Annotated in this window: 204 protein-coding genes, 12 tRNA genes and 2 pseudogenes (2 of these 218 cut by a window edge); 92 read left to right on the top strand and 126 right to left on the bottom strand. The window is 43.2% G+C overall.

Annotation, left to right across the window (positions count from 1 at the left end; genetic code table 11):
• From leuB to leuC, 4 genes are all read right to left on the bottom strand, one after another.
• Positions 1 to 611: the 5' portion of a 3-isopropylmalate dehydrogenase gene (gene leuB, locus IHE35_RS01880; RefSeq protein WP_242788873.1), read on the bottom strand. The gene continues 469 nt to the left of window position 1, outside the view; 611 of the gene's 1,080 nt are visible here — the first part of the coding sequence; the start codon lies at positions 609 to 611; its stop codon lies off the left edge, out of view.
• Between the two features lie 40 nt (positions 612 to 651).
• Complete coding sequence (locus tag IHE35_RS01875) at positions 652 to 1,215, bottom strand: hypothetical protein (RefSeq protein ID WP_242788870.1); 564 nt, start codon at positions 1,213 to 1,215, stop codon at positions 652 to 654.
• 86 nt (positions 1,216 to 1,301) lie between these two features.
• Positions 1,302 to 1,952 carry a 3-isopropylmalate dehydratase small subunit gene (gene leuD, locus IHE35_RS01870; RefSeq protein ID WP_242788868.1) on the bottom strand — a complete coding sequence of 217 codons (651 nt, stop codon included), beginning with the start codon at positions 1,950 to 1,952 and terminating at the stop codon, positions 1,302 to 1,304.
• 21 nt (positions 1,953 to 1,973) lie between these two features.
• Positions 1,974 to 3,407 carry a 3-isopropylmalate dehydratase large subunit gene (gene leuC / locus IHE35_RS01865; protein ID WP_242788866.1) on the bottom strand — a complete coding sequence of 478 codons (1,434 nt, stop codon included), beginning with the start codon at positions 3,405 to 3,407 and terminating at the stop codon, positions 1,974 to 1,976.
• A 266-nt stretch (positions 3,408 to 3,673) separates the two neighbouring features.
• Here leuC and IHE35_RS01860 point away from each other — a divergent pair, with 266 nt between their 5' ends.
• The 3 genes from IHE35_RS01860 (at position 3,674) to ovoA (ending at position 7,379) form a co-directional block, all read left to right on the top strand.
• Positions 3,674 to 3,913 (top strand): DUF2061 domain-containing protein, encoded by a 240-nt coding sequence (locus IHE35_RS01860; protein WP_242788864.1) that lies wholly within the window; start codon positions 3,674 to 3,676, stop codon positions 3,911 to 3,913.
• Between the two features lie 241 nt (positions 3,914 to 4,154).
• The gene (locus IHE35_RS01855; RefSeq protein WP_004813333.1) at positions 4,155 to 5,024 is read left to right on the top strand and encodes a LysR family transcriptional regulator; all 870 of its coding nucleotides are present in this window, start codon (positions 4,155 to 4,157) and stop codon (positions 5,022 to 5,024) included.
• A gap of 159 nt (positions 5,025 to 5,183) precedes the next feature.
• Positions 5,184 to 7,379 carry a 5-histidylcysteine sulfoxide synthase gene (gene ovoA / locus IHE35_RS01850; protein ID WP_242788862.1) on the top strand — a complete coding sequence of 732 codons (2,196 nt, stop codon included), beginning with the start codon at positions 5,184 to 5,186 and terminating at the stop codon, positions 7,377 to 7,379.
• Between the two features lie 62 nt (positions 7,380 to 7,441).
• Here ovoA and IHE35_RS01845 read toward each other — a convergent pair whose 3' ends face one another.
• Both IHE35_RS01845 and IHE35_RS01840 read right to left on the bottom strand, forming a co-directional pair.
• Positions 7,442 to 7,690, bottom strand: a complete 249-nt coding sequence (locus IHE35_RS01845) for a DUF2789 family protein (protein WP_242788860.1) — start codon at positions 7,688 to 7,690, stop codon at positions 7,442 to 7,444.
• A gap of 160 nt (positions 7,691 to 7,850) precedes the next feature.
• Positions 7,851 to 8,501, bottom strand: coding sequence for an HAD family hydrolase (locus IHE35_RS01840; RefSeq protein ID WP_242788858.1), 651 nt, complete (start codon positions 8,499 to 8,501; stop codon positions 7,851 to 7,853).
• 180 nt (positions 8,502 to 8,681) lie between these two features.
• On the opposite strand from IHE35_RS01840, the gene IHE35_RS01835 reads away from it, so the two are divergent.
• The 3 genes from IHE35_RS01835 to IHE35_RS01825 all read left to right on the top strand — a co-directional run bounded on the left by IHE35_RS01835 (position 8,682) and on the right by IHE35_RS01825 (position 12,256).
• Entirely contained in the window at positions 8,682 to 9,164 is a 483-nt protein-coding gene (locus tag IHE35_RS01835; protein ID WP_242788856.1) for an RNA pyrophosphohydrolase, read from the top strand.
• Between the two features lie 87 nt (positions 9,165 to 9,251).
• The gene (gene ptsP / locus IHE35_RS01830) at positions 9,252 to 11,549 is read left to right on the top strand and encodes a phosphoenolpyruvate--protein phosphotransferase (RefSeq protein ID WP_242788854.1); all 2,298 of its coding nucleotides are present in this window, start codon (positions 9,252 to 9,254) and stop codon (positions 11,547 to 11,549) included.
• Positions 11,550 to 11,590: 41 nt separating this feature from the next.
• Positions 11,591 to 12,256 carry a hypothetical protein gene (locus tag IHE35_RS01825; RefSeq protein WP_242788852.1) on the top strand — a complete coding sequence of 222 codons (666 nt, stop codon included), beginning with the start codon at positions 11,591 to 11,593 and terminating at the stop codon, positions 12,254 to 12,256.
• Here IHE35_RS01825 and IHE35_RS01820 read toward each other — a convergent pair whose 3' ends face one another.
• The 10 genes from IHE35_RS01820 to hcaE form a co-directional block, all read right to left on the bottom strand.
• Complete coding sequence (locus IHE35_RS01820) at positions 12,257 to 12,442, bottom strand: hypothetical protein (RefSeq protein ID WP_242788850.1); 186 nt, start codon at positions 12,440 to 12,442, stop codon at positions 12,257 to 12,259.
• A 155-nt stretch (positions 12,443 to 12,597) separates the two neighbouring features.
• The gene (locus IHE35_RS01815) at positions 12,598 to 14,259 is read right to left on the bottom strand and encodes an acyl-CoA dehydrogenase family protein (RefSeq protein ID WP_242789934.1); all 1,662 of its coding nucleotides are present in this window, start codon (positions 14,257 to 14,259) and stop codon (positions 12,598 to 12,600) included.
• A 193-nt stretch (positions 14,260 to 14,452) separates the two neighbouring features.
• Positions 14,453 to 16,645: a catalase/peroxidase HPI gene (gene katG, locus IHE35_RS01810; protein ID WP_242788848.1), complete on the bottom strand. Its 2,193-nt coding sequence runs from the start codon at positions 16,643 to 16,645 to the stop codon at positions 14,453 to 14,455.
• An 825-nt stretch (positions 16,646 to 17,470) separates the two neighbouring features.
• On the bottom strand, positions 17,471 to 18,379 hold the full coding sequence (locus IHE35_RS01805; protein ID WP_242788846.1) for an EamA family transporter: 909 nt from the start codon (positions 18,377 to 18,379) through the stop codon (positions 17,471 to 17,473).
• Between the two features lie 298 nt (positions 18,380 to 18,677).
• Positions 18,678 to 19,907 (bottom strand): 3-phenylpropionate/cinnamic acid dioxygenase ferredoxin--NAD(+) reductase subunit, encoded by a 1,230-nt coding sequence (hcaD, locus tag IHE35_RS01800; protein WP_242788844.1) that lies wholly within the window; start codon positions 19,905 to 19,907, stop codon positions 18,678 to 18,680.
• Between the two features lie 4 nt (positions 19,908 to 19,911).
• Positions 19,912 to 20,877: a 3-carboxyethylcatechol 2,3-dioxygenase gene (locus IHE35_RS01795; protein WP_242788842.1), complete on the bottom strand. Its 966-nt coding sequence runs from the start codon at positions 20,875 to 20,877 to the stop codon at positions 19,912 to 19,914.
• Positions 20,878 to 20,946: 69 nt separating this feature from the next.
• Positions 20,947 to 21,762, bottom strand: coding sequence for a 3-phenylpropionate-dihydrodiol/cinnamic acid-dihydrodiol dehydrogenase (gene hcaB / locus IHE35_RS01790; RefSeq protein WP_242788840.1), 816 nt, complete (start codon positions 21,760 to 21,762; stop codon positions 20,947 to 20,949).
• A gap of 2 nt (positions 21,763 to 21,764) precedes the next feature.
• Positions 21,765 to 22,091, bottom strand: coding sequence for a 3-phenylpropionate/cinnamic acid dioxygenase ferredoxin subunit (gene hcaC / locus IHE35_RS01785; protein WP_076752998.1), 327 nt, complete (start codon positions 22,089 to 22,091; stop codon positions 21,765 to 21,767).
• Positions 22,091 to 22,609 (bottom strand): 3-phenylpropionate/cinnamic acid dioxygenase subunit beta, encoded by a 519-nt coding sequence (gene hcaF / locus IHE35_RS01780; RefSeq protein ID WP_242788838.1) that lies wholly within the window; start codon positions 22,607 to 22,609, stop codon positions 22,091 to 22,093. Before hcaF ends, hcaC begins: the two co-directional genes overlap by 1 nt.
• Positions 22,606 to 23,973: a 3-phenylpropionate/cinnamic acid dioxygenase subunit alpha gene (gene hcaE, locus IHE35_RS01775; protein ID WP_242788836.1), complete on the bottom strand. Its 1,368-nt coding sequence runs from the start codon at positions 23,971 to 23,973 to the stop codon at positions 22,606 to 22,608. Before hcaE ends, hcaF begins: the two co-directional genes overlap by 4 nt.
• Positions 23,974 to 24,253: 280 nt before the next feature.
• Here hcaE and hcaR point away from each other — a divergent pair, with 280 nt between their 5' ends.
• Positions 24,254 to 25,156, top strand: coding sequence for a DNA-binding transcriptional regulator HcaR (hcaR, locus tag IHE35_RS01770; RefSeq protein WP_242788834.1), 903 nt, complete (start codon positions 24,254 to 24,256; stop codon positions 25,154 to 25,156).
• A gap of 395 nt (positions 25,157 to 25,551) precedes the next feature.
• Here hcaR and IHE35_RS01765 read toward each other — a convergent pair whose 3' ends face one another.
• From IHE35_RS01765 to IHE35_RS01735, 7 genes are all read right to left on the bottom strand, one after another.
• On the bottom strand, positions 25,552 to 26,412 hold the full coding sequence (locus IHE35_RS01765) for an alpha/beta hydrolase (RefSeq protein WP_242788832.1): 861 nt from the start codon (positions 26,410 to 26,412) through the stop codon (positions 25,552 to 25,554).
• Between the two features lie 280 nt (positions 26,413 to 26,692).
• Positions 26,693 to 27,985 carry an OprD family outer membrane porin gene (locus tag IHE35_RS01760; protein ID WP_242788830.1) on the bottom strand — a complete coding sequence of 431 codons (1,293 nt, stop codon included), beginning with the start codon at positions 27,983 to 27,985 and terminating at the stop codon, positions 26,693 to 26,695.
• A 493-nt stretch (positions 27,986 to 28,478) separates the two neighbouring features.
• Positions 28,479 to 29,498, bottom strand: coding sequence for a 4-hydroxy-2-oxovalerate aldolase (gene dmpG, locus IHE35_RS01755; protein WP_242788828.1), 1,020 nt, complete (start codon positions 29,496 to 29,498; stop codon positions 28,479 to 28,481).
• 11 nt (positions 29,499 to 29,509) lie between these two features.
• Complete coding sequence (locus IHE35_RS01750) at positions 29,510 to 30,406, bottom strand: acetaldehyde dehydrogenase (acetylating) (protein ID WP_242788826.1); 897 nt, start codon at positions 30,404 to 30,406, stop codon at positions 29,510 to 29,512.
• Between the two features lie 25 nt (positions 30,407 to 30,431).
• Positions 30,432 to 31,229: a fumarylacetoacetate hydrolase family protein gene (locus tag IHE35_RS01745; RefSeq protein ID WP_242788824.1), complete on the bottom strand. Its 798-nt coding sequence runs from the start codon at positions 31,227 to 31,229 to the stop codon at positions 30,432 to 30,434.
• Positions 31,230 to 31,631: 402 nt separating this feature from the next.
• Entirely contained in the window at positions 31,632 to 32,300 is a 669-nt protein-coding gene (locus IHE35_RS01740; RefSeq protein ID WP_242788814.1) for an HAD-IA family hydrolase, read from the bottom strand.
• Positions 32,301 to 32,625: 325 nt separating this feature from the next.
• Positions 32,626 to 33,594 (bottom strand): RluA family pseudouridine synthase, encoded by a 969-nt coding sequence (locus IHE35_RS01735; RefSeq protein WP_242788813.1) that lies wholly within the window; start codon positions 33,592 to 33,594, stop codon positions 32,626 to 32,628.
• Between the two features lie 770 nt (positions 33,595 to 34,364).
• Here IHE35_RS01735 and IHE35_RS01730 point away from each other — a divergent pair.
• The 5 genes from IHE35_RS01730 to IHE35_RS01710 all read left to right on the top strand — a co-directional run bounded on the left by IHE35_RS01730 (position 34,365) and on the right by IHE35_RS01710 (position 40,237).
• Positions 34,365 to 37,772: an Rne/Rng family ribonuclease gene (locus tag IHE35_RS01730; RefSeq protein ID WP_242788809.1), complete on the top strand. Its 3,408-nt coding sequence runs from the start codon at positions 34,365 to 34,367 to the stop codon at positions 37,770 to 37,772.
• 172 nt (positions 37,773 to 37,944) lie between these two features.
• Positions 37,945 to 39,786 (top strand): long-chain-acyl-CoA synthetase, encoded by a 1,842-nt coding sequence (locus IHE35_RS01725; protein WP_242788808.1) that lies wholly within the window; start codon positions 37,945 to 37,947, stop codon positions 39,784 to 39,786.
• A 131-nt stretch (positions 39,787 to 39,917) separates the two neighbouring features.
• A tRNA-Lys gene (locus IHE35_RS01720) sits at positions 39,918 to 39,993 on the top strand.
• A gap of 20 nt (positions 39,994 to 40,013) precedes the next feature.
• Positions 40,014 to 40,089: transfer RNA gene (locus IHE35_RS01715), tRNA-Lys, on the top strand.
• A gap of 72 nt (positions 40,090 to 40,161) precedes the next feature.
• Positions 40,162 to 40,237, top strand: a tRNA-Lys gene (locus tag IHE35_RS01710).
• Between the two features lie 249 nt (positions 40,238 to 40,486).
• On the opposite strand, the gene IHE35_RS01705 is transcribed toward IHE35_RS01710, so the two are convergent.
• Positions 40,487 to 41,242 carry a hypothetical protein gene (locus tag IHE35_RS01705; RefSeq protein ID WP_242788805.1) on the bottom strand — a complete coding sequence of 252 codons (756 nt, stop codon included), beginning with the start codon at positions 41,240 to 41,242 and terminating at the stop codon, positions 40,487 to 40,489.
• A 236-nt stretch (positions 41,243 to 41,478) separates the two neighbouring features.
• On the opposite strand from IHE35_RS01705, the gene IHE35_RS01700 reads away from it, so the two are divergent.
• From IHE35_RS01700 to IHE35_RS01690, 3 genes are all read left to right on the top strand, one after another.
• Positions 41,479 to 41,748 (top strand): PspC domain-containing protein, encoded by a 270-nt coding sequence (locus tag IHE35_RS01700; protein ID WP_242788803.1) that lies wholly within the window; start codon positions 41,479 to 41,481, stop codon positions 41,746 to 41,748.
• A 187-nt stretch (positions 41,749 to 41,935) separates the two neighbouring features.
• On the top strand, positions 41,936 to 42,703 hold the full coding sequence (locus IHE35_RS01695; protein WP_242788793.1) for a sulfite exporter TauE/SafE family protein: 768 nt from the start codon (positions 41,936 to 41,938) through the stop codon (positions 42,701 to 42,703).
• A 99-nt stretch (positions 42,704 to 42,802) separates the two neighbouring features.
• Positions 42,803 to 44,212 carry a DASS family sodium-coupled anion symporter gene (locus tag IHE35_RS01690; RefSeq protein WP_242788792.1) on the top strand — a complete coding sequence of 470 codons (1,410 nt, stop codon included), beginning with the start codon at positions 42,803 to 42,805 and terminating at the stop codon, positions 44,210 to 44,212.
• A 75-nt stretch (positions 44,213 to 44,287) separates the two neighbouring features.
• On the opposite strand, the gene IHE35_RS01685 is transcribed toward IHE35_RS01690, so the two are convergent.
• Entirely contained in the window at positions 44,288 to 45,397 is a 1,110-nt protein-coding gene (locus tag IHE35_RS01685; protein ID WP_242788791.1) for an HPP family protein, read from the bottom strand.
• A 185-nt stretch (positions 45,398 to 45,582) separates the two neighbouring features.
• Here IHE35_RS01685 and IHE35_RS01680 point away from each other — a divergent pair, with 185 nt between their 5' ends.
• The 3 genes from IHE35_RS01680 to glyS all read left to right on the top strand — a co-directional run bounded on the left by IHE35_RS01680 (position 45,583) and on the right by glyS (position 49,218).
• On the top strand, positions 45,583 to 46,041 hold the full coding sequence (locus IHE35_RS01680; protein WP_242788790.1) for a hypothetical protein: 459 nt from the start codon (positions 45,583 to 45,585) through the stop codon (positions 46,039 to 46,041).
• Positions 46,042 to 46,135: 94 nt separating this feature from the next.
• Positions 46,136 to 47,149 carry a glycine--tRNA ligase subunit alpha gene (gene glyQ, locus IHE35_RS01675; protein WP_242788788.1) on the top strand — a complete coding sequence of 338 codons (1,014 nt, stop codon included), beginning with the start codon at positions 46,136 to 46,138 and terminating at the stop codon, positions 47,147 to 47,149.
• Positions 47,149 to 49,218, top strand: a complete 2,070-nt coding sequence (gene glyS / locus IHE35_RS01670) for a glycine--tRNA ligase subunit beta (protein ID WP_242788786.1) — start codon at positions 47,149 to 47,151, stop codon at positions 49,216 to 49,218. The genes glyQ and glyS overlap by 1 nt, the downstream gene beginning before the upstream one ends.
• A 54-nt stretch (positions 49,219 to 49,272) precedes the next feature.
• On the opposite strand, the gene IHE35_RS01665 is transcribed toward glyS, so the two are convergent.
• Positions 49,273 to 50,235: an IS30 family transposase gene (locus IHE35_RS01665; protein ID WP_180182461.1), complete on the bottom strand. Its 963-nt coding sequence runs from the start codon at positions 50,233 to 50,235 to the stop codon at positions 49,273 to 49,275.
• Between the two features lie 63 nt (positions 50,236 to 50,298).
• The gene (locus IHE35_RS01660) at positions 50,299 to 51,270 is read right to left on the bottom strand and encodes a hypothetical protein (protein WP_242788784.1); all 972 of its coding nucleotides are present in this window, start codon (positions 51,268 to 51,270) and stop codon (positions 50,299 to 50,301) included.
• Between the two features lie 111 nt (positions 51,271 to 51,381).
• Between IHE35_RS01660 and IHE35_RS01655 the strand changes: the two genes are divergently transcribed.
• On the top strand, positions 51,382 to 51,771 hold the full coding sequence (locus tag IHE35_RS01655; RefSeq protein WP_242788782.1) for a hypothetical protein: 390 nt from the start codon (positions 51,382 to 51,384) through the stop codon (positions 51,769 to 51,771).
• A gap of 237 nt (positions 51,772 to 52,008) precedes the next feature.
• A complete protein-coding gene (locus IHE35_RS01650) occupies positions 52,009 to 52,503 on the top strand; it encodes a hypothetical protein (RefSeq protein ID WP_242789933.1) in 495 nt (164 codons plus the stop codon).
• Positions 52,504 to 52,580: 77 nt separating this feature from the next.
• Here the strand turns inward: IHE35_RS01650 and IHE35_RS01645 are convergent, their stop codons facing one another.
• The 3 genes from IHE35_RS01645 to IHE35_RS01635 all read right to left on the bottom strand — a co-directional run bounded on the left by IHE35_RS01645 (position 52,581) and on the right by IHE35_RS01635 (position 55,220).
• Positions 52,581 to 53,534 (bottom strand): 2-hydroxyacid dehydrogenase, encoded by a 954-nt coding sequence (locus tag IHE35_RS01645; RefSeq protein ID WP_242788780.1) that lies wholly within the window; start codon positions 53,532 to 53,534, stop codon positions 52,581 to 52,583.
• Between the two features lie 94 nt (positions 53,535 to 53,628).
• Positions 53,629 to 53,826 carry a hypothetical protein gene (locus IHE35_RS01640; protein ID WP_242788779.1) on the bottom strand — a complete coding sequence of 66 codons (198 nt, stop codon included), beginning with the start codon at positions 53,824 to 53,826 and terminating at the stop codon, positions 53,629 to 53,631.
• A 122-nt stretch (positions 53,827 to 53,948) separates the two neighbouring features.
• Positions 53,949 to 55,220, bottom strand: a complete 1,272-nt coding sequence (locus IHE35_RS01635; RefSeq protein WP_242788778.1) for a hypothetical protein — start codon at positions 55,218 to 55,220, stop codon at positions 53,949 to 53,951.
• Positions 55,221 to 55,333: 113 nt separating this feature from the next.
• Between IHE35_RS01635 and IHE35_RS01630 the strand changes: the two genes are divergently transcribed.
• Positions 55,334 to 56,116 carry a class I SAM-dependent methyltransferase gene (locus tag IHE35_RS01630; protein ID WP_242788777.1) on the top strand — a complete coding sequence of 261 codons (783 nt, stop codon included), beginning with the start codon at positions 55,334 to 55,336 and terminating at the stop codon, positions 56,114 to 56,116.
• A gap of 22 nt (positions 56,117 to 56,138) precedes the next feature.
• The gene (locus tag IHE35_RS01625; RefSeq protein ID WP_242788776.1) at positions 56,139 to 56,714 is read left to right on the top strand and encodes a hypothetical protein; all 576 of its coding nucleotides are present in this window, start codon (positions 56,139 to 56,141) and stop codon (positions 56,712 to 56,714) included.
• 277 nt (positions 56,715 to 56,991) lie between these two features.
• Here the strand turns inward: IHE35_RS01625 and IHE35_RS01620 are convergent, their stop codons facing one another.
• The gene (locus IHE35_RS01620; protein ID WP_242788775.1) at positions 56,992 to 58,191 is read right to left on the bottom strand and encodes a TIGR03862 family flavoprotein; all 1,200 of its coding nucleotides are present in this window, start codon (positions 58,189 to 58,191) and stop codon (positions 56,992 to 56,994) included.
• Positions 58,192 to 58,194: 3 nt separating this feature from the next.
• Positions 58,195 to 58,839, bottom strand: coding sequence for a tRNA (guanine-N(7)-)-methyltransferase (locus IHE35_RS01615; RefSeq protein WP_242789932.1), 645 nt, complete (start codon positions 58,837 to 58,839; stop codon positions 58,195 to 58,197).
• 83 nt (positions 58,840 to 58,922) lie between these two features.
• Here IHE35_RS01615 and IHE35_RS01610 point away from each other — a divergent pair, with 83 nt between their 5' ends.
• Both IHE35_RS01610 and IHE35_RS01605 read left to right on the top strand, forming a co-directional pair.
• On the top strand, positions 58,923 to 59,108 hold the full coding sequence (locus IHE35_RS01610) for a DNA gyrase inhibitor YacG (protein WP_004813427.1): 186 nt from the start codon (positions 58,923 to 58,925) through the stop codon (positions 59,106 to 59,108).
• Between the two features lie 147 nt (positions 59,109 to 59,255).
• Positions 59,256 to 59,435 carry a hypothetical protein gene (locus tag IHE35_RS01605; protein WP_242788773.1) on the top strand — a complete coding sequence of 60 codons (180 nt, stop codon included), beginning with the start codon at positions 59,256 to 59,258 and terminating at the stop codon, positions 59,433 to 59,435.
• An 83-nt stretch (positions 59,436 to 59,518) separates the two neighbouring features.
• Here the strand turns inward: IHE35_RS01605 and IHE35_RS01600 are convergent, their stop codons facing one another.
• The 5 genes from IHE35_RS01600 to IHE35_RS01580 all read right to left on the bottom strand — a co-directional run bounded on the left by IHE35_RS01600 (position 59,519) and on the right by IHE35_RS01580 (position 63,940).
• Positions 59,519 to 60,163 (bottom strand): MBL fold metallo-hydrolase, encoded by a 645-nt coding sequence (locus tag IHE35_RS01600; RefSeq protein WP_242788771.1) that lies wholly within the window; start codon positions 60,161 to 60,163, stop codon positions 59,519 to 59,521.
• A gap of 21 nt (positions 60,164 to 60,184) precedes the next feature.
• Entirely contained in the window at positions 60,185 to 61,192 is a 1,008-nt protein-coding gene (gene hemH / locus IHE35_RS01595; protein WP_242788766.1) for a ferrochelatase, read from the bottom strand.
• 67 nt (positions 61,193 to 61,259) lie between these two features.
• Positions 61,260 to 62,288, bottom strand: coding sequence for a DUF4062 domain-containing protein (locus IHE35_RS01590; RefSeq protein WP_242788757.1), 1,029 nt, complete (start codon positions 62,286 to 62,288; stop codon positions 61,260 to 61,262).
• Positions 62,289 to 62,416: 128 nt separating this feature from the next.
• A complete protein-coding gene (gene murI, locus IHE35_RS01585; protein WP_242788754.1) occupies positions 62,417 to 63,280 on the bottom strand; it encodes a glutamate racemase in 864 nt (287 codons plus the stop codon).
• 48 nt (positions 63,281 to 63,328) lie between these two features.
• Positions 63,329 to 63,940 carry a DUF1285 domain-containing protein gene (locus IHE35_RS01580; RefSeq protein ID WP_242788752.1) on the bottom strand — a complete coding sequence of 204 codons (612 nt, stop codon included), beginning with the start codon at positions 63,938 to 63,940 and terminating at the stop codon, positions 63,329 to 63,331.
• A 185-nt stretch (positions 63,941 to 64,125) separates the two neighbouring features.
• On the opposite strand from IHE35_RS01580, the gene IHE35_RS01575 reads away from it, so the two are divergent.
• Positions 64,126 to 65,838 carry an electron transfer flavoprotein-ubiquinone oxidoreductase gene (locus IHE35_RS01575; RefSeq protein ID WP_242788749.1) on the top strand — a complete coding sequence of 571 codons (1,713 nt, stop codon included), beginning with the start codon at positions 64,126 to 64,128 and terminating at the stop codon, positions 65,836 to 65,838.
• Positions 65,839 to 66,502: 664 nt separating this feature from the next.
• Here IHE35_RS01575 and IHE35_RS01570 read toward each other — a convergent pair.
• A complete protein-coding gene (locus tag IHE35_RS01570) occupies positions 66,503 to 67,039 on the bottom strand; it encodes a hypothetical protein (RefSeq protein ID WP_242788747.1) in 537 nt (178 codons plus the stop codon).
• An 80-nt stretch (positions 67,040 to 67,119) separates the two neighbouring features.
• Between IHE35_RS01570 and IHE35_RS01565 the strand changes: the two genes are divergently transcribed.
• Positions 67,120 to 68,210 (top strand): IS4-like element ISAba1 family transposase gene (locus IHE35_RS01565; protein WP_085940648.1). Its coding sequence is split into 2 segments (ribosomal slippage): positions 67,120 to 67,660 and positions 67,660 to 68,210, totalling 1,092 coding nucleotides; the frame shifts between segments, so codons are not numbered across the junction.
• Here IHE35_RS01565 and IHE35_RS01560 read toward each other — a convergent pair.
• The 6 genes from IHE35_RS01560 to tusA all read right to left on the bottom strand — a co-directional run bounded on the left by IHE35_RS01560 (position 68,172) and on the right by tusA (position 74,584).
• Positions 68,172 to 69,395, bottom strand: a complete 1,224-nt coding sequence (locus tag IHE35_RS01560) for a DUF2235 domain-containing protein (RefSeq protein ID WP_242788745.1) — start codon at positions 69,393 to 69,395, stop codon at positions 68,172 to 68,174. The genes IHE35_RS01565 and IHE35_RS01560 overlap by 39 nt on opposite strands.
• A gap of 4 nt (positions 69,396 to 69,399) precedes the next feature.
• A complete protein-coding gene (locus IHE35_RS01555; RefSeq protein ID WP_242788743.1) occupies positions 69,400 to 69,855 on the bottom strand; it encodes a hypothetical protein in 456 nt (151 codons plus the stop codon).
• A gap of 113 nt (positions 69,856 to 69,968) precedes the next feature.
• Positions 69,969 to 70,424 (bottom strand): hypothetical protein, encoded by a 456-nt coding sequence (locus tag IHE35_RS01550; RefSeq protein ID WP_242788741.1) that lies wholly within the window; start codon positions 70,422 to 70,424, stop codon positions 69,969 to 69,971.
• A 96-nt stretch (positions 70,425 to 70,520) separates the two neighbouring features.
• Positions 70,521 to 71,435: a DUF4123 domain-containing protein gene (locus tag IHE35_RS01545; RefSeq protein ID WP_242788740.1), complete on the bottom strand. Its 915-nt coding sequence runs from the start codon at positions 71,433 to 71,435 to the stop codon at positions 70,521 to 70,523.
• The gene (locus tag IHE35_RS01540; RefSeq protein WP_242788739.1) at positions 71,436 to 74,075 is read right to left on the bottom strand and encodes a type VI secretion system Vgr family protein; all 2,640 of its coding nucleotides are present in this window, start codon (positions 74,073 to 74,075) and stop codon (positions 71,436 to 71,438) included. It abuts the gene before it with no gap.
• Between the two features lie 251 nt (positions 74,076 to 74,326).
• Complete coding sequence (gene tusA, locus IHE35_RS01535; protein ID WP_004813458.1) at positions 74,327 to 74,584, bottom strand: sulfurtransferase TusA; 258 nt, start codon at positions 74,582 to 74,584, stop codon at positions 74,327 to 74,329.
• A gap of 202 nt (positions 74,585 to 74,786) precedes the next feature.
• Here tusA and IHE35_RS01530 point away from each other — a divergent pair, with 202 nt between their 5' ends.
• A complete protein-coding gene (locus IHE35_RS01530; RefSeq protein ID WP_242788738.1) occupies positions 74,787 to 75,626 on the top strand; it encodes a CBS domain-containing protein in 840 nt (279 codons plus the stop codon).
• Positions 75,623 to 77,185, top strand: a complete 1,563-nt coding sequence (gene lnt, locus IHE35_RS01525; RefSeq protein ID WP_242788734.1) for an apolipoprotein N-acyltransferase — start codon at positions 75,623 to 75,625, stop codon at positions 77,183 to 77,185. Before IHE35_RS01530 ends, lnt begins: the two co-directional genes overlap by 4 nt.
• Positions 77,186 to 77,341: 156 nt before the next feature.
• Here the strand turns inward: lnt and IHE35_RS01520 are convergent, their stop codons facing one another.
• The 3 genes from IHE35_RS01520 to gspF all read right to left on the bottom strand — a co-directional run bounded on the left by IHE35_RS01520 (position 77,342) and on the right by gspF (position 79,724).
• Entirely contained in the window at positions 77,342 to 77,677 is a 336-nt protein-coding gene (locus IHE35_RS01520) for a hypothetical protein (RefSeq protein ID WP_242788732.1), read from the bottom strand.
• 282 nt (positions 77,678 to 77,959) lie between these two features.
• Positions 77,960 to 78,427, bottom strand: a complete 468-nt coding sequence (gene gspG, locus IHE35_RS01515; protein WP_242789931.1) for a type II secretion system major pseudopilin GspG — start codon at positions 78,425 to 78,427, stop codon at positions 77,960 to 77,962.
• A gap of 91 nt (positions 78,428 to 78,518) precedes the next feature.
• Positions 78,519 to 79,724, bottom strand: coding sequence for a type II secretion system inner membrane protein GspF (gspF, locus tag IHE35_RS01510; protein ID WP_242788729.1), 1,206 nt, complete (start codon positions 79,722 to 79,724; stop codon positions 78,519 to 78,521).
• Positions 79,725 to 79,859: 135 nt separating this feature from the next.
• Between gspF and IHE35_RS01505 the strand changes: the two genes are divergently transcribed.
• From IHE35_RS01505 to IHE35_RS01475, 7 genes are all read left to right on the top strand, one after another.
• Positions 79,860 to 82,097, top strand: a complete 2,238-nt coding sequence (locus IHE35_RS01505) for a primosomal protein N' (protein WP_242788722.1) — start codon at positions 79,860 to 79,862, stop codon at positions 82,095 to 82,097.
• Positions 82,098 to 82,138: 41 nt separating this feature from the next.
• Positions 82,139 to 83,992: a cation:proton antiporter gene (locus IHE35_RS01500; RefSeq protein ID WP_242788720.1), complete on the top strand. Its 1,854-nt coding sequence runs from the start codon at positions 82,139 to 82,141 to the stop codon at positions 83,990 to 83,992.
• 50 nt (positions 83,993 to 84,042) lie between these two features.
• On the top strand, positions 84,043 to 84,918 hold the full coding sequence (hslO, locus tag IHE35_RS01495; RefSeq protein WP_242788718.1) for an Hsp33 family molecular chaperone HslO: 876 nt from the start codon (positions 84,043 to 84,045) through the stop codon (positions 84,916 to 84,918).
• A gap of 415 nt (positions 84,919 to 85,333) precedes the next feature.
• Positions 85,334 to 85,795 carry a DUF2147 domain-containing protein gene (locus tag IHE35_RS01490; RefSeq protein ID WP_242788717.1) on the top strand — a complete coding sequence of 154 codons (462 nt, stop codon included), beginning with the start codon at positions 85,334 to 85,336 and terminating at the stop codon, positions 85,793 to 85,795.
• Between the two features lie 194 nt (positions 85,796 to 85,989).
• Positions 85,990 to 86,451 carry a DUF2147 domain-containing protein gene (locus IHE35_RS01485; protein ID WP_004813478.1) on the top strand — a complete coding sequence of 154 codons (462 nt, stop codon included), beginning with the start codon at positions 85,990 to 85,992 and terminating at the stop codon, positions 86,449 to 86,451.
• A gap of 506 nt (positions 86,452 to 86,957) precedes the next feature.
• The gene (locus IHE35_RS01480; protein ID WP_004813480.1) at positions 86,958 to 87,287 is read left to right on the top strand and encodes a chaperone modulator CbpM; all 330 of its coding nucleotides are present in this window, start codon (positions 86,958 to 86,960) and stop codon (positions 87,285 to 87,287) included.
• A gap of 83 nt (positions 87,288 to 87,370) precedes the next feature.
• Entirely contained in the window at positions 87,371 to 87,634 is a 264-nt protein-coding gene (locus IHE35_RS01475) for a YdcH family protein (protein ID WP_242788716.1), read from the top strand.
• A gap of 711 nt (positions 87,635 to 88,345) precedes the next feature.
• Here the strand turns inward: IHE35_RS01475 and pnp are convergent.
• From pnp to IHE35_RS01450, 5 genes are all read right to left on the bottom strand, one after another.
• Positions 88,346 to 90,433 carry a polyribonucleotide nucleotidyltransferase gene (gene pnp, locus IHE35_RS01470; protein ID WP_242789930.1) on the bottom strand — a complete coding sequence of 696 codons (2,088 nt, stop codon included), beginning with the start codon at positions 90,431 to 90,433 and terminating at the stop codon, positions 88,346 to 88,348.
• A 261-nt stretch (positions 90,434 to 90,694) separates the two neighbouring features.
• On the bottom strand, positions 90,695 to 90,964 hold the full coding sequence (rpsO, locus tag IHE35_RS01465; RefSeq protein ID WP_004637724.1) for a 30S ribosomal protein S15: 270 nt from the start codon (positions 90,962 to 90,964) through the stop codon (positions 90,695 to 90,697).
• Positions 90,965 to 91,879: 915 nt separating this feature from the next.
• Positions 91,880 to 93,652 carry an exodeoxyribonuclease V subunit alpha gene (recD, locus tag IHE35_RS01460; protein WP_242788715.1) on the bottom strand — a complete coding sequence of 591 codons (1,773 nt, stop codon included), beginning with the start codon at positions 93,650 to 93,652 and terminating at the stop codon, positions 91,880 to 91,882.
• A gap of 71 nt (positions 93,653 to 93,723) precedes the next feature.
• Entirely contained in the window at positions 93,724 to 97,842 is a 4,119-nt protein-coding gene (locus IHE35_RS01455) for a UvrD-helicase domain-containing protein (RefSeq protein ID WP_242788714.1), read from the bottom strand.
• A complete protein-coding gene (locus IHE35_RS01450; protein ID WP_242788713.1) occupies positions 97,843 to 101,550 on the bottom strand; it encodes an exodeoxyribonuclease V subunit gamma in 3,708 nt (1,235 codons plus the stop codon).
• A gap of 176 nt (positions 101,551 to 101,726) precedes the next feature.
• Between IHE35_RS01450 and IHE35_RS01445 the strand changes: the two genes are divergently transcribed.
• Entirely contained in the window at positions 101,727 to 102,230 is a 504-nt protein-coding gene (locus tag IHE35_RS01445) for a hypothetical protein (protein ID WP_004890494.1), read from the top strand.
• 43 nt (positions 102,231 to 102,273) lie between these two features.
• Here IHE35_RS01445 and IHE35_RS01440 read toward each other — a convergent pair whose 3' ends face one another.
• Positions 102,274 to 103,692, bottom strand: a complete 1,419-nt coding sequence (locus IHE35_RS01440; RefSeq protein ID WP_242788712.1) for a phosphate--AMP phosphotransferase — start codon at positions 103,690 to 103,692, stop codon at positions 102,274 to 102,276.
• Positions 103,693 to 103,898: 206 nt separating this feature from the next.
• Between IHE35_RS01440 and IHE35_RS01435 the strand changes: the two genes are divergently transcribed.
• The 10 genes from IHE35_RS01435 (at position 103,899) to IHE35_RS01390 (ending at position 114,363) form a co-directional block, all read left to right on the top strand.
• On the top strand, positions 103,899 to 104,603 hold the full coding sequence (locus IHE35_RS01435) for a hypothetical protein (protein ID WP_242788711.1): 705 nt from the start codon (positions 103,899 to 103,901) through the stop codon (positions 104,601 to 104,603).
• Positions 104,604 to 104,965: 362 nt separating this feature from the next.
• Positions 104,966 to 105,289 (top strand): hypothetical protein, encoded by a 324-nt coding sequence (locus IHE35_RS01430; RefSeq protein WP_242788709.1) that lies wholly within the window; start codon positions 104,966 to 104,968, stop codon positions 105,287 to 105,289.
• 483 nt (positions 105,290 to 105,772) lie between these two features.
• Complete coding sequence (ubiE, locus tag IHE35_RS01425; RefSeq protein WP_242788708.1) at positions 105,773 to 106,717, top strand: bifunctional demethylmenaquinone methyltransferase/2-methoxy-6-polyprenyl-1,4-benzoquinol methylase UbiE; 945 nt, start codon at positions 105,773 to 105,775, stop codon at positions 106,715 to 106,717.
• Between the two features lie 11 nt (positions 106,718 to 106,728).
• Entirely contained in the window at positions 106,729 to 107,406 is a 678-nt protein-coding gene (locus IHE35_RS01420; protein WP_242788706.1) for a hypothetical protein, read from the top strand.
• A 12-nt stretch (positions 107,407 to 107,418) separates the two neighbouring features.
• Positions 107,419 to 109,038 (top strand): AarF/UbiB family protein, encoded by a 1,620-nt coding sequence (locus tag IHE35_RS01415; RefSeq protein ID WP_242788704.1) that lies wholly within the window; start codon positions 107,419 to 107,421, stop codon positions 109,036 to 109,038.
• A gap of 125 nt (positions 109,039 to 109,163) precedes the next feature.
• Positions 109,164 to 109,986, top strand: a protein-coding gene (locus IHE35_RS01410; protein ID WP_242788702.1) for an IS5 family transposase whose coding sequence is annotated in 2 segments (ribosomal slippage) — positions 109,164 to 109,544 and positions 109,546 to 109,986 — 822 coding nt in all. Because the reading frame shifts where the segments join, the coding sequence is not laid out codon by codon here.
• A 156-nt stretch (positions 109,987 to 110,142) separates the two neighbouring features.
• The gene (locus IHE35_RS01405) at positions 110,143 to 111,594 is read left to right on the top strand and encodes a hypothetical protein (RefSeq protein WP_242788700.1); all 1,452 of its coding nucleotides are present in this window, start codon (positions 110,143 to 110,145) and stop codon (positions 111,592 to 111,594) included.
• 66 nt (positions 111,595 to 111,660) lie between these two features.
• A complete protein-coding gene (locus tag IHE35_RS01400) occupies positions 111,661 to 112,761 on the top strand; it encodes a hypothetical protein (protein WP_242788698.1) in 1,101 nt (366 codons plus the stop codon).
• A gap of 146 nt (positions 112,762 to 112,907) precedes the next feature.
• Entirely contained in the window at positions 112,908 to 113,984 is a 1,077-nt protein-coding gene (locus IHE35_RS01395) for a patatin-like phospholipase family protein (protein WP_242788697.1), read from the top strand.
• A 61-nt stretch (positions 113,985 to 114,045) separates the two neighbouring features.
• The gene (locus IHE35_RS01390; RefSeq protein ID WP_242788695.1) at positions 114,046 to 114,363 is read left to right on the top strand and encodes a hypothetical protein; all 318 of its coding nucleotides are present in this window, start codon (positions 114,046 to 114,048) and stop codon (positions 114,361 to 114,363) included.
• 56 nt (positions 114,364 to 114,419) lie between these two features.
• On the opposite strand, the gene IHE35_RS01385 is transcribed toward IHE35_RS01390, so the two are convergent.
• On the bottom strand, positions 114,420 to 116,774 hold the full coding sequence (locus tag IHE35_RS01385) for a Tex family protein (protein ID WP_242788693.1): 2,355 nt from the start codon (positions 116,772 to 116,774) through the stop codon (positions 114,420 to 114,422).
• Positions 116,775 to 117,100: 326 nt separating this feature from the next.
• On the opposite strand from IHE35_RS01385, the gene ompR reads away from it, so the two are divergent.
• The 3 genes from ompR (at position 117,101) to IHE35_RS01370 (ending at position 121,289) form a co-directional block, all read left to right on the top strand.
• Complete coding sequence (ompR, locus tag IHE35_RS01380; RefSeq protein ID WP_242788691.1) at positions 117,101 to 117,865, top strand: two-component system response regulator OmpR; 765 nt, start codon at positions 117,101 to 117,103, stop codon at positions 117,863 to 117,865.
• Positions 117,866 to 118,105: 240 nt separating this feature from the next.
• Positions 118,106 to 119,566, top strand: a complete 1,461-nt coding sequence (locus tag IHE35_RS01375) for an ATP-binding protein (RefSeq protein ID WP_242788685.1) — start codon at positions 118,106 to 118,108, stop codon at positions 119,564 to 119,566.
• 205 nt (positions 119,567 to 119,771) lie between these two features.
• Entirely contained in the window at positions 119,772 to 121,289 is a 1,518-nt protein-coding gene (locus IHE35_RS01370) for an acetyl-CoA hydrolase/transferase family protein (RefSeq protein ID WP_242788684.1), read from the top strand.
• 51 nt (positions 121,290 to 121,340) lie between these two features.
• Here the strand turns inward: IHE35_RS01370 and IHE35_RS01365 are convergent, their stop codons facing one another.
• Complete coding sequence (locus tag IHE35_RS01365; RefSeq protein ID WP_242788683.1) at positions 121,341 to 121,721, bottom strand: hypothetical protein; 381 nt, start codon at positions 121,719 to 121,721, stop codon at positions 121,341 to 121,343.
• A 305-nt stretch (positions 121,722 to 122,026) separates the two neighbouring features.
• Between IHE35_RS01365 and IHE35_RS01360 the strand changes: the two genes are divergently transcribed.
• Positions 122,027 to 122,713 carry a DsbA family oxidoreductase gene (locus tag IHE35_RS01360; protein ID WP_242788682.1) on the top strand — a complete coding sequence of 229 codons (687 nt, stop codon included), beginning with the start codon at positions 122,027 to 122,029 and terminating at the stop codon, positions 122,711 to 122,713.
• Between the two features lie 53 nt (positions 122,714 to 122,766).
• Here IHE35_RS01360 and IHE35_RS01355 read toward each other — a convergent pair whose 3' ends face one another.
• Entirely contained in the window at positions 122,767 to 122,967 is a 201-nt protein-coding gene (locus tag IHE35_RS01355; protein WP_004813529.1) for a dodecin family protein, read from the bottom strand.
• Between the two features lie 401 nt (positions 122,968 to 123,368).
• Between IHE35_RS01355 and IHE35_RS01350 the strand changes: the two genes are divergently transcribed.
• The 4 genes from IHE35_RS01350 to IHE35_RS01335 all read left to right on the top strand — a co-directional run bounded on the left by IHE35_RS01350 (position 123,369) and on the right by IHE35_RS01335 (position 126,618).
• Positions 123,369 to 123,524: a hypothetical protein gene (locus IHE35_RS01350; RefSeq protein ID WP_242788680.1), complete on the top strand. Its 156-nt coding sequence runs from the start codon at positions 123,369 to 123,371 to the stop codon at positions 123,522 to 123,524.
• 272 nt (positions 123,525 to 123,796) lie between these two features.
• Positions 123,797 to 123,976, top strand: coding sequence for a hypothetical protein (locus IHE35_RS01345; RefSeq protein WP_242788678.1), 180 nt, complete (start codon positions 123,797 to 123,799; stop codon positions 123,974 to 123,976).
• Between the two features lie 12 nt (positions 123,977 to 123,988).
• Positions 123,989 to 125,404, top strand: a complete 1,416-nt coding sequence (locus IHE35_RS01340) for a hypothetical protein (RefSeq protein ID WP_242788676.1) — start codon at positions 123,989 to 123,991, stop codon at positions 125,402 to 125,404.
• Positions 125,405 to 125,487: 83 nt separating this feature from the next.
• Positions 125,488 to 126,618 carry a hypothetical protein gene (locus IHE35_RS01335; protein WP_242788675.1) on the top strand — a complete coding sequence of 377 codons (1,131 nt, stop codon included), beginning with the start codon at positions 125,488 to 125,490 and terminating at the stop codon, positions 126,616 to 126,618.
• A 515-nt stretch (positions 126,619 to 127,133) separates the two neighbouring features.
• On the opposite strand, the gene htpG is transcribed toward IHE35_RS01335, so the two are convergent.
• The 5 genes from htpG to IHE35_RS01310 form a co-directional block, all read right to left on the bottom strand.
• A complete protein-coding gene (gene htpG, locus IHE35_RS01330) occupies positions 127,134 to 129,053 on the bottom strand; it encodes a molecular chaperone HtpG (RefSeq protein WP_242788673.1) in 1,920 nt (639 codons plus the stop codon).
• A 112-nt stretch (positions 129,054 to 129,165) separates the two neighbouring features.
• Entirely contained in the window at positions 129,166 to 129,510 is a 345-nt protein-coding gene (locus IHE35_RS01325) for a lysozyme inhibitor LprI family protein (protein WP_242788668.1), read from the bottom strand.
• A 166-nt stretch (positions 129,511 to 129,676) separates the two neighbouring features.
• A complete protein-coding gene (locus IHE35_RS01320) occupies positions 129,677 to 130,279 on the bottom strand; it encodes an OmpW family outer membrane protein (RefSeq protein ID WP_242788663.1) in 603 nt (200 codons plus the stop codon).
• A gap of 273 nt (positions 130,280 to 130,552) precedes the next feature.
• The gene (locus tag IHE35_RS01315; RefSeq protein WP_242788657.1) at positions 130,553 to 131,920 is read right to left on the bottom strand and encodes a Na+/H+ antiporter NhaC family protein; all 1,368 of its coding nucleotides are present in this window, start codon (positions 131,918 to 131,920) and stop codon (positions 130,553 to 130,555) included.
• A gap of 99 nt (positions 131,921 to 132,019) precedes the next feature.
• Positions 132,020 to 132,886, bottom strand: coding sequence for an alpha/beta fold hydrolase (locus tag IHE35_RS01310; RefSeq protein WP_242788656.1), 867 nt, complete (start codon positions 132,884 to 132,886; stop codon positions 132,020 to 132,022).
• Positions 132,887 to 133,002: 116 nt separating this feature from the next.
• Here IHE35_RS01310 and IHE35_RS01305 point away from each other — a divergent pair, with 116 nt between their 5' ends.
• Positions 133,003 to 133,494, top strand: coding sequence for a DUF4442 domain-containing protein (locus tag IHE35_RS01305; RefSeq protein ID WP_242788655.1), 492 nt, complete (start codon positions 133,003 to 133,005; stop codon positions 133,492 to 133,494).
• Positions 133,495 to 133,563: 69 nt separating this feature from the next.
• On the opposite strand, the gene IHE35_RS01300 is transcribed toward IHE35_RS01305, so the two are convergent.
• The 31 genes from IHE35_RS01300 to IHE35_RS01150 all read right to left on the bottom strand — a co-directional run bounded on the left by IHE35_RS01300 (position 133,564) and on the right by IHE35_RS01150 (position 163,264).
• Complete coding sequence (locus IHE35_RS01300; RefSeq protein ID WP_242788654.1) at positions 133,564 to 133,920, bottom strand: DNA transfer protein p32; 357 nt, start codon at positions 133,918 to 133,920, stop codon at positions 133,564 to 133,566.
• A 141-nt stretch (positions 133,921 to 134,061) separates the two neighbouring features.
• On the bottom strand, positions 134,062 to 134,532 hold the full coding sequence (locus IHE35_RS01295) for a hypothetical protein (protein WP_242788653.1): 471 nt from the start codon (positions 134,530 to 134,532) through the stop codon (positions 134,062 to 134,064).
• Positions 134,533 to 134,725: 193 nt separating this feature from the next.
• On the bottom strand, positions 134,726 to 134,944 hold the full coding sequence (locus IHE35_RS01290) for a hypothetical protein (RefSeq protein ID WP_242788652.1): 219 nt from the start codon (positions 134,942 to 134,944) through the stop codon (positions 134,726 to 134,728).
• 154 nt (positions 134,945 to 135,098) lie between these two features.
• Complete coding sequence (rpoC, locus tag IHE35_RS01285; protein WP_242788650.1) at positions 135,099 to 139,298, bottom strand: DNA-directed RNA polymerase subunit beta'; 4,200 nt, start codon at positions 139,296 to 139,298, stop codon at positions 135,099 to 135,101.
• Between the two features lie 144 nt (positions 139,299 to 139,442).
• Entirely contained in the window at positions 139,443 to 143,531 is a 4,089-nt protein-coding gene (rpoB, locus tag IHE35_RS01280) for a DNA-directed RNA polymerase subunit beta (protein WP_242788649.1), read from the bottom strand.
• Positions 143,532 to 143,841: 310 nt separating this feature from the next.
• On the bottom strand, positions 143,842 to 144,210 hold the full coding sequence (gene rplL / locus IHE35_RS01275; RefSeq protein WP_004813560.1) for a 50S ribosomal protein L7/L12: 369 nt from the start codon (positions 144,208 to 144,210) through the stop codon (positions 143,842 to 143,844).
• Positions 144,211 to 144,258: 48 nt separating this feature from the next.
• Complete coding sequence (gene rplJ, locus IHE35_RS01270) at positions 144,259 to 144,765, bottom strand: 50S ribosomal protein L10 (RefSeq protein ID WP_004813562.1); 507 nt, start codon at positions 144,763 to 144,765, stop codon at positions 144,259 to 144,261.
• Between the two features lie 352 nt (positions 144,766 to 145,117).
• Positions 145,118 to 145,813: a 50S ribosomal protein L1 gene (gene rplA / locus IHE35_RS01265; RefSeq protein ID WP_004813564.1), complete on the bottom strand. Its 696-nt coding sequence runs from the start codon at positions 145,811 to 145,813 to the stop codon at positions 145,118 to 145,120.
• Positions 145,814 to 145,816: 3 nt separating this feature from the next.
• A complete protein-coding gene (gene rplK, locus IHE35_RS01260; RefSeq protein ID WP_004813566.1) occupies positions 145,817 to 146,245 on the bottom strand; it encodes a 50S ribosomal protein L11 in 429 nt (142 codons plus the stop codon).
• 121 nt (positions 146,246 to 146,366) lie between these two features.
• Complete coding sequence (nusG, locus tag IHE35_RS01255) at positions 146,367 to 146,900, bottom strand: transcription termination/antitermination protein NusG (RefSeq protein ID WP_004813568.1); 534 nt, start codon at positions 146,898 to 146,900, stop codon at positions 146,367 to 146,369.
• 7 nt (positions 146,901 to 146,907) lie between these two features.
• The gene (secE, locus tag IHE35_RS01250; protein WP_242788648.1) at positions 146,908 to 147,348 is read right to left on the bottom strand and encodes a preprotein translocase subunit SecE; all 441 of its coding nucleotides are present in this window, start codon (positions 147,346 to 147,348) and stop codon (positions 146,908 to 146,910) included.
• Positions 147,349 to 147,426: 78 nt separating this feature from the next.
• Positions 147,427 to 147,502 (bottom strand) — tRNA-Trp (locus IHE35_RS01245).
• Positions 147,503 to 147,551: 49 nt separating this feature from the next.
• Positions 147,552 to 148,742, bottom strand: coding sequence for an elongation factor Tu (gene tuf / locus IHE35_RS01240; protein ID WP_242788647.1), 1,191 nt, complete (start codon positions 148,740 to 148,742; stop codon positions 147,552 to 147,554).
• A 151-nt stretch (positions 148,743 to 148,893) separates the two neighbouring features.
• A tRNA-Thr gene (locus IHE35_RS01235) sits at positions 148,894 to 148,968 on the bottom strand.
• A 16-nt stretch (positions 148,969 to 148,984) separates the two neighbouring features.
• Positions 148,985 to 149,060 (bottom strand) — tRNA-Gly (locus IHE35_RS01230).
• Between the two features lie 38 nt (positions 149,061 to 149,098).
• A tRNA-Tyr gene (locus tag IHE35_RS01225) sits at positions 149,099 to 149,182 on the bottom strand.
• 56 nt (positions 149,183 to 149,238) lie between these two features.
• Positions 149,239 to 149,314 (bottom strand) — tRNA-Thr (locus IHE35_RS01220).
• Between the two features lie 98 nt (positions 149,315 to 149,412).
• Entirely contained in the window at positions 149,413 to 150,906 is a 1,494-nt protein-coding gene (gene trpE / locus IHE35_RS01215) for an anthranilate synthase component I (RefSeq protein ID WP_242788646.1), read from the bottom strand.
• A gap of 108 nt (positions 150,907 to 151,014) precedes the next feature.
• Positions 151,015 to 151,683, bottom strand: coding sequence for a phosphoglycolate phosphatase (locus tag IHE35_RS01210; protein ID WP_242788645.1), 669 nt, complete (start codon positions 151,681 to 151,683; stop codon positions 151,015 to 151,017).
• An 82-nt stretch (positions 151,684 to 151,765) separates the two neighbouring features.
• On the bottom strand, positions 151,766 to 152,419 hold the full coding sequence (locus tag IHE35_RS01205; RefSeq protein ID WP_242788644.1) for an FHA domain-containing protein: 654 nt from the start codon (positions 152,417 to 152,419) through the stop codon (positions 151,766 to 151,768).
• Positions 152,420 to 152,483: 64 nt separating this feature from the next.
• Positions 152,484 to 154,736, bottom strand: a complete 2,253-nt coding sequence (gene gspD / locus IHE35_RS01200; RefSeq protein ID WP_242788642.1) for a type II secretion system secretin GspD — start codon at positions 154,734 to 154,736, stop codon at positions 152,484 to 152,486.
• Positions 154,737 to 154,774: 38 nt separating this feature from the next.
• A complete protein-coding gene (locus IHE35_RS01195; RefSeq protein ID WP_242788636.1) occupies positions 154,775 to 155,641 on the bottom strand; it encodes a type II secretion system protein N in 867 nt (288 codons plus the stop codon).
• Positions 155,641 to 156,384, bottom strand: coding sequence for a type II secretion system protein N (gene gspN, locus IHE35_RS01190; RefSeq protein WP_242788632.1), 744 nt, complete (start codon positions 156,382 to 156,384; stop codon positions 155,641 to 155,643). Before gspN ends, IHE35_RS01195 begins: the two co-directional genes overlap by 1 nt.
• Positions 156,385 to 156,567: 183 nt before the next feature.
• Positions 156,568 to 156,894: an H-NS histone family protein gene (locus tag IHE35_RS01185; RefSeq protein WP_242788631.1), complete on the bottom strand. Its 327-nt coding sequence runs from the start codon at positions 156,892 to 156,894 to the stop codon at positions 156,568 to 156,570.
• Between the two features lie 142 nt (positions 156,895 to 157,036).
• Complete coding sequence (locus IHE35_RS01180; protein ID WP_242788630.1) at positions 157,037 to 157,465, bottom strand: thioesterase family protein; 429 nt, start codon at positions 157,463 to 157,465, stop codon at positions 157,037 to 157,039.
• Positions 157,466 to 157,476: 11 nt separating this feature from the next.
• Positions 157,477 to 158,670, bottom strand: coding sequence for a heme biosynthesis HemY N-terminal domain-containing protein (locus tag IHE35_RS01175; protein WP_242788629.1), 1,194 nt, complete (start codon positions 158,668 to 158,670; stop codon positions 157,477 to 157,479).
• A 6-nt stretch (positions 158,671 to 158,676) separates the two neighbouring features.
• The gene (locus IHE35_RS01170; RefSeq protein ID WP_242788620.1) at positions 158,677 to 159,504 is read right to left on the bottom strand and encodes a hypothetical protein; all 828 of its coding nucleotides are present in this window, start codon (positions 159,502 to 159,504) and stop codon (positions 158,677 to 158,679) included.
• Positions 159,501 to 160,280: a uroporphyrinogen-III synthase gene (locus IHE35_RS01165; RefSeq protein WP_242788619.1), complete on the bottom strand. Its 780-nt coding sequence runs from the start codon at positions 160,278 to 160,280 to the stop codon at positions 159,501 to 159,503. The genes IHE35_RS01170 and IHE35_RS01165 overlap by 4 nt, the downstream gene beginning before the upstream one ends.
• Positions 160,281 to 160,285: 5 nt before the next feature.
• The gene (gene hemC / locus IHE35_RS01160; RefSeq protein WP_242788617.1) at positions 160,286 to 161,206 is read right to left on the bottom strand and encodes a hydroxymethylbilane synthase; all 921 of its coding nucleotides are present in this window, start codon (positions 161,204 to 161,206) and stop codon (positions 160,286 to 160,288) included.
• Between the two features lie 106 nt (positions 161,207 to 161,312).
• The gene (locus tag IHE35_RS01155; RefSeq protein ID WP_242788615.1) at positions 161,313 to 162,053 is read right to left on the bottom strand and encodes a LytTR family DNA-binding domain-containing protein; all 741 of its coding nucleotides are present in this window, start codon (positions 162,051 to 162,053) and stop codon (positions 161,313 to 161,315) included.
• Positions 162,054 to 162,109: 56 nt separating this feature from the next.
• The gene (locus IHE35_RS01150) at positions 162,110 to 163,264 is read right to left on the bottom strand and encodes a histidine kinase (RefSeq protein ID WP_242788614.1); all 1,155 of its coding nucleotides are present in this window, start codon (positions 163,262 to 163,264) and stop codon (positions 162,110 to 162,112) included.
• Between IHE35_RS01150 and argH the strand changes: the two genes are divergently transcribed.
• Together argH and IHE35_RS01140 are read left to right on the top strand one after the other, a co-directional pair.
• A complete protein-coding gene (argH, locus tag IHE35_RS01145; protein WP_242788612.1) occupies positions 163,255 to 164,685 on the top strand; it encodes an argininosuccinate lyase in 1,431 nt (476 codons plus the stop codon). The genes IHE35_RS01150 and argH overlap by 10 nt on opposite strands.
• A 33-nt stretch (positions 164,686 to 164,718) precedes the next feature.
• Complete coding sequence (locus IHE35_RS01140) at positions 164,719 to 164,991, top strand: oxidative damage protection protein (RefSeq protein WP_242788610.1); 273 nt, start codon at positions 164,719 to 164,721, stop codon at positions 164,989 to 164,991.
• An 821-nt stretch (positions 164,992 to 165,812) separates the two neighbouring features.
• On the opposite strand, the gene pgsA is transcribed toward IHE35_RS01140, so the two are convergent.
• The 3 genes from pgsA to uvrC all read right to left on the bottom strand — a co-directional run bounded on the left by pgsA (position 165,813) and on the right by uvrC (position 169,218).
• Positions 165,813 to 166,400: a CDP-diacylglycerol--glycerol-3-phosphate 3-phosphatidyltransferase gene (pgsA, locus tag IHE35_RS01135; RefSeq protein ID WP_242788608.1), complete on the bottom strand. Its 588-nt coding sequence runs from the start codon at positions 166,398 to 166,400 to the stop codon at positions 165,813 to 165,815.
• Between the two features lie 107 nt (positions 166,401 to 166,507).
• Complete coding sequence (locus IHE35_RS01130; protein WP_242788606.1) at positions 166,508 to 167,302, bottom strand: thioesterase family protein; 795 nt, start codon at positions 167,300 to 167,302, stop codon at positions 166,508 to 166,510.
• 116 nt (positions 167,303 to 167,418) lie between these two features.
• A complete protein-coding gene (gene uvrC, locus IHE35_RS01125) occupies positions 167,419 to 169,218 on the bottom strand; it encodes an excinuclease ABC subunit UvrC (RefSeq protein ID WP_242788601.1) in 1,800 nt (599 codons plus the stop codon).
• 225 nt (positions 169,219 to 169,443) lie between these two features.
• Here uvrC and IHE35_RS01120 point away from each other — a divergent pair, with 225 nt between their 5' ends.
• Positions 169,444 to 170,493, top strand: coding sequence for an AAA family ATPase (locus tag IHE35_RS01120; protein ID WP_242788600.1), 1,050 nt, complete (start codon positions 169,444 to 169,446; stop codon positions 170,491 to 170,493).
• 21 nt (positions 170,494 to 170,514) lie between these two features.
• Here IHE35_RS01120 and IHE35_RS01115 read toward each other — a convergent pair whose 3' ends face one another.
• Positions 170,515 to 170,931, bottom strand: a complete 417-nt coding sequence (locus IHE35_RS01115) for a PH domain-containing protein (RefSeq protein ID WP_242788598.1) — start codon at positions 170,929 to 170,931, stop codon at positions 170,515 to 170,517.
• A gap of 129 nt (positions 170,932 to 171,060) precedes the next feature.
• Positions 171,061 to 172,122: a diguanylate cyclase gene (locus IHE35_RS01110; RefSeq protein WP_242788596.1), complete on the bottom strand. Its 1,062-nt coding sequence runs from the start codon at positions 172,120 to 172,122 to the stop codon at positions 171,061 to 171,063.
• Between the two features lie 514 nt (positions 172,123 to 172,636).
• Between IHE35_RS01110 and fadB the strand changes: the two genes are divergently transcribed.
• The 3 genes from fadB (at position 172,637) to IHE35_RS01095 (ending at position 176,619) form a co-directional block, all read left to right on the top strand.
• Positions 172,637 to 174,790, top strand: coding sequence for a fatty acid oxidation complex subunit alpha FadB (gene fadB, locus IHE35_RS01105; RefSeq protein WP_242788591.1), 2,154 nt, complete (start codon positions 172,637 to 172,639; stop codon positions 174,788 to 174,790).
• Between the two features lie 12 nt (positions 174,791 to 174,802).
• Positions 174,803 to 175,975: an acetyl-CoA C-acyltransferase FadA gene (gene fadA / locus IHE35_RS01100; protein WP_242788586.1), complete on the top strand. Its 1,173-nt coding sequence runs from the start codon at positions 174,803 to 174,805 to the stop codon at positions 175,973 to 175,975.
• Positions 175,976 to 176,115: 140 nt separating this feature from the next.
• Positions 176,116 to 176,619: a hypothetical protein gene (locus tag IHE35_RS01095; RefSeq protein WP_242788584.1), complete on the top strand. Its 504-nt coding sequence runs from the start codon at positions 176,116 to 176,118 to the stop codon at positions 176,617 to 176,619.
• Positions 176,620 to 176,638: 19 nt separating this feature from the next.
• On the opposite strand, the gene IHE35_RS01090 is transcribed toward IHE35_RS01095, so the two are convergent.
• Entirely contained in the window at positions 176,639 to 176,974 is a 336-nt protein-coding gene (locus IHE35_RS01090) for a hypothetical protein (RefSeq protein WP_242788582.1), read from the bottom strand.
• Complete coding sequence (locus IHE35_RS01085) at positions 176,965 to 177,429, bottom strand: hypothetical protein (protein ID WP_195725259.1); 465 nt, start codon at positions 177,427 to 177,429, stop codon at positions 176,965 to 176,967. The genes IHE35_RS01090 and IHE35_RS01085 overlap by 10 nt, the downstream gene beginning before the upstream one ends.
• A 178-nt stretch (positions 177,430 to 177,607) precedes the next feature.
• On the opposite strand from IHE35_RS01085, the gene IHE35_RS01080 reads away from it, so the two are divergent.
• Positions 177,608 to 178,102 (top strand): hypothetical protein, encoded by a 495-nt coding sequence (locus tag IHE35_RS01080; protein ID WP_242788579.1) that lies wholly within the window; start codon positions 177,608 to 177,610, stop codon positions 178,100 to 178,102.
• A 111-nt stretch (positions 178,103 to 178,213) separates the two neighbouring features.
• Here IHE35_RS01080 and tehB read toward each other — a convergent pair whose 3' ends face one another.
• The 7 genes from tehB to IHE35_RS01045 form a co-directional block, all read right to left on the bottom strand.
• A complete protein-coding gene (gene tehB, locus IHE35_RS01075; protein WP_242788578.1) occupies positions 178,214 to 179,086 on the bottom strand; it encodes an SAM-dependent methyltransferase TehB in 873 nt (290 codons plus the stop codon).
• 120 nt (positions 179,087 to 179,206) lie between these two features.
• Complete coding sequence (locus IHE35_RS01070) at positions 179,207 to 179,956, bottom strand: hypothetical protein (RefSeq protein WP_242788577.1); 750 nt, start codon at positions 179,954 to 179,956, stop codon at positions 179,207 to 179,209.
• A gap of 175 nt (positions 179,957 to 180,131) precedes the next feature.
• Positions 180,132 to 180,629 carry a hypothetical protein gene (locus IHE35_RS01065; protein ID WP_242788571.1) on the bottom strand — a complete coding sequence of 166 codons (498 nt, stop codon included), beginning with the start codon at positions 180,627 to 180,629 and terminating at the stop codon, positions 180,132 to 180,134.
• A 250-nt stretch (positions 180,630 to 180,879) separates the two neighbouring features.
• Entirely contained in the window at positions 180,880 to 181,398 is a 519-nt protein-coding gene (locus IHE35_RS01060) for a hypothetical protein (protein ID WP_242788570.1), read from the bottom strand.
• Positions 181,399 to 181,672: 274 nt separating this feature from the next.
• Positions 181,673 to 181,748: transfer RNA gene (locus IHE35_RS01055), tRNA-Phe, on the bottom strand.
• A gap of 135 nt (positions 181,749 to 181,883) precedes the next feature.
• Positions 181,884 to 181,959 (bottom strand) — tRNA-Phe (locus IHE35_RS01050).
• A 193-nt stretch (positions 181,960 to 182,152) separates the two neighbouring features.
• Positions 182,153 to 182,530, bottom strand: a complete 378-nt coding sequence (locus IHE35_RS01045; protein ID WP_242788569.1) for a GNAT family N-acetyltransferase — start codon at positions 182,528 to 182,530, stop codon at positions 182,153 to 182,155.
• Positions 182,531 to 182,626: 96 nt separating this feature from the next.
• Here IHE35_RS01045 and hisB point away from each other — a divergent pair, with 96 nt between their 5' ends.
• The 8 genes from hisB (at position 182,627) to IHE35_RS01005 (ending at position 188,365) form a co-directional block, all read left to right on the top strand.
• A complete protein-coding gene (hisB, locus tag IHE35_RS01040) occupies positions 182,627 to 183,220 on the top strand; it encodes an imidazoleglycerol-phosphate dehydratase HisB (RefSeq protein WP_099337660.1) in 594 nt (197 codons plus the stop codon).
• Positions 183,220 to 183,837 (top strand): imidazole glycerol phosphate synthase subunit HisH, encoded by a 618-nt coding sequence (hisH, locus tag IHE35_RS01035; RefSeq protein ID WP_242788568.1) that lies wholly within the window; start codon positions 183,220 to 183,222, stop codon positions 183,835 to 183,837. The genes hisB and hisH overlap by 1 nt, the downstream gene beginning before the upstream one ends.
• A 132-nt stretch (positions 183,838 to 183,969) precedes the next feature.
• On the top strand, positions 183,970 to 184,479 hold the full coding sequence (locus IHE35_RS01030) for a DUF805 domain-containing protein (RefSeq protein WP_242788567.1): 510 nt from the start codon (positions 183,970 to 183,972) through the stop codon (positions 184,477 to 184,479).
• Between the two features lie 151 nt (positions 184,480 to 184,630).
• Positions 184,631 to 185,257 (top strand): 3'-5' exonuclease, encoded by a 627-nt coding sequence (locus IHE35_RS01025; RefSeq protein WP_242788566.1) that lies wholly within the window; start codon positions 184,631 to 184,633, stop codon positions 185,255 to 185,257.
• A gap of 441 nt (positions 185,258 to 185,698) precedes the next feature.
• The gene (locus tag IHE35_RS01020) at positions 185,699 to 185,992 is read left to right on the top strand and encodes a hypothetical protein (RefSeq protein ID WP_242788564.1); all 294 of its coding nucleotides are present in this window, start codon (positions 185,699 to 185,701) and stop codon (positions 185,990 to 185,992) included.
• Between the two features lie 131 nt (positions 185,993 to 186,123).
• Positions 186,124 to 186,456 (top strand): hypothetical protein, encoded by a 333-nt coding sequence (locus tag IHE35_RS01015; RefSeq protein WP_242788562.1) that lies wholly within the window; start codon positions 186,124 to 186,126, stop codon positions 186,454 to 186,456.
• Between the two features lie 195 nt (positions 186,457 to 186,651).
• Complete coding sequence (gene hisA / locus IHE35_RS01010) at positions 186,652 to 187,374, top strand: 1-(5-phosphoribosyl)-5-[(5-phosphoribosylamino)methylideneamino]imidazole-4-carboxamide isomerase (RefSeq protein ID WP_242788560.1); 723 nt, start codon at positions 186,652 to 186,654, stop codon at positions 187,372 to 187,374.
• 76 nt (positions 187,375 to 187,450) lie between these two features.
• On the top strand, positions 187,451 to 188,365 hold the full coding sequence (locus tag IHE35_RS01005) for a DMT family transporter (RefSeq protein ID WP_242788558.1): 915 nt from the start codon (positions 187,451 to 187,453) through the stop codon (positions 188,363 to 188,365).
• Positions 188,366 to 188,463: 98 nt separating this feature from the next.
• Here IHE35_RS01005 and IHE35_RS01000 read toward each other — a convergent pair whose 3' ends face one another.
• Both IHE35_RS01000 and IHE35_RS00995 read right to left on the bottom strand, forming a co-directional pair.
• Positions 188,464 to 189,888, bottom strand: a complete 1,425-nt coding sequence (locus IHE35_RS01000; RefSeq protein ID WP_242788556.1) for an FAD-dependent oxidoreductase — start codon at positions 189,886 to 189,888, stop codon at positions 188,464 to 188,466.
• A 27-nt stretch (positions 189,889 to 189,915) separates the two neighbouring features.
• A complete protein-coding gene (locus IHE35_RS00995) occupies positions 189,916 to 191,247 on the bottom strand; it encodes an APC family permease (protein WP_242788555.1) in 1,332 nt (443 codons plus the stop codon).
• A gap of 97 nt (positions 191,248 to 191,344) precedes the next feature.
• Between IHE35_RS00995 and IHE35_RS00990 the strand changes: the two genes are divergently transcribed.
• Positions 191,345 to 191,704: a helix-turn-helix domain-containing protein gene (locus IHE35_RS00990; RefSeq protein WP_242788550.1), complete on the top strand. Its 360-nt coding sequence runs from the start codon at positions 191,345 to 191,347 to the stop codon at positions 191,702 to 191,704.
• A 343-nt stretch (positions 191,705 to 192,047) separates the two neighbouring features.
• Here the strand turns inward: IHE35_RS00990 and IHE35_RS00985 are convergent, their stop codons facing one another.
• The 3 genes from IHE35_RS00985 to IHE35_RS00975 are packed head-to-tail and all read right to left on the bottom strand — an operon-like array spanning position 192,048 to position 194,058.
• Positions 192,048 to 192,440: a hypothetical protein gene (locus tag IHE35_RS00985; RefSeq protein WP_242788548.1), complete on the bottom strand. Its 393-nt coding sequence runs from the start codon at positions 192,438 to 192,440 to the stop codon at positions 192,048 to 192,050.
• A 26-nt stretch (positions 192,441 to 192,466) separates the two neighbouring features.
• Entirely contained in the window at positions 192,467 to 193,093 is a 627-nt protein-coding gene (locus IHE35_RS00980) for a DUF1294 domain-containing protein (protein WP_242788547.1), read from the bottom strand.
• 17 nt (positions 193,094 to 193,110) lie between these two features.
• Positions 193,111 to 194,058, bottom strand: a complete 948-nt coding sequence (locus IHE35_RS00975; protein WP_242788546.1) for a homoserine kinase — start codon at positions 194,056 to 194,058, stop codon at positions 193,111 to 193,113.
• Positions 194,059 to 194,171: 113 nt separating this feature from the next.
• Between IHE35_RS00975 and hisF the strand changes: the two genes are divergently transcribed.
• Complete coding sequence (hisF, locus tag IHE35_RS00970) at positions 194,172 to 194,930, top strand: imidazole glycerol phosphate synthase subunit HisF (RefSeq protein ID WP_242788545.1); 759 nt, start codon at positions 194,172 to 194,174, stop codon at positions 194,928 to 194,930.
• Between the two features lie 343 nt (positions 194,931 to 195,273).
• Here the strand turns inward: hisF and IHE35_RS00965 are convergent.
• Positions 195,274 to 195,884 (bottom strand): annotated as a pseudogene (locus tag IHE35_RS00965) (hypothetical protein).
• Positions 195,885 to 195,986: 102 nt separating this feature from the next.
• On the opposite strand from IHE35_RS00965, the gene IHE35_RS00960 reads away from it, so the two are divergent.
• Both IHE35_RS00960 and IHE35_RS00955 read left to right on the top strand, forming a co-directional pair.
• Positions 195,987 to 197,054 (top strand): AraC family transcriptional regulator, encoded by a 1,068-nt coding sequence (locus IHE35_RS00960; RefSeq protein WP_242788540.1) that lies wholly within the window; start codon positions 195,987 to 195,989, stop codon positions 197,052 to 197,054.
• Positions 197,055 to 197,285: 231 nt separating this feature from the next.
• Positions 197,286 to 197,689: pseudogene (locus IHE35_RS00955) on the top strand (aquaporin); the annotation flags it as partial.
• 70 nt (positions 197,690 to 197,759) lie between these two features.
• Here IHE35_RS00955 and IHE35_RS00950 read toward each other — a convergent pair.
• Positions 197,760 to 198,005 carry a hypothetical protein gene (locus IHE35_RS00950; RefSeq protein ID WP_004813651.1) on the bottom strand — a complete coding sequence of 82 codons (246 nt, stop codon included), beginning with the start codon at positions 198,003 to 198,005 and terminating at the stop codon, positions 197,760 to 197,762.
• An 81-nt stretch (positions 198,006 to 198,086) separates the two neighbouring features.
• A complete protein-coding gene (locus tag IHE35_RS00945; RefSeq protein ID WP_242788537.1) occupies positions 198,087 to 199,205 on the bottom strand; it encodes a DNA/RNA non-specific endonuclease in 1,119 nt (372 codons plus the stop codon).
• A 268-nt stretch (positions 199,206 to 199,473) separates the two neighbouring features.
• Here IHE35_RS00945 and IHE35_RS00940 point away from each other — a divergent pair, with 268 nt between their 5' ends.
• Positions 199,474 to 199,956, top strand: a complete 483-nt coding sequence (locus IHE35_RS00940; protein ID WP_242788535.1) for a hypothetical protein — start codon at positions 199,474 to 199,476, stop codon at positions 199,954 to 199,956.
• A gap of 66 nt (positions 199,957 to 200,022) precedes the next feature.
• On the opposite strand, the gene IHE35_RS00935 is transcribed toward IHE35_RS00940, so the two are convergent.
• Positions 200,023 to 201,903, bottom strand: a complete 1,881-nt coding sequence (locus IHE35_RS00935) for a potassium transporter Kup (RefSeq protein WP_242788533.1) — start codon at positions 201,901 to 201,903, stop codon at positions 200,023 to 200,025.
• 120 nt (positions 201,904 to 202,023) lie between these two features.
• Between IHE35_RS00935 and IHE35_RS00930 the strand changes: the two genes are divergently transcribed.
• From IHE35_RS00930 to IHE35_RS00900, 7 genes are all read left to right on the top strand, one after another.
• Positions 202,024 to 202,114, top strand: a tRNA-Ser gene (locus IHE35_RS00930).
• 208 nt (positions 202,115 to 202,322) lie between these two features.
• Positions 202,323 to 203,603, top strand: a complete 1,281-nt coding sequence (locus tag IHE35_RS00925; protein ID WP_206245003.1) for an integrase arm-type DNA-binding domain-containing protein — start codon at positions 202,323 to 202,325, stop codon at positions 203,601 to 203,603.
• Positions 203,604 to 203,609: 6 nt separating this feature from the next.
• Positions 203,610 to 204,452, top strand: coding sequence for a hypothetical protein (locus IHE35_RS00920; protein WP_242788532.1), 843 nt, complete (start codon positions 203,610 to 203,612; stop codon positions 204,450 to 204,452).
• A 113-nt stretch (positions 204,453 to 204,565) separates the two neighbouring features.
• Positions 204,566 to 204,856: an AlpA family phage regulatory protein gene (locus IHE35_RS00915; RefSeq protein ID WP_242788530.1), complete on the top strand. Its 291-nt coding sequence runs from the start codon at positions 204,566 to 204,568 to the stop codon at positions 204,854 to 204,856.
• Positions 204,857 to 205,096: 240 nt separating this feature from the next.
• A complete protein-coding gene (locus tag IHE35_RS00910; RefSeq protein ID WP_151778668.1) occupies positions 205,097 to 205,339 on the top strand; it encodes a hypothetical protein in 243 nt (80 codons plus the stop codon).
• Between the two features lie 231 nt (positions 205,340 to 205,570).
• Entirely contained in the window at positions 205,571 to 206,650 is a 1,080-nt protein-coding gene (locus tag IHE35_RS00905; protein WP_242788528.1) for a hypothetical protein, read from the top strand.
• Between the two features lie 498 nt (positions 206,651 to 207,148).
• Complete coding sequence (locus IHE35_RS00900) at positions 207,149 to 208,069, top strand: hypothetical protein (RefSeq protein WP_242788526.1); 921 nt, start codon at positions 207,149 to 207,151, stop codon at positions 208,067 to 208,069.
• 37 nt (positions 208,070 to 208,106) lie between these two features.
• Here the strand turns inward: IHE35_RS00900 and IHE35_RS00895 are convergent, their stop codons facing one another.
• Positions 208,107 to 209,003, bottom strand: coding sequence for a hypothetical protein (locus IHE35_RS00895; protein WP_242788524.1), 897 nt, complete (start codon positions 209,001 to 209,003; stop codon positions 208,107 to 208,109).
• Positions 209,004 to 209,014: 11 nt separating this feature from the next.
• A complete protein-coding gene (locus IHE35_RS00890; RefSeq protein WP_242788522.1) occupies positions 209,015 to 209,944 on the bottom strand; it encodes a hypothetical protein in 930 nt (309 codons plus the stop codon).
• 692 nt (positions 209,945 to 210,636) lie between these two features.
• Here IHE35_RS00890 and IHE35_RS00885 point away from each other — a divergent pair.
• From IHE35_RS00885 to IHE35_RS00875, 3 genes are all read left to right on the top strand, one after another.
• Positions 210,637 to 210,987, top strand: coding sequence for a hypothetical protein (locus IHE35_RS00885; protein ID WP_242788520.1), 351 nt, complete (start codon positions 210,637 to 210,639; stop codon positions 210,985 to 210,987).
• A gap of 202 nt (positions 210,988 to 211,189) precedes the next feature.
• Positions 211,190 to 211,417, top strand: a complete 228-nt coding sequence (locus IHE35_RS00880) for a hypothetical protein (RefSeq protein WP_242788519.1) — start codon at positions 211,190 to 211,192, stop codon at positions 211,415 to 211,417.
• Positions 211,418 to 211,637: 220 nt separating this feature from the next.
• Positions 211,638 to 211,713: transfer RNA gene (locus tag IHE35_RS00875), tRNA-Thr, on the top strand.
• A gap of 81 nt (positions 211,714 to 211,794) precedes the next feature.
• Here the strand turns inward: IHE35_RS00875 and IHE35_RS00870 are convergent.
• The 3 genes from IHE35_RS00870 to IHE35_RS00860 form a co-directional block, all read right to left on the bottom strand.
• Complete coding sequence (locus IHE35_RS00870; RefSeq protein WP_242788518.1) at positions 211,795 to 212,643, bottom strand: class I SAM-dependent methyltransferase; 849 nt, start codon at positions 212,641 to 212,643, stop codon at positions 211,795 to 211,797.
• 2 nt (positions 212,644 to 212,645) lie between these two features.
• Positions 212,646 to 213,953, bottom strand: coding sequence for an FAD-dependent oxidoreductase (locus IHE35_RS00865; RefSeq protein ID WP_242788517.1), 1,308 nt, complete (start codon positions 213,951 to 213,953; stop codon positions 212,646 to 212,648).
• Positions 213,954 to 214,366: 413 nt separating this feature from the next.
• Positions 214,367 to 215,245 carry a pirin family protein gene (locus IHE35_RS00860; RefSeq protein ID WP_242788515.1) on the bottom strand — a complete coding sequence of 293 codons (879 nt, stop codon included), beginning with the start codon at positions 215,243 to 215,245 and terminating at the stop codon, positions 214,367 to 214,369.
• A 320-nt stretch (positions 215,246 to 215,565) separates the two neighbouring features.
• Here IHE35_RS00860 and ycaC point away from each other — a divergent pair, with 320 nt between their 5' ends.
• Entirely contained in the window at positions 215,566 to 216,192 is a 627-nt protein-coding gene (ycaC, locus tag IHE35_RS00855; protein WP_242788513.1) for an isochorismate family cysteine hydrolase YcaC, read from the top strand.
• Positions 216,193 to 216,321: 129 nt separating this feature from the next.
• Positions 216,322 to 217,245 (top strand): LysR substrate-binding domain-containing protein, encoded by a 924-nt coding sequence (locus tag IHE35_RS00850; RefSeq protein WP_242788510.1) that lies wholly within the window; start codon positions 216,322 to 216,324, stop codon positions 217,243 to 217,245.
• A gap of 84 nt (positions 217,246 to 217,329) precedes the next feature.
• On the opposite strand, the gene ahpC is transcribed toward IHE35_RS00850, so the two are convergent.
• Entirely contained in the window at positions 217,330 to 217,893 is a 564-nt protein-coding gene (ahpC, locus tag IHE35_RS00845) for an alkyl hydroperoxide reductase subunit C (protein WP_242788508.1), read from the bottom strand.
• A 151-nt stretch (positions 217,894 to 218,044) separates the two neighbouring features.
• Between ahpC and IHE35_RS00840 the strand changes: the two genes are divergently transcribed.
• A protein-coding gene (locus IHE35_RS00840; RefSeq protein ID WP_242788506.1) for an IS5 family transposase occupies positions 218,045 to 218,867 on the top strand; the annotation gives its coding sequence in 2 pieces (ribosomal slippage) (positions 218,045 to 218,425 and positions 218,427 to 218,867; 822 coding nt in all).
• A 79-nt stretch (positions 218,868 to 218,946) separates the two neighbouring features.
• Here IHE35_RS00840 and IHE35_RS00835 read toward each other — a convergent pair.
• Positions 218,947 to 219,561 carry a TetR/AcrR family transcriptional regulator gene (locus IHE35_RS00835; protein WP_242788505.1) on the bottom strand — a complete coding sequence of 205 codons (615 nt, stop codon included), beginning with the start codon at positions 219,559 to 219,561 and terminating at the stop codon, positions 218,947 to 218,949.
• A 144-nt stretch (positions 219,562 to 219,705) separates the two neighbouring features.
• Between IHE35_RS00835 and IHE35_RS00830 the strand changes: the two genes are divergently transcribed.
• The gene (locus IHE35_RS00830; protein ID WP_242788504.1) at positions 219,706 to 220,209 is read left to right on the top strand and encodes a hotdog fold domain-containing protein; all 504 of its coding nucleotides are present in this window, start codon (positions 219,706 to 219,708) and stop codon (positions 220,207 to 220,209) included.
• A 37-nt stretch (positions 220,210 to 220,246) separates the two neighbouring features.
• Here IHE35_RS00830 and ssb read toward each other — a convergent pair whose 3' ends face one another.
• The 3 genes from ssb to IHE35_RS00815 form a co-directional block, all read right to left on the bottom strand.
• Positions 220,247 to 220,831, bottom strand: coding sequence for a single-stranded DNA-binding protein (ssb, locus tag IHE35_RS00825; protein WP_242788503.1), 585 nt, complete (start codon positions 220,829 to 220,831; stop codon positions 220,247 to 220,249).
• Positions 220,832 to 220,882: 51 nt separating this feature from the next.
• Positions 220,883 to 222,247, bottom strand: a complete 1,365-nt coding sequence (locus IHE35_RS00820) for an MFS transporter (protein WP_242788502.1) — start codon at positions 222,245 to 222,247, stop codon at positions 220,883 to 220,885.
• Between the two features lie 155 nt (positions 222,248 to 222,402).
• On the bottom strand, positions 222,403 to 223,488 hold the full coding sequence (locus tag IHE35_RS00815; RefSeq protein ID WP_242788501.1) for a DUF475 domain-containing protein: 1,086 nt from the start codon (positions 223,486 to 223,488) through the stop codon (positions 222,403 to 222,405).
• A 222-nt stretch (positions 223,489 to 223,710) separates the two neighbouring features.
• Between IHE35_RS00815 and tenA the strand changes: the two genes are divergently transcribed.
• Complete coding sequence (tenA, locus tag IHE35_RS00810; RefSeq protein WP_242788500.1) at positions 223,711 to 224,379, top strand: thiaminase II; 669 nt, start codon at positions 223,711 to 223,713, stop codon at positions 224,377 to 224,379.
• A 342-nt stretch (positions 224,380 to 224,721) separates the two neighbouring features.
• Positions 224,722 to 227,553 (top strand): excinuclease ABC subunit UvrA, encoded by a 2,832-nt coding sequence (gene uvrA / locus IHE35_RS00805; protein ID WP_242788499.1) that lies wholly within the window; start codon positions 224,722 to 224,724, stop codon positions 227,551 to 227,553.
• A gap of 153 nt (positions 227,554 to 227,706) precedes the next feature.
• On the opposite strand, the gene IHE35_RS00800 is transcribed toward uvrA, so the two are convergent.
• Entirely contained in the window at positions 227,707 to 229,410 is a 1,704-nt protein-coding gene (locus IHE35_RS00800) for a GGDEF domain-containing protein (RefSeq protein WP_242788498.1), read from the bottom strand.
• A 1,116-nt stretch (positions 229,411 to 230,526) separates the two neighbouring features.
• Here IHE35_RS00800 and omp33-36 point away from each other — a divergent pair.
• On the top strand, positions 230,527 to 230,686 hold the start of the coding sequence (omp33-36, locus tag IHE35_RS00795) for a porin Omp33-36 (protein WP_242788496.1). 740 nt of this gene lie beyond the right edge of the window; 160 of the gene's 900 nt are visible here — the first part of the coding sequence; the start codon lies at positions 230,527 to 230,529; its stop codon lies off the right edge, out of view.

Raw genomic sequence — 230,686 nt, 5'->3', positions numbered from 1 at the left:
TGTTTCCACAGTTCAGTCACTTCAAGTACATTGGCTTTATCGACTGAACATACTTTACCGCCACGCAGACCAGCAAGTTCAAACGCAACTTTGGCAATACGCTTGATTTCAGACTCTGAGTACACGTCAGTGTTGAAACCTTGTTTTTCACCATTTTCCAGTTCACGGATACCACGCGGTTGACCGAAGTAGATACCACCTGTCAATTCACGCACGATCAGGATATCCAGACCAGCTACGATTTCAGGTTTTAAGCTAGACGCATCAGCAAGTTGTGGATACAGAATCGCTGGACGCAAGTTAGCGAACAGGTTCAGTTCACTACGCAATTTTAACAGACCGCGTTCAGGACGAATTGAGCGTTCAATCGTATCCCATTTAGGACCACCCACAGCGCCAAGCAGAATTGCATCAGCTTTTTTTGCCTGCTCAGAGGTCACATCTGGATAAGGTGCACCATGTACATCAATCGCTGCACCACCTAACAGGCCATGTTCCCAGCTTAGATCTAAATTAAATTTTTCATTTACGCGAGTCAGCACTTGCTCTGCTGCTTTGACAATTTCAGGACCGATGCCGTCACCAGCTAAAATCAAAATTTGTTTAGACATGAGATGTTCCATTTATAAGGTCAGTATTTCTCTGACTGGGTTAAATTTTCTGTTCTACAAACTCGGCAATGCCGGTTTCAACATTGTATGGCTTGCAGAAACGTCGAATTGTTTTGGGGCCCTGCAACAGATCTACACACAGTGGATCAGGTGCAGAGGCCTGCAATAAGCTGGTGTTTCGTGTCGAGCGCTGGCGATACATCTTGAAGGTGTATTTATGCTGGGCCTGGAAGTTCTGGAATACATGTAGAACTTCGGCCTTGTCCGGACTAATCGGATAAAAACGTACTACCAGTTCATGTTGCCCCGCTGGTACCGACAGGTAAACCGGATTAGGTTCCTTCAAGCTTTTTGCCTGTAAACGCACAAGCTTGAGCTTGAGCGCTTGGCTCTCCACATGTCGGTTTTCAGCATGGATGATCTTGATATCATCTATACGTTCAAAATTACAATCATGGGTACCCGAACAATAGATCAGGGCATCTGAACTATTTACAGCTGAATTTGTCAATCTCTTCAACTGTATCGTATCGATGGTTTGACATGCTGTCATTAACATCGAAACCGTACCCAATGCAGATAACTGTTTCCAATAGCTGGCCATGCTGAATGTCTAACCCAAACGAAATTTCCGTGATTTCACGATATTAGCAAGGGTTAGACTTTCCCGCTATGACAATTTAACTAGATTTAGCCACTAATTTCTGCAAATACCCAAGGGCGAGATTGTTTGGTTTTTTCTTCATATGCGCGAATCGCATCGGCATCTTGTAAAGTTAAACCGATGTCATCCAAACCATTTAAAAGGCAGTGCTTGCGGAATGGATCAACTTCAAACTTGAAGCTTTCACCTGACGGGGTACGCACTTCCTGAGCTGCAAGATCAATTGTTAATTGATAACCTTCAGTTGCTGCACATTCTTTAAATAACTGGTCAATAATCTCTTCAGACAGGATCACTGGCAACATGCCATTTTTAAAGCTGTTATTGAAGAAAATGTCGGCATAGCTTGGCGCAATGACAGTACGGAAACCATATTCATTCAATGCCCATGGCGCATGCTCACGGCTTGAACCACAACCGAAGTTGGCACGTGAAATCAAAATGCTTGCACCTTGATAACGAGGTTTGTTCAACTCGAAATCCGGGTTTAAAGGACGTTTTGAATTGTCTTGACCCAAATAACCTTCATCCAGGTAACGCAATTCATCAAATAAGTTTTCACCAAAACCGGTACGTTTGATCGATTTTAAAAACTGTTTTGGAATGATTAAGTCAGTATCTACATTGGCACGGTCTAATGGTGCAACGATACCTTGTTCAACGGTATAAGCTTTCATGTCTTTGCTCCTATTAGCCGATTAGAATGAACGTACGTCAACAAAGTGACCGGCAATTGCTGCTGCCGCTGCCATTGCTGGGCTCACCAAGTGGGTACGACCGCCATTGCCCTGACGACCTTCAAAGTTACGGTTTGAAGTCGACGCACAATGTTCACCCGGCTGCAATTTGTCAGCGTTCATCGCTAAGCACATTGAACAACCTGGCTCACGCCATTCAAAGCCTGCTTCAATTAAGATTTTATCTAAGCCTTCAGCTTCCGCTTGTGCTTTCACCAAACCAGAACCTGGCACAACCATCGCTTGCTTAATGCTTGCAGCAACTTTTTTGCCTTTCGCCACTTCAGCTGCCGCACGAATGTCTTCAATACGCGAGTTGGTGCAAGAGCCGATAAATACACGGTCTAACTGGATATCAGACAATGCCTGACCTGCGGTTAAACCCATGTATTGATAAGCACGTGTCCAGTCATTGCGTTGTACGTCATCTTTCGCCTGTTCCAAAGTTGGAACTGCCTGAGAAACTGGAATTACCATTTCAGGAGAAGTACCCCAAGATACTTGTGGCTCAATTTCTTCACCTTGTAACACAACAACTGTATCGAAGTGCGCACCTTCATCAGAGTGCAAGGTATTCCAGTAAGCAACGGCTTGATCCCACTGCTCACCTTTCGGTGCATATGGACGGTCTTTCACGTATTCAATGGTTTTGTCATCCACAGCAACCATACCTACACGGGCACCGCCTTCGATCGCCATGTTACATACAGTCATACGGCCTTCAATCGACATGTCGCGGAAGACCTGACCACCGAATTCAATCGCATGACCTGTACCACCGGCTGTACCGATTTTACCAATGATGGCTAAAACCACATCTTTTGGAGTTACGCCTTGACCCAATTTACCGTCAACGCGTACCAACATGTTTTTCATTTTCTTTTGAACCAGGCATTGGGTTGCCAATACATGTTCAACTTCTGATGTACCAATACCATGTGCCAAACAACCGAATGCACCATGTGTTGCCGTATGTGAATCACCACACACAACAGTCATACCCGGTAATGTCAAACCTTGCTCAGGTCCAACCACGTGTGCGATACCTTGGCGAACATCATTAATGTCAAACTGAACCACATTAAAGGTTTTACAGTTGTCATCTAAAGTTTGTACCTGGATACGTGAAGTTTCATCTTCAATCCCAGAAATACCCTCTGAACGTTCTTTGGTAGAAGTCGGTACGTTATGGTCTGGCGTCGCCACGTTCGCGCTTAAACGCCATGGTTTACGACCCGCTAGTTGTAAGCCTTCAAATGCCTGCGGAGATGTCACTTCATGCAATAAATGACGGTCGATATAAAGTAAAGCTGAACCATCATCACGTTGTTTTACTAAATGGTCATCCCATAACTTATCGTATAATGTTTTTGCTGTTTGGGTCTCGCCTGCCATGTCGATGTGCTCCACTGGACTGGGTAAATTCTATCTCTAATTTTGATTATATCGCTGCAATCACATAAATCTAATTTATCATTTTTATTAGTTAATAAACTTTTTGGAATCTTTAAAATTGGATTTTAAACAAGGAGATATTGATTTTTATTTAATCTAGTTTTCCGATCGTTTCTTGCAAAATATCCGTTTTTACAAATTAAATGAGAATTATTATTATTTCTTCATACAGAAAACATTGAATCTATTTTTTGAGGAATATCGACATGGCACACATTCAAAAATTTGTTGCAGATAACCAGCGTATGTTCAAGAAAACCTTGAGCTACTACATCATGCATATCACTGTAGCAATGTTCGTCGGTTATGTTGTGACGGGTAGTTTAGCCATGGCGATCACCTTAAGTTTATTAGAACCGACTGTTCAGGCCGTTGCTTTCTTCTTCCATGAAAAAGCGTGGGAAGTTAAAGCAGAACAGAACCATAATGAGGAAATCACCGCCTAAATTCTTTTCTGTCCCTATTCCTCGTTTTGCCACCGCCTACCCTCGGTGGCTTTTTTTATTGATGAATTTCCTGTTCTTATCAAATCTTTTTCTGGGTGTGAGCTGCTATTTTCACCCATTTGTTGTACTGAGATACATGAATGTCGGATTTTACAGCAATAGATACAACTTTCCCTTTGATTTATTCTTAAAATATTACAACAATAGATATACGCATAAAAAATCTTTATAGGTGATTAAGATGAATCTCGCAGCCTTTGAAGCCTTTGTAAAGGTCATGGAAACTGGATCAATTTCTCTGGCGGCAGATCAGCTTTTCATTACTCAACCCGCCGTGACCAAACGTATTCATAGTCTGGAAGAATACTTCGGGGTCAAACTGTTTGAATCAGCTGGACGTGGTGTACAAGCTACCCATGCAGCGCATTCACTGTTACCGAAAGTCAAAAACTGGCTGAATGAACTGGGCGATATTCATCATACTTTGAGTCATGAACAAGGTCAGATTCAGGGTAAACTGAAAATTGGTACCAGCCATCATATTGGTCTGCATCACCTCCCAGCACACTTGCGTCAGTATGTCCTGCAATATCCAGATGTCACTTTAGATGTTCACTTTGTTGATTCTGAACAGGCGCATGAACAGGTGATTGCCGGTGATTTGGAACTGGCTTTCCTGACTTTACCGCCACATGGCGATGAGCGCCTGAATTATGTCACCATCTGGAACGATCCATTGGTTTTTGTGGTAGCACCCTTCCATCCCCTAGCGCAGCAAAAAAATCTGTCACTAGAAGATCTGGTGCATTACCCGAGCCTGTTGCCATCTGCACAAACCTATACCACGCAAATCACTATGGCAGAGTTTGAAAAACGTGGCGTCAAACCTAAGATTACCATGAGTAATAACCCACTCGAATCAATCCGTATGCTGGTTTCGATTGGTCTGGGCTGGTCAGTACTACCCCAAACGCTTGTGAATCATGACCTGCAACAGCTGGATATCCCTCTGGAAATGAACCGCCAGCTCGGTATGGTCTGGCATCCGGGACGTACCCAGTCCAAAGCTGCGCAAGCCTTGGTCGAGTTAATGCAACAGCCTAAACTCTAAGTCAATTCATGTTAAAACAAGATGCTGTGATGGATTCAATTCGCAGCATTTTGTTACCTAAATGAGCAACAACTGCATCCTGCTTTGCATTAAGTTTAAGATATTCCCTGCGCGGACTTACCAGCGGAATATCTTCAAATTCTTAATGGAGTCTGATGGATGCAGCCCGATTCAACCTTCTTGAAACCTACACAGCCAAACAGTAAGTCATCTACACATTTAGCAGACGACAGTCCTTGGCAACAGGGGAAAATTCGCCTGCTTCCAACACCTAATTTAAACTTTGAAGATATTTCCACGGCGCGCCATGTGATCCGTGAATACTTTTTAAATACCTTTGATACCTACGAATCCCTGTTTGACTGTCTGCACAATGAAGAAGCGTTTTATGTCAAACTCATCAGCCTGCGTCATCCGCTAATTTTCTACTTCGGTCATACTGCCACTTTTTTTGTCAATAAACTGCTGCTCAGCAAACTGATTCCTGAACAGCTGAATCCACATATGGAAAGTATCTTTGCCATCGGTGTCGATGAGATGAGCTGGGACGATCTGGATGAACAGAATTATGCCTGGCCAGAGGTGGATAAAGTCAGAGAATACCGACATCGGGTACGAGCATTGGTACTGAAAATCATAGAAAATGCACCTTTAGAACTGCCACTCAACTGGCAGAATCCATGGTGGTCGATCCTGATGGGTATTGAGCATGAACGGATTCATTTAGAAACTTCGTCGGTATTGATTCGACAACATCAACTGCAGTATGTACAAAATCATCCACTATGGCATGCCCGAATCCTCACTGGCCCTGCACCAGAAAACCAGCTTCTTCCTGTTCCTGCGGGAACTGTTCGACTGAATAAACATTTCACTGATCCATATTATGGCTGGGACAATGAATACGGTCTGCATGAAGCTGAAATCAATGAATTTCAGGCATCACAATTTCTGGTATCCAATCAGGAATTTTTTAACTTTGTCGAAGCCAATGGTTATCAGCATTCTGAATACTGGAGCGAAGAAGGTAAAGCCTGGCGGGAATTTACTAAAGCCCAACATCCAAGTTTCTGGATCAAAAAAGAGGATGGCTGGCACTTGCGTATCATGCTGGAAGAAATTCCGATGCCGTGGGATTGGCCAGTCGAGGTGAATTATCATGAAGCCAAAGCCTTCTGTAACTGGAAATCAGCTCTGACTGGTGAATCGATCCGTCTGCCGACAGAAGATGAATGGTATCGCCTGTATGATCATGTCGGCCTGGATCCTAAACAACCATTGCCTTTAGCGGCCAATATCGCCTTGCAACATGCACCCAATCCCTGTCCAGTACACCAGTTCCAGCAAGGCGAGTTTTATGACGTACAAGGCAATGTCTGGCAATGGACTGAAACTGCAATTTATCCTTTTGAAGGTTTTCAGGCCCATCCGATTTATGATGACTTTAGCACCCCAACCTTTGATGAACGCCATAATCTGATGAAAGGCGGTTCCTGGATTTCAGGTGGTAATGAAGCTCTGCATAGTGCTCGTTATGCCTTTAGACGACACTTCTTTCAGCATGCCGGTTTTCGTTATGTGGCTGCGTCAGATGAGCCGGTTTCAGCTTATCATTCACATTATCAGACTGATGAGCTGATTTCACAGTATCTGGAATTTCAGTATGGTCAGGAATATTTTGGCGTTCCGAATTTTGCCAGGTCTCTGATTACCCTCGCCCAGCCTTATTTTATAAAAACTGCCAGAAAAAAAGCGCTCGATATCGGCTGTGCCACAGGACGTGCCAGCTTTGAACTGGCGCAGCATTTTGAACAGGTCACTGGATTAGATTTCTCGGCACGTTTTATTCAGCAAGGTGTGACCCTCGCCCAAGGTGAACCCTTAGCTTATGCCATTCCAGTCGAAGGTGAGCTGGTCGAATATAAATCCTGTTCTCTACAAGAGACTGGACTTGAGGAGGTTGCTCACAAGGTCGAGTTTTATCAAGCAGATGCCTGCAATTTAAAGCCGCAATTCAAGGAATACGATTTCATTCTGGCAGCCAATCTGATTGACCGGCTACATCACCCTAAGGCTTTTTTGAATCAGATCCATCATCGACTGAATATCGGTGGCATTCTGATGCTGGCTTCGCCTTATACCTGGCTGGACAAACATACGGCGCGTAGTGAATGGCTGGGCGGTTTTAAGAAGGCTGGAGAAAATTTCATGACCTTAGATGGCATCCAGCAATTGCTCAGCCCACATTTTGACATGCTGGCAGAACCGGTAGATGTCCCTTTTGTGATTCGTGAAACGGCGCGTAAATATCAGCATACCCTGTCGCAAGTCACCATCTGGCAGCGAGTGCGTTAAGACAAAAATGCTCCAATAAAAAAGCCAGTCTTCGAACTGGCTTTTTGACTTTTAAGATGTGTTCAGGTTTCGCTGGTCGCATCTTCATGCAAAGATTCATTCAGTTGGTCCACCACAATGGCCCATTCACCATCAGATGCTATCTTTTCACTAAGGAACTGGCGCTGTGCTTCAGACCAATATGGTGCATCCAGTAGGGTAAAATCCTTATGCAGCTGATGATCATTAATGAAGGTCGCAATTCCTTCCTCACTGGCATCCAGGCCCAACTGTTCAAATAGGTGCGTCATGCGTGGTCTTACTTTGTTCATTTCAACTACCTCTGAGTTTCCCTTATTCTCATTATTGAAATTAAGCTTAGCATGAGCTTGAACGCAGTAGTGTGACAATAGTTTATTTTTCATCTTGAATCTGTGCACATAAAAAAGCACAACCTGAGTTGTGCTTCACAGATTTACACGCTTTCGATGATTAAATTGACCAGTCCTGAATTTCCCAATCCTGTTCTTTGGCCAGTGCTTCCAGACGATCATCCGGATTTACAGCAATGGCATGATCCGCATATTCCAGCAAGAAACGATCATTGATCGAATCGGAATACGCCCAGGACTCGGTCACATCACGACCTTCTAACCACTGTTCCAGGCGAGTCAGTTTACCTTTCTGGTAACAGGCGGTATTGATCACTTTACCGGTATATTTGCCATTTACGACTTCGGCGTTAGTCGCAATAATTTCAGTAATGCCAAATTCTCGGAAAATTGGCGCTGTAATAAAATCTGAAGTCGCGGTAATACCCACTAATTCATGTCCTGCTTCACGATGACGCTCAATCGCCTTAAAACCTTCTGGACGCATTTGCGGACGAATGACTTTTTGCATGAATAATTGATGTAGTTCAGTCAGATAATCATTGTCATGTTTAGTTAAAAATTCAAAGACAAATTCATTATAAGCATAGGGGTCCAGCTGACCTTTTTTATAATCTTCATAGAACTTGTCATTCATGGCACGGTGGTGAACAGGATCAACCAGGCCCTCGTTGACCAAGAATTCTCCCCAAGAATGATCCGAATCTGTATTTAACAAGGTGTGATCGAGATCAAATAGCGCCAATTTCATGAAAATACTCGTAAAAACTGAAATTTAAGAAAAAAATTGTAAATCTATCTCCGCTAGTCGATAGAAATTCGTTAAGATCATAGCAATTTTAACATTTTTAAACTTTGCTTTTTTCGTGCTGGATACAGAAATAAAAATCCCCGAAGGCAAAGGCATAAATTACACAATATTAGGTGCCAAATGATCGACTCTGAAGGTTTCCGACCGAATGTCGGGATCATTTTGGCAAACGATGCTGGACAAGTTTTATGGGCGAAGCGCATTGGACACAATGCATGGCAATTTCCACAAGGAGGTATCCAACATGGAGAAAACCCTGAGCAGGCACTCTACCGTGAGCTGAGAGAAGAGGTCGGCTTACTGCCCGAACATGTCCAGATTATAGCGCAAACCAAAGGCTGGCTGCGTTATCGTTTGCCGCACCGGTACATTCGTACGGATTCAGATCCGGTGTGTATCGGCCAGAAACAAAAGTGGTTTTTACTCAAACTGACGGCGTCAGTACAGAACATTCAGCTTGATCTGTCTGATCCGCCCGAATTTGATCAATGGCAGTGGGTCAGTTACTGGTATCCGCTCGGTCAGGTCGTGAATTTTAAACGTGACGTATACCGCAAGGCCATGGTAGAACTGTGTCAGCAACTTCCCAAGGAAAAACCTTAAAAATTGCATAAATATGCAGATTTTTTAAGCAGTTATTGTTATAAATAAAGAAGATACCGGACCCTAAATCACGAAGGAGCAGCGCGAATGTCGAATATGCAACTGGAGACCCTAAGACGCATTGTTCAAGAGATCAATGCGTCAGCCAGTTTGCACGAATCGCTCGACATTATGGTCAATCAGGTGGCTCAGGCGATGCAGGTCGACGTTTGCTCCATTTATTTGCTGGATGAGCGTAACCAGCGCTATCTCTTGATGGCATCTAAGGGCCTAAAACCTGAAGCAGTGGGCCATGTATCCCTGCAAACTGGTGAAGGTCTGGTGGGGCTGGTCGGACAGCGCGAGGAAATCGTCAACCTCGACAATGCTCCGAAACATGAACGCTTCCTGTACCTGCCAGAAACCGGGGAAGAAATTTATAACTCTTTCCTTGGCGTTCCGGTCATGTACCGTCGTAAGGTCATGGGCGTTCTTGTGGTTCAGAATAAAGAACCTCAGGATTTCTCAGAAGCTGCTGAATCCTTCTTAGTGACGCTCTGTGCTCAGCTCTCTGGTGTAATTGCCCATGCCCATGCAGTCGGCAATATTGATGTGTTCCGCAAGCCCAGCAATCTCCCAGCTTACAAGACTTTTCAAGGTGTATCAGGTTCAGGTGGTATTGCCTTAGGTCGTGCTGTGATTCTTTACCCGCCTGCGGATCTGGGTGCTGTTCCGGATCGTGAAGCGGATGACATCAGCGAAGAACTTGCCCTGCTCGACAATGCGCTAAATTCCGTACGTGAGGAAATCCAGTCTCTTGATGACAAGATGCAGGATGCCCTCATGGCTGAGGAACGTGCCCTGTTCAGTGTGTTCCTGCGTATGCTGGATGAAAATGCCCTGCCGGCTGAAATCAAGGAACTGATTCGTGAGGGTCACTGGGCCCAAGGTGCGGTACGTATTGTCATTGAAAATCACGTGGCGCAGTTTGCCCAGATGGAAGATGACTATTTACGTGAACGCGTGGCTGACCTGAAAGATTTGGGCCGACGGATTCTGGCTAAATTACAGGAAGCTGACGAAAGTCACCGTGAACTGACCGATGAAAGCATTCTGATTGGCGAGGAAATCTCGACTGCAGCGCTAGTAGAATTACCCGTTGATAAAATTGCAGCGATTGTCACCACTGAAGGTGCCATGAACTCGCATATGGTGATTGTCGCGCGTGCACTTGCTATTCCAACCGTGGTCGGTGTGACTGAAATGCCGATCAATACCCTTGATGATGTGGAAATGATTGTCGATGCACATCAGGGTCGGGTATTTATCAATCCACCACGTCGTCTGCGTACCCGCTATAAAGAAATTCAGAAAGAAGAAGAACAGCTCGCCAAAGACCTGCGTCAGTATGAAACCAAGGATGCGATTACCCCAGATGGTGTGGCTGTACGCCTGTTTGTGAATACAGGCCTGATGATTGATGTGGTGCGTGGTGTCCAGCGCGGTGCCAAAGGTGTCGGTCTATACCGTTCTGAAATTCCGTTTATGCTGCGCGACCGCTTTCCGGGTGAAGAAGAACAGCGTGCCATTTACCGTCAGCAGCTTACTCATTTTGCCAACAAACCAGTGGTGATGCGTACCCTGGATATTGGTGCGGATAAAGACCTGCCCTACTTCTCGATTGAAGAAGAAAACTCGGCATTGGGCTGGCGCGGGATTCGTTTTACTCTCGATCATCCGGAAATTTTTTCTTCACAAATTCGTGCCATGCTCAAAGCCAGTATTGGTCTGAATAATCTGCATATCCTGCTGCCAATGGTGACCAGTGTCAGCGAAGTGGAAGAAGCACTTTACCTGCTTGAGCGTGACTGGGTAGCAGTACAGGAAGAAGAACAGGTCAAAATCACCAAGCCTAAAATCGGCATCATGGTAGAAGTGCCAAGCGTCCTGCATCAGATTGATGAATTTTCTGAATTTGTCGATTTCTTCTCGGTCGGTTCCAATGATTTGACCCAATATTTACTGGCAGTAGACCGAAATAATCCACGTGTCGCCAACGTCTATTCGCATTTGCACCCTGCCGTCTTGCGTGCCCTGACCCGTTTGGTACAGGACTGTCATCGTAATGAAAAACCGATCAGTATCTGTGGGGAAATGGCAGGTGATCCAATCTCGGCTGTGCTGCTGATGGCGATGGGCTTCAATACCCTGTCGATGAGTTCGAGTAATATTCTGCGGGTACGTAAGACGATTTGTCATGTGCCAATGCCGGATGCTCAGGACTTATTGGAACATGTGCTGAAACTGGATAATCCGCTGGTGGTAAAAAGCTGGATGGAACATTATTTCCGCACCCATAGCCTGGGAGATATGGTGAAGGGTGCGACCCGAATAGTGGGGACTTAAACTTCCCACTGATCCTCCTATAACAATAAAAAGAGGTAGTGATGGAATTTATTATTTTCGTATTAGTGGCTGCTGCTATCTGGCATTTTAGCCTTAAGGGCCGTGTAAACTCTCGCTCATTACGCCATCCAGCTAAGACCGCAATGACTAGATCACAGCGAGCAAAAGATACCATCCAATCTGCCGTGCCAACTCTTTATAAAAGTCAGCGCCCTAGTGTTCCCCCACTCATTGGGATCGAAATCACACCTTCTCAACGGCGACTGCTGGGACATACCGATCCTTCCGTTATAGCTTCCCCACTTCCTTCTAAAGCCATGGTCAGTTCCGCATTGGCTTTAGCAGCAGCACCTGCACTTATTGATTCTGTTTCAGACTCTAAAGGCAACCCGGCAATCTTCAATTCATTATTTGCAGAGCCTTCAGATAATTTTTTTGATGACTACGGACTCAATGCCTCATATTCAGATTCATTCCCGTCTTTTTCAAATTCATTGTCGTCTTTTGATAATGATGTCCATACTACAATTAATCCTGCAACAGGCTTACCGATGTTAGGCAATAGCAATCTTGATGTTGCTGGGAATCCGTATGGAAGTGATTTATCTTCTTTAGATAATTCCTGGTCTGACCCTTTCAGCTCTTCTTCCATGAATAGTTTTTCGGAGCATGACTCTTTTGGTTCCAGCTCTTCAAATGACTGGTAACTAAAAAATATAAGACATTAAAAAAGGGAGATAGTCATTTGAGTATCTCCCTTTTTTGTGCTTGCTATAGCCACGTTTTGCATCTTTTTTACGGTCTGTAAACACCTGGCTTTTGTTGACCTCATGCATGTGTTTGGCCACAAAGTTATGTATCACTGCTTCTGGCAGCTGCTTTTTCTTTGCCATTTTTTCACCTGTTTTTTAATTCAGCATCTGAATGATGCTGTGCATATATTGTACTCTATTGAACACATTTCAAGTGGTTTTCAATTTTTTTTGAGATTTTAAAGATTGGAGAATAGCTTTTAAAAAGAAGCTATTCTCCCCTTCTTTTTACTATGTTATGAAGATGGGTCTTGAGCTAAAGCCCGTTCCAATATTCCTTCTACATCAACCTGTTTGGCACTCATGATTCCCACCACTCGCCCATGAAACTCGCTGTACCGGGTCTGAATAAATGCATTAGAAATAAACTCAGGCGCATAACGCTTTAGCAATACAGCTTGGGCCAAAATGGTCAACCGGCTGACCAGACTGCGGCCCATAAATTGCAGTTCATCTGCAGGCTGCTGCAATAGTTTAAATAGCTCTTGCAGTTCCTGTTTCAGGATTTCATCCTGCATTGCAGTAGCAGCCAGATCCTGAAACAGTACTTCAATCGATTCTGGATCGCGACCCATGGCGCGCAGTACATCCAGGCACATAACATTGCCCGAACCTTCCCAAATGGTATTCACCGGCGCTTCTTTGAATATGCGCGCCATAATGCCATTATCCACATAGCCATTGCCGCCAAAGACTTCCATGGTTTCACCGGTCAGCTCTACGGCGCGTTTGCAGATCCAGAATTTGGAAGCTGGCGTCATAATCCGCTTCCAGGCCTGTGACAAGGCATCATCATTTTCATAACAGGAAGCCAGATAAAAACTCAACTGCATCGCCGCTTCTGTTTCCAGCGCCAGATCAACCAGCACCGCCTGCATTAACGGCTGTTCTGCCAAATGCTTGCCAAAAGCCTTACGCTGTCGGGTATAGGCCAGACATTGCACCAGCGCCTGACGTAACATCGCAGTACTGCCAACCGAACAGGTCAGACGGGTGTAATTCGCCATTTCAATAATGGTTGGGATACCCCGTCCTGCTTCACCGATCATGATGCCCCAAGCCTGCTGAAACTCGACTTCCGAACTGGAATTGCTACGATTCCCAACCTTGTCTTTGAGGCGCTGGACATGAATATTATTCTTGGTTCCATCTTCACGCCAGCGCGGCACAAAGAAACAAGCTAAACCATCCTGTTCAGTTTTCGCCACGACCAGATGGGCATCACACATCGGTGCCGAAAAAAACCATTTATGTCCAGTCAGCAAATAAGCCTGTCCTCGACCTGATTCGCCGATGGGTACGGCAAGGGTTTCATTGGCGCGTACATCGGAACCGCCTTGCTTTTCGGTCATGCCCATACCGAGCCAGATTGATTTTTTTTGGGCAATCGGCAGGTCACGTTCATCGTATTCGGTAGATAGCAATTTATCACCTATTTTGGCCCAAAGTTCCGGTTCACGCTGGATCAAGGGAATACTGCCGAGGGTCATCGAAGTTGGACACAGACTGCCACATTCAACCTGTCCGCTTAAGTAAAAACGCGCTGCCCAGTCGACCCATTTAGATTTTGATTCAGCCTGATTAAAAGGATGTGCATGACTATCAAACTGACGATTGATACGCATCCATTGATGCCATGCAGGATGAAATTCAATGTAATCACGACGGCGACCGCAGGCATCGAAGGCATGTAAAATGGGCGTGTGCCTGTTTGCCAGATCGGCATATTCATAATATTCCGATGAACCGACGACCTGTCCCATTTCAGTCAGAATAGCCTGATCCTGACAGTCATTTTTCTGCAAAATTTCCTGCAAAATGGTGTCAGTTGCAAACAGATTGTAGTCCTGCTTTTCATCAAACTGGTTGCTGATCTGATGGGTCATCCATGTGTTCATCATCTATTCCTTGATCTTCATTTTTGTTGTGTGGTTTTCAGTTCAGTATAGAGAAAAAGCTGCGAATACCTATGAAGTTTTCAGTAAAACGGCCTATTTTCCATGACTGGTTATTCTATGACTTGATCACTCCTAAACTTCAGACAATAAAAAACCGGCCCAATGACCGGTTTCCTATTTCAAGATTGATTAATTATCTCTTTACATCAAAACGGTCTGCATTCATGACTTTGACCCATGCCTTGACGAAGTCACGCACGAATTTTTCTTTATTGTCATCCTGCGCATACACTTCTGCATAAGAACGCAGAATCGAATTTGAACCGAATACCAAGTCCACACGTGTTGCCGTCCATTTCTCAGCACCTGTTGCGCGCTCAACAATGCTGTATGAGTTCTTGCCTGTTGGCTTCCAGTTGTAGGCCATGTCAGTCAAGTTCACGAAGAAGTCATTGCTGAGGACTCCAACGTTATCGGTGAATACACCCTCTTTCGCGCCGCCGTAGTTCGCACCAAGTACGCGTAAACCGCCAACCAGCACAACCATTTCAGGTGCAGTTAAACCCAGCAATTGTGCACGGTCTAACAACATCTCTTCAGGCTGAACTGCAAAGTCCTGCTTCACGAAGTTGCGAAAACCATCTGCTTTCGGCTCGAAATCTTCAAACGAATAGGCATCGGTTTGTTCTTGAGTGGCATCCCCTCGCCCTGCAAGGAATGGAACATTCACATCAACCCCGGCTGCATGTGCTGCCTGTTCAACTGCTGCTGTACCACCGAGTACAATAAGATCTGCAATGCTGACTTTCTTGGTAAAACCAGCTTGAATTTCTTCAAGTTTGGCCAAGACTTTTTGCAGGCGTGCAGGTTCATTTGCAACCCAGTCCTTTTGCGGTGCCAGACGGATACGCGCACCATTAGCGCCGCCACGGAAGTCAGAACCACGGAAGGTACGGGCGCTGTCCCATGCAGTTGCAATCAGTTCAGCAGACGTTAAACCACTGCTTAAAAGTTTTGCCTTCAAGTCTGCCACTTCAGCATCAGTCAAAGTGTAATCTACAGCTGGAATTGGGTCTTGCCAGATTAAATCCTCAGCAGGAACATCAGCACCTAAATAACGGGATTTTGGCCCCATATCACGATGCGTCAATTTGAACCAGCCGCGAGCAAAGGCATCTGCCAATTTGTCTGGATTTCTATAGAAATCTTCCGCAATTTTGCGGTATTCAGGGTCAAATTTCAGTGCCATATCGGCATCTGTCATCATCGGGTTACGGCGAACATTCGGATTATGTGCATCAACAGGCTTGTCTTCCTCTTTGATGTTAATCGGTTCCCATTGTTTTGCACCCGCAGGACTTAAGGTTTTTTCCCACTCATAGGTGAACAATAAGTAAAGGAATTCGTTATCCCATCGGGTTGGATGCGTGGTCCAGGCACCTTCCAGACCACTGACCATGGTATTTGCACCGTTACCCGTACCCTCAGAGTTGTGCCAGCCTAGACCCTGGAATTCAACATCTGCGCCTTCAACATCGGCACCCAGATTTTCCGCCTTACCATTACCGTGCGCTTTACCTACAGTATGACCACCGACAGTTAAAGCCACAGTTTCTTCGTCATTCATCCCCATACGGTCAAAAGTGACACGCATATCTTGTGCCGTGCGTAACGGGTCTTGAATACCATCTACACCTTCAGGGTTGACGTAGATCAAGCCCATTTGCACTGCAGCAAGCGGATTTTCCAGGGTTGAACGATCAGCATCGCTTTCGTAACGGTTTTTGGTTGGCGCAAGCCATTCTTTCTCTTCACCCCAGTAAATATCTTTTTCTGGTGCCCAGATATCGGTACGACCACCACCAAAACCGAAAGTTTTCAAGCCGGCAACGTCATAAGCGACTGTACCAGCCAAGACGATTAAATCACCCCAAGAAATTTTGTTGCCGTATTTGCGTTTAATCGGCCAAAGCAGACGACGGCCTTTATCAGTGTTGACGTTATCCGGCCAGCTATTCAACGGTGCAAAACGCTGGTTACCGGTATTTGCACCGCCACGACCATCTTGCTTACGGTAAGAACCGGCCAAGTGCCATGCAGTACGTACGAACATACCAATATAGCTGCCATAATCCGATGGCCACCAGTCCTGGCTGCTGTTGATGAGTTCGCGTAGATCTTGCTTCACCGCTTCCAGATCCAATGAGTTAAATGCTGCTGCATAGTCAAAGTCTGGATCCATCGGATTGGTTTTTTTATCGTGTTGGGAAAGAATATCGAGATTAAGCGCATTCGGCCACCAGTCTGAATTCTGCGTTCCTGTAGAACTTGTGTGACCGCCGGCTTGATGGAATGGGCAACCTGATGCTTGCAAATCTTGTGTCATTTTGTAGCTCCAAGACTTTATAAAGTCTGTTTGATCTGAACTGTCTAAATATTTTATTTACCTCAACATAACCTTTTTATATGACAAGCTAAAGCAGGTTTTACGAATACAAACAATCGTTTTCCTCTATTTAAAAGCTTGTAAATTCATTCATTATTTATTTTTTGCTATTTTCCAGGGAAATTGCAGAGAACTGGTGAGTTGGTGAAAATCAAGTCAGTTTTGAGATTACTTCTGCTATTCGACTAAAGTTCTAGAAGGTAGATGTAAAAAAGTACTTCAGCAACAAATGAATCTATTCATTGGGTACGTTCCAGCCAAACGGCCTGAGTTTTCGGTTTCTCAAACAGGGAAATCATTTCCGGCTGGATCTATTCGATTTTTCATTTTATCTATTTGCATCTGAATAAACTGCCAGCATAAATTGTTTATCGTTTTGTTTTTCTCATTTTTGCCCAGAATTTTCCTACCTCTAATTATCACTACCTCTACTGACCAGCCTATTTCTTTACTGAAACTGCGGGAACAATCAGTAGGTACCTCTCATCATTTCCTGAATAACATACAGCGCCTGAGGACCCGTCAGCAGATTATTGCTTACAATGATTTCAGCAGGTGAATTGTTCCATGTGGAACATCAGCAGCAAATTTTGAGTTTAAGGGCATTGCTGAACAAAGCTGGAAATACTGTTTATTGCACCTGATGCCTTCAGAAAAAGGGATTGGCTAGTCATCCCTACCTAGTTCAACATCTAAGACTAAAAAACAAAAAAGGAAGCACGAGCTTCCTTTTTAAATATTTGATTTTAATTTGAATAGTACAGCTTAGGATTTAGAAAAATACTGCTCGCGCCATTCTTTCCAGAAGTACATGATAATACCGAACATTACAATCACAATACCGACAAAGGCATTCGAACTGATGTGCTCACTGTTTAAAGTCGCGCCTAACACCAATGCAATCACAGGGGTCATGACATTACTCAAAGACACCGTGGACGCCGCCAAACGTCGAATGAGCCAGAAGTAACACAGCATCGCCACGATAGACGATAAAATCATGGTAAATACAAAACCAATGATCGCATTCGTGCTTGGTATTTGAGTCGGGAAATGTTGCCAAATAAATGGAATCAACACCAAAGAGCCAAGGGCTGAGACCAGCAGTGAACCTGTTGCTTGTGACATCGGTTTCAATGGTGCATTGATTTGCTTGACCCAGAAAATGGAACTGATGTACGAGATCATACTGATGATCATCAGCACCACACCCCAAGGATTGACATTGGTTTCAGCAGAGTCAGCAAATACAAAGGTTAAGCCGCCCACCGCCACTGCCATGCCGAGCCATTGTAACCACACCAATTTATGGGTTTTTAAAATCACATGCCCGATTAAACCTGCGATCAATGGGGACAATCCAAAAATGAGTGCCATCAAACCAGAAGTTAAGTAATTGGCCGCCAGATAGATAAATAGCTGTGCACCAATCAAGTTAAGGCTCCCCGCCAAATAACTTTTCATGGATGCTGTATCAAATGGCAATGGATTACGCATCAGCTTAAGTAAAGCCAATGCAATAATCGATGCACCAAAATAGCGGATGATCAGCACCCACATTGGGTGGACTTCAGCAACACTCCAAACAATGGCCAACGGTGTTGCCGCCCAAATGAGTACGAGCAAGGCATAAATGCTGGCTGTGACAATCATGGGAGATGAGTTTGAATTCATATACAACTCAATTAAATTTAAAAATAATAATTGAAGGCATCTTTGCTCAAACCCATCATGAAAATAAGTGTGGCGACATGGATGTCGCAGCGGAACTGGGATATAGGGACATATCCTCAGTTGCGCAAAAGATTTTTGTTACTTTTCATCTTTGAAAAGTAAAGTATCCCCTACGCAAAACCCATCCAAATCCATCATACAAAGTTCGGGGTGTTCATCAACGCCTAAAATAAGCATAAAAAAGCAGACCTAGGTTGCCCGAGGTCTGCCCTTTTGTAAACCGCTCAGAACGACAACGTCACTTCACAAGCTTACGAAGATCTTGGCTAAGATCTAAATATTTGTCTGCTTCAAATGCAGCTTGCTTGCTAATCAACTTTTTAAGATGACGCATTTCTTTCGCTGCATTAACCGTGATACCACCCACGATCACACCGTCAGTCACACCAAACAATACGAATGATGAATCTGCACGAAGTTCAGGATTGATTTCACCACGTGCCACCCACTCTGCTGCAGCCATGTCGCCCACGAACTGGTAGTTAATATCCAATTGGTCAGTCCAGAACCAAGCTGGGTTTGCAACTGGATGCTCAACACCCATTACATGACGAGCGAAGATACCTGCTTGAAGGTTGGCATTTTCCCAAGTCTCAACACGGCGGTGATTACCACAATCACGCAATTGAGTTGCAACATCACCTGCTGCATAAATGTCAGCATTTGAAGTTTGGCAGTTTTCGTTCACTTTAATCGCAAGATCAACATCTAGACCCGCTTCAACTGCAAGTTGAGCATTTGGCACAATACCAATACCGTAAACCACTGCATCTGCACGAAGTTCTTCGCCGTCACCTAAAGTCACAACAATTTCTTCGCCATCTAATTTGCAATCCGCAATTGATGTTGAAAGACGTACATCAACACCCGCAAGACGTTGTTGAGCCAACAAGAATTCGCTCAATACGCGCGGCGATGAACGACCCATCACCATTGGACCCATTTCGATCACAGTCACGTCGCACTCTTTAAAACGTGCAGATGATGCAAGTTCAAGACCGATCACACCACCACCAATTAAGATGATACGACGACCCGGCTGAAGTACAGGCACAAGTGCTTGCGAATCTTCAAGGTTACGTAGTGTATAAACGTGTTTACCCAACGCATCAAAGTTTGGTAAACGACGTGCAGCACCACCTGTTGCAAGAAGCAACTTGTCATAAGCAACAACGTCACCATTTTGAAGTTCAACCGTTTTCGCAGCCGCATTGATTTTCGCAACGCCATTTCCACGAATCGTTTCAACACCAAGTTCTGCCAGTTTTTCTTCTGACAAAATTTCAATCTTGGTTTCTTCAGGTTTTAAAATCACGTCTTTAGACAGCGGTGGACGCTCATAAGGTAGATGCGTTTCATCACCAATCAGAATGATTTTACCTTCGTATTTGTTACCACGAAGTTCTAAAATTGCACTCGCGCCAGCTTGGCCAGCACCTACAATTACGATGGTTTCGATGTTGCTCATGTCATTAACCTTTTAAATCTGCAGATACGATACCGAAGCCCGCAATCCACTCGCTGATGTCTTCATAGCAATGTGTTGTCATGTCGTATGCGCCCACTTCATCAAGTGCAGCAAATGCTGCCATCCATGAACGTACTTCTTGACCACCACGGCCACCGTCACGACGAATTTCAGCTTCTGTCATCGCTTCCATTGCAGCGAAATCAGCATTTTTGAATTTCTCAAGCAATGCGATATCCCACTCAGGACTTAAGGGTACAGCAACAGAGGTATCACCTGCGGCGAGCTTTTGACCAACTGCAATGACTTTCGCTTGACGCGCTTCACGTGCTTCAGGCGTTGGGTTACGACCTGCAATCAGGAATTCTTCAACTTCAGGAGGCACTGAACCCATTTGTGGTGTAGGTGGATCATGTGAAAGACCGCCTGTACCTAAAACAAGAACACGCTCATTTTCAAGGTTTAAAGATTTAATGTATTGACCTACTGCACGGCCCAAAGCAATCGTACGCTTTGTTGTTGGCATAGGTGCAGCAGCGCCATTAATAAATACTGGGATCGTTGGGTAGCGATCGAGTTGACCGTCACACAAGAAATGTAATGGCTGAGTCACACCATGATCCGCTTGCATACGGTATGAGTACGCAACGTCTACACCTTCATCTAAAACACGACGAACCATCGCCAATGCTTTGTCTTCAGGGACATCAATATGGTCATTGTCTTTGCCATAATTCCAATCCCCTGCTGCTTTGGCACGAATACCCACGCAGAAACTTGGCATTAAGTCATAGAAGAAACCATTGAAATGGTCTGGACCAAACGTGATGATCAAAGTTGGGTCGTAAGCTTTTACTTCCGCAGACAATGTTTCAAACGCAGCACGAACTTTCTGTTCTTGTGCCTGGTCTTGCGGTGTAGCAAATTCCATTAAAGGACTGTGCGATGCACAAATAAGTTTAACGGCCATGAGAGACTCCTTAAAAGGAAGGCAGCCAAGAACAGGCTGCCGGTAAGTCCATTTGAATTAGACTAGATTTTATTCGTCAAAGAAACCTGCACGTGGTTGACGTAAACCACGAATACCCAGACCACATTCAGCGTTAATTAAAACACCAGTCAAAGGACGGTTGTTTTGACGAGATGCCAAGAGCACGTATGAACCTGTCATGTCTTCCGGTTCAGGCAAGAAGTTCAGTGGCATACCACGTGCGATTTTCTCAGGGTCACGTGCATCGAGCAGACCAAGATTTTCCTGACCTAATGATGCCGCACCCTTGATATTCACATTCATACCTGACGGCGCAACAGCGTTCACTCGTACTTTAGGCGCAAGCTCGTAAGCCAGTTCTTTCATAATGCCTACACCAGCATGTTTTGATGCAGTGTAAACTGGACCGCCACCTGCAGAGTAAAGTGCAGAGTTAGACAGTGTGAAAATGATTGAACCTTCAGATTTCACGAGTTCATCAAGAGCAGCTTTAGCACCAAGAATTAAAGACTTGGTGTTAATGCCCATGATTTCATCGAACGCTTTTTCAAGCTGTTCACCTGAAGTATTGACGATATCGGCATAGTGATCCCAGATACCGGCATTACCTACGAAGCAATCGAGTTTGCCATAACGTTCTACAGTTGCCTGAACTGCACGAACGTTATCTTCATAGTTGGCCACATCACCTGCGATCGCAAGCACGCGGTCACCAAAATGTTCTTTCAATGCATCAACTTTAGACTGTGAACGTTGAAGAACGGCAACTTGTGCCCCTTCCTCAAGGAAACGTTCGACCAGCGCCCAGCCTAAGCCTGAACCACCACCCGTGATCAGTGCAACTTCGCCTTGTAGCCAACCCATGATTACTCTCCTGCCATCTCTACAAATAACTGACCATCTTCAACAATCACCGGGAAAGTCTGGATTGGATCAGTTGCTGGTAAACATAATGCTTGACCAGTTTTTAAACAAAAACGAGCTGAGTGAAGTGGACATTCAACTGTGCCGTCGTCTTCAAGGTAACCTTCTGACATAGAAGCGTTACCATGTGAACAACGGTCGTTCATTGCGAAGAACTCACCACCATTGTTGAAGACTGCAAGCGCTTCGATACCGTTTACGCCGCAATCTACTTTCAATGCTTCGCCTTCGTCTAATTCGTCAACTTGGCAAACAAAAATCTTATTCATTAGAAGAACACACTCAGGTTATGTGAGTTATAAGTCACCTGATCAAGGGTAATCTTACGGTTGAAGATCTGGAAACCTTGAGCAGTATCGACTTTGCGGATCTTGTCGTGACGCTTACCACAATAGATCGTTACATCTTTCTCTTTCTGTGTGCGGTACAACAAGTACGTAACGTAAACGTCGTATTCGCCTTCAACTTCAGTCGCTTCAACAATAATGTTTGAAACCATGTGAGTGGTGCGTGAAGGAGGTTCTTCAGCCCAAGCCATACCTGTCTCAAGACGGGCAACACGGCGTTCCAACAAATCTTTGGTATCGTTAAATACCCAAGTTGTTGGTGGCTCGATCGAACGGCGACGGTCACGCGTTTGAGCGTTCGGTGTAGTACGCAAGGTATAAGAAATATCTTCTGCCAATACGTCTAACCATTCGCGGAATTTCCAGTCGTCAAGCAATTTAGCTTCACGATAGAGGAACTGACTAATTTGATGTTGAAGTTCTAAACTGATCTGACTCATTTCATAAGCTCCTTCTCGTATTCGTCAGCTGCTTTTTCCACGTCTTCCCATTTTTCATGGATTAACAAATCTGCCCAGCGACGGTACATACCGCGTGCTGCAGTCTCAGAGAAAATGTAGTTGGTGATACCCGGGATACCATCTTCACGTTTTTTCTCGTTACCTTTACCCATTTCCATAATCAACTGGTTTTTACGCGCTTTGTAACCACGTAAAACTTTTTGGATTTCGATCCAGTTTTCAGAGTCATCTTGCTCCAGGAAACCGGCAGGACCGAAGGCACGTGTTGCAGAACGTTCGAATGCTTCTTTCACTTCTTGTGATGCTTCAGCGTCTGCGATACAGAATGCCCAAACTTCAGTTTTGTTTGGACCACGTGGGTGCCATACGCGAAGTGTTGCTGTACCGTTCAACCAAGACAATGTCGGGAACATGGTGTTGTGACCTGCAAGACGCAGTGCACGAACTTCACCCAGACGTTCTTTCACTTCTTCATAAGTTTCGCGGAAATAGTTTGCTACTTCACCGTCAACCCAAACGTTAGCATCTGGTTTTTCTGTAAAGAAGAAGCCTGAACCATGACCGCGTGAACCGTACTGGACCGCGTCTTTAGCCGTTTCCCAAACTGGACGGGCTGTTTGTGCAGCACCTAATTTTTTAGAGCCTTCATCATCTGGTTTCGCGCCCAATACTTGAATCGCAGATGCGTGAGAGAACAATGCGTGATATTGGTCAGATGCAAACTGTTCAGCTGCAAATTTCCAGTTACACTCGATTTCCCACTTGTGTACACCACCGATGATTTCAGTACCACCTGGACGACGGTCTAATACGCCATCTAGGTACCAAGCGATATCACCCATGTATTCTTCCAGATCTGGAGTAGTTTCATCCCAGCACCCGAAGATTAAGCCCTTGTATGATTTAACACGGTTAACTTCAACCAGACCCCATTGCTCTTTGCAAGCACCGTGCGGGAAAGCACGCTCTTCAAGCGGGATGTCTTTTAAAGAACCGTCAATACCGTAAGACCAGCCGTGGTATGGGCAAGTGAATGCACGGGTATTACCACAGTCTGCGAAGCTCACACGCATAGAGCGGTGACGGCATTGGTTTAAGAATGCTTTGATTGAACCGTCTTTTTGACGTGCCACAATAATCGGATCTTCACCCATATAGGTATTGAAGAAGTCACCAGCCTTAGGAATCTGGCTTTCATGGCAAAGGAATAACCAGGTACGACCAAACACGCGTTCAAGTTCTAATTCGTATAGATCTGGATCTGTATAGATAGATGGCGAGATACGTCCATTTTGTGCATCGACTAAAGCGTCGATTTCGCGCACATCAATTTTTCCACTCATGAAAAGCTCTCCTGTGACCAGTAACGGCACAAAGTAAATAGACTCAACTTTTCGACGATGATGGATTTTTGAGTGGATTTGCGGAAATATTTTTTTTGTTTTGATTAATAGATTTCACCAATTACTGACTTGGCGATACTCTCCATTAAAACATTTTTTTTATGACACATTCATTTACTTGGTGAATGGTAAAATAAGCTTCACCATATAGTTGCTTATGCACTATACTGCTTGAAAATTATAGTAATACATTTTTTGGATTACTCGGCGGGCTAGTTTTATGGAATTACGACATCTTCGTTACTTTATTACCGTTGCTGAAGAACTGAACTTTAGCAAGGCGGCACTCAAGCTTTATACCGCACAACCCTCTTTAAGTCAGCAAATCAAAGACCTAGAGGAAGATGTGGGCGTAAAGCTACTCAACCGTACTAAGCGTAAAGTCGAACTCACCGAGGAAGGCGCAGTATTCCTTGAACAGGCTCGCCTGACGCTGGCTCAAGCAGATAAGGCGGTTGCTATGGCACGCCAGGTATCACAGGCTAAACAGCAGATGCTCCGCATTAGCTTTGTTCCTGTGGCAGAAATGAAAATCTTCCCTTACGTCCTGCCAAACTTACGTGTTCAAAATCCTGATCTCAAAATTGAGTTGCTGAGCTTAAATAACACTGAGCAAATGAAGCTACTCAAAAAAGGTGAACTCGATATTACCTTTACTCGCCACAATTTTAACAGCGATGAAATTGAAAGCCAGTTTGTACTACGTGAGCCTTTACTGTTCTTGCTTCCTAAAGATCACCCACTTGCGAAACACGAACGAATCCCTGTTAAAGCACTGAATGGTATTGATTTTATTATTCCATCAGCTGAGCAATCTTTAACATTACATAATAGTATTATGGATTTCGCTCGTAGCAATAACATCGAATTTAATATTGTGCAAAAAGCCGATAATATTTTATTTAACATTAACTCGATCGGGATGGGTTTGGGTTGTACCATTCTACCCGGCTATATCGCGCCACTGACCATGAACAATACGGTGATTCGCCCATTAGACGTTGAGCTACCTTATCTGGATCTGTATGTCAGCTACCGAAAAGATGGCAACTCGGTTGCGGTGAAAAAATTCCTTGAATTACTGACACGTGTATTCTATCTCGATATTAATCGCGATCAGTAACAATAAGCCTTTCGCTTAATCCCGACGCGCTCACTGACAAGATCAGGGGCGCGTTTTTTTATTTCCCCAAATTCAAATGTATGTTTTCCAATCAAACAAAATCATCCGTATTTAACGTTTTAACCTATATTTCAGCCAGCTGTTGTATTAAAAAAACCTATCAAAAGTGTAAAATTGATCATTTAATATTCCATTCACCCCCTGCTTTTACAACTTAAGTCTAATGCGGTTTTAAGGGTTCGGAAAAAGAATTTAGACACCAAAGATATTGTGCAAATTATGTTTAAATCTAAATCAGCTATTAATGAGAATCACAATCATTGAATACAGTTGAGACAATCTTTTTAGGTATAAAAAAGGATGACCGAAGTCACCCCTTTTTTAGACGCTCAAAATTATTTTACGCCGTGTACAGCTAGATAGTTTTTGATCACAGTGTTGAACTCATCTGCTTTTTCAACTTGAGACCAGTGACCACATTGGCTGAAAATGTGTGCATCAGCATTTGGAACAATGTTCAAAATATCCCAAGTACGTGACACAGGAATTACCACGTCTTGCGTACCGTGAATCAACAATACTGGCACAGTAATTTCTTTCATTTTTTCGAAGTCTAACGGGAATTCGAAACGGTCACGGTCACGTGCGCCAACAACGTCCATTAAACGGTCAGATGCATAATCGTTTGCAGCTGAATCAAAACGCACTTTAACCAATTCGTCAGTGATCAAATCTTTATTCACAACGAACATAGAAAGTGTCTTACGAATACCTTCTTCAGTTAAAACAGGATTAGCATGTGCTTTAAGTGCAGCAGTTTGTTTCGCACCACCAGTACCCATAGATACGATACCCAAAACACGCTCTGGATAATCAAGTGCCAATTGGAATGCCAACCAACCACCAAGTGAGTTACCTACTAACCATGTTTTTTCGATGCCAAGCGCATCTAAAGTACGGATCGCGTGGTCTACCCATGCACGAATACCGTAAGCAGTACCTGGCGCAACAACAGTTTGGCCATAACCAATCGTGTCAATTGCGATACAACGTGCTTGCTCACCAATTGCAGGCAGGTTCAACCACCAGTTTGCAGCAGCAGATACGCCAGTACCAGAACCATGAAGGAATAGAATTGGTGTACCTTCACCAATTTCGTGGTAGTGAGTTAACTCACCTTCTGCAGTTTCAATCCATTTGTCTTCTAAGCCAAAGAATGGATCTGTTTTATATTCAGGGATTTGAACAGTGCTCATGTTGATTCCTCTATACAGTCTTTAGCTTGCGCGTCCATCTACAGTGAGAAGCTGACGTCAAGTTGACTCTTTAAAAATGACTTTTTACAGCTTTATATTAACCGCTTAGCACAGGTCAACTGATACAAAATTACGATTGCGTACTAGAAAAAAAATATAATTTAAGTATTTGTTATTTATAGTTTTATTATTTTTAACCTATAAACCATTTCAAGATTTATACAGTCCACTTACATAAAAAAGAGCGGTGTTGATACACCGCTCTTTTAGAGTCTCAATTTTAGAATTTATACGTATATGTGGTTGCCACACGGTGTTCTTGAAGATCGTTACCAAAGTTATAATTGGTATCAATGAACATGTAATTGAAGCCTAAACCTTTGAGCTTACCTTCAGGTACCACATAGTTCACGATCACATTGTTCTCATTCTCTTTACCTTCGGCAATTGCATTACCTGCCTTATCCTTCAATCCATGAATATTATCACCACGGAAATGGCGTACTGTTGCAGTTAAGCCAGGCACCCCTGCATCAGCAAAGTTATAGGTATAACCTAGGCTCCACGAACGCTCATCTTTACGAATGAAACTTGCCACCGACCAGTTGTCTAGATAAGGCTGTGGCACCCATCCACCCAACGTTGGGAACATACCTGCCCCGCCCATATCACCAAACATTTGCTGGTAACCTAGCTGTACCGTATGCATACCATTGTTGATTTTTGCGCCAGCAGATACTGCCTGGTTGTCGATGTTGCCATATAATTTGTCGCCAGATTCGCTGTTGTCAAAATAGCGGACATGCGTATCGAGCTTGGTTTTTTCAGCCAAAGTCGTTTTGTAGTTTACAGCTGCATAGTGTTGTTGGTAGATGTTGGTAACATCGGCATACCAGTAACTACCTCCAATTTTTGGTGTGAATTGATGGTCGATTCCAACAATATACATACCGTCATCAGTTGATAGGCCAGCAGCTTCAGCTTTGGCAAAATCATTTTGCGGGAAAAGAGTTAAATCCTGATACTGATTGTCATAACGGGCATTGATGCCATCGATATACGCTAAAGTCAGTTTAGTGTCTTTAATGTCCTTAGACTCTAACCATGCACCACTATAAGTAGTCAGTAGTTGACGAGATGGATCGAAGAACAATACAGGTGACATTGGTAAAAGATCACCAACCTTCAACTCAGTTTCAGATACTTTAACTTTTAAGGTTGCACCCAACTTGGCATTATCACGCTCAGTCTTCTTATCTTTGTTGCTATATGGCATGTGAATATCATTCACATTATCAGGAGATTTCAAACCTACAGCATATTGTGCTAATAGATCAGCCCCTACCTGAACCCCACCACCAATATCGTGATAACCAGACTTAGCATCTAAAGTTACAGCTTGAGTCCAGTTACCATAGTTTTTTTCAGATTCATTATCATAATTACGTTCTAAATAAAAATTCTTAAATTTTAATTGAACATTACTATCGTCAATAAAATCAGCTTGAGCAGCTGTTGTTCCTAAAGTCGCTGTTGCAGCAATGATTGCTATCCATAAATTATGACGACGCATTTTCTTTGTCCTTAACCAACATAAGAAGTGATGGCTGCATCATGCTCAACAACGTATTTATTTAAAATCCGACCACAGTATTAACTTTTTGACCTCAATTATTTTTCTGGATTTATTTGGATATATTTGCCATTTCTTTAATATTTTTAAAATCTTAGATATTTTTTATTATTTTACTAAACAATGAAAATAACTCCTTGTTCTATATTTTAAATTAAAGATTAAAAAAAATATAAACCCTTGAAATCCTATTTTTTAATCGTTTTTACGTTTAAGACTTTTTATAATACTCAAAAACTATAAGTTGCATTTATAAAAAATATTATTGTTATTTAATTCCAAAGCTTTCTTTTTCAGTTCAAAGATTTATGAATAAACAGCGTAAATCAGTTATGCGTAGATTCAGTGATTATTTTGTTACTTTAATATTTTTAAATTTTCAAAATAAAAAAGCGCCCTTTCGGACGCTTTTTTAAAACTTACGTTTTAACAATTAAGCTTGAAGCTCACGCGCTTTCGCCATTGTTAATGCCAAATCTTCGATCATGTCTTCTTGACCGCCAACCGTACCACGGCGACCCAGTTCCATCAGGATTTCACGCGCAGATACGCCATATTTCGCTTCAGCACGTTTCGCGAATAATAGGAATGAAGAGTAAACACCTGCATAACCTAAAGTTGCCGCATCACGGTCTGCACGGATCTGATGTGTCATCATTGGAATGATCAGATCTTCCGCAACGTCTTGGACTTTAAACAAGTCTACACCTGTTTCAAGTTGCATACGGTTAGCAACCGCCACAAACAATTCAAGTGGCGTGTTACCCGCACCAGCACCAAGACCAGCAGATGCCAAGTCAACACGGGTCGCACCTGCTTGTACTGCAGAAACAGAGTTCGCAACACCCATGCCTAGGTTGTGGTGACCGTGGAAACCGATTTCGATATCAGAACCAAGGTTTTCACGTAAAAGTGCAACGCGATCAGTCACGTCTTGTGGCAGCATGTAACCTGCAGAGTCAGTCACATACACACAGTTTGCACCGTATGACACCATTTTTTGTGCTTCTTCAAGCAATTTTTCTGGAGAAGCCATGTGCGCCATCATCAAGAAGCCCACAGTGTCCATACCCAATTTACGTGCAGCAGTAATATGCTGTTCAGATACATCTGCTTCAGTTGAGTGTGTTGCAACACGAATCGTTGATACACCAACCTCATGTGCCATTTTCAAATGATCAACCGTACCAATACCAGGAAGTAAAAGTGCAGATACTTTTGCTTGTTTAAGGTTTGGAATAACAGCTGTCAGGTATTCTTCATCAGTTGCTGCTGCAAAACCGTAGTTTACAGAGTTACCGCCAAGACCATCACCATGAGTCACTTCGATTAACGGTACACCCGCGTCATCAAGTGCAGTTGCAATCGCAACCATTTGCTCAGGTGTAGTTTGATGGCGCATTGGATGCATACCATCACGTAAAGTCATATCATTAATAATAATTTTAGACATGTGGTAACTCCTTAAGCTTCAGCTGCGTTTAAAACACGTTCTGCAAACATTTCTGCTGTACGTGCAGCTGCCGCAGTCATAATGTCTAGGTTACCTGCATATTTAGGCAAGAAGTCACCCAAACCTTCTACTTCTAGGAAGATAGAAACACGGTTACCATCAAATACTGGACCATTCACAAGTTTGTAACCTGGTACATATTTTTGAACTTCTTTGATCATCGCGTGAACAGATTCAGTAATCGCTGCTTGATCCGGCTCACCTTCAACTAGACAGTGAACAGTATCACGCATCATTAACGGTGGCTCAGCCGGGTTAATAATGATGATTGCTTTACCTTGTTTCGCGCCACCCACTTGTTCAATTGCGCCTGCAGTTGTACGTGTGAATTCGTCGATGTTTTTACGTGTACCTGGACCAACTGATTTAGTCGATACCGTTGCAATGATTTCGCCATATTCAACTGGTTGAACACGTGAAATTGCAGCCACCATAGGAATAGTCGCTTGACCACCACATGTCACCATGTTTACGTTTGGTACTTCACCTTGTTCAAGCAAAGCTTCAAGGTTTACAGGCGGTACGCAGAATGGACCAATTGCAGCAGGTGTTAAATCAATCATTAACACGCCAAGTTCATTTAACTTACGGCTGTTTTCTGCGTGAACGTATGCAGAAGTTGCATCGAATGCAATTTTGATGTCATCTTCGATTACGTGAGGAAGAAGACCATCTACACCTTCAGCAGTGGTTTTTAAACCCATTTTTGCTGCACGAGCAAGACCTTCAGACGTTGGGTCAATACCCACCATCCATACTGGCTCTAACCATTCGCTACGTTGCAATTTGTATAGCAAATCAGTACCGATGTTACCTGGACCGATCATTGCACATTTAATCTTTTTCATGAATGTACTCTCTTTGAATCTGGGATTATTCAGCAGCGAAAGCAGCTGTTACAGAACCGAAGCCTTCAATTTCAACTTTGAATTCATCGCCTGGGTTTGCCACAACCATTGGACCTAGCGCACCTGTTAAAATGATGTCGCCTGCAAGCAATGGACGACCACGGCGTACCATTTCATCTGCAAGCCAAACCGCAGCATTCATCGGGTTTGCTAGACATGCTTTACCCACACCTTGAGACACAACTTCTTCACCGCGTGTCATGACCATTTTGCAGTTCACAAGATCAAGGTTTTCAAGTTTTACAGGTTGAGAACCTAAAACGAATGCAGCTGAAGATGCGTTATCTGCAACTGTGTCGATCAAGCTGATTTTCCAGTTTTCGATACGGCTATCGACCACTTCTACTGCAGGAAGTGCATAGTCAGTTGCACTGATAATGTCTGCATAAGTGTGTTTTTCTTTGGTCAAATCTTGTTTGATCACAAATGCAATTTCAGCTTCAACTTTCGGTTGAATGAGTAAACCTGCTGGAATCGCTTCACCGTCGCCATACGCCATATCAGCAAACAACATACCGAAGTCAGGCTGATCTACGCCAAGCTGTGCTTGAACAACTTTAGATGTCAAACCAATTTTACGGCCAACCAAACGGCGACCTTCAGACAATGCACGCTCTGTGTTCACTTCTTGAACGGCATAAGCGATATCTACGTCAGCACTTTCACCACCAAGTTCTGGGCGAATCGGTGCGATCGCAGTTTTTGATAATTCAGCGCTACGGAGGGCTTGTGCAACTGATTCAACAACAGCAGAATTCGACATCAGTGTTTCCTTAAACTGCAAAAATGAGCGTTATGCAAGAATCCAAGAAGCTTGTGCCACATAGCAAAAAGCCTGCGACCCATTAAAATCGCACTCTTGGAAAGCGCATAAGAATAAACTGTCTAAGAATCGGAAAATTAACCGCTGAATGCCAATAGTTATTTTATTTTTCGCTATAGCTATTAACTATAAATATTTCTCATATTAATCTATATAAAACAACAATTTGATTAATTACATTGAAAAAATTCCAGGTGGAATTCTTGATAATTTTGGTAGTTTAAATTGATCAAGTTTGCAGCTTTAGACTAAAAGATTAGACTAAATGCATAAATTGAATGCAATGACAGACATTTAAACTACATAAATTGCCTGTCATTTGATAGAACCCAGAATACTGGATTAAATCGCTTCCTTCCATTGGACTTTAGCCAATAAAAACTCATGTAAACTGCTGACATCATTCACAATCGACAATGGATTAAACTGCGCTAAAGTCTCTAATGTATGCACCCCGTAGGTTACGCCTACACTTGGCATCGCAATATTCAGCGCCATTTCCAGATCATAAGACGTATCACCGACCATAATCGCTTCATGAGCATGTACACCAGTTTCTGCCAGGATTTCAGCCAACATTAAAGGATCTGGCTTAGATTTGGTTTCACTGGCAGCACGAGTCGCATGAAATAGTTCCAGACTCTTCGTTTGCTTTAATACACGGTCCAATCCTTTACGGCTTTTACCAGTTGCAACAGCCAGTTTGATCCCTTGATCTTTTAATGCGTAGAGCATCTCAGCCACCCCCTCAAACCAGGCATCCTCAACAGAATTTTCTACATAATGATCTGAATAGACTTGCAGAATATCCGCATGCAATTCTGGCACAGCTGGGAATAGTCTCTGCGCAACTTCCGGCAGACCTAAGCCAATAATGCTTTTGGCATCTGCATCGGTTAGTGGTTGCTGAAACTGTTGTGCTGCAAACTGCAGGCTTGCCACGATTTGACCCACTGAATCAAATAAAGTGCCATCCCAATCAAAAATGACCAGTTTTACAGGTGAATTCATATAAGGTTCCTAATATTTGATTCAGGGTTTGATTGTTGACCTCTCCCTAACCCTCTCCTAAAAGGAGAGGGAATTTTTCATTATTAGATAGATTATGGGGAAAAACTAAAGCCGAATTTTGAACAAACTTTAATTCATCACTACCATTCGTTAAATAATGTTCCCTCTCCTTTATTAAAGGAGAGGGTTAGGGAGAGGATTCATCAAGAAGTCGCAAAACTACATTTTGCATATCATTTTAATCTCACCCACTCTAATAAAAAGAGGGACTTTCCCCACTTAAATGAAGCAAGATCAGAGAAGGCTCATTAAAAAGCTAAAAAAATTACTCGTCGTCCACTTCTGACGCGACCACTTTATCCGCCTTCTGCGCTCTTAACTGCGCCACCAGACTCTGCATATCTTCAGGTAATGGTGCTTCAATCACAGGATAACCCGGAATTTCCAGACGCATGGCATGTAGGCACAAACGGCGTGGTTTTGGTCCACGATATTCAGTTTCATGCCCATACTTTTCATCGCCAACCAGTGGATGACCGATACTTAGACCATGCACACGAATCTGATGGGTACGTCCGGAAAGCGGAGAGGCATATACCAGTGTGGCATGCATAAAACGCTCTGCTACGTTCCACTGGGTTTTCGAATCCTTACCTTCTTTAGAGACACGGACACGACGTTCACCATTAGATAGTTCATAACGGTGTAAAGGTGCATCAATTAATTGCTTATCCAGACTTACTTGCCCTTTTACGACTGCTGCATAAGTTTTTTTAATTTTATGTTCACGTAATAAATCTTGCAGAGTTTTAAGCACACTACGTTTTTTCGAGATCATCACCAGACCCGAAGTGTCACGGTCAATCCGGTGGATCAGTTCCAAGTATTTTTTACCCGTTGCAGCACGCAGACCTTCGATCAGGCCATAGGCCACACCACTCCCTCCATGCACAGCAATACCCGATGGTTTATTCACCACCATCAAGCCTTCATCTTCATAAATTACACGTGCCAACAGACCTTGAGCGACCTTATCAGAAACCGGTGCAGCAGATTCATCTTTTTGTTCATAACGTATTGGTGCCACACGGATTTGATCACCAATCGCCAGTTTAGTTTCTGCCTTAATTCGTTTTTTATTCACGCGAACCTGGCCTTCACGGATCAAACGATAGATGCGGCTTTTTGGTACACCTTTCAGACGAGTGAACAGGAAATTATCGATTCGCTGTCCATCTTGGTGTTCATCCACCTCAAACCACGTGACGTTTTGCCATTGTTGCGTAGAATTCATACAGTTACTATGACCTAAAAATTGATTGAAATTGATTAACAAATGACCACTTAGGCTATGCTTTACACAAGAAACATAAGCTTAGCCCATAGGCAGATGATGCAAGGTTTGATATAGTCAGCGCACGGAAACCATCGTTTGTGAGTAAAAGTTGGTGTATGACAGATTTACTTCTGTACATGATCATTCAATTAAACCCTCACATAATACGGAAAGGTCCCAAAAGAATTATGCCGACGCCGAAGGCTTATTATATCGGCAAAAAAGCAAACTGTTGCGTTTAATTGTACCTCAGGTACATAAATCAGTTTGTCTGAAAAAATATGTCGCCAACCTAGTTGGCTTTTAAACGTAAACTGATACACATCAGATTAGTCGCACCCTGAAGACGACTTCAGGCTACAGCGTTTGATGCATTGGATCTGCACAGTTTGTAAAGGTACGACGATAATTCCGTATCAAGACACTCTATCTACAAAGAAGGGATGATCTTCGAGCAATGTGACAGTGAAAGTTACTCACATCCAATGCACCGCTCGTCCGCCAGTGAAGCGTTCAGGTGACTTTAATCGTTTAAAGATTGAAGCCGTATTGCCATCATCAATACGTGAATCAAAACCGAAGCCCATCTATATTAAATAGAGCTCGGTCATAAAAGACTCAGACCACAATGAAATTCATTGCAGATCTGAGCCATTGATCCGTGATGTGTGATGTTCGCTACGTGTATAGCGATTTTTTGCTGTGTATCACTATAAGGTGTTACACCCATGAAACGTATGTTGATTAATGCAACACATGCCGAAGAAATTCGCGTTGCACTTGTCACTGGTCAGCGTCTTTACGATTTCGATTTAGAGAATCGTACCCGTGAACAAAAGAAATCTAATATCTATAAAGGTCACGTGACTCGCGTAGAACCTTCTTTAGAAGCTGTATTCGTTGAATACGGTGCGGGTCGTCAAGGTTTCTTGTCGATGCGTGAAATTGCCAATACTTATTACAAAGCAGATCCTCGCCAGACTTCAAATATCCGCGAACTGATCACTGAAGGCACCGAGCTTTTGGTTCAGGTGGAAAAAGAAGAACGTGGCAATAAAGGTGCTGCCCTTTCTACTTTCATCTCTCTTGCTGGCCGTTATTTGGTATTGATGCCAAATAATCCGAAAGGTGGTGGTATTAGCCGTCAGATTTCTGGTTCAGTGCGTGAAGAACTGAAAGAAATGCTGGCATCTTTAAATGTACCACGTGGCATGAGCGTGATCGTTCGTACCGCAGGGATTGGCCGTTCTCAAGAAGAACTGCAACTTGACCTACAACATTTGATGGATCTTTGGGCGCAAATCCAAAGCACTGCAAGCTCTGGTCCATCACCAATGCTGGTTCATCAAGAAGCAGGCGTGGTGACTCGTGCGATCCGTGATTATTTACGTGATGATGTTGCTGAAATCCTGATTGACTCAGAGCAAGCGTATAACGAAGCGTATAACTTCGTAAAAGCGGTGATGCCACGTCAGTTAGACAAGCTGAAAACCTATACACTAAATGAGCCTTTATTTGCTCACTTCGGTATCGAAAGCCAGATCCAAACGGCTTATGAGCGCGAAGTCAAACTTCCTTCAGGGGGTTCAATCGTAATTGACCAGACTGAAGCATTGGTTTCAATCGACATTAACTCGGCAAAATCGACTCGTGGTCAGGACGTTGAAGATACAGCGTTAAATACCAACCTTGAAGCTGCTGAAGAAATTGCACGCCAGTTACGTTTACGTGATATTGGTGGCTTAGTCGTGATCGACTTTATCGACATGACCAAAGACCGCAACCAGCGTATGGTTGAAGCGAAACTGCGTGAAGCAACACAAAGTGACCGTGCACGTATCCAGTTTGGTCAACTTTCACGTTTTGGCCTGATGGAAATGAGCCGTCAACGTCTGCGTCCTTCTTTAGAAGAAGCGACTGGCTATGTATGCCCACGCTGTCATGGCACAGGTATGGTACGTGATCTTCGCTCGCTATCACTTTCAATTATGCGTAAAGTGGAAGAGATTGCCCTGCGTGAACGACATGGTGAAGTTCAGGTTGAAGTACCGGTTGAGATCGCAGCATTCTTGTTGAATGAAAAGCGTCACAGCCTGGTTTACCTGGAACAGACTTCAAATACACGTGTGACTGTATTGCCACACCCACACCTGGAAACACCGCATTACGAGATTTCTTATAATCCTGAAGGTTTTGCACCAACGAGCTATGAACGTACTGAAGCAACACGTTCAAGCGAAAAAGAACTGGGTTATGAAGCATCTGAATGGCATTTAGAAGAAGAGCAGCATGCACATGCTGCCGCACCAGTGCCTGCTCAGCAACAAAACAACAGCAGAAACAATAAACGCCGCAATAATCAAAATCAAAACCAGAATGCACAGCAAGCAACGGTTGCTCAACAAGCGCCTGCGCAAGTTGCTGCCCCTGTTCAAGCATCGACAAGCCCATGTGCATGGTTAGAAAACCTGTTTGTACAAAAACAGGCTGCGACTGTTGATCAATCACGTACTGCAAACAATGCAGCTGCTGCGATTGAACAAATGATCAATGGCGGTGCAGTGAGCCGTGGTCAATTCGGTCAGGTTGCTGCGCCTGTTGCACAGCAAGCACCGCAACATGTACCACAGCAAGCTGCTGCAAGCAGCAATGCTTATCTTGCACCATCAACTGTGGCGCACAAACCAGAGCGTGATCAGGCTGAAAAAGCTGAACGTGAAGAAAAATCACAACGCAGCAATAAAAAACAGCGCAATAACAAGCATAAAGAGCAACGCGAGCCACAACAACATGACAATGCACAGCAGCAAGTGCATGAAGAAGTGGTTCAATTGTCTCGTCAGGAACAGCGTCAAGAACAACGTGAGCAAAAGCGCAAGAACCCGCGCCATCAGCAGGAGCACAACCAGGATGCTCAAGCTGAACAGCAAAATGCTGTACCACGTCGTGACCGTCGCAACCAGCAACGTCCAGAACGCCCAAATCGCCACCGCGATCAAAGTGTACTGAATGAACAGGCTGCTGCACCTCAGGCACCTGCTGTTGTTGAAGCACCTGCTACAAATGAGCAGCAAGTCCGTGTAGAACTGATTGATGCACCGCGTCAGGAAGTGACCCCAACAGCCATGGTTGTGAATATCGATCAAGGCCAAAGTGACATTGTGGCACTGAACAGTACTGCACCTGTGGTTGCTGCTCCTGCTGAAACTGCACCTGAAAAGGCGCCAGCTGTAGCAACGATGGCAGCAGAACTGGAAGAGAAAACTGAAGCGACCGATCTGACTGAAGCACCTGCTCCAGCAGCAGCGCTTGAGCAAGTAGCTCCGAAGGCTGAAAAATCTCGTGCCAGCAATGACCCACGTCAACGTCGTCGTGAGCGTCGTGCTGCACAAGGTCAGCAGGCCCAAGCCACTCAGCTTCGTCCTTCACAAGTACCAACACTTGGTCAGTACACTGTAGGCAGCCTGATCCGTCATGTGTACGGTGAAGATTGTTCAGTACTGATTGAACAGTTTGGTCTGATGGCAACCTTTAACCGCGCGCTGGACAAGTTCACTCAGCAATACAACGAAACTGTTGTTTTGGCTGTGACTGCCGAGAAAAAGCCGGTGACACGTGATGTGGAAGTGAGCAAGGCTCAGCCAGAACCAGAACCCGCTCCGGTACTAGATCTGACGCCACCAAAACCTGTGTCAGACAAGCGTGTTGCTAACGATCCGCGTGAACGTCGTCGTTTAGCAAAACTTGCTGCGGAACAGGCACTGGTACAAGTAAAACAGGCAGCTCAGACTGAAGAAAACTCTGCTACGCTAGCAAGTGAAGCTCAAACGACTGCACCTGAAACACCTGTTGCTGAAGTAGAAGTGCCACAAGCAGAAACTCCTGTAGCCCATGCTGAACCAGTAGTTGCAGAACAGACTGAAACTGTTCCGGCGGCGACTGAAGCACCAGCGGCTCCAGAAACAGCTACAGCGACCGAAGAAGTAGCCCCAGTAGCTGAAAATACTGCTGAAGCAACCGAAGTTAAAGTTGAAACAGTGGAAGCGGAAGCTGAAAAGGCAGAGAAATCTCCTGCCCGTCCACGTCGCCCACGTGGCCGTCCACCGAAAAAAGCCAATACTGCAACTGAGTCATAATTCGCCCAATTGTAGTAATCTAAAAAAACCTAGTCATTTCGGTGACTAGGTTTTTTTTGCTAGATTTAGTCAAATTAGGTTGATTACTCTTTAAATCAACCATTAAAACTATAACAGAGAGTTATTACATATTCAGTGCACGTATCGGATACGTAAAAGAAATAGGATTACCATGAGCCAAACCACACAACATGATCTGATTGGTATTGCTGATGTCGCAGCCAAAATCCCCGCTTTCCTGAAAAAAGTGCCGAACTTGGTAAATGGACTTAGGCAGGCTTATTTACGTACCCCGAATACCGCTGCAGGTCTGGGTCTCGCCTTTGAAAAAGCGGTACAGTGCAACCCTGAAGGCATTGCCCTGCGTTTTGAAGATCAGAGCTTTAGCTATACAGAACTGAATGGCTGGGCCAACCAGATTGCACATTACTACCTGTCGCTAGGTGCAAAAAAAGGTGATGTCGTTGCCCTGATGGTCGAGAACCGTCCGGAAATGATCGCCAGCGTGATTGGTCTGGCCAAGCTTGGTGTGACCATTGCCCTGCTGAACACCTCACAAGTCGGTAAGGTGCTGGCGCACAGCATTAATCTGGTCAAGCCGATTGCAGTAATTGTGGGTGAAGAATGTCACGCCGCAGTTGCCGAAATCCGTCATGAATTAAATATCGCATCGGACCGTTTCCACTGGTTTGCCGATCAACCTACTCAGCAAAACCCTGGCCAGGCACCTGAAGGTTTTATCAATCTCGCTGAAGTTATTGATACTTTCCCGAAGTTTAATCCATCAACAACACATAGTGTGCAAGGTAAAGATGGTCTATTTTACATCTACACTTCCGGCACAACCGGTTTACCAAAAGCTGTCATTTTTACCAATAGCCGCTGGACCCTTGCCTATGGCACCTATGGTCATGTGCTAAATCTGGGTAAAGAGGATGTGATGTACTGCACCCTGCCCCTGTATCACGCAACGGGTATGGTGGTGTGCTGGTGTGGCGTGATTGCCGGTGCAGGGACATTTGCGATTCGCCGTAAATTCTCAACTTCTTCATTCTGGAAAGATGTACAAAAATTTGATGCTTCTGTGATTGGTTATGTCGGTGAACTGTGTCGTTACCTGATGGATGCACCGCCTTCCGAGCTGGAAAAAGGTCACCGCGTCAAGAAAATGATCGGTAACGGCATGCGTCCGAACATCTGGGATAAATTCAAAAACCGTTTCGGCATTGAAGAAGTACTGGAGCTATATGCATCCAGTGAAGGTAATGTCGGCTTCAGTAATGTGTTTAACTTTGACAATACTGTCGGTTTCTCTCCGACTCCGTATGCCATTGTTGAATTCGATAAAGACAAAAACGAGCCGGTACGTGATGCCAAAGGCCACTGTAAACGCGTCAAAAAAGGCGCAACAGGCCTGTTGATTGGTAAAATTACCCGTCGTTCCCCATTTGATGGCTATACCGATCCGGAAAAGAATAAGTCTGTCATTCTAAAAGATGTGTTCTGCAAAGGTGACGCCTATTTCAATACCGGCGACCTAGTCCGCGACATCGGTTTCCGTCATGCGCAGTTTGTTGACCGTCTCGGTGATACTTTCCGCTGGAAAGGTGAAAATGTATCGACTACTGAAGTGGAAAACATGCTGACCGAGTATGACAAGATTGTGGAAGCAGTGGTGTATGGGGTGGAAATTCCAAATACCAATGGTCGTGCCGGTATGGCAGCCATTACGCTGAAACCGGAAGCTGAGCTGAGCGATACTGACCTGAAAGACATGCTGAGCTGTTTCAAGAAATGCCTGCCTGCTTATGCTGTTCCGGTATTCCTGCGTATACAGCAACAGGTCGAAACCACGGGTACTTTTAAATATCAGAAAAATAAATTGAAAGAGCAATCATTTGACCCAAGCAAAACAGATGAGCGTCTACTGGTTTGCTTACCAGGATCGGATGCTTATTGCGATGTAACGCCAGAGGTTTTTGCCAACATCCAGGCCTATCAATATCGCTTCTAAGTACCGAAGTTGCCTATTTTTTGTGTATATAAATTCAATTTGTTGCATTTATAATCAAACATAGGCAACTTTGTTATTTTTTACTTGCGCTGATTTCATATCTTGCTACAATACGCTCCATCAAATGATATGGGTCGTTAGCTCAGTTGGTAGAGCAGCGGACTTTTAATCCGTTGGTCCCGCGTTCGAGTCGCGGACGACCCACCATTTATTTGACAGCCTAAGATGGGTCGTTAGCTCAGTTGGTAGAGCAGCGGACTTTTAATCCGTTGGTCCCGCGTTCGAGTCGCGGACGACCCACCATCTTATCCTTCGGGATAGCGCAATTACCAAATCTTGCGTCGTAAAAATGATCTTCATCATTTCTACTCCTCAGGGTCGTTAGCTCAGTTGGTAGAGCAGCGGACTTTTAATCCGTTGGTCCCGCGTTCGAGTCGCGGACGACCCACCATTCTTTCTTCCAGTCTGCGAAGAGAATCAAATCTATATATTCCAATCAACTGATCATGGTTTTGATTTGCCTTTTCCGAATTTTCGCTATGCCACTTTTAAAATATGTTTGAATTGTTTTAGGTATATTTGTGCGTGATTAGTCCACTTGGTAGAGCAATAGATTCTTAAGCTATGGATCCTGGTTTTAAGTCCTGCACCCCAATCTGCGGTTTTCTCTTAATCTTGTTATAATTTTTATCTGTATTTTTTATCTGTATTTGGGCTGTTTCAATTCATCCCTAATTTGGTCAGCTTTTTTAAGTCCACCATCGCCTATTTCTGGCGAAGTCAATAATTGATCATTCACATCTTTCACCAGCTCATAGGATATACGTGGCAGCACATAATGCTGATCCATCAGTTCGTGATGATTCTCTTCCTGAGTTTTTGCAATATTCATCACCAGCTTGGTATTATCTTTAACGGTATAATACAGAACCAGGCCTTCCTTACGGTAGATCACCAGCTCCTTACGTGTCGGATTTAATTCCCAACGATCTTTGCGATAGGTTGAATAAGGTGTCGCCATCTTGTTTTGAAAGGTAAATACCTGACCATGCTGCAAGATACTGCGATATACCAGACCATTTGGGGCAAGGGTAAGAATAAACATTGCCTTGCCATTTTTGCAGGGAGAAAAGCCATCGTCACAACTGACTTCCGTGTAATAGCGTCCAACGAAGTCGACCGCATAATCTGGAATAGGCTGCTCATTAAAGCCATCTTCTTCTCTAAAAGTAGCATGACCGGCAATATCAGTCAGCCTCTTGGCTGGCGTATTTTCATCTAGAGCTTGATTGGCAAGGGAAACAGCCACCCCCTCTTTATGGGACAACTGAAGTTCATTATCACTGATCGGCTTACCCGAATGACGCTCACAACCCATCAGCCCGAGTGTACCCAGCAATATCACCCCAAGCCGATACTCCAGTGTCTTGAAAGCTTTAAAAACTTTAAATTTCATTTAATTCAACCAGATGATGAACAGCCAAGCGTTTTTTTATAAAATCAAAGGTAGACGATTATTATTGAATTCAGGAACCTTTGGCTTCATGTTAAAGATTCCGAGAAAAATACTTAATCTAAATTTACATAAATTTACGAATAAACCGCATTTAGACACTTTAAAAAGAATAACTTAGCTCCATATTTTAATAGGAACGTCATTGTTCTTTTATCTCAATGGTTAAGGAGACCTGAATGGCCAATGTTGGTTTATATCGCTCTAACCGCTCGAACATGATTGCAGGTGTGATGGGTGGTATTGCTGAACGTTTTGGTTGGAATGCAAATTTACTGCGTCTGATTTTCGTGGTGATCTCTATCATGAGTGCCGCTTTCCCAGGTATCTTGGTTTATCTTGTACTTTGGCTGGTCATGCCAAAAAAGCAAGCTATGGTTGAACATACCCCATATCAGTCTATGGGCTATCAACGACCAATTCGTGATGTCAATAAAGATCCGTTATAAGCTTCTTTTATAGAGTAGATAGTTAATTCCCTTTACCCCTTTTGCGCTGTGGCATTTCCCCTAATGACCACAGCTTTTTTTTGCCTGCTTTAAGCAATTCAATGAATTGTTAAATTATTTCTCTAGCCTTTGCCAACCGGCTGATTTCCATATAGCTTAGTGAAAAACCCTTTGCAATGGATTCAGGATGACACAACACGAAGGGATCATTCTCGGTCTCTGTCTAATGGCCGCCGTACTGCATGGAATAAGTGGTATTGGCTTCCCGATGATGAGTACTGCTGCACTGTCGAGCCATTATGATCTCGCCCATGCAGTTGCTTTGGTGACGCTTCCTTGCCTAATTTTAAATATGGTCATGCTAGGTGCAGACCCTACCCGCTCCTGGCAACAAAGTCTGCGCTATTACACGCAAAAGTTTTGGCCTTTGGTACTCAGCAGTTTGATTGGTAGCATTTTGGGGGTCAAGTTACTCTTATTTGTAGATCAGGCTTATCTCAAATTACTGATGGGAGTCAGTATGCTGATCTATGTGCTAGATCAGTTTCGTCGCCAACCTTTCAGTCTCGCCAGCAATACCCAAAACATGCTGATCTTTGGTGCGCTTGCAGGTCTCATTGGCGGTGCAACCAATGCGATGGCACCCTTCCTGATGATGTATTTACTTAGTGCCCGACTTGCCAAAGTTGAAATCGTGGTGGTCAGTAACTTATGTTTTGTCGCCAGCAAATGGGTACAACTGGCGATGCTTACACCGGTCATACTCAGCTTCCAGCGCCCTGAATTTAATCTTCTCATTCTCATCACACTCTTTGCCCTTTTTGGCATTTGGCTGGGTAGTCGCCTACGCCATGTCTTAGCTGCGCAGCATTTTAAAGTCGTGGTTTTAATGGTCCTCATGGCATTTGCGCTACACGCGCTTTGGCAAGGTGTTGCACTATTACAACATTCTTAAATCATCTATAGGTAGTATATTTTCTTCATTCACAAAGCGTTAAAGTACAACTATAAAAACTGAACATTCATTAAATTAATTACTTATCGTGGAGTTTTTATGACTGAAAATTTTGCTACGCCCACCAATGCTATGCCCAAGGGGGTTGTCAAAGGCTGGGTGATTATTATCATCGCTGCGCTTCTATCGTTCGGCTTATACAACATTTTACCGTATGACCAAAATGCCAATAAAGGTCTTGCCCTGCTGACCTTTATTGCCATTTTATGGCTGACTGAAGCGATTCACATCACCATTACGGCTTTATTGGTGCCCGTATTAGCCGTCCTTTTAGCCATGCCCATGGCAAAAGGTGATGAACTTGTACCGATTACCACCAAAGTGGCACTTCAAACCTTTGCTGACCCGGTAATCTTTTTATTCTTCGGCGGTTTTGCTTTAGCCGCGGCTTTACATATCCAAAAACTGGATAAAAAAATTGCAATGTGGATTATCTCGATGTCAGGTGGACATTTAGGGATTTCCGTTTTGGCAATTTTTATCGTGACTGCTGCCCTATCCATGTGGATTTCCAACACTGCAACTGCAGCCATGATGCTTCCACTTGCGCTCGGCTTACTCTCACACCTGGATGTAAACAAAGATCGTAAAACTTTCGTGTTTATTCTGTTAGGTATTGCCTACTCAGCAAGTATTGGTGGTCTGGGGACTATTGTCGGCTCTCCACCGAATGCGATTGCAGCCAAAGCGCTTGATTATGACTTTGCAGACTGGATGAAAATTGGTTTACCAATGATGTTCATTATCCTCCCTGCAATGTTGGTGAGTTTATATTTGGTACTGCGCCCGAAATTGAATCACAAAGTGCAATTTGTTACTGAAGATATTCCTTGGACAGGCACACGTATTGCAACCATGCTGTTGTTTATCTGTACCGCGATTGCCTGGATTTTCAGTAAAAAATTGACTGAAATGTTCGGTATCTCTCAACCAGATACATGGGTTGCGATTGTCGCTGCATGTATGGTGGTGATTTTAGGTACGGCAACATGGAAACAGATTTCCGATAATACCGACTGGGGTGTGCTTTACCTATTTGGTGGTGGTTTAACGCTGAGCGCTGTTCTCAAAGATTCTGGTAGCTCATTGGTTCTCGGACAAACCCTTGCTAATGCCTTTGGTGATGCATCACCACTGGTGATTATCTTCGTGGTCGCAACCTTCATTATCTTCTTGACTGAATTTACCAGTAACACCGCTTCTGCTGCTTTACTTGTACCTGTATTTGCTGCTATTGCAGATCAAATGGGTATGCCTAAAGAGATTCTAGTCATTGTGATTGGTATTGGTGCTTCTTGTGCCTTTATGCTTCCTGTAGCAACACCACCAAATGCGATTGTATTTGGTACAGGTCATGTCCAACAATCAGAAATGATGAAAGTCGGATTTGTGCTCAACATCATGTGCGTATTCTTGGTATCACTATTTGTATATTGGTACTTTATCTAAACGCCATTTTCGACATGAAAAAGCACGCCACGGCGTGCTTTTTTATTTTAAAAGATATATCTAAATCAGTCCAAATCAGGCACTCAGTTTGAAGTGATTTAACTCCTGATATAAAGCAGCAATTATGTCAGCGCGACTGATGATACCGACCAACTGACCTTCGTCCAGCACCGGAATATAGTTGAAGGAACGCTCAACAAAATATGGCACCAAGTCCTGAATCGGCTGACCTGGCTGTACAGTCACTACCTTTCGGCTCATGATATGTCCTACTTCTGATTCCCAGCCATTACGAATGTCGGTAGCACGCTCAAACCATTCCACCAGCTGATACATCGCCAAAGTCCCCACCAGTTTTTTCTCAGCATTCACTACTGGCAGGCTCATCAGATTCATCTGTCGAAACTTCGCCAAAGCATGTCGAATATCATCACTTTCCTGCAGGCTAGCCACGTCTTTACTCATGATGTCCTGACACAGAAATGGGCTATCAGCACGTTCACTGGCCTTGCTCTGCGCTTCCAGAATGATTTTTTGCAGGTCATATTCACTGATATCCAGCAACTGGGTCTGTTGATCTAACACCGCCTGGATATCCTGCGGCTGAATCGTGACTTTCTGAGTTGGGGTTGGATCTTTGGAACGGGTGTTAAGCTGCAGCTGCTGCGGATAAGCCTTACCCAGCATCCGGTTAAATACAATCGCTACCACCATTAACAGTACCGAGTTCAGCAATACCGGATAGAATACAAAGGCATAACCCAGTTCATGAATGGCATTTCCGCCCAGTACCGCGGTAATCGCCACCGCCCCGCTCGGTGGATGCAGAGAATCGGTACTCAGCATTAAAATAATAGCGATTGCTACTGCCAGACTGAATGCAAGCGTCAGGCTTGGAAACAGCAAAGTACAGCTCACCCCCACGATCGAGGCAATGGTATTTCCGACCACCATATTCCACGGTTGCGCAAGTGGACTGGCAGGTACGGCGAATAACAATACTGAGGATGCACCCATCGGTGCGATATACCAGGCCTGAAAGTCACCCAGCGCCCACAGACTGATTAAAGATGACAATGCCAGACCAATCAACGCACCTAAACCACACAGGATACGGTCTTTGACAGGGAGAATTTTAAAATCTGGCTTGAGGCTTTGTAGCCATTCTAAGGAACTATGCAACACGGTTGGCCTGAATTATTGTTTTGGGGAGTGCAGGCATTATAAAACCCCAAGCTTTAAAGATGTATTTATTTTATATCTTTTACTCATTGGTTTTTCTGCTTATGCTGAGGGTGCTCTATCTAAAAAATATAATCAGAGCCGCGCTTAACCGGCGTATTTTCTTCTCTCAAACTAGAATAAAAACTATGCACTTTCTGATACAGCCTTTACGACAGACCAAAACCGGAATTGCAGTACAACTGTTGCTGGCCCCTGTGCTCGGCTTAGCCGCACTCTATGGTCCTTTCATGTTCGTGCTACTGATCTTGCACTTGTTATTCCTGGCCATGACTTCGAGCTCACTTCTACTCTCGATGGTGACCTTTATGCTGATCATGTATATTTTCGGGCTGCTGTTTTATCTCTGTCTGATCTATATTCCTTTATGTATCAGCCTGTTCCTATTACACCATCTGCGGCAGTTTCATATTTTCAGTATTGTGGTAGTGGGTATTCTGGGGACACTCATTTTAGCTTATGCCTTAAGTTCCGATGACCTGCTTAGCACCCTGTTCATGATTTCCTGTTTTAGCCTGCCCTCTGTTGGATTTTTTATCTTTCTCAGTCTGTGTGCGCATGAGCAGGCTGTATCGGCAGCCGAATAAAAGCAGCCTAGGCAATTGATGGATAACCTTTGCCACGCCTTCGCAAAATCCTTATAATCAAGCACAATTTTTCTCTAATTTTAAGTGGATGACCATGAGTCGCGCCATATCGCATATTGATACCTTCCAAGGCTTAATTCTTGCCTTACAAAACTACTGGGCGGAGCAAGGCTGCGTCGTTTTACAACCTTACGACATGGAAATGGGTGCAGGGACATTCCACACTGCAACTTTCCTACGCGCATTAGGTCCTGAAACCTGGAACGCTGCATATGTTCAGCCATCACGTCGTCCGAAAGATGGTCGTTATGGTGAAAACCCGAACCGTTTGCAACACTACTACCAATTCCAAGTGGTATTGAAGCCAAACCCAGACAACATCCAACAGTTGTACCTCGACTCGCTTAAAGCGATTGGCATTGACCCACTTGTACACGACATCCGTTTTGTAGAAGACAACTGGGAATCTCCGACACTGGGTGCCTGGGGCTTGGGTTGGGAAGTTTGGTTAAATGGTATGGAAGTGACGCAGTTCACTTACTTCCAGCAAGTCGGTGGTGTTGAGTGCTATCCGGTTACAGGCGAAATTACCTACGGTCTTGAACGTCTTGCCATGTACCTGCAAGGTGTCGATTCTGTTTACGATCTTGTTTGGACCAAAGGTCAGTTCGGCACTGTGACTTATGGTGACGTATTCCATCAAAATGAAGTGGAACAATCGACGTATAACTTTGAATATGCACCGGTTGATAAACTGTTTGAACTGTTTGACTTCTACGAAGCTGAAGCATCTCGTTTAATCGAAGCAAAACTTCCGTTACCTGCATACGAGCAAGTGGTTAAAGCATCACACAGCTTTAACTTACTCGATGCACGTGGCGCGATTTCTGTGACTGAACGTCAGCGTTACATTTTACGTGTACGTACATTGGCACGTTCTATTGCGACCAGCTATGTAGCAGCACGTGCGGAACTTGGTTTCCCAATGGCAGAACCTGCTTTACGTGATGAAGTGTTGGCACAGCTCAAAGCACAAGTTGAAGCAGAAGCAGAAGCAGAAGCAGAAGCAGAAGCAGAAGCAAAAGTTGAATCTAAGGAGAGCAAATAATGTCTAAACATACCGTTTTGTTCGAATTGGGTTGTGAAGAACTTCCACCAAAAAGCCTGAAAAAATTACGTGATGCGCTGCAAGCAGAAACAGTAAAAGGCTTAAAAGATGCAGGTCTTGCGTTTGATTCTATCGAAGCCTATGCAGCACCACGTCGCTTGGCATTAAAAATTGTTAATGTAGATGGCGCACAAGCAGACACGCAAAAGCGTTTTGACGGCCCTGCAAAACAAGCGGCATTTGATGCTGAAGGAAAACCAACTAAAGCTTTGGAAGGCTTTATGCGTGGTCAAGGCATCACGGTTGATCAAGTATCGACTTTCCAAGCAGGTAAAATTGAAAAAGTGTGCTACCTAAAAGACGTGAAAGGTCAAAACCTTAATGTACTTTTACCGCAAATTTTACAAAATGCTTTAGACAACCTACCAATCGCAAAACGCATGCGTTCAGCAGCAAGCCGTACCGAATTCGTACGTCCGGTAAAATGGGTGGTGTTGTTAAAAGACAACGATGTGGTTGATGCAACCATTCAAGATCACAAAGCGGGTAACGTAACATTCGGTCACCGTTTCCATGCACCTGAAGCGATCACTTTAACGCACGCTGACGACTACTTAGCGAAGTTAAAAGCAGCTTACGTTGTGGCTTCTTTTGAAGAGCGTCAGGCGATCATCGACCAACAAGTGAAAGCATTGGCTGATGAAGTAAATGCTATTGCAATCGTGCCTGCGGATCTTCGTGACGAAGTGACTGCATTGGTTGAATGGCCTGTTGCGCTTCGTGCAAGCTTCGAAGAACGCTTCCTTGCGGTTCCTCAAGAAGCACTCATCACTACAATGCAGGACAACCAAAAGTACTTCTGCTTAGTGAATAGCGACAATAAACTTCAACCTTACTTCATTACTGTGTCAAACATTGAGTCGAAAGACCCGACACAAATTATTGAAGGTAACGAGAAAGTTGTTCGTCCACGTTTGTCAGATGCTGAATTCTTCTTCTTACAAGATCAAAAGCAACCGCTTGCATCTCGTAAAGAGAAACTTGCAAACATGGTATTCCAAGCTGAATTGGGTACGCTTTGGGACAAATCGACACGTATTGCGAAATTGGCTGTAGCACTTGCACCGATTACTGGCGCTAAAGCGGAAGATGCTGAAAAAGCTGCCCTTCTTGCAAAATGTGACTTAACATCTGAGCTTGTGGGTGAATTCCCAGAACTTCAAGGGATCGCGGGTACTTACTACGCACGTCTTGAAGGTGAAAATGCTGAAGTGGCTGAGTCTTTAGGTGAGCAATACTTGCCTAAATTTGCAGGTGACGTTTTACCGAAAACTAAGACAGGTACTACGATTGCCCTTGCGGATCGTTTAGACACGCTCACAGGTATTTTCGGTATCGGTCAAGCGCCTACAGGTTCTAAAGACCCGTTTGCACTGCGTCGTTCTGCAATTGGTATTTTGCGTCTTGTGACTGAAAACGAGCTTGATGTTTCAATTGAAGATTTGATCAAACTTGCACTTGCTGCCTATGGCGATGTATTGAAAGATCACGATAAGACTTTAGCTGATGCGGTTGCATTCCTTGAAGGTCGTTACCGTGCGAAATACGAAGACCAAGGCGTGGCTGTTGATGTGATTCAAGCCGTTCAAGCATTGTCTCCAAAATCTCCGCTTGATTTTGACAAGCGTGTAAATGCGGTAAATCACTTCCGCACATTGCCTGAAGCGGCTGCGCTTGCTGCTGCCAACAAGCGTGTTGCGAATATCTTAGCAAAAGAAACTGCGCCTGAAGGTGCTGTGGTTGAAGCTAACCTGGTTGAAGATGCTGAAAAAGCATTGTTCGCTGAACTTGCGAAAATTGCGCCTCAAGTTGAGCCGTTATTTGCTGCGAAAGACTACACTGCTGCGTTGTCTGCACTTGCTGCACTTCGTGCGCCAGTCGATGCATTCTTTGATGGTGTCATGGTCATGGCGGATGATGCTGATCTGAAAGCAAACCGTTTACGTATGCTTGCTCAACTTCGTGACTTGTTTACGAAAGTGGCTGATATTTCGGTGTTGCAGCATTAAGTTCTGATTGATTCAAAAAACCCGCTTTAGAGCGGGTTTTTTATTTCGGCGGATTCAAGCAGCAAGTGCAACAGTATAAAAACCAGCCATAACTTCACTAGGCGTATACCAGCCTAGTGTTTTTCTAGGGCGATGATTGAGAGCAAATTCTATCTGCTCTATTTGTTCATTTGACACTTCATCAAACGAAGATGATTTTGGCAGATATTGCCTGATCAGACCATTGGTATTTTCATTTCTGGCTCGTTGAATCGACTTGTATGGATCTGCAAAGTACGTCTCTATCCCTGCTTCCGTTATCCGCCGGTGCTCGGAGAACTCCTTACCATTATCAAAGGTTACACTGTAGGCATGACTGCTGCGCAAACATGCTAAAGCACACGAAATCGTTTTAGTTGTGGTTCTAGTTTGTCCCAAATGAACGATATGTACATACAAGCTTTTGCGCTCAACCAGAGTTAATAATGCCCCCTTGTGATTCTTGCCTATCACGGTATCACCTTCAAAATCACCTAGGCGTTGACGTTTCTCGACGACCTCATCGCGACAGTGAATACTTGTTCTATCAACGAGTTGGCCTCTACGGTCTGTATTTTTATAACCTCGTTTACGATATTTCTTTTGATGCCTTAAATGAAGGTGGAGCTTACCACCTTTAGATTTATCTAGATAAACATACTGATAAATCCATTCATGTGAAGGCACATCAAGCCAACCTCGTTGTGTTAAAGCACCTGAAATTTGCTCAGGAGACCAATCTAAGCCAATCAGATAACGAATATAAACGAGAGCAAAATCTGTCATTTGTGAAGAGGATCGATATCGTCTTTGACTTGAAAATTTCTCTGCCTGTTGAGCTCGATATCCACGTTTTCCAGTATTTCTTTTGATCTCACGATAAAGGGTTGATCGAGAACGTCCAAGCTCCCTGGCAAGGGTAGAGATTGAAGATTTGCTTTTCAAAGCAGCATAAATTTCGTATCTTTCATCTTGAGAAAGTTGGGTGTATTGCTTCATTGGGTGCTTTCCAATTGCGAGTTGAAAAAAGTCTAATGATTTTAATACACCTAACTTTTTCAACTAACTACAAATATGTCGCACTTGGTATTTGAATCTGCGTTCATACTTTTCATCAATTTCTAACATTAATTTTTTGAAATAATCATTTTTTTCATCAAGATAAAAGTTGCATATACGTGCAGTACGCTCATCATTATCTAACATTGATTTTCTCATTAATTCAATTCCGACCAGATAATCTTCAATTTCATTAAACCAGTCTTCACTCTGAAATAATCTATTTTCTAAAGAGTGTTTCAACTCTAAATATTGCTTTTGGATATGATCTAAAGCTGTATAAGCAAATGACTTATTTTGTTCACTATAAATGCTATGGATTTTTTCGAACCAATAAGAAATTGGCAGTAGGTCAACTAATTTCTCATTTTCAAATTTCTTTTTTACTTCATTTTCCATATTAATTATTCCTTTAATTAATCGTCTCAATAGAACAATTACTTCATCTAGTTGCTTCTTGAGTAATTCATGAATAGAAATTTTTTCATAAACAGTATCTTCTGCCTTTTTTGAATACCTCAGCAAGTCAAATCCCAATTTATTAATAGTGATACGAGAAATAAAATTGTTAAATTCATTCCTATCTTTCTCGCTTCTTCCTCCTTGATTGTTTAGAACTGTATGACCAATCGAAGCATTCCTAATCTTACGGATCTTTTTCAGCTCACTCGTGGTTTCCCACTGCACTTCGAATACTTCATATAAATGCTTCAAGCTATCTTGTTGAAGAATGAAACATTGCAAAATTCCATAGCAATAAATATATTTCAGCCCTGTTTCTTTAGGAAAGTCCGTTTGTAAATAATCCTTAAAGGCTATAAAAGTATCTCCTAATACATCTAAAGCACTACATAACATCCACCACTTATGCTTATCATTTAATAATTGGTAATGAAGAACTCCATGGTTAATATGATCACGTAGCTGATCTTCTAAATTTTCTATTTGATCCAACGAGTCTAGTAGGTGATCCATATTTATATCTATAAGGGTATAGTATTGTTTAAAAATTAGTTTTTAGATCATAGGCAATTTCATCTGAATTGCCTATACTCAACCTAACAACACTCAACAAGAAAGAATCATATGAAATTTAAAGCTCTTATTTTGACTGGTCTTGCGGGTATTGCTCTTTCAGCGTGTACATCTCAACCGACTATTCCACAACTTCAACTGGGCGTATTACAGGAAGTACAGAATCTTGAGGTTTATCCTGAAACCAAAAACAATAAAGCCAAACTGACCAAGTTCAATGACAAATGCGTGATTGAATTTATCGGCAACCTAGAGAACAGCCGTGTCGTAGAACAATGGTCATTCAAGGGTTTAACCCTGATTGATGCCGGTTCAGCAACTTTCCAGCGCGACAATACCAGTACTGCACAGAAATTTGACTTGTACAGTGAAACCGCGCAAAAGAACTTCTTGGCACTACGCAACCACTTTGCCAAAGAAGCCATCGAACAGTGTGACTAAGCATCTCGCCCTGTATTTACCTCAAATATGGGGCAGCTTCTCTTGTAAATCATCTTCCTATCAAATTCATTCTTTACTTATTCTTGAAATCAGCCAGCTTTTCATCTTTCTTAGATCAGTTAAGTGAATTGCACAGAATATCCATTGTTTTTACATTACCTTCCATTACACTGAAAAACACAATCAAAGACCGTTATCTCACTCTGCGAGGTCGCTCCCCTTATGACTATGAAAAAAATGACGATGAAAAAAACCAAGATCTTTAGCAGCGCATTATTGCTGTGTGCACCTATTTTGACTCAAACCGTGCAAGCCAGTGAAACCCAGCAGCAACATGCAAAACCGATTGCACCGTATGGTGATAATCCAAACCTGCTGCATGTATTTGCCTATAAAACCCAGCAAGGCGTAATCAATACTGCTGAGAAAGTTGGAGCAGCAACAGAAAAAGGTATCGCGAAAGTAAAACCGAAAGTTGATCAGGTCTGGGGCAATACCAAATCCACCACAGCAACGACCATTGAAAAAGTAGACCAAGGCGCAACGCAAGTGGCTCAGCAAACAGGTCAGAAAATTCAGCAGACCAAAGATGTCTGGCTGGGCAATCCGCAACAGCAAGTCCCGATTGAGCAGCAGCCTTTGAGTCAGTCTTCAACGGCAACGCAAAGCACTACACCGCAGCCACAATCCAGCTCAGGCGGTGCAACCAGTTATGCAGTGGATGATCTCTAAAAATAGCATATTTAAAAAAAGCCCTTAATGGGCTTTTTTAATCTGAAGAGAATAATGTCTGGATTGACGAAATAAGATCAGTTCACCTGACGAATCGGCTGGCCTGCCTGAAAGGCTTTAGCATTTTCCACCATCTGATCCACGATGCGCTGGCGGGCATCGACACTACCCCAGGCATTGTGCGGTGTGACAATCAGATTTGGGATGCTTGGGTCGAGCAGTACATTACCTTCTTTCGGTGGTTCTACCGTAAGTACATCGGTGGCAGCGCCAGCAATCTTGCCTTCACGTAATGCCTGTGCCAGCGCCGCTTCATTCACAATGCCGCCACGTGCACAGTTAATCAGAAAAGCGCTTGGTTTCATCGCATCCAGCTCGGCATGGCTGATCAAGTCACGGGTTTCTTCAGTCAAAGGACAGTGCAAACTGAGGAAATCGACCTGAGACAATAGCTCGGCGAATGGTACACGTGAGGCATCACCCGGACGATTTGGCAATGATCCAATCATCACCTTCATGTCAAAAGCTTCTGCCAGTTTAGCCACAGCCTTACCCAGTTCTCCATAACCTACAATGCCGAGGGTTTTACCAGACAATTCTACAATCGGGGAATCTAGCAGACAAAATTGGGAAGCTTTTTGCCATTCGCCTTGTTGTAATTTTTGCTGATAAGACAGAAAAGACGTTGCCAGATTGAGCATTAACATAAGGGTATGTTGAGCAACGGCGGAAGTACCATAAGCCTGACAGTTACACACCACAATATTGCGCGCTTTGGCTGCGGCCAGATCGACATTATTGGTGCCTGTGGCAGAGATTAAAATTAGCTTCAGTTGAGGACATTGCTGAATGGTTTCAGCATTCACCATGACTTTATTGGTGATGATGACATCAACATCCTGGACACGTGCCAAAAGCTCAGCCGTAGAAGTTGCAGGATAAAGTGTTAACTCGTCAAATACGGCATGCAGTGCCTGAAAGTCGAGATCCTGTTGATCCAGAGAAGCATAATCCAAATATACGGCTTTCACGGCCTACCCTCAATCTTGTTAGACAATTCATCCTGTCATTTAAAACAAGTCATTCAGGGTTTTCAACCGTTTTTTAGACTTTATCCTGCCTGGCTTAATCGAGTGGTTTATCCAGATGATTACGTACAGAATGACGAATTTTATAAACGATATAAACTGTCAGGATCATCAAAAATACAATGGTTGCACTCAGGAAAATAATCGTCGGGTGTACGCTGTCTTTGGCGAATGCCACGTTGGGCAGGCCCAAAGTCAGCATTAAAAATATGGTGGCGAACTGTGTAGATTGCATAAGATGTACCCCCTTCTTACGAAAACAATCGCGTGCGGCAATGAAAAGATCCATACCGCATAACTACATCTTATGCCAGCCACACAATAAGTCAAGTCATTGTTTTTTATTGTTATTTCAAGTTAATTTGCTTCACTGCGTGTCACAAAGTGCGTATTTTTGTCACTGTCATCTACAAAAGCTGCGGCACCGTATTCATCAGTTTTGAGACTTAGTTCCTTATAACTGAGCATATAGAAATCGGTATAACGTTTCATCAGAATTGGGTGCATTCCGACCGAAAGTGGCTCCTGCTCTTTGACCAGTTTCATTATATGACGGTCATTCATCACCACCAGATAACGTTCATCATTCAGGTTGATGGTCAGCAAGCCATTGCCGCGCGCATAAATCGGAATCAGGAATTTATGGTTGAGCGCAATTGCCTGATCGGCATAGCTTTCAATCTTGTTGCTGATGACATTAAACACCAGACCATGGCCATACACATCCAGCAGAATCTGACGGTTTTCCTGAGGCAGATTGACCTGAATCCCGAGTTTCATCAGATCATGCTGATCGACCTGTTTGTTGCTCAATAATTCACGCAGAATGGTCTGCTTCTGATTGGCATCAAAGAACTGTGAATCCAGCTGCAGGTCATTATTTTTCAGGATACGACCCAGTGCCATACGATGTCGTGGCAACAGGTTTTCAATCACCTTACGGTAATAAAATTTGCTGTTCTTTTTGACCCGGCGCATCTTCTGATAAAAATAGCTGGCATCAAATTCATGTCGCAGGAAGTCATTGACCAGTTCCGAGCTTGCCAATACAGCAATGGCATCGTGATTGGTAAAGGCCAGATGCAGCACATGGTGCACTGGCAGCACGTCTCTGAGCTTGTGATAATGCGCACGATCCTGGGCATAGTGTGGATCATAAATAATAATGTATTCACGATCTTCACTGACATCTACCGGGGTAATGCGCATTTCGCCATTCAGTTCTGGCTGATAGAACATGTTATAGCGGGCATCTTTAACATCTTCCGGATCAATCGAGTATTGCGGCACCATCGCCACGGCGCGCTGCACGTCCAGAGCATTAGAATATTTAATGGCCGCATAACCGCCCATTGAACCGCCATAGGCAATACGCTGTTCAAATGGCGCAATCAGTTCAGCAATCGCATCCAGCATGGCTTGCATAGACGCTTGTGGAAACCAGGATTTATCTTTGGGCATAATCCCAAGCACATTGAATTCAAACTTTTGCAGCGACTTCTCTGCATTGATGGTGGTTCCCTTGGCACGGGTAATCAGATCCCCGAAGGAGAAGATCAGTTCTGAAGATGATCCCGGCATAAAGATCGCGCGAATGTGCTCATCTTCAAAGACGATTTGTTTTTCCATAACTTTCCCATGCCTGTAAAACGTACGCTTCCATTACAAATTCAATGGCGCAAAACGATGCAAAAATGAATATGCTATTTTATAGCGAAGACCAAGATTAAAAAGCGCAAAATATGACACAATCATTGCATCCTGCTGCAAAACAGGGGTTTAGCAGCGCTGCTGAGCGCTATCAGCAGGTGCGCCCAAGTTATCCTGAAGCATTAGTGCCCTGGTTGCAACAGCAGCTTGGCTTAACTACGGATGCCCAACTACTTGATTTAGGGAGCGGTACTGGCAAATTTCTGCCCCAGCTGAAATTCATCAGTTCACATATTCTGGCAGTTGATCCTGTCGCGGAGATGTTAACGCAACTCAAGCGGGTTCATCCAGATATTCCGACCTTGCAGGCGATGAGTGACGCCCTGCCACTGGAGAATGCCTCGATCCATGCCGTGTTTTGCGCACAATCTTTTCACTGGTTTGCCAATCTGGATAGTTTGAAAGAAATCCATCGGATACTGAAAGATCGGGGCTATCTGGTACTGATCTGGAACCAGCGTGATGTTAATGTCGGCTGGGTCAAAGCTCTGGCAGATTTTATTCTGCCGATGGAAGGTGATACACCCCGTTATCATAGCGGTCAGTGGCATGATGTATTTCAGGATCAGCAGCTGTTTCGCCCCGTAGCAGAAACAACCTTGCAGCAGATCCATTCAGGCACTGTGGAACAGGTGGTTTCCAAACGTCTGCTCTCGACCAGTTTTATTGCCGCCCAGCCTGACGATGTACAACAGCAACTGAAATCTCAGTTTGAACAAATCGTTCTAGCGCATACTGGCAAGCAGCCTGATGAACAGATTGACTTCCCTTATGTCACCCATGTTTATATCTTTCAAAAAATTCCAACGCCTTAATAAAACTTTATAGGACAGAACAATGCTAAATATCCAAAACCTCAGCCGAATCACCTTGCTTAGCTCTACCCTGTTTCTGCTGGCGTGTAATCAGAAAGATGCACCGAAGCCGGAAGCAACTCAGCAAAATGAAGCAGCTGAAGAAATGATGAATGAACTGAAAACACAGCCAGTGAAGGATTTTCCAAAAACGGCTGATGATCAACAGGATATTGCCGTACTGGATGACTTTGAGCAGCGCTTGCAATCCTTAAATGATGATATAGAAGCCGAAACTGAACGCATGCGTAACGAAGGCAACCTGACGGAAGAATTTATGCAGCAACGCCAGCGCGACCATGTGCAATCGGCACTGGCTTTATTAAAAAGTCTGGAACTAAAAACTGAACAGGGCCGCTATATTCAGGGGCTGATTTATCAATACTGGGAACAGCAGCAAAAACTGCTGGACCAGACTTCTTCAGACCAAACCATCCAGCATGATGCCAAGGAAAATGTAAAAGGTCTGGGACAGTATCTACATGCCCAGGAACAACTGGAACACTGGCGTTCACAATACTCAGAAACAACTGCTGCAAATAAAGCAGAGACAAAATAAAATTAAGGAAGCAAAAGCTTCCTTAATTTTATAGAGGGATAATTAAGCTTCAATTGTTGGTACAGACTAGAAGCATCAAATTTCTTTGCTAAATCATTATTTAACGAGTAAAAAATTATCCTGGATCCCCTCTCCTAAAAGGAGAGGCTTTCTACAAAAAATGCCCTCATCCTGATGCGGAGAATGCTCCTCATCCCTGAGGGAGAAGAAGCTTTCAATACGCATTTAAATATGATGAATAGATCATCATTTTTTGATTTATGAAAGAGATCTAGTATTAATCTTGGGTTAAATAATGCTGCACACCTTCACCCGCCGCACGACCTGTTGCCATACAGGCAGTGAGTAAATAACCACCGGTGGGTGCATCCCAGTCCAGCATCTCCCCGCACAGGAAAACCTGAGGATTAGATTTAAGTTGCAAATGTCCAGTCAGAACGTCACATTTCACGCCACCGGCACAGCTAATCGCTTCCTCAATTGGACGGAAGCCAGTTAGGGGAATCATCAACTGTTTGATTTGCTGTGCCAGACGTTCAGCATCCTGCCAGATCTCTTTCGCCACCAGCTCACGTACCAGTGCAGCTTTGGCGCCTTCCAGTCCTGCCTTACGCCAGACATTGCTTAGAGATTGTTTCTTGCTTAGCTGTAATTTCTTCGCCAGTTGCACTGTGCTTTGATCGGGGAATAGATCCAGATATAGCTGCATTGGCTGACCGCATTTGACCTGCTCACGTAAGCCTCGCCCCTGTTTATAGATCAGACCGCTTTCCAGACCATAATAGCTGATAACGATATCGCCCATCGTCTTATCACTGCCTTCCACCCAGGCCTCGACCCGTTTGAGTGGCTGACCAAAAACGGGCTGCATAAACTTGGACCATGGATATTCTACCCCGGCATTGCTGGCCTGAAAAGGTTCAATTTCTTCTGTCTGTAGCCAGGCCTGCCATTTTCCATCACTACCGAGTTTAGACCAGGATACCGCGCCACAGGCAAGGATAATCGCATTAAAGAGTTCTGTTCGTGGCTCATCAGTTTTCAAATCTAACAGTTCCAATTGATTCTGTTTTAACTGGGTCACCTGATGGCGGTAATGAAACTGTACACCTTGCTCGGCCAGACGTTTTAACCAGGCACGTAATAGCGGAGCTGCTTTCATTTCGGTTGGAAACACCCGCCCAGAAGAACCGATATAAGGTTCAATACCCAAGCCTTGCATCCACTCCTGGATCCAGATGGCATCCCAGCGTTTTACCCACGGTGCCAGCCATTCAGCCTGATCATAACGCTGGACAAACTGTTCCACTGGCTCAGCATGCGAGATATTCAGGCCAGTCTTACCTGCCATCAGGAATTTGCGTGCAGCAGACGGTTTCTGCTCATAGACATGCACTTCATAATCCTGCTGACTCAGTACTTCAGCTGCCATCAGCCCTGCCGGACCTGCTCCGACAATCGCTATGCGTTTGCTCATGGCTTATTCCGCAACCGCAGCATTTTGCCCCTGTAGAGGCTGGAAATCATCAAAACGGGTAACATAACCCTCAGGCTTGCTAATAATCAGCTGCTGACATAGTTCACCACGCTCCAGATACTTGATCTCAAAATGGGTACGTGCCGAATCAGAGGCAATCACCTGCTTCTCATAAGGCAGGCTCCATAACTCTTTCATCTGCTGTTCAGCTTCATCAATATATTCTGGAATGTTACTCGCCAAAGTAATCGAGCCGCCTGTTTTCAGGCGTGACAGCAAAAATTCAAAGAACGGCATATTGGCCCAACGCTGTGCCGGGTTATGTGGTTCCGGGTTTGGATACAGGATAAAAAACTGCTCCACTTGGGCAGGATATAGCGCATGTACCACCCATGGCAGGGCATCAGCATGTACGGTTTGCAAGTTCGGCTGACCTTCCAATTCATGCTGCTTTTGCATCGCCAGGAATTTTTCACGGGTCCGTTCAATCGCAATCAGTTTGTGCTCTGGATGTGTCCGGGTAAATAACAAGGCATGCTTGCCCTTGCCTGCGCCAATTTCTACACAAATCGGTTCAGGGCTGATGCTTTGAAAATCACGAGGGGCATGCATACGCTGCGCTTGAAATTGACGAATCGGCATAATCAGATCAAACTAATGAAAACCGCATAAGTCTAACAAGTGCGGCTATGTTTGCCTAATTGAATCCTGTTTTTTGTGGAGTATTGTCTATGCCAACCACCCTGAAATGCCCACGTTGTGGTGCACTGACTACGTGGGAAGACAATGCGTTTCGTCCCTTTTGTTCCGAACGCTGCAAGATGATTGATTTGGGTGCCTGGGCCAATGAAGACTATAAGCTGCCAACTCAAGATGCCCCGCAAGCTGATGGAGGCCGTGAAGAAGACCAGTTTTAAATGAGACTGACCAGAGGAAAGGAATTCGGATTGAATTCCTTTTTCATTTGGTGCTAGACTAACTTAAAAATAATATATGATTGATTATTAAAATAAAATTTAAATAACTATTCCAATAAAATAACAAAAATAAAAGAGGACATACCGATGTTTATCCTCCTGCTTAAAATTTTTATGTTGTTCTTGACCTTGCTGTGCTGTACCAGCATTGGCCTTGGATTCTGGAAACAGGACTATATCTTTATCTTGATTGGTATTCTGCTGATTCTGGCCATCTGGATATTAAGACTGCAAATTCGGCAGTTGCAACATGATCCTTTTGCATAAATATCGTCCATTTTACTCCTCCCCGAAAAGCAAAAAAGGAATCTCAATAGATTCCTTTTTTATTTTATAGGATAAGCAAAGTATTAACCCGCAGTCCCTGCCACAAATGGATTATGCTGCTTTTCAAAACCAATCGTGCTCATTGGACCATGTCCTGAGATAAACTGAGTCTCTTCGGGCAGGCTAAAGCATTCACGTTGAATTGAATCCAGTAATTGCTGATGATTACCACGTGGAAAGTCAGTACGGCCAATCGAACCTTTAAACAGTACATCACCTGTCCAAAGCAAGCCATGATTGCGATTATAGAACATTACATGGCCTGGTGTATGACCGGGTGCAAAACGAACCTCAAATTCTTCCTCCCCCAGTTTCAATACTTCACCGCCTTCCAGCCATTCGGTCACTTCCACCTTTTCCGGAATCGGGAAACCATAACGGGCAGACACTTCCTGAATCATATCCAGCCAGAAAGCATCCTCTTTATGTGGACCAATCACCGGCACATCCCAAGCTTTTTTTAAAGCACCTACTGCACCAGCATGATCTAAATGACCATGGGTCAGCCATAATGCCTTTACCGTCAGACCGAGCGCTTCGACTTCTGATTTCAGTTTTTCAGGCTCACCACCCGCATCAATCAAAACTGCTTCTTTGCTGTCTGTATCCCATAAAATGGAACAGTTTTGCTGAAAGGCAGTTACAGGAACAATTTTGACTTGGAGCATAGGCTTTAAAACCTCAAGAAATTAGTGAGCGAGAGTATGAGTCAATGCATCAAGATTAGCCTGTAGCAATGAATTGAGCAATTGCAAATGATCCTCACGGCTATTCAATGCCGGAATATAGCTATAGCGTTCACCACCATTGGCCTTGAAGGTATCTGCATTTTCCATTGCCAGTTCTTCTAGCGTTTCCAGACAATCCGCCGAGAAAGCCGGACTCATGACCTGAATCGATTTCACCCCCTGTTTGCCCCACTCTTCAATCAAGGCATCAGTGTAGGGTTTAACCCATTCCTGCTTGCCAAAACGTGACTGGAAGCTAATCGCATACTGATCTTCAGATAGGCCTAAAGCTTCTGCCACCAGTTGACCGGTGATACGACAACGGTCAGCATAGGGATCGCCTTTATCGGCATAAGGCTGTGGAATACCATGGAAAGACATCAACAGCTTTTCTGGCTTGCCATGAATTGCCTGATAGTCACGCACACTCTGTGCCAATGCCTGAATAAACAGCGGATGCTGATAATAATCACGAATCAGTGATAAACCTGGAAGATTACGCTGAGTCAGCACCCATTTTGCCACGGCATCGTACAGCGGTGCAGTTGAAGTGGCTGAATACTGCGGGAACAATGGCAACAGAATCACGTGATCCTGAGGTTGTTCGCTGATCTGGTTGAGAACTGCCTGAATGTTCGGGTTACCATAAGTCATGGCGGGCACCACATTCAGTTCGAATTGCGGATAATGCTGAGTCAATTCTGCTTTTACTGCTGCAACCTGTTGCAGCAGGATTTCGCGCATGGGTGAATCTTGAGCCCAGACTTGTGCATAAGCCTGCGCAACCCGTTTAGGACGGAATGGTAAAATAAACAGACGCAAAATGATCTGCCAGATCGGCTTGGGAATTTCAATGACCCGCTGATCGGACAGGAACTGCTGCAGAAAAGTTCGTACTGCAGGAACGGTAGGAGCATCAGGAGTACCGAGATTTGCCAGGATAATGGTGACTTTGGTTTTAGCAAGCATTCAGATCATCCATCTGGAGAGGTCAATCCCTGTACTTTAACAGTTTTCAATAAATTTATAATATGGACTAATAGGCTGACTTATATTGAAAAACCCGATCTTTATCCAGTAAATTACTTTCTAACAGTTTCTGGGCCTTAGCCGTGATCTGCCACAGTAAGCGCTGACGGTCATCGCGGCCGGTTGGCACAATCCAGTCATTTTGGCGCATCTGGATTTTCAAGCTATGCAAAGCACGAATGTTCATCTGTGCACGCGCCACAGCATGAGCACGTGGCATTTCGATACGCGCATCTTCCAGACCAGTTTCATTTAAATATTCATTCAGGCGCTTAGAGAAGAATTCTTCTGGCGTTGGATTGACGAAAGTAGATCCAAGAATTGCTAAAAGTTCAGCCCAGGTCAGTTTTTTCTGAACTTTGAGTTCTTTAAAGTTACCATCCTGATAGGCATGCATGCGGTACTCAAAAGAAAAAATTTCATGCATGGACACTTTAGGCAAGCTCAGGAATGGATCAGGCTCACGTTTGCCTGCCTCTGCTTCCATTTGGGCAATGCGCGCCTTAAGCTCGTCAATTTGATCATGCAGGGCTTGGGCATTCTGGGGACGCACCCAGCCAGTCACCGGATAGCGTTCCAGCATCTGCGGCATATTCAGGCGAACTGCCATTTCCAGGTCGCGCAGGCTACGGTAGGTAAAGACCTGATCGGCTTCATTCTGTAGCAGTTTTCGGAATTCATTAAATTTTTCACGCAATTCCGCTTTGGCATCATGCAGGGATGGCTCACGGGAGGCAGGGTCATCATGCATAAATACAATAATCGGTTTCTGCTTGGTCACCGCATAGATATATTCAAGGTGCATGTAGCCCACGCCAGAGACAGACTGTTCACCATACTGGCTTCCTAGCAGGATCATCACATAGTCACAGTCATCAATCTGACGGCGAGCAAAGGCAGTACTAAGTGGATTGCGCTGTTCCAACCCCCAAGAGAAGAAGCCCATACCCACCAGTGTCTGTGACAAAATGATACGCTCTGGCTGCATTTCCGAACCAGAGGTGGATATAAAGACCTGATAACGTTTATCCAGCATTCCAAACCCTCTCCAACTACCGCGAATATGCACAGTTCACCTCTATCTCCATGAGCTGCTGCATATGCGTGCCCCACTTAAAAACATCAAATTTTAAAATAATGTAACTCACTGACTGACAGCTCAGCTTATATATTACTTACAGACCATTGAATATCGCCTGGCATCAGGTGCTGTATAATCGGTTGAACTTGCTCAGCATTTTGACCACTGACAAAAATTTCGATTCTCACACTTTGTTTACGCTCGCATTCAAATAATAACTCATTTTTGATCAAAATACGGGCGGTTTGTCTTGCAACAGCCAATCCAGAGTCAATCAATGTCATTTTATGACCAAAAATATACTGAATTGACGATTTTAGGAAGGGGTAATGTGTACATCCAAGCACTAAATAGTCTGCACCCTGATCTACAACTGGTTGTAAAATATTGGTTAATGTCGCTAGGCACGCGGAACTCATCTGCTCGCCAGCTTCAACAAAAGGCACCAGATCCAGACAGGTGACCGGGATCACATTTACGCCTGCTGGTCCAGCAAAACGGGTCATGACATCTTTAATCAGCTGACCACGGAAGGTCGCTGGTGTCGCAAGCACGGCCACAGTTTTAGATTGGGTCGCCAAAACTGCCGGTTTTAAAGCGGGTACCAGACCGATAATCGGAAAACTCTCACCATAATGCGCACGCAAATAATCCAGACTAAACGCTGAAGCAGTATTACATGCCACGACAGCCGCCTTACAGCCTTTGCGATACAGCCATTCAATTGCCTGTGCAGTGAGTTCACGAATGTCCTGATCCTCGCGCGGACCATAAGGCACATTGGCCGTATCGGCATAATAGACAAAGCGTTCATTCGGTAAATGGTGTGCGATTTCTAGTGCGACAGAAAGACCTCCGATTCCTGAATCAAAAATCCCAATGGGTGCATCTGCAGTAACATCAGTAATGGGATCAAGTGTGGACGGAATCGGATAAATGGCGCTCATACAGGGGCTGTTTGCTCAAATGGACAGACATGGCACAAAGCTTAAACCTCAGGTGCCTAAATGCAAGTCTAAATCACCACTTTTCAAGTTTAATACCGTTTCACCTTCAGAATTTTCGATGAGCTCACCCATTTCTACCAGATGTAAAAAGGCGGCGCGCTGGATCAATGCATTAATGCCAAAACGCACATGTACATAAGGACGCTGTTCATCAGCAAAAGCACGCATAAAAATCGGATGTTCTTTATCTACAATAATGACATCCTGCGTAGTCGTCGTTAGCTGAATATAGCTTTTTCCATCAATTTCCACCTGATCAGCCTGCCCTACAAATAAGGGCTCATCTTCGACCTCAATTTCGATCTGCTCAACCGGGGTTTTTAGATAGAACTTGCCATCTTCTTTCCAGAGTACTGTTGAGAACAGGTCAATCATCGTCTGGCGTTTGATCAATTGACCTTCGTGCCACCATTCTCCATTGGCTAAAACCTTCAAATCCATTGTGCCACAATACTTTGGTTTCCACTGTTCCAAAGGGGGTATTGACCTTTTATGACTGCCCTGTACATCTTTTATGTATTGTGCAATGTTTGTTAAATTTTTATCATCACTCATGACTGTTTTTTTCGTCGAATGATTCGTTTCTGCTGACTTATCCATAGTAGAAGACCTTAATGACGGAAAAATAATATGTTTCAGCCAATTGGCTTAAACTGGGTTTAAAACTATACTAGCCCACAATATTAAAGACACTAATCTTTTTGTGTCCAGGAATTATAGATACTCATGGCAGCACCCGATCATCCGATTATGGTTGCCACCGAATGTAATATGAGGAGTCCCACATGGAGCACATCGAACGTGAATCGATGGAGTTTGACGTAGTCATCGTAGGCGCAGGCCCTGCGGGTCTTTCTGCGGCGATCAAAATCCGTCAGCTTGCAATTGAAAACAACCTGAATGATCTGTCTGTTTGTGTCGTGGAAAAAGGTTCCGAAGTCGGTGCTCATATTCTTTCTGGTGCTGTACTTGAGCCGCGTGCCATGAATGAGTTGTTCCCGAACTGGAAAGAAGAAGGCGCTCCGCTGAATGTTCCAGTGACAGAAGACAAAACATTCTTCCTGCTGTCTGAAACGACTTCTAAAGAAGCACCACACTGGATGGTGCCAAAGACCATGCACAATGATGGCAACTATGTCATTTCATTGGGCAACGTGGTGCGCTGGTTAGGCCAGAAAGCTGAAGAACTGGAAGTTTCAATCTTCCCAGGTTTCGCAGCTGCTGAAATCCTTTACCATGAAGATGGTTCAGTCAAAGGCATCCAGACCGGTGACATGGGCATCGGTAAAGATGGCGAACCGACACATAACTTTACTCCAGGTTATGAACTGCATGCCAAATACACCATCTTTGCTGAAGGCTGCCGTGGTCACCTGGGTAAACGCCTGATCCAGAAATTCAACCTGGACAAAGATGCGGATCCACAGCATTACGGTATCGGCATTAAAGAACTGTGGGAAATTGATCCTGCGAAACATAAGCCAGGTCTGGTCATGCACGGTGCCGGCTGGCCATTGAATGAAACAGGTTCTTCTGGCGGCTGGTGGTTATACCATGCGGAAAATAACCAGGTGACTCTGGGCATGATCGTGGATCTTTCTTATGAAAACCCACACATGTATCCATTCATGGAAATGCAGCGCTGGAAAACTCATCCGCTAATCAAGCAGTATCTGGAAGGCGGTAAACGTATTTCTTATGGTGCGCGTGCGGTAACTAAAGGTGGTTTTAACTCTCTGCCGAAATTCACTTTCCCAGGTGGTTCTTTAATCGGTGATGATGCGGGCTTCCTGAACTTTGCCAAGATCAAAGGCTCACATACTGCGATGAAGTCAGGCATGCTCTGCGGTGAAGCGGTATTTGAAGCAATCAAGGCCGGTGTAGAGAAAGGCGGTGACCTGGCAGTTGCACGTGTAACTGAAGGCGAAGATTTCTTCGTGAAAGAATTGACTGCGTATACAGACAAGTTCAACAACAGCTGGTTGAAAGAAGAGCTGTATAGCGCGCGTAACTTTGGCCCTGCAATGCATAAGTTCGGTCAATGGATGGGTGGTGCATTCAACTTTATTGACCAGAACGTGTTTAAAGTACCATTTACCCTGCATGACCTGGTGCCAGACTTTAAGACATTGAAAACTGTTGATGCGGTGAACTTCAAGCCGAACTATCCAAAACCGGATGGCAAGCTGACTTTTGACCGCCTGTCTTCAGTGTTTGTATCGAACACCGTGCATGAAGAAAACCAGCCTGCGCATTTGAAACTGACCGATGCTTCAATTCCAGTGAACGTGAACCTGCCAAAATGGGATGAGCCAGCTCAGCGCTACTGCCCGGCGGGTGTATATGAAATCATGGAAAATGATGACGGTTCGAAGCGTTTCCAGATCAATGCAGCCAACTGTGTGCACTGCAAAACCTGTGACATCAAAGACCCTTCTCAGAACATCACCTGGGTAACACCGGAAGGTGCTGGTGGTCCAAACTATCCAAATATGTAATCTCTTATGAGATATAAATAAACCTGCTTTCGAGCGGGTTTATTTATATAAGTTTTATAATATCCCTTTTAAAGCACTTAAGTATTTTTAGAAAATTTAATTTTATTTTTCTTTATTGGTTGCTTTTAAATACCAGATTGTTTCACCCCAATCACTTTCTAATTTTAGGAAAATATCTCCTTTTACAAAATACTGTGATTCAGACTGATTCGCGGGACTCCACCTTTTAAATAGAATTCACCTCGCTGTTGATATATCGCTGGACCTTCCCAAGCATAGAGTTTCTAATCTTTTGGAACTGTATATTCAAGATATTCACCCTTACTATTCCAGCTCACCCTAATGCAAATATATCTCTCCATTCCTTACGACTTTTTAACTTAACAAACTCAGACTTTCTCATCCAACAGATACCATTATCCAAACTTCCGGGCGCTGGATTCGACTTTCAATTTTTAACATGTTATACATTTAAACACTCATTATTATTTTTTTACTCATCATTGATACAGCCAACTGCGCACGCTGTAAGACCTGTGACATTAAAGATCCTTCACAGAATATTATGTGCGTTATACTTGATCTTGCTGATGGCCGAACTATCTAATATTTAATTTATTGAATAAAGGATTCTCATATACAGATTTTTTATTAACTTTTAAAACTAATTATTCTGAGTTTTTTCAAATTCATTATTTTCATAAGCTATTTGTTCGTGGATAGGCCCTAATTTTTTATCCACTCTTTTACCTTTCCAACTTCGTTTTGATTCATATACCGTTCGTTGTCTAAAGTAACTAAATGGCTCTGCATTATAGATGAAACCATATTTCGAATCGTGTACATAGCTTGAATAAAAATCTACTGCTTCTTGTGAAACATTTTTTTCCCAACTCTGTAATTCCCAATCATCTATATCGACTAAAAACTCATAAGCTTTAGCAAATGGATAAATAATTCTAAATACGTGTTTTATACCTGTTAAATTGGATTGATCAAATGTGGTGAAGTTTTTAGCTTTTTTAACTCTTTCAACTTCAGTGGCCATATCAGCAGGACCTGTTGGTAAAGAAAATCCTGCTTCTTCTCGAGCAATTTGACTCACTGAAAGATAGGCTGGATCTTCTTTTGATTTATCTGCTGCTAAATATTGTTGTCGTTGACGATGTAAAGTTCCATAGGCACCATATTGAATCTTCATATAATTTTTCTCTGTACACGACAAAAATAGATAACTCATTGAAATAATGTCACAATAATTGTTTTCTAACGACGAATACTATGACACATCTCAATGAGTTATATCTTATCTTAAACAAATCTCTAAAATGGAACAAGTCACATTTAAAGTGCTTTGCGCTCATCATGCTTGTGATTATTTTAAAGCAAACATGTAATCTTTCTTCTGCATCTAAAGCCTTGCCCATCAAGTGTTTACCACAATCATTTTATCGACGTATGCAGCGCTTCTTTGCAGGTCAGTATTTTGATTATCGTCAAATTTCTCAGTTGATTTTCAATATGTTTTCATTCGACCAAGTGCAACTGACTTTAGATAGAACCAATTGGAAATGGGGAAAACGAAATATTAATATCCTGATGCTCGCAATCGTTTATCGTGGAATAGCGATACCTATCCTTTGGACATTGCTTAATAAACGTGGAAATTCAGATACGAAAGAGCGTATTGCTTTGATTCAACGCTTTATAGCCATTTTTGGTAAAGACCGTATTGTGAATGTGTTCGCAGACAGAGAGTTTATCGGTGAGCAGTGGTTTACATGGTTAATTGAACAAGACATCAACTTCTGCATTCGTGTTAAAAAAACTTCATTGTCACCAATCATTTAGGAAAGAATCATAAAATTAGTGATTTATTTCGCCATCTTAAAGTTGGTCAAATTGAATGTCGTAAACGACGGATTTTGGTTGGTCGGGTGAAACTATATATAAGTGCACTACAGTTAGAAAATGGAGAGCTTTTACTCGTCGTTTCTCCTCAGTTTAATGCCAATGCTATTCAGGATTATGCATTACGCTGGGAAATTGAAACCTTATTCAGTTGTCTCAAAGGACGCGGGTTTAATCTTGAAAATACGCGCTTGACAGACCCTAGACGAGTGAAAAAATTGATTGCGGTGTTAGCTATAAGCTTCTGTTGGTGTTACTTAACGGGTGAATGGCAACATAATCAAAAAAAAGCGATAAAAATAAAGAAGCATGGACGACTCTCAATGAGTTTATTTCGCTATGGTTTAGACTATGTTCAAATGGCGATTCAGCGTTTAATTGGTTTTGGGAAAAAAGAAGAGTTTAAGGAAATTTTGGCAATTTTAAGAAAGCAGAATCCTGATAGGATAAGGGTTCTGTGAAATTTGTCGTGTACAGAGATAATTTTTAATATCTTTTTTTACATCACCTGTCGAGGCTCCTGCTGCTTTTTGAACGGCCTCGAAAAGTTGCTGGGTTTTTTCTTCGATCTTAAACTCTTCATTAAAGATTTTAATGTCATTATTTTCTAATTCGCTATAACCAAATACTTTCACACCTGATACCGCTGCACTTTCAAGCATATGCTTTAAAGGTATACGAGCAAAATTATTACTAATTGTTTGTGAACTTGGCTCATAGCCACCACCAACATCGGAATGCATCCCAGGATAGACTATTTCTTTCCATCTTCTTGGGTTAGCCAATTTTTCATCTATATGGATAGAATCAACTGGGAAAGCGAAGCGTAATTCATTACCTGCCACTAGATGTAAGCAATTTTTTACTCTCGGATCGACCACCATGTCTCGTCCTTTAAAACTAAGTTTATTTGGCATATTGGTCGCAGGCAATCCAAAAGAAGCAACCGTATCAAATATACCTAAAAACTGTATTTCCATTGGTGCAAGTTCTGCTTGACCTGAGATTTGATACTTTAGGCTCAAGTCCTCAGTTTCAGTCTTCCAAATCATTTCATTAGAAAATACCCGTGCCAGTGCAGCCCCGCGTGAGAAACCAAAGATCGATAAATTAACTTTTTTGATTAGACGATGTTCGTTGAGCTTTGCCTCCATTTTAACTATCGCTTCATTTTTTCGCGCTTCAACCTGAGGCTTTAAGGTTGCCTCGGCTTGGGCTATTTTTTGTTTTAAAGTGTTTTCCAAACTTTTACTAATCTGACTCTCACCATATTCTAAGCGTCTTCTACCACCAATGCCTGTAAAACCGCCCGAAAGATCATGATCTTGCACTTTAGCTATTATGTTATCAACTTTGCTCAGCTCACCATTAAATGGGGTTCCAACCCCAGAAACATAAATAGGATGATTGAACTTCACTGGCGACTTTGTACGCTCAATTTCGAATAAACTATAAGATTGTGCATTTCGCCATAACTTTGCTGGATTGGCGAGTTTTCCTTTATCTTGGTCTGCTTCTAAATTGTTTCCTGTCCCATCAAAAAAAACAGAAATGTTAACTACATCAGCACAATCTTGCTTGGATTGTGGATGCAGATTACTGACATCTTGATTGCTATTTTTTATTTTTTGTAATTGAGAAACCATATTCTTACCTTTTTATTTTTTTATCATTTTCATTTAATTCATCAATTAATTTCGATCTCACCTCTAATCCTTTTTTTGTAGCATCAGGCATATTCCGCCCTTCCGTCAATGTGATTTCAACCGTATCATCCGGATAAAGATGTACAGCTAAATAACTTTTTCCTTTCAAATCCTCTTTGGTTAAATAAGGAACATTTTTTGCGACGTGTTGTTTACGAATATTTGTTTGTCCCCATGTAATATATTGTGGTCCAGTAATAATCGCAGATCGTTTGGTGGCTGCACCAAATCCTCCTCCGACTTCCTCGCCATTTACCTGTACAATATAAGGTCTATATCTTGGATCATAACCAAACGATGTCGTCGTAAGAACATAGGTTTTACCGGAACCTGAACTGCATCCCACCAAGCCTAAAACCAGGCCTGCTGGTAGCATCACAATTTTTTTAAATATATTCATAACATTGCCTATCAAGACTCCAACTTCTTTTCAAACAGCTTCGAAAAGTTAATACTGAGATGCTGGTTCCTTATATCTTGATTACTATGTTTTGTAATTGAGAAACCATATTCTTACCTTTTTATTTTTTTATCATTCTCATTTAATTCATCAATTAATTTCGATCTCACCTCTAATCCTTTTTTTGTAGCATCAGGCATATTCCGCCCTTCAGTCAATGTAATTTCAACCATATCATCTGGATAAAGGTGCACTGCTAAATAGCTTTTACCTTTTAAGTCCTCCTTGGTTAAGTATGGGACATTTTTTGCAATATGCTCTTTATAGCTATTTCCTTCCCCCCATTTGATGTATTGTGGACCTGTAATAACTGCAGATCGTTTGGTAGCTGCCCCAAATCCTCCTCCAACTTCCTCGCCATTCACTCGCACAATATAAGGTCTATATCTTGGGTCATAACCGAACGATGTTGTCGTAAGTACATAAGTTTTACTTGAGCCTGAACTACATCCCACCAAACCTAAAGCCAAGCTTACTGGTAGCATCACAATTTTTTTAAATATATTCATAACATCCCCTATAATTTTTAATTTACTTAAAGAATATTCCTAACTTCACGCGTTGCTTTGATGATTAATTAATTGTGTTAGCATAAAGTTTATGATTTATTCGTTTTCTTCAACTGAACTCTCTAAGTCTTCCATCGCCTGATCCATTGTGATCATCTTATTCTTCACTTTTAATAGCACACTTTGAAGAAGGTCATCTTGTTCGAAATTATTTTTATATATCAAAGTTAGACAAATAAAATTTAAAATATCCCGAGTACCTTCCAAACCATATTCACGTGCTAATGCTATTTTTTCCACAACATATGGGTAAAGCTCCCATTCCTTAAAGTCCTCAACCAAGAAAGGATTATTCAGATTTAGATAATAAATCAAATGATCAGGAAAGGTTGCTTCTACCATCATGTCTTCTTGTACTGGCGTAAACGTAAACGGATTTTGCCAATCATAAAATTTCAAAGATTCATGACCATTACCGCCGATGATTTTATGTAATTTGTCTTTTCGATCCCAATACCACCAACTATGAATAGGCTCTAATAAAACTTTCTTCTGCTGGTCTGATAACACTTGCTGCTTAACATAAAGAGTCTGGTCTGAAATTTGACCGACTAAAGTACCAAGAATAGCTGGATCCCAAAATGCTAAATACATCTCTAATCCACTTTCAAACTGGACATTCAGAAATTGCCTCAAATGTGAATATAAACTATCAAAATCTAAAGGACTTATTATTAAAGTTAATCGAGGAGTCCCAACCACGCGTTTAGAGATATATTGCCACTCGATATTATAATTGTGCCCGAGTTGAACCAAATGAGGTGATATTTTTGCAGCTTTATCACCAGCAGCTTCTGTTAATAAATTACGATCATGTAAATGTGAATTCTTTTTTAAAAACCGACTGTCTTGTGCTGCATCAGCCAAAGCATAAATAAAATAAGTCTTATTTTCCCCAGATGGATATTCTTCAAAAAAATATTGTAAATCAGGATGTAATAAATTTATCATTTATAAACCCTCCCCTTTATTGACAAATGCACCACGTTGGCTTGCTCTTCGTGCCAAACATTCCCAACACACACTTTGTGGGAAGAATGGTAAGTTCATATTTACTTTCGTGCCAGGTACAAACTGATGCTGCCCGGCCTTCACCTCAAACTTGCCACCAGTGGTTGGCAAAATTCCTGAATTACTGATTTCAATCTGAGAACCGCCTGCGGTTAATACAATTTTCTTGGCTGCGGTCATTTCGATCTGATCTTCAGTAGAGATAATTTTTATATCTTTACGCGCAAAAACATCTATTCCATCTCCTTGTGCTTGAATCTCGACTTTGCCTTTACCTGCATATAAGCGTACTCCGTCTTGCGCTGCGAACAGGCTTAGTTTCTGGCTGGCATGGGCAATCAAAGATTGTTGTGTACTCAGGTTAATACTCTCTCCTGCACTTTGACTAATCTGGCCATCAGCAGATAGATGAATGTCCTGCTGGGTACTCAGCGCAATCGATTGTGGTGCCGTTAGGATCATGATTGCCTGTTTAAAGGCAGCAGCTTTTTTCTGATCCTGTTGTTCAATCTGCTCAATCAGGCTTTTTAAATTCTCAAAAATTTCCAATGGATCAGTTTGCTGATTTTTAGCCACATCACTGAGCGCCTGGCTTACCTGTAGAGCTGATTGGAGCTGGCTTTTCGCTGGTTCAGCATCCATATGTGAACCATCTGCAGCTCGCTGTTTATGAGTCGAGATCAACAAACCTTCACCGGCACGGACTGCACCCCATTGGTCAGTTCTGAGTTCAAAACCTTCTCCATGCCCTTCACTTTCAGCCTGTTGTTTCGGATGGCTCAAATCACCCAGGTTAAGTTGACTCGCAGCATGGCTGCTATGCAACTGTGCACTGATCTGTCCGGTGGTATCATCAAAACGTAACTGGTTAAAACCTTCTCCTTGCACTTCTTGCGAACGGATACCACTAAGTTTTTGGGTCTCTGGTAAGCGTCCTTTCTTGTCAAATTTTGTTGGTGAACGCTGACCTTCATGAATTCGGCCCACCACAAAAGGCCGGTCAATATTGCCATCAAAAAAGTCGACCACAACAATTTCACCAATGCGTGGCAAGAAGCGCACACCATAACCTTCCCCTGCCCACGGGGTCAGTACATCCACCCAGGCCGAGTCAGTATCACTATCATTCGTTCCGGCTCCATTATCATGGGTATGATCATCAGGACGAGTGAATAAAAACCTGATTTTGATGCGTCCCCATTTATCCACATAAATGTCTTCACCTTCTGGCCCGACTACTTTTGCCCGTTGCGAATAGGCTTGTGGTCGATGCAATAAGGGCTGAAATTCAGGAACCACAGGAATATTGCGACGTTGCAAGACTAAATGATTTGCCTGGCGCTCATCAGCATCTTTAACTTTTGTTAGCTGCCATTGGCTTTGCTGGATTAAAATATTGACCTGTACATTCAGGTCTTTGGGCAAATTATTCTGGTTATAAAATTGCTTGGAAAGAATCAGAAATTCTTGATCTGCTGACTGATGCTGGTCAATTTCTGGATGCTGATCTAGTCGAAACCAATAACCAACTTGCGCATCACGTACAGTGGATGTTGCCGAGAACTGCTTGGCCTGCGAATCATAAAAATGTTGCAAGTTCTGGTTAACTTTCTCAATTTGTACAGCGGATGCTGGTGTCGCCTGATCTTCATGCTTAAGATCAGTGACCCATGCCGGGCTGAAATTCCACGCCTGTTCCAGTCCCAGACTGGCATTATCCTGAACCTGACTATGCTGATGCTTGCTTTGGACTGAACCTGCACCCTCTTCCTGACTCAAGCGATCGGCATGCCAGCGCTGGATATGTACTGCAGTCGGCTGTAACTGTCGCTCTGCAATAAAGCTGGTCATGCTATCCGCCTGCTCTGTCGCACTGGAAGGATGAAAACGGATTACCCGACGGCTTAAAGCCTGATACTGGCTATTGTCATCAATCAATCTGAGTTTCTGTGCTTCAATCGGTGCTGAGGAATGTAGGACCATTAGCTCAGATTCATCAATCAACCAGTTAATGCCTTCACTGCGCCATAAACGGGTTAAAAATTCATAGTCCGTTTCATTTGACTGCATGCTAAAAGGACGCACATCATAGGTCTGTAGCAAACCTGATAAATCCAGCTTGAGTGCAGCCGCAAATAATGGACTTTTACTCTGCCATTCCTTAAATAATATTTCGGTAATATCACGGACACTTTTGTTCATAAACACACGGCTATTCCGGCGTTTATGCCAAAGTGAAGTGGCATCTTCCAAGCTAAGTTTATAAAGCGTTAATGCGCCATCACTTTGCTCCTGAGCTGCCTGGGTAATAATTCCTGAACTGCGAAACAGCTGTCCCTGATCCGTGACCTGATCTACAGCGACCTGTGTGCCTATAAATCGTTTTAAAGGAATCAAAGCATTGGTAGATAAACAGATCAGCTCTATTTTCAGCCCTTGATTGAGCACATGCTGACCATCGATCTGTTGCAAAAGGACTTCAGAGTTGAGCTGCTGATTGGAAAACTGAATATGTAAAGCACGTTTCTGTGCGCTTAACCCTAATTGTTCGAGTATTTGAGCAATAGAACTTCTGATCATTTTTATTTTTTTATGATTATTTTTGCGGCATTATAATAAATTTAGTTGATTAAGCCTAGCCAGTTTGGTCCGGTAGATTTGCTCTAATTTTAATCTGACCTGAGAAAAGATATTGGTTTGATCAAGAGATGGGCTTCGTTAAACTTTATCGTTTTAGACTCGAGTTCTTAGTGTGTAATAGGCTTCAAGCCTAAAAAGTGTTGATTAATTGAATCAGGGCAAATGATTCAGTTCATCTGCCCAATAAGTTATTAACCTTTTTTTACCAGATAATGAAACTCTTTATTGCCATTTTCATCGAGGCGTTCTTCCTGGAGCAGTAATTCATGCCCCAGATGCATACAGAATTTTGGAATATCCCATGAAGTTGAATTATCTGTCGCGAAGACCTCAACCACATCACCTGACTTGGACTTACGGATCGCCTGATGCAGCATCATCACAGGTTCCGGACAGCGTAAACCACGGGTATTCAATTGCAGGCTAGGAGTAATTTCAGCTTCAGACATCGGCATGCTCAGGAGGGAAAGACTGCCTTATTTTAACATAAACATGTGTTTGTACCCATGACTGGCTTTATTGCCATTTTCATTTTAATCCGCTGACTGCGACGGTCACAGTCGTCCTAAATAATTGCAATAGACAACTGTATTTTCTGCGGTATGATAAAATTACATTTTTTTTAGATATTAAGAGTTTTTAGGAAAGATCATGCACGAGGAATCAGGCCCGTCGTGGGGTATGCGCGGCTTACGCAAATGGCTGGGAACCGCTCCCGAAACTCGCGACGAACTGCTAAAATTAGTACAAGATTCACGTCGCTTTCTAGAACCCGATACTGTAGCGATGCTTGAAGGCGTACTCGACCTTCCAGCGACCAAAATTCGTGAAGTGATGACACCACGAACTTCCATGATCAGCTTACAGGAAGATGACCAGCTTCTTGATATTCTGCATGTTTTGGTAGAATCAGCGCATTCACGCTTTCCCGTATTTTCATCAGATCAGCCAGATAATGTGGTAGGCATTCTCCTTGCCAAAGACTTGCTGCCTTTCCTGACCGAACCGACGTCTAAAGTCGATATCCGTGCCTTAATGCGCCAGCCACTGTTCGTACCTGAAAGTGCACGTTCAGATCAGGTCCTGCGTATGCTGAAAAACACCCAGACCCATATTGCCGTCGTGATTGATGAATATGGTTCAACCTCTGGTCTGGTGACATTAGAAGACATTCTGGAAGAGATTGTCGGTGAAATTGAAGATGAACATGACATTGCCGATGAAGAAGCACTGTATATTGTTCCAGACAATGACCCGACTACAGCCAATACCTGGATTGTGCAAGCACTAACCCCAATTGAGCATTTTAACAATATGCTTAATGCCGACTTCTCTGATGATGAAGTAGAAACCATGGGTGGTCTGTTATTGCAAGAAATCGGGTTGGTGAGCGATTTAGAAGGCCAGGTGATTGAGCTTGGAAATTGGATCTTTACCATTCTGGAAGCAGATGCTCGCTCTATTCATTCGATCCGGGCTGTGCGCCAATGAGGGCACATTTCGACAAGTTGTTGAAGCTGTCTGAAAGTTCTGAGCAACTTCCACTGATTTATCCCCTGCTGCTGTCTTTACTTTCCGGTGCCATCTTTAGTTTTGCGCTGGCGCCGTACCACTATTGGTGGTTGGCCATCCTGTCGCCGGCGCTGCTTTATGCTTGTCTGCGTAAACGTAGTGCCAAACAGGCCTTTAGCATTGGCTGGGCTTACGGGATTGGTCTGTGGTTTGTCGGTGCTTTCTGGCTGTATACCTCAATCCATGAGTATGGAGATACCAGTTCATTTCTCAGCGTACTGATGATCCTGTTTATGGCTGTGGTGATGGGCCTGTTTACTGCAGTACAAACCTTTATCTACCGCCGCTTTTTCCCGGAAACACCCCTAACTTTTGCGCCATTATGGGTACTGTTTGAATGGGCGAAGACCTGGGTTTTCACAGGTTTCCCATGGCTATTTGCCGGCTATGCCTTTACCGAACGCTTCCTGGATGGCTATGCACCACTCTTCGGTGTGTTTGGCGTATCCTTCGTGGTGATCATACTGGCTTGTGCCTTGGTAGAAATCCTGAATCGTCGTATATTCTGGGCAATCCCCTCCCTGCTGCTCTTGCTGGGGGCCTGGGGTGCTTCGCAACTGACGTTTGTGGAACAGAAAGAAGGCAGCAAGCCACTCAGTGTTTCCCTGATTCAGGGCAATATTCCACAAGATCTGAAATGGCTGACTGAATATCAGCTCAAGACCCTGCTGATCTATGCCAATCTGACCAAGACCGAATGGGGTCGTGATTTAATCGTCTGGCCGGAATCTTCGATTCCAATGTTCCAGGCTGATATTCCTGATTTTCTTGACGCGATGAAAGCACAGGCAGAGAAATCTGGAACCTCCTGGGTAACCGGTATTCCTTATTGGGATTTAAAAGAATCCCAGACCGCAGGCACACCTAAGTATTACAACAGCATCATGGCCAGCGGTGATGAAGCAAGTGGTCTATACAAGAAACAGCGCCTGGTACCATTTGGCGAATACATTCCACTCTCTGGTGCACTTAGCTGGGTACTCCCCGCTTTGCAAAATGACCCATCTATGAGTGGTTTTTCTCGTGGAGCAGATAACCAGCAACCGTTGAATATCAAAAATCAGCATCTCGGCTCTGCGATCTGCTATGAAGTCGCTTATCCGAATCTGACCCGTCGCAATGCCAGTCAAAGCGACTTTCTGGTAACAGTATCGAATGATGCCTGGTTTACTGGAACTGCCGGACCACAGCAACATCTGCAAATGGTGCAAATGCGTGCCAAGGAAAATGGTCGCTGGTTTATCCGTGCCACCAATACCGGTGTAACCGCCTTTATTGATCATCATGGTCATATCGTGAAACGTGCACCTATGGATCAGGAAGCGGTATTACGCGGTGAGTTGCCAGCGATGCAGGGTGAAACACTGTATATGAAACTGAGTGACTGGCCTGTACTGATTTTCTCGGCCCTGCTGTTATTACTTGGATGGCGCTTTCGTCCGCGTAAAGTGGATGTGAGCTTTAAGTCAAGAAGATAAATCTCTAACAAGTCCTCCTTTGCAAAAGGGGGGATTTAGGGGGATTAATCTTATAAATCCCTCCCTTGCGAAGCATTGCTTCTCACCCTTTGTAAAAGAGAGGAGCAATAAAAAAAACCGAGGCATAATCCTCGGTTTTTTTATTGGGGAAGATGATTAAATCTGTACAGCAAGATAGGACAGCATGCTGGCCAATGACAGCATTGGCAGAAAACGGTAGAGTTGAACCACACCACGCTCAAAGGATGAAACTTCTTCCTGTTTCACATTCATCACGCTGGCTTTTAAGGCCGACCAGAAGCACAAAGCGAGCAGGCTGCTCATCAGACTCAGTGCAAAGAAACCCACCATAATCTGGCTGCTACCTTCCGTGCTTTGCCACAAATGCAAAACGCCCTGGCTCACCGGAAGAATGCTTAAAACCAAAAGGACAGATTTCAGCATCGACCAATGAAACTGGTTTATTTCATCTCCTAAAATTAATGCTTTCATACCCACTCCTTTGGCTAAATCTTTGCCATGGAAATCATTATGAGCTTTTTTATAGAAATGAAAAGTCTATATTTATTGCTATTTTAAGATAATTGTAATCGACAAATATGGAAATAATTCTTATTATGACTCTCAAATAGAATGGATTATAAAATTATTTTTTAATTCATGCACCTAGATTATATTTATGTATTAAGAGTTATTATCACTTCACTTAGTATTGAGACACCCAATTAAGTGAAGTGATATATCCCATAAATGAGAATTTATAATGATTCTCAATTAAGGTTGATAATAAATATCAGCATCTGTACCTTCACCGCCAGACTGGCCATCGGCACCAAATGAATAAAGATCAAATGAACGTCCATCCGTACCAGGAATGACATATTGCAATTCATTATCCCAGCTGTCTTTCGGATAACCACCTTTAACATAGCCACCTGGTAACCAGTTTTTTGCAGATGCAGGTTTGTTGACTAAAGCATCTAAACCACCTTCCTGCATACTTGGATATTTACCATTATCCAGCTTGTACTGGTCCAAAGACCCGGCAATGCTTTGCAGTTTAATCACGGTAGTATCAACTTTTGCTTTCTCACCACGGCCCATCACGTTGGGTACAATCAGTGCAGCCAATACGCCTAAAATCACAATCACGACCATGACTTCGATCAGGGTAAAACCTGAAGTATTTTTGATACGCGTCATATGTGAGCGTACTTTTGAAGAACCTGGCTGTTCATTCATCATCTCAGTCCTTTTCATTGCATGTCTCTCATTGCTCAATTTTGAAAATCTGTTTGGGCTTTCTATAATTGGAATTCTACCCACACCTTATTTAAATCATATTATTCATATTCACAATTGGCAGCATCACTGCAATTACGATTACTAACACAATACTCGCCATCAGCACCAGCATCAGTGGTTCCAGCAAAGCCAGTAAAGTCGAAATCAGTGTGGCCACTTCACGGTCCTGCATGGTCGATGCCCGCTCCAGCATCCGGTCCAGTTCACCAGAAGCTTCACCACTGCGAATCATTTGTACCATCATCGGTGGGAAATAACTACTACGCTCCAGCTGGGTCGCCAGGTTGCCGCCTTCAGTCACTTTTTCTGCGGCCAGATTAACGGCATCACGAATGACCCAGTTATTGCTCACCGCCGCACCAATTTTTAAGGCATCGACCAGCGGTACACCAGAACGGGTCAGAATAGACAAAGTACTGGCAAAGCGGGCTGCATTAATGCCTCGTGATAGTTTGCTAAATAGCGGTAATTTCAAGGTCAGACGGTCAAAAGCATAATGCCCAGCAGTCGTCCGCAGAAAACGAATCAGCAGAAAAATACCCACGGCGCTACCAGCTAACAGGAAAGGCCAGGCCATCCGGATAAAGTCACTGGCTTTCATCAACGTGACCGTGATCCATGGCAGAGCATCTTTGCTCTGGTCAAAGGTTTTGACAATATCTGGGACCACATAGGTCATCAGACCCATCACAATCGCAAAGGACATCAGCAGCAAAATGATCGGGTAAATCATCGCACCCTGAATTTTTTTCTGCATGGCAAAGCGGTTTTCGGTATAGTCCGCCAGCTGGTCCATAATCAGGTCCAGATGCCCGGAACGCTCACCAGCAGCAATGGTCGCAATATACAGTTCCGGAAAACGGCCAGATTGCTGCAAGCCCTGTGCCAGACTATGACCTTCCAGCACCTTGGAACGTACTGACATCAGCAGGTTCTGTACATGTACCTTTTCGCTCTGTTTACCGACGGCGCGAATGGCTTCTTCCAAGGGAATACCGGCGGCAACCAGCACGGAGAGTTGCCGGGTCATGAGTGCCAGGTCATAAGCTGTAAGGCTTTTTTCAAACCAGCGCGGCCGGTAATGCTTGTCCTTCTGCTCAACTGGATCAACAGACACCGGAATCAAGGCTTTGTCCCGAAGTTGCTGACGGATCTGACGTGCAGAATCCCCTTCCAATACGCCTTTTTGCTGCTTACCCGAGGCATCAAGTGCAATAAATTGATATGCTGGCATTGTAATGCTCTAATTTTCCAAAAATTTGCCTCAACGCAGTTGCGTCAGACCATCAAAATCATTCATATTCTTAGATATAAAATATCTGTTCACTCTACCACAACTGCCTTTTTAGCACGACGAAAATTCATCAGGATGTCTCACTTGCCCATCTCAGATCACCCAGCCTCAACTACTCCAGTTTATCGTGTTCGTGTTGCTGTTCCTGTTCACCTATTTGACTGTTTTGATTACAGTTTAAGTGCAGCGCAATACCAGCAGGCTGAGGTGGGTGCCCGCGTGGCGGTGTCTTTTGGCCGGCAGAATCTGGTTGGGGTGATTATGGAGAAACTGCCTTTAGATGCTCCACTGGATTCCAGTTTTAAACTTAAAGATATTACTGAATTGCTGGATGACCGGGCGCTCATTGATGCCAAGGTACTGAATCTGCTGAACTGGTCAGCTCAATATTACCAGTTCCCGATTGGTGAAGTGGTGCAAAGTGCCCTGCCCACACTGCTTCGTCAAGGTAAGCCTTATAACCTTCTGGCCCGGAACTGGAAACTGTTAGATGATCAGGCAGAAGCCAAGGTGCGTCGTTCCCAGCGCCAGCAGGAAGCCTATAAAATTTTAAAATTGCATCCAGTCGGCACCACGGAAACGGTACTGAACCTGGCAGGGATCGAGACAGCAACCCTAAAAGCTTTAGAGAAAAAAGGAATTTGTGAATGTGTGCTGGAAGCACAGGATTTCAGCCCGCAGCCTGTTCAACTGGCACAAATGCCACTTACAGCCAATCCGGAACAGCAGCATGCCATTCAGCAAGTATTGAAATTTAAAAATAAATACCAGGCTTTTTTACTGGATGGTCTGACTGGTAGCGGCAAGACTGAAGTTTATTTGCAGATCATGGAAAAGGTACTGAAACAGGGGAAACAGGTTTTAGTGCTAGTACCGGAAATTGGCTTGACCCCACAAACCATTAGCCGTTTCCAGTCACGTTTCCATTGTCATATTGCCTTGTTGCACTCGGGTTTAAACGACTCGAAACGCCTACAAGCCTGGCAAGCTGCAGAAACCGGTAAAGCCTCGATTGTGCTGGGCACCCGTTCTGCCATTTATACCCCGATGCCTAATCTGGGACTGATCATCCTGGATGAGGAACATGACCTGTCCTTTAAGCAGCAGGAAGGCTTCCGTTATCATGCCCGAGATGTTGCACTTTATCGCGGACATTTGCAGCAATGTCCGGTGCTTCTGGGCTCAGCCACACCAAGTATTGATACCTATGCGCTGGTTGCCAATGGCAAAATGCAGGCGCTGGAACTGAATCAGCGTGCTGGTACGGCATTAATGCCAAAGATCCATATTTTAGATTTAAAAGTGGCACAGAAGCAGCATGGCATCAGCCTGCATCTGATTCAGGAAATACGTAAACGTCTGGAGAAAAAAGAACAGGTACTGGTGTTCCTGAACCGCCGCGGTTATGCACCCGTTTTAATTTGTGACAGCTGCGGCTGGCAGGCACAATGTCCGAATTGTGATGCCAATTTTACCGTGCATCGTCAGCCCTATCAGCATCTGCATTGTCATCATTGCGGCACCCTGCACCGCATGCCGGATCATTGTCCGAGTTGTAATCATACTGAACTCAAAACACTCGGCATGGGAACCGGCAAGGTCGAAGAGCAGCTGAATGAACTCTTTCCCGATCATGAAGTCATTCGTGTAGACCGCGATTCGACCAGTCGGGTCGGTAGCTGGCAGAAAATCTATGACAAGATTCAGAAAAGTGAACCGGCGATTTTGCTCGGTACGCAAATGCTGGCCAAAGGTCACCATTTCCCTTATGTCACACTGGTCGCTATTTTAGATATCGATTCTGGCCTACTCAGTGTCGACTTCCGTGCCACCGAACGTACTGCCCAACTGATTGTACAAGTGGCGGGTCGTGCCGGTCGTGGTGAGCATAAAGGCGATGTCTATTTACAGACCTTACGTCCCGACCATGCTTTGCTCAACACCTTGGTCACGGATAACTACCGGGCTTTTGCCAAACAGACTTTAGAACAACGTCAGATTGCCCGCATGCCACCCTATCGCTATGCAGTGATGATTCGTTGCGAATCACGTGATCAGGCATTAAATACAGAGTTTCTACAGAAACATGCTGCCGTCTTAAGGCAATATCAGGACCTGCAGCTGGAAATCTGGGGACCTATTCCAGCCCCGATGGAACGTAAGGCGGGCCGCTATCAGTCCCATATGGTGCTCCTGTCCGCAGACCGTCCACGTTTGCACTATTATGTCAGGGCATGGTGGCAAGCTATGCTGCAAGACAAGCCTTCCTCGATGAAGTTAAGTCTGGATGTCGATCCACAAGAACTGAGCTAGTCCTGCAAGCTGCAATACGGAAATAAGATTTAAGGTTGAACATGTCGATACTGTTGCAAATTACATTAATTCTGGTGGCAGCATTGCTGATTGTGCCAATCACCCGCTATTTGAAACTGCCAGCAGTGCTGGGTTATTTATTGACAGGCCTGGTGCTTGGTTCTGAAACATTAAATCTTGTTACTGATCCTCAACTTCAGTCGATGCTGATGCAAATTAGCATCCTGTCTCTGCTGTTCTGGGTAGGTTTACAGCTACGACCACAACGCTTCGTCCAGATACCTCAATCTGCCTGGATCTCAACGGCTGCACTGCTATTAGGCTCAGGTATTTTTCTGACTTTATGTTCTGTCATTTTTTTACAGCAAAGCCTCATCACCAGTGTCGTTATTGGACTGGCGGGTAGTCTGTCTGCGATGACGTTAAGTCTCCAACATCTGATGAGGCAGGAGCAGCTCAGCACGTCTCATGGTCAGCTCAGTTATATCAGTCTATTAATTCAAGCTTTGTTGCTGATTCCACTGATTGCCATTATTCCGCTATTTTCAGGCGTAAGTTCTACTGAACATGGCGTGGCTTATTTTGCTGCCATTATGGCAACCTTTACCGGACTGTTCCTGTGTAACCGCTATTTGATGCAACCCTTGTATCGCTGGATTGCCAGAAGCAGCAGTCATGACCTGCATGTCCTGGTGGCAATTTTTGTGATACTCGGCTTACTGGTCCTGATGCAGACGCTGGGACTAACGCTATATTTAGGGGCCTTATTTGCCGGAATTCTGCTGGCAGATTCTGATTTCAGACCTCATGTTGAAAATGCCGTGCAGCCTTTTCATGGTGTATTGATCGGTTTATGTTTTATCAGTATTGGGCTATCGATCCAGCTGAGTGATATCTTGCACATGCCTGGACTGATCATGGGTGGTGCCCTGCTCATTGTCTTTAGCAAATTTGCGTTCAGCTTGGCGATTGCCCGTTATTATCAAAACAGCTGGCGCACCAGTACCTTGACTGCTGCCAGCCTGGCTCAAGGCGGGGAGTTTGCATTTGTGTTACTCACCGTTGCGATGACTCACACCATTGTCGATATCAGCGTGTTGTCACCGCTACTGTATATGCTGGCGCTCTCGATGCTCATGACACCAGCACTTTACTGGTTGCTCGATCAACACATTTTACCGCGATTAGATCGCTCGCATCATCTGGTCGCAGAGTTTGACACTCAGGCAGAGACTTTAGCCCCTGCACCGATTTTACTGATTGGTTTTGGCCGCTTTGGGCAAATCGTAGCGCGTGTACTTCATCAGCAAGGTCTTAGCTTTAGTGTGATGGACAATACAGTTGAAGCAAGTGATCTACTTAAAGATCAGGCTATTCCTTTCTTTCAGGCAGATGCGACTGAGACTTCAGCGCTACAGCTGGCGGATATTGCGTCCAAAGATCAGGTGATTGTTGCGATTGATGATATTGAAGATTCGTTGCTGGTCGTACGTCATTTGCGCTGGAATTATCCAGATCTGAAATTGTGGGTCCGTGCACGAAATCGTCATCATGCCCATCTGCTACATGAGCTAGGTGTGGAACAGGTTTTCCGTGAGACTTATCTTTCTGCTTTATCGCTGACTCAGTCATTACTAACAGTAACCCATCAATCTGCAGAAGTCGCTGAGCAGGCTATTCTACAGTTCCGTCAGCATGATGAAACCTTGCTTAAAGCCGAACAACAAGCCGAATCTGGTGCTGAGTCCTTACATATTCAAAATCACAACAACATAGCAGAATTAAGCTATCTGTTTGAGCAGGATCAACATCGTAAAAGTGTAATAAATCCACTACAGAAGCAACAGAATGTCAACGGCACAGGAATTGATACCTTAACAGATGATCTGGCATAACTTGTGTTTTACAATAGTGTCACCATTAAAGCAGGGTTATGGAGAATTTTATGTCTGATTTACGCCAACGCTTTTTTATTGAGGATAGCCCTGTTCGTGGTGAAGTAGTGCATCTTCAAGAAGCTTTACAAACAATTTTAGCGCAGCGCGACTATGCTCCTGCCGTACAAATCCTTTTGGGCGAAATGCTCAGTGCGACTGCCCTATTGGCAAGTACGTTGAAAATTAAGGGGCGCATCAGTCTGCAGATTCAGGCTTCAGGTACGTTCAAATGGGCGATGGCGGAATGTAACCATCTTGGTGAAGTGCGTGCGTTGGCTGATTATGAGGAAGACCCTCGTTTCCAGGTAGCAGAAGACAGCAGTACAGTTCTAAAAGCCCTGACCAGTCCTGTACTGTTTATCAATATTGAGCCTGAATTTGGTGAGCGTTACCAAGGTATCGTACCGCTGGATAAACACAATCTGGCTGGCTGTCTGATGCAGTATTATGATCTGTCTGCACAGATTCCAACCCGTATTGTGCTGGCAAGTGACCAGAAGCGTTCAGGTGGCTTGCTGATTCAACTGCTGCCACGTAATAGTGAAGAAGAACAACGCTATGTGGATGAAGATTTGTGGCCACGCGTGACCATGTTGACTGAAACATTGAAAGCAGAAGAACTGGTCGGTCTGGATGCCAATGAAATCCTCTATCGTTTATATAACGAAGAACAAGTACGTCTGCCTGAAGCAGAACATCTGAAATTTGGCTGTACCTGTTCTAAAGAGCGCTGTGCGATTGCACTGCAACAGATCGGTGCTGAATCCGTTCGTGAAACTTTAGAATTGCAAAATCCAATTGAAATGGATTGTCAGTTCTGTAATAGCCAATACACCTTCACTGCTGAAGAAGCCTTAGGTCTGTTCGGTGAACACCTCAGTTAATTACAGCTATCTTCCTTAGTAAAAAAGCACTCAATAGGAGTGCTTTTTTACTTCTTAGATTCTCATTCAGCTCTACATAGTAATGGGAGGATATCAATACTTGGCCGCACCGTATCCTTGATAAATATGGACTGACGCCCCTATTAATTAACCCTTATTTCTAGGACTGTCTGATCTGATTATTTGGACAGTTTTCAGTCTTTCCTCTTTTTAATACGTTTACCCATCAAATACCAACCACATCCCACATTCATTATTTAATGTGATTTTTCATTAAGTTAAATTTTAATTTTTCTTGAATTTCTTTGATTATCCACTGGTAATTAGTAGATTTTTCACGCTATATTAATCCCATAATATTTATATGCCTTTAAAATTTTAAACGCATTTTTAAGACTAGGGGGGATGTGTGGGGATGAAATTTAAACTGTTCTGTTCCATAATTTTTGCAGCAGCCAGCACGATTAGCCTGTCAGTATCTGCCAACAATGATCCACTGCTTGGACAATGGAAAACCATTGATGACCGTACCGGTTATTCTCTGACAGATGTCATCATCAGCAAAGACGCTAATGATCGCTATATTGCCAAGATTGTAAAGGTGCGTGAGGTTCCGGGGGCAACCCGACAACAGAACTGTATCCAATGCACAGGCTCTCTCAAGGATCAGCCTCTGGTTGGACTGACCATGCTTAAAGGTCTGAGCAGCCATCCAGAAAATAACAACGAATTTATTAATGGCACCCTGCTCGACCCCGTCTCTGGACAACTCTATCAGGCACGTGCACGTCTGAAAAATAATGGCCGTCATCTGGCAATTCATAGCCGAACTGAAGGATCTCCAGTCGGGCGTAATATGACTTGGATCAAAAATTGAAAATTGCGTTGTCCAAGTTATGCGATATGACTTGGACAAGCTTCAAACATTTTCGATAAAACATGATTCTTCGTTCATTTAACCCATATTAAAACAACTTTCATCACAAAATAATAAATTGATTTATAAAGTTATTATTTATAAATTAGAGCAATAAATCTATTTTTAAAACACGATAATTTCCTAGGATGGATATGAAACAATTAGTACGCGCTTTATGTATGGGGATTTCTTTAGCAACCGTATCAGTATGCAGTTTAGCCAATGTAGATCCATTGATTGGAATATGGAAGACTGTAGATGACCAAAGTGGCTATTCACGTGCAGATGTCGAAATCCGCAAAAAACCTGATGGCACCTATGAAGGGATTATTGTCGAAACCCGGAGTCTACCAGGTGCCGAAAAACAAGTTATTTGCCATAACTGCCCTGGCAAGCTCAAAGGTAAACCGTTCATTGGCTTACCTTTTATTTGGAATTTTAAACAAAATCCAAATAAGCCAAATGAATACATCGATGGTCAAGTCTTGGATCCAATTGGGGGCAAGATTTATAAAGGTAAAGCACGTTTGAACGCTAATGGTAAACGCTTAACCCTGCGTGGTTATGTAGGCGTTTCCGTAATTGGACGCAGCGTAACTTGGATAAAACACTAATTTAGTTAGTATTTTAAAAAACCTCTATTCAGAGGCTTTTTTATTGTCATGATTTGAAACAATAAGGTACAAATCTTCACTTTTGTAGTGCACTAAAACTCAGAATAATGGATCGAACACGGTTATTTTTTATCCATTCACTATGTTCAGATCATATACCTATATGCTCCAACGATTACCTGACTCTTTATTAATAGTGGGTCACGGCAAAGGGATGTCCAAAAATAAAAATAAGCAATATGGTGATGCATCTGAAACTATTTTCGACCAATGTTCGGCAAAACAGTTGCTATTGCATGGCAAATATACACCACTTTTAGTCCATCACCTGCCTAACCTAAATTTCAGCAGGTTTTGTACCTCCGGTAGTTTTTGCAATGCTGCCACTCATATATTGAATCATGGGAAATCTGATCTTAGGCATTACCTCAAATCCTATCTATTACAACATGCCCCCGATCTGATTCACAGCAATGACTTTAGTCTGGATATTTAAGGAGCAGGCCATGACCACCATTCAATATAAAGAAAATTTTTCTCAGGGTTTTATCCCCTCAGAAATCATGGATGACCATCAATTTGATCTCAGCCATTTTGCAGAAGCATGCGGGCAAAGCCCGGAATGGGTAATACAGCTGATGGAACATGGCATTTTACCTAACCGTAGTCGTAACACTTCCTATCATTTCATTGGTGAAGATGTTACCCGAGCACAACGAGCATACCGCTTACAACGTGATTTTGATGCATCTTTTAGTGCTGTCGCCATGATGCTGGATCTGATTGATGAAGTTCAACAGCTACGTCGCGAAGTGAAACATCTGCACTTCAAATAATCCCGCTACCCCCTGGTCTATCTCAGATGATACTGAGATGGTTCGGGGATTTTTACATTATTTTTTTGAGTTTATAACTGATTATGAAAACCAGAGATTGCAATAAAAAATTAAAGTACATGTTCCCCGAATATCGTGACCTCATTAGCCAGCTTCGGGATGAAAATCCGTATTTCGCACGTATTTTTGAAGAACACGATGAACTGGATCGAAAGATTGCACAGCTGGCATTAGACCCTGTAAATCTTGTCAATACAGACATTGAAGCAATCAAGCGAAAAAAATTAAAGCTAAAGGATGAAATCTATAGACTACTCAAGAGTTCGGAGATAGATCCTTTGACCTGATTCAGGATGGTAATTAAAGGTAGGAAGCTCATGCTATAACCATCTAAAAGTGATTCTAGGCATGAGAATTTTTGGAATCATACTTCCTGCCTGCTGTATATGTGCCAAAAAACATAAGGTGGTCCAAACGATCCGCAGATAACACTTTGTTCATCAGCGGAATAATAAGGTGCATATTAGGGTTCTTGCATAAATCATTTTTTAATCACTACAAAGGGAATCCCCTCTCCTTGTAGGAGACTTGCGGAGCACATGCTCCTCAGGGAGAGGTTTTTTAGAAGAAATCCCCTCATCCTAACCTTCTCCCAGAGGGAGAAGGAACTTTCAATATCCATTTAAACATGAATATAACGATCATTTTTTGATTTATGAAAGAGATCTATTATTTAGCTCACATCTCACCTAGAAGCAAATTAAATTGCCTTTAACTTGATGCCAGCGCTGTATTGTCAAAATAAAATCTGAACATACGATCAGGACATAATCATCAAGCAACATCGTGGTAAGCATTGTGATTCAAGTTTTGATCCAGATTTTATGTTTTACATTCATTTTGTTCCGTCTTGGCACTACGATTTTTTCTAAATTTTAAATAAAATTTATAACGGATTTCACCCAAAATCAGTTCATATGTTTTGATTTTATAAATTCCAGGCATAAAAAAGCCTGCATAAAGCAGGCTTTTTTCAGACTTTCAAAGTCATCTTACAATTATGCTTGTTCGATGTCTTTCATTGTCAATTTGATACGGCCACGGTTGTCAACGTCAGCAACCTGTACCTTCACTTCCTGACCTTCTTTCAATACGTCTGCAACGTTGGCAATACGCTCGTTAGAGATTTGAGAAATGTGTAGCAGACCGTCAGTACCTGGAAGGATGTTCACGAACGCACCGAATTCAACGATACGAATCACTTTACCTACATAGATTGTACCTGGTTCAACTTCAGCAGTAAGTGCTTGGATTTTTGCAATCGCAGCCATCGCAGCAGCTTTAGTTTCACCAAATACGCGAACTGTACCGTTGTCTTCGATGTCAATCGCTGCTTTAGTTTCTTCAGTGATTGCACGAATTGTTGCACCACCTTTACCAATCACGTCACGGATCTTGTCAGGGTTGATGCTGATTACTTGGAATGTCGGCGCGTGCATTGAAATTTCTGGACGAGCGCGAGAAATTACTTGGTTCATCTCGTTCAAGATGTGCATACGACCCGCATAAGCCTGGTTCAATGCAGTTTCCATGATCTCTTCAGTGATACCTTCGATTTTGATATCCATCTGAAGTGCAGTAATACCGTTTGCAGAACCTGCTACTTTAAAGTCCATGTCACCAAGGTGATCTTCATCACCCAAGATGTCAGAAAGAACTGCGAAACGCTCGCCTTCTTTCACAAGACCCATCGCGATACCTGCAACTGGTGCTTTAATTGGCACACCTGCATCCATAAGTGATAAAGAAGCACCACATACAGACGCCATTGAAGATGAACCGTTAGATTCAGTGATATCAGATACAATACGGATCACATACGGGAAGCGATCAGCCGCAGGAAGAACAGCTTGAACACCACGACGTGCCAGACGACCGTGACCAATTTCACGACGTTTAGGACCAGATTCACGACCAGTTTCACCTACAGAATATGCAGGGAAGTTGTAGTGCAACATGAAGTTGTCAGTTTTGGTACCTGAAAGGGTATCCACCATCAACGCATCACGTGTATTACCCAAAGTTGTAGTTACCAACGCCTGAGTTTCACCACGTGTGAACAATGCAGAACCGTGAGCACGGTCTAGAACGCCAACTTGTACGTCGATTGCACGAACAGTTTTTGTATCACGACCATCAATACGTGGCTTACCAGACAAGATGTTGTCACGTACTGTGCGGTATTTAAGATCTTCGAATAATTCGTTTACTTCGTCAGCAATACCTGTTTCGTCATTTTCTGGAACGAACTGAGCAAGTGCTTCTGCATGAAGTGCATCAAGTGCCGCATAACGGTCTTGTTTCACTGCAATCGTATACGCTTCAGAAATTTTCGCTTCGAATGCTTCTTTTAACTTGGCAAGAAGTTCTTCGTTCTTAACTGGAGCAGTCCAAGTAGACTCTGTTGCACCTGCAGCAGCAGCAAATTCTTTAATCGCCTGGATCGCGATTTGCATTTCGTCATGACCGAACAATACAGCACCCAGCATCTGGTCTTCTGAAAGTTCTTTCGCTTCAGATTCAACCATCAATACTGCAGATTCTGTACCTGCAACAACAAGGTCAAGATCAGACTGAGCCATTTGTTCAAAGTTCGGGTTAAGAACGTATTCGCCGTTGATCAGACCCACACGTGCACCACCGATTGGACCACGGAATGGCGTACCAGCAATAGAAAGAGCAGCAGAAGTACCCAGCATTGCAGCAATGTCAGCATCCATAGTCTTATCAGAAGAAATTACAGTCGCAGTAACCTGAACTTCGTTGTAAAAACCTTCTGGAAACAATGGACGGATTGGACGGTCAATCAGACGTGAAATTAAAGTTTCAGCTTCAGACTGACGACCTTCACGCTTACCATAACCACCTGGGATACGACCTGCAGCATATTGCTTTTCTTGGTAGTTCACGGTTAATGGGAAGAAGTCCTGACCTGCTTTAGCAGTTGGTTGAGCAACAACAGCAACCAGTACTGTTACGCCACCCATCGTAATCACAACAGTATTTGCCTGGCGCGCAACACGACCAGTTTCAAGAACCACCTGATGCTGACCAAACTGGAATTCTTTACGAACAATATTAAACATCGACATGTTTTATTTTTTCCTAGTTCTTGTGAACAATTATTCTAGTGGAGACCCCTAAGGTTTGGCATTCACAATCAAGTGATTGAGTAAATGACAAAGCTTAGAAGCCGACCTCACCAGAAATAAACACTATTTTTAAACACAAAGAAGGAGCGAAACATTCGCCCCTTCCCCTGATCTAGCCAAAGGCTAAACCGACTTTAGTTTTCAGCTGTAAAGCACAATGCATGCAATAAACCCGAAAATAAAGCTTAAATCGAATTAACGACGTAAACCTAAAGCACCGATCAAAGCAACATAACGACCGTGGTCTTTACCATTTAGGTAGTCAAGAAGCTTACGACGTTGGTTAACCATACGGATTAGACCGCGACGGCTATGGTGGTCGTGTTTGTGCTCTTTGAAGTGACCTTGTAAGTCATTGATTTGAGCAGTTAAAAGAGCTACTTGAACTTCTGGTGAACCAGTGTCGTTTTCAGCGCGAGCGAATTTAGCGATGATCTCTGCGCGATCTGCGTTTGTTAAAGCCATTCGATTTCTCCGAGATGCTTATATATCTTGATAAAAATCAATGTAATGAGAATTCAAAACACTGACTGCCGTGCATCACTACAGCAAGTTGCATATTTTAAGGGAAATTACGTTAGATTGCAAAAATAGATCATGTGACTATCTATGGATTTAAAGAAACCTATTCAGTTCACTAGAAGCAGATCATTTATCTGCAAGATAAAACTTGCCAAACTGGTTTAGAGATTAAGCTAAAGATTATGAAAAATGCCTTACTTATTTCGGTCAAATGCAATACAGCTTATGTTTCGAATCCCAGGCTAGATATAAAGCTCAATTTTATTCAACTATAAAAAAAAGCCCGAGCGAGCTCGGGCTTCTTGTGCGCTGTAGTTTCTTCTTTTTCATTATTTTTTTATTGTTTATTGTTTTTATTACGCTGTACCGCGTTTTATAATTATCATTGTTAATAAAAACTTCCCTTATTCTTACTACAACGTCCCTGTGTAGTAAATTCTGCCACAAAGTCGGGCTACTCATAGACGCATTTTTCGTATCTATATGTAAGCCTTTTCTTACATTAATTAACTTAAATTGTGATTAATATTACACAAATCTCACTTTTAACCCATCTTATTCACTCTATATGAATGATTTAGAAAAATTAAATAATCTATAAAATTACGCCACCTTTCTATAAACTCAACATATAAAAAAGCCTTGTAGTCTCTCCCAAAACTACAAGGCTTAGCGGCTGTAAGTTTCCTCTTTTTTCACCTACATCAATGTAAGCTCGCTGTCTTATGGCTTTCTTATAATAATTATGCGATTATTCTCAACTTTCCTTGTTGAGTTCTTTGTAGGACTCATCTTCTCAAAAAGGGCAGCGAAGCTCTATCCGCAAATCTCCTGAATCGGCGTAAGCATATGCTTACATTAAACCTTCTCACTATCATCTGAAAAGTTATGACACTCTTCAATGATTTTTTTGCTCAAGCCACTACGACGGGTAGTTTTCAGGCTTAATGATTGTGTAAATGCTTCACGATCTACCAATAATGTGACCGCTTTTTTTGCACGGGTAATTGCTGTGTAAATCAGTTCCTTACTCAGCAGGTTACTGGCCTTATGGTCCAGCACTACTGCAGTGTGCCGAAACTCTGAACCTTGGGATTTATGAATCGTCAGGGCAAAGGCCGTCTCAATACTTTTTGGTAAACGTGTCGCCAGAACCCATTTTTCCAGACTCGGGAAATAAACTTCAAACTGACGCTGTCCAAGATGCTCACGCAGGAAACAGATACCAATATCCCCATTAGAGAGTCCCAGCTGGTAATCGTTATAGGTCATCATCACCGGACGGCCGATATACCAGTCGCCCTGCTTGATCTGCCCGGTTGCAGTGAGTAGGCGCTGTTCAATCTGCTGATTGAGTCGGGTCAGACCAAAAACGCTATGACGGATCGCAGTCAGAATACGGTAATCATCAAAATGACGAATGATCTGCTCCACAAATGCATTAAAATCTTGACTGCCCACCCCAGCTTTTAGTGCCTGTATATAGCTCTGATAGCCATACATGAGCTGGTCATAATAGGGCTGAGCATCATTGAACAGCACATTTTCAGGCAGGTATTGCAGCTGCACATGGTCAATTTCGATTTGTTCCAGATCAATCGCCTGTAGCTCAGATGCAGGCACTACCTCTTTTTCAAATTCGTTTAACAGATTAGGGCCAGGAATAGCTTGCTGAATAAAATGCGCCAGTGCACCAATCCGTGCACCTTCAGCAAAGCGTCGAGTTTTCACCAGATTAATCCGGTTATTGGCCAGGGCCGGCACCTGCTGCAAATCAGCCAGTACGGTACCGACATCGACAGAAGCCAACTGATTCGCATCGCCCAGCAGGATCAAACGCGCACCCTCTGGCACCGCTGCCAGCAACATCTGTGACAGGCTTAAATCGAGCATAGACGCTTCATCGACTACAATCACATCATAAGGCAATGGCTGTCGGGCATGGAATCTTGGCTGTGCAGTGGTTCCCAAACCTAACAGACGGTGCAAGGTCACAGGCTGTAACTGTTTTAGAGTTTCCAGATCAAACTGGGCCAGTGCCGGACTGCTCAAGGCATTCTGCAATGCTTCTTTCATACGCTGTGCCGCCTTTCCGGTCGGTGCCGCCATGGCAATCCGGATGTCCGGCAGACTTTCATTCAGCACAGCAATGATATGCGCCAGCGTATAGGTTTTCCCGGTTCCCGGACCACCCGTAATGATACTTAGGCCTTGACTGGCCACCATTTCCAGCGCTTTCTGCTGCTGCGGATCGGAAAGCAGACTGCGATGACGTTCATTCAACGGAACTGCTTTCAACTGCTGGGATTTGATGCGAGCCACATGGGCAGCGACTGCCTGTTCCAGTTTCCAGTAACGGTACAGATACAACTGCTGGTCCTGAAAAACAAAGGGGGCAATCGCATGCTGATCAGACTCGCTACGGCGTACCAGATTGTGCAGCAAGGTGATTTGCTCCTCTGCCGCGTCAATACAGCTGTTCCCATTTTGCATGGCTTCCAGTACAGCATGTATCAGCAGTTTGGCCTCATCGTCAAAGCTGGCCGAGCTAAATGGCGGCTGAGATAAATGCTCAATCCACGGCATCCATAGTGAAGTCAGCTGTGACACGTGATTTTGCTCATTTTCCACACAGTTATCCTCAAATTTATCCACAGGATAATTTTCTGTTTCTATTGTAAATATTTCTCAATTTCGCCATTTTATGCCGATTTATTCATCGCATAATAGCCCAGAATCTGATCCAATTTTTGGATAAATTCGACTTCAGGTTGCCAATGATATAGCCCCTGCCCGACCTGCCCATTCATACCACGCAGATATAGATAGGTCGCTCCACCCAGATGCTGCCGGATGTCATAGCCCTGCAGATGAGCACTTAAATAGCGGTGCATGGCAACCAGGTACAAGGCTGCCTGCAACCAGTAACTGGAATGGGTCATGCTGTTATGAATTGCTTCCGGTAGATAATCTTCTTGATTGGCACCGAGATAGTTACTCTTGTAGTCGGCAATGTGATAGCGCTGACCATCAAAATATACCAGGTCGATTGCCCCGGTCAGGTAACGTGCCGATTTGGCTTCATTGAAATCCGGCATGATCAGGCCATAATCCGTAAACAGCTGCTGAATCTGGCGGATCTGTAGCGGTGCATCACTCAAAGACAGATAGAACGGGAATTCCGACAGGAAACTCTGCTGATCCAGCTGGCTTAAATAAAACTCAGCTTGAATCGGTGTATTCAGGATTTCTCCGACCCAGTCGTGCATCAAATTCAGCAGAATATCTTCAGATAATTCCTCAAAGAATAACTCTGCTGACTGTTGCATCAGACCTGTCACATCAATATTTTCATACGTGCTTGCTTTAGGCAGCTGCGCCATTTCCTGCTCAAACTGCTGAATAAAGGCATCACCCTCCAGTTCCAGAAAATAATGCTCAAACTGCGCCATGAACTGTAGAAAATGAGTGACATCTAAAGGTGGCTGCTGGAAGAAGCTGCGCCATGTATGCCGATAGGCAACACTCTGGTCATGCAGGCGGATAGTGGTCAGCAGTTTGTAGTTGATGCTGGCCATGACACGCCTGATAGCCTCAGCGAGTGCTTCTGCTTTTAAGCCGGCATTGCTGGCTATCCGCTTGAACAAGGTATTCAGGTTAATCGTGGCCTGCATATAATGCTGCTGGAACACCTGCTGCAGCCGTTCCAGAATCTGAAAGTCCTGCTGCAACCGGTCTTTCAGTTCCGTCCAGAGATGCGGTGCGGTGTTCTTGAAACGGCGACGAATTTCCAAATTCCAGTAACTGCTATCCTGAAAATCCAGATGTTCAAAAATGCTGTGCAAGAAAGTTCCGGCCACGGTCCCTTTGGGAAAATTCAGTTTGATCCAGTCCAGTGGCTGCTGCAGCACTTCTGCTTCTGTCTCCAGATGGATTTCATCGGCAGCACTTTCTGCCTGTTCATTCAGACTAACCAGATCATCCTGCATTACGGCTGCATGTAACTGATGTCGCGACAAAGCGGTGAAGCTGGTTTTGGTCCGTGGATAAAACTGCTGTTCGGGTAGAGGATGTGCAACCAGTTCCACTGTGGTTTTCATCTGTTCTAATGCAATACGCGGTGGTTCCGCCGTTAAGGCATTTTCCATACAACTGAGCGGGTGCTGGAAGGCCTGTTCGCCCTGCCCTCGCCAATAGGCCAGGCAGGAATCTGATTGACCACTCTGATCCTGTAGCATGGCATATACCCGGTGACTGGCACGGGTCAGGGCCACATACCAAAGCCGGTGATTCTCTGCAGCATTCCGTGCAGCATTCTGTAGCTGTGCCTGTTCATGCAGGTCCCCACGGTTTACCGCAATCACTCGTGACTGATTCAGAATCTCGTCCTGCTCATGACCCGCCAGCGAGAAGTTCAGGTTACCTTTGTTCACGTCGAACGGTGCATCAGCGCCCATCAGAAATACGACTTTAAACTCCAACCCCTTGGATGCATGGATAGTGAGTAACTGTACGCCACGGTCACCTGACAGCTTGCGTTCTTTTTCACTGTCCTTGCCGGATGGAGACTGTAGCTGGCGCAGATACCAGTGATACAGCTTTTGCGCACCCTGATAATATTCACTTTGCTGCGACAGGATTTCGGTCAAATGACGCAGATTGACCACGACCCGTTCATTGTCAATGCTCTGGTTCGCCACCAGATTGGTCCAGACATCAAACAGATTCAGGGCATAGTTCCAGGCGCTGAGGAAGCCTTTGTCGAACCACATTTCCCGGATCGCTTCAAAATCGGCAATAAAGGTACTCAGGCCCACTGGCTGCTGTTGCAGGTCCAGCAGCTTTTTCAGGTCAAAGCCGAGCAGACGGGTCACAAGCGCACGGCGGACCTTGGCCTCATTAAACGGGTCCATAATCGCAGTCAGCACCGCGGCGACATCCTGCGCGACCAGACTGGAAAATACGCTCTGCTTGGATTCTTTATAACAGGCAATCCCCATCCGTTGCAGGCGCTGTTTCACCTGCTCCAGTGCATAATGTCCAAAGGACAGTACGGCAATATCATCTTCTATTAATGCTTGCTGCTGATTTTGACCCTGAAAATAAAGCTGATTCTGCGCTGACTGATTCAGTAATTCACGGATTTTCCAAGCCACCTGATCGGCTTCATACTCCTGCTCACCCAGCTGGACCCAGCGCAGGGGATAGGGATTCGCTTGTCCGCAATCAATCAGGTCCGGATGGGGACGACTACCCGCCTGAATCAAGCTGTAGTTAACGCTTTCACCAAAATCCATTTGCTGCTGGAACAGGGCATCGACCACTTCCACCAAAGCTTTGACCGAGCGGTGGTTTTGGGTCAGGGTATATTCATGGCCCTGCTTTAAACGGACATCAGCATGGGCCTTGTTATAGGTCAGCATGTCACCGCCACGGAAACCATAAATGGCCTGCTTCGGGTCACCCACCATAATCATACAACCAAGCTGTACCCGTGCAGCATCCCTCCAGATTCGTGCCAGCAGATCATCCTGATCCTGGTTGGTGTCCTGAAATTCATCTACCAGAATCAAGGGATAACGCGACTGCACAAACTGGGCAAAACGGCGGCCTTGTTCACCTTGCAAGGCTTCCGTCAGAGTACGAATCTGTTGCGAGAAGGTCGTTTCACCCTGCTTCTGCAAGGTCTGGGGCAGACGATGCTGCACACTACGAATCAGGTGATATTCCAGATAAGCCGTGAGCTGTTTGAACTTTTCATCCAGTGCCTCTTTAACGTTGCATAGCACTTCGATAGCGCAAATCAGCGGATGGCTGAGGAAATACTGCTGCTCCTCTTCACTACAGCTTTTGGTAAAGCGCTGCTTGCCTGGCTGGAAATCAGTTTTATTACGCAGCAGATGACACAGCTTCAGCACCAGCTTGCTCCGCTCAGGATCAAAGAAGCACATACCCTTTTGTTCACTCAGCTGCACCGACCAATCAGAAAAATTGCTGCAGATTTCTGACAGTTTTGCGTGAAAGTTTTTATAAAAATATTTCGGTGTCTCAGTGCAATAAGTCTGCATCTTGAGCAGTTCTGCCTGACTGATATTGACCAGCTGTTCGATACATTCATCCAGTTCGCTCAGATCCCATTCCACATGTCGTACTGGCTGAAAATGGTTAGCATTAAAATTTAAGGCATCGCGTACCAATCCCACGTAGTGCTCCGGGGCTTTGAGCTGGTTCTGCAGATACATCTGATTGATGACGTATTGTGGCTGCTGCTGGATCCATTCCCGTAGCACATCGTGAATCAGCTGCTGGATATACAGGTCCTGATCTTCAGTCAGTTCAGCACGTTCTATTCGACCACTTTCAAAGGCAAACTCACGCAGCAGCTTCTGGCTAAAACCGTCCAGAGTCCCCACAAACAGTTCATCTAGCTGGTTTAGTACTAGCCCTAGACGACGGCGGGCATAGTCCATGCGACTGCCATAATCTTGCAGCACTTTCTGGAACAGCGGATCAGATTCCTGCTCGATCTGCTGGGTCATTTCTACCGAATTAAGATGCTGATAGCGTTGGAGATAACGTAGGGTTTCTTCCACACGTGCGCGTACCCGGCTTTTTAGTTCGGCTGTCGCCTTACGGGTAAACGTCGTCGCAATCACCTGATGTGGATAGTATTTATCTAGAAAAATCCGCACCATCAGGCTGGACAAAGTATAGGTCTTGCCGGTTCCCGCCGAAGCCTCGATCCAGTGCAGCCCCGTAAAGGTCATGTCCTGAATCGGGTTGGTTGAAATTTTATGATGCTGTTGAGGGGCCATGGTCATTTATTTTACCCACTCTAAATGTTGTTGAATTGGCGCATACAGATCATAGGCAAATTTCAGCAGGCTATGCTGCAGGGCCTGATCCGGGTCCTGATCCTGCAAAATGAACTGCCAGTCCTGATGCAGTACACAGGACTCATCCGAACTTAGCGGTCGGGTACTTTCATAAGTGTTGTTCCAGGCCGCCAGCAGCTTATCCAGATCACCAATGATCATCTGCCCCTGTTCATTGGTTTGCCATTGCCAGTCTTTTTTCAGTATCAGCTCAGCTGGCAACACCACCGGCTGCTGCTGACCTGCTTCCCAGGCCTTAAACCAATGCGATAAATATTCTTTAGCCTGAGAGGACGTCACCTTGCAGAATTTCACAGTCTTATTACTAAACAGCACAATCCGTTCCAGCTCTGCGGTATAGCTGTCATCATTTAAATAGGCCAGCCAGAGCAGATATTCCAGCCAGACATGCGCGCGACGGCGCTCTGATGCTGAAGCCGACTGCATGCTCAGCCAATACGGTGCATTGGGCTGCTGCGGCACAGTAATCTGCAAAATCAGATCGGATGAATAACGATAGTTCTGCTGCGTGGTGCGGGTAATCTGTTTGTCTAACTGTTGCAGGCGCTGTTGCAGTAATTCCTGTTCCTGTTGAGTACTTAGCCAGGTCGCTTCTTGTGTTTTGCCGACTGGTAAACGATCCAGCATCAACCGGGTATCAATCTCCTGCTCTTGTTGTAGCAAGAAATCCCGTACCTGATATTGCTGTAATTTATCCAGCAATAACGGTTCCTGTGCCGCGGGCAGGTCTTTATATTTCACGCTGGAAATACCGACACTTTTTAAGAACAGCCGTGCCGGGAAGATCATGTCCTGAATCCATTCCTCGCCATGCAGCATCCGGATCTGCTCCTGCTGTACTGGTAGACAATGGGTATTAATCCAGTTGCGACGCTGCCCTTCAGCCTTGCAAAGAAAAGAAGCTACATCATGCCATTGATCCTGAAAGCGCGGGGTACGCGGTGCACTAAAGCCAACTGGATCAAACGGCTGTAAAGGATGCACATGATAGAGCTGCTGGATATGCGCCGCGACTGGCAAGCCATTGATCTCGGTCATCACATCGACATCTGCATCCGGATGCTCGGATTGGGAAATTAAAGCGATATGCTGAATCAGTTCCTGCAGTGAAGTCGACGGATCACGCACCTCGCCATCATTCACATCAAAGCCGTTATAGAACAGCCACAGATTTTCCTGTGCCAACAGTAAGGCATCCAAAAATGCGCCCTGATCATCATCCAGACGAGAACGGTCACCCAGCTGCGGCTTGAGAATGCTCATCAGGTCAAATGGCAGCTGCTGATTGCGGCTCGGGAATTTGCCAGTATCCAGATTCAGCATTACCACCAGCTTGTAAGGTAACGGACGAATCTGGCCGATTTGACTAAAGGTAATCTGCCCGGTCGGTTCAGCCTGATCCAGCTGCATATCCAGACTATTCTGAATTTCTTCCAGTACATAAGGCAATGGCAAGCTTAATGCCACCAGTTCCTGAATCGCATTTGGATCATCCTGATCATGATAATCGGCCAGCGTCAGCATACGCATCTGCTTTTCAATGATCTCTGCCACAGTTTTTAGCGATTCGACGCCTTGACTGCGGAATTCATTGACATCCCGATACAGATGTTCCAGCCAGGTTTTTACCGGTGTACGTTGTCCCTGCTCATGCGCATTCAGCCAGCCGCGGCGTTCATTAAAATCCTGATAGATCTGAATCAGCTTAGCAATCAGCGGAAAATCACTGCTGAGCACTTTGGCATAACTGAGGGTATCTTCAAACAGCTGATGTTCTGGCACTGCTATGCCCAGCGCCAAGCGATCCAGAGCAAAGCGGAAGCTAAAGCGATAATCTTCATCACCGTCATACAGCTGCTGCTGTAAATGCTGTTGATCCAATCCACGCTTGAAGCCCGCATCACTGAGCAGCTGGATGATGCGTTCCACTTGTGCATAGTCCAATCCATAATACTGCTGTGTCGCACTTAAACTCAGCCAGTCGGCAAAATCTTCAATACTAAAACGGCGATGCATCAACTGAATGCGGCCCAGTACGGCACGCCAGGCATTGCTGACATCCAGACGCGATACCCCGGATATCTGGATCGGCAGATAGATATTATTTTTGCGCAGACGGGACGGGTTGCCTTCCCGTTCACGTGGTGGTGGTGCAAAGACACTACGAATCGCCGGTTCCAGTTCTTTCAGGTTTGGACTCAATACCAGGATGTCACTTGGCTGACGCGGTACTTCTTCCGTGCCCTGAGCCAGCCAGTGAATGATCTGTTCGCGCAGCACTTCCAGCTGGCGTAAAGAGGAATGGCAGACATGAATCTGTACCGAGCTATCATCCGGCTTTAAGGGATAAGTATGCCGCTCCGGTTCTACCAGATACAGAATATCTGACTGGATTTTTGCCAGCAGATGGTCCTGATCATCATCAACAAAGGCATCCGCCCAATGCCCTTCCTCTCCCGAAGACAGTTTGGATAATAGCGAGAAGTGATCCCGTGCCTGCTTGCCAAATCTGGTCAGTAAAGGATGACGTGATTCACGATCTTCAGCATTAAAGTTCAGCTGGAACTTTTTCCAGAATGCAGCAATCTCCTCATCACTCGGCTTGTTTCCACGCGACTGTTCGTATTTCTGAATGAAGCGTTCCTGTACACCCAGGTCATAGCGTGCCTTCCAGCTCGGGTCAACACTGTCCGCCCAGTATTCCTGCGACGGGTTAAAATGGAAAATATAAATCTCGATGTACTGACCCAGACGGCGCAGAAAATCTAGCTGTGCTGGTGGCAGTTCCAGCAGACTAAATACCACCACCTGGGAGGGTAGCTGTTTTAAGGCCTGCGTTCGGGTTTCCGGATTTTCGATGCGTTCCCAATACAGCTTTTCAATGTCCAGAATTTTGGCATAGTCATCCTGAAATACGTTCTGCCACAGCCAGCGCTGCCAGGCTTCCAGTTCCCGGGCCTGAATTTTGACGAAATCCGCTACCGGAATTTCCTGACCATTTTCATCTTTGGGGATATATAGCATCTGCTCTATTTCTAAAGGCAGATTTTGTCCCCAGTTGTTCAGCCAGTTGGTCGGGCAACTACATTGTTGCGGCGGACAATTGCGTGCGCAATAGCCGCGATAATCCATATAGTGGCTAAACAGGCGCGATACCTGTTCACAGACCCAGTACAGCATGCTTTGTTTTTTGAGCAGACGCTCATTCGGCTGTTCCAGACGGTCAGCGCTGTCATAAATCCGCTTTACGATCGAATACAGCGGATGCTGGGATTTGAGTGGAATTTCATCCGCCAGAATGGTCTTGCGCAGCGCCTGAAAGGCTCGCCATTTAATAATGATACGTGGAATATTGGCTTCACGGACCTGCTCCAGCTCTTTCTGGCTGTTTAGCACCCATTGATAGGAAGTCCACTGGAAAGCACGAATTCGGTGGTGAAATTGTGTATTGGCACTGATGCCTTTTTTCTCGGCAATTTTCTGGGTGAGCCAGGCTTCAACGGCAGGCGAAGGCACAATGAAATGCTGCGGCTCAAGCACCTGAAAAGCAGTTCTTTTCTGCTGAGTCGTAACCAGCAGCATGCTATCCAAAAGCACATCAATTTTCTGACTTTGAATAACATGAATAGCCATGAATTCCCCAAATTAAAAGAAAGCAGCACTACAAAACAATAAAGATTATTTACTATACACCCTGTTCTGTCTATGTCACTTTTAATCTACACTTAAGTAGAAAAATTTCTTTTAAAAAAGCATCTTAAGGATACTTTTTTAGAAAAACAACAACAGGAATCTTTAGGTAATCGCCCATGAAATTAGACAAATTTCCCGATCAAATTGATCCAAGTTTAAATCTAGAACAGATCCGTGAAGAATGCCTGGAGCTGATTAAGAAGCGTGCCTATATGTCTGCAGGTGCGGCCGTGATTCCGGTACCGTTTCTTGATGTCTTGATTGACGTCGGCATCCTGTCACAGCTGATTCCTGAAATCAATGCCCGATTCGGCCTGGCACCAGAGCAGGTCAGCGTATTTGATCCAAAAACCAAACAGGTTCAATGGGATGAATTACGTAAACGCGGCGTACAATTTTCTGGTTTTGTAGTGGCACGTACGGCAGTAAAAAAATCTATCAATAATGTTGCCGCAAAATATATTACCAAGCAAGTGACCAAATTTATCCCGCTCGGTGGTCAGTTAATTGCGGCAAGTTTAGGCTACTTCGTAATGAAAAAAGTTGCCGAGGCACATGTGGAAGACTCTTATAAACTGGCTAAAAATATCCAGCAAAAACAGCAAGCTAAAACTGTATAATTTTGATTTAGAATCATCTTATTTAAAACGTAGCTTGGTCGTATTAACTTACGCCAAGCTGTTTCAGTATAGTCTTCAAGATTTGTAAACGTGCGCTATCCTTGTCATCGGTAGCAATCACATGCCACGGTGTCTGATCGGTACTGGTATGCTCAAACATATCGGCCGCTGCCTGCAAATAATCCTCCCAGCGTTCACGGTTACGCCAGTCTTCATCCGTGATCTTAAAACGTTTATGTGGCGTCTGTTCACGTGCCTTAAAACGTTCAGCCTGTTCGTCTTTGGAAATCGCCAGCCAGAATTTTATAATCACGGTTTGTGCCTCAATCAGGTCATTTTCAAACCGGTTAATTTCTGCATAAGCTGCCTGCCATTGTGCAGGGCTAATCAGTTCTTCAATCCGCTCTACCAGCACCCGTCCATACCAGGACCGGTCGAAAATCGTGATCTTGTCTTCAGGCTGTAACCTGGTCCAGAAACGCCACAGATAAGGACGACGCAATTCATATTTTTCCGGTGCACCAATGGTGTGAATTTCATATTCGCGTGGATCAAGCTTTTTCACCAGCCGCTTGATGGCCCCGCCCTTACCGGCTGCATCCATCCCCTCGAATACGATCACCACATTACGGTGATCCATGCGCATTGCGCTGGCCACCTTACGGGTCAGTTTTTTGAGTTCGCCCTTATAGGTATTCTGATCCACCGGCTCCCGCGAAGGCTGTAGCAAAGCCTCAGGAATAGACGCCGGGGACCATGTTTTACTCACTTTAGTAGGATGATCCGGACAGTGTTTCAAGGCCGCAAGAATAGTCTGGGCAAACTGCTGGTCACGCAGGGTTTCATCTTCACCATCAATGATGATCCAGTCATTGCTAAAGCGCTGACGCAAACGCTGAATCGCGTCATATTGCTTACGACTGCGCCAATCCAGACCGTGTAAACGATGCCAATGCATCTCACTTGGATCAATATCATCTAAACGCTTTTGCAGAGACTTCCAGGGCAGATCAAACCAGATCTTGATCACATCAACATGGTTATTTTTCAGATCCTGCTCAAAGGCACGCATCTGTTCGACATAATGATCAAACATGCTTTCATCCATAGGATTGGCCACATGCATGGCTGTGCTCAGCAAATCTGCATACCAATTACCAAACAGCACCATGATCTGCCCTTCAGCCGGAATAAAGCGTGCATAAGGCTGCCAGAAAGCCTGCCTTTCATTTAAAGGCCGAGGCTGATCTGCTTTCACCCGTAAATAACGCGGGTCAACCCATTCCCGTAATTGCTTAACAGCTTCTCCTTTGCCGGCCAGTTCTATTCCATTGACCAACACAACTAAACTTTTAGCATTCTTCTGTCCGCGTGTATCTTTCAGGGCATATTGCGCATCGATAAGCTGTACCGAGAGTTCATCTTCTGCAATCAGCTGAAATTGTTGCTGTTCTGTAGTCATAACCTGTTCTGTTTTTCTTGCTCTGAATGCAGTATAGACAGGCTTTTTACCCAATGAATAGCGATCGCTACGATTTTTAAACGATCTTTGTTGTGGATATTTTCAACACATTGACTGCAAATCCAGCGCAACTGGTCAATTTGTCATAGCGCGCCATCCTAACTCGTTCTAAGATTCCCGCATCCATAACCATATTTGAACTTCCCATGTCCAAACTTGCGGTTTTAGACGATCTTCTGGAACGTTATTATCAACTGAATTATCACAAGCAACCCGAACTGCAACAACGTTTGCAGGATGTACAGCTCTGGCAAAAAGAGCGTATGCAACGCACTCATGCCAAGCAGTTTGCAGAAAAGCAAAATGTGCTGATGTCAGAATATTTCCTGAACCGTCTCTATGGTGGACCAGACTTTGATGCGCTAGCAGAACAGATTGCCCGCTTGACGCGATATGCACATAAGGCAGAAAAGCTGATTCCGGATAATGCAATCAAGACTGGTACCCACGCAGTAGAACTGGCTATTCTTGCGGTACAGCTTGATGAGCAGGTGGCACAGCAGTTATTAGAAGATTATCATCCAGCCGAAGCACTGACTGATGAAATTATGCGTCTGACCTATTTAAAGCTGGATCAGGGCCAGGAGCGACTTAAACAGTTAGCCATGCTGGATCAGCTCGGTACGCATCTGGATAAATATATGCGGTCGTTCATTGTGCAGGCAGCATTTAAAATGTGTAAGGGCGCAGCAGAAAAATACCGTTTTGAAGTCATGTATGAGTTTATGCAGGATGGTTTCCTGGCGATGAAACCGCTGAAGTCCGCGGAAAAGTTTGTCCGTGAATTTACGGCCACTGAACGTAATATCATTGATCGCGTGCATGCTGGTGATCCACAGCCGTTCCGTTAATTCCTAACAGCTTAAAGAAGCTAAAAATACTCCCCTCAAGATAAGGCCAGCATCTGCTGACCTTATTCTTTCAATCTAGTCAGCCAGCCATTTTTTAAAATCGTAGTCGTCTCGTCGATACGAAAAAAGAAAAAAGAAAAAAATCAGGTCTCAATAAAATAGAAAAAATAATGGTTCCGGATTCGTCATCGGAGCAATCCATTGCTTATCGCCCCCAATAAAATTATAAAAATCACGCAAAACCTACATAAATTAATCTGTCTATGATCAACGTACTTGATTTGCTTACGTGTTATCTAAGTCTCCGTATATCTTGATTCTTTATAGATGTACTCATATCAACGAATATTAGGGAAAATGGAATGGGGTACAAACAATTATCTATTCGCGGCACTGTACAAATAAACCTGAAACCATCAATAAACAGTTATAAAATTGATGCCCAAGACACACAGATTACAAGCCATAAATCTTTGGATGTTTATGGTCAGGCAATGCTTATTCAGGATCTGAAATGTAAGTTAAAGATAGGCTATTTCCATATTGTGATTAGCACAGATAAACAACGGATTATCTCTGTTGAACGTGGGGATTATGCACTTGGCGATGGTCTTTATTATGAGCTGGATCAACTGTCTATTCGCTACGGTAAAAACCAGTTCATCCATAAGCTGGGCGACGCTTAAAAATTCTGGATACAAAATGAAAAACCCCGGCATCCTGCCGGGGTTTTCCGTATTGGTTCGCTTGGTATAACTCCTGTCCTACCTTACTTTCCTTGTATTTATCTATTTTTATTCTTAGATGGAACATCCTGTTCCTGATGAACTTATCATATGAAATTTCTACTGCTATAAAATAGTCGCTAAAAACCCGAATCTATGTAAGCTAAAACGTACAGGAAGTTAAATAAGTTTTGACTCGCCATTTAATGAAGCGATGGCGCACAGCATCAGCAGAAAGATATAAAAAGTCAGAAGGTATAGCTTGGCTTTTTGTCATCAATAAAGAGTAATTTTTCGGCTGAGATTTCAGCTAAAGACGCATTTTTCTGTATATTATTCATAACAATTGCATGCTGATTGCTGTATAACATCTTAGAATCTGTCATTATGCAGTCCATATACGCATGCAAGATTAACCCCATTGATATGTTAGGAGTGACTCCAATGTCGAATGAAAATACTACGCCTACCCCTACAGCTGAGTCGGCACAACAAACAGACAAAGTGAGCCCATTCTTAACTGCACCACTCCCACAAGGTGCGCCACAAGGTCAGCAACAGTCGCTAGAACAACGCCTGACTGATACACCTGTAACAGGTAGCGTACCGAAATATAATCTGCCACGTGGTGCGAATACCGGTAATGTCGGTCCAACCACTCACTTCGGCTATCAGACTGTCAGCAGTGAAGAAAAAGCGCAAAAAGTGGCAGAAGTATTCCATTCCGTAGCGAGTAAATACGACATCATGAATGACTTGATGTCTTTTGGTATTCACCGTCTATGGAAACGCTTTGCCATTAACATGTCAGGTGTACGTCGTGGTCAGCATGTACTGGATATCGCCGGTGGTACGGGTGACCTGGCAAAAGTATTTAGCCGTGAAGTCGGCCCAACCGGTCATGTGGTGTTATCTGATATCAACGAATCCATGCTGAATGTAGGTCGTGACCGTCTGATCGATGCTGGCTGTACCAATGTCGATTTTGTACTTGCCAATGCTGAAACTTTAGAGCCATTTGCAGATAACAGTTTCGATCTGTTGACCATTTCATTTGGTCTACGTAACGTCACCGATAAAGATGCCGCACTTGCTGCCATGTACCGTGTGCTTAAGCCAGGTGGCCGTCTGCTTGTTTTAGAATTTTCTAAACCAGTCTTTGAGCCATTCTCGAAACTGTATGACCTGTATTCGTTCACGGCATTGCCGATCATGGGTAAAATCATTGCCAATGATTCTGAAAGCTATAAATATCTGGCAGAATCAATTCGTATGCACCCAGACCAGCGTACCCTGAAAGGCATGATGGAAAATGCCGGCTTCCAGAACTGTGACTACCATAACCTGACGGGTGGTATTGTTGCCGTTCACCGTGGTTTTAAACTTTAAGGTTCCCATTCATGTGGTCAATTCTGGCACTTGGTGCCGTTGAACGTGTGATTCACCATTTCATTGATCTGGATGCGATTACCCGCATCCAGTTAAATGCATTGGCCGGCAAAATGCTACGTGTGGTGATTACCTCACCGCAGCTTTCTGTAGATGTATTCTTTGATGATGGCAAGGTTCGCCTAGAGCCGACAGCCACTGGGCATACTGAAACTGCTTCGATTTTTGAACAGCGTCCTTATGAAAGCAGTACTACGCAGATTTCCGAAGCCACTGCAACTTTGCAAGTCGATAATGTTATTGAACTGCTAAAACTGCTGGTTTCAGATGAAATAGGAAATATTCCGCTGCAAGGTGACTATAAGTTATTGCAGGAAATCCAGCGTATCATGCAGCAGGCTGAACCTGATCTGGCGGCCCATCTAAGCCCGTGGATCGGACCCACCCTTGCGCATGAAATTGGCAAACTGCAACTGGCACCCAAACATCTCAAGCGCAGTCTGCAAAGCGGCTTATTCTTTATGGAAGACACGCTCAAAGAAGACAGTGGTCTATTTGCTGCGCGTTGGCAAATGGATGATTTACAGCAAGATACGCGTATACTCAACCAAAATATTGATCGTGTAGAAGCCAAGATTCGTCAACTTCAGACACAGATTGAAAATCAACAAGATTCAACTCAGAACTAGGTACACCACTTTATGATTCCGCATGTTTCACGTTTACTCGAACTCTGGCGCATTGCCGCGCATTATCGACTCGATACGTTGTTTCCTGCGGAAGAACTCCCTGAAAAAGGCCGTCATGTCCTGTCCCTGATTCGTATGCATCCGGCTGCGTGGTCCAGCAGAGAGCGTAAAAACCCGCTCAAGCTCAAAGAAGCTTTAGAGGAAATGGGGCCACTGGCGATCAAGCTGGGGCAATTGCTTTCGACCCGTCGTGACCTGATTCCACCTGAAGTGCTGCAACAGCTGGTATTGCTGCAAGATCGTGTTAAGCCATTTGATAACGACATGGCCAAGATGCGCATTCAGGAATCTCTCAAAGCCGATGTAAATACCCTGTTCGCCCGTTTTGATGCTCAACCACTGGCTGCTGCTTCAATTGCACAGGTACATACCGCTGCCCTGCATGATGGTCGTGAAGTTGTAGTCAAAGTAACCCGTCCGAATATCCGTAATCAGATTTTGCAGGATTTTGAGATTCTCACCTGGTTAGGTGATTTTCTGGAAAAGCGTCTGGAAGCAGCACGTGCGCTACATTTGTCGGAAATCATTCAGGATTATCGTCAGATCATTCTGAATGAGCTGGACCTGACGCTGGAAGCGGATAATACCCGCCGGATGCGTCATTACTTCACCGGCTCTAGCATGATGTATGTGCCTGAAGTCTATATGGACAGTAAGGATGTACTGGTCGCAGAACGGATTACCGGTGTACCGATTTCAGATATTGCTACCTTTGATGAGCTGGGCATGGACCGTGCTGATCTGGCACGTAAAGGTCTGACCATTTTCTTTACCCAAGTATTCCGTGACAACTTCTTCCATGCCGACATGCATCCGGGCAATGTCTTTGTAGAGACCATCAATCCGGCCAATCCGCGCTTTATTGCGCTGGACTGCGCGATTATGGGTGAGCTGTCCAAGCATGACCAGATGACTGTAGCACGTATGCTATTGGCAGTCATGAACAGCGACTTTATGCAGTTGATTCAGATTGTACATCAGGCAGGCTGGATTCCACCAAGTACCGATCAGAATGCCCTGGCCCGCGAAATGCGCCGTACCGTAGGTCCAATGGTCTCTAAACCGATGCATGAGCTGGACTTTGCCGGTATTTTGATTCAGGTCATGGATATTGCCCGTCGTTTCCATCTGGAAATTCCACCGCAACTGATGCTGTTACTGAAAACCTTGGTGCATGTCGAAGGCCTAGGAACAGATCTTTATCCGGAACTGGATATCTGGAGTCTGGCTAAACCGATTCTGACGGACTGGATCAAGGCTCAGGTAAATCCACAAAAGAACCTCAAAGAACTGGGACAGAAAATCCCGGATCTGCTGTTAGGGGCGCAGGATTTACCCACCCTGATGATTGACAGCCTGAATGGTCTGAAAAACCAGTCAGCCTGGCACGCCAAACAGCTTAATGAACTGCAAAGCATGCGTCTGCAAATGGAACATCAACAGAAGCGTAGTTGGATGTTCGGCAGTTTAATGGCGATTTTACTGTCTATTGCCATTATTTCACCTTGGTTTGTTTCTATCCTGTTGATTACATTGGCAAGTATTTTAGCTGCATGGCGGATAATTAAATAATTAAATGTATTAGAATTAGTCCATTTTAAAATAGGCTTATTTTTGCTATGTTGGCCTATTTTTTGCTTCATTAATATATAAATTAGACCTCTTGCGAAAGTAAAAAATACCTCAATATAGATTTCATGAGATATGAGAAATTAAACCGTTTTTCAGATTCTGAATTTAAGCGCTTGGTTGGTGTACCTCGACCAGTTTTTACTGAAATGGTCGATGTTTTAAAAAAAGCAGAATCTCTTAAAAAGAAATCAGGTCGTCCTCATACTTTAGCTATAGAGGATCAATTGTTATTAACGCTCAATTACTTACGCAACTACAACACTCAACTAGAATTGGCGGCATACTACCATATCGCTGAAAGTAATGTGAATCGAACCATTAAAAAGGTTGAAGATGCTTTGATGAAATCGAGATGTTTTACTCTGCCAAAACGAAGTATTACCACAGCAGACGAACACTTTAACTGGGTCATTATTGATGCGACAGAATGTTCAATAGAACGCCCGAAAAAAAAACCAGAGTAAGTACTACAGTGGTAAAAAGAAGAAACATACACTAAAAACCCAAGTGATCTATCATCCGCAGAGCAAACAAATCATAGGGATCGATGTATCAAATGGCAGTCAGCATGATATTAAACTGGCAAGAAAAACGGTTAAGAAGTTTAAACATTGTGAATATGTTCTGACAGATTTAGGGTACTATGGATTAGAACAAGAGGGATTTAAGTTATTGATGCCAATCAAAAAAAAGAAGAATTTACCTTTATTTGATGTTGAGAAAAAGTACAATAAAATGCTTGGAAAAATACGAGTTGTGATCGAACACATCAATAGTCAATTGAAAACATTTAGAATATTAAGTGAACGCTATCGAAATAGACGGAAAAGATTCGGTTTACGCATTAACTTAATCGCTGCACTGATAAACCGAATTAACTTGCAATAACGACTTTCGCAAGAGGTCTATTATTTAATAGTTATTTTGTAAAAGAATATTTAATAGCTGTAGATTTAATTAATTATTTTACTTATTTTTTAAGCTATTATTTGATATAAGATAACGCACAACTCATAAACAAAGGTTTGGAAATTAGGGATTATTATGAATAATCGTATATTTAAATTAACAACATTAGCAATAGCAACTTCATTATTGGCAGCCTGTGGTGGAGGCGGCGGTGGTTCATCGAAGCCCGGTTTTAACTCCAAAGAAATTTCTGGTGTCGCTGTAGACTTTTATTTGGCGGGAGCAGATGTAGATTTCACTAATTCTAACTGTGAAGCGGCTTACCCAGATTTAAAAACAGATGAAAATGGTAAATTTACTTTTAATACTACACCAAATTGCCAGGAAACCGGTTTCATTATTACAGGTGGGATTGATACTGTTACCAAACTTCCATTTGCTGGTCAATTAAAAGTTAAAGAAATTAATTATCAAGCAGCATCAACTACTGAAATTGTTGCAAGTCCTCTAACTACTTTGCAAGCAGAACTTCCAGCAGCAGATTTTGAACAAGTTCTTACCAACTTAGGCTTTAGCCTGAATGAAGACGTAACCACATTTGATCCGGTTACTGATGGTTCTAATGAACAATTAGCAGCAGTATTTGTGTTACAACAAATTTTAACTCAACTTGAAGATTCTGGTTTAACCATTAATGAGGCAGTTCAAGCAGTGCAAGCAGCTGCAGAGGATACGCAGCTTCTTACTAACTCAGGCGTAGATTCTAATGCGGTCGCAGCCGTGTTCACCGCTGCTATAGCAGCTACAACCGACACCAATGTTCAACAAGCTTTAACTGCAAGTCAAACCAAGGTAGAAGCTGTTACTACCATTATCAATACTGCCCTCACTTCAACTGGCAGCACTGGTGATTTAGAAGATTATTTAACTGACAACTCTACCGTTATTGGTGAAATTCAGGATAACATTGCATCAGCTAGCTATAGTGGCTTGAACTTTGCTAATTACGATATTCAACAGATTATTGATTCTAAACCCGAGTCTCGTCTTTCAATCAATAAGAATTCTATCGACTCTCTAGCTAAAGTGAAATTTACTTTAAATAATTCAGTAATAGCTACAGATTCGATGAAATTAGGTTTCAAGGCAAATGCTGCAATTGGTCAAAATGGTCAGCTTGAAACTTTAACGGCTTACATTAGCGATGTAAAAGTTTCTTTTAATAATAGTACTACTATTAGTAATATTACTATTCCAGCAGGCGCGATCATTGAAATTGAAACAACTTTAGCGGACTCACCTAAGGGTACATTTGAAGTTGCACAGAATACTGAATTTACAGGTGATTCAATTTCTTTAGCAGATCTAGTGACTGTATTTCCAATATTAAGTAAACCTTATAATGACTATAAGGATTTGATTGCTGCAAGTAGCTCAATTAATGCTGATGTAACAGTATTTGTAGCTCCTACCCTGTATCCAGTATCTGCAGCTTTAGGATTAAATCTGGCCCCATTTGGCATTGAAAACAAATCTGAAACTGTCTTTAGTGGTATTAGCACTACAGGTTATTTCGTAACTCAATAATCAGAAATTAAAAAAGCCAGTGATTAATCACTGGCTTTTCTCTCACTTCTTATTCGGTAAATAAAGTTGAAAAATCAATCATTACTTTTTATTTTTGCAGCATTTACTATTTCTTATACTTATGCTGCACCCGATGATTTATTTTTACAAGCTACTCCTGCTAAAAATAAACTGACGACGAATGCCAGCTTAGATATAGTCAATGACACTGTGGACTTTTTGGACTTAAGAGAAAGTGAAGGTGTAAAAGGTGATTCAGGAGACTATCTTGGGGGACATATCAGTGCACAGTATCAACTTCATTCTGAGTGGGCTATAAATGCTGATTACTGGCGTCGAGAAATTGAGTTCGGAAAAGATACCAACAAGTTAAATTCCGGCGCCTTGGGCCTTACTTACTTTCCAGCAAGTCTATCTACAGATCGCTCTAATCTTGCTTTTAAATTGTCTTTTTGGGGCAACCAGGCGGATGAAGTCGCAAAAACCTCTCCAACTAATATAAATGGTCGTACAATTAATGAGGTAATGGTTTCTAATCCTCGTGATACCCAACTTCAGCTTGATACTATTTATACACATAAAATTGACTTCATGAACCAAGTGAATATATTTGGTTCTTTAGGTTATAGTAAAGTTAAAGTTGATGAACTGGATTTAATAGTTCACTTGACCGGGAATAACCGGGACTGTAAAGCCAATATTAATATTGACTCGAATAACAATTTAAGCGCAACACCAATAGGTCGATGTCTTATCGATGGTCTCATTGTGCGGGATATTGATATCGGGAACTATGCTGACCAATTTGATCTCGATGTTAAAAAAGACCTCAATTACGACAGTTACTATACTTCTCTAGGTGGCTCATGGAACTGGCGTTATCGCCAATTTGAAAGCCAGCTCGCTTATCAATACCAACGTTTATGGCGCAAGGATATTGATGACCGAATCAGCAAGTTTGGAAACTCACCGATCAAGGACAACCATACTTTTGGTGCCAAATTCAGTTATGACTTTACACCTAAGTTGACCGGTTATTTACAGGGTCAAATTTTTCAAAATAATTTAATTGGTTATGTACCTTTCCTCTATAACGGTGTCACTGCATCTCGTTTAGATAAGCGCTATGGACTAGCATCCATCGGTATTCAATACCACGGTTTCTAGTTCAACCAAGCCTGATTCGTTCAGGCTTTTTTTTATTTGCTAAATAGCATATGACTCTAAAGTCACCTTCGGGCACATCTTGCCATTGGGTCTTGTAAGCAGAGGCTTAAAATAAGCCTCACTGATCGAATATGGGTTGAACCTCTATGCAGATTTTACAAAAACATGCGCCTGCCCTGAAAATCCGGGCGGGGCATCAGGCACGTGAGCTGATTCTGAAAGACGGTTTACAACCCGAACAGGTCGATATTGTGCCAGGCGCTGCAGGCGGCCCCAAAGGCATCGGGATCCAGGGACTGGATCAGGCAATTTTTGGCGAGTTTTTCCCCCGTGCCCCTCAGCGTAGAACGCTAGTCGGTTCATCCATTGGCAGCTGGCGTTTTGCCAGTGTCGCGGCCTGGGGAGCCAAAGCAGGCACTGAACGTCTTGCCGACTTGTATACCCATTTATACTTTCACAAGAAGATGACCCGTCAGGACGTCAGCGAAGTTTGCCGTGGCATGCTGCTAGATCTGGTCAAGGGCAAGGAAACCGATCTGGTCAATCATCCCGACTACCATCTGACGGTCTTGTCGATCAAGGCCCAGCACATTTTCCAAAGTGATAAAGCTTTACCATTACTGGCTTCTGTAGCGGGAATTGTCGGAACTACAGCAGTAGCGCGCAAACATAGCCGGCATTTCATGCAACGGGTCATCAGCCAGCCGAATATCGGTGAACAGTTTAAAATTGCCGATGATGGCTTTACTACGCATTACCATGCCCTGACCGAACAGAGTGTGTTGTCCTGGTTGATGGCTTCTGCCTCCATTCCGGGTGTAATGGCAGCGGTGAATAACATCCCGGATGCACCGCAGGGCTATTACCGTGATGGTGGCCTGATAGACTATCACATAGACCTGCCCTTCCAGAGCAAAGGGATTGTGCTCTATCCGCATTTTACCGACAGCATCACACCCGGCTGGTTCGATAAACTGTTTAAACGCACGGCAAGCCCAGAAAATCAGGCACGAACTTTGCTAATTTCACCCTCTCAGGAATATCTGCAAAGTTTGCCTTTGGGTCGTTTACCGGATCGTAAGGACTTCACTTTGAAAGGTTTGGATCAAGCCCAGCGGATTCAGCTCTGGAAGCAATGTATTGCTGAAAGTCAGCGCCTGGGAGATGAATTTCTGGAACTCGTTGAGAAGCAGAATTTTGCCGATGTGATGCAAAGCTTGTAATGGGCGCAGACTGTCCGAATTGTTTGTATAATTGCCTTAATTTTTTGAACTGTTGAGATTTATGCAGAAATTTTTAGTGATCCTGCAATATGCATGTATAGCCTTTGGACTTTATCTGATTTATAGCGTTAGCATGTCGCTGTATACCCAGCAATTTGAGCTGATGGAATTGGTGGCTGATATTGGCACCATCCTGATCTGTATCGATCTGGGCGTGTTTTTATTTACCAGTCGAGGTAAGCAAGGCATCACCATGGAAGAGTATGCAAAGCAGCTGGAACAGCCACCATCGAAACTGGTTTATGTGACACGAAAACTGGGGCATCTGGGTATTTTGCTGATCATCACTAGCTGGATTGTTCCGATGATTAATTCATAAAAATCAGACATAAAAAAACCTCCCATTTGGGAGGTTTTTTTATTAGTAATTAACGATTATTTAGAACCTTTAATTCCTGCTTGCAATAACAATGCACCCAAACCACCAATTTTTTGCTCTTGTGGCTTAGCTGCTTGCGGTTTCTTACCATGCGGGCGATCACCTTGCGGACGTGCTTGCTGTGGACGTTTGCCTTGAGGCTTACGTTCACCACGTGGCTCATTGTTTTCGCGACGTGGCTGACGTGGTGCTTTCGCAGGTGCTGCAGAACCTTCAGGACGCATCGATAAGTTCACACGGTTACGTTCAGCATCGACATTCAAAACACGCACTTGCACGATTTGACCCGGTTTCACCACTTTATGCGGATCAGCGACAAATTCATTGGCAAGTTCAGAAATATGTACCAAACCGTCTTGATGTACACCAACATCGACAAAAGCACCAAAGTTAGTCACGTTGGTAACTACACCTTCCAGTTGCATGCCTTCAGTCAATTGCGCAACTTCTGTAATATCATCACGGAACTTCGCAGTACGGAATTCTGGACGCGGATCACGGCCCGGTTTTTCCAGTTCTGCCAATACGTCTTGAATCGTCGGCAGACCGAATTGCTCATTAGCAAACTCTTCAGGATTTACCTGGCGAATGATTTCAGTATTGCCAATAATGTCTTTTACCGTTGTTGCTTTCGCTTCAACAATTTTAGACACAAGCGCATATGATTCAGGGTGTACTGCAGAAGCGTCCAGTGGCTCAGAGCCATCTAGAATACGCAAGAAGCCCGCAGCCTGCTCAAAAGTACGCTCGCCTAAACGTGGCACTTTCTTCAAAGACTGACGGTTATCAAAACGGCCATTTTCCTTACGGAAATCTACGATCTGCTGTGCAATCGATTTATTCAGACCGGCGATATAACCCAAGATCGCAGCAGATGCAGTATTGACATCAACACCCACCGAGTTCACGCAGTCTTCTACCACTGCTTCAAGGGTTTTCGCCAGACCAGTCTGGTTCACGTCATGTTGATACTGACCTACACCAATCGATTTAGGATCGATTTTTACCAGTTCAGCCAATGGATCTTGTAAACGGCGTGCAATCGATACTGCACCACGAATCGACACGTCCAGCTCTGGAAGTTCTTGAGAGGCTAATTCAGAAGCAGAATAAACCGAAGCACCGGCTTCAGACACAGAAACGCGAGTGAGTTTCAGATCGCTGTTCGCTGCCATCATTTCAGCCACAAGCGCCTCTGTTTCACGACTTGCAGTACCATTACCAATCGCAATCAGGTCGACATTGAACTCGCGGCATAAACGTGCCAGCTCGGCCAGTGAACCTTCTTTATCATCTTTTGGTGCAAACGGATAAATCGTGCTATGCGCCAGTACATCACCAGACTCATTCACCACAGCCAGTTTCACACCAGTACGGATACCAGGGTCTACACCCAGTGTCGTACGCGCCCCTGCAGGTGCAGAAAGCAGCAAATGACGCAGGTTTTCAGCAAAGACCTGCATCGCTTCTGTTTCAGCAGCCAGACGTTTTTCTGTCAGCAATGAATGTTCAATCGTTGGACGAACTTTACCCAGCCAGAACAGCTTTGCAGTTTGCTTCAGGAAATCCTGACGTGCCTGTGGCTGAATAGTTTCTAAATTATATTCAGTCTCGATACGCGCCAGTGGTGCATCATCTTCACCATCGACTTTTAAACCCAATACGTTTTCTTGACGGCCACGTAACATCGCCAACAGACGATGCGAAGGCACTTTGTTCAGGTTTTCAGAGAAATCGAAGTAATCACGGAACTTTTTGCCAACTTCTTTTTTCTCATCAGAGGCAACTAAACTTTTTAAAATGGCAGTTTTTGCAAATGTCGCCTTCAGCTCAGTCGTCAGCGCAATATTCTGTGCCCAGTCATCAATCAGAATGTGCTGGATCGCATCGAGCTGGCTTTCTTGATCTGGATAATCTTCATGATTAAAGCCCGCTAAAGCTTCTGCTGGATCAACGGCTTCATTAAAGATTTTTTCGGCAATCGGGCCTAAACCAGCCTCTTTAGCCTTGAATGATTTACTGGTACGTTTTGGACGGTACGGCGCGTAAATTTCTTCTAATGCATTTTTGGTTTCAGCGGCATTCACACGCACCAATAAATCATCAGATAATTTATCTTGTTCTTTGAGTGATTCAATCACCTTTTCACGGCGCTCATACAAATCACGCAAGTATGATAAACGCGTATCGAGCTGGCGTAGTTGCGTATCGTCTAAGCCCTGCGTTACTTCTTTACGGTAACGTGCAATAAATGGAACACTGGCACCTTCATCAATAAGTTTGATGGCAGCTTCTACTTGAGTTGGACGTACGGCAAGTTCTTTTGCCAACTGCTGAACTAAGTCAGTCATCGTGTTTGATCCCACAAGGATAAGTACTAAATGGCATGATTATAAAGACCAGACCTATAAAATCCACAATTGTTTTTATTAATTTATCTTCAGGAATTATGACAGTGTTCTTCAATATTTGAAGAATGGCGTTTAGATCCAAGTCATGACCCTCTCATATTTGCGAAACTTTTATCATTTACCTGTATATATTTGGTATCCATCCCTTGATTTTAACTGCAATTTTTGTTGCTTTAGAGCATAGTCAATCGCTATAAATGAATCGTATACTCAAGACATCTATTAGTTTTTGTTTAAGACGACAATAAAGAATAAAGGAGCACCTTATGAGTTTAGTTGTACCCGCTGAAAAACCCGATGCAGTACATACCGAAACCGATCGGGTAGAACGCATTCTGGTTGTCGATGACGATGTCCGTTTACGTACCTTGCTGCAACGCTTTTTAGAAGATAAGGGCTTTGTGGTCAAGACTGCGCATGACGCCACTCAGATGGACCGACTGCTGCAGCGAGAACTGTTTTCTCTGATCGTGCTCGACTTTATGCTCCCTGTTGAGGATGGTCTGAGTATCTGTCGTCGTTTACGCCAGTCCAATATCGATACACCCATCATTATGCTGACAGCACGTGGTAGCGACTCGGACCGTATCGCAGGACTTGAAGCCGGTGCGGATGACTATCTGCCTAAACCATTTAATCCAAATGAGTTATTAGCACGTATCCGCGCCATCTTACGTCGCCAAGTTCGTGAAGTACCAGGTGCGCCAAGCCAGCAAATGGAAGTGGTCAGCTTTGGTCCATGGTCACTTGATCTTTCTACTCGCACCTTAACGCGTGAAGGTCAGGTGGTCACCCTGACAACGGGTGAATTTGCCGTACTGAAAGCTTTAGTACAGCATCCACGTGAGCCATTAACACGTGACAAGCTCATGAATCTGGCACGTGGTCGTGAATGGGGCGCAATGGAACGCTCGATTGATGTTCAAGTGTCTCGCCTGCGTCGTCTGGTAGAAGAAAACCCGGCGCGTGCCCGTTATATCCAGACCGTATGGGGCGTAGGTTATGTCTTTGTTCCAGATGGTGCTGAATAAAAGAAAAGATTCAAGGATAAGGATCACTTCGATTCATTGTCCCTAAACGCCATTCGCTGCTGTCTGAGTCAAACCTGCATTACCGGTTTGCATGGAAATTTGCGAGTTCAGCGAATGGCAAAGTTTTTGGTTACTTTTTTAAAAAAGTAACATAACGAACTCCTTTCATCGAAGGTACACGCAGTAAGACTCCGCCAAGAAAAATACTGCTCACTTCAAATGCGCCTACAGGATGCTGGTGTGAAACTCGACCCCATCGACCCACAAGAATTTACCGATTTTGTCCGCTACTCAGAGAAAAAGCGTACCCGCATGGAACGTTTTCTCGACAAAATCAAACCACGTTCTGCTGCGATGCGAACCGCGGTACTTGTGGTCTTTGTGGTCCTGTTCAGCCTGGTTATGTCGATCTGGTTTTTCTGGCGAACGCTTTATTTGCCAGAAATTCAGCAACACGCGCGTTATCTTGCCGTAGAACTTGAGATTCTAAATAATCCAGACCTGCGCATGTTTCACCATGACCAGGAAGTCGATATTGATACCTATCTAAAAAACCGTATCGGGATTGAGTACATTACCGACCCTAAACAATATCCCAATATTCGTGAAAAGGTGATTGCCGAATTTTTTACCAGCAAAATTGAGGAAAAGCTGGCGAAAGAACTTCGCATAGATCGGGCAACAGTGTATTTCCAGTTTAAGCCTAGTCCACAGATCTGGATTCAAACGCCTGAAATGAATGGTCATTGGGTTCGTGAACCCTTAAAAACGTATGCCAATTACAGTCCTGAACTGATCTTTGCCTGGTTACTCGGTACGCCACTGATTGCGGGCATTATTATTTTGACTTTAGTCCGTCAGCTGAATCGTCCTCTTCGCCGCTTACAGGAAGCTGCAAACAGCTATAGCGAAACTGGTTCTGCACCCTACTTAGATACCAATCATGGTCCGCTTGAAATCCGTCAAGTGAACCATGCCTTTAATCATATGATTTATACCCTAGAACAGACCGAGCGTGAACGCCGGATTATGCTTGCGGGTATTTCCCATGATTTACGAACGCCTCTGACCCGCATCCGTCTGAGTGCCGAGATGATGCCAGATGAGGATTTCCTCAAAGAAGGTCTGATTTATGATGTCGAGGATATGGATGCCATCCTGAATCAGTTTATTTCCTTCATGCGGGATGGTTCCGATGAGGAGCCACAAGAAACCAATGTCAATGCGCTACTCCAGGAACTGGTTACCCAGTTTAAGCCTCTGGATATTCGTTTTACACCTCAGGAATTACCACTGATTCAAGCCCGTAGTATGTCGCTTAAACGATTGATTGGTAACTTGATCAATAACTCAAAACGCTATGGTGCAGAGCCAGTTGAACTCTCTGCCCAGATTGAACAGGATCAGTTATTCATTAAAGTTGCCGATCATGGTGAAGGCATTCCAGAGGATCAAATTGAAGATCTCATGCAGCCTTTTGTACGAGGTAATTCCGCTCGTACTGTTCAGGGTAGCGGCTTGGGACTCGCCATTGTAAAACGGATTGTCGATATTCATGCTGGTGAACTATACATTCATAATCGACCTGAAGGAGGATTGGAAGCCATGATTTCCCTACCAATTCATCATGCAGAACCGGAACAAACTGCACCCCCGACCACTCTAGACAAAATCCGACAAACTATTACGGGTCACTTTTAAGAATAGATTAATATTTAAACATTTAATTTTTAGGATTTAATTCCTTATTTATATGAATTATATATTATTCAATAGCTTAAAAATCATCATATATTTTTATACCACTATTTGGATAAAAAATTAGACCTTAGCCTAACACCTATGCAAAATACTTTTTTTGATCGGTACAATCCGTATCAGTATTCAGGAATTTAAGAGAGTTCAAATGTCTTTAGACCGTATCCGTTTAGCATCCCTACACAATAAGGTAATGAGCGCAGAACAGGCCGCTCAGTTCATCGAAGATGGCATGACTGTAGGTATGAGTGGCTTCACTCGTGCAGGTGAAGCAAAAGCGGTCCCACTGGCTCTGGTACAGCAGGCAAAAGCGAACCCATTAAAGATTACTCTAATTACTGGTGCTTCTCTAGGGAATGACCTGGACAAGCAATTAACAGAAGCTGGTGTATTGGCACGTCGTTTGCCATTCCAGGTGGACAGCACCCTGCGTAAAGCAATCAACAAGGGTGAAGTCATGTTCATCGATCAGCATTTGTCTGAAACTGTTGAACAGATGCGTAACCAGCAGCTGAAAAAACCAGATGTAGCAGTGATTGAAGCTGTTGCGATTACTGAAGACGGCGGCATTATTCCTACAACTTCAGTTGGTAACTCTGCAAGCTTTGCAATTTTTGCAGAAAAAGTGATTGTAGAAATCAATACCAACTTAAGCCCAGCTTTTGAAGGCTTACACGACATCTATATCCCGACTTATCGTCCAACACGTCAAGCGATTCCATTGACTAAAGTGGATGAGCGTATCGGTACACATGCCATCAACATCGATCCAGCGAAAATTGTTGGTATCGTATTTAATGGTGAATACCACGATTCTCCATCTACAGTAACAGCTCCGGATGATGAGACTCAATCTATTGCCAACCACCTGATTGCTTTCTTCGAAAAAGAAGTAGCAGCAGAACGTTTACCGAAAAACTTAGGCCCACTTCAGGCAGGTATCGGTTCGATTGCAAATGCCGTATTGACTGGTCTGAAAGAATCTAATTTTGAAGACCTGATCATGTACTCAGAAGTACTGCAAGACTGTACTTTTGAATTGATCGATGCAGGCAAAATGAAATTTGCTTCTGGTTCATCAATTACGCTTTCTGCGAAATATGGCGAGAAAGTATTTAATAATCTTGAGCAATACAAAGACAAACTTGTATTACGTCCACAAGAAATCTCTAACCATCCTGAACTGGTCCGTCGTTTAGGTATCATCGGTATCAACACTGCGCTTGAGTTTGATATCTACGGTAACGTGAACTCTACTCACGTATGTGGTAGCAAAATGATGAACGGTATTGGTGGTTCAGGTGACTTCGCACGTAATGCGCACATTGCGATCTTCGTAACCAAGTCAATTGCTAAAGGCGGCGACATCTCATCTGTCGTTCCAATGGCATCTCACGTTGACCATACTGGCCATGACGTAGACGTTCTTGTAACTGAACAAGGTCTAGCTGACCTTCGTGGTTTAGCACCGCGTGAGCGTGCTCGTGCCATCATCGACAACTGTGTACACCCAATGTACAAAGATGCATTAAATGACTACTTTGATCGTGCATGTGTACGCGGCGGTCAGACACCTCACCTTCTAAATGAAGCGTTAAGCTGGCATGCAAACTTTGAAGAAACTGGTTCGATGTTAGCCTCTGCAAAAGAAGCTAAATCTGCATAATTGAACTTATAAAAAAACGCCCTTCGGGGCGTTTTTTTTTATGATGATCTATTAATGAAATTTGATTTGCTCAGTCAAAGAATTTCCCAGATCTGATAGTCCGTTAATACTTAAAGAGCATTCAATCACCTTGATTGAAACCAGATCCTGTTGAATCTGTAGGCTAAGTTGTCCTTTTTCATTAAGCTGAAATACACTATTAAATAATTTCAAACTCTCTTGATTATTCTGTGCAGCCACTGGAAAACTCTGCGGAGTCATCCTTTGCATCCTATCAGCCCGATATAAATCTGCTTTTGTTTGAAATGAACGATCCTGTCCTGACACCAGCGCAAGCAAATCATCATCCAAATGTTCAAAACCAGATGAATCAAAAAAACTTGCAATTGCTGGAGGCTGAGTCCCTGCCATTAATATAGTGAATGTAAGCATACAAGCCCTATTCATAGCACTGCCTCCCAAATTTTCGTACTATCAAAATAGCATTTTTATTTATAATAATATCAACCTCTTATCATTATTTTATGAAGCATTTTCAACACATATATCATATTCATTGAACTATTTCACAAAAAACATGAATATTCAGGCGAAGAATCAACGCCCAATTCGATAATAAAGAATTTTTTTAATTTTCAATTCTGCAATCTTCTACGTGATTCTTTCAGCCTATTCAGCCTTTAAATTCTGGCTATATGCCCTCATACTTCTCTTAACAGAAATATTTAGGAAGTTTCATGCGCGTAGATATCTGGTCAGATGTGGTCTGCCCTTTTTGTTATATCGGTAAAAAACGTTTAGAAGCTGCTGCAGAACAGGCAGGTGTAGAACTTGAAGTTCACTGGCATAGCTTCCAGCTTGACCCGGAAGCACCAATACGTCAGGAAATTTCTAATTCTGAACGACTTGCGCAGAAATATGGTCGCACTGTGCCTGAAGTCGAAGAGATGCAACGCAATATTGCCGAGATGGCCAAGGCAGAAGGTATCGAGTTTAACTGGGAAGGTGCCAACTCAGGCAATACCTTTAATGCTCACCGGATTATTCATCTTGCTCAAAGCAAAGGCTTAGGTAACGAAGCCGAGGAAGCATTCTTCTATAGTTATATGACCCAAGGTCTAGCTATTGGTGAGCGTGAAACCTTGGAAGATGTAGCAGCTCGTATAGGACTGAATCCAGTTGAAGTCGATGACGTATTGAATTCAGAAGAATATGCAGATTTTGTTAAATTCGATCAGGAAGTTGCACGCGACCAATTGAAAGTAACAGGTGTGCCGTTCTTCGTATTCGACCAGCGTATTGCCTTGGCCGGTGCCCAACCTAAGGAAGTATTCGTACAAGTCCTAGAAAAAGCCCTAGAGCCAGCGCAGGCTGCTGCAGAACAGTGTACTGATGATCAATGTGAGCTACCTAAATCTGAATAATATAAGACACATAAAAAATCCCCATTTGAAATGGGGATTTTTTTGTTCTATATTTATTCGACCAGAAAACTGATTTTAAGATTGACCCTGTATTCAGTAATTTTATTGTCTTTGATGACAACTTTTTGTTCATTAATCCAGGCACCCTGAACATTCTTAACGGTTTCTGTGACCTTTGCAATTCCAGTCTGAATCGCATCCTCAAAGCTCTTATTGCTGCTTGAATTAACTTCAACCACCTTTGCGATCGCCATGATGAAACTCTCTTTTTATTGTGAGTGAAGCGTCATCATAGTGGATTTAAATCTTGAGAAAGAGTTCCTTAAACATCAAATAGCAAATCCTTACATGCGTTTTACAATACTGTTTTTCACTTCAGCCTAGCAAGCATTGCCTAACCTTTTAATTTTTTCATCTAGAAATTTTATTCTCATTTGAATTCTTGCTTTAAATAAACCCTAAGAAGAATAAGCTCTGCAAGAATTAGAGTAAAAGTTCTAATTTATTGTTTTTTATAAATAAATTTTTATTATTTTTTAGAAATTGCCGAATCAATCATTTTTTAATAATACCGCTTTGATATCATTTTCACACAAATAAGGTTTTATTTTCTCCCAGTTCAATTTATTGAACATCAACTTATAAAGGTCATATTATGAACGCAATTAAATTTGTTTTGGCTGCAACTGTAATGGCTCTTTCAGTAACAGCTACTGCGCAGATTGTCTACACACCTGACTTTCCAGCAAAAAAAGCTGCTGCAGTTGAAACTGTTGCAGCGGATAACGCTGAAACTGTAAAAGAAGCCTAAATTTTTTAGTTTCTTTCTTAAAAACAGGCTGAAATATTCAGCCTATTTTTTATTTGTGTAGGAGCACATCAGAGAAAAAGATTAAATTTATATTTAATCTTATTTCAATGACCTCAATATTTTGATTAATTATCGATCTATGTGATCTTTAACACTATTCCAAATTTTATCGCGCTATATTTCTAGAAAATAATTGATAAAAAATAACATTTTTATATTTTTCCTCCATATAATCAAAAAATGATCATTTTTTATATGCAACAAGTTTTGCTATGAATGAATTGCAGGCTTTAGTACAAGGTAAAATTTCGCCGCAGGCGATTTCGATTGATCATCTGTTGCAGATGGCCGAATGCTATACCGACCCTAACTCGACTGAATATAAACTGATTGAACTGGCTGCTAATATTATTCTGGCCAAAAGCCTGGACAAAGCACTTAAATATTTATAATAGATAACGATAATGAATGCTCTTGAAAAAGTACGTCTGATTAAAGAACTGCATGAATTAGGACATGATCTGGATCATCAGAGTCTCAGCTTATATGAAGTAGCCCGCTCTAAAAAGCGTGTGCACGAAATTTTCCAGCAGTGCAATGAGCCTATTTTTAAGAAACAGCTGCTGGCATTCAAAACCCGTATTCAACCTGAAATTGCTGCACAAGAATTTGCTCGAGAAACTCATTACTATCATAGCTTCCGTGGTTTCTTTTTCACTGAAGGTCTTCTGAATGAAGCCCTGTATGCTCACCCTGTTTCCGGCTGGGCTTTCTTATATGACCCTAAACGTGGCTGGCAAATCTGGCTGATTCCGGCACCGCAACGTACTACATTGATCAGTGAGTGGAACCTTGATATAGAGCAGAGCTTTAGCTGGCTGTTACACCAGCAACAGCTTTCTTCCTGTTTGAAAAGCGATCATGAATTACAAGCTACTGCGCCCCCATTATCTTTAGACATGGTTGAAGAAAAGCTTCCTGCACCGTCTATAAATACTTATATCTCCAAACATGAGATTTGGGCGAATACTCAAGTTTTAACAATTCAACAGAAATCCGCAACTGAGCTTCAGACAATAGGGTCTCCGGCACAATTAAATTTAAACCATTCAGAGCCAGAGAAACACCAAGTAGAGAATGAGGAAAACGTCGCAGTACCCGATATTCCAGCTACTCTAGAATTCCAGGATTTATTATTTCAGGTTTCTGACTTCAGCTTTGCTGAGGCGCGTAATCATTATCTTTTTGAATTAAGCCTAGATTCTGAGTCATCCGTACAACATCTCAAAATGGCTTGGCATTATCAGGAACATATTGACTGGTCCTCTCAACCAGTTTATCTGGCTGAGCAAATCGATAGCATGGGACGCTTTAGCCACTATTGCATGCTATTAGGAATAAGTGAATGGCAGCAAGCCATACAATTAATGCAGTTCTGGGGACAGCAACAGAATTATCGTATTGCCGCGATTAAAACGATTAGCGCTGTTGAATTAGGTACTAAATTTTTGCAGCTTGATTCACTCTATCAAACTTATTCCGAGCAAGCTCAATTGATATGGCAACAAGAGGATTATTTCCCATTTATTCCTCTGCATCAGATTACAACCAAAAAATTCATTCTATTTGATGAGCAGCCAGCCAACTTTAATACTCCTCTTCTGTTACTACAGGAACGTCAAAAATTGCGTGTGATTCATGGGGAACAACGTCTCAAGCTTTCCGCTACAGAACAGATGTACCCGTGTTTGATTCTGAAACGTGATCAGCAAATTAACTGGCAACTGATTCACCAGATCCTACTGGATGTTAAAGCGCCTGTTGCGGTAGCAGAACTTTATGCAAGCATCCTGGATAAGGCTTTAGAAAAATTGATGTAATTTTGTAGCTATGGTTGCTTTTATGAGATGCAATTCTGCAAACTTATTCTTGAAATATAAAGAAAAAGAGCAAGAATAGCCCTATGAAAAAAAGCAGGATTTTGTCCGCATCTCTCCTACTGATTACTTTACCAAGTGTTAGTCCAATACTTTGGGCCGGGCTTGAACAATCGTCTGATACAAGTCAAACAGCCGAGGCCGATCATCAGGAAGCGGAACCTTCCAAAGGCTTTAGCTTCCTTGACTATATTCCGCGACTCATAGATAGCACTCCAACGTTTCTACCGGAGCAGTCTAGTGAAGCCATTGTCCCCAGCATTAATGAGACTGAAGACAGTAGTTGGGTCGATCGAAGGCAAAAAGGAGTTCGTCACTGGACGAACCGTACTGCAAATAAAATTGATCACTGGTTTGGTGAGCCAGATGAAAATGAACCGGCACGTGCCACACTCAGAGTGATCGTGGATAATAGCTGGAACAAATATGATGAATATGAAGTTAAGCCCCGGATTCGTGGCCGAATCAAGCTTCCTACCTTAGAACGTAAACTTAGTGTAGTTTTTGGTGATGACAGCCTCGATAATGAACTGAATGACAATGTTGCGATCACCAATGAGAATCCAGGCAATGCGCCTGACAGACGGCTGGACCGTAGCCGGACACGAGAAAATAACAGCTCTCTCGCATTGCGCTGGTCGGAACTTTCTAAAAAACTTCCTTTTGAAACTGATCTGGATCTGGGGGTTCGTTCTGGCGATGATATCTATGTCCGTGTAAAAGCAAGTCGAGATTGGGCACTACATAACGACTTCTCCTTCCATGCCGAACAGATCTATCGTTACGGGATTGATAGTGAAAACTATCTGCGAACCAACCTGGAATTAATCCATGCGCGCCCTAATCAACCTTTTCTCTCCAACCAGTTCAGCCTGATCTATGCAGATGAACAGGATGATGATTTACGCTGGAATAATTACAGCTTTCGACAGCACCAGTTCTTTAATGCTCACCGCTTCAGTTACGGCCTCTATACTGGGGGTTATATGAATGACAAAGATCTACGCCTGAATACTTGGGGACCCTATACCTCTTGGCGTCAGCCTTTTCTTCGTGAATGGTTCTTTGTGCAGACTGATGTCAATTATTTAAATGACCATCGTGAGGATCGGAGTCATTACCTAGGTGCCGCAGTCCGTCTGGAGGCCATCTTCTAAAATCAATAGTGCTATATATGCAAAAAGCCCATAAAAGATGGGCTTTTAAAACCAGTAAAGCTTTCATTCATTAAATCTTCCTAAACACAATACGGTCGTACGCATGATACGTTCAGTTTGCCAAGCTGGCTTGATGAAAGGCTATATAATTGTTCCGCTGTACACGATCAACCTATAAATTTTAATTTTCATAGTCTTATTAAAAAATTATACGATCAGTACGCACCATTTTTTTCAGCGCTGGTTCGCCATTGTAAGCTGGCCCATGGAGATCAGTAAGGCTGTTAACAGACTCATGACGATTACTGATTTTATGATTTATATCTCCATTAATTTAATAATTACTACTATTGATTATTTAATACAATATTATCTTTTTATTTGATGAAACACTTTACTGTATTTTTTTATCTTGATGATGGATGCTTCAGATCACACCTCCTTTATCATCAAAAACTTCCAGTAAATAATCATAAAAAAACCCTTCTAGTAGAAGGGTTTTTCAAGTTTAAAATTTAAGCTAATAACAGACTGTTAATACGCTTTACATATTCGGCCGGATTCTCTGGTAAACCACCTTCAGCAATCACTGCCTGATCAAAAATAACATTGGCCAGATCATCAAACTGTGTAGAACCTTCGAGTTTTTTCACCAATGGATGTTCAGGATTGATCTCTAAAATCGGTTTCATATCCGGTACTGGCTGGCCCGCATCTTTCAGCATACGGATCAGTTGAGGTGATAACTCTCCTTCTCCAGTCACCAAACAGGCTGGTGAATCCACCAGACGTGTTGTTACACGCACTTCTTTGGTTTTATCCTTCAATGAATCCGTGAGTTTATCGACTACCGGCTTGAACTGCTCAGCAGCTGCTTCAAGTGCTTTCTTCTCTTCAGCATCTTGCAGATCACCAAGATCTACTGCGCCTTTAGACACGTTTTGCAACGGCGTACCATCAAACTCATGTACGAAGTTCATTGCCCATTCATCTACACGCTCAGACATCAGTAGCACTTCAATGCCTTTTTTCTTGAAGACTTCTAGCTGAGGGGAATTTTTCGCTGCATTCAGACTGTCAGCGGTGACATAATAAATTGCCTTTTGGCCTTCCTTCATGCGTGCTTTATAGTCTGCCAATGAAGTGATGATTTCATCATTGCTTGATGTCGCATAACGCAGTAATTTCAGGATACGTTCACGGTTACTAAAATCTTCCCCCAAACCTTCTTTCAGCACAGCACCAAATTCACGGTAGAAAGTTTTGAAGTTTTCCTGATCTTTTTCATCTTCAGACTTGGCCAGATTATCCAGCATGGTCAGGATACGACGGGTATTGCCTTCACGAATCGTTTTGACATCACGGCTTTCCTGTAGTAATTCGCGACTTACATTTAATGGTAAATCTGCACTATCCACCACACCTTGTACAAAGCGCAGATAGTTTGGAATCAGGTTATCCGCATCATCCATAATAAAGACACGTTTCACATACAGCTTGATCCCTGCTTTGGCATCACGGGTGAAAATATCCTGTGGAGCCTTGCTCGGTACATAAAGCAGTTGGGTGTATTCAGTGCTACCTTCCACACGGTTATGGGCCCAAGCTAGTGGTGCCGCAAAGTCATGCGTCAGGTTCTTATAAAACTCGACATACTGTTCTTCAGTAATCTCAGACTTGTTACGAGTCCATAAAGCACTGGCAGAGTTGATTGCTTCCCACTCATCAGTCTTCACATATTGGCCGCCTTTTGGCTCTTCACCTTCTGCTGCTTCTTCTTCCTGCCAGACTTCTTTCTGCATCTGGATTGGCAAGCTGATATGGTCAGAATATTTATTAATAATCTGCTTCACTTTATAGCTTTGCAGATAATCCAGAGCATCTTCACGCAAATGCAGGATAATGTCCGTACCACGGCCGTCTTTAGTGATCTGTTCAACTTCGAAATCACCTGTACCCCCACTGATCCAGCGTACGCCTTCAGACTTGTCCGCACCTGCACGACGGGACTCTACAGTGATCTTGTCAGCGACAATAAAGCCTGAATAGAAACCGACACCAAACTGACCAATCAACTGGGCATCAGCTTTTTGATCCCCGGTCAGTTTCGACATAAAGTCTTTAGTGCCTGATTTGGCAATCGTCCCCAGATTATCAATAGCTTCTTGCTGGCTTAAGCCAATGCCATTATCAGAAATAGTAATGGTTTTATTGTTTTGATCGAGGCTGACCCGAACACGCAGGTCAGGTTCATTTTCATAATATTCAGGATGATTGATCCCTTCAAAGCGTAACTTGTCGCATGCATCTGAAGCATTTGAAATCAATTCACGCAGGAAAATTTCAGGGTTTGAGTATAGCGAATGTGTCACGAGGTGCAGTAATTGCGCTACCTCGGCCTGGAAACTATGCTTTTGTGCGTTTGACTCGCTCATTCTTCACTCCTTTCATTATTGGAAACAGACTTAAGCTGATGCCTATATGAATGGAGTGAGTTGTTTAATTTTCAATAGTATCTAATGATTTTCATGCAAAAAATTTAATCATTCAAAATGGTCCCTGACGGTAAACCCGATCAAATTGCAAGTCAATCTGCTGCTGGCGCATTTTATACACCTGCATCAGACAGTCAACAGACTCCTGACACTGATCACGAAACTGTAACCACTTGACCTGATCCCGCTGAATGACCGAGCGCGTACCCATAGGTACAAGATGACGGATAATATTGTAGCTGGTAGCCATTTTGACATCGGCATCATTGAGTACACGATGCTGGCAAATCGCTTTTTCCGTCTGTGACTGGGCCTTTTGACAGTCAAAACTTGCTGCATGACTTTGGGTCATCCAGACCACAACGAAGATCAATCCACTTCTAAGCAACCACTTCATTCTTGATCTTCCTATTCTCTTTTTTGTATTCAAACTATCTTTAACTTTATTCAATTCAATATATTTGAACAGGGCGAATCTGCTCAATTTAATCACGTTATAAATCGTTGTTATTTTTCAAAAAAAAGCCCTATCTGTAGATAGGGCTTTTGGATAATTCTAAAACTTAGAATTTGTAGCTATAGCCGAGAGTGTAAATCATTGGATCAATATCAAGGTCAAACTTAGCTGCTACATCTCCACTCAAAGTAACCTCAGGGCTAATTTGTGCATAACGTGCATCAAGGAATACACCCCAGTTTTTGGCATCTGCTGGCTGGAAATTAAAACCAATCTGACCTGCAAAACCAAAATCTTCTTTAACTTTAACATCAGTATCATCTAGGCCTTTTGTACGCTCATCCCAAGCCACAAATGCTGTACCACCTACCCCAATATATGGAGTAAAGCCAGTTGAGTTTTTAAAGTGGTATTTTGCTGTCAGCGTTGGCGGTAAGTGTTTAATACGTACAACATCTGTACCATTCAATTCAACATCGTGATTAATTGGTGTAGCCAACAATAATTCAGCAGAGATATTGTCATTAAAGAAATATTCAACAGATGGTGTAAATGCTAATTCATCTGCAGCTTTTAGCTCAGCATCTGGGCCAAGCTGATAGTCACCAGTAGGAGAAACAATTGAGCCACCTACCTTCACTTGCCATTGGCCTGCCATCGCAGATGCCGAAAGACCCATTAATGCAATTAGAGCAACTTGCTTTAACATTTTTAATACCCCACGGGAAGAATAATTATTAAGAAAAATATATCTTAATTAATAATAAACATGGTTAAAATTAATATGCAATAGATATTATAAAATCAAATTATAAGTATTATTTAAGTATTTGTTATTAATGTATATTTATTTTAATCTGACCAACATGGTTGGTTTAAAATACCAACCATGTTAATCTGATTTAATCATTATTTATTCCAAGAAAATAAGTCGGAATTAATAGACATTAACTCAATCAAAATGCATGAAAAGTCACACATTTTAAAGCACTATTGCTGCGATCCAGCCAAAAATCAGCAATGGAATGTTGTAGTGGATAAAAGTTGGAATCACACTGTCCTTCATATGGTCATGTTGACCATCCATATTCAGGCCAGACGTTGGACCAAGCGTAGAATCTGATGCTGGCGAACCTGCATCACCCAGTGCTGCTGCGGTACCAATAATCGCAATCGTTGCTTCAGGACTGAAGCCAAACTGAATGCATAATGGTACATAAATGATGGCTAGAATTGGCACCGTAGAGAATGATGAACCGATGCCCAGAGTTACCAGCAGACCAATCAATAGCATCAGGAAGGCTGCAAGCGCCTTACTTTGACCAATCCATTCTACAGAGGCCTGAACCAATGCAGGAACCTGATTGGTCGCTTCGATCACAGATGCAAAACCTTGGGCAGCGATCATGATGAAGCCAACCAGTGCCATCATACGCATACCGGTAATGATTACATCATCTGCTTCTTTCCACTTAAAGATTCCGGCACAGCTCAGAATTGCCACACCCACCAGACCTGCAAGAATCATAGAATCTGAATACAGCTGCACAGCCAGCGTTGCTACAACTGCAATCACTGCCATCCAAATGGTGAACTGAGCGATTTGAGGTCGACCTGCCTGCTGTTCCACACCTAACTCAGCAGAAATACTTTGCTGTTGTTCAACGTGAATGTCTTTATAAAGACGTGGTTTACGATAGCTGATAAAGATTGCGACCAGCAAACCGATAAACATACCAAATACCGGAATTGCCATCGCCCCTGGAATCTGGTCATAGCTAATCTGAAAGCCATAAGCTTTACCAAAGTTATTGATGTTCTGACCCAGAATATCATTCAGGAAGATCGCACCAAAACCAACCGGAACCAGCATATAGGTGGCAACCAGACCAAACGTAAGCAAACAAGCCACCAGACGGCGGTCTAACTGCAAATGGTTAAATACGATCAATAAAGGCGGAATCAACACAGGTATAAACGCGATATGCACAGGAATCACGTTTTGGGAGAAGACCGCTGCAATTGCAACAGTTGAAAAAATCACATATTTAACACGATTTTGTGCTTTAAGATCAGCTTCACCTTTTAAGGCACTAATCATCTTATAAGCCAAGAGATCAGGCAGGCCTGAACGTGCCAAAGCTAAAGCAAATGCACCTAAAATACCGTAGGCTAAGGCAATTTTAGCGCCACCACCTAAGCCATTATTAAATGCATCTAAAGTTCCCTGCAGGCCTAGGCCTGCCAGCAAACCACCAACAACAGCACCAATAATCAGGGCAAATACTACGGGTACGCGTGCCAGAGCGAGTCCAAACATGACTCCGACAGCAGCAAGAATCGCAAACATAATGAATTGGGAATCAGAGAAAGGAAGGTATTTTATCAGAAAATGCGAATAAAAATTCCCCTACATTTTCACCAGTCCGAATCCATCTTTATGACTGAATTAAGCATGCTGTTGAGTAAACTCACGGATAGAGTCTGCAATGAGTTTTGGCTGGCTTAAGATTGCCCAGTGGTTGGCATCTAGCTCAACTCTAGAGAAAGTTTGCACCCATTTTGGCATTTCATCGACCAGCTGTGGACTGACAAAATTATCCCGCTTTAACACAATGGCCTGTACTGGACAGATGGCATAGCGTTCACGAGGCTGGAGCAATCTTGGGATAAAATTGGCCCGATATAGACCAACACCATATTTTCCATCTTTAACAATATTCTGGTTCAATGGCAGTCCTTCCTTGCCTTCCAGTTCCTGAATAATTCTGCCCCAGCGCTCAGGATTGAAAAAATTCCATGCAGTTGGTGCCAGCCAAGGCAACTGAAACATAGCGATATACCAAGACTTGCTTAATTGTTTAAAAAATCTTGATCTGTTCTGCTTGAACTGATTCCGCATCCAGAAGACGGCATGATCCAGACAGGGACCTGATATCGTGGTAAAGGAGAGAATACGGCCCTCGAATCTTGGATCAGTCACCGATTCCCAGGACTGGATCGAACCCCAGTCATGTGCTGCCAAATGAAAAGATTGTCCAGGAAGGATGGTATTGACCACTTCCTCCAGATCCATACTTAGACGCTGCAGACGATAATCACGGATATATTTAGGAATAGATGAATCCCCTGCACCACGTACATCATAAGTGACAATAAAATAATCCGGCAGATAGACAATTACATTTTTCCAGACCTCCTGATGATCTGGATAACCATGCACCAACACCAAAGCCGGCTTGGTGATATCACCAAAGGTTCTTACTGCAAGACGCTGCTGATCACTGGTTGCCACCCATTGAGTTTGTGCTTCCATCTGGCCTTCCCTTATTGTTATTGACCGTTTATTTTATAACTCGGCATGTTTTATCAATGCCATCATAATTTTGTTGTTCTAGTATGCATAGCTATACAAGAAAAAAGAATGTCAGTATGAGCCTATTACGTAAAATTCAAAGCCTGCCTCTGATCACCAAATTTATCTTAAACCGCTATGCACCCTATCGTGGAGCGGGTATCGAAATTGATGAACTGGATTATGCCAATTATCACATTCGCGTGAAAATGCCACTGACTCGTAAAAACCAGAATATTGTCGGCGTACATTTTGGTGGTAGCCTGTATTCCATGGTCGATCCCTTTTACATGCTGCTTCTGATGCATCATCTGGGACCCAAATATATTGTCTGGGATAAAGAAGCGACCATCCAATTCCTTTCTCCAGGCCGCGGAACCGTATATGCAAACATACGCATTGATGCTGAAGAAGTAAAAACTATTATGGATCTGGCGGCTGATCATGCACCTGTCTATCGCAACTATCAGGTCGATATTTATGACGATTCAGGTGTGCGTATTGCAGAAGTAAAAAAGACCGTATACATCCGTCGTAAGAAACCTAAGGCTCTCTTTAAAGATAAATAGAAATTGCATCAACAAAATAAAAGCGCCAGTACAGGCGCTTTTATTTATGAATACCAGACGGTGCTGTGATTAACGTCGTTGCTCGATCGCTGCACCTGCACCACCACCAATGGCGCCACCGATTGCTGCACCGGCATTACCACCAAAAATACTCTTACCAACGGCTGAGCCAACAGCGCCCCCTACACCACTGTAGGTTGCATTACGGTTAGAGCCACCTTGGCTTTTACTTCCGACAGCTGCACCGGCACCACCGCCAATAGCAGAGCCCCAGCCACCGCCGACACTATTACCAACACCGCCACCGACTGCACCACCTAATGCTGCAGCACCCACACGTTGATCACGGGCAGACATGTTTTCACAACCTGCTAACATAAAGGTTGAAACTGTCACCGCAGCTATTACGCCGATTAACTTTTTCATGATCCAGCTCCCTGTTCGATTCCTCTGTCTTATGAATTAAGAGTAACCGGAATTTAAGGAGCAATTTATAACAAGATGTTAAATCTTGAAACTCCCCTACGCTATTTTGTAAATAGCACATGAAAGTGGATCTTTTTAAGCTTATTCCACAGTATCTACCATCAGTAAATCACGAGTGGTTGCACCATCTTCCGTCATCACGGTATGCGTGATTCTGGCTTTATCAGCCCCTGTATTTTGCTGTAACTTTAGAGTTCGTTTTAAAGGTTCTACTTGGTCTTTTTTAAACTCAACACCTTCAGCATCAATAGTTCTGGTTTGCTGGATGATTTCACCATCCTGCTTCAATGTCGTATTCAATTCAATTTTAGAAGTTGGAACAATCACACCACCCTTCTGAATCACTGGAATTGACAGCCTTTTATCTGAGAATTGTCCGAGCGTGTCATCAAATACCACCTCTTTAGCGACAATATCCTTACCTTTATTGGTGATTTCCAGAATGGTGGCTTCGACGTGACGTACGGGTTTCTGTCCTTCTACCCGGCGCAGCACTTCAGTTTTTAAGACAGGAACCACCGCTTTATCTTCAACCATAATGGAATTTGGCATAGGTGCTGCAAATGAAACAGTTGAGACTACGAATAATGTTGTAACCGCTAATTTTTTACTTATAGAACGCATTCTTTCCCCTCAATAAAAAATAAGCACTGATCTGAACAAGTAGTGCTTGTACTACAGATCATCTGTATGGATGGATCTGTATTCACGGTCAGTGCCTAAATAAATCTAAAGCTGGTCTACTTTACTGAGCAACAGCTTCTGATGCTGCAACTTCATCGGTTTCTACTGGTGCCGCATCCAAAGGCTGAACTTCTTCATTTGCCGCCGCTGGATCGACCACGACTTCTGTTTCATCAACAGAGGTATTGTCTACTGCTGCTGTATTTTCTGCCTGATCTTTAGAACACGCAGTTAGACCAAGTGCTAGAAGGAGTACAGCTGAGATTGCTAAAGTTTTCATCTTATTGTTCCTAATTAAGTTTATGTTTTCCTAAAGAATACTTGCATATTTTAGGGTGTGATTTCAAATCATTGTTTAAAAGCGCTGAATTGAATACATCTTGCAATAAAAAAAGCCACCCGAAGGTGGCTTTTTCTCGTTTAACTCAATCTAATTAAAGACCGTTAAACTCATCATTAAATGCTTGGCTAAGCGCTTGGTCTACATCAGAGAAGTCATTGTGCAGTTCAAATTCTGCAGCTTCTGCTTCTTGACGACGACGCTCCAAATGGTAAGCCAGACCTGTACCCGCTGGGATCAGACGACCTACAACTACGTTTTCTTTCAGACCGCGTAGATCATCTTCTTTACCTGTTACAGCAGCTTCAGTTAACACACGCGTTGTTTCCTGGAACGATGCAGCAGAGATGAACGAGTCAGTAGAAAGCGATGCTTTGGTAATACCCATCAATTGACGTTCAAACTTCGCAGGGAACTTGTTCTGAGCAAGCAATGCTTGGTTCTCTTGAGCAACGCGGATGTAATCCACTTGTTCGCCTTTGATGAAGCTAGAATCACCACCATCCGTGATTTCAACTTTACGCAACATTTGACGTACGATGACTTCAATGTGCTTGTCGTTGATTTTTACACCTTGCAGACGGTAAACGTCCTGAACTTCGTTCACGATGTAGTTCGTCAACGCCACTTCACCTTTCAGACGTAAGATGTCATGCGGGTTCTGTGGACCATCAGAAATCGTTTCACCACGGTTCACATGTTCGCCTTCGAACACGTTAATGGTACGCCATTTCGGAATTAGCTCTTCGTAGATCTCTGAACCATCATCCGGAGTAATCACCAAACGGTTCTTACCTTTAGTCTCTTTACCGAAGCTTACGATACCAGACACTTCTGCAAGGATCGCATGCTCTTTCGGTTTACGTGCTTCGAACAAGTCAGCTACACGCGGCAGACCACCGGTAATATCACGAGTACGTGAAGATTCTTGTGGTACACGACCGATTACATCACCCACACCAATTGTTTCGCCATCACGGACAGAAAGAATGGTGTTTTGTGGCAGGAAGTAGAACTGTTCGCCGCCATCTACTGTGTCAAGCACAACAGCAGGACGCAAATCTTTACCTGACGCAGGACGTGAAGTCACTGGCAAGATTTCAACAGTGGTCATACCCGTTGCATCATCAGTTTTCGATGTTGCAGTTACGCCATCAGCGATCTGGCTGAAGCGAACTTTACCAGCTACTTCTGTTACCAGTGGATGTGTATGCGGATCCCAAGTCGCCACGATACCGCCCGCTTCTACAGCTTCGCCATCTTTCAGCAAGATAGACGCACCGTAAGGGATCTTGTAACGTTCGCGCTCACGACCTAGATCATCAGCAATACCGATCTCGCCTGAACGAGATGTTGATACCAAGTGACCTTTCGCGTGTTGTACAGTTTTCACATTGTGGAAACGTACAGTACCTTTGTTACGAACCTGGATGCTGTTTGCAGCAGAAGTTCGGCTCGCAGCACCACCGACGTGGAACGTACGCATGGTTAACTGTGTACCTGGCTCACCAATTGATTGAGCAGCCATTACACCCACAGATTCACCAGGATTCACTTGATGACCACGTGCCAGGTCACGACCGTAACATTTCGCACATACACCGAAAGTAGAAGCACAGTTTACAACTGAACGTACTTTGATTTCGTCAATACCAGCGTTTTCAATAAACGTTGCAAGTTTCTCGTCAATTAACGTGTTACGTGGAAGAAGAACTTCGTCCGTACCCACTTTCTTAACGTCTTCAGCAACCACACGACCCAGTACTCGCGTACCCAGGTTCTCGATCACGTCACCGCCTTGAATGAACGGAGTCATCACAAGACCGTCGTAAGTACCACAATCTGGCTCAGTAATTACCAAGTCTTGCGCAACGTCTACCAGACGACGAGTGAGGTAACCAGAGTTCGCAGTTTTCAGTGCTGTATCGGCCAAACCTTTACGCGCACCGTGTGTTGAAATGAAGTACTGAAGTACTGTCAGACCTTCACGGAAGTTCGCTTTAATTGGCGTTTCAATGATCGAACCATCCGGTTTCGCCATCAGACCACGCATACCAGCCAACTGACGAATCTGAGCTGCGGAACCACGGGCACCAGAGTCAGACATCATGTAGATGCTGTTGAATGATTTCTGTTTCTCATCTTCACCCTGTTTGTTTTTAACAGTGGTATAAGACAAGTTGTCCATCATCGCTTTCGCTACCTGGTCGTTGGTACGAGCCCAGATATCGACAACTTTGTTATAACGTTCGCCGGCAGTTACGAAGCCTTGTTCGAACTGTTGTTCGATTTCACGAACTTCAGCTTCCGCTTTACCAATAATCGCCTGTTTGTTTGGTGGAATCAGCATGTCTTCCATACCAACAGATACACCTGAGCGAGTCGCTTGACGGAAGCCGAGGTACATCAACTGGTCAGCGAAGATAACAGTATCTTTCAAACCCAGTTTACGGTAGCAAGAGTTGATTAACTTAGAGATGTTCTTTTTGGTCATCTCAACGTTAATTTGCTGGAAGTCCATACCTTCAGGAACAACTTCCCAAAGCAGACAGCGACCAGGCGTTGTATCAACAATGATTGTTTCTTGACGACGGTTGCCATCTTCATCAATCACAGTTTGGTGTACACGTGCTTTAACGCGAGCGTGTAGATCAACCTGACCAGTTGCAAGTGCACGGTTTACTTCGTGAGTATCCGCGAACACCATGCCTTCACCTTTGGCATTGATTGCATCACGTGTGATGTAATACAAGCCCAAGACAACGTCCTGAGACGGTACGATGATTGGCTCACCGTTCGCTGGAGACAAGATGTTGTTGGTTGACATCATTAACGCACGAGCTTCTAACTGAGCTTCGAGTGTTAATGGAACGTGTACCGCCATTTGGTCACCGTCGAAGTCGGCGTTAAATGCCGCACAAACTAACGGGTGAAGACGGATCGCTTTACCTTCAATCAGAATCGGTTCAAATGCTTGAAGACCTAGACGGTGAAGTGTTGGCGCACGGTTCAACATCACTGGATGCTGACGGATCACAGATGCAAGTACGTCCCAAACTTCTGGAGTCTCGCGTTCAACCATTTTCTTCGCAGCTTTAATGGTTGTTGCTTGGCCAGATGCTTGTAATTTCGCGAAAATGAATGGCTTGAATAGTTCAAGTGCCATTTTCTTCGGAAGACCACATTGGTGTAAACGAAGGTTTGGACCTACAGTAATTACCGAACGACCAGAGTAGTCAACACGCTTACCAAGTAAGTTTTGACGGAAACGACCTTGTTTACCTTTGATCATGTCTGCCAAAGATTTAAGAGGACGTTTGTTCGAACCGGTAATTGCACGACCACGACGACCGTTATCAAGCAACGCATCTACAGACTCTTGTAACATACGTTTTTCGTTACGTACGATGATGTCTGGCGCTGCAAGGTCAAGAAGACGTTTCAAACGGTTGTTACGGTTAATCACACGACGGTAAAGATCGTTCAAATCAGAAGTCGCGAAACGACCACCTTCAAGTGGTACAAGCGGACGAAGATCTGGTGGAAGTACTGGAAGTACATTCATCACCATCCATTCTGGCTTGTTGTTCGACTCTTTGAACGCTTCCATTAATTTCAGACGTTTAGATGCTTTTTTAAGCTTCGTTTCTGAAGTTGTGTTTGGAATTTCTTCACGTAGGCGTGAAATTTCGTTTTCAAGATCGATGTCTTTCAACAAATCTTGAACCGCTTCAGCACCCATTTTCGCTGTGAATTCGTCACCGTGTTCTTCTAAGGCATTGAAGTATTCTTCGTCGTTAAGAAGTTGGTATTTCTCAAATGGAGTCATACCTGGATCTGTTACAACGTAAGATTCGAAATACAATACGCGTTCGATATCACGTAGCGTCATGTCTAATAATAGACCGATACGGCTAGGAAGTGATTTCAGGAACCAGATGTGTGCCACTGGAGAAGCCAATTCGATGTGACCCATACGCTCACGACGAACTTTCGCAGTTGTTACTTCAACGCCACATTTTTCACAAATGACGCCTTTGTATTTCATACGCTTGTATTTACCACACAAGCATTCGTAATCTTTTACTGGACCAAAGATTTTGGCACAGAATAAACCGTCACGTTCTGGTTTGAACGTACGGTAGTTAATGGTTTCTGGCTTTTTAACTTCACCATGAGACCACGACTTAATCATTTCTGGTGACGCAAGACCAATACGGATGCGATCAAACTCTACTGGAGCATGACCGTCGGAATCCGTCTTTTTGCGCATGATATCGAGCAAGTCTTTCAATTTTTTTCTCCGTGTGTCGAGGAGATTTTCACTTCCCGACTGGGTCACAAATATTGTTTTTTAACTGAAATTTGGAATCTCCCCTAACCCCTCTTTAGTAAAGAGGGGAACTCCCCCTTTGAAAAAGGGGGCCGGGGGGATTAATTAGTCACCATTTTTCAGTTCAATGTTGATACCTAAAGAACGGATCTCTTTGGTCAATACGTTGAACGATTCAGGCATACCTGGGTCCATGTAATGGTTACCATCTACAATGTTCTTATAGATACGGGTACGACCTTCAACGTCATCCGACTTCACAGTAAGCATTTCTTGAAGTGTATATGCTGCACCGTAAGCTTCTAGTGCCCAGACCTCCATCTCACCGAAACGCTGACCACCGAATTGTGCTTTACCACCAAGCGGCTGTTGCGTAACTAGAGAGTAAGAACCAGTAGAACGCGCATGCATCTTGTCGTCAACCAAGTGGTTCAGTTTCAGCATGTACATGTAACCTACAGTTACAGGACGGTCGAAACGCTCACCAGTACGGCCATCGTACAATACGGTTTGACCAGTACGTGAAATGCCACCAAGCTCTAATAATTCTTTGATCTGTGATTCTTCAGCACCATCAAATACAGGAGTCGCTAGCGGTACACCCTTACGAAGGTTACCAGAAAGTACCAAGATTTCTTCGTCAGTTAAGCTATCAAGATCTTCTTGCTCGCCACCCACTTTGTTGTAAATCTTGTCTAAGAATTCACGTAGCTCAAGTACAGTACGTTGTTCTTTCAACATTTGATCGATCTTGTCACCAAGACCTTTGGCAGCCATACCCAAGTGAGTTTCAAGAATCTGACCCACATTCATACGTGACGGTACGCCCAGCGGGTTAAGAACCACGTCTACAGGTACACCGTTGGCATCGTGTGGCATGTCTTCAACAGGTAGAATGTTTGATACAACACCCTTGTTACCGTGACGACCCGCCATCTTATCACCAGGTTGGATACGACGTTTAACTGCAAGGTAAACCTTAACAACTTTCAATACGCCAGTTGTAAGCTCGTCACCTGTAGAAAGTTTGCGTTTTTTCTCTGCAAATTTCTCATCAATTTCAAGACTCTTCTCTTTTAAGAATACTTGAATTTGCGTTAAACGTTCAGCAATTGCTTCATCACTTGGTTGAATATCAAGTAAGTCAACAAGCTCTAAACCAGATAACAATTCTTCGTTAAGTTTGTCACCACGTTTAGTTGTACCACCACCGTTCGATTCTTGACCTTTCAACAAACGAACAATACGTTCACGTGCTGCTTCTTCGAAGATTTTGTATTCTTCTTTCAAGTCTTTACGGTAAGCATCAAGCTGTGCTTTTTCAATTGCTTGAGCACGTTCGTCTTTTTCAAGACCGTCACGTGTAAACACTTGAACGTCAATAACCGTACCTTTCGTGCCCGATGGAACACGTAAAGATGAGTCTTTCACGTCAGCCGCTTTTTCACCGAAGATTGCACGAAGCAATTTTTCTTCTGGAGTAAGCTGTGTTTCGCCTTTTGGTGTTACTTTACCAACAAGGATGTCACCTGCTGTTACTTCAGCACCAATGTAAACAATACCTGACTCGTCAAGTTTAGACAGTGCAGCTTCGCCTACGTTTGGAATATCCGCAGTGATTTCTTCAGCACCAAGTTTAGTATCACGTGCTACACATGAAAGTTCCTGGATGTGAATAGACGTTAAACGGTCTTCTTGAAGAACACGCTCAGATAACAAGATCGAGTCTTCGTAGTTGTAACCGTTCCACGTCATGAACGCAACGCGCATGTTTTGACCAAGTGCAAGCTCACCGCCATCAGTCGATGGACCATCAGCAAGAACGTCGCCACGACCTACTTGATCACCAAGGCTTACAAGCACTTTTTGGTTAATACAAGTGTTTTGGTTCGAACGTGTGTATTTGATCAGGTTGTAGATATCTACACCTGCTTCGCCCGCAACCATTTCGTCTTCGTTGACACGAATCACGACACGAGAAGCGTCTACATATTCAATACGACCACCACGTTTCGCGATCACACACACACCAGAGTCATGTGCTACGTTCGCTTCCATACCGGTACCAACCAGTGGTTTGTCAGCGATTAACGTAGGAACTGCCTGACGTTGCATGTTTGAACCCATCAACGCACGGTTGGCGTCATCGTGTTCAAGGAACGGAATCAGTGATGCAGCTACAGATACGACCTGCTGAGCAGATACATCCATATGTGTCACTTTTTCTGGTGGCATACGTACGAAGTCACCTTGGTGACGTACAGATACGAATTCTTCAGTCAGGTTACCATCTTTATCGACTGCAGAGTCGGCCTGTGCGATCACAGTACCTACTTCTTCGATTGCAGACAGGTATTCAACTTCGTCTGTTACACGACCATCAACAACTTTACGATACGGAGTTTCCAGGAAACCGAAGTTGTTACATTTTGCATAAACAGAAAGCGAGTTGATCAAACCAATGTTTGGACCTTCAGGCGTTTCAATTGGACAAACACGACCGTAGTGAGTTTGGTGTACGTCACGGACTTCGAAGCCCGCACGTTCACGTGTCAAACCACCAGGACCAAGTGCTGATACACGACGCTTGTGGGTAATTTCAGATAACGGGTTGTTTTGGTCCATGAACTGAGACAACTGGCTTGAACCAAAGAATTCTTTGATTGCAGCAGCCACTGGCTTCGCATTGATCAGGTCTTGCGGAGACAGATTATCAGTTTCAGCTTGAGACAAACGTTCTTTAACAGCACGTTCTACACGAACCAGACCTACACGGAATTGGTTCTCAGTCATTTCACCCACAGAACGAACACGACGGTTACCCAAGTGGTCGATATCGTCGACTTCACCTTTACCGTTACGAATTTCAACTAATGTTTTCAGTACATCAGTGATATCGTCGTTCGAGAGAATACCTTCAACTTCACGTGACTTCTGATCTGTACCTACTTCGTAAGGACGACCTAAACGACGGTTAAACTTCATACGACCGACTGGAGACAGGTCATAACGCTCAGAAGAGAAGAACAGGTTGTTGAATAGGTTTTCAGCAGCTTCCTTTGTTGGTGGCTCGCCTGGACGCATTACTTTGTAGATTTCTACAAGTGCTTCTTCACGACCTGTGGTCGTATCTGCACGTAATGTATCTGCGATGAATGAACCACGGTCGATGTCATTTGTGAACAGTAAGTTAAACTGCTTCACGCCGCCTTCTGCAATTTTCACCATGATTTCATGGCTTAATACAGTATTGGCTGCGATTACATCGCCATCTTTGAGCTGGATGTCTTCGGCTGTGATACGCTCGTACAGGTATTCATCAGGCACTGCAAGTTTTTCAAGACCTGAAGCTTCCATTTGACGTACGTGACGTGCGTTAATACGTTTACCTTGTTCAACAATGATCTTGCCATCTTTGTCAGCAATATCAAATTGTGCCATTTCGCCACGCAGGCGTTCTGGAACAAGGTCAATCTGATAGCTACCCATATCAAGATATACAGGCACTTTCTCATAGAACATGTTCAGAATTTGTTCGTTGTTATAACCCAAGGCACGAAGTACCACAGTCGCAAGTAATTTACGACGACGGTCAATACGTACGTAAACTAGGTCTTTAGCATCGAATTCAAAGTCTAACCATGAACCACGGTAAGGAATGATACGCGCAGAATAAAGGACTTTACCACTTGAGTGAGTTTTACCTTTATCGTGGTCAAAGAATACGCCTGGTGAACGGTGTAATTGAGATACGATTACACGCTCGGTACCGTTAATAACGAAAGTACCGTTATCCGTCATCAATGGCATTTCGCCCATATAGACTTCTTGTTCACGTACGTCTTTGATTGATTTCGTTTCACGATCTTTCAGGATCAAACGAATCTTCACACGCATTGGCGCTGCATAAGTTGAGCCACGAAGAATACATTCGCGTACGTCAAACTCAGGCTTACCAAGACTATACTCAACAAATTCTAAAGCAGCATTGCCAGAATAACTTTCAATAGGAAAAACTGAACGAAATGCGGCTTGGAGACCGATATCTTCGCGGTTTTTTGGTGATTTGCCATCTTGTAAGAATGTTCTGTACGAGTCGACTTGAATCGCGAGCAAGTACGGAGCATCCATGACGCTAGGCAATTTACCAAAATTCTTACGGATCCGTTTCTTTTCGGTATATGAGTATGCCATCTGGAGTCCTCGGAAAGTGTAAACTAAGCCCGCCTGCAGAACGGGCTCAGAAGGAATTACGCTGGCCGATATGGCCACCACTCTTTACAAATGCTGCAATTTTTAGTGGTATTAAAACGCTTAACAATATTTTTTTACTGCAAAAATATTGGTAAGCGTTTGATCAATTATGTTTGTTTTTAAATTTGTATGAATTTCTATCACGCAAACAAAAATCGAGCCGATTATTGTAACGCAAAAAGGCTGATGACCCAAGAGCCATCAGCCAATTTTTGGAGCCGATTATAAAAAAACCGACTCCCTTAAGAAATTACTTAAGAGTAACTGTAGCACCAGCTTCTTCAAGTTTCTTCTTAAGCTCTTCGCCTTCTTCTTTAGAAACGCCTTCTTTAAGAACTGCAGGTGCGCCTTCAACCATGTCTTTAGCTTCTTTCAAGCCAAGGCCAGTAGCTTCACGAACTGCTTTAATTACAGCAACTTTGTTCGCACCGAAAGAAGTCAACTCAACGTTGAATTCTGATTGTTCTTCAGCAGCAGCAGCAGCGCCTGGAGCAGCAGCAACAGCTACAGCAGCAGCAGATACGTTGAATTTCTCTTCGAAAGCAGAGATAAGTTCAACAAGTTCAAGAACAGTTTTTTCTGCAACTGCGTTTAGGATTTCTTCGTTAGTTAAAGCCATGAGAATAACTCCAAATGGAAATTGAATGGTGTGGAAATAAATTTAAGCTTATGCAGCTTCTGACTCGTTTTTCTCTTTGAGCGCAGTAATAAGGCGACCCAATTTCGAAATAGGAGCTTGAAGAACGTTTGCAAGCATAGTAAGCGCTTTTTCTTGGTTCGGAAGATTCGCGATCACGCTAACTTCAGCACCTTGATAAACCTTGCCATCAAATGCAGCAGCTTTAAGTTCGAATGCTTTGTTAGTTTTTGCGAATTCTTCGAACAAGCGTGCAGCTGCACCCATGTCGTCTTCAGAAGTCGAGAAAGCTAAGATTGTTGGGCCAACAAGGTTGTCGTTCAAGATATTGAATTGAGTATCTTGAAGAGCACGTTTAGCCAAAGTGTTACGCACGATACGTGTGTGAACACCTAGTTTACGAGCTTCAACACGTAGAGCAGTTAATTGCTCAACTGTTAAACCTTGGTAGTCAGCAACAACAGCGGCAAATGCAGTAGAAGCAACTTCAGCTACTTCAGCTACGATCTGTTTTTTGCCTTCAATAAGAAGAGCCATTGTAAAACCTCCTAACGGTGATTTATGTACTTCAGAGAAGCACACTCCCAATTCGCAAGTCCATCACTGGACCTACACGCGGAGGATGAACAAATCACACCACCGCGTCTACGCAGGCTGAGCTATTAAGAGGAGAGCATAAAACTCCCCTCGCCTGAGGTCTTTGACGCTGATAAATTCTCATTTATCAATTCAAAGTTTGCCTGAGGGGCGAATCAGCAAAGCAACGCTTTGCCGACACGCAAGACGAGAAGCTATGCTTCGAGTGAAGCTCATTTCTTATCTTGCGTAAAAATCAAAGCAGCGCTTTGATTTTTACTCAGGGCTTTAAAATTCTGTATAAGTTTAAAACTTATTTAGAAACGTTTTGAACATCAACGATCAAACCAGGACCCATAGTAGAGCTTAGAGTGATCTTTTGGATGTAAATACCTTTAGAAGTAGCAGGTTTTGCTTTCTTAAGGTCAGCTACAAGAGCTTCAACGTTTTGACGAACAGCTTCTGCAGAGAAACCTACTTGACCGATCGCAGCGTGGATAATACCCGCTTTGTCTACACGGTAACGTGCTTGACCAGCTTTTGCATTTTTAACTGCAGTAGCAACGTCAGGAGTTACAGTACCCACTTTAGGGTTTGGCATTAAGCCACGTGGACCAAGGATCGTACCAAGTTTACCTACAACGCGCATTGCATCCGGAGCTGCAATTACTACGTCAAAGTCAAGGTTACCCGCTTGGATGCTTTCAGCAAGATCGTCGAAACCAACAACGTCTGCGCCTTCAGCTTTAGCAGCTTCTGCAGCAGCGCCTTGAGCGAATACAGCTACACGTACAGTTTTACCAGTACCTGCAGGAAGAGTAGTCGCGCCACGAACAACCTGGTCAGATTTACGAGGGTCAACACCTAGATTAACAGCGATATCCAAAGATTCTTTGAATTTCGCAGCTGGAAGGTTAGTAAGAACTTCTACAGCTTCTTCTAAAGTGTAAACTTTTTGCGCTTCAATCGCAGCAGCAATGGCTTTTTGACGTTTAGTTAACTTTGCCATGTCTTATAGCTCCACTTCCAAGCCCATAGAACGTGCAGAACCAGCGATGGTACGAACACGTGCGTCTAAATCAGCACCAGTAAGATCTGGTTCTTTAGTAGTCGCAATTTCTTCTAACTGAGCGCGAGTCAACTTACCAACTTTAGTTTTGTTAGGTACAGCTGAACCTTTTTGGATACCAGCAGCTTTCTTAAGAAGAATCGCAGCAGGTGGAGTTTTCATGATGAAAGTGAACGACTTGTCGTTGTACACAGTGATCACGACTGGAATTGGCAGACCAGCTTCAAGCTTTTGAGTAGCAGCGTTGAATTCTTTACAGAATGCCATGATGTTAACACCACGTTGACCTAGTGCAGGACCAATCGGTGGAGATGGATTCGCTTTACCAGCTGGAACTTGCAGCTTGATATAGCCGTCAATCTTCTTAGCCATTTCAAATTACCTCTGGGTGCAAACGCCGATGAAGGCTCCCCAATGATTTCTACGTAACGATAACCGTTACAACAACAATGCCCGATCCTTTAACAAATCGGGCGTTTTCAACCAATAACGATTAGATTGTTTTTTCGACTTGGCGAAATTCCAATTCAACCTGAGTTGGTCGGTTAAATACATTGATTGTCAGCGTTAAGCGTGACTTTTCGTACTGAACTTCTTCCACCACACCTTTAAAGTCTGTGAATGGACCGTCAATAACGAGTAATTCTTCGCCTGGTTCAAACATCGTCTTAGGACGAGGTGCTTCACCAGTATTGCGTACACGCGCAAGAATCGCATCAGCTTCTTTTTGCGTAATTGGTGCCGGTTTTTCTGCCGTACCACCAATGAAACCGAGTACTTTTGGACATTCTTTAACAATGTGCCAGGTTTCATCGTTCATTTCCATTTCGACTAGAACATAGCCAGGGAAGAACTTACGCTCTGATTTACGTTTCTTACCATCCTTCATTTCCACTACTTCTTCAGTAGGGACCAGGACTTCACCAAAGCTATCGGCAACAGCGCTACGCTGGATTCGATCATTAAGCGAACGCATCACTTGTTTTTCATAACCAGAATAGGCATGAATAATGTACCAACGTTTCATAGCTCTCTTACCCGATAATAAACTTGATTAACCAGCCTAATACATAGTCAAAACACCATAAAACAACGGCTGCAATGACTACAACAACAAGAACATGCCATGAGGTAGTCACGGTCTCTTGTTTAGTAGGCCAAGTCACTCGACGGAGCTCAATTCGAGAGTCTTTCAACAAACGAACAAAGCCTTTGCCTTGATGGGTGGCGTATAATAAACCTAAAGCGCCTACGATACAAGCCAAAATCACCCCAACACGAACCCAAATATCATTCGCTGGCGCCCAGTATGCTGGCAAATATTGATTCACCATCATCGCACCACCTAACAAAATCAAGGCGATAACCCATAGAACAATGTCCAATGGAGAACCAGTCTTTACATCTACAGCAGGATTATTTCTTTGGGGAATTGCCGCGCCGCTCATTGCGTCACGTGATTTATCATTCGACATTTTTGTACTCGTCGTAGGTTTCGCGACTTATTATATGACCAGATTTGCCGACATCAAGCGTCTTTTAATAAAAAATGATGGCAGGTCAGGAGGGACTCGAACCCCCAACATTCGGTTTTGGAGACCGACGCTCTACCAATTGAACTACTGACCTTCAAAAAGACAGACTGGAGCCGAGGCTCCAGTCAATATCTTATACTACATTATGCAGTAACTTTAGCAACTACACCAGCACCAACTGTACGACCGCCTTCACGGATCGCAAAACGTAGACCTGGGTCCATTGCGATTGGGTGGATCAGCTCTACTGACATCTCAACGTTGTCACCAGGCATAACCATTTCAACGCCTTCTTTAAGCGCGATCGCACCAGTTACGTCAGTTGTACGGAAGTAGAACTGTGGACGGTAACCGTTAAGGAATGGAGTATGACGACCACCTTCTTCTTTAGAAAGTACGTATACTTCTGCATCGAATTTAGTGTGCGGCTTGATTGTACCTGGTTTAGCAAGTACTTGACCACGTTGTACGTCTTCACGCTTAGTACCACGAAGAAGAACACCACAGTTCTCGCCCGCACGGCCTTCGTCAAGAAGTTTACGGAACATTTCAACGCCAGTTACAGTTGTTTTAACTGTATCTTTGATACCAACGATTTCAACTTCTTCGCCTACTTTAACGATACCAGTCTCAACACGGCCAGTTACTACTGTACCACGACCTGAGATTGAGAATACGTCTTCGATTGGCATAAGGAATGCTTGGTCGATAGCACGTTCTGGCTCTGGGATGTAAGAGTCAAGCGCTTCAACAAGAGCTACAACTGCAGATTCACCATACTGACCAGCATCACCGTTAAGTGCAAGAAGAGCAGAACCACGGATAACTGGAGTGTCATCACCTGGGAAGTCGTAAGTAGAAAGAAGTTCACGAACTTCCATTTCAACCAGCTCAAGAAGCTCTTCGTCGTCTACAAGGTCGCATTTGTTCAAGAATACAACGATGTAAGGTACACCTACCTGACGAGAAAGAAGGATGTGTTCACGAGTTTGTGGCATAGGACCATCAGTCGCAGCACATACAAGGATCGCGCCGTCCATCTGAGCAGCACCAGTAATCATGTTTTTAACATAATCGGCGTGGCCCGGGCAGTCTACGTGAGCGTAGTGACGAGTTGGAGAATCGTATTCTACGTGAGAAGTATTAATTGTAATACCACGTGCTTTTTCTTCTGGTGCAGAGTCAATTGCAGCGTAGTCTTTCGCTTCACCACCGAATTGCTTCGCACATACAGTTGCAATCGCAGCTGTTAAAGTTGTTTTACCATGGTCAACGTGACCAATTGTGCCCACGTTAACGTGTGGCTTATTACGTTCAAACTTAGCCTTAGCCATGTTCATCTTCCTCGTTTACGTCGAACACAATTCTGAGTAAAACTCAGCTCCGACATATCGCCTAAAAAAATCAAACGCCCAATACTTGAAAAGCAGACTAAATAGCCTGCTTTTGGAATCTTTTGCAACAATGTTGCGATAAACTGTAATCTGGAGCTCTTATCGAGATTTGAACTCGAGACCTCTCCCTTACCAAGGGAGTGCTCTACCACTGAGCTATAAGAGCATAATAAGTACTTCAATGGAGCGGGAGACGAGGGTCGAACTCGCGACATGTAGCTTGGAAGGCTACCGCTCTACCAACTGAGCTACTCCCGCACGATGTTGGTACAAACCACTTATTGAAGTCTTAAAATTGGTGGTGAGGGAAGGATTCGAACCTTCGAAACTTTCGTAGCGGAGTTACAGTCCGCCCCCTTTGACCGCTCGGGAACCTCACCATTTTTTACACTTACATCAGTGCTGTTCTTTACTCTGCACTAGAAACTCTCTAAGATGGTGCCGGCACACGGATTCGAACTGTGGACCTACTGATTACAAGTCAGTTGCTCTACCAACTGAGCTATGCCGGCGTTTCTTAGTGTTTCGTACGTTTCGTATCGGAACGGTGTGCAGTTTAGCAAAACTCAGAAACCATGCAAGTGTTTTTTTCAAAAAAACCGTCAAAAACTCATAAAATCAACCCGTTTGATGATAATTCAACCGCTTTAATCACTGCGCGAGCTTTTATTTGGGTTTCATTCCACTCAGATTCAGGATTTGAGTCGGCAACAAGCCCTGCTCCAGCCTGAACATAGACCTTATTTTCACGAATTACACAGGTACGAATCGCAATCGACATGTCCATTTCGCCGTGCCAGCCTAAATAACCAACAGCACCACCGAAAATTCCGCGTTTTACCGGCTCAACTTCGTCAATAATTTCCATAGCCCGGATTTTTGGGGCGCCAGAAAGTGTCCCGGCAGGGAAAGTTGCTTTAAAAACATCCAGTGCATCGACATCATCACGCACTTCACCTTGTACATTCGAGACAATATGCATCACATGCGAATAACGTTCGATCACCATTTGATCAGTTACTTGCACTTTACCGATTTTTGACACCCGACCAACATCATTTCGCCCCAGATCAATCAGCATTAAATGCTCGGCAATCTCTTTTTCATCAGAAAGTAAATCTTTTTCTAATGCCAGATCTTCCTCTTTGGTCTTGCCACGTGGGCGCGTACCTGCCAATGGACGTACTGTGGCAATGCCATTTTCCAGACGTGACAGAATCTCAGGTGAAGAACCGACAATATGGAACGGTGTATTGTTTCCTAATGTCTGCCCTTGCACCAAGAACAGATATGGAGAGGGATTAAGATGACGTAAGGCACGATAAACCTGCAAAGGCTCACCATCGAAATCAGAGACCATACGATGCCCGGGCACTACCTGCATCACATCACCAGCACGGATGTATTCTTTGACTTTCTCAATAGAAGCCAAGAAGTTGTCGTGCCCGGTTAAGGACTCAAAATGTGGCGGCGTATGTTTTTCTGCTTTTAAGCTAATCGGCGTTGCAAGAATATCTTCTAATTCATTTAATTGTTCATGTGCTTTTTCATAAGCCTTAGCATCATTCGCATCGGCATGCACAATCAGGAACAAGGTATCTTTTAAGTTATCAAATACGATTACGGTTTTAGATAGCATCATCCAGATATCTGGCAAACCCACCGGATCGGCCTCAGGGACATTATTCAGCTTTGGCTCGATATAACGTACCGAGTCATAGCCAAAGTAACCAACCAGACCACCAGTAAAACTTGGTAAAGCAGGCAAGTCTGCTTGAGTAGGCACTTTAAACTGTGCCTGAAAGTCGCGAATATATTGGAAAGGGTCTGAACAGTGCTGCTTTTCAATCGAGCCATCAGCATGCTGTACCGTCAGTTCACCTGCGTTACAGGAGAACACCGTGGATTCACCTAAACCAATGATTGAATAACGTGCCCAGTTCTCACCACCTTCCACAGATTCAAACAGATAAGCCTGTTTGTGCTGTTTTAAACGGGCAAAGACTGAAAGTGGGGTTTCGGTATCCGCCAGACGCTGACGGTAAACAGGAATCAGATTATAGCCTTGCGCAGCAAGTTGCTGGAATTGTGCTTGAGATGTCATATGGTTTTTCTCTTTAAATTAGGGTTACTCAGTATGTAAATAGGATTGGACTGAGCGACGCCATCGAAAAACCTTACAACTATTCATTTGAATTCCCTAATACCCTAATTAAGCCAGCAGTTCACGTAGATCATCCACAATTTCCTGAGGATGACTGTCTGCTATATTTTCACCATGATTATAGCCATAGCTGACTACAATACAATCTATACCGGCACGGCGTGCAGCTTCGACATCATTGACCGAGTCACCAATCATCAGCACCTGCTCTTTACTGACAGCATAATGCTCGACACAATGCAGCAACTGCCGTGGATCCGGCTTACGCTCGCTAAAGCGGTCGCCCCCAATGGTGTCATCAAAATATTTCGCCATATCTAAAATATCTAAAATACTGCGTGCCGGCTGTTCTGGCTTGTTAGTCACGCAAATGAGCTTCTTGCCCTGCGCTTTACCCCATTTTAAAAATTCAATAATGCCCGGAAATGGCACAGTATCGACGCAGGGATCAGCATTGTAGATTTCCAGGAAAGTATTAAGTAATTCCTGATGCTGTGCTGGATCCAAACTTGCAGTCAGGTGCAAAAGCACACTTTCACAAAACTTCGAAGTGCCCTTGCCAATCCAGACTCGCACCTGTTCTTCAGTGACAAAAGGCAGTTGCAGCACATTTAAGCTCATATTCATGGCACGATACAGGTCAGAAGCCGAATCTACTAAGGTTCCATCCAGATCAAATAAAATCAGCTCACGTTTATCCAGTTGTGCGATAGACATTTCTACCCTCTTTATGTTTATTCATTATGCAGCCACAAAAAAGGCATGCGATTGCATGCCTTGATTGTAACCAATACTCGGCTTATTTAAAGAATAGCCAAGCCATAATTGCTAAAATCACAATAACAATTAAAGAAACCAAACCGACTGAAGCATTTTTTTGCTGTTCCTTGGCTTCTTCTACACGAGAAATCGGCTGTTCAACAGGAATTGGCGTTGGCTCAGGTTTGACTGCACTGAGGTCAACCCCTTCAGGAATTGGAGCAGGCTTAGGTACACCGACACCTGTTGGCATACCATCACGTGTTAATTGAACACTTGCATCACGCTCTTTCAGCTCCGGCATGCCTTGCTCATTCATCTGATGAGCAGCAGTCTTCTCAGCAGCCTCTTCAATAATACGTTCAGCCGTCTGTTCTAATTCAGGCTCAACCATAACTTCTTGTGCTGGCTCAAGCACAGAGAATTTCAGACTGGCAAACTGTACAATATCACCCTGTTTCAGCAATGCTTCTGAATCAATGCGCATATCATTAACAAAGGTTCCATTCGAAGAACCCAGGTCTTGTACCCACAGCGCATCTTCCTTCAGCAAGAAGGCAGCATGCTTACGTGAGATTTCTGCAGCCTGCAACACAATATCTGCCGCCTGATGACGGCCCACCAGCATGTCACGGTCAATGCTAATTTCCTGTCCCGTCAAATCACCAGTAATGGCTTGAATTTTCCAAGTCATAACATCCACTTCTCTTTTATTCTGTTACCTTGATCATAACATGCTGCCTACAACGACCGCACGTCTAGCTTTTCGGACGCAACGTCGTGGTTGTCACTGTATTTCGCGTTTTTTCTACATTTTGTACGGGTTGCGCAGATTGCTGCTGTACCACAGGTTCAATCGCGACTGGCGTGGTCACCACAGCCTGAGGCTGGGTCTGAACCGGCGCACTTGGTACGGTCTGATAACTTGATCTTACAGGTGTTTTAGAAACAGGTAGGCGTTGTTGATAAACATCATCCAGGCTTTCTGGCAATTTGGCAAAATTACCATCGGAATCTAAAGCTAACTGTAAACTATAGAGCTGACTGTAGCGCTGCTGGGAAATCTTACGCACTTCATTTTTATCGCCCACAATCGTTGGGTGAATAAAAATCAGCAGGTTACGCTTCTGATTAGATTTGCCTTCTGAGCGGAATAAACGCCCCAGACCCGGGATCGCACCCAAACCCGGTACTGCCTGACGGCCATAGCTGATGTTATCCGAAATCAGACCACCGAGTACAATGGTTTGACCATGTTCGGCCAGAATTGAAGTTTTAATCGCACGTTTACTGGTCACCAGATCTTGTGCCTGCCCCTTATCACGTGCAACTGCAGAAACTTCCTGCTCGACTTCCAGACGCACGGTACCATTTTCACCAATATGAGGAATGACTTTGAGTGTCACACCAACATCTTTACGTTCAATAGTGGTATAGGGGTTGGCAACACCTGCTGCACCCGTAGAAACTGAACCTGTTACAAATGGGACGTTTTCACCCACGACAATATAAGCTTCTTCATTATCCATGGTCACAATCGACGGCGTAGACAGTAGATTGGATTTCGTCGTTTCTTTCAATGCCTGAATCAGTGCACCATAGAGCTTTCGCGAACCATCACTACCTTCACGATAATCACCAATCACCACTGATGTCCCAGTACCAATTGCACTCCCCGCACCTGCAGCACCACCGGTCAGATAACCGGCAGCAATATTTTTCAGACTGGCACCAAAATTATCAAAGTTAATCAGACCAATACCACTACTCAGATCACCAAGTGCCCACTGCACACCAAGCTGATCAGCATCCGTACCTTCCACTTCCATAATCGCGGCTTCAATTAATACCTGCTGACGACGCGTATCCAGCTGATTAATCGCTGACTCGATTTCACGCATCAGTTGTGGATCAGCCTTCACTACCAACGAGTTTTGGGTCGCATCCGCAATAATACTGACACCATTGGCATTAAAACTGGTAATCCCTTGCTGGCTATTCCCTAATCCTGAATTCAGCTGAATCCCGGAAGTAGAACCGTCCTGAGACATATTAGATGCAGAGCTGCTATTGCCCAGTGTATTCAGCGAAGTTCCTGCGGAGCTATTCTCTGAAGAAGAACTCGAACGACCTAAAGCCTGTCCAGAAACCAGCCCTTGCAGAATTTCAGCCAGGTTTTTAGCACTGGCATATTTTAGACGAAATACTTTGAGACCACCTAAACGATCTGCTGCAGGCACATCCAGCGTTTCAATCATCTGGCGAATACGTTTACGCGTCGCAGTATCACCCTTGATGATAATCCGGTTGGTTCGCTGATCTGCCATCACCCGCACACGAGAACCTTTAAGATCCTTGGCAACACCTGTAGCTGTCATAGACTCAATCAAACCAATCATTTCCTCAGCCTGACTCGACTGCAAGCTAATAGCTTCCAGATCATTCTGACCGGTGCCATCCAGATTACGCACAATCGTTTCTAGTTGATAAATATTACTGGCACGATCAGAGACAATTAAGGCATTGGTTCCCGGCACAGCTGCTAAATGGGCAAACTGTGGCATCAATGGACGTAGCGCTGGAATCAGGTCATTCGGATTGGTATTTTCCAACCAGATTACCCGGGTTACGATCTGGTCACCAGTGGCACGGTTACGGGCATCATAAGGGATACCGGAATTCTTGACGTTATTGTCCGGCACCAGTTTGATGGTATTCCCGGAGGGGATCGCCACCACCCCATTGACATTCAACACCCCAAGAAACAGGTCATAAACTTCAGCCCGGTTTAATGCCCGGTTTGAAATGACTGTGACGTTGCCGCGCACCCGTGGATCAACGGCAAAATTTTTCCCCGTAATATCGGCTACTTCATTAATAAAAGCAGCTAGGTCTGCGTCACGCAGATTGATTTTCCAGGTCTGCGCATACGTTGCGGTACTGACCATAGCCACCAGAGGTGCGGCAACACAAAGCGCCCATGCTGATCGATTATTATTAAATAAAGCCATAAACCTAAATGCTTCCCAACCCTATATGTGATGACACATCACTTTAAATCTTGTTGAATGGTCATCACCTGATCACCACGTTTAATTTCGAGTTTTACCTGGCCCTGCTGTCGTGCCTGTTCCAGCAACTGCGCTTCAGATTGTCCCGCAGTGACGGTCTGACCATTCAGAGATACAATCCGGTCACCCGGTCTGAGACCGAGACGGTTACGCAGTATTGCCGGAGTCCGCGAAGTGACCTCATAACCGCCTTCACCAGCAGAAACGCCCATATTTTCCAGATACTGTTCGCGGTTTTCATTCATCTGCTGAATCGCGCGACTAATTTCATTCTGTGGTGAAGCAGGCTCATTATTGGGCTGATTCGCTGCTCTACCCCCACTCGAGGATGAAGATGAACGACCCTTCTTCTGCTCATTACTTTGCCAAGGCTGATTCAGGCCATTTTCCAAACCCTTAAAGAATACTTCCTTACTCGCACCATTTTTCTGACGAATGACCACCCGATCCCAGTACACCTCAGCCAGCTCATAGCCGGTATTACCGAAGCTCTCGCCGACACGATACCGGTCGACCTGATCATTCAGCTTTAATACTGCTGAAGATAAATAGCTTGGACTGGCAACCATTACCCCTTGTAGCAGAATATTGGAGACTTCCGCACTCGCTGCAGTTTGTCCAGTTTCCTGAAATAATGAAAAAGAGCTGATATTCGGAATCCGTGGCTGCTGTGAGCCCAGCTCCACTCGTTCCAGTTGCAAAGCTTGAGGCGGTGCAACAACCAGCCAGAATAGCGCTGCCAGCTTCCAGCATAAATACAGAATCAGCAAAACTAAAAGTGCGGGTGCAGCTTTATTAAAAGACTGTAAATCCAGTTGTTTCAATTTATCTATATCAATGGCCATCAGTTCAGGCCTCCCATCAGCGGCTGACGGGTGCTGATAACATAAGTATCCAGCCCCGCTTTACCTTCATAGGAAGGAACATTCAGTAACATACGCTGGGTCAGTTGCACATTCAGCATCAGATCGGGATCAAGTTCAATATTCAGCATTTTCTGATCACGACTATCGCGAACATCCAGCAATAATTTGCCTGACTCATCTGCCAACTTCCCGGCAAGAACAGGAACACTCATCCGTTCTTGACGCTGTGCAAAGGTATAGATCAACTCCCCCCCTGTCCAATTTAACTGACCATTGACATCACTAAAGCCATTTTGTTTCTTATATTTAAAATCAAGCTGCTTAAATTGAATCGCATTGGTTGGCCATTGCCAGTCTGCCAGATGTTTCAGGGTTTCTGGTGCCAGCTGTCCTTCCAGATTCTTTACGACTAGCGTTTTGCTCAAGCCGTAAGCCATGACACCGGCAATTTTAGTATTGCCGCTATGTACTTCCATATCTGCCCCGAGACGCCATAACAACAAATCCAATGGACGAACCTGCCAGTTCAGACTGCCACGCAATTGACCTTTTTTCCAGTCAGCACTGCCCTGCCAGATATTGCCACTGACGTTATGCAGTACCTGATTATTTTTATAAAATTTTGAAATCAGCCAGGCAGCAGGCACCTGCAAAACTACAAAAATAAAAAAGGCGACTATGGCAAGAATTAACCATTTGAAAGTTTTCGGTTTACTGCTCATCCCACCCCAACCAATCCATCAATTTCAGTTCCTGGTTATCATTCTTTTCTTATATAAGCACATTATGCATACTTTTCTCACCACGCCAATTGATAGGCATAAAAAAACCAAGCAATGATGCTTGGTTAAAGATGCATAGGTCATCTCCATGACCGACCTATGATGACATTCATAATCGAATCTTTAGATCAGGAAATCTTCCAGCTTGGCACCTTTTTCCAGTTCTGCAACCAACCAGCGTGGCTGTTTACCACGACCTGTCCAGGTCTCTTCCGGATTTGCCTTACTGCGATAGCGTGGTTCTACAGTCTTACGAGATGATTTCTTACGCTTAGAGGCACCATACTCGAGCAACTGCTCAATGGTCATATCTACTTTTTCTGCAATGCTTAATACCTGATTATAAGCATCTTCAATTTCCTGGTCTTTTTTAGACGCAATTAATGCTTCAGCTTCAGCTTGTAAGCGCTTTAACTCTTCAACTGATAAATTCGTAATGTCTGGCATCACTCTCTCCATAAAAATAATATTATTCGTTTTATAAATAACTTTTTCATAGTATTTGGGTTGAATAAAATATTCAATAAAAAAATTTAAACGGATAACAACAAATAATAAATTTAATTACAAAATTAAATAATTTTGTGGTGTTCTAAAGTATATGTTCGGCCGTCTTCTCTAAGTTTCTTATTATTTCCTGTACCTCTTCAGGAATTGGCATTTTCTGCATGGTATTTTTATTTATACAAACCAGAGCTGCTTCAGAAATTGCGACTACACTCTGCTGCTGCTCACTCCATAATAAATAACTCATACGAAATGATGTAGTACCCATCTCTTCAATACGTACCCCGATTTTAAGTTGATCTGGATAAACCACTGGCTTTAAATAACGACATTGATTGGTTACAACAACAGTTAATAATGGACCAAGCAGTATATTTAATCGAGCCAGATAAGCCAGTCGGGCACTTTCAATATAACGATAATACACCGCATTATTAACATGACCGAAAGCATCCATATCTCCCCAGGCCACGCGTTGCTCAAAAATCACCGGATAGTGCGCGAGTGATTCCATATATACTTCCCCTATATTCTTGTATCAATAAAATTGGCATTTGATTCAAACACCTGATTCAGTTGTTGTTGTAGTTCATCCTGCCCCTGTAAAGCAGATTTAATACGCAGATAACTCATACGTACATCATCTGGATAAAGTGCAAGAAGTTGCTGGGCCTCATCCACTCGACCTGCAGCTTGCAGCACATGCCATTTGGCAAAAGTTAATACCGGCACTGCTGTATATTTTTCTTCCCATAATGAAATTTGCTGGTTAATAATTTCATTATCAGGGTTTTGTCGAAGTAATTGTTGCTGGAACCATAAATAAAATACATCCTGATTAAATTGTTGTTCCAGTAAATGCACTGCTAGGGCTTCATGCTCGGCACCCATTTCAGGCATTTTAAATAATAATTTCAACCACAATAATTTGACTGCATAGTCACGCGTAAATATCTCTTCACTTAAGTCAAAATAACGCTGTTGTAAATATTTTAAATCTTCCTGATCCGCTTGCTCAAAAGCCAGCAACAATTGTTCCAGCCAAAGTGTTTTAGTATTTTGTTCTAAATGACCATATTGGGTTGATCTTAAATATAACCAGGGAAACTGTAAAGCAAATTGCCCCCATAATTTAGTTAATCGCTGCTCATAAGCTGATTTAACTTTAAACAGCCATGGAGATAATTCATGCTGATTTAAAAATTCCAGATGGGTTAATGCCTGCTGACCATCCTGTTGCGATAAATACACTTCAATACGCTGTAATTCAGCCAGTTCAAATGCCATCGGATTGGAATGATTTAAAGATTCCAAAGCCTCATCAAAATTCTGCTGCCCCCAAGATAATCGCGCATGGATAATATCTTTTAATAATCCGGATTGGGCGAAAGACTGCTGAATAAAATTACGTTGGTCCTGTGAGGCATTGAGTAGCCACACCACTGCCAGTTGCTCATAAGGATGCAAATGATGAAAGCTAAAAACGCGCTGTTTCTTGCGCTGCTCGCGATTCAGATAACGCGTAACTGCATACCACAGCATATGCATGACAAAGCTGATAATGACCAGTAGTGCTGCCAGTATCCACAGGCTGGTCTGTACTTGCCAGTTACGCCAGTAAAGATAGACATAACCCGGTCCATGACCGTAACTGAGTAGACTTAAAGCCGCAATACCGAGCAGACTGACAAATAAATAAGCAAGCAGAATCTGTTTCATACGCGATCAGCTCATTAAGGTACGGGCATTCAAAGGAGGAACTGGTGTCAGCGGTATGCTACGGATTTGTTCCAGCTGTTTAATCCATTGCTGGCTTTTCACATCCGGCAATTGTTTGAGTACTTCAGCCACGGCACCAAGCGATTGTTGGAAAGGAATTTGCTGCCCTTGCTGTAGCGCATTTTGCGCCATCAATAAACGCAATTGTGCTTCTTTTAGCACTAGTCCTCGCTGCATTAACACCGTACTTGGCTGCTGTGCAGCTTCAATCTGAATCAGATTGCGCCAGAAGGAACCACTCTCTGCGGGCGTGGTACTGTGCTGGGCTTTTAGTTCCTTGGCAATTTCAGCATCCATTTGATTCAGTAAATCTCGGATCCTGTTCTGCTGTACCAGGCGACTATTGATGAATTGTTGTAGCATCACCTGATCTTTGCTGAGCACCCGCTCCAGACTGTCTAATAAAGCTGGTGCAAGTGTATAGTTCGGCAAATCCAGTTGCAGTTGACTGATTTTTTCCAGTGCTGTGCTGTATTGCTGCTGCTGCAAAGCAAACTCAATCAGGCTGAGTTGCTGACGAACCAGTTCAACATCATGTGACTCAGGAGCAATTGCCACCTGTGAGTTAGGTGTAGCTGATATACTTTGGCGCTGTTCAGCGACCTGCCGTTTAAGTGCAACAACATTGTCATTCAAGCTGGCATTTTTCTGCTGCAATAGAGTGAAGCTGGAACTGAGTTCTGTATGGGCCTGGCGCAAACTAAACAGGTCATAACTGATTTTTGCCATCCAGGTAAACGCCACAATGAACAGCACGATTAAAATTTTCTTCATGAGTTCCCCAGCACTCGCTTCATCTCCCGTACGATCACATCGCTGCTTAAGCTCTCAAGTTGTACATACTCAAATGCGGCAGCATGATGTTGACGGTATTCCCCTAAAATAGCAGCCAAACGTGGGCCTAAAACCAAATAAATTCCCTTGCTGATCAAGGATATTTCTTGTTGTAATAGCTGCAACCAGTTTAACCAGCTGGCTTCACTACTAATCAATACCATATAGTGGCTATCGTGCTGTAATTGAGGTAAGAGTTCAGCTATGGTGTGTTGTGACTGAAGTGGACACTGACGCTGATACAGTACAAAATTTAGCACCTCAACGCCCTGCTGACGTAAATGGTCCATCATGAATAATCGACCACCCTCACCTCGCCAGAAAGCGATAACAGCATCATTATCAAGACGATCCAGGATCGGTAACTGTAGCATTCCTTCAGAGGTTTCAACCTCCGGCACATGACTTTGAATACCATATTGCAGTAATGCCTGCTCAGTGCTTCGCCCTACAGCAATCCACTGAATATGGGCTAATAGAGCCAGTTCAATACCTGCCTGCACCAAATATTGCATACCAAACTGCACCGCAGTCGGACTCACCACCACAATCACTTGAGCCCGGCACAACTGCTGATACAGACTCGCCAATTCTGCTGAATAAGACCGTGCAACCAGCTCTAGCAAAGGTAGCTCCACCACAGGAATTTGTACTGCCTGCAACTGCTGTGTGAGTCGAACAGCACGATCCTGAGGGCGGGTATTAATAAACAGCATGAATTTTATGAATACAGTGCTTTAAGCAAATCGCCTGCACCTTGAGCCAATAAGTTCTGTGCCAAGGTTACACCCAGCTGCTCCGCTTGATTTGCTTCACCCTGTAGCTCTGCTTTTAATAAGGTTGCGCCATCCACACTACCAACACGACCTTCAATCGAAATTTGCCCCCTCTGTAATGTCGCATAGCCAGCAATCGGCACCTGACAACCACCTTCCAGATAGGCATTGAACGCGCGTTCAGCACGAACACAGGCATCGGTTTCAGCATGCAAGAGAGGCAAGATCAGATCCAGTACATTCTGGTCACCCTCACGACATTCCAGACCAAGCGCACCTTGTCCCACAGCTGGCAAGCTCACTGCAGGTTCAAGCGTATGACGAATACGATCCGCCAGTCCCAGACGTTTTAAACCGGCACTAGCAAGAATAATAGCATCATAATTGTCTGCATCGAGTTTCGACAGACGTGTGCCGACGTTACCTCGCAGATCAATAATCTCAAGATCCGGACGTGCTTTTAAAATCTGGCTCTTGCGACGCAGACTGGATGTTCCTACTTTAGCGCCCTGTGGCAGCTCGTCAAAGCTTGCATAGCGATTAGACACAAAGGCATCTAATGGATCTTCACGCTCGCAGATCACTGCAAGACTTAAGCCTTCAGGCAGTGCCATGGGCACATCTTTCATGGAATGCACGGCCAAGTCTGCACGACCATCCAGTAATGCAGCCTCAAGTTCTTTGACAAACAGGCCCTTGCCACCAATCTTTGCCAAAGGTGTATCGAGAATTTTATCGCCCTGTGTCACAAACGTGACCAACTCGACCTGAAGGTCAGCATGCAATTCCTGCAGACGTGCACGGATATGTTCCGCTTGCCACAATGCCAGAGGACTTTGTCGAGTTGCAATTTTTAGGGTCTTCATAAATTTCAAATACAGTGAATGAGAACAATAGTCTAAACTTAACCTGATCACTTTAAAATGCAAGTGAATTTATGCAAGTTTTAACTGCAACCCGACCCCATACGCTTCAGAGCTTATGAATGCGTTCACGTAAAAATGGCAAGTGACGTCGACTCACTGCAAGTCTTTCATCTAGCTCACGACAACGCACCTGGTACTGTCCCGAACTAACCACTTCCAGTCCATCCAGATAGTTCACAGACACCAGTGCATTGCGATGAATTCGGATAAAATTCTGGCCAAATTCCTGTTCCAAGTCCTTTAATGTTTCATCAATCAGGACACTGCCATTTTTATGTCGTACCGTGACATATTTCTGATCAGCCAGGAAATAGTAAATATTTTCCACAGGGACAAGCTCCACCCCGCGATAAGTCTTTGCCGCAATCTGATGGCGGCTGATATTGAGTTCTTCCATATTTTCTTTTTGTTTTAGTTGGCTCATCTGAGCTTGGGTAAGTTTGGTTAAATGCTCAAGTATCTGTGCTAACTCCTGTTGCATCACCGGTTTGAGCAAGTAGCCTTCTGCATTCGACTTGAACGCATCAAGCGCATGGTGGTCATAGGCCGTACAGAAAACAATTGCCGGCATTGGGTCAAGCTGACGCAGATGTTGTGCGCAACGCAGACCGTCCATTTCGGGCATTTGAATATCTAATAGAATGACATCGGGCTCATGCTGATGTGCCAGATCAAGGGCTTGCTGACCATGGGTTGCGGTTGCAACTACAGTATGGCCGAGCTGGCTGACCAGGCGTGCCAAGCGCTCTACAGCGAGTGGCTCATCATCACAGATTAGGATGTCCATTTATCCTCCTTCAGTTAACAGTATGTCATTGTTGTTAAGTTAACTGCATTTTATTGTTATTTATACTGATATTGCACAACCGTCGTAAAAATTCCCTTGCCGGCATAGGTTCTAAAGGTCACTGTCGGGCCATAATAAGCTTTCAGGCGCTGTCGAACATTTTCAATTGCAATACCATTCCCCCGCTTTAATGCTGCATAATCCTGTGAATATGGGTTTGTTATAATAATATTAATTTGATTTTGCAGGATTTCAATCAATACGCTTATCGTACTCTTTGTTAGAATTTTTTCAACTCCATGGAAAATACTATTTTCTAATAGGGGTTGTAAAGTCAGTAATGGAATTTGGACTTTTGAGTATAAGTCTTTGTTTTCTAATTTCCATTCGACCTGCAGGCGATCACCGAGTCGAATTTGCTCAATCTCCAGATAACGCTGACATAGATCAATTTCTTCCTGCAAGCTGACCAGCTTTAATTCCTGAAAACTGGCACGAAACAGTCGAGACAGATTGAGCAACATCTGTTCCGCTTTATCGGGATCAATGCTGATCAGGCTGATAGCGCTATTTAAACTATTAAATAAAAAATGCGGTTGAATCCGGGCCTGCATGGCCTGAATCCGTGAATTTAACTCACTATGGCGTTGACGTGTCCATTGTTCTCTTAAGTAAAGATAACGAAAACAGAAAGTTCCAAGCAAAATTCCAAAACTCAGGTGCATCCCGACCTGCTTAAAAGCAATTTCAGCTGTGAGGTCATACAAATGAAAATTTATGCCAAAATGTATCAGAATGTTTAAACTAACTGTCGTTAGCAACACGATAGTCTGTAATAACAAGAATCCGGTGATCAACGCAGATTTGATCCCCATACGATCAAAATACTGGTGAAACAGTTCTACACAAGCTGCAAATGATAGCAACACCCAGTTAATGTAGAGGATGTATTGCAGCAAGTGCATAAAATTGAGCGCTTGCCAGGACTGTGCTTCTGCCAGACTCAGTACTAGCGCCAGCACATTACCACCAACAAACAGCTCAAGCAGATAACGCCAATTGCCAATCTGGCTAAAAAAATAGGAAGATTTTTGCTGCCCCACCAGATCTGTAACAGATTGAGCAGATGGAACTTCGGCAACAGCCGTTGAATTTGCTATACTCTTTTTCGTTCTACTGCTTTTAATCTTATTGAGCCGACATGACCACATCTTCTAATTCCTCAAATCCATCACAAGCCCAGACTTCGGGTATGTGGGGCGGTCGTTTCTCTGAAGCGACTGATGCTTTTGTTGCTGAATTTACAGCATCTGTACAATTTGACCAACGTTTTTATAAACAAGATATTGCGGGTTCAATTGCGCATGCAACCATGCTTGCAAAAGTGGGCGTGCTGACTGAACAAGAACGTGATGACATCATTGAAGGCCTGACTGCGATTAAGGCAGATATTGAAGCAGGTAATTTCGAGTGGCGCATTGACCTTGAAGATGTGCACATGAATATTGAGTCACGTCTGACTCAGCGTATCGGCATCACAGGTAAAAAATTACATACTGGCCGTAGCCGTAATGACCAGGTCGCGACCGACATCCGTTTATATGTACGTGATGAAATCGATGCCATCCTAAAATTATTAGAGAAATTACAAAAAGGCATTTTGAGCTTAGCGGCGAAAAACACCAATACTATCATGCCTGGCTTTACTCACCTGCAAACTGCACAGCCTGTGACTTTTGGTCACCACTTGATGGCTTGGTTTGAAATGCTGGTACGTGACTCTGAGCGTCTAATCGACTGCCGTAAACGTGTTAACCGTATGCCGCTTGGTTCTGCTGCTTTAGCTGGTACCACTTATCCAATCGACCGTGCATATACAGCTGAGCTTCTAGGTTTTGAAGCAGTGGCTGAAAACTCGCTGGATGCAGTGTCTGACCGTGACTTCGGCATCGAATTCAATGCAGCAGCATCTTTAATCATGATGCATCTATCGCGCATGTCTGAAGAAATGATTCTGTGGACTTCTGCACAATTCAAATTTGTGAACATTCCGGATCGTTTCTGTACTGGTTCATCTATCATGCCACAGAAGAAAAACCCGGACGTACCTGAATTGATTCGTGGTAAGACTGGTCGTGTTTATGGCGACTTGATGAGCCTATTGACTTTAATGAAAGGTCAGCCATTAGCCTACAATAAAGACAACCAGGAAGACAAAGAACCACTATTTGATGCAATTGATACTGTGCGTGGTTCATTGATGGCATTCGCAGACATGATTCCTGCACTGGTTCCAAATATCGAAATCATGCGTGAAGCAGCACTTCGCGGTTTCTCGACCGCAACTGACCTGGCAGACTACCTGGTGAAAAATGGTGTTGCCTTCCGTGATGCACACGAAATCGTAGGTAAAGCGGTTGCGCTGGGTGTTCAAGAAGGTAAAGACTTGTCTGAATTAACACTTGAACAGCTACAGCAATTTTCTGACCTGATCCAAGCAGATGTATTTGAAAAAGCACTGACTCTGGAAGCCTCAGTCAACGCACGTAATCACATTGGTGGTACTGCACCTGTACAAGTCGCAGCAGCAATCGAACGCGCTTATGTACGTCTGGAAAAACTTTACGCTTAATTAATTGCGCTATCTTAAATTCGGAGTATTGATATGTCTCGACAAGTATTTTGCCGTAAGTATCAAAAAGAAATGGAAGGCTTAGACTTTGCACCGTTCCCAGGTGCAAAGGGTCAGGAACTGTTTGAAACTGTATCTAAACAGGCTTGGCAGGAATGGCTAAAGCACCAAACTACGTTGATCAATGAAAAGCGTTTAAACGTGTTTGAAGCGGATGCGAAAAAGTTTCTTGAAGAACAGCGCGAGAAATTTTTCAACAATGATGAATCATTGGAAAAAGCTGAAGGACTAAAGCCTGAGGCGTGATTCAGCGGAGCATTGCTCCGCCACGCCGCAAGATGAGAAGCTATGCTTCGAGTGAAAAAATAAGGCGCTGCCTTATTTTTTCTGCAAGACAAACACCGAAGGTGTGCGTAGGCTTTAATTTGAAAGAGTCTCTTATGAGGCTCTTTTTCTTTGCAATAACACTGCGCTGCCCTTACGCAAGACGAGAAGCTACGCTTCGTAGTGAAAACCTAAGGTGACATATCAAAAAAGGTTTTCTTAAAGCAATTCTTAATTTCTTCACCCACCTTTCTATTTATTGCAGAAACGTACCATAAATAAGCAAATAAAATCACTAGAATCCCCTTCTTCTAGTTAGCTATTTTCCAATAAATAGATCATATCTTTCCTCTTTTTCTAACTTTCTCAGAGCAACAGATTGCATCAGTTTTAAGATCAATTCTTTTTCAATATTATTTATTTTATAGACCAGATTTATTGTAAATACGAAGTTTTACTAATCAATCAAGTTTCAACTGTAAAATTTACATACTCTTTTTAAAGAATCCAAACATGGGGCTTATTAGAATTAAGCTCTTCATTCATCTCAAAATTATGGATTGTAAACAACAGATACATGCCACTATAGAAACGCAACATTACACTACAAGAATGTACATGAATTAAAAAATGGAATTCCTATAATAGCAATTAAGAGGATGGCAACATCTTTGTATAATAGCGATAAATATCCCCGATTTCATCCCAGTTCTTCCCCCAAAGGCTGGGTATTTTTTTGCCTGCAATTTATTAGATTACCCATAAAAAAAGCCCCAGTGACTGGGGCTGGATTCAATATTTAATTAAGGCTGTTTCAGATATGGCCAGGCCGCTTTCAGGTAGATAAACATCGACCATAAGGTGAGCACCACTGCAGTATAAAGCAATGCATAAGCCAGCGTATCCAGTGGCTGCCAGTTCAGCAGAAATACAGTAATCGCGATCATCTGGAAGGCTGTCTTGTATTTCCCGACTGTAGACACTGCCACACTGGTTCGTGCACCGAGCTCAGCCATCCATTCACGTAAAGCTGATACCGTAATTTCTCGCGAGATAATCACAATTGCAGCAAAGGCCATCGAGATCGAAGGCTGCCATTGCACCAGTACAATCAGTGCAGCTGCCACCATCAGCTTGTCTGCCACCGGATCCAGGAATCGACCAAAAGCCGAAGTCTGGTTGAGTGTTCTCGCCAGATAGCCATCAAACCAGTCCGTTACCGCCGCAACCACAAAAATCGCAGTCAACAGCAGATGACGCGTCATATCTGGATTGCTCTCATCAATCCCCATCGCCGGCGGCCAATACGCCACCAATAGAAAGACTGGAATCAGGACAATACGTGCCAAGGTCAAGATATTTGGAATATTCAGGATACGACCTGTAGTCATAGACACCGCCAATTGTTCCCCTCATGTACGATGAAAATGCACACTTTTATTGAGGTTTGATCCATCGTTAATAGGCTTCACTTTATACGAATTGGCCAGCAGTGTCACTAGGCAAACACCGTCACTGTCTGTCTGGCAATCGCAATCAGACGATTTTCAGCGTCCCAGAGATAGGCATGTTCTGTGGCGTAGCCGTCTGCTGCATAATCAGTAAATACTTTATATTTAAACCAATCATTCAACTGATGTTGTACTGGATGCACATAAGTCACCGTCCAGTTGAGGCTGCTGGCTGGTGCTATTTGCTTAAACATCGGCAATACGCCGGGTGGCCAGATATCAAAAATCGCCATCAGGTCAGCAACCTCAAATTTGCGGTTTGCATGTCGTTCCGAATCAAAACGGCACCAGCCGCCAAAATCAGGGTGATCACTCCCTGTACATGGCAAATTCACTTCGACCCAACGGACCTCAAACTGCTGATAGCATTCCGGCATAGCCACATTTGGAGGAATACTAAACAGGCTTTCAGGAGCTGGATAATCTGGGGCAGATGCCTCCTGATGTACCTGAATAGTCGAGTCACGTGCTACTCCAAAACTGGCAATCAAGATACTCTGCACCGCATCATCCTGCCACAGGCGAACTTCAACCGTAGTGACGGATTTACCTTCACGCAGAATTTCTGCGGTTAACCTGACGGGTCGTTGCTGAACCGGCCCCACAAAAGTCACACTGGTGCTCAAAAGATGTTTCGCCGGGTCATTAATGCTCAGCACCGCTTTTTGCATCATCATCGCCGCAGCCAGACCGCCATACAATGTCCGCCCTTGTAACCATCCTGCTGGAAGATCAACCCATTCCTCAGCAGCAATTGCTGCATACACCTGTTCCAGTGTCATTGTTCATCCCTGTGCTTGATTTTAGTTTTGATATCATTCAATAAATTTGAATTGATGTGAATGCTCAATGACTTCTCCGTCATTGAGCAGTTTGGCAAATGATTTAGTTTGGATTTTTATTCATGCAGTACTTTATAAATGGTACGTGCCATGACTTCACCCAGTCCCGGTACCAGCTGTAAATCTTTTTCTGAAGCCTTGAGCACCCCTTGAATACCACCAAAATGGGTTAGCAGATCACGACGGCGTTTTGGTCCCAGACCGGGAATCACTTCCAGAACTGAAGAACCACGCTTCTTGTCACGTTTGGCACGATGTTTGGTGATCGCAAAGCGGTGTGCTTCATCACGTACCTGTTGAATCAGATGCAGGGCTTTATGGTCTTCGGGAAGTTGAATCTTGGTACCATCAGTAAAGTGTAAAGTTTCCAGACCTGGCTTACGTCCCTCACCTTTGGATACACCCACCATAAAAGCGTCCAGACCAAGGTCCTGCATGACTTCCATCGCCATATGCAGCTGTCCCTTCCCTCCATCAATTAATAACAGGTCGGGCAACATGTGCTTTTTATAACGTCGGGTCAGCGCCTGACGCATCGCTGCATAGTCATCGCCTTCAGTAATGTCGTTAATCGAAAACTGGCGATAATCCCGCTTACGCGCACCGCCACTATCAAACACCACGCAAGAGGCAACAGTTTCCTCCCCCATGGTATGCGAGATATCAAAACATTCGATCCGGTCCACGGGATGCCCCACCACCTGTTCTAACTGATGGAAACGCTCATTCAGTTCAAAGTGATTCGCCAGTTTGGACTTAATCCCTTGCAGCACATTCATTTGTGCCAGTTCCAGCCATTCGGCACGGGTTTCGCGAACCTTGGACTTGATCTGGATTTTTTTATCAAAATGCTGGGCCAATGCCTGTTCCAGTTCATTGCGATCGGTTACATCGACATTGACGATCAGTTCTGCAGGAATTTCATCAGCGACCTGAAAATAGAAGTTGGCAATAAAATCATTCAGCATTTGTCCCAAATCATCGCCTTGCATATCCGGGAAATAGCTTTTGCCGCCCAGCATTTTGCCATTACGCACATGCATGATCTGTACGCAGGTCACGCCAGCCTGATGCGCAATCGCCAGAATATCAGCTTCGCCTTTGACTTTGTAGATTGCTTGATTGGCTTGAACATCACGCAACAGGGCCATACGGTCCCGATAAAACACCGCCTTTTCAAATTCCAGCTGTTCAGCAGCTGCTTCCATCTTGGCAATCAGTTGCTGGTTCAGCTCCTTGGTATCGCCTTGCAGAAAGCGAATCGAATTATTGACATCTTCCTGATAATCTTCAGGTGAAATCAGTCCGACACATGGGCCAGAGCAACGCTTGATCTGGTATTGCAGACAGGGACGCTTACGCTGTGCGAAATAGCTGTTTTCACACTGGCGTACATTAAACAGTTTCTGTAAGACGATCAGGGTATCCTTGGCATTATAAGCACTCGGATAAGGTCCAAAAAACTTGCCCGGCTGATGTTTGCCCTTGCCTCGACCCGCCGCAATCCGTGGATAAGGTTTATCGCTGGAAACAAAGATATAGACATAAGATTTGTCATCGCGCAGCATGATGTTATACGGTGGACGATGCAGCTTGATCAGGTTCTGCTCTAACAGCAATGCTTCGGTTTCAGAACGCACCACCAAGGTCTGAATATCATAGATCCGCGCCACTAGAGCCTGGGTTTTCGGATGTTCAAGGGTCTTGACGAAATAACTGGATACGCGGTTTTTCAGGTTTTTTGCCTTGCCCACATACAACAATTCGCCATCCTTGCCATACATCCGGTACACCCCCGGAAGTGTGGTCATATTCGCCAGGATTTTTTTAATATGGGGACGCGCGTTCTCGTTCACCTGCAACCTATTTTTCACATGCAATATGCAGATAATGTGATGTTTATTGCCTGATTTTCAAGCGCGGTGACAAAATTACCATCAAGCCTGTCTACAAATGAAGTTTATAAGTATGCAATCCCGGTCAATTTATAGGCTCACCGTTATGCTGTGATTGCTAAAAGCTATAAATTTCAAGTGATATCTTTGTTATGCTCGACGGGTTCGTTTTTGAGATTCCCCAAGATGACCACGCAGCATTCCGATTTCCATGTCGTCCAGCCTGGCACCTCCACGCATAGCACTTCGGAACGTGACCGCCTGATTGGCAAGCCACGCTTTCACTTTGAACCCAAGACGGTCATGGATCTGTTACGAGAACGGATTATCGGGCAGGATACGGCACTGAATGAAATCGAAAAGATGCTCCATGTGGTCAAGGCGGATTTTTCCAGCCCGGATCGTCCATTGTCAGTTACCTTGATGCTTGGTCCCACCGGGGTAGGTAAAACCGAGACTGTGCGCCTGATTGCCGAAGCCATCTATGGACGTCCAGATGCGTTTTGCCGGATTGATATGAATACCTTGGCGCAAGAACATTATGCCGCAGCGCTGACTGGTGCACCTCCGGGTTATGTCGGCTCGAAAGAAGGTCATAGTCTGTTCGATGAAACTGCGATTGCAGGTAGCCATACCCGTCCGGGCATCATGCTGTTTGATGAACTGGAAAAAGCATCGAATGAGGTGATTCGTGGCCTGATGAATGTGCTCGACACCGGTCGACTCACTTTAACCGCAGGTACCAAAACCATTGATTTTCGTAACTGCATGATCTTTATGACCAGTAATGTTGGCGCACAAGCGGCTCAACAATATCTGGAAAAGCTCAGTTATTTGCCGCAGCAGGTTCAGAATCTGTGCCTGAAAAAAGTGCCGACACAGCGCATCATTGAAAAGGTCATGCAGCGTAAGTTTGATCCTGAGTTTCTCAACAGGATTGACCGTACCCTGCATTATCAGGCTGTACAGAATGATGCTCTGCCACGACTGGTTGAGATTGAACTGGAAAAACTGAATAAGCGTCTACAGCATCAGAAGCGAACTGTAATCTTAACCGATACAGCCAAGGCCTATTTCTATCAAGGGCATGACATTCGCTACGGCGCACGCCATCTGGGTCGCAAAATGCGTACCGAACTAGAACCAATTTTAGCGCTATATTTTTTAAATCAGCCTGAGCAATCTACGCTGAAACTAGATTGTATTGAAGGCAATTTGGTGATTCAGCCCGAATAGCCTCGGCCACAAAATCAGCTGCTAAGATGCCTGCTGGTTCTGCACCGCATTAATAAATGCCATCTGGTCTTTGGGTGAGATCAGCACAAATTTATTGGTTCCATCTTCACGATAATCCACGCGTAAACGCTTCAGGGACAAAGCAGGTGCAACAGAGGAATAGTCGGTTGGAGTGACCGCCTGAATCGCGGTTAGGGGAATCTGCCAGCTCAACCACATACTTTTTACGATCAATTGATCAGCAGTAAGCTGATATCGGGTATTCAGCACCGGCCACCAGATGATCACAATGGTCAGTATATATACCACTGTATGCAACGGATATTGCTGCATGGTGCCTTTGGCTGACATCACCAACAGTAACTGCACTAATAGCCCGGTCATACATACCAGAAAGGCCACCAGCCACCAGTCTTTTTTGGAACGAAATACCTGCATGTGTGCTCCCCCATTCTTAAAGCTATTGTAAGTCTAAAAACAGGATGTACCAGCAGAATTACTTAACTCATCAGATATTTTAGAAATCATGCAGCATGAAATAACAATCATAAATTGCCGTATTGATTGTTAATTCCCTTTCAGCTTGTACTGTTTCTTGAAAGCATACATCTTGTCATCGGCACAGCGGATCAGGCTGGCACTATCCAGATAGCCACTATTGGCATCGGTCTGATGAATCCCAACACTAAGACTGACCTGCATGGTCAGTTGACTCAAGGTCTGCTCCACGCGCGGAATAAAGCTTTGCAAGGCATCTGCCTCGGTACAGTTTGGCAATACCACCAGAAACTCATCACCGCCATAGCGAAAACAGTAGTCTTCATCCCGGGCAATCTGCTTTAAGGTACTCGCTACGGCCTGAATCACCTGATCGCCATAGATATGGCCATATTGGTCATTTAACCGTTTAAAGTCGTTGATATCAATAAATACCACGGTCACAGGCGCATGCTGTTGCCGCGCACGATAGAGTAACTCATTCAACATCGAGGTCAGGCTGCGTACATTATAAAGACCTGTCAGTGGATCCAGTCGGAACAGGGTTTCCATTTCTTGTGCATGCGTTCCAAGTTCCACAGCATATTCCTGCAGTTTGTGATGGGAACTATTCACTTCTTTCACCAGACTCCAGATATAAGTTTCGACCACCAAGGTAATGTCAAAGGTATACAGTTTTTCCAAGGTGTCCTGCACCTGCCGTACCAAGGCTACATCCGGCACATACTGTTCTACCAGTTTAAAGATCCCTAATTTAATCTGATGCAAGGCAGCCAGATACAGACGCGGTTCTACGCCAATGCGTTTATGCACCAGCCCAATACGCAAGCGGTTATTGACATAGACACTGTCATAGCAGCCAGAAAACAGATCCAGAATATATTGATGCTGGGCTACCTTGAGGCGCTTAAGCGTATCGACATCACCAATCAGATTGTTAATTTCAGGTACAGAGGTTTGATAGTCATAAAATTCGGCCACGGTGTCCTGCAAGCCTGGCGCTATCAGTTCACGCACAGTCGCCAGTGCAGCCAGTGCTTCTTCGGTCAGTCCAAGTAATTGCTTGCGTCGCTGAATGTCGGGCAATGAAATCTGCATCTGCTGCATCAGCGTCTGATCTGTCAATTTCATGCAGTAATCTTCTTATTATTGTTTTAGGTTTTTGCTTATTTTCATCCATTCTAAGCCGGGCCGATTTACAATCCCAGCCAGCTTATCGGCAAACTACCACTTCACAACCAAACTGCAACAAAGCTGGACTTTGCCTGCTATTTTGATCAGGCTGCAAAACAGCAACAAAGAAAAAATCCGCAGTGAATTGACATTTTTGACAGTAAAACGATTTTTTCAAAGACTTGAAAAGCCTTTCTATCGCCCAATATAAATGGGGTTCTCATTAAAAAATTGTGAACTGAAACAAAATCTTCAGTTCATTGTACTTGATATGAGCCATACCCGAACGCATAACAGCCAAAACAGTTCAGGCAAAAATTGATGACCCTTGCGTCACGGCTTGATACAACTTGTTATGTTCTTTTTGGATATAGTTATCGTAAGATTGGCGAAGCATAAATATGCGCAGGAATCGCGCATAGGCTCTTCACAACATCAACTTAGAAGTCCTCCAAAATAAAGGAGATCAGGCATGATCCACGCTGGCAATGCCATTACCGTCCAAATGCTTTCGGACGGAATTGCAGAATTCCGCTTTGACTTACAAGGTGAGTCGGTCAACAAATTTAACCGCGCAACAATTGAAGATTTTAAAGCTGCAATTGACGCTGTTAAAGCAAACGGTGACATCAAAGGTTTAATCGTTACTTCAGGTAAATCTACATTTATCGTGGGTGCAGATATCACTGAATTCGGTGAAAACTTCGCTCAAGGCGAACAAGCGATTGTGGATTGGGCATTGCCTGTTCACGACATCTTCAATGCGTTTGAAGATCTAAACGTTCCTAAAGTTGCTGCAATCAATGGTATGGCATTGGGCGGCGGTTTTGAAATGTGCTTAGTGTGTGACTATCGTGTGATGTCAGAAGCTGCACAAGTTGGCCTTCCAGAAATCAAACTGGGTATCTACCCTGGTTTTGGTGGTACGGTTCGTTTAAGCCGCGTGATTGGTATCGACAATGCGGTTGAATGGATGGCAATGGCTGCACCGAAAAAGCCAGCTGCTGCGCTCAAAGACGGTGCTGTTGATGCAGTTGTTGCTGCAGACAAACTACAAGACGCTGCAATTGACCTTGTGAAACAAGCAATTGCTGGCCGTGTAGACTGGAAAGCAAAACGCCAAGAAAAATTAGATCCTGTTAAATTGAACATGCTTGAACAAATGATGGCATTCAATACAGCGAAAGGTGCAGTGCTTGCAAAAGCAAATCCTGCTCAATACCCAGCGCCAAAACTTCTTCTAGACTCATTACAAGCAGGTGCAAGCCTTCCACGTGATGAAGCATTGAAAATCGAAGCGCAAGGTTTTGCTAAAGCGGCTGTGACTCCACAAGCAGGTGCGTTAATTGGTTTATTCCTTAACGACCAAATTGTGAAGAAAACTTCGAAGAAATATGAAAAAGGTGCTCACCCTGTCAACCAAGCAGCTGTATTAGGCGCGGGGATCATGGGTGGTGGTATTGCTTACCAAGCGGCAAGCAAAGGCACACCAATCATCATGAAAGACATTGGTAATCCGCAACTTGCTTTGGGTATGAAAGAAGCAAATGGTTTACTGACCAAACAAGTTGAACGTAAGAAGATGAAACCTGCTCAAATGGGTGAAACTCTTGCGCGCATCCGCCCAACTTTAAGCTATGACGAGTTTAAAGAAGTGGACATCGTGATTGAAGCGGTGACTGAAAATCCAAAAGTGAAAGGTATCGTACTGAAAGAAACTGAAGCGAAAGTTCGTGAAAACACGATCATTGCTTCGAACACGTCAACAATTTCAATCACACGTTTGGCTGAAAACCTGGAACGCCCTGAAAACTTCGTGGGTATGCACTTCTTTAACCCTGTTCACATGATGCCATTGGTAGAAGTGATTCGTGGTGAGAAGACTTCTGCTGAAGCGATTGCAACCACTGTAGTTCTTGCTCAGAAAATGGGTAAAACACCAATCGTGGTCAACGACTGCCCGGGCTTCCTGGTAAACCGCGTACTGTTCCCTTACTTCGGTGCATTTGACCTGTTACTGAAAGATGGTGCTGACTTCCAGCAAATCGACAAGGTAATGGAAAAATTCGGCTGGCCTATGGGCCCTGCTTACCTGATGGACGTTGTTGGTATTGATACTGGCGTTCACGGTGCAGAAGTGATGGCGGAAGGTTTCCCTGACCGTATGAAGCCTGACTACAAAGGCTCAATCCAAGTCATGTACGAAAACAAACGTCTTGGTCAAAAGAATGACGTTGGTTTCTACAAATACGAATTGGACAAAAAAGGCAAAAAAGCCAAAGTGGTTGATCCAACTGCGTATGAACTTGTGGCATCTGTTGCAACTTCTGAGAAACGTGAATTTGATGCTCAAGAAATCATTGACCGTATGATGCTTACGTTCTGTAATGAAACTGTTCGTTGCTTAGAAGACAACATTGTAGCGACTGCTTCTGAAGCAGATATGGCGATGATTATGGGTGTTGGTTTCCCTCCATTCCGCGGTGGTCCATGCCGTTACATCGACCAAACAGGTGTTGCTGAATACGTTGCGCTTTGCGACAAGTACGCACACTTAGGTAAGGCTTATGAAGCGCCACAAATGTTGCGTGACATGGCTGCTAACAACAAAAAATTCTACGGTTAAGGAGCAACGTGAATGGCTACTTTAAATCCACGTGACGTTGTCATCGTTGATGGCGTACGTTCAGCAATGGGTAAAACCAAAAATGGTATGTTCCGCAATGTACGTGCTGACAGCCTTTCTGCTGAACTTGTACGTGCACTTGTTGCTCGTAACCAGTTTGATGTCAATGAAGTTGAAGACGTAATCTGGGGCTGTGTAAACCAGACTCTAGAACAAGGTATGAACATCGGTCGTAACATTGCGCTATTGGCTGATCTTCCTAAGACTGTTGCAGGTCAAACGGTTAACCGTCTGTGTGGTTCTTCGATGCAAGCAATCCACACCGCTGCTGCGCAAATCATGACAGGTCAAGGTGATGTATTCATCATCGGTGGTGTTGAGCATATGGGGCACGTTGGTATGATGCACGGCATCGACCTGAACCCTGAAGCGTCTAAGCACTATGCAAAAGCGTCTAACATGATGGGCTTAACTGCTGAAATGTTAGGTCGTATGAACGGCATTACCCGTGAAGAACAAGATGCGTTCGGTGTTGAATCTCACCGTCGTGCTTGGGCTGCAACACAAGAAGGTCGTTTCAAGAACGAAATCATCGGTATCGAAGGTCATGATGCGAATGGCTTTAAACAGCTTTGCGACATCGACGAAGTGATCCGTCCTGATGCAAACCTTGAAGCATTCAAAGCGTTACGTCCTGTGTTCGATCCGAAAGGCGGTTCTGTGACTGCTGCGACATCTTCAGCGTTGTCTGACGGTGCGTCTGCAATGCTGCTTATGTCTGCTGAACGTGCTCAAGCGTTGGGGCTTAAGCCACGTGCTGTGATTCGCTCTATGGCGGTTGCAGGTTGTGATGCTGCGATCATGGGTTACGGTCCTGTACCAGCAACTCAAAAAGCGCTTAAACGTGCTGGCTTGTCAATTGCTGATATTCAAACGTTTGAGTTGAACGAAGCATTCGCAGCACAAGGTTTGTCTGTTCTTAAAGGCTTAGGCATTTATGATCAACAAGACCGTGTGAACTTGAACGGTGGTGCGATTGCGCTTGGTCACCCATTGGGTTGTTCTGGTGCACGTATCACAACGACTTTGCTGAACGTCATGGAACAGCAAGATACACAAATTGGTCTTGCAACGATGTGTATTGGTCTTGGCCAAGGTATCGCAACAATTATCGAACGTGTTTAATGTTTAGTTAAATACTGAGATAAAAGAAACCCCGCTTCGTGCGGGGTTTTTTGTCCCTTAAAATTCCCTAATCCAAATAAAAGTACATGGCAACATTTCCTACATAGCAATAACGCTATAAACCTACTAAGGAAAAAGAAATGGGAAATTTAGCAATAGACTTTAACCATAAAACTACTCTAGCAAGCTCAAATATGCCGACTTCGGTTGAGAGTTTAAATTTCAATAAATTAAAATTTAAATTAACATCAGGTAATGAAGCAACCATGTCAAAAAAAGTTTGCGAATTTGCAGAGCAAGAATATAAACGTTTTCTAGCGTTAAAATATTTCTATCCAAAAGAAACGCTAGTACCTAATAAACTTGTTGATGAGTTTTGGCATGCTCACATTTTAGATACTCGAAATTATCACATGGATTGCTTGAAAATTTTTGGAGCTTATCTGCACCACTATCCATATTTTGGAATCCATGATGAAGTCGACCAACAAAATTTGAAAGATACTTTCCAACGAACTAAAAAACTTTATGAAGTTTGGTTTGGCCCATACCCTGATTTCACAATTGAAGCACGCTGTGGTGATGATCACGCCTGTCATGCTCCTTCAAGCTGTGCATGTCGTGTACCTGGTGCATGTAAATAACTTTTAATACTGGGCAGTATCACTGCCCAGTTGCCTTACATAATGCTTCAATTGCTGTATCTATTTGTAGATCTAATTTCTTAGAAAATTTATCGCCTGTATTCTTTTCCCACTGCTTATATTCAAGAAAAAATATATATTTCTTCAATGCATCCTCTTTCTTAATGGTTAATGACCCTTGTTTTGCCCTCTGAATATCTTTTTTTAAGCGCTCATAAAAAGAAGTATCTTCATCGGAAAATGCATCGCTAAAAGCCTTTAAATTACCTGTATAAACTTCTTCAATTAAGTTTAAAAAATTTTCTAAATTAGGATTTAAATTTAATTTATCTTTTTCATTATTTTCTAAATGCATTCATTTGTACCTGCATCAACCACTTTAGGATCTAACTTACCCCATAGTGGATAATTAGTATTTTCAACTATGTACGTCGTAAAACATGTACATGTCTTATCAATACGTTCAGCATCCCATCTTTTCTTTTGCATAGCCAAATTTGCCTTACAATTAAGATCAAACTGCCTAACCTGCTTATCAGTCCAATTCGTTTGTATTTTCGAATAATTAATTTCAGTGGGTTTGAGAGCGTCTTTTATTTGATCTATGCCTACACCACCAGCAACCCCAATCAATCCAGCAATAACAAGAATTTTCATAAAACCTGATTTAGGTTTTTCTTTATTAATGAAAATTAATGGGTTTTGGCAAGTACCACAATGATAAAGACCTTGATCACCAATTTGATTAAGTTTATTTACTGTATTACAAGATGAGCAAGTAATATATCCATTTGTTTGAAGGTCGCCCACTACAATCTCTAAAATAATTATTTGTTTTAAATAATTATAATTCTTAACTAAATAAAATGTTATCCCTTTGTAAATTTAGTTGAATATTCAACCATTAAAACTCTATCCATCAGCTAGTTAAGTTCTATAGGCGTATGATATTTCCATCTATCTCTCCTTATATCCTATAGGGCTTAACATGACTATGCTTAAAACAATCTTAGCAACTGCAATTGTTGCAACTTCAGCTTCTGCTATGGCGACCGAAGCAACTTCTCCTGTCGCTGCAATGAAAGCGCAAGTACAAGCAAATGCTGTTCAAGCCGTTGCACCAGCTCAAGCGAAAGTAGCGACTGCAACAGCTAAAGCTAAATCTGCTGTAGCTCAAGCGGAAACTGAAAAACAAGCAGCACTTGCTAAAGCAGAAGCTGAAAAGAAAGCGGCTAAGGCAAAAGCAGAAGCAGCAAAAGCAACACCTGCTGAAATGAAAAAAGCAGCGAATACTAAAGCCGAAGCAGTAAAAACAGAAGCGGTAGTAAAAACTACAGAAGCAAAAGAAACAGCAATGGCTAAAACAGCAGAAGTAAAAACTGAAGCAGCTCAACAAGCAGAAGCTGCAAAAGCGGCACCTGCTGAAGCAGCAGTAAAAGCTGAGAAAAAAGGCTGGTTCTCTTGGTTTAAAAAAGCAGCTTAAGCCTGCAATTTAAACTACAAAGGGATGTCCTCTGACATCCCTTTTTATTGTCTTCTATTTTTAAATACGGCCTGCACCTAAATCATCAGTCTGCATTTAAAATTTCAAAAATTAAGCTAAGACTTTCTGTGCCAGCATCGTAGCAAAATGCTGCTTGATATGATTGCCCTGCTCATCCCGACGATACAGCTCACCAACATCCTCATTGTATTTGATCAGCTTCCAGCCTTTATAGAGAGCACTTAATTCACCTTCCTTAAAGGCAAAAGGAAAGTCTGGTTGGGCTGGAATGTCATCAGTATCCATGGCACAGACAATCAGGTTATAGCCATTGATCTTGGTCGCCTGCTGCATCTGAGCAATCAGTGGCGGAATGGTTTTGGCTTCCAGGAACATCATCACCACGGTACAGCAGATAAAATCATAATTGCCAAAAATGCTTGGATCAGCATTCAAATCCCGCTGTGCAATATGAATCTGCTGAATATCTTCAGCATCAATAATCTGCTGAAACTTTTCCAGGCTCTGGGAATTCACATCCCAGGCATCGACCTCATAGCGCATCTGGTTCAGATATAGCGAATTCCGTCCTTCCCCGCAGCCCACATCTAATGCATGACCACCCGTTAAATAAGACGTAGCAGCCACAATTTCAGAATGCGTTGGAGAAATCGCATATTTTTTATGAAAATAATCTTGTGGGGTGCAATAGAATTTTAACTGGCATTCTACATCGGCACTGGCAGAGACAATCTGATGCCAGCGCTGTGGTTCAATAAATGGTGGTTGCTGCTCAGGTGTAAAGACATGGGTAGACTGTACTGCTCCGCTTTCATCAACAAAGGCAAAGCTCAGCTCACCCTTCAGAACCTCTAGTTTAGCCCAGGTGCCTGCCTTGGTATTATGTGAACGCTGAAAGCCTTGAGGAATCCGTTCCTGCGTCCAGATCGGCATTTCTTTATAACAGACTAAGTCCTGGGTCATGCAGCATTGCTCCTGTTCTCGCGCCATTCTATACAGCTGATAATTTCCTGTTTATCTATAGCATGCTTATGTTTTTGGTGCCATGTTCACAATGATTTACAGGTAAATAGCTCTTTCAGGCTACAAAGCCTCTTCGACAATTTTCTGATTTTTGGTCTTAATTTGCTGCATCTGTTTATTCAGGTTTTCAATATCTTTATATAATGCAATAAAGGGCTGAACCGCTTTTTCATCATGGAACATAAACATGCGGTTGCGTTTTTCCCATTTATATTTTTTGAGCAAGGCAAATAGCTGATCAGCCTTGGCCAGACTCTGCTTTTCAATTGCAAAGATGGCATAGGCATCACTTTCCTGCTGGGTTGCTTTCAGGCTCTGTGCCAACTGCTGACGATAACGCTGTTTGATATCGAGCTGTTTGACCTGTTCAATCTGGTTTTCTTCACGGCGCTGAATGGTCTGCTCATAATTCCGCACAATCTGATGCACCTGCTTGAGCATGGCCTCAGTTTCTTTATAGCCTTGAGCCTGATCTTTCTCCAAGCGATCAATATCCAGAAAATGCTCCCAGTTTGCCGCTTTCAGATCTCGCAAATACTGGTTACGTCCCTCGGCGCGGTCTCGCATCTGTCCCAGCACATATTCCGCCATAACCGCATAATCACCATCCAGACGGTCTTCTTCAATCTCTAACTGAATCGGCTTGCTCCAGTCTTGTGCCTGCTCAAAGATTTCAGCTGTCTTTTCATTTAGAACAGTTTCATATTCAATCAGCTCGGCTTCATCCTGCTGTTGCGCGGTGTATTGATAAAATAGCCATGCAAAGACAACAAGTGTCGCACCAGCCAGGACCATAAAGACACGCGGCATGCACATGCTCCCCTGCTGTAGGTTATGTATAGGTTTCCTTTTAATCAATATGCTGATTTTTTAGGCATAAATCAATTCTTCTATACAAAAACCCTATGCAAGGGCACAGTTCATCCTACCAGGAAATTTAATTAAACTTCCTGTTTTAACCCAGCTCTGAAGCGTTTAATCCTGTCTAACAACCATTCGCAGCGCACCATTCATTAATTAGCGTTCGGTCAACATTATTCGGATTGAACTGTTCCCGAGCCGCCTGAACTGACGTTGCATTGCGGTTAATACCAAAAGGTACCAACATCAGATAAATACCATCACGTGGATCAGGAGAACGCAAACCATCAGCAATGGCCTGCACATACTGTTGCAGCCCCGGTGGCAGGTTATCCAGTCGTGCCGGATTCGTGGTGGGTAGAATCTCAATATCACCTGCAAAGTCAGCATTGACCGTATAGTCCTGCAGTTCACGTTCAATCTTCATCATGCGCATCTTTAATGCCTGTTTTTGACTGGATTGTTCTTGCAGGGGAAGCATGAATTCTGTTTCTTCACGCAGTTCACGATCGGCCATCACGGTCAGTGTCGGCAGGGTCACCGGTTCAGCATGCGCATCGACCAGCCGCAGTGCAGTAAACAGGCTCAGTAACATTAGAAAAGTTGTGTCGAGGGGACGCATAAGGAAAACCTCCGCATCGTCATTTCAGTGGGAGAAACCTTATTCTTGCTTGAACTTATGTAAAGGTGCTGAGTATTACTGTGAGCGTTGATACACGGTCAATATAGCCTGCTTACTGGTATTCGATTTAAGCGATTTTTTTTATACGGATTGCTTTTGAATAAAAGATAAATTTCCACGAATTTCGAATATAAAAAATCCCCGACTGGCGAGGATTCAGAGACTTAGGATTAAACTATTTTATTTAGCCTTAAGGGAGAGCAGGAGAAAGTTTATTGAAATAATCCTGCATACCCTGTTTGATCGTACCCGGATTAATTTGCAGCTGGAAACGATATTCGGCAGATTGGCTATTGCTACGGTCAATCCCCAGTGGCTGTAGCATGATATTTAGACCCTGAGTTGGATCACTGGATTGCAGACCTTGGGCAATACTCATGACATATAGCTGCAGCATTGGAGAAAGCGAACTGAAGTCAGGCTGGATCTGCGGCTGAAAATCCAGATTTTCAATCACCTGTGCATTTAACACAAAATTCTGGGCTTCCTTAGCACTACGCATCACCTGATGCTGTAAGGCTCGCTGAGTCTTTTCTTCCTCTACAAAAGGCACATAGCCAGTTTCATTACTCAGTTCAGGTTCAGCCATGACCGTCAGGGTAGGCAGTGTTAGCACCGTTTTCTCATCCTCGGCCAGTGCTCCCGTACTGAATGCGCCCAGCATGATTCCAAATACAGACCCAAATGCAGACATTGTCATGATATTCATTGGCTTGCCTCCCCTTTGTTTTCTATCACCCAAATTGTACAACTGACGGCGTATAAACTGCTTTTAATATTCTTATCTATTAGATTACATGGATTATTTGGACAACTCATGCCTGCTCAGATGAATGGCATATTAAGCCAATGATCTCGAAAGCTAGACAAGTATGACGCTCATAGTTTCAAAGCCGAATCATGAGAAAAGATCATTTTTTTGTTGAATAACAAAATCACAGGCGAAAAAAAACCTCAAACATGGTTTGAGGTTTTTTCGAATATGGTGGCGAGACCCAGGATCGAACTGGGGACACACGGATTTTCAATCCGTTGCTCTACCTACTGAGCTATCACGCCGATGCGGTGTATTAAGCCGTATCTGCACACATTAGTCAATCGAAATTAGAAAAAAAATGATTGAATGTGTAAAATTTAACCCAAAAAAAATCCCTGATGGGATCAGGGATTGAAAACTTTAAATCGTTTTGAATATGGTGGCGAGACCCAGGATCGAACTGGGGACACACGGATTTTCAATCCGTTGCTCTACCTACTGAGCTATCACGCCGATGACGTGTATTAAACCGTTTCAGCCCAATGCCGTCAAGCATGAAAAGTATAATTTTTATCAATCGCCTACTTTTACAGCAGATTTAATTATCAATTGCTTAATTTTTAAGTGAAACGGCCTAAATTATTCATTTTTAGTTAAAAAACTGCATAAAAAAGCAGCCCTAAGGCTGCCTTAATACAGGAAAAGTCTAGATTTTTTCAATATGCTCCAGACAGCGATGAATCGCGCCACAGCCAGGTTCAAATACCTTCACACCTTTTTCTTCTTCCATTCGGCAGGCTTCACTGACCAGCCTTTCTGCAACTCCGCGTCCGCGATTGGCCGGATGCACAACCACATACTCCAGCAGGCGGGTTTCGCCTTGACCAGTGCACCAGATCGCACCAATAATACGGGTATTAAATTCTGCAGTGTAAAGTACGCTATACTGTTGCAGGTTTTGCTCTAGTTGTTCCATGGCATCGGCCCCATCACTAAATTCCGGGCTGGTGTCATACAGTCGCTCAAGCTGGCTGCGCACTTCATCATTTTCCAAAGAAGTATAGGCATGTACGGTTATAGGCATTGATAAACCCTCCTGAGCAATCTAATATGCGGTGACGTCGTCACGGCGAAAATATTTTCTACATCAATCATTTTGACGTATTTGAGGAACGTGTCTATGACAGATCGTATCAGTGAAGTGGTAAGAAATACCAACGAAACCAAAATTCGGGTTCGCTTGAATCTCGATGGTACTGGTCAAGGCACTTTAAACACTGGTGTTCCATTTTTAGATCATATGATTGATCAAATCAAGCGACATGGTCTGTTTGATATTGATATTCATTGTGACGGCGACCTGGAAATTGATGATCACCATACTGTAGAAGATTGTGGTATTACCTTGGGTCAAGCCTTTGCACAAGCATTGGGTGACAAGAAAGGTTTACGCCGTTATGGTCACTTCTATGCCCCGCTGGATGAGTCTTTGAGTCGTGTCGTGGTCGATCTGTCTGGTCGTCCGGGCCTGTTTATGGATATTCCATTTACCCGAGCCATGATTGGCCGTTTTGATGTAGACCTGTTTTCTGAATTCTTCCAGGGCTTTGTAAATCACGCGCTGATGACATTACATATTGACAACCTAAAAGGTAAAAACAGTCACCATCAGATCGAGAGCGTATTTAAGGCATTTGCCCGTGCATTGCGTATGGCATGTGAAGTTGATCCACGTGCTGCCAATACTGTTGCTTCAACCAAAGGTACCCTGTAATGACCCGTATTGCCCTTCTTGACTATGGCATGGGAAACCTTCACTCTGCTGCCAAAGCATTAGAACATGTCGGTGCTACAGTAGATGTGACCAATGATCCAAAGCTGATTGCTCAGGCAGACAAGATTGTTTTCCCGGGGGTAGGCGCAATGCGTGACTGTATGCACGGTATGCATGAAGCAGGTATTGATGATGTGGTACGTCATGCGGTATTCAACAAACCTGTATTGGCGATTTGCGTGGGTATGCAGGCACTGATGCAACGCTCTGAAGAAAATGGCGGTGCAGATGCATTGGGTATTTTTGAAGGTGAAGTGAAACGCTTCCCGGATGTAGAAGGTTTAAAAGTACCGCATATGGGCTGGAACCAGGTACATCAGGCTGATCCAAGTCATCCAATGTGGAAAGACATTGAACAGGATGCACGTTTCTATTTCGTACACAGCTTCTATGTAGAGCCGAAAGATTCAAGCATCGTTGCTGCGACTTGTGACTATGGACTGGAATTCTGTACGGCACTGCATAAAGAAAATCTGTTTGCGACCCAGTTCCACCCGGAAAAGAGTCATACCGCAGGTCTGCAATTGCTGAAAAATTTTGTGGAATGGAATATCTAATCCCATTCATACTTAAAAAACCCGCTTAAGGCGGGTTTTTTATTGCTCAATATTTAATCTTTTACTTTTTAATAAATTACTATATCATTCATTCACTTATAAAAATTCTAATGACAAAACAAGGAAATAATAATGAGTAACTTAAATGATTCTGCTTTAAATGCAGGGGGACGTTTTGGGCGTCGTTCATATCTGGCCTGGAATATGCTGATGGGCTTTTGTTTGATGTTTGTCGGTATTTTAGCTGCTGTCATTCTACCAGGTGCAAATCCATTTCTGAGTCCAGATGGCTCCTTGCCTATGCTATCACTGGTAGTCATGGGATTAATTTATATTGCAGTAATTTATTTCAGTATCATCTTTTTAATTCGTCGCCTGCATGACCGAAACCATAGCGGCTGGCTGTCTTTGCTGATGCTGGTACCTATCGCCAATATTTTATTTGCCTTGTATGCCCTGTTTGCCCCAGGTAACCGTGACAGCAACCAGTTTGGACACCCCCGTACCACACGTGGCTGGGAAAATGTACTGGCGATTCTTTATATTCTGCTGATTGTTTTGGGGATTGCAGCAGCGATGGCGGTTCCGTCTTATCAGGACTATGTCAACCGTGCAAAACAGGCGGCTGTGCAACAGCACTAAGTTTGATGCACTCCACTGAATGCAAAAGCCAGATCTAACAATGGGTCTGGCTTTTTATCTTGATTTAAAAACAATTTTCTTAAAAGTGCTTTAGACTGCATTGAAAAAGTCTTAAGCTGCATCTTCAGATACGGACTCACACAGACTCGTCATGGATGCCCTTCATTCTCCAATTTTACCCACCAAAGAAGAAATCGCCACACTTCAACGATTTCAGAATATCTCTTCTGAAAAAATTATTGTGATTCAGACGCTTCAACAGGCAGAAGTATTACGTAAAGAACTTGAACAAGTACAAGTCTTTGGCTTTGATTCAGAATCCAAGCCCATATTTAAAGTCGGTGAACAGTCCACAGGACCGCATTTGATTCAGTTAGCTACTCGAGAAAGAGCATATTTATTTCAAATGAATACTGAGCTATGGCAGTTTTTACAGCCCATATTTGCCAATCCCAATCAGATAAAAGCGGGCTTTGGCTTAAAAAATGACAGGCATCTGTTCCGTAAAAAAGGCATTGAACTGAATGGAGTACTGGAACTCTCCAAATGCTTTGGCAGTTTTGGGTTCAAGCAGGCTGTTGGGGTCAGAAATGCAATGGCACTCCTGTTCCAGGTGAATTTTCCAAAGTCGAAAAAAATCAGTACCTCGAACTGGGCAGCACGGAAACTCAGTCAGGCTCAAATTGAATACGCAGCCGCGGATGCTTATGCCTGCATTTTGATTCTAGAAGAACTTTGGCAACGGAAACTCCTAAGCCGAGAATTGAAACTTTCCTAAAGAAAATAATTATTGCTTCTGGATATTTATTAACACTAATACTTGAGAAATTAAGCGCTGATCGATTGTAAGGTTATGTAAACCCTATGACGCACCAAAATTTGGCAAAAAATAATGGCCTCTTCTAAAACTTGAGTAAATTATTTCAGTTTTTAACTATTGTTTTAGGTGAAAAAATTCAACTGATAGAGATAAATGCACAACAACAAGACTATCTATCCGATTAAAGCACCAAAATAATCAACATAAACCATTGTTTTTAATTACATTTTTCAAAAATTCCCATAAATCTTTTCAATTCTTTGATAAACATGAATTTTCCTAACCTATGGTCAAAATCATAATTCTAGAGGCTATAAATTTGGCAGTTTCTTGCTAAAACATGACCTGCATAATAATTTTCCACTGATAAGTGATTCAAATTTCTAGAAAGTAAAAATCATGACAAGTTTACTGAGCGGCAGTAAGTTCAACGGGGTATTCACACTGGCTGTGCAAGGTATTAGCAAAGCGGTAGGCTTCCTGACTAAGGCAGTCATTACCTTAATTGATGAAATGGTTGAAACAGTCAGTATCCTGACGGCACCTTTGACGGATGCACTGACACAATTACCTGTGGTTGGCGATACGCTAGAAACTGTACTAGATACCAGTACAGGGCTTTTAGCAGATGTGAGTCAAGGCGTGCATGCGGTATCAGACCAGCTATTACAGGAGATTTACCTAGCGGTATAGATATATTTCTAAATGGGACTACAGACCTGGTCGGTCAAACTTTAGATGGCGTTTCTGATATTTTAGATAGCGTTTTAGATACTACAGCACCGCTGACAGCACCCCTGGTTTCTTTACCAGTCATCGGTGATGTGGGTGAAACGGCCTCTAATCTAAGTGGCTTGGTTGCAGAAACAGGTGATTATGTTGCGAGTATTCAGCCACTGGATCTGGTTAATGATGCACTCAATAACCCGGTAGCGAGTGTCGGTGGTGTCCTGCAAGATATCTCGGGCACTGTCGATGCACTGCTGGATGACCTTGCCCCGATTACTGATACTGCAGCGGATCTGCCAGCTATCGGCAGTATCGTAAAAACTGTAGGCGCTACAGCAGGTGCTGTGAATGCAGGTCTTTATGACTTGGGTGCTCAGCTTGGCAAAGTAAGTCCACTGGATCTGGAACTCCAATCTGCATATGTCTAATTGAATTTGATCCATACTGAATGATGAGCCTGACCGAATAAAAACAATAATGACCTGTACTTACTCACTCCAACCTGTCGCATGACAGGTTTTTTTCATATGCGAGATTCAGTATTTAGATTTAGAAATCCGCTGTTTATTTGTTAAGATGGCAGCCATTCAAATTCAATCGAAGATTAGGCCAGGAGCGAAAGCATGCTGATCATCCCTGCAATTGACCTGAAAGATGGCAAATGTGTCCGTTTAAAACAAGGTCGTATGGAAGACGATACTGTATTTTCTGATGATCCAGTGGCAACAGCACAGCATTGGGTAAATGAAGGCGCACGTCGTCTACATTTGGTTGATCTGAATGGTGCTTTCGCAGGTACACCGATCCATAAGCCTGTGGTTGAAGCAATTGCTAAGGCGCAACCAAACCTGCCAATTCAAATTGGTGGTGGTATTCGCTCACTTGAAACCATCGAGCACTACCTAGATGCTGGCGTGTCTTATGTGATCATTGGTACTAAAGCAGTTCAAAACCCAGAATTTGTTGAAGAAGCATGTCAAAAATTCGCGGGTCACATCATTGTTGGGATCGATGCCATGAATGGCATGGTGGCAACGGATGGTTGGGCAAATGTCACTGACGTGAAAGCAACTGAACTTGCGAAACGTTTTGCAGACGCTGGCGTATCAAGCATTGTTTATACTGACATCGCACGTGACGGCATGATGCAAGGTGTAAACATCGAACAAACGGTTAATCTTGCGACTTACTCAGGTCTACCAGTGATTGCTTCTGGTGGCGTGACCAATATTGATGACGTACACGGCTTAAAAGGTCAACCAGGTATTCTGGGTGCGATCACAGGTCGTGCGATCTATGAAGGCACTTTAAACCTTCGTGAAGCACAAGCTGTGCTAGATGCTTAATCTAAATATTTGATTTTAGATTTAAAGAGGTCTTCGGACCTCTTTTTGTTTTCCATTTTGAATTTTGATCTCTCCCATGTCTACGCAACTCAGCCAAATCCCCCTGTGGAAATCCAAACTGCCGCAGCTTTCACTCATCCTGATCACCATCATTTGGGGTACAACCTTTGTGGTGGTGAAATATGGACTGAGCTTTGCAAGCCCAGTTCTGTTTGTCGCGCTACGTTTCGCGGCGGCAGCGATTGCGGTCACGCTGATTTCATGGAAATACTTAAAAGGCATGACTGCATTTGAAATCTTTGCAGGTGCAGTCATCGGTCTCACCATTGCCTTGGGCTATGGTATGCAAACAGTGGGCTTACAAACGATTAGTAGCAGTGAATCTGCATTTTTGACTGCACTCTATGTGCCCCTCGTGCCGATTTTATTGTGGTTATTGTTCCGTAAAAAACCGCATGTGATGACATGGATTGGCGCAGGCTTGGCTTTTTTAGGCTTAGTATTTTTAACCGGTAATGGCTTTGGTGCGATTCAACTAAGTTATGGACAACTGCTGACCCTTCTCGGCTCGATTGCGATTGCACTTGAGATTATTTTTATCAGTTATTTTGCACCTAAAGTGAATACACGGCGCGTGACTGTCTTACAGCTGATTTTTGCATCGATATTCTGTTTTATGTTTGCGCCGATGATTGGTGAAACACAACTGCCTGAGTTCCATCCACATTTGATCATGATTTTGATTGGACTGGGCATGGCGAGTGCCTGTATTCAATTGGTGATGAACTGGGCACAAGAAATGGTTGATCCATCTCAAGCCGCGATTATTTATGCGGGTGAACCAATTTGGGCCAGCCTATTTGGACGACTTGCTGGCGAACGCTTACCTGCACTGGCACTATTGGGTGGTTTGTTGGTGGTGCTTGGCGTGATTGCCAGTGAATGGAAACCGAAGTTTTTAAAGCAAAAAGTGAAAGAGGCTGTTGAATAATACCTTTACAGCTCTCTAAAAAAACCCCTCCAAACCTCCCTTTGAGAAAGGGAGGCTTTTTTAATCCCCCTCTATTAAAGGGGATTTTTTATTGAGGTTTAGAACGACACCATTTTGCCCGGATTGATCAATGCCCCCAAGCCATAAGCGGTTTTAGCCATCGGAATCACCACAGGCGCTAAAGCGCGACCAAACAAAATGTCTTGATGTTGAATAGTGGTCAGCATATTAAAGTCATCGGCTTTGCCACAGAAATCATCGGCAATGGCTTTACCAATGCGTACCGTTTGTGCCACACCATGACCACTCCACCCCTGCACCGCATAGATCGGGAATTTATTGCCAAACTTACGACTGTCAGCCGCACCATTCATCGTGAGATCGGTTGTGCCACTCCAAACAAAATCAAGCTCGACCTGTTTCAATTGTGGAAACACATGCTGAATTCGACCCAATAAATATTGATGGGTTTTTTCAGGATTCCAGCATGAACCTGTACCCTCTCCACCAAACAGCAAACGGTTTTTAGACACCCCACGATAATAATCAATTTGGAATTGGGTATCGTAAACCGGTGCATCACTTGGTAATAATTCTTTTAAATCGACTTCCAAAGGTGCTGTAGTACACACATAGGTATAAAATGGAATCGTGGTTTGATTGTTCTTTTGCAAGAGTTTAAATGACGCATGGTGTACGCCCATGACGACACTCTTACGCGCTTTAATCACACCCGATGGCGTGGTCACATAAATACCATCATCACGTTCTTCAACATAAATCACTTCTGTTTGTTCAAACACCTGTCCGCCATTTTTGCAAAAGCCATAAATCAAACCGCGGTTGAGTGCCAGTGGATGGATATGACCACCAAGTGAGTCGATTAAACCGCCACAATAATTTTCAGAAGCGATGTGTTGTTTCAGCTCATGCTCACCGACAATTTTAGTGTGATCTTCACCTAAGAACTTACGTGCATCTGCACCTTGGGTCAGCCCCACCAAATGCCCTTCATGTACAGCAGCCGTAATATGTCCACGTTTACGCTGTAGCTCCAAACCATATTGATCTGCGATTTGGTCAATCAGAGACATGGCTTCCGTAGAAGTAAAGTGCCACAGCTTTTTCGCATCTTCATAACTGAAATGTTCAATCATTTCCGATGCTTCCCAACGCGCAAGCCCCGGTGTGAGCTGTCCGCCATTACGCCCTGATGCTGCACTGCCAATTCGGTTTTTTTCCACCAAAACCGTGTCTACCCCTTGCTCTGCCAAATGCAATGCGGTCGAAGCACCGAGTAGTCCGCCACCAATCACGGCAACATCACACTCGATGTCTGCATTTAGCGCAGGAAATTGATGACCAATTTCGAGTGAACTTTCATAGTAATTTGCAGGATGTTCAAAGTTGCCATGTTTTGGGTTGAGCCAATTCCACTCTTTGCCACTTTGTGCGTTTAGGCTGGTTCTAAATTCTACATCTTCAACAAATTTTGGCTTATTCATTTCACTTACTCGCTTCATCTCTTTCATTTCGTATATTTCAATTTTTTAATAGGCATTGCTAATCACAATGCTTTGCTTACGTAATCGTTTGTAGACAAATAACAGCACACCCACTGCCAACCAGATGCAACCACAGATCAGTGCAACACGTTCGAGGTTGAACCAAAGCCCCATCATGACCGTGACCGACAACCACGGTAGAACCGCATTGAGGAAGATATTTTTAAAACCTCGACGCTGACCATCTCGCACGTAGAATTTCATAAATACCGAGAAGTTAACTGCGGTAAAGGCGATTAATGCGCCAAAGCTCACCATACTCACCACAGTTGCTAGATCTAAAACAATCGCCATTAAGGAAATCAAACCAATAGTGAGTACCGCATACATCGGTGTGCCTAATTTGGCATGCACTTGCCCAAATGTGCCTTTATGGAAAATGCCATCACGCCCCATGATATGAATTAAACGTGAAGCACTGGCATGTGTCGCTAAACCTGAAGCAAAGGTATTCATAATTTGTGCGACCAAGAAAATCGCTTGGAATAATGCCCCGCCCACGTACAGCACAATTTCAGGTAAAGCTTCGTCTGGATTGTTAAAGCGCACGTTGGTTGGGAAATACAACTGGATAAACCATGATGCGGAGAAGAAAATCACACCGCCTGTGAGCGTTGTCAGCATCACTGCACGCGGAATATTTTTCTTTGGCTCTTTGGTTTCATGCGACATGGTAGTCACAGCATCGAAGCCCAAGAAAGAGAAACAGAGTATCGCTGCACCTGCAACCAATGGTAACAGACTCGTATCACCATTCAATAGTGGTGTCAGCGTCAGAACATGCTCATAGCCTTGTTCTGACCCAATGCCTTTGACCACAAGGTAAATAAACACCAACATCAGAAGCAGTGGTGCAACCACAAATACAATGCTTAAATTAGCTAAGATATTAATTCTAAAACAGTTAATCAGCGTGACTAAGGCAGTAAAGATACACACCCATGCCCAATACGGCACACTTGGCATAATCGCTTCAAGATAGATCCCCGCCAGTAAAGCATTCACCAATGGCAGTAAAATGTAGTCCATCAATGCACACCAGCCAACAAAGAAACCCGCTTTCGGGCCACAGGATTCTGCGGTGTAGGTATAGGCTGAACCTGATTTTTCAGTTTGACGAGCAAAGCGTGCATAACTAAATGCAGTTAACAACATAGCAACCAATGCCAAAATATAGGCCAGTGGCACACGCCCTTCTGTAATGCCTGACACGATCCCAAACGTATCAAAAACCACCATTGGGGTCATATAAGCCACGCCAATAATGACTACTTGCCAAAGCGACATTTTTTTAAACGAACTTTGCACTTTTTCCATGCACGTCACCTAAAATTTATTTATTTGAGTTATTTGTTCTTTTGCAACCTCTATGCCATATAATAAAAAAATACAAATTAAAATTTTGGAGTCTTACATGCCAAAGTACAGTTTAGAAACTAAAAAAGCTGCACTGCAAATGTATAAAAAAACCGATTACAAAGTGGCTGTATGCAAAGAATTTGGCATCTCACGTGTCACTTTAGATGCCTGGATTCGTCTTGAAGAAGAAACCGGTGACGTGCTTCCAAAGCCTGCTAAAAATCGTGGTGCGCCGGGCCATATTAAAGACTGGAACGAATTTCAAGCATTTGTAAGATCAATAAAATTTCAAAATATCAGTGATTTGGTACCACTCTTTGAACAGCGCTTTGGTTACTCAGTTTCTTATGCGGTTCTGGTTCGTGCTATTCATGTTTTAGGCATGCGTCGCCGTCGTGGTCGCTTTTATTCTTAAGTCAAGAATCTTCAAAAGAGAAAATAATTTCTCTCATAAAATTTAAATAAATAGCTGTACATTAATGTAAATTAATTTTATTAAAAATGTAAATTTAATTTATTAAAAAAGTAATTTTATAAAAATAAAAAAGTAAGTTTTAAATATTAAAAATGTAAATTAGTAAAAACAAAAATGTTTGATCATTATTTTTAAAATGTTTAGTTGTTTTTGGTATTGTCGCTCTAATATGGCAGGATGCCTGAAAATAGTGCATACCTTATTGCAATATTCTGCTGCGAAAAATCATCCAGCTATAAAAAAAGAGCAGCGATCTGCTGCTCTTTGCATCTCAATATTTGATTTATCGATACATCGGCAGATTATCATTCAAACGCATAATCCCGCGAATTGCACGATAGACAATCCAGATCCAGGCTAAGCCAATCACCAGCAGGCAGAAAGTGGTTGCACCGAATGCGATGCCTGCAAACAGGTCTGGATCTTCCCCTGTAAAGAACAGGAAGAAAAATGGAACAAAGGCAACGATATTCCAGATCAGATACCACCAGAAGGTACGGATCTGCCAGGTAAAATGACTCTCAAAAACTGTGCCGCGAACCGAGCTACGTTTCACATAGTTAATGACCAGTGCAATGACAGCAAGCAGCCCCCCGGTAAAGATCGCCACAATATAGAGAATATACAGAATAAAAGTCAGTGTGCGGTTAGGGTCCTTGTCAATCGAATAGTTCATACCCTCTCCTTTTTATCAACGCTCCCCTAAATCCTTAAGCTGTTTAAAGGGGAAATAAGCCATAGAATCAAAATGATGTTAAAGACTATGGTACAAAAATAAATCTGACGGAATGGTTGTTTTTGTGTTTTATGTCTCAGTCTTTGTTGCGCCAGCCAGGCTGCCGGCCATCCTCCCAGAAAGGCTACCAGATGCAGCGTATTTTCAGGAATACGGCGATTGCCCAGTTGGGCTGCTTCCTTATCTTGTGCATAAAGCCAGTAACTCAGCACATTCATCAGGCTGATCAGCAACACTACCATCCCGCTCAACAGGCCACTGAAGCTTAACACCACAAGCACCAGAATATATCCCACACAGAGGATTTGCATCGGCTGCAACTTTTCTTTTTTGTTCTTTATGGCTGTTTTCTGTTTAGCTGGCAAAGCCTTGATCTGGGCAGCTTTGAGATAAGTCACCTGCTGAGCACGATAACGCCCCTGCCCGTCCAGAATCACTGCGTAATCTAGGGCACAGCCCACAATCGGGCGTGGACCAGGGCGTGCAAAGTCTTTAATGTGCAGAAACACACGTTCCTTGTTAGCATCATTGGGCTGAATAAAGCCATAGCCTTTTTCATCAAACCATTCCACCAAACGCCCTTGATCACGCATATTGTTGTTCCTGTTGGTTAGGCGGTGACAAACTTAAGTCGTTCGATCAACATATTACGCATTTCTTCCGGATTCTTTTGTAGGATATCGTTTCCAGTACGACCTTCAGCCGCATTTTTCTGTGCCACTTGTAAACGCATCATCCAGAAACGACCGGCTGCCATCGCCAGGTAAAGCTGTAAACAGGCTTTTTCATCGTCAGTCAACGGACGTACACTTTCATAAGCCTTCAGAAAAGCAACTGCACGCTCCTCATTCAAGGTCACTGCCGGATAATCCGTACAAAAGTCATTCAAGGTAATAGCAATATCAAACAGCAATTCATCTTTATTCAGTTCATAAAAATCCAGAATTCCGTTGAGCTGATCACCTTCAAACAAAGTATTGTCACGGAACAGATCTGAGTGAATAAAGCCACGTGGACGATCAGTATAAACAGCAGTCAGCGCTTCATACAGACCAAGCAGTTTTCCTAACAGAACTTTATCTGCCACATTCAGAGTCGGTTTGATCTCCTGTGCTACGGCGTACCAGTAGTCATGGTCACGCACGAATTCACGTTCCAGATAAAAATCCTTCAGTGCCACATGCATTTTGGCCTGGGCAATGGCAATGGCTTCTGCCTGAGCAGTCGTCGCTGGCATAGGATGTTCGCCCAGCATCCGTGGCGCGATCTGCGCTGGCTTACCCTTGATGCTATGAATGGCCTTGCCTGAATGCGATAATGGCACAGGCACAGCAACGCCTGCCTGTCCTAGATGCCCAAGCACGGGAACCAGTTCACCAGCGGCCTTTTCATCCATGTCCTCGAATACAGTCAATACGTATTGCTGGTCTTCACATACCAGAAAGTAGTTGGTGTTCTGGATACCTCCTTGAATGGGAATCAGATCAATCGCCTTCAGACCATAAGGTGCTGCAAAATCCTGAACTTCCTTTAAAGTCAAAGTGGTATAAACCGACATAGAAAACCTGCGAAAAAACTTACATATTTTTGCTAGAATACCGTTTCCATCTGCCAAGGTGTAGCGCTTGCGTGGGTGAGTTTCATAATCGGCTGTAATAATTGGAAAAATTTATGCTAGCTAAACGTATTATTCCTTGCCTCGACGTTGATAATGGTCGTGTGGTCAAGGGTGTTCAGTTCCTTGATATTCGTGATGCGGGCGACCCGGTCGAAGTGGCGCGTCGCTATAATGAACAAGGTGCCGATGAAATTACTTTCCTTGATATTACCGCTACACATCATGGACGTGACACCACTTATCGTACTGTAGAGCGTATGGCCGAATCTGTATTCGTACCGTTAACTGTTGGTGGTGGTGTCCGTAAAGTTGAAGATATCCGTTTACTGCTCAATGCCGGTGCGGACAAAGTCAGCATTAACTCAGCAGCCATTTATAATCCTGAATTCGTACAGGAAGCTTCTCAGCGTTTTGGTGCTCAGTGTATCGTGGTTGCAATTGATGCCAAGAAAACCGGCGAGAATAAATGGGAAATCTTTACTCACGGTGGCCGTAAGGAAACCGGTATTGATGCGATTGAATGGGCCGTAAAAATGGCGGACTATGGTGCAGGTGAACTGTTAGTAACATCGATGGATGCTGATGGCACCAAAGCGGGCTATGACCTGGCACTCATGCGTACCATTAATGACCACGTTAATATTCCAACAATTGCCTCGGGCGGTGTTGGTAACCTGCAACATCTGGCTGACGGAATTCTAAAAGGCGGTGCAGATGCTGTACTTGCAGCCTCAATCTTCCACTTTGGCCAGCATACCATTCCAGAAGCAAAAGCTTATCTGGCAGCACAAGGTATTGAAATGCGTCTTTAATTTTTTTTAAAGACAAGATCTGAAAAAGGCATGTTGATCATGCCTTTTTTATTGGCTGAGAACCGATACACATGAATAGTGGACAAAAAAAAGGAGTCTTTCGACTCCCTATAAAACCAAGAAATAGACTACAGCGCTTGGTATCAACATAACTCATAAAAACTAACCATAACTCAAGTATTCATAACAACCTGTCAGCGTTAGGCTATATCGCTGACAGATGTAAATATAGGTTAAAAAACACGCCGAATATTGACAATTTAAGTAGGATTTATTGACAAATCACGACAAAAATAGCGTGCAAATGCATTTTATTTCGATATCTAAAACTTTCAGGTTTCTTTTAAGGATTCAAGGATCTATTTTTTTCGACCCATTTGGCTGGAAAGACCGGGTGAATACGACTGCTCAGGGCTCGAGAAACCGGTTCAGGCAGATGGAGGCCGAGTGGATTTTGTTCCTGGAGTTCAGGCGATGAAATCACCCGTGTCCCCATGACGTAGTCGAACCATGGCCGGGTCACACACCAGTTGGCATCCTGATTACTATTCATATGATGGTCATAATGCCAGGGAATTTTTCGCTTGGCCCATTCTGGTTCCAGATGTGCCCGACGATGTACATAATAATAATTGCAGGCACTATAAAGCACTGCGAGCGACATTCCTTTTGAGACCGGATAAAAGGCCAGGCCAAATACACTGGCAACCACAACTAAAGAACCAATTTCATTACGGGTACGCCAGTTCTACCAGCCTTCTACATAGCCATGATCAGAGAATGCCGTCTTACGCACTTCGCGATGATGCTCCCAGTGTGAACGCATGCTCTGCGGTACTGGACTGTAACGAGCCTGTCCTTTGTGATGTATGCCATGCAGAATATATTTATGTGCAAACCATTCAAAACCATTGGCCACTACACTATAAGTCCTGCCAGAAAACCTTTTAGCATCGTCTGTCACTCCTTTTTATTCACTATAGGTGAGGTAAAAGGCTAGATATTGACCAAAAAATCCAATATGATTGACAAAACACGACAAAAAAGAATTAAAAAATGCACAGCATACAGGACGATGCAGGCACGGTTTATGGTGGGCTAGGACATTTATTGCTGGAGTTCTATCAGTCCAAACAACTCCCCATTCCAGAAAAACTGCTCTCTATACAGGAAGTTGAACGCTTTGACTTTAGCCTCTGGCGTGATCTGCTCATACAGTTACAACAAAAGTTGCAAACCCCGGCTTTAGGACTTGAAATCGCCAACTTTGTACAACCCCGACATCTCGGAATAGTGGCCTATCTTGTCCTGTCTTGTGAGACCTTGGGTGAAGCCCTAATGCGCTATCATGATTATCATCGCTTGGTCTATGACGGTAGTCCTCTGGAAGTCCGGGTAGAAAATGACGTTCTGTCGATTGCCTGGGCGGAGATTCCCTTTAACCTGATGACTCAGTTGACTGATGAAGTGGCTATGGCATTGATGCTGAAAATTTTGCGTTCACTGATGGCCATCGATGACATTCACTTGCATGAAGTGCATTTCAAATATCCGGCAAATAAATATATCAATCTATATGAGCAGTATTTTCAGTGCAAAGTGCGTTTTAACCAGTCTCAAAGTATAATTTTTCTTCATGTCTCTGAACTGGCCAAGCCACTACGCCAAGGTGATCAGACCCTGCAGAAGCTATTAAAACAACAGGCAGAAGCCTTACTGGAAAAACTGCCAAATACTTCCCAGGCAGATCAACGTATTCAACAAGCGATCTTGGCTGGATTACAGAAGAATATGTTCCAGATTGAGCATATTGCCCGGCAGTTGCACTGGTCGGTTCGGCAGTTGCAGCGGCATTTGCAAAAACAGGGCAAAACCTATCAGCAGCGGATGCAGGAAATCCGTTTTATGCTGGCTCAGCAATATCTGAAAGATGAAAATCTAAGCCTGCACGAGATTTCCCTGTTATTGGGCTATTCTGAACAAAGCGCCTTCCAGCGTGCCTTTAAGCAGTGGAGCAGTGAGACACCGCAACAGTGGCGCTCAAACTATCTGGAAAATAAAACCCAGGAAAAAACTTTAGATCACCCGATAGAGGAAAACCTGAATCCCCAATATCAAATTTAGAATAGTGCAGTATTGATAACAGTGTTTTCTGAAAGAGAATAGGCTTTATCAGGATCTCACTATTTTTTGGTTTGACAGTCCTGAGCATGGGTGTGCCCTTGATCATATTTCAGGAAGACCTTTTAAGCCGGAAGTCAGCTTTGACCTCTAAACAGTTAGCCGCTTTAAAACTAGAGACCTGATTCCCTATACCGTGTCTCAGCTCATCGGGGCAAGCATTGCATATAGGTACTGAATATGATTGTGGAAGGACAGGCTGGTTTCTTTCTCAGGTGGCTTCGCAACGACTGGTTTTGGTGATCTTTCACCTGGTAAATATTCAATGATGTCGCCTTAATCATTGAGCTTGTACTGACTGCCATTTTCCTGATTGTGATCATGGGGGCTACTGAACGTCGTGCAACAGCTGGCTTTGCGCCTATTGCAATTGGTCTGGCATTCACCTGATCAGTATTCCAGTCACCAATACCTCGGTGAATCCTGCACGTAGTACGGGTGTAGCCCTATTTGCAGAAACAGCTGCCCTGAGTCAATTGTGGCTGTTCTGGATCGCACCTATTGTGGGTGGCGTGATTAGTGCTTTGATCTATAAAACTTTGCTTGAGAAAAAGGCTGAAATTTCCAAACCTGAATAAAAAAGCTCACGTTGATCGTGAGCTTTTTTACTTTATATGGAACAATCATTAAACTTAAAAAGACAATGCATTATAAAAATGGATTATCAATTTCCTGAGCATCATCACGCTGGATCTTGTCAGGCAGATCTGGGGTATTTTCGAGTTGCTGAACCACATCATTCAGGAGTGCCTGCAATGCCTTGGCTGCTTTCAGCCCGGCCTGATCCTTGGTTAACTGCAAGTTTCCATAGAGGCTGACACAGTCCACATCATTTTCAATGGTCAGGTCGTGAATCGCATGCGATTCAGTGCCATTTTCATAAGGCTTAAACATTTTCTTCTGTCGTTTCCTTGTTGTTTTTCAATTGTACCGGACAAGATTTATGCTACCTGAATCCTGTCCAGCACAACAGAATTATTTCAACAGCTGCAAAATGAACTGTAGTATTGCTTCCAACAACTGATTGATTAATGCCCCTTGCGGATCATTATTGCCTGGTGCGTCATTAGTAGAACCCTCGGGTGTTGAAGTATTCTCGCTCACAGACATGCTACTACCACCGGAACGTTTGAATTCATCTTGTAATGCTTGCAGCTCACTCTTGGATACATCTTCGGCGCACTGGCTTTCTGCATCCCAGTTTGCATAGGTGATTGGCTTATTGGCCTTCACCTCACTGGCCTTTAAAGGCAGCTTATAGGTATTACGTTTTTGCTCTTCAGTCAGTTGCGGGAAGATGTTGATATTAACCAGTTCTTCCAAGGCACAGACACTGATGATCTGAACTTTTGGTGCCGGGTTTTTCAGGTTGTTATCGACATAATACACCCCGGCTGCACCAGTTTTCGGCATATATACCGCTTTATAGGTCGCATTCGGTACGATCACGCCCTTACCGATCGTCTCCAGCTTTTTCGCGCTATAGACCGGCCCAGTCACGATGTAGACATCCTGTTTCTGTTTGGTCACCACAGCCCGGGTAGCTTCTTCCAGCTCACGCCACACCTGCTGATTGTTCTTCGGTGCTTGCGGTACCATGTTGGCTAAAGAGAAACTATCAAACTGCGCCTGCTTGGTCGGCATATCGGCATTGGGTGCCATATGTCCACGGTCATAGCCAGTACCGCGATAGTCAGCCAAAGTCGCACGATGTGCCGAACTGACACGTTTTTCCTCATGGAAGCTGTCTTCACGTGGAATTTTCTGACTCAGGCGAGCTGGCGTCAGTAATTCTGCGACCCATAATGGGGTTTTGGATACGCCAGAATACATGACATTAAAGCCGTTAAAGCACAGTGCATAGCTGTTCTTTTTCAAGCTTTCCTTCATTAAGTAAGGTGGTACATCCCGGTAGAACTGATCCAGACAGGCAGAATTTGACGGTGACGACAGCGATACCCACTGGCTGATTTTTTCCTGACCAAAGGCAATCGCGAAACTACCCGATGCCACCACACCCAAGATAATTTTTACAGTATTTTCGTTAAGAAACTGAAAGACAGGATTTTTTTTGATACGTTGCTTCTTGGCCATGATTACAGCTACTTTAGAACATCTACAGCGAGTTTTGCCGAGCTTAACAAGCCCTGTAAGCCGTGTATATCGTGACTTTTCCAATTGTTTAACAAATAAGCAATATGTAGAAAAAGGTCCCGTTAAATATGTAACAGCCTGTCGGTTTTTTACTAATGCTTAGACTAGGTTTCAATCCATTTATGTAGCTTTCCTTGCTGCTCACTCTTTAATTATGTAATTGTAAGAACCTCTTAGTCCTCGAAGAAATATACGAAGGAGCATTGTGATGTTATCGCTGAAGAAAAACTCCCATACTTGCAAAACTCATTATTCAAAATTAATGGCTTTAGGTGTATTCACCAGTGTAATGAGCCTAAGTGCATTGGCTGAACCGCGTGTACAGCCGGGCGAAACATTAGAAAGCCTGTCCAAGGCACGAATTACGACCACTGTAAACGGTCAGAATGCTTCTCTGGAAAATCTGGTCAATTCTGGTCAGATTCGTTTAGTACAGCCGAGTCAGGTACCCGCTATGCAAAGTAACCAGCCATCTAGTATGCCCTCTGGACAGTCAGGCATGTCTCAGCAGCAGGACATGATGCAACATTCTCAAGATCCGGCCATGATGCGACAAGGTACTAACCCAGGCATGCAGCAACCGAATGACCCGCGTACTCTGCCTGAGATGCAGCAAGATTCTCCTATGATGCAGCAAGATTCTCCGATGGCACCAGCAGGCTCTACTGCTCCAGGTGCAACCATGCCCTAGTTGGTCTGAAATGGATATTATAAAACCAGAGCTGAGCTCTGGTTTTTTTCATCCTGAATATCGTTGCTAGATTTCAATCTGGCTACCGAGTTCCACCACCCGGTTGGTTGGAATCTGATAGAAATCACTGACCGGACTGGTATTACGTTGCATCGAAATAAACAGTTTTTCCCGCCATGGTGACATGCCTTCACCGATGGCATGAATCACCCGATCACGCGAGATAAAGAAGCTGATCTGCATCAGATCATAGTCGAAGCCCCATTCAGCATAGGCCTGCTGGACTGCCAGTGGAATATCAGGCTGATCCTTGAAACCGAAATAGGCATAAATCCGGTAAAAATGGTCATTCAGCTTTTCCACTTCTACCCGATCTTCTTCTCCCACAAAGGGAATATCCCGGGTAATTACTGTGACCATAATATTACGTTGATGCAGTACCTTGTTATGCTTGATGTTATGCAGCATCGCATGCGGCACTACATCCGGAGTTCCTGTCAGGAAAATGGCATCACCTGGCACAAACTGGGTACCTTCACCGCTAGAGACACTCTTGATAAATAGCTCAATCGGCAGGGTATTTTGCTGCATACGTTTCAGCAGCAATTCACGGCCATCTTTCCAGGTCATGAGGATCGTAAACAGTACTGCGCCAAGCATGATTGGCACCCAGCCACCGGAATAGATTTTCAGTGAAGTAGATGCGACAAAAATCAGATCGAGCGCCAGAAAAGGTGCCGCAAACAGCAACACTTTCCAGATTGGCCAACGCCAGAAACCATAAGCTAAAATAGAGATCAAGATCGTGCCACAGAGCATGGTCATGGTGACTGCCACCCCATAGGCACTGGCAAGTCTCGCACTGTTTTCAAACAGTAAAATCAGAATCACTACTGAAATAAACAGCATCCAGTTAATGAATGGCAGATAGATCTGGCCACGTTCTTCGGCTGAAGTATGTTTCACGCTTAAACGTGGTAAATAACGTAGCTGAATCGCCTGATTAACCATGGAGAAGACCCCGGTAATCACCGCCTGTGAGGCAATGACTGCCGCAGCCGTCGCCAGACCAATCATTGGATACAGGCTCCATTCTGGCAGCAGCATATAGAATGGATTAGCCAAAGCTTCTGGACTGCGTAGCAGAAGCGCACCCTGCCCTGCATAATTCAGTAACAGACATGGCAAGACGATAATGAACCAGGCCAGACGAATCGGCAGGCGACCAAAATGCCCCATATCCGCATAAATCGCCTCACCTCCAGTCATGGTCAGAATCACGGCGCCCATGGTCAGGAAAGCAACATAGGGTTGATCCACCACAAAATGATAAGCCCAATAAGGGTTAATCATCTGCAGGACCATCGGTGTCTGAATGATGCTCCATAGGCCAAAACCGCCTATGGACAGGAACCATAACAAAGTCAGTGGGCCAAAGAATTTGCCCATGGTTCCAGTGCCATGACGCTGTACCAGAAACAGGCCGGCGATAATTCCGATAGATAAAGGTTCCAGCCATTTATTAAACACCGGTGTCGCAATACTCAGCCCTTCAATGGCAGAGAGCACAGAAATGGCAGGTGTGATAATTCCATCGCCAAAGAATAACGATGCCCCAATAAAGCCTAAAGCAATCAGGTAAATTTTCTTCTTATCCGAGATGAGTGTAGTTCGCAGGTTGAGGGCCAGCAATGACATGATGCCACCCTCACCATTGTTGTCAGCACGCATGATAATGGTGACGTATTTAAAACTCACCGTCAGCATGATGCACCAGAAGATCAGGGAGAGAATGCCCAGTACTGAGGCTTCGCTGATGGCAAGATGCGCCGTTAGGAAGCACTGGCGCAGTGCATAAAGAGGACTGGTGCCAATATCACCAAAAACGACCCCAAGCGCAGCCAGCGTAATGACTGGTAAAGCTGCTTTTTGTGCAGTACTTTGCATATGTTGTCTTCGTTTTAGAAAGCATTTTTGCGAATCATAGCACTGCCTCCAAACTTTTTCTGCAAATCAATTGTTTCAAGCTTGGCAGACTGGTTTTTTTTCTATATCATCCACCGCCATGGTGAGGTGTCCGAGTGGCTGAAGGAGCACGCCTGGAAAGTGTGTATACGTTTATAGCGTATCGAGGGTTCGAATCCCTCTCTCACCGCCAAATTTGATTTCTACGGGACTGTACCGTAGTGCAAAAGGCTTGAATCTAAAGGGTTCAAGCCTTTTTTTACGCCTATACACTACGGTGCAATCCAGTAGTATCCCGACATCTTTGTCGGTACTTTTGACGGTATCTGCTCGCAGATGACTAAAATAAGGAGTGAGTCAGGTTTTTCCTGAAATTTATACCGTCAAATGAGGCTCACAAAATGGCTAAAAAGATTAATAAACTTGATGCTAAAACTATTAAGAATCTATATTTTGATCCCAACATTAATAACAAATATACGGATGGTGGTGGGTTATATCTTTTAGTTCATAAGAATGGATCAAAGTATTGGCGATTAGATTATCGTCGCCCTATTAGCCAGAAACGCAATACGCTAGCTTTGGGTACATACGATACAGTCAGCCTTAAGGAAGCTCGCCTAAAATGCGACGATGTAAAACGCATGATTGCTAACGGTGTAGATCCTGCGGAAGAACGAAATAACCATAGAAATGAGCTAAAAGCTAAACTTAAAAATACCTTTGAAAAATTTTCAACTGAATGGCTTAAAATTCGTGAACTTGAAGGCAAAGTAGACCGAGAAACAATCCGAAAACTCAATCGTGATATTTTGCCGTTCATTGGCAAATTACCTGTGACTGAATTAAGTGTCGAACAGCTTGAACGTGATGTAACGAATAGCCTTGTAGAGCGTGGTGCACTCGAGTCGGCTCGCCGTGTGAAGTCTATTATGGGTATGGTTTTAAAACTTCCGTTTAAACGCCGTCTGATCACCTATAACCCAGCTTATGACATTACCTTACCCAAACCTATTAAAGGTAATCATAAAGCCGTAGTAAGCGAATCAGAGCTTAAAACAATGCTTCAAAAGATTTGGCGATATCATGCTGAAAGCCCACGTGCACGTTTACGGACAGAGCTTGCATTGAAACTATCAGCTTATATCTATCAACGTCCAAATGAAATCCGTGAATTGCTATGGGAACATGTGGATTTTGAAAATCAGCGTTTGTGCTTTCGTGCATCAAAGACGCATCAAGAGCATATCGTTCCCCTATCTCGCCAAGCCTTTGACATTTTGAAACAGCTTGAAGATATGCGGACAACCTCTAGATTTGTTTTCCCTAGCGTGAAATCACCGTATGAAAGTATGAGTGAGGACACTATTCGTCAGGCACTCAATAGACTTGGATATAAAGGCAAACATACGGCTCATGGCTTCCGAGCAACAGCACGTACAATCTTAGGTGAAGAACTTGAATATCGGGTAGACATCATTGAACACCAATTAGCGCATACGGTACGTGATCCGAATGGCACAGCTTACAACCGGACTAAGTTTTTACGCCGTAGACGTGAGCTGATGCAGTTATGGGCAGACTATCTGGACACTTTACGTCAAGGTGGAGATGTATCGGTATTTAAACCAGAAGATGAAAACAATATCATTGCATTTAATTTAGGAACAAAAGCGTCGTAGCGGTTAATGCAATACATATCAATTGATGAAGTAAAAAATAAACTTGGTAGCTATAGTAAAATTTCCAATTTAGTCTCTTCAGGTGAATTGGAAATTTGCTACCGTGTAAATAATTATTTTGCGTCAGTTGATGATATTTCAGGACTTGTTCATTCAATTGAATACGGTAATCAATTGTTTATCGCTGAAAATACAGAAGAATTAAAAAAAGTTATCTTAAATCCTAAAAAGACTCTTACAGTTTCACAAACACGACATGCATTAAAGTTAAAGCATATAGAAAATAAAATTGCTAATGATAAAGAGAAATATAAAAATTTTCTGCACCCTGATGGGCTGATTCATACACCAATTTTCAAATGGATATTTTTAGAAAACTCTCCACATATTGAATTTTTAAAAGGGCAAATAGAATCTGGAGTTAAGGTTTCTGAACCTGAACTATTTCCTGAATTCTATACAAATTATTCAGATATAGAGGAAGCTCAAAAAAATTTAGATTACACATGGGGCAAACGAAATTTTTCGAGAGAAGAGCTATTCATCACTACAAATAGTTGGAATAAATTTTCACGTAAACCAAAAACAAAAGACGCTTTTGATAGATCTCAAGAAAATTTAACCCAAGATCTTCATCAACTTATTTTCATACTCAAACATATTATTTTAGTAACGTCTAAAACTAGCCAAAAAGAACTAAATGATCAAATTATGAATTTGCTTAAGCCTAAAGGCACAAAACTTAACCCTGATAAGATCAATAAATTTTTTATTGAAGCTAATTCACACGAAATTGAGATTTTAAGAAAAAATATTATTACTATTTTTAAAAATAAAACAAATACTTAGAAGCATAAAATTATGCATTTTTTTCAAAAATAATTGTAAAAACATAGGATAAGAAAAAAACTTCTACACTCCTCATCACTACGAAACACTACCGTAATGATGAGGAATTATCCATGTCCCCCCAAGATCCTAACATCTACAAACGCTTACTAGCACGTGATTATTGGCGAATGTGTCAACTCGCCACAACTGCGGAACATAAAGAGCGTATTTACAAAACCAAAGAAGGTTTAGAGCGAAGAATCAAAGCTCGCCCTCCATCTTCAGGCATCTTGCCATTAGGTCGGTCGACTATCTATGACTTAGTACGTAAAGGAGATATGCCTGCGCCTGTACGCTTGAGCGAACGTGTGAGCGCGTGGCGTACCACTGACCTAATCGAATGGCTTGAGTCAAAACAGTAATGCAAAACGAATTATTTACAACTTGGGAAGCCGCAAGGTTTCTAGCCCAATGGCTACCTTTACGCTCTCAAAAGGCTTGGTATCGGTATCTGATGATTAATCCCTCTCAATACCTTCATCAAGATGGATACAAACTGAATGTCCAAGTCATCAACGGCGAAAGACGATACACCAAAACCACATTAGTGGCATTTATAACCTCTCACCTAAGCTCAGGTGAACCAAAACAAAGGAAACAACATGACTGAAGTAATGAACCGCAAATGCTCTGAAGAGCTAGCTAAGCTAAAACAAGAGATTATCGATGATACGATTCATAATCTATTAGAAGAGAATGATGGGACATTTGATCTTAGTACAGAACAAGGAATCAATGTGGCTGTCAACTATATGGTTGATTACCTCATTCTTAATAAAGTCGATACCAATGCACTCGACCTAAAAGAAAATTTAATCCGTCGCTTACCGCAGAGTAAAGTCTGATGAATTTAACAATTATCAGCACTGAACTTTTTGCAGATATTTTAAGACACAGTGAAATTCTAGAGGTAGAGGAAAAAAGCTCCTCTACAACAGAATACACGATCATTTATAAGGGATTGAAGACCTTATTAATTGATACTGCTGTCGAAAAATATTTAGTCGAGTAAGCAAACTAAGCATGTGCATTGCGATAGTGCACATGCTTTCCTTGAACGAATTTGAAATACTGGTATGCACTTAGAATCTGTACAGGACAATAGTCCAAACTATGTCACTATGACATCTAGCATCGATCATCTAAATAATCTTCTAAACCATTATCAATCCAAATGGAATCATGCTGTAGAAGTAGCAGAACATCAGAATATTATCGAAAAGAGTAACATTCACAACTATGAATTTGATCGTAAAAAGTTGAAACCAAAAATGCTCAGCTTTAAAAATGGTGCATCCATTCAGGTGCAACAAAGCCTGATCAAAATTAAATCCCAAATTGATTTTATTAATGTGAGTTTCAACACTATTAAGGCGACTCAAAGAAGCTATATCAAAAAGTTTCTAACCGAGAAAATCGGTAAAAAACATTTTATTACTGAAGAACATAAGCATAACGCTACGGTTAATACTGATAGCATGGCTTCATGTACCTTTAATATTCGTATTCATGACGTGAGCAATAAAAAGTGCATTCATAAAATTGTTCATGCGCTTAAGAAAAATTATGGTGCATTTAATTTCAGAATTACGTGCATTGAGCTTGCGCATGATTTTTACAATGCTCCACCTGAGTTTTTAACCGCTCTATTCAAATCTATTCAGTTTGATGCAGATGTACAAAACATCCGTATCTTTAGGCTAAAGGGGGAAAATCAGAGTATCCCTTATGAGCCTATTAGGCTTAAAAACTTACTACTCCAAGGCTTCAATATTGGAGTCAATGACTATCGTAAGGATGATGTTTACTATCATTTTTACTTTAAGAAAACGGATCATAATAAACGCCCCCTTCCCCGTGAGGAATGGCGTTTGAGAGCGGAGGTAAGATTAAGCAATCTTGATCATGCTCTAGAGGATTTACGAAATGTGGTGAAAACTGGCTTCAGGAAGATTACTTTTACTCAATTGACCCATACGGCGACGCTTGGGCAAAGGAAACTTTACTCGCTCTATATCCGCCCATACGGACAAAAGCTCTCCTCACCGATTCTCAAAAATGGGCATTATCGGGATTTCAAAAAGTTTATTTGTACAAATCAAAATCTGAATGAACGGTTACGTGAGTCAGTAAAGAACTTGTCAAATAAATTCTAGATTCGCAAATTTCGGATGAGTTTTGAATTACAACCGCCGTGCTTAACGCTAGTAACCGCCGTAGCCACGGCGGTTTTTTTATGTTTAGTTGTGCCTAATAACATATAGGTATTCATTAATGTAATGTATAGACCCTATTACAATAGATGAAAGAGAATAGTCTTAAGTTCAATATGGCTTCTCTAGATTGATTTTCCACAGGAATGCCCAAGCCGTATTAAATAAAATTGACTACGAATACAGACACGATTGTTCTTAATAACGAGTATCCATCTAGCGATTGCATTCCGCTAGATAGATTAAAATGAGTGAAGTCCTAGAAATTTAAGAGTTTATGGAATGGAGACTATTCATAAAAATTGGCAGTAAAATAAAGTTCTTATACTTTAACGTTATAAAAACTTAACATTAAGTTACTACATTAGCTAAATAACTTTTCCCTGACTAAATAGTGATATATTTGATTCATATTTATTACTTTAAAATTACTTTATAGATATGTCTAATCAACAAAAAATTGCCAAACTATTAGATGGTTTTGATATTAGTTTAAGTAGCTTAGAAGACCTAAATACAAGCGGTACAACCGTTATGCTTAATGACGCGACCCGGGATATGAAGGATAAATTATTTTGTCCGAAATGTGGAGTTGCTGTTTTCCGGAATCCATCTGAGGGAATCTTCTCTAATGGAAGAAAAGCATCATTTAGTCATAAGCAATCAGAGACTCCTTGTATATGGAGATCCAAAAAGAAAATCGGACTACATTTTGAAAATGAAACTGAAGCACTTCATCTGATAGAGAGCGATCAGCTAGCAATAGTTTCAGGATTTATGCGGCAACAACCAGAACCTACACCAAATGAATCAGGTGTCTATGATCAAACACCTGTAGAAAGTGAAGATGGTGAGAATATTGATTTGCCAATCCCAAGACATCATGGAGCTACTGTTTCCTTGCCATCAAAAATCATGTCAGTAAATGGCATATGTAAAAATTTCCATAAAAATTATGAAAAGTTTTTTATTTTACCAAATCTAGATCAACCTGAACTACTAAGCTCTCTTTTAGTCAATATTGATTCTTTAACTGAGGATGAATTAAATACAATAAGTATCGACGGAGATCAAAAAGAACGTCTTTATTACGGGCGCATTACAGCTGTCAGAGACTTTGAGCCAAAGCGAGATGACAATATACGTTTTGTTTATCTCAAAGAACACCATACCGTGCGTGATTTTTGCTTAAAAGGATATATTGGTGATCTTAATAGACATGGACTTACAGAAAACAATATCAATCAATACTTATTAATATGGGGAAAAATCACTTCTAATGGAATAGGTTACAGTATCGATCATCCAAGTTGGGGAGAATACGGAATTCTTCCTTCAAAATATAATGCGCTATTAGATTGAAATAATAAGCTACCTCTAAGGTAGCTTATTTTCTTCTTCATCCAAATACTCTATCTAACTCAGACCATTCAATTATTTTCTCTGATATACAGTCAGATGTATCACCCTCAATTAAATCAATTTGCTCACACGCTAAACTCCATTTGAAATCTTTGATAATCTCAGTACGTTTATTTTTATCACTCTTAGACATTACTTCTAAATTCTCATAGTCAGGAGATAACATAAACAATTTAAAATCAGTTTCCCGCTGAGAGAATTTTTTTGTAAAAACAATATTATTCAATGCTTTAAGGCAGTTAATTTCGATTTTTTCAGGAGTCGCATATACTGAAGAAACTAAATCTCCTAATTTTTCTCCATTTTTCACATTAAGTGCGATTGGTAACTTTCTAAACCCAACTATTTCATCCCCTACAGGCTCAATATTTTCTGAAAAAATTTCACTGTAGATACTTCCGATTTTATTTTTTACATATGCTTTAACATCTGAATGAAACTTTGCAGTTTTTACAGTTCTAAATACTTTTTTTCCTCTAAGATTGTTATGAGGGTGAGATAAAGGAACTGTTCGGTAAAGTAAATCGTCAAGAATTGAGTCAATAGACTCGCCCTGAACAAAACCTCTTCTATCAATGATGAGCTGATGAGAAAAAGAATTTTCGAAATTATGATTTAAAAAATCATCAAATAGGTCAATACAATTTTTTATATAGGAAGCATTCTCAGCACCAAAACCACATTCAAGGCGCGCAAAGTCTTCAATGAATTTAGTAAAAATAATCCCATTCAAGTTTACTAGCACACCAATTGCTAGCTCTTCCATTGTAACTAAATCCGGCTTAAAGCGAATATGTGACCACGTAGCTTGTATGAGCTCTGTTTGCTGGATAGTTTCTTTAAGAAATCTATTCTCGAATTTTTTGAAATTCATGTTAATACCTGCTAAACATATTGAGCTGAAGTATCAAGCCAATAATCACATTTTTGCTCGATAGTACTATATTGGATAGCTGCTTCTTCTAGAAAATCTTGCAGAATTTTACTTACTTTTTGTATCGGTTGAGGGGGTAATCCAGTATCTACCTCTTCTGAGTCAATAAACTCCTCAACTAAGGCAAATAACTCTCCTCTAACTTTATTCAAGCCTTGAATATGTTTTTTCTTAAGCTCAACTAATTCTGCTACTAAATCCTGCTTCCAAAACAATCCATCCCCGAATCTTCTCTTGTATATTTGAGCATATCCTTTCTGGAACGGTCCATTTATAGTTCTTGCCTGCATAATATCCCATGCAGACCAGTTATCTCCATATAGAATTCCCCCATGATCAATGAGTGTAAAAGTTCTATTTGGTAATTCTAATAGGTTTCCTAAATTTCTATCATTATTAGCTAACCAATCATCACATAGAATGAGTTCAGGAAGATGATTCCAATTTTTAAGTGACTCTTGTACTTGGCTTATTAAATAGGCTTGAATCTGGGGATCTTGTTGCTGAGTTATCTCAATGCGTTTATTGAGACCATTAGTATTAGTTGTTACCCATGCAATAACTTCCCCTCTGTATTTTTCTATTTCAGACGCATCCTTCCACAACTCAGGAGTTCCTGTCTCAGAAATTTTATATTGTAAAAATCCGCCTAATTCTGGCTGTGGAAGTTCTAATGATTGGATCAGTAAAAATCCGATCGCTTCATTCAATAATGCTCTCTTTTTATCATGTTTATAAAACTTAACAAAAGACTCTCTACAGATCCCATCATCCCAAATTATTTCTGCTACATGTGTACCTATACCCATGCAACCATCAACTGCAGATCGGAGAAATTTTCTATAATGGGAAAAAGGTAAATACTGTAAAATTTGAGTCATTGCCCTACCCCAAAGAAATATTCGGTCAAAGTATTGTTATTTATAAAATAAAAACATATATAACTCTATAATTTAGCACTTTTATTTTAATTTTTATACTTAGCAAACTATAAAATTCTATTCAATGACGGTACAAATGTCGGTATATTTACAGTATGTTTTTTTTATGTTTAACTATTTCATATATTTAGATATTAAACCTGACGGACTCTCTCACCGCCAAGATTTATAATCATGTAGCCACATGATGTCTTAAAAGGTTTAAATCCAAAGGATTTAGGCCTTTTTTGTTATCTGTAATTAAAGTTTTCTCCTGCACTCTTCGTTTATCGGCTATCTTTTTAATCATTCATTTTTTAGCAACTCACAAAGAACGGATATTCAACCAGATTCTTTATTTTTATAGCTTGGTAAAGGAAAATTCCTCAAGTATTTGAGCTAAATTCCATGGTTAGAAATCACAGCAGATTCAATTTTTATGAATCACGATAAAGCTTGTAATATTTTGCCAATTGCTTGAAAAGTGATCTAATATAAAATCTGTAATCAGAGACTAGCTGTAGTTTCTTTTCCAATTTTACCTCCTTCCCCATGATGGAGGTATTTTTTTATTTAAAACAAATCTGTTCTTATCCCGTCGCGAATTCTCTTATACTCTTATCTTCAGATCTGGACAATAACGAGAAAAGACCATGAAGAAACTCGCCTTTACCACCTTGCTCGTTATGTTTGTTGTGGCTGGTTGCCAAAAGCAGCCTGAACAGGCAGAGGCCGCAATGTCGACGAATAAAAAGTCTGTAGATGTCATTCAGTTTGAACAGGCGGATCAGAAGATCAATAACTTTCTCGATCAATTAGATCATCCAAATACACCTATGGAAGTTCGCAAGAAAATCATCTGCGAAGACTATCCTGAGATCTATTTCAAAGAGTACGTACCTGCCTTTATGAAAATTGCGCCAGAGAATACTAAAGAACAATTAGAGCAGGATCTGAAGCTGGCACTGGACTTTTATAAGGAGAAAGATAATGTGGTTTGCTGATGCTTATCTTTTCAATAATGAAAAAATGAATTCTAACTTGGCACAAAAATAGCTTAATTTAATTGTCATCATCGCTATGTTATGTTGCTCTTATGGGGGCATATAAAAGGAGAACAAAAACCAATAGATTTAACCAACCACGCCATTGATCTTGATTCAAACTAAAAACTAAAGATAGACACACTGCTATTCGGGAGCGAACATGAATAACAGCGCAAACTATGCAAAACAGATCAAAAACGCTAAACGTGGCGGTTACACCCCGACCATTGCCAAGGACGTCAACAAACATAAGATTCAAAAAGCCCTAAAACTTATCGAACAGTGGAGAAGGCTCGCTCAAGAACTCAAACCTCAAATGCAGTTTGACATGGCCTTTACCTTGGAAGAATGTGCTCAGGATTTGGACCGTATCCTAAAAAGCCGATAAACCTAAATTTTATTCATATCCAAAACCAGTTTAAATTTTCCACCCTCGCCCACCCATTCGCATGTGGGCGATTTTCATGAATCCAGCTGATATATTTCTCGCTGTGCAGCTTTTCGTCTCATGCAGAATTCAATCAAAACTTAAAATTTCACCAAAGCATTTAAACGGTTATTTTTTGGCTTGCATCACTCCGAAAAATCTGTAGAATGCACACCACAACGCCGGCATAGCTCAGTTGGTAGAGCAACTGACTTGTAATCAGTAGGTCCACAGTTCGAATCCGTGTGCCGGCACCATTTTCTTAGCCTCGCTTTTTAGTGAGGCTTTGATGTTTCTGGAGTCTGCATTTTCTTCAGGCTTGCTCTTCAGGCACTATGCTAGTGCTTCGCCCTCGCGCTAATCTGCACATAACGCACCACACCTTCTTCAAAAAGCTTTCGGCATAGTTTTGCAGTCATCTGAATTTTAAATTCATCTAGTCTGGATGCCTTCACAGACTGAGTCAGTTTTTTTGAATTTAAATCCTGCTGCACATATCTGGCAAAACCGGCAAATACTTGTTCTGACAGATCTTTAACCTGGATATCTGTGAATTCAAATTGATCCAGACATTCATATAATGCACCTACCGTCATCAAATTACTTAAATTGATGTCTGCTGATTTCAGCAAAAACTGGTATTTACGCTTTTGAAATGAATTTAAAGTTTTCCAGCGCTCAGACAAAACCAGATGATGAAAACCGATTCGCGCATTTGAATTCAAAACTGAGATCAGCTGTTCCAGCAAGGCGGGTACGCTATTATGATAAGCAGCATCCAGACACAGCACAGCGTCAAATCTATGTGGGAAATGGATATCTTTTAATCGAAGAAAAGACGCATGATAAATTGCATTCAGTTCGGGTAAATGCTGCTGGATCTTGGCGACACAGACTTTCTGTAACTCTACGCCTGCCAGGTATTGCACCTGATAATGCTGTTGCCAATGCAGCAGACTGGCACCCTGACCGCAGCCAAGATCCAGTAATTTATCTTTTGAATTTAAATGGATGGTTTCAGCCAGATGATCAGCTAAAGCCTGACAGGCAGCAACATAGTCTTGCTGCCCTGTCTGCCAGTAACCGAGATTGCTCCAGGACAATAACGAAGTATCTCCAAGCAATGCCGCATTGATGGCATATTTATGCTCTGGTAGACGCTGTCGAAAGGCCTGGAACAGTTTCATGCTTAATAACCGAGTTGTGGTGCAACCTCAATATTCGGTTTTAAGCCTTCAAATGGCAATGGTGCACCAAAGATTTCTGCAATCTTCATTGCTGAAGTGACTGCAGATTCCAGAATTGGTAAACCGTCGCATGACCATGAACCACAGTAGAATACTTTACGGTCCTGATCCAGATGACGTTGCTGCAATTCCTTGTTCAAGGCCACAGTATGCGCATCAACAACTGCACGGGTCAGTGTCACAGAAGAAATGACTTTCTTCGGATCGATATCCGTAACCGGACGCCAGGTCTGGAACACGGGTGACTTGCCAACCAGTGTTGGCTCAATCGCATTAAGCCAAACCGTGAACTGCTGACGGGTAAACTTACGGTCCATCATATAGCTCAGTACCGCCCAGTCTTTACGTTTCGGCGGCATCACGCTGGTATCAGTGTGAATCACCAATTGACCCTGCTCAAACTGGAATTTTTTCAATAATTCAATATCTGTTGCAAACTGGTCTTTATCGAGGAATTCTTCGATCTTGTTGGTTGGTGTTGCAACGATGACACGGTCAAATAACTTGGAATAACCTGCCGCATTTTCTACACGAACCTGATCACCCTGCTGTTGTACCAGCGTGGTTGCTGCACCACTGACTATGTCGATGCCTTCAATCAGTTTATCCACCAAGGCTGGTGTACCGCCCTGCATACGCAATAATGCATCACCATCCGTCAGCTGACGCAGGAAAATCAACAATGGTTTCGCAGGCCATTCGCCAATGGTTTTTGGGTTACAGGTACAGATGGTATACAGCACCGGCATCACCGCACCATGCCAGAATACTTCTTCGATATCATTGCGATTAATAAATTCTGCCAGGCTGATATCCTGATTTTTAGATTTAAAGAATTTATTTAAGGCTGTTTTCAGTTGTAATAAGCCTTTCACCAGACGCCAGCCATATTGCTGAAGGCCTTTACGGTTATTAATAATCGGGAAATTACCAATCCGGCTGCGTGAAGTTGTCAGCCAGGTTTCAGTCCGGTCCTCAAATAACCAGCTGCACGCCATATAAGTGCGTACCGGATAGGTCTTGATACCAAGATGAGTCGCAAGACTTAGCGTATTTTTCCACAAGTACGGATTCATCACACGCAAAGGGGCATCTACCAGTCCACCTTCAAACTCGAGGCTGTGACTGTCCATGCCGCGCCCTTGCTGCGCTTCAAAAATAGTGATGTGATGTCCTGCATCCTGAAGAATTCTGGCTGTAGCCAGTCCGGCCATGCCACTACCAATTACTGCGATATCCAAACCGATCATCCGTCATTGAGAAACTTTTAGAAATTATGTACCAAGCCTGCCTTAATTAGGCTATTAAAATCTTCCAGATTGCATTTTTTTCAGATGGACTAAAGCACTTGAAAATTCATATTTTTTTACATTTTTATATAAAAAATCAACACTGTTTAAATTTATGCTTTTATTGATATTTTTTTATTTTTAAATAATTTATCCTTTGAAAACAATATATTTAGATTAACTATTTTTTTACCTTTCGTTTTACAAAAGGTGCAATAGTCGCTATAATTTTCTGCATAATAAAATAATAACTCCATCACACTCCATAATGATGAAGTTATTAAAAAAAATCTTATAATCAGAAGAACTTACAGCGCATAAATATTTAAAAAGTCTCTGCATTGCAGAGGCTTCTTGTTTCTAGACTGACATTTTTATTCAGCAGTGACCGGAATTTCACCAAATTTACCATGATTAAAATCCTGGAAGGCCTGGACAATTTCTTCCTTGGTATTCATCACAAATGGACCATAACCTTGAATGGGTTCATTCAATGCTTCACCAGTCAAGACTACAAATTTACTGTCCTGATAAGCCTGCAACTGTATTGCAGGATCGCCATCCCGGGCAAATATCACAATTGAACTGTCCAGAACTTTCTGGCTTCCATTTACGATTAATTCGCCATTCAGTACCACCAGCAGTGCATTATGACCCGCAGGTACATACAGCGTGGTTTCATAGCCTGTTTTCAACTGACCATCCCAGACATTAATCGCACTGAAGGTTTCTGCTGGCCCAACATGACCACCAAATTCACCTGCAATGATACGCAAATGCCCTGCACCTTCATCCATCTCAATACGAGGAATTTCAGCAGCCGTTAAGGCTTGATAGCGTGGTGTGGTCATTTTGTCTTTGGCTGGCAAATTGACCCAAAGCTGAACCATTTCAAACAGACCACCTTGCTCAGCAAACTGATGAGAATGAAACTCTTCGTGTACCACACCTGAACCTGCTGTCATCCATTGCACATCGCCTGCTTGAATGGTACCGCCACCACCACTAGAATCCTGATGAGTCACTTCGCCCTGATACGCCAAAGTCACGGTCTCAAAACCACGGTGTGGGTGCGAACCCACGCCATGCTGCACGCTGGTTGGATCAAAATGATACGGTGCAGCATAGTCCAGCAACAGGAACGGACTAATCACCTGACCCAGACGGTCATAAGAAAACAGGTTTTTGACCGGGAAACCATCACCGACCCAATGCATGTTTTGATTACGATAAACACCAATCACTTTTTTCATCTTTTTACTCCTATGTACGATAGGATGAACATGGGGCTATTTTAAATCTGCTTTATGGTTTTTTATACAGTCAGCTCAATATGCAGTATCTCAATAATGCAACAATAATCATGTTTATTTTTACAAAATCAGGCTAAAAATATAAATAAATACAAAATAAATCGAAATATCCTATTTTTATGATAAATATTCCTAATAATTACGCTTCATTTATCCTACTATGCCCCCTAATATAAAACTGAAAGTTTCAACCTCAATGCAATTTAAAGGCATTGAGTATTGAAGATTTTCATTCAATTTTAGTTTTAAGGATAATGATCATGGGAAAACCTTACGTTCGTCTAGACAAAGATAATGCTGCTGTACTGTTGGTTGACCACCAAACCGGTTTATTGTCATTAGTACGCGATATTGATCCAGATAAATTTAAAAACAACGTACTCGCTTTGGCTGCTGCAGCAAAATATTTTAATTTACCGACCATTTTGACCACCAGTTTTGAACAAGGTCCAAATGGCCCATTGGTGCCAGAGTTAAAAGAAATGTTCCCTGATGCACCTTATATTGCCCGTCCTGGTCAAATCAATGCATGGGACAATGAAGACTTTGTTCAAGCAGTTAAAGCAACAGGCAAAAAGCAATTAATCATTGCAGGTGTGGTGACTGAAGTCTGTGTTGCCTTCCCGACGCTGTCTGCATTGGCAGAAGATTTTGACGTATTTGTCGTCACGGATGCATCGGGTACGTTTAACCATTTAACACGCGATTCTGCATGGGATCGTATGTCTCAAGCAGGCGCACAATTGATGACTTGGTTCGGTACTGCATGTGAATTACATCGTGATTGGCGCAATGATGTTGAAGGTCTAGGTGCTTTATTTGGTAACCATATTCCAGACTACCGCAACCTGATCAACAGCTACGTGCAAAACACCACGCAAAAATAATCTTCCCGATCAAAGTAGCGATCTGTGCATCGCTGCTTTGTGATATTTCAGTTTTCACTGCAAATATTTTTCGATTTGCCGAAGTTCCTCTATCATGGATGACTAACACGCCAGCCAGTGAGATTCAACGTGCACTCTTTTGATGACTATTATTATTTTTATCTTGTGGTCAAACATGGCGGCTTTAGTGCAGCCAGTGAAGCCTCAAGTATCACCAAGTCAAAATTGAGCCGTCGTATTTTAGAGCTTGAGTCACAATATAATGTCACTTTAATTCAACGCTCTACACGCCATTTTAAAGTCACTCCACTGGGTCAAGAACTCTTTGATGAGTGCACAAAAATCATTCAGCAAGTCGAATGTGCTCATAATGTGTTATTGAAACAAAAAAGTGAACCGCAAGGCATGATTAAAATCAGTTGCCCATCGGTCATGATGCGTTATCAAATTCGCGGCTTACTCAATGCATTTTTACAACAATATCCCAAAGTACAGGTCGAAATGGAGCTGACCAGTCGCCGTGTCGATGTATTGCATGATGATATTGATTTAGCCATTCGTACGAATTTTGCAAGCAATGAAGACTCGAGTATTGTGGTGCGTGATGTGGTCAAAACCACACATTGTTTGGTGGCCAGTCCGCAATTATTGCAAGGACGGATGCTGCAATCACCAATTGAAATCCATGAATTCCCGACCATTGTATTGGGTACACAAAAAACCCACTATCAATGGCATCTGCACCATATTGAAAGCCAAGAAGACATCATCATTCCGCTACAACCGCGAATTAAAAGCAATGATTTAGCAGGCGTCTATTATTCTGCCCTGGATGGTCTTGGCATTGCTGATCTGCCCTATTTAACTGTAGAAAAAGATCTAAAAATGGGACGATTGGTTCATGTCTTGCCTGAATGGTGCTCCAATATTGGTACCCTACAACTGGTTTATGCCTCACGTAAAGGTCAACGTCTGGTCATGGAAAAACTGATCGAGCATCTGGTGGAAGGTCTGCGTGCCGCAGCAGAAGGCCACAAGGGATATACCATTTAAAGTATGATTTCAATTTTCAGTGCATATAAAAAAATCCAGCGCTGAGGGCTGGATTTTTTTAAGACTCGATAAAAGCTTATCGAATTAGATTTTACCGACCAGGTCAATTGAAGGAGCAAGCGTTGCTTCGCCTTCTTTCCATTTTGCAGGACATACTTCACCTGGATGAGCGTGTACGTACTGAGCTGCTTTTACCTTACGAAGCAGTTCTTGCGCATCACGACCGATACCACCTGCATTGATTTCAATGATCTGGATTTTACCGTCTGGGTCGATCACGAAAGTACCGCGGTCAGCTAGGCCTTCAGCTTCGATTAGCACTTCAAAGTTTTTCGCCAGAGTCCAGCTTGGATCGCCGATCATTGGATATTGGATTTTACCGATCACGTCAGACGTGTCATGCCAAGCTTTATGGGTGAAGTGCGTATCAGTAGATACACCGTAGATTTCTACGCCCAGTTTCTGGAATTCAGCATATTGATCAGCAAGATCGCCTAATTCTGTTGGACAAACGAAAGTGAAGTCAGCAGGATAGAAGAATACAACAGACCATTTGCCTTTCATATCCTGCTCAGACACTTCAATAAATTGACCATTGTGGTAAGCAGTTGCATTAAATGGCTTAACTTCAGTATTGATTAAACTCATGTGACTTTTCCTATCAGTTCGTGGGAATTCATTCGATGAACCAAGAATACGTAAAAACCATGAATAGATAAAACCGTAACTTTTTATAAAAACTATCGGTTTTTTAGATTAGACCTCTTGCGAAAGTAAAAAATGCCTCAATATAGATTTCATGAGATATGAGAAATTAAACCGTTTTTCAGATTCTGAATTTAAGCGCTTGGTTGGTGTACCTCGACCAGTTTTTACTGAAATGGTCGATGTTTTAAAAAAAGCAGAATCTCTTAAAAAGAAATCAGGTCGTCCTCATACTTTAGCTATAGAGGATCAATTGTTATTAACGCTCAATTACTTACGCAACTACAACACTCAACTAGAATTGGCGGCATACTACCATATCGCTGAAAGTAATGTGAATCGAACCATTAAAAAGGTTGAAGATGCTTTGATGAAATCGAGATGTTTTACTCTGCCAAAACGAAGTATTACCACAGCAGACGAACACTTTAACTGGGTCATTATTGATGCGACAGAATGTTCAATAGAACGCCCGAAAAAAAAATCAGAGTAAGTTCTACAGTGGTAAAAAGAAGAAACATACACTAAAAACCCAAGTGATCTATCATCCGCAGAGCAAACAAATCATAGGGATCGATGTATCAAATGGCAGTCAGCATGATATTAAACTGGCAAGAAAAACGGTTAAGAAGTTTAAACATTGTGAATATGTTCTGACCGATTTAGGGTACTATGGATTAGAACAAGAGGGATTTAAGTTATTGATGCCAATCAAAAAAAAGAAGAATTTACCTTTATTTGATGCTGAGAAAAAGTACAATAAAATGCTTGGAAAAATACGAGTTGTGATCGAACACATCAATAGTCAATTGAAAACATTTAGAATATTAAGTGAACGCTATCGAAATAGACGGAAAAGATTCGGTTTACGCATTAACTTAATCGCTGCACTGGTAAACCGAATCAACTTGCAATAACGACTTTCGCAAGAGGTCTATTTATAAATTCTATTAATTTTTTGCTTATTATCTTTTATCCCAATTTAACGCCTGACTTTCACTGAGAAAAATGCTGTAAAGAGTCCCAAACGGAGCGCGCCAAAGCAGCCGCATGCTGTTGCGGAAAATCCTTGACTCGACCAGCAAGCCAGGCACGGCAATAACTTTCTGTCGCGCCGATTACTAAAGAGGTTAATAAAGCAGGCGGTACAGCTTGCAGACAAGCGGCATCCGGCTGTTGGGCCATCCATTTCTTTAAATCCTGATTGCGCTGACTGGTACGCTGTTCCAGATCTTGGCGCAGCTCTGAAGTGTGTACCACATGATGGGCCGCATAGAGAAAACGGGCAAAGTCTGGATAACGGATAACCCAATCAATATAACTTTTAATAATGGCATGAATTCCCTGTTCAGCACTTTTCACTTGGGATAAAGCATCTAAACGTCGGCTGGACTGATCCTTTAAAGCTGCCAGATACAGCGCAGCTACAATGCCATCTTTATGATGAAAATGATGATAGATTGCGCCGACACTGGTTTCTGCCCGATCCCTAATCATTTCAATCGTCGTTGCCGCTATACCACTATGTAAAAATTCCTGTAGCGCGCAATTCAGAATTTGACGCTTTAAGGCCAAGCGTGCTCCTGGATAACTCCCTTCCAATACATCCATACCTTGCATTCTCCTTAATGTGCTCGGCATCGTTAATCATTAATTTCTCTAGTTTAAACACTTTTCTTGTGAGTCCTGCAAATACAGAATATTATTCTGTATGAGGATCTTATTATTATTCACCTCTTACGCAGGATCGCGATCATGAGCCAGGCTCTAAAAATATGGAAAACCTTTCAAAAAAAACCTGGTGGTAAATATATATTTTCCAGATTGCTTTGCCTAAAAATACCTTATTTCAGCACTATTTCCCCGCTGCTCGAAACACTTGCTCCGTATTATTGCGAAGTGAGCATGAAGAAACATGCTGCCGTACTCAATCATCTAGATACCATCCATGCGATTGCCATATGCAATCTGGCTGAACTAGCTGCAGGTACCATGACCGATGCCAGCGTCCCCAAAACCTACTCCTGGATTCTGAAAGGTATGCAGGTCGAGTATCTTAAAAAAGCAACCACCGATTTAAGAGCAATTGCCACACCAGCAGACTTGAATGTTGAATGGCATGAAATCACTGAATATCAGGTTAATGTGGAAGTTCTAGATACGGCGCAAGAAATCGTGTGCCGTGCCCTCATCACAATGTGGGTATCTCCTAAAAAGAAGAAAATAAATAAGCGCGCTTTAAAAAAACCCGTCGGCTGACGGGTTTTTGAGGACTATCCTACGTTTTAAATTTTAATTAGAACGGTAAGTCATCATCCAGGTCTGCTGCTGGTGCTGCAACTGGCGCTGGTGCAGATTTTGGCGCAAAACCGCTTGGGTTGTTATTGCCATAGCCACTGCCACCCGCAGGTGCATTATTGAAGCCACCTTGCTGTGGTGCGTTATAACCCTGTTGACCAGCATTGTTATTGCCATAGCCGCCCTGGTTATTGTTAAAACGTGGCTGTGCAAAGCCGCCATTATCTGACTGCTCACCTTGTTGAGGGCGACCAGAATCCAGCATTTGCATCTGCTCACCACGGATTTCTGTGGTGTAACGCTCTTGACCACTTTGGTCTGTCCACTGACGGGTACGTAGTGAACCTTCGATATATACTTTAGAACCTTTACGTAGATACTGCTGTGCAATTTCACCTAAACGGTTATGCAGCACAATGCGGTGCCATTCGGTTTGCTCTTTACGCTCACCGGTGTTCTTATCCGTCCACGAATCACTGGTCGCGATAGAGAATTGAGTGAGAGAACCCCCATTCGGGAAAGTTTTTGTTTCAGGATCTCGACCTAAAGTACCTACTAAAATAACCTTATTTACACCACGCATGAGACCTATACTTCCTATTTGTTTCTATATTTTACTTTATAAGAGTTATGCTTAAATGGCTACCTCTTTACCCAACAAGTGCGTTAATTGTTGTCGCGCAGTATCATTAATCTGCTGTTTATCAACCTTGACGTAGGCCACTTGCTGTTCCGGCATTACCACGACTTCTTCAATACCATGAATGGATAAAAGCTGTGAAGTCCATTCATCTGTTTGTCGATTTTCAGGCAGGCTTAATACCAGGGAAGAAAGATAGCGTGGCTGAGCCAGCCCAAAACTGATAAGCAGCCAGATTATAGCAACCGCAGTCAGAATACTCCAACCCATGGAAGTGTCATTCAGCAACAAAAGCTGTCCACCCAACGTACCGCCAAAGAAGGCACCAAGGAACTGACTGCTGGCATTGACACCCATCGCTGTTGCTTTGGACTGAATCGGCGCAACTTTGGATAACCATGATGGTAATAAGGCTTCCATTACATTGAAGGCAATAAAGAAAATCCCCAAACCAGTGAGCAGGATATATTTCGATTCAAAGCCAAAAATCAGCACCAATAAACCAACGATAATTCCAGCAATTGCGGTCAGGAAAATGCCACGCATTTTGCGGTATTTTTCCGCCAGAATAATACTTGGAAAGGCAAAAAACAGACTAATCACAAGTAAGGGCAGATACACCCAGCCATGACTGGCTAAAGGAATATTAGCGAACTCGATTAGCTGCGAGGGCACATAGATAAACATGGCTGTTAATAGCAGATGTAAGCTAAACACAGAGACATGCAGGCGATTCAGGTCGCCCATTTTCAGCACCTGTTTTAGCTGCTTCAGATAACCCTGCTGAAAGTTACGATGATGACGGGTTACTTTCGGTACCATCAGCAGCATCGCAATTGCCGCCAGCCCCATTACAGTAGTTACCCAGAACAAACCTGAAATACCCACCAGACCCGTTAACCAAGGCCCCAAGGTAAATGCCACCACAAATGATAAGCCGATACTCATGCCCATAGTCGCCATGGCTTTCATGCGGTTTTCTTCACGGGTCACATCGGCAAGTAATGCCATTACCACTGCCGACACAGCACCACCACCCGCAATGGCACGGCCAATGATTACGCCATAGATCGTGTCCGACATGGCGGCAATTGCACCACCCAGTGCGAATAGCAATAGCCCGAGGACAACCAGTGGCTTACGGCTGAAACGGTCTGCAAGAAGACTAAACGGAATCTGTAAAATGGCCTGAGTCAGACCATAGACACCGACTGCCAGGCCAATCAGTGCCGGCGTAGCATATTCATATGACTGTCCTGCAACCGAAAATACAGGGATAATCATAAACAACCCCAGCATACGCAGTGCAAAAATGCTGCTAAGCGCAAAGGTTGAGCGACGTTCTAGGGCATTCATCATAAATTATGGCAGTTCAATTGGTGGATCTTCAGGCGAAGATTATAGGACATTCAGCCGGGATGGATGCAGGAATTTTATTTGAAATAAAGATGATGCTGATCTAAGAAATAAAAAAGCGCAGCCAGAGCTACGCTTTTTGATTCCGATCACAGGTCTTAGTGATGCAAAGCCTGACGTTTCTTATACTGAATCGAGGCAATCACGGCCCAGACAATAAAGGCTACCCCGATCAGACCGGTGACCACTTCTGGCACATGCACACCAGTACCGCTGGCAATCATGATGAAGGCCAAGGCACCAATCGCATAATGCGCCCCATGTTCCAGATAGATGTAGGCATCCAGCGTGCCTTTTTCTACCAGATAAATAGTCATGGAACGTACAAAGATCGCACCAATCGCCAGACCAAGCATGATGATCACCACATCTGAGGTAATCGCAAAGGCACCGATCACGCCGTCAAAACTGAAAGAAGCATCCAGGACTTCCAGGTACAGGAATCCGCCAATACCCGCTTTTACCACACCAGTAGGTACGCCATTTTCATCATGACGAACTGCGTTGCCATTTTCATCGACTTCCGGTTCACCACCCAGCAAATGGCTGAGTACCTGTACCCCGATATAGATCACAATACCCCAGATTCCCGCCATCGTCACAACCAGGCGTTTCTCTTCAACCACATTGGCTGCCATGATCAACAGCGCCACCAGTGCAATAAAGACTGACATCGCTGGAACATTGGCCAGATTGGATAAACGGCGTTCGACTCTTCTGAACCAGTGCGTATCCTTTTCTTCATCGAGGAAGAAGTTCAGGAATACCATCAACAAGAAGGCGCCACCAAATGCCGCAATCTCAGGATGATGCGCCATCAAACGCGCCGAATATTCTTTTGGATCATTCAGCGCCAGCTGTACCACTTCCATAAAGCCCATGTCTGCGGTTACCGCAACGATAGCTACCGGGAAAATTAAACGCATCCCGAAAACTGCAACTAGAATCCCGACAGTCAGGAAGAGCATTTTCCAGAAATGATCCCAGCCACGCAGGACAGATGCATTGACAACCGCGTTATCGAACGATAACGACACTTCCATAATCGCCAGAATGGCGGTAATGGTCAGTGCTGTGAGCATGGTTTGCAGGCCTGCGTCAGGACCATGGGTATAACCCCAATACGCAGACAAACCAAGACACACGATCGAAAATGCGATTGAGAAACCAAAATGTTTCAACATACAAATCGACCTTAGATAAATTTCATTGGGTGTATTTCTTTAATTGTAGGGAAATACCAAGACTAAAACTTGTCTTAATTATGAAACTTTTGCCGCATAAACCAAAGCACTTCCTGAACCATTTTTGAGTATTTTTTGCTTTTCAAACCTGTCGATCTTTTAAACGGGTCGATCTTTGCTATAGTGCTGCATGCTTTGACTTCAACTGCTCAGGATTCAAATATGAGTTTCTCTCAAGACGTATGGCAACGTAATCTCGAACTTTATCAAAAGACCTTGGCACTGCCTTTTAACCAGCAGCTGGCACAGGGAACATTGAGCCGTGACGCCTTCAGTCATTATGTGATTCAGGATGCGCATTATCTGCTGGCCTATGGCCGTGCACTGGCAGTCTGTGCAGCCAAAGCCTTTGAGGCCGATGATGTAATCCAGTTTAGTGAAGCGGCTAAAATTGCGATTGTGGTCGAGCGCAGCCTGCATAATGGCTTTATGCAGGATTTCGGCATTAGCAAAGCCCAGTTTGAAAATACGCCTTTGACTCTGGCTTGCCATCACTATACTTCCTACTTGCAGGCGACTGCCTGGGCAGAAAGTTATCCGGTGGTATTGGCTTCGTTGCTACCTTGCTTCTGGATTTATGCAGAAGTCGGCAAGGATATTGTCGATAAGGCCGCAGCAAATAACCCTTATCAGGCCTGGATTGATACCTATGCCGGTGAAGACTTCCATACTGCCGTGCGTAATGTGATTGCAACTGTGGATCGCGTGGCAGCGCGTGTTGATGCCGACACTCTGGAAAAAATGCATGCAGCCTATACTCATGCGGCGCGTCTGGAATGGTTGTTCTGGGACAGCGCTTTTGAGCAACGCCAGTGGCCTGGTCTGGATTGATATCAGCTGAATTTAGCCCTGTTCAATACAGGGCTTTTTTATTTTTTCTACAAAATTCTAAATCATGCACAATAATTTTTTATCTTGATCGATATCCTGCAATGCCATGCACTGAGTCTTTTGTAGAGGTCAAAGCCATCATCAAACGTCTTGATTAAAAGGTTGGTCAGGATTTCAATCGGGGAAAATACCTCATACGTTTTTAACTCATTGCTTTTGTACTGATCATTTGACTAATCACCGACATAACTTGACGTTTAAAATACTTTTATTTGCACTTGAACATTTTTCATGCGCTATCATATACACACTCTATTCAAATGAAATTTCTAGGATCATTGCATGAGCCAAAGTCACATCCGTATTCGAGGTGCACGTACCCATAATTTAAAGAATGTGAACCTTGATATTCCCCGCGACAAGTTTGTGGTGATTACGGGGCTTTCGGGTTCAGGTAAATCATCCCTTGCATTTGACACCTTATATGCCGAAGGTCAACGTCGCTATGTGGAGTCACTGTCTGCCTACGCACGTCAGTTCTTATCGCAAATGGAAAAACCTGAAGTCGACTCGATTGAAGGCTTAAGCCCAGCGATTGCCATTGAGCAGAAGTCGACCAGTCATAACCCTCGTTCAACCGTAGGTACGATTACCGAAATTTACGACTATTTACGTTTGCTGTATGCCCGTGTTGGTACGCCGTATTGTCCTGAACATGACCTACCGATGGTGGCTCAAACCGTCTCTGAAATGGTCGATGCGGTTAAAGCTTTAGAAGAAGGCACTGCCCTTATGCTGCTTGCCCCTGTGGTGCGTGAGCGTAAAGGCGAATATTCAAATTTATTTGAGCAACTACAAAGCCAAGGTTTTGTTCGTGCCCGTGTCGATGGCGAAGTCATGGACATTGACCCGATTCCTGAACTGGATAAAAAGAAAAAACATACCATTGAAGTGGTCGTTGACCGTTTTAAAGTGCGTGATGACCTCGGCAACCGTATTGCGGAAAGTTTTGAAACTGCTTTGCGTTTAGGTGGTGATATTGCCATTCTCTCGTGGATGAAAGGCGAACAGTCTGACCGTGTATTTTCAGCTAAACACTCTTGCCCTGAATGTGATCGTGCTGTGGCGGAACTTGAGCCGCGTTTATTCTCATTCAACAATCCTTTTGGTGCTTGCCCAACCTGTGATGGTTTAGGGACACGCAGCCATTTTAGTGCGGAAAAACTGATTCCGAGTCCTGATGTGTCGATTAGCCAAGGGGCAATTCGTGGTTGGGATCGTCAGCGTCCTTACTATTACAGCATGATTGAAAAAGTCGCAGCGCATTTTGGTTTTTCATTGGATACACCGTGGAATGAACTCGATGCGGATACCAAAAAGAAATTCCTTTATGGCACAGGCAAGGAAAAAATTGACCTGAGCTATGTCGATGAACGTGGTCGCCGTCATAATCGAGTGCAAGCTTTTGAAGGGATTTTGCCGCATTTAGAACGTCGTTACCGTGAAACTGAAAGTAACTATGTACGTGATGATTTAGCACAGTATTTATCGAATGCAGCATGTGATGCATGTGGTGGTTCGCGTCTGAATGAAATTTCACGTCATGTACGTGTTAAAGACAAGACCATTGCTGAAATTACCAAAATGTCGATTGGCGATGCTGAAAGCTACTATCAAGACCTGAATCTTGAAGGTGCCAAAGGTGAAATTGCCGATAAGATTTTTAAAGAAATCCGTGAGCGTTTGCACTTCCTCGTTTCAGTCGGTTTGAACTATTTAAGTTTATCTCGTTCTGCCGAAACACTATCAGGTGGTGAAGCACAGCGTATTCGTTTGGCATCGCAAATTGGTGCGGGCTTAATGGGCGTCATGTACGTTCTCGATGAACCTTCAATCGGTCTGCATCAACGTGATAATGACCGTTTGCTTGAGACTTTGGTGCGTTTACGTGATCTTGGCAACACGGTTTTAGTCGTTGAGCATGATGAAGATGCGATTCGTGCAGCCGATCATATTATTGATATTGGTCCGGGGGCAGGTGTGCATGGTGGTCATGTCATTGCCGAAGGTACATACGATGAATTGGCTGCCAATGAAAACTCGCTGACGGGTCGTTACCTTTCAGGCAAGCTCAAAATTGAAGTACCGAAAACTCGTGTTCAACCACCAAAACCTGATGAGCAAATTAAGCTGATGGGTGCTTGTGGTCATAACCTCAAGAATGTCGATTTGACTATTCCTTTAGGTGTGATGACTTGCGTTACGGGTGTATCGGGTTCAGGTAAATCGACGTTGATTAACCGTACGTTATTGCCGCTTGCTGCAACGCAGTTGAATGGTGCAACGACCTTAACGGCTGAAAAGTTTGATTCGATTGATGGTTTGCAGTTCCTTGATAAAGTCGTAGACATTGACCAAAGCCCGATTGGTCGTACCCCACGTTCGAACCCTGCAACCTATACAGGTTTATTCACACCAATTCGTGAATTGTTTGCCCAAACCCCTGAAGCGAAAGCACGTGGTTATACTGCGGGTCGTTTCTCGTTTAACGTGAAAGGCGGTCGCTGTGAAGCTTGTGAAGGCGACGGCATGATTAAAGTGGCGATGCATTTCTTACCGGATATGTATGTGCCTTGTGATGCCTGTCATGGTAAGCGTTATAACCGTGAAACGCTGGAAGTAAATTACAAAGGCAAGAACATTTCTGATGTACTGGAAATGACCGTTGAAGATGCGATGCATTTCTTTGATGCCATTCCTGTCATTCACCGTCGTTTGGAAACTTTAAACCAAGTCGGTTTGGGTTATATCCGTTTGGGTCAATCTGCAACCACACTTTCTGGTGGTGAAGCACAGCGGGTCAAACTGGCACGCGAGCTAGCAAAACGTGATACGGGTAAAACGCTCTATGTTCTGGATGAGCCGACGACTGGTCTGCACTTCCATGATATTGCCAAGTTGCTGGATATCCTGCATCAGCTTCGTGACAAGGGCAATACCATTGTGGTGATTGAGCATAACCTGGACGTGATTAAAACTGCTGACTGGATCGTGGACTTAGGTCCTGAAGGTGGTTCAGGTGGCGGTATGATTATCGCGGAAGGGACACCTGAACAAGTGGCAAAGAGTAAGACTTCACATACGGCACGGTTCTTAAAGCCGTTGTTGAAATAAGAATCCTCCCCCTCTCTCCTTCTTTCGTAAAGGAGGGTTAGGGTGGATTCTAAAGAATTTAATTCTGTGCTAAAACGGTGATTCATTCACCGTTTTTTGTTTGAAAAATATGGATATACGAAATCTAAAGATACTAAAAGAAGATTATATGGATTAGACATCCGCCACTGCATTACGCCCTAGCCCTTTAGCCATAAACAAAGCCTTATCCGCTTTGGTAAACAGGCTGATCCAGGACTGCGCGCCTATCGCCACCCCCACACTGACCGAGACCTGAATTTGGTCGCCAGCTTCACTTAAAATATAAGCGTCATCTACTTCGCTTCGAATCTTATCGGCAATCTTACGGGCATTGTCGAGATCAATATTTTCAATCAGAACCAGAAACTCATCCCCACCATAACGCACCAGTAAATCAGACGTACGGACATTGTCCTTCAGGCATTGTGCCACGAACTGAATGACTTTATCTCCGATAATGTGTCCATACTGATCATTAACCTGCTTAAAGTGATCAATATCAATAATCATCAGACACGTCTGACTAAACTGTGAAGGATGTGACTCCAGAAAACGGGTGTATTCCTCCAAGGCGAACCGATTTGCCAATCCGGTTAAAGGATCGGAATGAGCAATATTCTTCAGCCTGAATTCTAAAGCATCACGTTGCTGTAACATCTGTTGCAACTTTTGAATGGCTGTAAATAAGGATTCAGATTTGGAATGAGTATTGGATGATAAAGGTTGAGTATTACTATTATCCGAAAGCGTAAACAGAATTTGACGCGCTTCGATCAGCGGCTGAAACACACTTTTACGTGCAAAAATCATCGTCGCAATCGCAGCCCCTAACGACACCAACGAAAGTAAAATTGTCCAGAGCAATTGCTGCAAGTGAGAAGATTTTTCCCGCTCTGTAACCTGATTGCTGTAATCAAGCAAATAGCTTTGCAGGTCAACGACAGTAACAAATTTATCTACCATCGCATTGGTCAGTTCTGTTCCGGTCAAATGATAAGGAACCTGCTGAACGCTCTCTTCCATCAGACTTGAAACGATCGGTAAGCCCTTTTGAATAAAGACAGTATCGACCGCATTATGCAATTGCTTGAATTCTTCAGTCTTGTCCTGTTCTGGCTGCAATGTGCCGATTAAATCCCAAAGATAATGGATCTGATATTGGACTTGTATGGCACGGGTCAGGTTTGCTGCAGGAAGCGGTTGTTCGAAAGTCACATAAGCCATGATTGTAGAAGCGGCCCGTCCTGCCTGATCCCTCAAGTCAGATAAAAATAAAATTTGAGAAATAAAATTATTTTGTGATGTAGAGGTGGTATTAGAAGCAATGACTACGCCTTTTAGAATCGTACGACAACTATCCCAAGCCTTAAACATCGCATCAATAGCCTGATCAAGTGCTTGAGCATTACGCTGTTCCCAAGGAATTTTTGCATAACTATCGATCTGTAAACGTCCCTGCTCCAGACTTGGTCGAACCGTACTTTCCAAACGTTGACTTAAATGTGGGAAACCCACTTGTTGTAATACTTTTGCCGTATGCTCGAACTGCTGGTCGACTTCTTTACGATAAATTTCGAGTTCAGATTGTCGTTGTTGGATCTCTTCCGGAGTACTGGAAAGGACTTTATTGGCAGGTGCCCGTTCCTTGGAAATCTTATTGGCCAGAATTGCGACTTCTTGCAAGGCATGTAATTCATCAGAATTACGCACTGCTTTAAGGTAACTTTGGGTGCTATTAACAATGAGAGGAATACAAATGAACAGCAAACATAGAATAATGACAGACATTGCCCAATAAAGATGTTTACTGATTTGTTCAGAGCGCAGAGTATTCATTGTCTTAGCATACGCCCTCAGGCTAATAGTAAAGTATTTGATTTATCTTAATTATTATACAAAAATTCATTCCTTCAGAAAGAGAAAAGATCCTAATAATTAAGGATTTTATATATTTTTACTGAATTCAAGGATTAGATACAGATGAGTTATTGCCTTTTCTATTTAAAAGAACGAAAAAATTCCTCAGTTCAGTAAATGTCCAGTGATTGTAAAAAATAATTTCAAGAAAATTTTAAATTTGTATTGTTTACTGTTTACACATGCAACAATTAAGTGCATAATGCACCGCATTAGGGCGAATTAAATTTTTCCTCAGCAGATATTTTGATTTACCCGCAAATTTTGGCTAAAAAACCCCAGTTTTCATTGAAAATTGGGGTTTTTTTATCTATTTCAGTTTTCATATAATATCCCATTTAATATAATGCACCATTATAGTGCTTTTATTTCTTAAATATAGTTTGCTTGGTTTGATATTTATCCTTATTGATGATCTCGTGCCCTTTCATTGCTGCCAGCCTAAATTCTGGATAAAAAAAGCCCAACCTTGGGGAAAGCTGGGCCGATAAAACATAAAATTCGCGGAGAATCAGGTCAAATAAAGAATATAAATACATCATCTGACTCGATAATTAATTATCGTAACTTTCACATAAAATGTAAAGCCTATTAAATTGGTTGGATTTTATTTTTGTTTATTTTTTATTCAAAATGAGATTTAATTTACATAAAACATACATTTGCCGAGTTAAAAGAAACTTATCCAATCAATTAAATAGGTTCTCAAGTAACTCTAGAAATTTATAACTATAATTCCCTGTTAAATTGTTTTTTTCTATTTTTTTATCCATATCCATTCAATTAAACTATAGTCCATCTATTATAAATATGAATTTTCACGTGCTTTATATTACTTATTCCTCTTTAGTTAATTATTTGTTCTAGCAGTATTTTTTTAAAATTAAGCAATCGAATAATAAATTCACAATATTTACAAAAATACAACAATTATAAAATACATATTTATATGATTTTAAAAGGTTTATTGACTTAATAAATTGTTACAATACAATCAGCACTGTTTTACCCCTTTTTTGAAAAACGGTAATTATCATGAAAAAACTAGGTTTAGCCACTGCTTTATTATTAGCGATGACCGGTGCTCAAGCGTACCAATTCGAAGTTCAAGGTCAAGCAGAACACATTGACAACACTGCCAATGACAAAGACTTTGCTGGTGCTGTTCAAGGTACTTACTACTTCAAAGATGTTG

Origin of the sequence: Acinetobacter sp. ASP199 (assembly GCF_022700675.1) — a bacterium.
Taxonomy (GTDB): Bacteria; Pseudomonadota; Gammaproteobacteria; order Pseudomonadales; family Moraxellaceae; genus Acinetobacter.
Note: the sequence above shows the minus strand (reverse complement) of the source record. Positions and strands in the feature narration are given on the sequence as shown.

Excerpts from the sequence above, each read along its gene's own strand:
- rplJ (WP_004813562.1), bottom strand. The coding sequence starts at position 144,765 with ATGGCTCTTCTTATTGAAGGCAAAAAACAGATCGTAGCTGAAGTAGCT.
- IHE35_RS01440 (WP_242788712.1), bottom strand. The coding sequence starts at position 103,692 with ATGACTACAGAACAGCAACAATTTCAGCTGATTGCAGAAGATGAACTC.
- ptsP (WP_242788854.1), top strand. The coding sequence starts at position 9,252 with ATGTCGAATATGCAACTGGAGACCCTAAGACGCATTGTTCAAGAGATC.
- IHE35_RS01845 (WP_242788860.1), bottom strand. The coding sequence starts at position 7,690 with ATGAACAAAGTAAGACCACGCATGACGCACCTATTTGAACAGTTGGGC.
- IHE35_RS01060 (WP_242788570.1), bottom strand. The coding sequence starts at position 181,398 with ATGAATATCATGACAATGTCTGCATTTGGGTCTGTATTTGGAATCATG.
- IHE35_RS01760 (WP_242788830.1), bottom strand. The coding sequence starts at position 27,985 with ATGCGTCGTCATAATTTATGGATAGCAATCATTGCTGCAACAGCGACT.
- IHE35_RS01165 (WP_242788619.1), bottom strand. The coding sequence starts at position 160,280 with ATGCTGTTTATTAATACCCGCCCTCAGGATCGTGCTGTTCGACTCACA.
- IHE35_RS01210 (WP_242788645.1), bottom strand. The coding sequence starts at position 151,683 with ATGTCTATCGCACAACTGGATAAACGTGAGCTGATTTTATTTGATCTG.
- IHE35_RS01385 (WP_242788693.1), bottom strand. The coding sequence starts at position 116,774 with ATGACTGACTTAGTTCAGCAGTTGGCAAAAGAACTTGCCGTACGTCCA.
- IHE35_RS01655 (WP_242788782.1), top strand. The coding sequence starts at position 51,382 with ATGAAATTTAAAGCTCTTATTTTGACTGGTCTTGCGGGTATTGCTCTT.
- IHE35_RS01005 (WP_242788558.1), top strand. The coding sequence starts at position 187,451 with ATGTCTACGCAACTCAGCCAAATCCCCCTGTGGAAATCCAAACTGCCG.
- IHE35_RS01735 (WP_242788813.1), bottom strand. The coding sequence starts at position 33,594 with ATGAATTCTACGCAACAATGGCAAAACGTCACGTGGTTTGAGGTGGAT.
- IHE35_RS01030 (WP_242788567.1), top strand. The coding sequence starts at position 183,970 with ATGAGTAACTTAAATGATTCTGCTTTAAATGCAGGGGGACGTTTTGGG.
- IHE35_RS01335 (WP_242788675.1), top strand. The coding sequence starts at position 125,488 with ATGAAAAAAAGCAGGATTTTGTCCGCATCTCTCCTACTGATTACTTTA.
- IHE35_RS01170 (WP_242788620.1), bottom strand. The coding sequence starts at position 159,504 with ATGAAGAAAATTTTAATCGTGCTGTTCATTGTGGCGTTTACCTGGATG.
- IHE35_RS00985 (WP_242788548.1), bottom strand. The coding sequence starts at position 192,440 with ATGAACTATTCGATTGACAAGGACCCTAACCGCACACTGACTTTTATT.
- IHE35_RS01445 (WP_004890494.1), top strand. The coding sequence starts at position 101,727 with ATGAAATTAGACAAATTTCCCGATCAAATTGATCCAAGTTTAAATCTA.
- IHE35_RS00900 (WP_242788526.1), top strand. The coding sequence starts at position 207,149 with ATGTCTAATCAACAAAAAATTGCCAAACTATTAGATGGTTTTGATATT.
- IHE35_RS01155 (WP_242788615.1), bottom strand. The coding sequence starts at position 162,053 with ATGGACATCCTAATCTGTGATGATGAGCCACTCGCTGTAGAGCGCTTG.
- IHE35_RS00890 (WP_242788522.1), bottom strand. The coding sequence starts at position 209,944 with ATGACTCAAATTTTACAGTATTTACCTTTTTCCCATTATAGAAAATTT.
- IHE35_RS01820 (WP_242788850.1), bottom strand. The coding sequence starts at position 12,442 with ATGGCAAAGAAAAAGCAGCTGCCAGAAGCAGTGATACATAACTTTGTG.
- IHE35_RS01530 (WP_242788738.1), top strand. The coding sequence starts at position 74,787 with ATGCACGAGGAATCAGGCCCGTCGTGGGGTATGCGCGGCTTACGCAAA.
- IHE35_RS01745 (WP_242788824.1), bottom strand. The coding sequence starts at position 31,229 with ATGTCGAATTCTGCTGTTGTTGAATCAGTTGCACAAGCCCTCCGTAGC.
- IHE35_RS01450 (WP_242788713.1), bottom strand. The coding sequence starts at position 101,550 with ATGGCTATTCATGTTATTCAAAGTCAGAAAATTGATGTGCTTTTGGAT.
- IHE35_RS00870 (WP_242788518.1), bottom strand. The coding sequence starts at position 212,643 with ATGAAACTGTTCCAGGCCTTTCGACAGCGTCTACCAGAGCATAAATAT.
- pgsA (WP_242788608.1), bottom strand. The coding sequence starts at position 166,400 with ATGACTACAGGTCGTATCCTGAATATTCCAAATATCTTGACCTTGGCA.
- gspF (WP_242788729.1), bottom strand. The coding sequence starts at position 79,724 with ATGCCAGCATATCAATTTATTGCACTTGATGCCTCGGGTAAGCAGCAA.
- IHE35_RS01590 (WP_242788757.1), bottom strand. The coding sequence starts at position 62,288 with ATGCTGGATAAACGTTATCAGGTCTTTATATCCACCTCTGGTTCGGAA.
- IHE35_RS01550 (WP_242788741.1), bottom strand. The coding sequence starts at position 70,424 with ATGAATATATTTAAAAAAATTGTGATGCTACCAGTAAGCTTGGCTTTA.
- ahpC (WP_242788508.1), bottom strand. The coding sequence starts at position 217,893 with ATGAGTTTAATCAATACTGAAGTTAAGCCATTTAATGCAACTGCTTAC.
- IHE35_RS01305 (WP_242788655.1), top strand. The coding sequence starts at position 133,003 with ATGAGCCTATTACGTAAAATTCAAAGCCTGCCTCTGATCACCAAATTT.
- dmpG (WP_242788828.1), bottom strand. The coding sequence starts at position 29,498 with ATGTCTAAAATTATTATTAATGATATGACTTTACGTGATGGTATGCAT.
- hisA (WP_242788560.1), top strand. The coding sequence starts at position 186,652 with ATGCTGATCATCCCTGCAATTGACCTGAAAGATGGCAAATGTGTCCGT.
- fadB (WP_242788591.1), top strand. The coding sequence starts at position 172,637 with ATGATCCACGCTGGCAATGCCATTACCGTCCAAATGCTTTCGGACGGA.
- IHE35_RS00960 (WP_242788540.1), top strand. The coding sequence starts at position 195,987 with ATGCACAGCATACAGGACGATGCAGGCACGGTTTATGGTGGGCTAGGA.
- IHE35_RS01405 (WP_242788700.1), top strand. The coding sequence starts at position 110,143 with ATGAATAATCGTATATTTAAATTAACAACATTAGCAATAGCAACTTCA.
- IHE35_RS00925 (WP_206245003.1), top strand. The coding sequence starts at position 202,323 with ATGGCTAAAAAGATTAATAAACTTGATGCTAAAACTATTAAGAATCTA.
- IHE35_RS01620 (WP_242788775.1), bottom strand. The coding sequence starts at position 58,191 with ATGAGCAAACGCATAGCGATTGTCGGAGCAGGTCCGGCAGGGCTGATG.
- IHE35_RS01205 (WP_242788644.1), bottom strand. The coding sequence starts at position 152,419 with ATGACTTGGAAAATTCAAGCCATTACTGGTGATTTGACGGGACAGGAA.
- IHE35_RS01340 (WP_242788676.1), top strand. The coding sequence starts at position 123,989 with ATGAATGCTCTTGAAAAAGTACGTCTGATTAAAGAACTGCATGAATTA.
- hcaD (WP_242788844.1), bottom strand. The coding sequence starts at position 19,907 with ATGAGCAACATCGAAACCATCGTAATTGTAGGTGCTGGCCAAGCTGGC.
- ovoA (WP_242788862.1), top strand. The coding sequence starts at position 5,184 with ATGCAGCCCGATTCAACCTTCTTGAAACCTACACAGCCAAACAGTAAG.
- IHE35_RS01725 (WP_242788808.1), top strand. The coding sequence starts at position 37,945 with ATGAGCCAAACCACACAACATGATCTGATTGGTATTGCTGATGTCGCA.
- IHE35_RS01365 (WP_242788683.1), bottom strand. The coding sequence starts at position 121,721 with ATGCTTACATTCACTATATTAATGGCAGGGACTCAGCCTCCAGCAATT.
- IHE35_RS01315 (WP_242788657.1), bottom strand. The coding sequence starts at position 131,920 with ATGTTTGCGATTCTTGCTGCTGTCGGAGTCATGTTTGGACTCGCTCTG.
- IHE35_RS01080 (WP_242788579.1), top strand. The coding sequence starts at position 177,608 with ATGACTATGCTTAAAACAATCTTAGCAACTGCAATTGTTGCAACTTCA.
- IHE35_RS01310 (WP_242788656.1), bottom strand. The coding sequence starts at position 132,886 with ATGGAAGCACAAACTCAATGGGTGGCAACCAGTGATCAGCAGCGTCTT.
- IHE35_RS01610 (WP_004813427.1), top strand. The coding sequence starts at position 58,923 with ATGCCAACCACCCTGAAATGCCCACGTTGTGGTGCACTGACTACGTGG.
- IHE35_RS00990 (WP_242788550.1), top strand. The coding sequence starts at position 191,345 with ATGCCAAAGTACAGTTTAGAAACTAAAAAAGCTGCACTGCAAATGTAT.
- IHE35_RS01175 (WP_242788629.1), bottom strand. The coding sequence starts at position 158,670 with ATGAAACAGATTCTGCTTGCTTATTTATTTGTCAGTCTGCTCGGTATT.
- IHE35_RS01765 (WP_242788832.1), bottom strand. The coding sequence starts at position 26,412 with ATGAGCACTGTTCAAATCCCTGAATATAAAACAGATCCATTCTTTGGC.
- IHE35_RS01805 (WP_242788846.1), bottom strand. The coding sequence starts at position 18,379 with ATGAATTCAAACTCATCTCCCATGATTGTCACAGCCAGCATTTATGCC.
- hslO (WP_242788718.1), top strand. The coding sequence starts at position 84,043 with ATGTCTGATTTACGCCAACGCTTTTTTATTGAGGATAGCCCTGTTCGT.
- IHE35_RS01045 (WP_242788569.1), bottom strand. The coding sequence starts at position 182,530 with ATGCCTATAACCGTACATGCCTATACTTCTTTGGAAAATGATGAAGTG.
- katG (WP_242788848.1), bottom strand. The coding sequence starts at position 16,645 with ATGACACAAGATTTGCAAGCATCAGGTTGCCCATTCCATCAAGCCGGC.
- IHE35_RS01000 (WP_242788556.1), bottom strand. The coding sequence starts at position 189,888 with ATGAAGCGAGTAAGTGAAATGAATAAGCCAAAATTTGTTGAAGATGTA.
- IHE35_RS01390 (WP_242788695.1), top strand. The coding sequence starts at position 114,046 with ATGCAGAAATTTTTAGTGATCCTGCAATATGCATGTATAGCCTTTGGA.
- IHE35_RS01855 (WP_004813333.1), top strand. The coding sequence starts at position 4,155 with ATGAATCTCGCAGCCTTTGAAGCCTTTGTAAAGGTCATGGAAACTGGA.
- IHE35_RS01485 (WP_004813478.1), top strand. The coding sequence starts at position 85,990 with ATGAAACAATTAGTACGCGCTTTATGTATGGGGATTTCTTTAGCAACC.
- hisF (WP_242788545.1), top strand. The coding sequence starts at position 194,172 with ATGCTAGCTAAACGTATTATTCCTTGCCTCGACGTTGATAATGGTCGT.
- IHE35_RS00885 (WP_242788520.1), top strand. The coding sequence starts at position 210,637 with ATGAAGAAACTCGCCTTTACCACCTTGCTCGTTATGTTTGTTGTGGCT.
- ubiE (WP_242788708.1), top strand. The coding sequence starts at position 105,773 with ATGTCGAATGAAAATACTACGCCTACCCCTACAGCTGAGTCGGCACAA.
- IHE35_RS00835 (WP_242788505.1), bottom strand. The coding sequence starts at position 219,561 with ATGGATGTATTGGAAGGGAGTTATCCAGGAGCACGCTTGGCCTTAAAG.
- IHE35_RS00915 (WP_242788530.1), top strand. The coding sequence starts at position 204,566 with ATGTCCCCCCAAGATCCTAACATCTACAAACGCTTACTAGCACGTGAT.
- IHE35_RS00865 (WP_242788517.1), bottom strand. The coding sequence starts at position 213,953 with ATGATCGGTTTGGATATCGCAGTAATTGGTAGTGGCATGGCCGGACTG.
- IHE35_RS01575 (WP_242788749.1), top strand. The coding sequence starts at position 64,126 with ATGGAGCACATCGAACGTGAATCGATGGAGTTTGACGTAGTCATCGTA.
- IHE35_RS00880 (WP_242788519.1), top strand. The coding sequence starts at position 211,190 with ATGAATAACAGCGCAAACTATGCAAAACAGATCAAAAACGCTAAACGT.
- IHE35_RS01350 (WP_242788680.1), top strand. The coding sequence starts at position 123,369 with ATGAACGCAATTAAATTTGTTTTGGCTGCAACTGTAATGGCTCTTTCA.
- htpG (WP_242788673.1), bottom strand. The coding sequence starts at position 129,053 with ATGAGCGAGTCAAACGCACAAAAGCATAGTTTCCAGGCCGAGGTAGCG.
- hcaE (WP_242788836.1), bottom strand. The coding sequence starts at position 23,973 with ATGAGTGGAAAAATTGATGTGCGCGAAATCGACGCTTTAGTCGATGCA.
- hcaC (WP_076752998.1), bottom strand. The coding sequence starts at position 22,091 with ATGAATAAGATTTTTGTTTGCCAAGTTGACGAATTAGACGAAGGCGAA.
- IHE35_RS01110 (WP_242788596.1), bottom strand. The coding sequence starts at position 172,122 with ATGAAATTGACAGATCAGACGCTGATGCAGCAGATGCAGATTTCATTG.
- IHE35_RS01140 (WP_242788610.1), top strand. The coding sequence starts at position 164,719 with ATGTCTCGACAAGTATTTTGCCGTAAGTATCAAAAAGAAATGGAAGGC.
- IHE35_RS00940 (WP_242788535.1), top strand. The coding sequence starts at position 199,474 with ATGTTATCGCTGAAGAAAAACTCCCATACTTGCAAAACTCATTATTCA.
- IHE35_RS01505 (WP_242788722.1), top strand. The coding sequence starts at position 79,860 with ATGTCTCACTTGCCCATCTCAGATCACCCAGCCTCAACTACTCCAGTT.
- IHE35_RS01700 (WP_242788803.1), top strand. The coding sequence starts at position 41,479 with ATGGCCAATGTTGGTTTATATCGCTCTAACCGCTCGAACATGATTGCA.
- IHE35_RS01545 (WP_242788740.1), bottom strand. The coding sequence starts at position 71,435 with ATGATAAATTTATTACATCCTGATTTACAATATTTTTTTGAAGAATAT.
- IHE35_RS01520 (WP_242788732.1), bottom strand. The coding sequence starts at position 77,677 with ATGAAAGCATTAATTTTAGGAGATGAAATAAACCAGTTTCATTGGTCG.
- IHE35_RS01640 (WP_242788779.1), bottom strand. The coding sequence starts at position 53,826 with ATGCAATCTACACAGTTCGCCACCATATTTTTAATGCTGACTTTGGGC.
- uvrA (WP_242788499.1), top strand. The coding sequence starts at position 224,722 with ATGAGCCAAAGTCACATCCGTATTCGAGGTGCACGTACCCATAATTTA.
- IHE35_RS00905 (WP_242788528.1), top strand. The coding sequence starts at position 205,571 with ATGCACTTAGAATCTGTACAGGACAATAGTCCAAACTATGTCACTATG.
- IHE35_RS01345 (WP_242788678.1), top strand. The coding sequence starts at position 123,797 with ATGAATGAATTGCAGGCTTTAGTACAAGGTAAAATTTCGCCGCAGGCG.
- IHE35_RS00815 (WP_242788501.1), bottom strand. The coding sequence starts at position 223,488 with ATGTTGAAACATTTTGGTTTCTCAATCGCATTTTCGATCGTGTGTCTT.
- gspD (WP_242788642.1), bottom strand. The coding sequence starts at position 154,736 with ATGGCTTTATTTAATAATAATCGATCAGCATGGGCGCTTTGTGTTGCC.
- IHE35_RS01635 (WP_242788778.1), bottom strand. The coding sequence starts at position 55,220 with ATGGAAAAACAAATCGTCTTTGAAGATGAGCACATTCGCGCGATCTTT.
- hisH (WP_242788568.1), top strand. The coding sequence starts at position 183,220 with ATGACCCGTATTGCCCTTCTTGACTATGGCATGGGAAACCTTCACTCT.
- IHE35_RS01570 (WP_242788747.1), bottom strand. The coding sequence starts at position 67,039 with ATGAAGATTCAATATGGTGCCTATGGAACTTTACATCGTCAACGACAA.
- IHE35_RS01750 (WP_242788826.1), bottom strand. The coding sequence starts at position 30,406 with ATGAAAAAGATTAAATGTGCAATGATCGGTCCAGGTAACATCGGTACT.
- IHE35_RS01355 (WP_004813529.1), bottom strand. The coding sequence starts at position 122,967 with ATGGCGATCGCAAAGGTGGTTGAAGTTAATTCAAGCAGCAATAAGAGC.
- IHE35_RS01695 (WP_242788793.1), top strand. The coding sequence starts at position 41,936 with ATGACACAACACGAAGGGATCATTCTCGGTCTCTGTCTAATGGCCGCC.
- glyQ (WP_242788788.1), top strand. The coding sequence starts at position 46,136 with ATGAGTCGCGCCATATCGCATATTGATACCTTCCAAGGCTTAATTCTT.
- IHE35_RS01840 (WP_242788858.1), bottom strand. The coding sequence starts at position 8,501 with ATGAAATTGGCGCTATTTGATCTCGATCACACCTTGTTAAATACAGAT.
- IHE35_RS01560 (WP_242788745.1), bottom strand. The coding sequence starts at position 69,395 with ATGGTTTCTCAATTACAAAAAATAAAAAATAGCAATCAAGATGTCAGT.
- IHE35_RS01150 (WP_242788614.1), bottom strand. The coding sequence starts at position 163,264 with ATGTGGTCATGTCGGCTCAATAAGATTAAAAGCAGTAGAACGAAAAAG.
- rplK (WP_004813566.1), bottom strand. The coding sequence starts at position 146,245 with ATGGCTAAGAAGATTGACGGCTATATCAAGCTGCAAGTTCCAGCTGGT.
- IHE35_RS01625 (WP_242788776.1), top strand. The coding sequence starts at position 56,139 with ATGCTAAATATCCAAAACCTCAGCCGAATCACCTTGCTTAGCTCTACC.
- IHE35_RS01730 (WP_242788809.1), top strand. The coding sequence starts at position 34,365 with ATGAAACGTATGTTGATTAATGCAACACATGCCGAAGAAATTCGCGTT.
- gspG (WP_242789931.1), bottom strand. The coding sequence starts at position 78,427 with ATGAATGAACAGCCAGGTTCTTCAAAAGTACGCTCACATATGACGCGT.
- ompR (WP_242788691.1), top strand. The coding sequence starts at position 117,101 with ATGAGTTTAGTTGTACCCGCTGAAAAACCCGATGCAGTACATACCGAA.
- IHE35_RS01875 (WP_242788870.1), bottom strand. The coding sequence starts at position 1,215 with ATGGCCAGCTATTGGAAACAGTTATCTGCATTGGGTACGGTTTCGATG.
- pnp (WP_242789930.1), bottom strand. The coding sequence starts at position 90,433 with ATGTTTAATATTGTTCGTAAAGAATTCCAGTTTGGTCAGCATCAGGTG.
- IHE35_RS01825 (WP_242788852.1), top strand. The coding sequence starts at position 11,591 with ATGGAATTTATTATTTTCGTATTAGTGGCTGCTGCTATCTGGCATTTT.
- IHE35_RS01740 (WP_242788814.1), bottom strand. The coding sequence starts at position 32,300 with ATGAATTCACCTGTAAAACTGGTCATTTTTGATTGGGATGGCACTTTA.
- IHE35_RS00895 (WP_242788524.1), bottom strand. The coding sequence starts at position 209,003 with ATGAATTTCAAAAAATTCGAGAATAGATTTCTTAAAGAAACTATCCAG.
- IHE35_RS01300 (WP_242788654.1), bottom strand. The coding sequence starts at position 133,920 with ATGAAAAAGTTAATCGGCGTAATAGCTGCGGTGACAGTTTCAACCTTT.
- IHE35_RS01180 (WP_242788630.1), bottom strand. The coding sequence starts at position 157,465 with ATGGAATCACTCGCGCACTATCCGGTGATTTTTGAGCAACGCGTGGCC.
- IHE35_RS00910 (WP_151778668.1), top strand. The coding sequence starts at position 205,097 with ATGACTGAAGTAATGAACCGCAAATGCTCTGAAGAGCTAGCTAAGCTA.
- IHE35_RS01455 (WP_242788714.1), bottom strand. The coding sequence starts at position 97,842 with ATGACCATGGCCCCTCAACAGCATCATAAAATTTCAACCAACCCGATT.
- hisB (WP_099337660.1), top strand. The coding sequence starts at position 182,627 with ATGACAGATCGTATCAGTGAAGTGGTAAGAAATACCAACGAAACCAAA.
- IHE35_RS01690 (WP_242788792.1), top strand. The coding sequence starts at position 42,803 with ATGACTGAAAATTTTGCTACGCCCACCAATGCTATGCCCAAGGGGGTT.
- IHE35_RS01370 (WP_242788684.1), top strand. The coding sequence starts at position 119,772 with ATGTCTTTAGACCGTATCCGTTTAGCATCCCTACACAATAAGGTAATG.
- IHE35_RS00935 (WP_242788533.1), bottom strand. The coding sequence starts at position 201,903 with ATGCAAAGTACTGCACAAAAAGCAGCTTTACCAGTCATTACGCTGGCT.
- IHE35_RS01435 (WP_242788711.1), top strand. The coding sequence starts at position 103,899 with ATGTCCAAACTTGCGGTTTTAGACGATCTTCTGGAACGTTATTATCAA.
- IHE35_RS01360 (WP_242788682.1), top strand. The coding sequence starts at position 122,027 with ATGCGCGTAGATATCTGGTCAGATGTGGTCTGCCCTTTTTGTTATATC.
- glyS (WP_242788786.1), top strand. The coding sequence starts at position 47,149 with ATGTCTAAACATACCGTTTTGTTCGAATTGGGTTGTGAAGAACTTCCA.
- IHE35_RS01420 (WP_242788706.1), top strand. The coding sequence starts at position 106,729 with ATGTGGTCAATTCTGGCACTTGGTGCCGTTGAACGTGTGATTCACCAT.
- IHE35_RS00950 (WP_004813651.1), bottom strand. The coding sequence starts at position 198,005 with ATGTTTAAGCCTTATGAAAATGGCACTGAATCGCATGCGATTCACGAC.
- ycaC (WP_242788513.1), top strand. The coding sequence starts at position 215,566 with ATGGGAAAACCTTACGTTCGTCTAGACAAAGATAATGCTGCTGTACTG.
- IHE35_RS01650 (WP_242789933.1), top strand. The coding sequence starts at position 52,009 with ATGACGATGAAAAAAACCAAGATCTTTAGCAGCGCATTATTGCTGTGT.
- trpE (WP_242788646.1), bottom strand. The coding sequence starts at position 150,906 with ATGACATCTCAAGCACAATTCCAGCAACTTGCTGCGCAAGGCTATAAT.
- secE (WP_242788648.1), bottom strand. The coding sequence starts at position 147,348 with ATGTCGAATGATAAATCACGTGACGCAATGAGCGGCGCGGCAATTCCC.
- IHE35_RS01660 (WP_242788784.1), bottom strand. The coding sequence starts at position 51,270 with ATGGATCACCTACTAGACTCGTTGGATCAAATAGAAAATTTAGAAGAT.
- IHE35_RS01320 (WP_242788663.1), bottom strand. The coding sequence starts at position 130,279 with ATGTTAAAGCAAGTTGCTCTAATTGCATTAATGGGTCTTTCGGCATCT.
- tuf (WP_242788647.1), bottom strand. The coding sequence starts at position 148,742 with ATGGCTAAGGCTAAGTTTGAACGTAATAAGCCACACGTTAACGTGGGC.
- IHE35_RS01095 (WP_242788584.1), top strand. The coding sequence starts at position 176,116 with ATGGGAAATTTAGCAATAGACTTTAACCATAAAACTACTCTAGCAAGC.
- leuC (WP_242788866.1), bottom strand. The coding sequence starts at position 3,407 with ATGGCAGGCGAGACCCAAACAGCAAAAACATTATACGATAAGTTATGG.
- tenA (WP_242788500.1), top strand. The coding sequence starts at position 223,711 with ATGAGTTTCTCTCAAGACGTATGGCAACGTAATCTCGAACTTTATCAA.
- IHE35_RS01325 (WP_242788668.1), bottom strand. The coding sequence starts at position 129,510 with ATGAAGTGGTTGCTTAGAAGTGGATTGATCTTCGTTGTGGTCTGGATG.
- hemC (WP_242788617.1), bottom strand. The coding sequence starts at position 161,206 with ATGAAGACCCTAAAAATTGCAACTCGACAAAGTCCTCTGGCATTGTGG.
- IHE35_RS01070 (WP_242788577.1), bottom strand. The coding sequence starts at position 179,956 with ATGCCGCGTGTCTTTATGGTCCTGGCTGGTGCGACACTTGTTGTCTTT.
- ssb (WP_242788503.1), bottom strand. The coding sequence starts at position 220,831 with ATGCGTGGTGTAAATAAGGTTATTTTAGTAGGTACTTTAGGTCGAGAT.
- IHE35_RS01860 (WP_242788864.1), top strand. The coding sequence starts at position 3,674 with ATGGCACACATTCAAAAATTTGTTGCAGATAACCAGCGTATGTTCAAG.
- leuD (WP_242788868.1), bottom strand. The coding sequence starts at position 1,952 with ATGAAAGCTTATACCGTTGAACAAGGTATCGTTGCACCATTAGACCGT.
- IHE35_RS01580 (WP_242788752.1), bottom strand. The coding sequence starts at position 63,940 with ATGGATAAGTCAGCAGAAACGAATCATTCGACGAAAAAAACAGTCATG.
- IHE35_RS01290 (WP_242788652.1), bottom strand. The coding sequence starts at position 134,944 with ATGAAAACTTTAGCAATCTCAGCTGTACTCCTTCTAGCACTTGGTCTA.
- nusG (WP_004813568.1), bottom strand. The coding sequence starts at position 146,900 with ATGAAACGTTGGTACATTATTCATGCCTATTCTGGTTATGAAAAACAA.
- IHE35_RS01025 (WP_242788566.1), top strand. The coding sequence starts at position 184,631 with ATGGATGCCCTTCATTCTCCAATTTTACCCACCAAAGAAGAAATCGCC.
- IHE35_RS01395 (WP_242788697.1), top strand. The coding sequence starts at position 112,908 with ATGCAGATTTTACAAAAACATGCGCCTGCCCTGAAAATCCGGGCGGGG.
- IHE35_RS00830 (WP_242788504.1), top strand. The coding sequence starts at position 219,706 with ATGAGCCAGGCTCTAAAAATATGGAAAACCTTTCAAAAAAAACCTGGT.
- IHE35_RS01605 (WP_242788773.1), top strand. The coding sequence starts at position 59,256 with ATGTTTATCCTCCTGCTTAAAATTTTTATGTTGTTCTTGACCTTGCTG.
- IHE35_RS01020 (WP_242788564.1), top strand. The coding sequence starts at position 185,699 with ATGACAAGTTTACTGAGCGGCAGTAAGTTCAACGGGGTATTCACACTG.
- rplA (WP_004813564.1), bottom strand. The coding sequence starts at position 145,813 with ATGGCAAAGTTAACTAAACGTCAAAAAGCCATTGCTGCTGCGATTGAA.
- IHE35_RS00820 (WP_242788502.1), bottom strand. The coding sequence starts at position 222,247 with ATGATGAATGCCCTAGAACGTCGCTCAACCTTTGCGCTTAGCAGCATT.
- fadA (WP_242788586.1), top strand. The coding sequence starts at position 174,803 with ATGGCTACTTTAAATCCACGTGACGTTGTCATCGTTGATGGCGTACGT.
- rplL (WP_004813560.1), bottom strand. The coding sequence starts at position 144,210 with ATGGCTTTAACTAACGAAGAAATCCTAAACGCAGTTGCAGAAAAAACT.
- IHE35_RS01130 (WP_242788606.1), bottom strand. The coding sequence starts at position 167,302 with ATGACACTGGAACAGGTGTATGCAGCAATTGCTGCTGAGGAATGGGTT.
- IHE35_RS01500 (WP_242788720.1), top strand. The coding sequence starts at position 82,139 with ATGTCGATACTGTTGCAAATTACATTAATTCTGGTGGCAGCATTGCTG.
- IHE35_RS00920 (WP_242788532.1), top strand. The coding sequence starts at position 203,610 with ATGCAATACATATCAATTGATGAAGTAAAAAATAAACTTGGTAGCTAT.
- IHE35_RS01295 (WP_242788653.1), bottom strand. The coding sequence starts at position 134,532 with ATGCCAAATTCCATTATGGTTGAAGATAAAGCGGTGGTTCCTGTCTTA.
- rpsO (WP_004637724.1), bottom strand. The coding sequence starts at position 90,964 with ATGGCTTTAACAAACGCAGATCGCGCAGAGATCATCGCTAAATTCGCT.
- hemH (WP_242788766.1), bottom strand. The coding sequence starts at position 61,192 with ATGCTTGCTAAAACCAAAGTCACCATTATCCTGGCAAATCTCGGTACT.
- IHE35_RS01555 (WP_242788743.1), bottom strand. The coding sequence starts at position 69,855 with ATGAATATATTTAAAAAAATTGTGATGCTACCAGCAGGCCTGGTTTTA.
- gspN (WP_242788632.1), bottom strand. The coding sequence starts at position 156,384 with ATGAGCAGTAAACCGAAAACTTTCAAATGGTTAATTCTTGCCATAGTC.
- lnt (WP_242788734.1), top strand. The coding sequence starts at position 75,623 with ATGAGGGCACATTTCGACAAGTTGTTGAAGCTGTCTGAAAGTTCTGAG.
- IHE35_RS01195 (WP_242788636.1), bottom strand. The coding sequence starts at position 155,641 with ATGGCCATTGATATAGATAAATTGAAACAACTGGATTTACAGTCTTTT.
- IHE35_RS01115 (WP_242788598.1), bottom strand. The coding sequence starts at position 170,931 with ATGCAGGTATTTCGTTCCAAAAAAGACTGGTGGCTGGTGGCCTTTCTG.
- IHE35_RS01415 (WP_242788704.1), top strand. The coding sequence starts at position 107,419 with ATGATTCCGCATGTTTCACGTTTACTCGAACTCTGGCGCATTGCCGCG.
- IHE35_RS01540 (WP_242788739.1), bottom strand. The coding sequence starts at position 74,075 with ATGATCAGAAGTTCTATTGCTCAAATACTCGAACAATTAGGGTTAAGC.
- IHE35_RS01815 (WP_242789934.1), bottom strand. The coding sequence starts at position 14,259 with ATGAACACATGGATGACCCATCAGATCAGCAACCAGTTTGATGAAAAG.
- IHE35_RS00980 (WP_242788547.1), bottom strand. The coding sequence starts at position 193,093 with ATGCGTGATCAAGGGCGTTTGGTGGAATGGTTTGATGAAAAAGGCTAT.
- IHE35_RS01430 (WP_242788709.1), top strand. The coding sequence starts at position 104,966 with ATGGGGTACAAACAATTATCTATTCGCGGCACTGTACAAATAAACCTG.
- IHE35_RS01475 (WP_242788716.1), top strand. The coding sequence starts at position 87,371 with ATGAAAACCAGAGATTGCAATAAAAAATTAAAGTACATGTTCCCCGAA.
- hcaF (WP_242788838.1), bottom strand. The coding sequence starts at position 22,609 with ATGAGTCAGATCAGTTTAGAACTTCAACATCAAATTAGTCAGTTCCTC.
- IHE35_RS01665 (WP_180182461.1), bottom strand. The coding sequence starts at position 50,235 with ATGAAGCAATACACCCAACTTTCTCAAGATGAAAGATACGAAATTTAT.
- IHE35_RS01705 (WP_242788805.1), bottom strand. The coding sequence starts at position 41,242 with ATGAAATTTAAAGTTTTTAAAGCTTTCAAGACACTGGAGTATCGGCTT.
- IHE35_RS01120 (WP_242788600.1), top strand. The coding sequence starts at position 169,444 with ATGACCACGCAGCATTCCGATTTCCATGTCGTCCAGCCTGGCACCTCC.
- IHE35_RS01680 (WP_242788790.1), top strand. The coding sequence starts at position 45,583 with ATGCACTTTCTGATACAGCCTTTACGACAGACCAAAACCGGAATTGCA.
- tehB (WP_242788578.1), bottom strand. The coding sequence starts at position 179,086 with ATGACCCAGGACTTAGTCTGTTATAAAGAAATGCCGATCTGGACGCAG.
- hcaR (WP_242788834.1), top strand. The coding sequence starts at position 24,254 with ATGGAATTACGACATCTTCGTTACTTTATTACCGTTGCTGAAGAACTG.
- tusA (WP_004813458.1), bottom strand. The coding sequence starts at position 74,584 with ATGTCTGAAGCTGAAATTACTCCTAGCCTGCAATTGAATACCCGTGGT.
- murI (WP_242788754.1), bottom strand. The coding sequence starts at position 63,280 with ATGAGCGCCATTTATCCGATTCCGTCCACACTTGATCCCATTACTGAT.
- IHE35_RS01065 (WP_242788571.1), bottom strand. The coding sequence starts at position 180,629 with ATGCGTCCCCTCGACACAACTTTTCTAATGTTACTGAGCCTGTTTACT.
- rpoB (WP_242788649.1), bottom strand. The coding sequence starts at position 143,531 with ATGGCATACTCATATACCGAAAAGAAACGGATCCGTAAGAATTTTGGT.
- IHE35_RS00975 (WP_242788546.1), bottom strand. The coding sequence starts at position 194,058 with ATGTCGGTTTATACCACTTTGACTTTAAAGGAAGTTCAGGATTTTGCA.
- argH (WP_242788612.1), top strand. The coding sequence starts at position 163,255 with ATGACCACATCTTCTAATTCCTCAAATCCATCACAAGCCCAGACTTCG.
- IHE35_RS01835 (WP_242788856.1), top strand. The coding sequence starts at position 8,682 with ATGATCGACTCTGAAGGTTTCCGACCGAATGTCGGGATCATTTTGGCA.
- IHE35_RS00860 (WP_242788515.1), bottom strand. The coding sequence starts at position 215,245 with ATGAAAAAAGTGATTGGTGTTTATCGTAATCAAAACATGCATTGGGTC.
- IHE35_RS01490 (WP_242788717.1), top strand. The coding sequence starts at position 85,334 with ATGAAATTTAAACTGTTCTGTTCCATAATTTTTGCAGCAGCCAGCACG.
- IHE35_RS00995 (WP_242788555.1), bottom strand. The coding sequence starts at position 191,247 with ATGGAAAAAGTGCAAAGTTCGTTTAAAAAAATGTCGCTTTGGCAAGTA.
- IHE35_RS01090 (WP_242788582.1), bottom strand. The coding sequence starts at position 176,974 with ATGCATTTAGAAAATAATGAAAAAGATAAATTAAATTTAAATCCTAAT.
- IHE35_RS00800 (WP_242788498.1), bottom strand. The coding sequence starts at position 229,410 with ATGAATACTCTGCGCTCTGAACAAATCAGTAAACATCTTTATTGGGCA.
- IHE35_RS01630 (WP_242788777.1), top strand. The coding sequence starts at position 55,334 with ATGACACAATCATTGCATCCTGCTGCAAAACAGGGGTTTAGCAGCGCT.
- IHE35_RS01480 (WP_004813480.1), top strand. The coding sequence starts at position 86,958 with ATGACCACCATTCAATATAAAGAAAATTTTTCTCAGGGTTTTATCCCC.
- hcaB (WP_242788840.1), bottom strand. The coding sequence starts at position 21,762 with ATGGGTTGGCTACAAGGCGAAGTTGCACTGATCACGGGTGGTGGTTCA.
- IHE35_RS01795 (WP_242788842.1), bottom strand. The coding sequence starts at position 20,877 with ATGGCCGTTAAACTTATTTGTGCATCGCACAGTCCTTTAATGGAATTT.
- IHE35_RS00945 (WP_242788537.1), bottom strand. The coding sequence starts at position 199,205 with ATGGCCAAGAAGCAACGTATCAAAAAAAATCCTGTCTTTCAGTTTCTT.
- IHE35_RS01600 (WP_242788771.1), bottom strand. The coding sequence starts at position 60,163 with ATGCTCCAAGTCAAAATTGTTCCTGTAACTGCCTTTCAGCAAAACTGT.